The sequence below is a fragment of the Thermoanaerobacter kivui genome (assembly GCF_000763575.1).
Classification (GTDB): Bacteria; Bacillota; Thermoanaerobacteria; order Thermoanaerobacterales; family Thermoanaerobacteraceae; genus Thermoanaerobacter; species Thermoanaerobacter kivui.
Genome location: NZ_CP009170.1, coordinates 1,183,038 through 1,362,500 on the forward strand (window position 1 = coordinate 1,183,038; position 179,463 = coordinate 1,362,500).

At 34.1% G+C, this 179,463-nt stretch carries 193 protein-coding genes, 2 rRNA genes and 5 pseudogenes (2 of these 200 running past the window's edge); 51 read left to right on the forward strand and 149 right to left on the reverse strand.

The window, feature by feature from the left end:
• The 13 genes from spoIIAB to ytfJ form a co-directional block, all read left to right on the forward strand.
• Nucleotides 1–37 carry the 3' portion of an anti-sigma F factor gene (gene spoIIAB, locus TKV_RS05975; RefSeq protein ID WP_049685168.1) on the forward strand. Its footprint begins 395 nt before the window's first position, so 37 of the gene's 432 nt are visible here — the last part of the coding sequence; its start codon lies off the left edge, out of view; its stop codon occupies nt 35–37.
• Between the two features lie 9 nt (nt 38–46).
• A complete protein-coding gene (gene sigF, locus TKV_RS05980) occupies nt 47–787 on the forward strand; it encodes an RNA polymerase sporulation sigma factor SigF (RefSeq protein ID WP_049685169.1) in 741 nt (246 codons plus the stop codon).
• Nucleotides 788–848: 61 nt separating this feature from the next.
• Nucleotides 849–1,205, forward strand: coding sequence for a dodecin family protein (locus TKV_RS13155; protein ID WP_173402332.1), 357 nt, complete (start codon nt 849–851; stop codon nt 1,203–1,205).
• 43 nt (nt 1,206–1,248) lie between these two features.
• The gene (gene spoVAC / locus TKV_RS05990; RefSeq protein WP_049685170.1) at nt 1,249–1,695 is read left to right on the forward strand and encodes a stage V sporulation protein AC; all 447 of its coding nucleotides are present in this window, start codon (nt 1,249–1,251) and stop codon (nt 1,693–1,695) included.
• 15 nt (nt 1,696–1,710) lie between these two features.
• Nucleotides 1,711–2,724 (forward strand): stage V sporulation protein AD, encoded by a 1,014-nt coding sequence (gene spoVAD, locus TKV_RS05995; protein WP_049685171.1) that lies wholly within the window; start codon nt 1,711–1,713, stop codon nt 2,722–2,724.
• 10 nt (nt 2,725–2,734) lie between these two features.
• Nucleotides 2,735–3,091 carry a stage V sporulation protein AE gene (gene spoVAE / locus TKV_RS06000; RefSeq protein ID WP_049685172.1) on the forward strand — a complete coding sequence of 119 codons (357 nt, stop codon included), beginning with the start codon at nt 2,735–2,737 and terminating at the stop codon, nt 3,089–3,091.
• Nucleotides 3,092–3,162: 71 nt separating this feature from the next.
• Nucleotides 3,163–4,350: a CCA tRNA nucleotidyltransferase gene (locus tag TKV_RS06005; RefSeq protein WP_236617444.1), complete on the forward strand. Its 1,188-nt coding sequence runs from the start codon at nt 3,163–3,165 to the stop codon at nt 4,348–4,350.
• 44 nt (nt 4,351–4,394) lie between these two features.
• Nucleotides 4,395–4,952, forward strand: a complete 558-nt coding sequence (locus TKV_RS06010) for a site-2 protease family protein (protein ID WP_049686229.1) — start codon at nt 4,395–4,397, stop codon at nt 4,950–4,952.
• A 2-nt stretch (nt 4,953–4,954) separates the two neighbouring features.
• Complete coding sequence (locus tag TKV_RS06015) at nt 4,955–5,686, forward strand: segregation and condensation protein A (RefSeq protein ID WP_049685174.1); 732 nt, start codon at nt 4,955–4,957, stop codon at nt 5,684–5,686.
• A complete protein-coding gene (gene scpB / locus TKV_RS06020) occupies nt 5,676–6,182 on the forward strand; it encodes an SMC-Scp complex subunit ScpB (RefSeq protein WP_049685175.1) in 507 nt (168 codons plus the stop codon). Before TKV_RS06015 ends, scpB begins: the two co-directional genes overlap by 11 nt.
• 21 nt (nt 6,183–6,203) lie before the next feature.
• Nucleotides 6,204–7,079, forward strand: a complete 876-nt coding sequence (locus TKV_RS06025) for a DUF1002 domain-containing protein (protein ID WP_049685176.1) — start codon at nt 6,204–6,206, stop codon at nt 7,077–7,079.
• Between the two features lie 271 nt (nt 7,080–7,350).
• Nucleotides 7,351–7,959, forward strand: a complete 609-nt coding sequence (locus TKV_RS06030) for a DUF2953 domain-containing protein (RefSeq protein WP_049685177.1) — start codon at nt 7,351–7,353, stop codon at nt 7,957–7,959.
• Between the two features lie 6 nt (nt 7,960–7,965).
• Entirely contained in the window at nt 7,966–8,412 is a 447-nt protein-coding gene (ytfJ, locus tag TKV_RS06035; protein WP_049685178.1) for a GerW family sporulation protein, read from the forward strand.
• A 129-nt stretch (nt 8,413–8,541) separates the two neighbouring features.
• On the opposite strand, the gene TKV_RS06040 is transcribed toward ytfJ, so the two are convergent.
• Nucleotides 8,542–9,072 (reverse strand): transposase, encoded by a 531-nt coding sequence (locus TKV_RS06040; protein WP_322785818.1) that lies wholly within the window; start codon nt 9,070–9,072, stop codon nt 8,542–8,544.
• A gap of 96 nt (nt 9,073–9,168) precedes the next feature.
• Between TKV_RS06040 and TKV_RS06045 the strand changes: the two genes are divergently transcribed.
• The 9 genes from TKV_RS06045 to safA all read left to right on the forward strand — a co-directional run bounded on the left by TKV_RS06045 (nt 9,169) and on the right by safA (nt 17,478).
• Nucleotides 9,169–10,314: a D-alanyl-D-alanine carboxypeptidase family protein gene (locus TKV_RS06045; RefSeq protein WP_049685179.1), complete on the forward strand. Its 1,146-nt coding sequence runs from the start codon at nt 9,169–9,171 to the stop codon at nt 10,312–10,314.
• Nucleotides 10,315–10,393: 79 nt separating this feature from the next.
• The gene (locus TKV_RS06050) at nt 10,394–11,365 is read left to right on the forward strand and encodes a sulfide/dihydroorotate dehydrogenase-like FAD/NAD-binding protein (RefSeq protein WP_049685180.1); all 972 of its coding nucleotides are present in this window, start codon (nt 10,394–10,396) and stop codon (nt 11,363–11,365) included.
• Nucleotides 11,358–12,641 carry an FAD-dependent oxidoreductase gene (locus TKV_RS06055; protein WP_049685181.1) on the forward strand — a complete coding sequence of 428 codons (1,284 nt, stop codon included), beginning with the start codon at nt 11,358–11,360 and terminating at the stop codon, nt 12,639–12,641. The genes TKV_RS06050 and TKV_RS06055 overlap by 8 nt, the downstream gene beginning before the upstream one ends.
• A gap of 20 nt (nt 12,642–12,661) precedes the next feature.
• Nucleotides 12,662–13,372, forward strand: coding sequence for a pseudouridine synthase (locus TKV_RS06060; protein ID WP_049685182.1), 711 nt, complete (start codon nt 12,662–12,664; stop codon nt 13,370–13,372).
• Between the two features lie 107 nt (nt 13,373–13,479).
• Nucleotides 13,480–13,752 carry a GNAT family N-acetyltransferase gene (locus tag TKV_RS06065; RefSeq protein WP_236617446.1) on the forward strand — a complete coding sequence of 91 codons (273 nt, stop codon included), beginning with the start codon at nt 13,480–13,482 and terminating at the stop codon, nt 13,750–13,752.
• 53 nt (nt 13,753–13,805) lie between these two features.
• Nucleotides 13,806–14,639 (forward strand): polyamine aminopropyltransferase, encoded by an 834-nt coding sequence (gene speE, locus TKV_RS06070; protein ID WP_049685183.1) that lies wholly within the window; start codon nt 13,806–13,808, stop codon nt 14,637–14,639.
• A gap of 1 nt (nt 14,640) precedes the next feature.
• Nucleotides 14,641–15,507: an agmatinase gene (speB, locus tag TKV_RS06075; protein WP_049685184.1), complete on the forward strand. Its 867-nt coding sequence runs from the start codon at nt 14,641–14,643 to the stop codon at nt 15,505–15,507.
• A 79-nt stretch (nt 15,508–15,586) separates the two neighbouring features.
• The gene (locus TKV_RS06080; protein WP_049685185.1) at nt 15,587–16,984 is read left to right on the forward strand and encodes an oxaloacetate decarboxylase subunit alpha; all 1,398 of its coding nucleotides are present in this window, start codon (nt 15,587–15,589) and stop codon (nt 16,982–16,984) included.
• A 104-nt stretch (nt 16,985–17,088) separates the two neighbouring features.
• Complete coding sequence (safA, locus tag TKV_RS06085) at nt 17,089–17,478, forward strand: SafA/ExsA family spore coat assembly protein (protein ID WP_148307255.1); 390 nt, start codon at nt 17,089–17,091, stop codon at nt 17,476–17,478.
• A gap of 31 nt (nt 17,479–17,509) precedes the next feature.
• Here safA and TKV_RS06090 read toward each other — a convergent pair whose 3' ends face one another.
• Nucleotides 17,510–18,148 carry a hypothetical protein gene (locus TKV_RS06090; protein WP_049685186.1) on the reverse strand — a complete coding sequence of 213 codons (639 nt, stop codon included), beginning with the start codon at nt 18,146–18,148 and terminating at the stop codon, nt 17,510–17,512.
• 82 nt (nt 18,149–18,230) lie between these two features.
• Here TKV_RS06090 and surE point away from each other — a divergent pair, with 82 nt between their 5' ends.
• The 22 genes from surE (at nt 18,231) to TKV_RS06195 (ending at nt 38,419) form a co-directional block, all read left to right on the forward strand.
• Nucleotides 18,231–18,989 carry a 5'/3'-nucleotidase SurE gene (gene surE, locus TKV_RS06095; RefSeq protein ID WP_049685187.1) on the forward strand — a complete coding sequence of 253 codons (759 nt, stop codon included), beginning with the start codon at nt 18,231–18,233 and terminating at the stop codon, nt 18,987–18,989.
• 272 nt (nt 18,990–19,261) lie between these two features.
• The gene (locus tag TKV_RS14270; RefSeq protein ID WP_268870078.1) at nt 19,262–19,384 is read left to right on the forward strand and encodes a hypothetical protein; all 123 of its coding nucleotides are present in this window, start codon (nt 19,262–19,264) and stop codon (nt 19,382–19,384) included.
• Complete coding sequence (locus TKV_RS06100) at nt 19,368–20,231, forward strand: MurR/RpiR family transcriptional regulator (RefSeq protein WP_049685188.1); 864 nt, start codon at nt 19,368–19,370, stop codon at nt 20,229–20,231. Before TKV_RS14270 ends, TKV_RS06100 begins: the two co-directional genes overlap by 17 nt.
• Nucleotides 20,232–20,501: 270 nt before the next feature.
• Nucleotides 20,502–21,209 (forward strand): hypothetical protein, encoded by a 708-nt coding sequence (locus tag TKV_RS06105; RefSeq protein ID WP_049685189.1) that lies wholly within the window; start codon nt 20,502–20,504, stop codon nt 21,207–21,209.
• 19 nt (nt 21,210–21,228) lie between these two features.
• Nucleotides 21,229–21,849, forward strand: coding sequence for a histidine phosphatase family protein (locus tag TKV_RS06110; RefSeq protein WP_049685190.1), 621 nt, complete (start codon nt 21,229–21,231; stop codon nt 21,847–21,849).
• Between the two features lie 5 nt (nt 21,850–21,854).
• Nucleotides 21,855–23,075 (forward strand): BaiN/RdsA family NAD(P)/FAD-dependent oxidoreductase, encoded by a 1,221-nt coding sequence (locus TKV_RS06115; RefSeq protein ID WP_049685191.1) that lies wholly within the window; start codon nt 21,855–21,857, stop codon nt 23,073–23,075.
• 73 nt (nt 23,076–23,148) lie between these two features.
• On the forward strand, nt 23,149–23,610 hold the full coding sequence (locus TKV_RS06120) for a hypothetical protein (RefSeq protein ID WP_049685192.1): 462 nt from the start codon (nt 23,149–23,151) through the stop codon (nt 23,608–23,610).
• Nucleotides 23,611–23,735: 125 nt separating this feature from the next.
• Nucleotides 23,736–24,035 carry a chorismate mutase gene (gene aroH / locus TKV_RS06125; protein WP_236617462.1) on the forward strand — a complete coding sequence of 100 codons (300 nt, stop codon included), beginning with the start codon at nt 23,736–23,738 and terminating at the stop codon, nt 24,033–24,035.
• A gap of 10 nt (nt 24,036–24,045) precedes the next feature.
• Entirely contained in the window at nt 24,046–24,711 is a 666-nt protein-coding gene (gene cmk / locus TKV_RS06130; protein ID WP_049685194.1) for a (d)CMP kinase, read from the forward strand.
• 2 nt (nt 24,712–24,713) lie between these two features.
• Complete coding sequence (locus tag TKV_RS06135) at nt 24,714–25,292, forward strand: lysophospholipid acyltransferase family protein (protein WP_049685195.1); 579 nt, start codon at nt 24,714–24,716, stop codon at nt 25,290–25,292.
• Between the two features lie 10 nt (nt 25,293–25,302).
• Nucleotides 25,303–26,169, forward strand: coding sequence for a 4-hydroxy-3-methylbut-2-enyl diphosphate reductase (locus tag TKV_RS06140; RefSeq protein WP_049685196.1), 867 nt, complete (start codon nt 25,303–25,305; stop codon nt 26,167–26,169).
• Nucleotides 26,162–27,259, forward strand: coding sequence for a 30S ribosomal protein S1 (locus TKV_RS06145; protein ID WP_049685197.1), 1,098 nt, complete (start codon nt 26,162–26,164; stop codon nt 27,257–27,259). Before TKV_RS06140 ends, TKV_RS06145 begins: the two co-directional genes overlap by 8 nt.
• A 100-nt stretch (nt 27,260–27,359) precedes the next feature.
• Complete coding sequence (gene speD / locus TKV_RS06150) at nt 27,360–27,734, forward strand: adenosylmethionine decarboxylase (RefSeq protein ID WP_049685198.1); 375 nt, start codon at nt 27,360–27,362, stop codon at nt 27,732–27,734.
• Nucleotides 27,735–27,872: 138 nt separating this feature from the next.
• A complete protein-coding gene (locus tag TKV_RS06155) occupies nt 27,873–28,682 on the forward strand; it encodes a CheR family methyltransferase (RefSeq protein WP_049685199.1) in 810 nt (269 codons plus the stop codon).
• 30 nt (nt 28,683–28,712) lie between these two features.
• Nucleotides 28,713–30,128: a tRNA (N6-isopentenyl adenosine(37)-C2)-methylthiotransferase MiaB gene (gene miaB / locus TKV_RS06160; protein ID WP_049685200.1), complete on the forward strand. Its 1,416-nt coding sequence runs from the start codon at nt 28,713–28,715 to the stop codon at nt 30,126–30,128.
• Between the two features lie 62 nt (nt 30,129–30,190).
• On the forward strand, nt 30,191–32,794 hold the full coding sequence (mutS, locus tag TKV_RS06165) for a DNA mismatch repair protein MutS (RefSeq protein WP_049686232.1): 2,604 nt from the start codon (nt 30,191–30,193) through the stop codon (nt 32,792–32,794).
• Nucleotides 32,791–34,611, forward strand: a complete 1,821-nt coding sequence (gene mutL / locus TKV_RS06170; protein WP_049685201.1) for a DNA mismatch repair endonuclease MutL — start codon at nt 32,791–32,793, stop codon at nt 34,609–34,611. The genes mutS and mutL overlap by 4 nt, the downstream gene beginning before the upstream one ends.
• Before the next feature lie 18 nt (nt 34,612–34,629).
• The gene (miaA, locus tag TKV_RS06175; RefSeq protein WP_049685202.1) at nt 34,630–35,577 is read left to right on the forward strand and encodes a tRNA (adenosine(37)-N6)-dimethylallyltransferase MiaA; all 948 of its coding nucleotides are present in this window, start codon (nt 34,630–34,632) and stop codon (nt 35,575–35,577) included.
• A 42-nt stretch (nt 35,578–35,619) separates the two neighbouring features.
• Nucleotides 35,620–35,880 (forward strand): RNA chaperone Hfq, encoded by a 261-nt coding sequence (hfq, locus tag TKV_RS06180; protein ID WP_049685203.1) that lies wholly within the window; start codon nt 35,620–35,622, stop codon nt 35,878–35,880.
• 68 nt (nt 35,881–35,948) lie between these two features.
• The gene (gene proC, locus TKV_RS06185; RefSeq protein WP_049686233.1) at nt 35,949–36,743 is read left to right on the forward strand and encodes a pyrroline-5-carboxylate reductase; all 795 of its coding nucleotides are present in this window, start codon (nt 35,949–35,951) and stop codon (nt 36,741–36,743) included.
• Nucleotides 36,744–36,745: 2 nt separating this feature from the next.
• Entirely contained in the window at nt 36,746–37,204 is a 459-nt protein-coding gene (rnhA, locus tag TKV_RS06190; RefSeq protein ID WP_049685204.1) for a ribonuclease HI, read from the forward strand.
• 213 nt (nt 37,205–37,417) lie between these two features.
• Entirely contained in the window at nt 37,418–38,419 is a 1,002-nt protein-coding gene (locus TKV_RS06195; RefSeq protein WP_049685205.1) for a tyrosine recombinase XerC, read from the forward strand.
• Nucleotides 38,420–38,437: 18 nt separating this feature from the next.
• Here TKV_RS06195 and TKV_RS06200 read toward each other — a convergent pair whose 3' ends face one another.
• The 38 genes and pseudogenes from TKV_RS06200 to TKV_RS12400 all read right to left on the reverse strand — a co-directional run.
• On the reverse strand, nt 38,438–39,727 hold the full coding sequence (locus tag TKV_RS06200; protein WP_049685206.1) for a methionine gamma-lyase family protein: 1,290 nt from the start codon (nt 39,725–39,727) through the stop codon (nt 38,438–38,440).
• Between the two features lie 4 nt (nt 39,728–39,731).
• Nucleotides 39,732–40,628: a stage V sporulation protein K gene (spoVK, locus tag TKV_RS06205; protein ID WP_049685207.1), complete on the reverse strand. Its 897-nt coding sequence runs from the start codon at nt 40,626–40,628 to the stop codon at nt 39,732–39,734.
• A 67-nt stretch (nt 40,629–40,695) separates the two neighbouring features.
• Nucleotides 40,696–42,120, reverse strand: coding sequence for an adenylosuccinate lyase (purB, locus tag TKV_RS06210; protein WP_049685208.1), 1,425 nt, complete (start codon nt 42,118–42,120; stop codon nt 40,696–40,698).
• A gap of 13 nt (nt 42,121–42,133) precedes the next feature.
• Nucleotides 42,134–43,321: a pyridoxal phosphate-dependent aminotransferase gene (locus TKV_RS06215; protein ID WP_049685209.1), complete on the reverse strand. Its 1,188-nt coding sequence runs from the start codon at nt 43,319–43,321 to the stop codon at nt 42,134–42,136.
• A 56-nt stretch (nt 43,322–43,377) separates the two neighbouring features.
• Nucleotides 43,378–44,211 carry a PHP domain-containing protein gene (locus TKV_RS06220; protein ID WP_049685210.1) on the reverse strand — a complete coding sequence of 278 codons (834 nt, stop codon included), beginning with the start codon at nt 44,209–44,211 and terminating at the stop codon, nt 43,378–43,380.
• A 68-nt stretch (nt 44,212–44,279) separates the two neighbouring features.
• Entirely contained in the window at nt 44,280–44,540 is a 261-nt protein-coding gene (locus tag TKV_RS06225; protein ID WP_049685211.1) for a stage V sporulation protein S, read from the reverse strand.
• Nucleotides 44,541–44,611: 71 nt separating this feature from the next.
• Nucleotides 44,612–45,391 (reverse strand): TIGR00282 family metallophosphoesterase, encoded by a 780-nt coding sequence (locus tag TKV_RS06230; protein WP_049685212.1) that lies wholly within the window; start codon nt 45,389–45,391, stop codon nt 44,612–44,614.
• A gap of 146 nt (nt 45,392–45,537) precedes the next feature.
• On the reverse strand, nt 45,538–46,974 hold the full coding sequence (locus tag TKV_RS06235) for an IS200/IS605 family accessory protein TnpB-related protein (protein ID WP_049685213.1): 1,437 nt from the start codon (nt 46,972–46,974) through the stop codon (nt 45,538–45,540).
• On the reverse strand, nt 46,955–47,548 hold the full coding sequence (locus tag TKV_RS06240) for an IS607 family transposase (protein ID WP_049685214.1): 594 nt from the start codon (nt 47,546–47,548) through the stop codon (nt 46,955–46,957). Before TKV_RS06240 ends, TKV_RS06235 begins: the two co-directional genes overlap by 20 nt.
• 187 nt (nt 47,549–47,735) lie before the next feature.
• Entirely contained in the window at nt 47,736–49,262 is a 1,527-nt protein-coding gene (gene rny, locus TKV_RS06245; protein WP_049685215.1) for a ribonuclease Y, read from the reverse strand.
• A 79-nt stretch (nt 49,263–49,341) separates the two neighbouring features.
• On the reverse strand, nt 49,342–49,944 hold the full coding sequence (locus TKV_RS06250) for a regulatory protein RecX (protein WP_049685216.1): 603 nt from the start codon (nt 49,942–49,944) through the stop codon (nt 49,342–49,344).
• 48 nt (nt 49,945–49,992) lie between these two features.
• Nucleotides 49,993–51,018, reverse strand: coding sequence for a recombinase RecA (recA, locus tag TKV_RS06255; RefSeq protein ID WP_049685217.1), 1,026 nt, complete (start codon nt 51,016–51,018; stop codon nt 49,993–49,995).
• A gap of 71 nt (nt 51,019–51,089) precedes the next feature.
• Nucleotides 51,090–52,331, reverse strand: a complete 1,242-nt coding sequence (locus TKV_RS06260; protein ID WP_049685218.1) for a competence/damage-inducible protein A — start codon at nt 52,329–52,331, stop codon at nt 51,090–51,092.
• 16 nt (nt 52,332–52,347) lie between these two features.
• On the reverse strand, nt 52,348–52,884 hold the full coding sequence (gene pgsA, locus TKV_RS06265; RefSeq protein WP_049685219.1) for a CDP-diacylglycerol--glycerol-3-phosphate 3-phosphatidyltransferase: 537 nt from the start codon (nt 52,882–52,884) through the stop codon (nt 52,348–52,350).
• Nucleotides 52,884–54,194, reverse strand: coding sequence for a 30S ribosomal protein S12 methylthiotransferase RimO (gene rimO, locus TKV_RS06270; protein WP_049685220.1), 1,311 nt, complete (start codon nt 54,192–54,194; stop codon nt 52,884–52,886). The genes pgsA and rimO overlap by 1 nt, the downstream gene beginning before the upstream one ends.
• A 25-nt stretch (nt 54,195–54,219) precedes the next feature.
• Nucleotides 54,220–56,352, reverse strand: coding sequence for an FtsK/SpoIIIE family DNA translocase (locus TKV_RS06275; protein ID WP_049685221.1), 2,133 nt, complete (start codon nt 56,350–56,352; stop codon nt 54,220–54,222).
• A 107-nt stretch (nt 56,353–56,459) separates the two neighbouring features.
• Nucleotides 56,460–56,669 carry a YlzJ-like family protein gene (locus TKV_RS06280; protein ID WP_049685222.1) on the reverse strand — a complete coding sequence of 70 codons (210 nt, stop codon included), beginning with the start codon at nt 56,667–56,669 and terminating at the stop codon, nt 56,460–56,462.
• Nucleotides 56,669–57,373 (reverse strand): ClpP family protease, encoded by a 705-nt coding sequence (locus TKV_RS06285; RefSeq protein ID WP_049685223.1) that lies wholly within the window; start codon nt 57,371–57,373, stop codon nt 56,669–56,671. The genes TKV_RS06280 and TKV_RS06285 overlap by 1 nt, the downstream gene beginning before the upstream one ends.
• 57 nt (nt 57,374–57,430) lie before the next feature.
• Complete coding sequence (gene dapG, locus TKV_RS06290; protein WP_049685224.1) at nt 57,431–58,639, reverse strand: aspartate kinase; 1,209 nt, start codon at nt 58,637–58,639, stop codon at nt 57,431–57,433.
• Between the two features lie 80 nt (nt 58,640–58,719).
• Nucleotides 58,720–58,971 (reverse strand): YlmC/YmxH family sporulation protein, encoded by a 252-nt coding sequence (locus TKV_RS06295; RefSeq protein WP_049685225.1) that lies wholly within the window; start codon nt 58,969–58,971, stop codon nt 58,720–58,722.
• A 13-nt stretch (nt 58,972–58,984) separates the two neighbouring features.
• Nucleotides 58,985–59,431 carry a dUTP diphosphatase gene (gene dut, locus TKV_RS06300; protein WP_049685226.1) on the reverse strand — a complete coding sequence of 149 codons (447 nt, stop codon included), beginning with the start codon at nt 59,429–59,431 and terminating at the stop codon, nt 58,985–58,987.
• Nucleotides 59,415–60,671, reverse strand: coding sequence for a M16 family metallopeptidase (locus TKV_RS06305; RefSeq protein ID WP_049685227.1), 1,257 nt, complete (start codon nt 60,669–60,671; stop codon nt 59,415–59,417). The genes dut and TKV_RS06305 overlap by 17 nt, the downstream gene beginning before the upstream one ends.
• Nucleotides 60,672–60,711: 40 nt before the next feature.
• Entirely contained in the window at nt 60,712–61,428 is a 717-nt protein-coding gene (locus TKV_RS06310) for a polysaccharide deacetylase family protein (protein ID WP_049686234.1), read from the reverse strand.
• 103 nt (nt 61,429–61,531) lie between these two features.
• Nucleotides 61,532–63,634 (reverse strand): polyribonucleotide nucleotidyltransferase, encoded by a 2,103-nt coding sequence (locus TKV_RS06315; RefSeq protein WP_049685228.1) that lies wholly within the window; start codon nt 63,632–63,634, stop codon nt 61,532–61,534.
• Nucleotides 63,635–63,687: 53 nt separating this feature from the next.
• The gene (rpsO, locus tag TKV_RS06320; protein ID WP_049685229.1) at nt 63,688–63,954 is read right to left on the reverse strand and encodes a 30S ribosomal protein S15; all 267 of its coding nucleotides are present in this window, start codon (nt 63,952–63,954) and stop codon (nt 63,688–63,690) included.
• Nucleotides 63,955–64,041: 87 nt separating this feature from the next.
• Nucleotides 64,042–64,992, reverse strand: a complete 951-nt coding sequence (locus TKV_RS06325; protein ID WP_049685230.1) for a bifunctional riboflavin kinase/FAD synthetase — start codon at nt 64,990–64,992, stop codon at nt 64,042–64,044.
• Between the two features lie 3 nt (nt 64,993–64,995).
• A complete protein-coding gene (gene truB, locus TKV_RS06330; protein WP_049685231.1) occupies nt 64,996–65,859 on the reverse strand; it encodes a tRNA pseudouridine(55) synthase TruB in 864 nt (287 codons plus the stop codon).
• Nucleotides 65,860–65,862: 3 nt separating this feature from the next.
• Nucleotides 65,863–66,816, reverse strand: coding sequence for a DHH family phosphoesterase (locus TKV_RS06335; RefSeq protein WP_049685232.1), 954 nt, complete (start codon nt 66,814–66,816; stop codon nt 65,863–65,865).
• Entirely contained in the window at nt 66,813–67,172 is a 360-nt protein-coding gene (rbfA, locus tag TKV_RS06340) for a 30S ribosome-binding factor RbfA (RefSeq protein ID WP_049685233.1), read from the reverse strand. The genes TKV_RS06335 and rbfA overlap by 4 nt, the downstream gene beginning before the upstream one ends.
• Nucleotides 67,173–67,185: 13 nt before the next feature.
• Nucleotides 67,186–69,285, reverse strand: coding sequence for a translation initiation factor IF-2 (gene infB / locus TKV_RS06345; RefSeq protein WP_049685234.1), 2,100 nt, complete (start codon nt 69,283–69,285; stop codon nt 67,186–67,188).
• On the reverse strand, nt 69,272–69,595 hold the full coding sequence (locus TKV_RS06350; RefSeq protein WP_049685235.1) for a L7Ae/L30e/S12e/Gadd45 family ribosomal protein: 324 nt from the start codon (nt 69,593–69,595) through the stop codon (nt 69,272–69,274). Before TKV_RS06350 ends, infB begins: the two co-directional genes overlap by 14 nt.
• Nucleotides 69,585–69,857: an RNase P modulator RnpM gene (gene rnpM / locus TKV_RS06355; RefSeq protein ID WP_049685236.1), complete on the reverse strand. Its 273-nt coding sequence runs from the start codon at nt 69,855–69,857 to the stop codon at nt 69,585–69,587. Before rnpM ends, TKV_RS06350 begins: the two co-directional genes overlap by 11 nt.
• 13 nt (nt 69,858–69,870) lie before the next feature.
• The gene (nusA, locus tag TKV_RS06360) at nt 69,871–70,911 is read right to left on the reverse strand and encodes a transcription termination factor NusA (protein WP_049685237.1); all 1,041 of its coding nucleotides are present in this window, start codon (nt 70,909–70,911) and stop codon (nt 69,871–69,873) included.
• 21 nt (nt 70,912–70,932) lie between these two features.
• Nucleotides 70,933–71,388, reverse strand: a complete 456-nt coding sequence (rimP, locus tag TKV_RS06365) for a ribosome maturation factor RimP (RefSeq protein WP_049685238.1) — start codon at nt 71,386–71,388, stop codon at nt 70,933–70,935.
• A gap of 127 nt (nt 71,389–71,515) precedes the next feature.
• Complete coding sequence (locus TKV_RS06370) at nt 71,516–75,721, reverse strand: PolC-type DNA polymerase III (RefSeq protein ID WP_049685239.1); 4,206 nt, start codon at nt 75,719–75,721, stop codon at nt 71,516–71,518.
• Nucleotides 75,722–75,734: 13 nt separating this feature from the next.
• The gene (locus tag TKV_RS06375) at nt 75,735–76,355 is read right to left on the reverse strand and encodes a glycosyltransferase family 2 protein (protein WP_049685240.1); all 621 of its coding nucleotides are present in this window, start codon (nt 76,353–76,355) and stop codon (nt 75,735–75,737) included.
• The gene (gene ispG, locus TKV_RS06380; RefSeq protein WP_049685241.1) at nt 76,355–77,416 is read right to left on the reverse strand and encodes a flavodoxin-dependent (E)-4-hydroxy-3-methylbut-2-enyl-diphosphate synthase; all 1,062 of its coding nucleotides are present in this window, start codon (nt 77,414–77,416) and stop codon (nt 76,355–76,357) included. Before ispG ends, TKV_RS06375 begins: the two co-directional genes overlap by 1 nt.
• A 12-nt stretch (nt 77,417–77,428) precedes the next feature.
• Nucleotides 77,429–78,107: pseudogene (locus TKV_RS12400) on the reverse strand (site-2 protease family protein); the annotation flags it as partial.
• Nucleotides 78,108–78,582: 475 nt separating this feature from the next.
• On the opposite strand from TKV_RS12400, the pseudogene TKV_RS06390 reads away from it, so the two are divergent.
• Nucleotides 78,583–79,855, forward strand: a pseudogene (locus TKV_RS06390) (transposase).
• A gap of 1,009 nt (nt 79,856–80,864) precedes the next feature.
• On the opposite strand, the gene rseP reads toward TKV_RS06390, so the two are convergent.
• The 46 genes and pseudogenes from rseP to dprA form a co-directional block, all read right to left on the reverse strand.
• Entirely contained in the window at nt 80,865–81,863 is a 999-nt protein-coding gene (gene rseP, locus TKV_RS06400) for an RIP metalloprotease RseP (protein WP_049685243.1), read from the reverse strand.
• A gap of 6 nt (nt 81,864–81,869) precedes the next feature.
• On the reverse strand, nt 81,870–83,018 hold the full coding sequence (locus tag TKV_RS06405) for a 1-deoxy-D-xylulose-5-phosphate reductoisomerase (protein ID WP_049685244.1): 1,149 nt from the start codon (nt 83,016–83,018) through the stop codon (nt 81,870–81,872).
• A gap of 19 nt (nt 83,019–83,037) precedes the next feature.
• Nucleotides 83,038–83,817, reverse strand: coding sequence for a phosphatidate cytidylyltransferase (locus TKV_RS06410; protein ID WP_049685245.1), 780 nt, complete (start codon nt 83,815–83,817; stop codon nt 83,038–83,040).
• A 15-nt stretch (nt 83,818–83,832) separates the two neighbouring features.
• Nucleotides 83,833–84,582 carry an isoprenyl transferase gene (locus tag TKV_RS06415; protein WP_049685246.1) on the reverse strand — a complete coding sequence of 250 codons (750 nt, stop codon included), beginning with the start codon at nt 84,580–84,582 and terminating at the stop codon, nt 83,833–83,835.
• Between the two features lie 49 nt (nt 84,583–84,631).
• Nucleotides 84,632–84,814, reverse strand: coding sequence for a hypothetical protein (locus TKV_RS06420; RefSeq protein ID WP_084574205.1), 183 nt, complete (start codon nt 84,812–84,814; stop codon nt 84,632–84,634).
• Nucleotides 84,811–85,365 carry a ribosome recycling factor gene (frr, locus tag TKV_RS06425; protein ID WP_049685247.1) on the reverse strand — a complete coding sequence of 185 codons (555 nt, stop codon included), beginning with the start codon at nt 85,363–85,365 and terminating at the stop codon, nt 84,811–84,813. Before frr ends, TKV_RS06420 begins: the two co-directional genes overlap by 4 nt.
• Nucleotide 85,366: 1 nt before the next feature.
• The gene (pyrH, locus tag TKV_RS06430) at nt 85,367–86,077 is read right to left on the reverse strand and encodes a UMP kinase (protein ID WP_049685248.1); all 711 of its coding nucleotides are present in this window, start codon (nt 86,075–86,077) and stop codon (nt 85,367–85,369) included.
• Between the two features lie 119 nt (nt 86,078–86,196).
• Nucleotides 86,197–86,811 carry a translation elongation factor Ts gene (tsf, locus tag TKV_RS06435; protein WP_049685249.1) on the reverse strand — a complete coding sequence of 205 codons (615 nt, stop codon included), beginning with the start codon at nt 86,809–86,811 and terminating at the stop codon, nt 86,197–86,199.
• Nucleotides 86,812–86,891: 80 nt separating this feature from the next.
• Nucleotides 86,892–87,599 carry a 30S ribosomal protein S2 gene (gene rpsB, locus TKV_RS06440; RefSeq protein WP_049686236.1) on the reverse strand — a complete coding sequence of 236 codons (708 nt, stop codon included), beginning with the start codon at nt 87,597–87,599 and terminating at the stop codon, nt 86,892–86,894.
• 143 nt (nt 87,600–87,742) lie between these two features.
• On the reverse strand, nt 87,743–88,015 hold the full coding sequence (locus tag TKV_RS06445; RefSeq protein ID WP_236617201.1) for a hypothetical protein: 273 nt from the start codon (nt 88,013–88,015) through the stop codon (nt 87,743–87,745).
• A 24-nt stretch (nt 88,016–88,039) separates the two neighbouring features.
• A complete protein-coding gene (locus TKV_RS06450) occupies nt 88,040–89,404 on the reverse strand; it encodes a DUF342 domain-containing protein (RefSeq protein ID WP_049685251.1) in 1,365 nt (454 codons plus the stop codon).
• Between the two features lie 14 nt (nt 89,405–89,418).
• Nucleotides 89,419–90,159, reverse strand: coding sequence for a FliA/WhiG family RNA polymerase sigma factor (locus tag TKV_RS06455; RefSeq protein ID WP_049685252.1), 741 nt, complete (start codon nt 90,157–90,159; stop codon nt 89,419–89,421).
• Between the two features lie 18 nt (nt 90,160–90,177).
• Complete coding sequence (locus TKV_RS06460; protein ID WP_049685253.1) at nt 90,178–90,666, reverse strand: chemotaxis protein CheD; 489 nt, start codon at nt 90,664–90,666, stop codon at nt 90,178–90,180.
• Nucleotides 90,656–91,273, reverse strand: a complete 618-nt coding sequence (locus tag TKV_RS06465; protein ID WP_049686237.1) for a chemotaxis protein CheC — start codon at nt 91,271–91,273, stop codon at nt 90,656–90,658. The genes TKV_RS06460 and TKV_RS06465 overlap by 11 nt, the downstream gene beginning before the upstream one ends.
• Before the next feature lie 5 nt (nt 91,274–91,278).
• A complete protein-coding gene (locus tag TKV_RS06470; protein WP_049685254.1) occupies nt 91,279–91,704 on the reverse strand; it encodes a chemotaxis protein CheW in 426 nt (141 codons plus the stop codon).
• Nucleotides 91,705–91,719: 15 nt separating this feature from the next.
• Nucleotides 91,720–93,693 (reverse strand): chemotaxis protein CheA, encoded by a 1,974-nt coding sequence (locus TKV_RS06475; protein ID WP_049685255.1) that lies wholly within the window; start codon nt 93,691–93,693, stop codon nt 91,720–91,722.
• Nucleotides 93,683–94,264 (reverse strand): chemotaxis protein CheB, encoded by a 582-nt coding sequence (locus TKV_RS06480; RefSeq protein ID WP_049685256.1) that lies wholly within the window; start codon nt 94,262–94,264, stop codon nt 93,683–93,685. The genes TKV_RS06475 and TKV_RS06480 overlap by 11 nt, the downstream gene beginning before the upstream one ends.
• A 3-nt stretch (nt 94,265–94,267) precedes the next feature.
• Nucleotides 94,268–94,897, reverse strand: a complete 630-nt coding sequence (locus TKV_RS06485; RefSeq protein WP_049685257.1) for a flagellar brake protein — start codon at nt 94,895–94,897, stop codon at nt 94,268–94,270.
• Nucleotides 94,894–95,748: a MinD/ParA family ATP-binding protein gene (locus TKV_RS06490; protein ID WP_049685258.1), complete on the reverse strand. Its 855-nt coding sequence runs from the start codon at nt 95,746–95,748 to the stop codon at nt 94,894–94,896. The genes TKV_RS06485 and TKV_RS06490 overlap by 4 nt, the downstream gene beginning before the upstream one ends.
• Nucleotides 95,749–95,750: 2 nt before the next feature.
• Nucleotides 95,751–96,776 carry a flagellar biosynthesis protein FlhF gene (locus TKV_RS06495; RefSeq protein ID WP_049685259.1) on the reverse strand — a complete coding sequence of 342 codons (1,026 nt, stop codon included), beginning with the start codon at nt 96,774–96,776 and terminating at the stop codon, nt 95,751–95,753.
• Nucleotides 96,766–98,787, reverse strand: coding sequence for a flagellar biosynthesis protein FlhA (flhA, locus tag TKV_RS06500; protein ID WP_003869156.1), 2,022 nt, complete (start codon nt 98,785–98,787; stop codon nt 96,766–96,768). The genes TKV_RS06495 and flhA overlap by 11 nt, the downstream gene beginning before the upstream one ends.
• Nucleotides 98,788–98,797: 10 nt before the next feature.
• Nucleotides 98,798–99,889: a flagellar biosynthesis protein FlhB gene (gene flhB, locus TKV_RS06505; RefSeq protein WP_049685260.1), complete on the reverse strand. Its 1,092-nt coding sequence runs from the start codon at nt 99,887–99,889 to the stop codon at nt 98,798–98,800.
• Nucleotides 99,886–100,668, reverse strand: a complete 783-nt coding sequence (gene fliR, locus TKV_RS06510; RefSeq protein WP_004396190.1) for a flagellar biosynthetic protein FliR — start codon at nt 100,666–100,668, stop codon at nt 99,886–99,888. The genes flhB and fliR overlap by 4 nt, the downstream gene beginning before the upstream one ends.
• Nucleotides 100,669–100,674: 6 nt before the next feature.
• On the reverse strand, nt 100,675–100,944 hold the full coding sequence (gene fliQ / locus TKV_RS06515; RefSeq protein WP_003869159.1) for a flagellar biosynthesis protein FliQ: 270 nt from the start codon (nt 100,942–100,944) through the stop codon (nt 100,675–100,677).
• A 13-nt stretch (nt 100,945–100,957) separates the two neighbouring features.
• Nucleotides 100,958–101,119 (reverse strand): annotated as a pseudogene (locus TKV_RS13195) (flagellar type III secretion system pore protein FliP); the annotation flags it as partial.
• Nucleotides 101,119–101,886 (reverse strand): annotated as a pseudogene (gene fliM / locus TKV_RS06520) (flagellar motor switch protein FliM); the annotation flags it as partial. The pseudogenes TKV_RS13195 and fliM, both read right to left, overlap by 1 nt.
• Nucleotides 101,887–101,901: 15 nt before the next feature.
• The gene (locus tag TKV_RS06525) at nt 101,902–102,309 is read right to left on the reverse strand and encodes a flagellar basal body-associated FliL family protein (RefSeq protein ID WP_003869164.1); all 408 of its coding nucleotides are present in this window, start codon (nt 102,307–102,309) and stop codon (nt 101,902–101,904) included.
• The gene (locus tag TKV_RS06530) at nt 102,306–102,503 is read right to left on the reverse strand and encodes a flagellar FlbD family protein (protein ID WP_003869165.1); all 198 of its coding nucleotides are present in this window, start codon (nt 102,501–102,503) and stop codon (nt 102,306–102,308) included. The genes TKV_RS06525 and TKV_RS06530 overlap by 4 nt, the downstream gene beginning before the upstream one ends.
• Before the next feature lie 48 nt (nt 102,504–102,551).
• Nucleotides 102,552–103,805, reverse strand: coding sequence for a flagellar basal-body rod protein FlgF (gene flgF / locus TKV_RS06535; protein ID WP_003869166.1), 1,254 nt, complete (start codon nt 103,803–103,805; stop codon nt 102,552–102,554).
• Nucleotides 103,806–103,884: 79 nt separating this feature from the next.
• On the reverse strand, nt 103,885–104,253 hold the full coding sequence (locus TKV_RS06540; protein ID WP_049685261.1) for a TIGR02530 family flagellar biosynthesis protein: 369 nt from the start codon (nt 104,251–104,253) through the stop codon (nt 103,885–103,887).
• A gap of 9 nt (nt 104,254–104,262) precedes the next feature.
• On the reverse strand, nt 104,263–104,655 hold the full coding sequence (locus TKV_RS06545) for a flagellar hook capping FlgD N-terminal domain-containing protein (RefSeq protein WP_049685262.1): 393 nt from the start codon (nt 104,653–104,655) through the stop codon (nt 104,263–104,265).
• Nucleotides 104,656–104,670: 15 nt separating this feature from the next.
• Nucleotides 104,671–106,053 carry a flagellar hook-length control protein FliK gene (locus tag TKV_RS06550; protein WP_049685263.1) on the reverse strand — a complete coding sequence of 461 codons (1,383 nt, stop codon included), beginning with the start codon at nt 106,051–106,053 and terminating at the stop codon, nt 104,671–104,673.
• A 16-nt stretch (nt 106,054–106,069) separates the two neighbouring features.
• The gene (locus TKV_RS06555) at nt 106,070–106,648 is read right to left on the reverse strand and encodes a MotE family protein (protein WP_049685264.1); all 579 of its coding nucleotides are present in this window, start codon (nt 106,646–106,648) and stop codon (nt 106,070–106,072) included.
• A 10-nt stretch (nt 106,649–106,658) separates the two neighbouring features.
• A complete protein-coding gene (gene fliJ, locus TKV_RS06560) occupies nt 106,659–107,102 on the reverse strand; it encodes a flagellar export protein FliJ (RefSeq protein ID WP_049685265.1) in 444 nt (147 codons plus the stop codon).
• 5 nt (nt 107,103–107,107) lie between these two features.
• Nucleotides 107,108–108,421, reverse strand: a complete 1,314-nt coding sequence (gene fliI / locus TKV_RS06565; RefSeq protein WP_049685266.1) for a flagellar protein export ATPase FliI — start codon at nt 108,419–108,421, stop codon at nt 107,108–107,110.
• Entirely contained in the window at nt 108,414–109,181 is a 768-nt protein-coding gene (locus TKV_RS06570) for a FliH/SctL family protein (RefSeq protein WP_173402349.1), read from the reverse strand. The genes fliI and TKV_RS06570 overlap by 8 nt, the downstream gene beginning before the upstream one ends.
• On the reverse strand, nt 109,174–110,181 hold the full coding sequence (fliG, locus tag TKV_RS06575; RefSeq protein WP_049685268.1) for a flagellar motor switch protein FliG: 1,008 nt from the start codon (nt 110,179–110,181) through the stop codon (nt 109,174–109,176). The genes TKV_RS06570 and fliG overlap by 8 nt, the downstream gene beginning before the upstream one ends.
• Nucleotides 110,182–110,192: 11 nt before the next feature.
• Entirely contained in the window at nt 110,193–111,704 is a 1,512-nt protein-coding gene (fliF, locus tag TKV_RS06580) for a flagellar basal-body MS-ring/collar protein FliF (protein ID WP_049685269.1), read from the reverse strand.
• 27 nt (nt 111,705–111,731) lie between these two features.
• Nucleotides 111,732–112,028, reverse strand: coding sequence for a flagellar hook-basal body complex protein FliE (gene fliE, locus TKV_RS06585; RefSeq protein WP_003866700.1), 297 nt, complete (start codon nt 112,026–112,028; stop codon nt 111,732–111,734).
• Between the two features lie 6 nt (nt 112,029–112,034).
• On the reverse strand, nt 112,035–112,478 hold the full coding sequence (gene flgC / locus TKV_RS06590) for a flagellar basal body rod protein FlgC (protein ID WP_003866699.1): 444 nt from the start codon (nt 112,476–112,478) through the stop codon (nt 112,035–112,037).
• A gap of 6 nt (nt 112,479–112,484) precedes the next feature.
• Nucleotides 112,485–112,892, reverse strand: a complete 408-nt coding sequence (gene flgB, locus TKV_RS06595; RefSeq protein WP_003866698.1) for a flagellar basal body rod protein FlgB — start codon at nt 112,890–112,892, stop codon at nt 112,485–112,487.
• 295 nt (nt 112,893–113,187) lie between these two features.
• The gene (gene codY / locus TKV_RS06600; RefSeq protein ID WP_003869175.1) at nt 113,188–113,940 is read right to left on the reverse strand and encodes a GTP-sensing pleiotropic transcriptional regulator CodY; all 753 of its coding nucleotides are present in this window, start codon (nt 113,938–113,940) and stop codon (nt 113,188–113,190) included.
• A 34-nt stretch (nt 113,941–113,974) separates the two neighbouring features.
• Entirely contained in the window at nt 113,975–115,354 is a 1,380-nt protein-coding gene (gene hslU / locus TKV_RS06605) for an ATP-dependent protease ATPase subunit HslU (RefSeq protein WP_049685270.1), read from the reverse strand.
• 12 nt (nt 115,355–115,366) lie between these two features.
• Nucleotides 115,367–115,897, reverse strand: a complete 531-nt coding sequence (gene hslV / locus TKV_RS06610) for an ATP-dependent protease subunit HslV (RefSeq protein ID WP_049685271.1) — start codon at nt 115,895–115,897, stop codon at nt 115,367–115,369.
• A 79-nt stretch (nt 115,898–115,976) separates the two neighbouring features.
• Nucleotides 115,977–118,058 carry a type I DNA topoisomerase gene (gene topA / locus TKV_RS06615; protein WP_049685272.1) on the reverse strand — a complete coding sequence of 694 codons (2,082 nt, stop codon included), beginning with the start codon at nt 118,056–118,058 and terminating at the stop codon, nt 115,977–115,979.
• 50 nt (nt 118,059–118,108) lie between these two features.
• Entirely contained in the window at nt 118,109–119,197 is a 1,089-nt protein-coding gene (dprA, locus tag TKV_RS06620; RefSeq protein ID WP_049685273.1) for a DNA-processing protein DprA, read from the reverse strand.
• Between the two features lie 91 nt (nt 119,198–119,288).
• Between dprA and TKV_RS06625 the strand changes: the two genes are divergently transcribed.
• Both TKV_RS06625 and TKV_RS06630 read left to right on the forward strand, forming a co-directional pair.
• The gene (locus TKV_RS06625) at nt 119,289–120,017 is read left to right on the forward strand and encodes a ribonuclease HII (RefSeq protein WP_049685274.1); all 729 of its coding nucleotides are present in this window, start codon (nt 119,289–119,291) and stop codon (nt 120,015–120,017) included.
• A 6-nt stretch (nt 120,018–120,023) separates the two neighbouring features.
• Nucleotides 120,024–120,395 carry a YraN family protein gene (locus TKV_RS06630; RefSeq protein WP_049685275.1) on the forward strand — a complete coding sequence of 124 codons (372 nt, stop codon included), beginning with the start codon at nt 120,024–120,026 and terminating at the stop codon, nt 120,393–120,395.
• Here the strand turns inward: TKV_RS06630 and trpS are convergent.
• The 29 genes from trpS to pta form a co-directional block, all read right to left on the reverse strand.
• A complete protein-coding gene (gene trpS, locus TKV_RS06635; RefSeq protein WP_049685276.1) occupies nt 120,387–121,367 on the reverse strand; it encodes a tryptophan--tRNA ligase in 981 nt (326 codons plus the stop codon). The genes TKV_RS06630 and trpS overlap by 9 nt on opposite strands.
• A gap of 87 nt (nt 121,368–121,454) precedes the next feature.
• The gene (locus TKV_RS06640) at nt 121,455–122,321 is read right to left on the reverse strand and encodes a YitT family protein (protein ID WP_049685277.1); all 867 of its coding nucleotides are present in this window, start codon (nt 122,319–122,321) and stop codon (nt 121,455–121,457) included.
• Between the two features lie 128 nt (nt 122,322–122,449).
• Nucleotides 122,450–123,985 carry a YifB family Mg chelatase-like AAA ATPase gene (locus TKV_RS06645; protein ID WP_049685278.1) on the reverse strand — a complete coding sequence of 512 codons (1,536 nt, stop codon included), beginning with the start codon at nt 123,983–123,985 and terminating at the stop codon, nt 122,450–122,452.
• Between the two features lie 12 nt (nt 123,986–123,997).
• Nucleotides 123,998–124,831 carry a ribosome biogenesis GTPase YlqF gene (gene ylqF / locus TKV_RS06650; protein ID WP_049685279.1) on the reverse strand — a complete coding sequence of 278 codons (834 nt, stop codon included), beginning with the start codon at nt 124,829–124,831 and terminating at the stop codon, nt 123,998–124,000.
• Between the two features lie 44 nt (nt 124,832–124,875).
• Complete coding sequence (rplS, locus tag TKV_RS06655) at nt 124,876–125,220, reverse strand: 50S ribosomal protein L19 (RefSeq protein ID WP_049685280.1); 345 nt, start codon at nt 125,218–125,220, stop codon at nt 124,876–124,878.
• A gap of 21 nt (nt 125,221–125,241) precedes the next feature.
• Nucleotides 125,242–125,967 (reverse strand): tRNA (guanosine(37)-N1)-methyltransferase TrmD, encoded by a 726-nt coding sequence (trmD, locus tag TKV_RS06660; RefSeq protein ID WP_049685281.1) that lies wholly within the window; start codon nt 125,965–125,967, stop codon nt 125,242–125,244.
• Nucleotides 125,967–126,470, reverse strand: a complete 504-nt coding sequence (gene rimM / locus TKV_RS06665; RefSeq protein ID WP_049685282.1) for a ribosome maturation factor RimM — start codon at nt 126,468–126,470, stop codon at nt 125,967–125,969. Before rimM ends, trmD begins: the two co-directional genes overlap by 1 nt.
• A gap of 8 nt (nt 126,471–126,478) precedes the next feature.
• Nucleotides 126,479–126,706 (reverse strand): KH domain-containing protein, encoded by a 228-nt coding sequence (locus TKV_RS06670; RefSeq protein ID WP_049685283.1) that lies wholly within the window; start codon nt 126,704–126,706, stop codon nt 126,479–126,481.
• Nucleotides 126,707–126,731: 25 nt separating this feature from the next.
• Nucleotides 126,732–126,992: a 30S ribosomal protein S16 gene (gene rpsP, locus TKV_RS06675; RefSeq protein WP_049685284.1), complete on the reverse strand. Its 261-nt coding sequence runs from the start codon at nt 126,990–126,992 to the stop codon at nt 126,732–126,734.
• Nucleotides 126,993–127,022: 30 nt separating this feature from the next.
• Nucleotides 127,023–128,363 carry a signal recognition particle protein gene (gene ffh / locus TKV_RS06680; RefSeq protein ID WP_049685285.1) on the reverse strand — a complete coding sequence of 447 codons (1,341 nt, stop codon included), beginning with the start codon at nt 128,361–128,363 and terminating at the stop codon, nt 127,023–127,025.
• 12 nt (nt 128,364–128,375) lie between these two features.
• Complete coding sequence (locus TKV_RS06685; protein ID WP_049685286.1) at nt 128,376–128,729, reverse strand: putative DNA-binding protein; 354 nt, start codon at nt 128,727–128,729, stop codon at nt 128,376–128,378.
• A gap of 96 nt (nt 128,730–128,825) precedes the next feature.
• Nucleotides 128,826–129,782, reverse strand: a complete 957-nt coding sequence (gene ftsY / locus TKV_RS06690) for a signal recognition particle-docking protein FtsY (RefSeq protein WP_049685287.1) — start codon at nt 129,780–129,782, stop codon at nt 128,826–128,828.
• Nucleotides 129,775–133,365 (reverse strand): chromosome segregation protein SMC, encoded by a 3,591-nt coding sequence (smc, locus tag TKV_RS06695; RefSeq protein WP_049685288.1) that lies wholly within the window; start codon nt 133,363–133,365, stop codon nt 129,775–129,777. Before smc ends, ftsY begins: the two co-directional genes overlap by 8 nt.
• A gap of 42 nt (nt 133,366–133,407) precedes the next feature.
• Nucleotides 133,408–133,641: a hypothetical protein gene (locus TKV_RS06700; protein WP_049685289.1), complete on the reverse strand. Its 234-nt coding sequence runs from the start codon at nt 133,639–133,641 to the stop codon at nt 133,408–133,410.
• A gap of 114 nt (nt 133,642–133,755) precedes the next feature.
• Nucleotides 133,756–134,016, reverse strand: coding sequence for a stage V sporulation protein S (locus TKV_RS06705; RefSeq protein ID WP_003869192.1), 261 nt, complete (start codon nt 134,014–134,016; stop codon nt 133,756–133,758).
• A gap of 106 nt (nt 134,017–134,122) precedes the next feature.
• Entirely contained in the window at nt 134,123–135,184 is a 1,062-nt protein-coding gene (locus TKV_RS06710; protein WP_049685290.1) for an elongator complex protein 3, read from the reverse strand.
• Nucleotides 135,181–135,921 (reverse strand): ribonuclease III, encoded by a 741-nt coding sequence (gene rnc / locus TKV_RS06715; RefSeq protein WP_049685291.1) that lies wholly within the window; start codon nt 135,919–135,921, stop codon nt 135,181–135,183. The genes TKV_RS06710 and rnc overlap by 4 nt, the downstream gene beginning before the upstream one ends.
• A complete protein-coding gene (gene fabF, locus TKV_RS06720; RefSeq protein WP_049685292.1) occupies nt 135,893–137,122 on the reverse strand; it encodes a beta-ketoacyl-ACP synthase II in 1,230 nt (409 codons plus the stop codon). Before fabF ends, rnc begins: the two co-directional genes overlap by 29 nt.
• Before the next feature lie 64 nt (nt 137,123–137,186).
• Entirely contained in the window at nt 137,187–137,414 is a 228-nt protein-coding gene (acpP, locus tag TKV_RS06725) for an acyl carrier protein (protein ID WP_012995329.1), read from the reverse strand.
• Nucleotides 137,415–137,454: 40 nt separating this feature from the next.
• Nucleotides 137,455–138,198, reverse strand: a complete 744-nt coding sequence (gene fabG / locus TKV_RS06730; protein ID WP_049685293.1) for a 3-oxoacyl-[acyl-carrier-protein] reductase — start codon at nt 138,196–138,198, stop codon at nt 137,455–137,457.
• A 2-nt stretch (nt 138,199–138,200) separates the two neighbouring features.
• Complete coding sequence (gene fabD / locus TKV_RS06735; RefSeq protein ID WP_049685294.1) at nt 138,201–139,130, reverse strand: ACP S-malonyltransferase; 930 nt, start codon at nt 139,128–139,130, stop codon at nt 138,201–138,203.
• Nucleotides 139,131–139,134: 4 nt separating this feature from the next.
• Nucleotides 139,135–140,076: an enoyl-[acyl-carrier-protein] reductase FabK gene (gene fabK / locus TKV_RS06740; protein WP_049686239.1), complete on the reverse strand. Its 942-nt coding sequence runs from the start codon at nt 140,074–140,076 to the stop codon at nt 139,135–139,137.
• A gap of 11 nt (nt 140,077–140,087) precedes the next feature.
• On the reverse strand, nt 140,088–141,083 hold the full coding sequence (locus tag TKV_RS06745; protein WP_049685295.1) for a beta-ketoacyl-ACP synthase III: 996 nt from the start codon (nt 141,081–141,083) through the stop codon (nt 140,088–140,090).
• Complete coding sequence (gene plsX / locus TKV_RS06750; RefSeq protein WP_049685296.1) at nt 141,076–142,074, reverse strand: phosphate acyltransferase PlsX; 999 nt, start codon at nt 142,072–142,074, stop codon at nt 141,076–141,078. Before plsX ends, TKV_RS06745 begins: the two co-directional genes overlap by 8 nt.
• Nucleotides 142,058–142,660 carry a transcription factor FapR gene (gene fapR / locus TKV_RS06755; RefSeq protein ID WP_049685297.1) on the reverse strand — a complete coding sequence of 201 codons (603 nt, stop codon included), beginning with the start codon at nt 142,658–142,660 and terminating at the stop codon, nt 142,058–142,060. Before fapR ends, plsX begins: the two co-directional genes overlap by 17 nt.
• A 109-nt stretch (nt 142,661–142,769) precedes the next feature.
• On the reverse strand, nt 142,770–142,949 hold the full coding sequence (gene rpmF, locus TKV_RS06760; RefSeq protein ID WP_049685298.1) for a 50S ribosomal protein L32: 180 nt from the start codon (nt 142,947–142,949) through the stop codon (nt 142,770–142,772).
• A gap of 17 nt (nt 142,950–142,966) precedes the next feature.
• A complete protein-coding gene (locus TKV_RS06765) occupies nt 142,967–143,452 on the reverse strand; it encodes a YceD family protein (RefSeq protein ID WP_049685299.1) in 486 nt (161 codons plus the stop codon).
• A gap of 71 nt (nt 143,453–143,523) precedes the next feature.
• Complete coding sequence (locus TKV_RS06770) at nt 143,524–144,732, reverse strand: acetate kinase (RefSeq protein ID WP_049685300.1); 1,209 nt, start codon at nt 144,730–144,732, stop codon at nt 143,524–143,526.
• A gap of 22 nt (nt 144,733–144,754) precedes the next feature.
• Nucleotides 144,755–145,744 carry a phosphate acetyltransferase gene (pta, locus tag TKV_RS06775; RefSeq protein ID WP_049685301.1) on the reverse strand — a complete coding sequence of 330 codons (990 nt, stop codon included), beginning with the start codon at nt 145,742–145,744 and terminating at the stop codon, nt 144,755–144,757.
• 128 nt (nt 145,745–145,872) lie between these two features.
• On the opposite strand from pta, the gene TKV_RS06780 reads away from it, so the two are divergent.
• Both TKV_RS06780 and ylbJ read left to right on the forward strand, forming a co-directional pair.
• Nucleotides 145,873–147,075 carry a nucleotidyltransferase gene (locus TKV_RS06780; protein ID WP_049685302.1) on the forward strand — a complete coding sequence of 401 codons (1,203 nt, stop codon included), beginning with the start codon at nt 145,873–145,875 and terminating at the stop codon, nt 147,073–147,075.
• Between the two features lie 71 nt (nt 147,076–147,146).
• The gene (gene ylbJ, locus TKV_RS06785; RefSeq protein WP_049685303.1) at nt 147,147–148,328 is read left to right on the forward strand and encodes a sporulation integral membrane protein YlbJ; all 1,182 of its coding nucleotides are present in this window, start codon (nt 147,147–147,149) and stop codon (nt 148,326–148,328) included.
• Here ylbJ and TKV_RS06790 read toward each other — a convergent pair whose 3' ends face one another.
• From TKV_RS06790 to TKV_RS06830, 9 genes are all read right to left on the reverse strand, one after another.
• Nucleotides 148,329–148,793, reverse strand: a complete 465-nt coding sequence (locus tag TKV_RS06790; protein WP_049685304.1) for an ATPase — start codon at nt 148,791–148,793, stop codon at nt 148,329–148,331.
• A gap of 21 nt (nt 148,794–148,814) precedes the next feature.
• The gene (gene coaD, locus TKV_RS06795) at nt 148,815–149,294 is read right to left on the reverse strand and encodes a pantetheine-phosphate adenylyltransferase (RefSeq protein ID WP_049685305.1); all 480 of its coding nucleotides are present in this window, start codon (nt 149,292–149,294) and stop codon (nt 148,815–148,817) included.
• A complete protein-coding gene (gene rsmD, locus TKV_RS06800; RefSeq protein ID WP_049685306.1) occupies nt 149,291–149,845 on the reverse strand; it encodes a 16S rRNA (guanine(966)-N(2))-methyltransferase RsmD in 555 nt (184 codons plus the stop codon). Before rsmD ends, coaD begins: the two co-directional genes overlap by 4 nt.
• A gap of 222 nt (nt 149,846–150,067) precedes the next feature.
• Nucleotides 150,068–150,295: an alpha/beta-type small acid-soluble spore protein gene (locus tag TKV_RS06805; protein WP_049685307.1), complete on the reverse strand. Its 228-nt coding sequence runs from the start codon at nt 150,293–150,295 to the stop codon at nt 150,068–150,070.
• A gap of 142 nt (nt 150,296–150,437) precedes the next feature.
• Nucleotides 150,438–150,665 carry an alpha/beta-type small acid-soluble spore protein gene (locus TKV_RS06810; RefSeq protein WP_049685308.1) on the reverse strand — a complete coding sequence of 76 codons (228 nt, stop codon included), beginning with the start codon at nt 150,663–150,665 and terminating at the stop codon, nt 150,438–150,440.
• Nucleotides 150,666–150,780: 115 nt separating this feature from the next.
• The gene (locus tag TKV_RS06815) at nt 150,781–151,623 is read right to left on the reverse strand and encodes a DegV family protein (protein ID WP_049685309.1); all 843 of its coding nucleotides are present in this window, start codon (nt 151,621–151,623) and stop codon (nt 150,781–150,783) included.
• A 17-nt stretch (nt 151,624–151,640) separates the two neighbouring features.
• The gene (gene recG / locus TKV_RS06820; protein WP_049685310.1) at nt 151,641–153,689 is read right to left on the reverse strand and encodes an ATP-dependent DNA helicase RecG; all 2,049 of its coding nucleotides are present in this window, start codon (nt 153,687–153,689) and stop codon (nt 151,641–151,643) included.
• 12 nt (nt 153,690–153,701) lie between these two features.
• Entirely contained in the window at nt 153,702–155,282 is a 1,581-nt protein-coding gene (locus TKV_RS06825; protein ID WP_049685311.1) for a DAK2 domain-containing protein, read from the reverse strand.
• Nucleotides 155,283–155,292: 10 nt separating this feature from the next.
• Nucleotides 155,293–155,643, reverse strand: coding sequence for an Asp23/Gls24 family envelope stress response protein (locus tag TKV_RS06830; RefSeq protein ID WP_049685312.1), 351 nt, complete (start codon nt 155,641–155,643; stop codon nt 155,293–155,295).
• Between the two features lie 193 nt (nt 155,644–155,836).
• Here TKV_RS06830 and rpmB point away from each other — a divergent pair, with 193 nt between their 5' ends.
• On the forward strand, nt 155,837–156,025 hold the full coding sequence (rpmB, locus tag TKV_RS06835) for a 50S ribosomal protein L28 (RefSeq protein ID WP_049685313.1): 189 nt from the start codon (nt 155,837–155,839) through the stop codon (nt 156,023–156,025).
• Between the two features lie 36 nt (nt 156,026–156,061).
• Here the strand turns inward: rpmB and TKV_RS06840 are convergent, their stop codons facing one another.
• The 21 genes and pseudogenes from TKV_RS06840 to TKV_RS06940 form a co-directional block, all read right to left on the reverse strand.
• Complete coding sequence (locus TKV_RS06840; RefSeq protein WP_049685314.1) at nt 156,062–156,247, reverse strand: hypothetical protein; 186 nt, start codon at nt 156,245–156,247, stop codon at nt 156,062–156,064.
• Between the two features lie 63 nt (nt 156,248–156,310).
• Nucleotides 156,311–156,946, reverse strand: a complete 636-nt coding sequence (locus TKV_RS06845; RefSeq protein ID WP_049685315.1) for a thiamine diphosphokinase — start codon at nt 156,944–156,946, stop codon at nt 156,311–156,313.
• The gene (rpe, locus tag TKV_RS06850) at nt 156,943–157,593 is read right to left on the reverse strand and encodes a ribulose-phosphate 3-epimerase (protein ID WP_049685316.1); all 651 of its coding nucleotides are present in this window, start codon (nt 157,591–157,593) and stop codon (nt 156,943–156,945) included. Before rpe ends, TKV_RS06845 begins: the two co-directional genes overlap by 4 nt.
• A 3-nt stretch (nt 157,594–157,596) precedes the next feature.
• Nucleotides 157,597–158,478 carry a ribosome small subunit-dependent GTPase A gene (gene rsgA, locus TKV_RS06855; protein ID WP_049685317.1) on the reverse strand — a complete coding sequence of 294 codons (882 nt, stop codon included), beginning with the start codon at nt 158,476–158,478 and terminating at the stop codon, nt 157,597–157,599.
• Nucleotides 158,479–160,359 (reverse strand): Stk1 family PASTA domain-containing Ser/Thr kinase, encoded by a 1,881-nt coding sequence (gene pknB / locus TKV_RS06860; protein WP_049685318.1) that lies wholly within the window; start codon nt 160,357–160,359, stop codon nt 158,479–158,481.
• Nucleotides 160,356–161,099, reverse strand: coding sequence for a Stp1/IreP family PP2C-type Ser/Thr phosphatase (locus TKV_RS06865; RefSeq protein WP_049686240.1), 744 nt, complete (start codon nt 161,097–161,099; stop codon nt 160,356–160,358). Before TKV_RS06865 ends, pknB begins: the two co-directional genes overlap by 4 nt.
• 7 nt (nt 161,100–161,106) lie before the next feature.
• Nucleotides 161,107–162,135 carry a 23S rRNA (adenine(2503)-C(2))-methyltransferase RlmN gene (rlmN, locus tag TKV_RS06870; RefSeq protein WP_049685319.1) on the reverse strand — a complete coding sequence of 343 codons (1,029 nt, stop codon included), beginning with the start codon at nt 162,133–162,135 and terminating at the stop codon, nt 161,107–161,109.
• Between the two features lie 15 nt (nt 162,136–162,150).
• Nucleotides 162,151–163,485: a 16S rRNA (cytosine(967)-C(5))-methyltransferase RsmB gene (gene rsmB, locus TKV_RS06875; protein ID WP_049685320.1), complete on the reverse strand. Its 1,335-nt coding sequence runs from the start codon at nt 163,483–163,485 to the stop codon at nt 162,151–162,153.
• 50 nt (nt 163,486–163,535) lie between these two features.
• A complete protein-coding gene (locus TKV_RS06880) occupies nt 163,536–164,219 on the reverse strand; it encodes a zinc metallopeptidase (protein ID WP_049685321.1) in 684 nt (227 codons plus the stop codon).
• Between the two features lie 5 nt (nt 164,220–164,224).
• The gene (locus tag TKV_RS06885) at nt 164,225–164,977 is read right to left on the reverse strand and encodes a DUF116 domain-containing protein (RefSeq protein ID WP_049685322.1); all 753 of its coding nucleotides are present in this window, start codon (nt 164,975–164,977) and stop codon (nt 164,225–164,227) included.
• Nucleotides 164,978–164,991: 14 nt separating this feature from the next.
• Nucleotides 164,992–165,921 (reverse strand): methionyl-tRNA formyltransferase, encoded by a 930-nt coding sequence (fmt, locus tag TKV_RS06890; protein ID WP_049685323.1) that lies wholly within the window; start codon nt 165,919–165,921, stop codon nt 164,992–164,994.
• A gap of 3 nt (nt 165,922–165,924) precedes the next feature.
• Nucleotides 165,925–166,404: a peptide deformylase gene (gene def / locus TKV_RS06895; RefSeq protein WP_049685324.1), complete on the reverse strand. Its 480-nt coding sequence runs from the start codon at nt 166,402–166,404 to the stop codon at nt 165,925–165,927.
• 19 nt (nt 166,405–166,423) lie between these two features.
• Nucleotides 166,424–168,622, reverse strand: a complete 2,199-nt coding sequence (priA, locus tag TKV_RS06900; RefSeq protein WP_049685325.1) for a primosomal protein N' — start codon at nt 168,620–168,622, stop codon at nt 166,424–166,426.
• A 55-nt stretch (nt 168,623–168,677) separates the two neighbouring features.
• Nucleotides 168,678–169,877, reverse strand: coding sequence for a bifunctional phosphopantothenoylcysteine decarboxylase/phosphopantothenate--cysteine ligase CoaBC (gene coaBC, locus TKV_RS06905; protein ID WP_049685326.1), 1,200 nt, complete (start codon nt 169,875–169,877; stop codon nt 168,678–168,680).
• Nucleotides 169,878–169,888: 11 nt separating this feature from the next.
• Nucleotides 169,889–170,101, reverse strand: a pseudogene (gene rpoZ / locus TKV_RS06910) (DNA-directed RNA polymerase subunit omega).
• Nucleotides 170,098–170,718: a guanylate kinase gene (gmk, locus tag TKV_RS06915; RefSeq protein ID WP_049685327.1), complete on the reverse strand. Its 621-nt coding sequence runs from the start codon at nt 170,716–170,718 to the stop codon at nt 170,098–170,100. Before gmk ends, rpoZ begins: the two are co-directional and overlap by 4 nt.
• 9 nt (nt 170,719–170,727) lie before the next feature.
• Nucleotides 170,728–171,018, reverse strand: coding sequence for an extracellular matrix/biofilm regulator RemA (gene remA / locus TKV_RS06920; RefSeq protein WP_049685328.1), 291 nt, complete (start codon nt 171,016–171,018; stop codon nt 170,728–170,730).
• Between the two features lie 12 nt (nt 171,019–171,030).
• Nucleotides 171,031–171,903 carry a YicC/YloC family endoribonuclease gene (locus TKV_RS06925; protein ID WP_049685329.1) on the reverse strand — a complete coding sequence of 291 codons (873 nt, stop codon included), beginning with the start codon at nt 171,901–171,903 and terminating at the stop codon, nt 171,031–171,033.
• Nucleotides 171,904–171,948: 45 nt separating this feature from the next.
• A complete protein-coding gene (dapF, locus tag TKV_RS06930) occupies nt 171,949–172,773 on the reverse strand; it encodes a diaminopimelate epimerase (protein WP_049685330.1) in 825 nt (274 codons plus the stop codon).
• Between the two features lie 91 nt (nt 172,774–172,864).
• Nucleotides 172,865–173,995: an MFS transporter gene (locus TKV_RS06935; RefSeq protein WP_049685331.1), complete on the reverse strand. Its 1,131-nt coding sequence runs from the start codon at nt 173,993–173,995 to the stop codon at nt 172,865–172,867.
• Between the two features lie 15 nt (nt 173,996–174,010).
• Entirely contained in the window at nt 174,011–174,538 is a 528-nt protein-coding gene (locus TKV_RS06940) for a Chromate resistance protein ChrB (protein ID WP_049685332.1), read from the reverse strand.
• A 198-nt stretch (nt 174,539–174,736) separates the two neighbouring features.
• Here TKV_RS06940 and TKV_RS06945 point away from each other — a divergent pair, with 198 nt between their 5' ends.
• Nucleotides 174,737–176,449 carry an Rqc2 family fibronectin-binding protein gene (locus TKV_RS06945; protein ID WP_049685333.1) on the forward strand — a complete coding sequence of 571 codons (1,713 nt, stop codon included), beginning with the start codon at nt 174,737–174,739 and terminating at the stop codon, nt 176,447–176,449.
• 24 nt (nt 176,450–176,473) lie between these two features.
• Here TKV_RS06945 and thpR read toward each other — a convergent pair whose 3' ends face one another.
• The 4 genes from thpR to TKV_RS06965 all read right to left on the reverse strand — a co-directional run.
• A complete protein-coding gene (gene thpR, locus TKV_RS06950) occupies nt 176,474–177,022 on the reverse strand; it encodes an RNA 2',3'-cyclic phosphodiesterase (protein WP_049685334.1) in 549 nt (182 codons plus the stop codon).
• Between the two features lie 15 nt (nt 177,023–177,037).
• Nucleotides 177,038–177,607 carry a GNAT family N-acetyltransferase gene (locus TKV_RS06955; protein WP_049685335.1) on the reverse strand — a complete coding sequence of 190 codons (570 nt, stop codon included), beginning with the start codon at nt 177,605–177,607 and terminating at the stop codon, nt 177,038–177,040.
• 109 nt (nt 177,608–177,716) lie between these two features.
• Nucleotides 177,717–177,868 (reverse strand): 5S ribosomal RNA (gene rrf / locus TKV_RS06960).
• Nucleotides 177,869–177,898: 30 nt separating this feature from the next.
• Nucleotides 177,899–179,463: ribosomal RNA gene (locus tag TKV_RS06965) — 23S ribosomal RNA — on the reverse strand (it continues 1,449 nt past the right edge of the window).

Consider the following 179,463-nt stretch of genomic DNA (forward strand, 5'->3'; position numbering starts at 1 on the left):
TGTAAGGATGACTAAATACATTCGTCCTAACAAATGAGGTGACCCTATGAAGGAGAGTAGTTTTGAAAAAACCGATGAGAACTTGGAATTGATACGATTAGCACAAAAAAATGATAAACAAAGTCTGGAAAAATTGATAACAGAAAATAGCGGACTTATTTGGAGCATAGTTAAGAAATTTTCCAATAGAGGTTACGAAATGGAGGATTTGTATCAAATAGGCTGCGTAGGCTTTGTTAAGGCAGTTCAAAAATTTGATGAGTCATATAATGTGAAATTGTCTACTTATGCAGTTCCCATAATAATGGGAGAAATTAAAAGGTTTTTAAGAGATGACGGCTTAATAAAAGTTAGCAGGTCTTTGAAAGAACTTTCCTCAAAAGCTTTTTATGTTAAAGAAGTTTTAAGCAATGAACTCAACAGAGAGCCTTCTATTAATGAAATAGCCGAGAGGTTAAACGTAACACCTGAAGAAATAGCAATGGCGTTTGAATCAGCTGCTACAACGGAGTCTTTATACGATAATGCGACTCATGATGAAGATGACAGACTTCTTATTGAAATGGTAAGTGAAGAAGAAAAAGACTTTGACATAGATGATAAACTAGCCTTACAAATGGTAATAAGTAAATTAAAGCCAAGAGAAAAACAGATAATATTTTTACGCTATTTTAAAGATATGACTCAGATGGAAGTGGCAAATATTTTAGGGATTTCTCAAGTGCAAGTGTCGCGAATTGAAAAAAAAGTTTTACAAAAATTAAGAAACGAATTGGAAGAAGTGTAGTATTATTACATAAATACTACACTTTTTTTGAATTAAAATTAGTCATTTTCACATAATATTAATGGTTGGTGAAATGAAAATGAAAAAAATATTGTTTGTAATTACGGCAGTGATTTTAATTTTTGCTTTAAGTTATTTTTATATGCACAAAACCAACAAAAAAGTACCTGAAAGTGCTGATTTGGTATATAAGGGAGGAGGAAAGGGTATGGCGGTTGTAAAAATTTTAAATGTTGTTGGAGATTCAACAATCAGTTGGGATGATGCTATACACAAAGCTGTAGAAGAAGCAGCAAAATCTATCGACAATATTTCTGGAATTGAAGTCGTAAATCAAACAGCAAATGTAAAAAACGGTAAAATAGTAGAGTATAAAGCTAATTTGCAAATTGCTTACAGGGTAGATAAGGAAATATAGAGCACCACTTATGGTGCTCTTGTCGTAAAAAAGGGTGAATTTTATGGAAAAAGATGTAAAAAAACAACAAGAATATAAAAATATCGCTCAAAAATATGAGCCCAAACCCACTTTATTAAAAAATGTCATAATGGCTTTTGTAGTGGGAGGATTGATTTGCGACATAGGACAGTTTTTTTTAAATTTTTACCTTTCAAAAGGTTATTCTCTTCAAGATGCCAATACTCTCGTATCAATTACAATGGTGTTTATAGGAGCATTTTTAACAGGAATTGGAGTGTATGACGACATAGGAAAATTTGCAGGAGCAGGTTCTATAGTACCTATAACAGGATTTGCGAATTCTATTGTGTCCCCTGCAATGGAATTTAAAAAAGAAGGTTTTGTCTTTGGTGCGGCTGCAAAAATGTTTAACATTGCGGGTCCTGTTATTGTATACGGTGTGAGTACATCAATAATTGTAGGGTTAATATACTACTTTTTGAAATAAAAGGGGAAGGATAGGATGGCTGAGAAAAAGCTTGGTTCACAGACAGTCAAATTTAAAAACCCTCCTTCTATAATATCAGGAGGAACAATAGTAGGTCCAAAAGAGGGTGAAGGTCCTTTAAGAGATTATTTTGACATGATTTTAGTGGATGATACTTATGGGGAAAAAAGTTGGGAAAAAGCTGAATCAAAAATGTTTCAAGATGCTGTAAATTTAGCTTTAAAAAAGGCTAATTTAAAAATTTCTGAGATTGATTATCTTTTAGGGGGAGATTTATTAAATCAAATCATAAGTGCAAGTTTTGCTGCCAGACAACTAAACGTACCCCATTTTGGATTATATGGAGCTTGCTCTACTATGATAGAGGGATTGAGCTTAGGTGCAATGCTTATCGATGGCGGTTATGCTGATTACGTAATTGCAGCGACTTCCAGTCATTTTTCCACTGCAGAGAGGCAATATCGGTATCCATTAGAGCAAGGGATTCAAAGGCCTTTTACATCTCAATGGACAGTGACTGGAGCAGGTGCTACAATTCTTGCTTCTACAGGGAATGGTCCTTACATCACTCATGCGACAACAGGAAAAGTTGTAGACTTGGGTATGAAGGATGCGAATAATATGGGTGCTGCAATGGCACCGGCAGCTGCAGATACTATCATCACTCATTTTAAAGACACAGGCTTTACTATAGATGATTATGACATTATAGTGACAGGAGACATGGCAAGAGTAGGAGGAAGTATACTTTTGGAGCTATTGTATAAAGAAGGCTATGATATAGAAAAAAAATATAAAGACTGTGGAATTGAAATTTATGACGAATCTCAAGACGTTCACTCAGGGGGAAGCGGAGCAGGATGCTCTGCCGTAGTTTTAAACGGATGGCTGTTATCTCAAATACGAAATGGAGTATATAAAAGGGTGTTATTTATGGCGACAGGTGCTCTTTTATCTCCTACCAGTAGTCAACAAGGAGAATCTATACCTGGAATTGCCCATGCTATTACAATATCAAGAACAATATGAGGAGGATTTTATGGATTACTTGAAAGCTTTTTTAGTAGGTGGATTAATTTGTGCTATTGCACAAATTTTAATTGATAAAACCAAATTAACTCCTGCGCGAATATTAGTAACATATGTAACATTAGGTGCTATATTAGGAGGACTTGGAGTATACAAAAAATTGATAGACATAGGTGGGGCAGGAGCCACAATACCACTTTTGGGATTTGGGAATTCTCTTTCCCAAGGAGTGATAAAAGCTGTCGAAAAAGATGGATTGATTGGGGTATTTACAGGTGGATTGACTGCGACTGCGGGTGGAATTTCTGCGGCAATATTTTTTGGATACCTTTTTTCTTTAATTTTTAATCCTAAGACGAAGAAATAAGTATAGGTTAATTTTAACTTATACTTATTTCTTTGTTTAATCCTGTGGTATAATATAAAAAGTAAACAATATTGGATAAGGGTGATTCTTTGTACATTGAGATTGATGGCAAAGATTTTGTAGAGCTTTTGAGAAAGATTTCTTTAGAGTTCAAAATTAAATCATACATCGTAGGTGGTTTTATAAGAGATTATTTGCTGGGAGTAAAAAATTTTGATATTGATGTGGTAGTGGAAGGAGACGGAGTAGAATTTGCTAATCTTTTGTCAAGATATCTAGAAGGTGATATTGTAATTCACGAGGCATTTAGAACGGTAACTTTAACGTATAAAAATATTTCTATCGATGTCATATCTGCTCGAAAAGAGTATTACGATTACCCTGCGGTTTTGCCAAGAATTGAATTTTCAAACATATATGATGATTTGGCAAGAAGAGATTTTACTATAAACACTTTGGCTTACGATGTGGTTGAAAATAAATTTATCGATTATTTTAATGGTATACAAGACTTAAAAACAGGGGTAATTAGGATACTTCACAGCAAAAGCTTTATTGATGACCCTACAAGAATATTTAGAGCCATAAGGTATTCTGTGAGGTATTCTTTTGCGATTGAAAGTGAAACAGAAAGGTTGCTAAAAGAATCAATAGATAAAATTAGACTTCTCACTCCAGACAGAATAAGAAATGAACTTTTTTTGATTTTAAAAGAAGATAAAGCAAAAGAAATGATAGAAAAGGTTATTTATTATGGCATTGATAAAATTGTTTTTGGGGATGTCAGCATTAACACAAAAAATCTTGATTATTTTGAAAACAGTGATATAGACATTGTTTTATACAGGTTTTTGATATTGTTTTACTTAATAAAAGAAAAAGACTTGATAAAAATCAAAGAGAGTTTGAATATAAGTAGTTTATATTTAAAATCCTTAGAAGATTTGATTTTTTTGTGTAAACAACTAAAATGTAAAGACAAAAATGTGCGAAAGATTAGGTTGACTTTGCAAACTACAAAAAAAGAAGTCATAAAAGCTATTAGCACAATGGAAAATGGGGAAGCACAGCGAATAGTCAATACAAAATTGTACATAACAGGAGAAGATATTAAAAATTTAGGTTTAAAACCCAGTCCTTTATATGGTGAATTGATGGATAAATTATTTGAGGCAAAAATGAAGGGACTTCTCAATAACAAAGAAGAGGAGATTGAATTTGCAAAAAAATTGATAGAACAACTAAAGAAAGGAGAATAAATTTGATAGACTTTTTGTATAGAATACCTGCACTTCTTATTGCAATGAGTTTTCATGAATTTAGCCATGGGTATGTGGCTGACAAGTTAGGTGACCCTACTCCAAGGCAAAGTGGTAGGCTTACATTAAATCCGTTGGCTCATATTGACCCCATAGGACTTTTGATGCTTTGGATTTTGAAATTTGGGTGGGCAAAGCCAGTGCCTATAAATCCCATGTATTTTAGAGATACCAAAAAGGGCGTATTATTGGTGTCTTTAGCAGGACCTCTTTCCAATGTTTTGTTGGCAATTATTTCGCGAATATTAATGGTTTGGTTTAAAGACGTGGCAGTAGTGTATCCAATTTTGTATTTGTTGTACATATACAATTTAATTTTTGCTGTTTTTAATATAATACCTGTGCCTCCGCTGGATGGCTCGAAGGTATTGTGGAGTTTACTTCCGCCAAGGCAGGCTTATATGATTTCTCAATATGAAATATATGGACAGGTTATTTTGCTCCTTCTTGTTTTCACTGGGGTTATTGGACAAATTATAGGGCCTCTTATGAATGCTTTGGACTCTTTTATAACTCTTATTTTAAAACCTTTTGGGGTGTGAAGATGTACAACGTAAAATTAGAAGTGTTTGAAGGACCTTTTGATTTGCTTTTTCACCTTATAGAAAAAAATGAAATTGATTTGATGGATATCCCTATTTCAGTTATTTTAGAACAATATATGGAATATATTAAAACTTTGCAGGAAATGGATTTAAATGTGGCATCAGAATTTATTGTAATGGCAGCTACTTTATTAGAAATTAAATCTAAAATGTTACTTCCCAAACAGCAGTTTAAGGGACAACAATTGGAAATGGAAGAAGTAGACCCAAGAGAAGAATTGGTGACTAAATTGATTGAGTACAAGAAATACAAAATTATTGCCCAGACTTTTAAAGAAATGTACAAAATTGGTTCTCGTTTTTTTAGAGAAGAGCCTGAAGTAAAATATATAGATAAAAAAATTGCTTTAAACTACTCTAGCGAGGATATATATAAAGCGTATCTTAAAGTTATTTCAAAAAATAACGCCAGAGAAGATGAAATAGAAATAAAAAAAGATGAATATACTGTAGAGAATAAGATTAAAGAGTTATTAGTGAAATTAGTAAAAAAGCCTTTCCTTTGGTTTAGTGAACTTATTAAGAAAAGTCGAGCAAAAGGAGAAATTATTGTTTCTTTTATCGCTGTTTTAGAGTTAGTGAGATTAAATAAAATTGTAGCAGAACAAAAGACTACTTATGGGGATATACTTATTAAATCCTTTAGGAGAGGAGAAAAAAATGAGCAATGAGGGAAAAATAGAAGCTATATTGTTCGCAGCAGGGGGACCAGTAAAATTAAAAACCTTATCCGACGTAGTAGGACTTCCTCAAGAGGAAATAGTAGATGTTGTAAACAAATTAAAAGAATATTACGACCGGGAAAATCGCGGTTTAGATATTATATTTTTTGAAGATAAAGTTCAAATGTGTACAAATGATAATTATGGAGAAATAGTTAGACAAGCTTTGGGATTAGAAATAAAACAAGGACTTTCTCAAGCAGCATTAGAGGTTTTGGCTATAATAGCTTATAATCAACCTATTACAAGGGCAGAAATTGAAAGAATAAGGGGTGTAAAAAGCGATAAAGCTATAAATACTTTGCTGGAGTATAATTTGATCAAAGAAAGTGGAAGGGCTTTATCTCCTGGTAGGCCAATACTGTATACTACTACAGAAGATTTTTTAAAGTATTTTGGAATTAAATCTTTAAAAGAGTTACCGCAAATTGAAATCACACCTTAAAAAAGGAGGAGGTTTTAATGTATGAAAAGAAGCATAGTGTCTTTACTTTTAATTTTAATAGGGCTTGCTTTTACATTTCTTTCAACCACTTTTGCCTTTGCAAATGAAAAAGAGATAGTAAGTTTAGGTGCGGACCTTACTCCTAAACAACAGGAAGAAATGATGGAATATTTTGGAGTCAATCCAAACACGACTAAAATTATAAAGGTTACAAATGAGGAAGAAAGAAAATATTTAAAGGGATTGGTACCTGATAAACAGATAGGTAGCCGAGCCATTTCTTCAGTGTATGTAAAACTTCTCCCACAGGGAGAAGGAATTATGGTTGATACTCACAACATAACCTGGGTCTCTAAAGAGATGTATGCCAATGCAATGGTGACAGCAGGCATTAAAGATGCAAAGGTGGTAGTAGCTGCTCCCTTTGATGTATCAGGCACGGCAGCTCTTACAGGGATAATGAAGGCATTTGAAGAAGCAACAGGGGAAAAATTAAGTGACGAGGCAAAAAAGACAGCCAATGAAGAATTGGTTATAACAAGTACTTTAGGGGAAAAGATAGGAAAAGATAAAGCAGCTGAACTTATTCAAAAGGTTAAAGAAGAAGTAATTGCAAAAAAACTTACAGATGAAAATGAAATTGCAAATGTTATAAGGGATATTGCTAAACAGCTTAACATTAAACTAACTGATGAACAGATATCTCAGATTGTACAACTTATGAAAAAGATAAATCAACTCAATCTAAATGTTGAAATAATAAAAAAGCAATTAGAGAAAATAGGGGTAGATGTTGATAAAATAAAGAAGACGGTAGAAGAGAATAAAGGTATATTAAAAGCAATTTTAGACGCTATAAAAAGCTTTTTCGATTGGTTGGCATCCCTTTTTAAATAAAATGAAATGTTAAAAAAGCAGGTGCTCTTTTATAAAGAGTTAACCTGCTATATTATTATAAGTACAATTTTACATAGAAGTTTTCTACAATTGTACTTGCTATTTTTTTAAAAAAAAGTTATCATATATCAAGATACTATATTTCCTTTATATGGATAAAAATACAATATAGGCAGTTTTTAATAACTATTAATTTTTTTACTAAAACTATAATAAAGACCTAAATCTTGCTTAGAAAAGGCTTATAAACAGCGTGATATGAGGTGAAATGATGAAATATTTGTCTGTTGTTTTTATAATCCTTATTTTTTTGATTTTACTGTATTTTTTGCCTCTTCAAATTAAAATAAAAGCGAATAAAGAGGGGAAAAATATTTCCCTGGAAATAGCAACTAATATATTTTTTGTAAATTTTTTGACCTTTAAATTACAGAAAGAGCCCGAAAAAGAGGAATTGTATTTTAAAGTTTTAGGTGTCAAGATACTTAAAAGTGCAGGAGCAAAAAAATTAGAGAGAACTAAAAAAGAGGGAAAATTTTCAGCTTTAGATATAGGATATAAAGATTTTTTTAAAATTATAGAACTTTTAAAAGGTATACTAAAAAATACTGTTGTTTATAAATTTTATTTAAATGTAAAAATAGGTTTAGAAGATGCAGCTTGGACTGCTATATTGAGCGGTTCTTTATGGGGCGTAATATATACAGCTCTTATGCCGATATATAATAACGCAACCTTTACTACTGCACCAGAGGTTTATATCACGCCTTGCTATGGTCAAAATAAGTTAGAGGGAAATTTAATTTGCATATTTAAAATAACCTGTGGTAATATTATTATTAATGGAATAAAGTTTTTGGGTAGTTTAAAGGGGAGGTGAAAATAAATGAGTGACCACCCAATCGATGCATTGATGAAAACAACCATGGAAAGCTTAAAAGATATGATAGATGTCAATACAATAGTTGGAGATGCTGTTGAAGCTCCTGATGGAACTATAATAATACCGATTTCCAGAGTGACTTTTGGTTTTGCCGCTGGCGGAGGAGAAATTAGCCCTCCTAAAAATGACAAAAAAGGTGCAGAACAAGATTCTTCTCAAAAAATGCCCTTCGCAGGAGGAAGTGGGGCGGGAGTTTCAGTTCAACCAGTAGCTTTTATGGTGGTAGGACAAGGACAGATTAGACTGCTTCCTGTGACTCAGAGTGCGATGTTAGAGAGAATAATTGACTTGACACCTAAGCTTATAGAAGAAATACAAAATTTATTCACTAAAAACAAGCCTTCTAAAAAAACTCAAAATTTGATAGTCAATGATAATGCTGATATTTAAAAGTGGGGAATCCCACTTTTTTGCATATAGAAGGAGGCATAGTGTGAAAGTAAAATAGTTAAATTTGGGCATGACAAAAAGGGCACCAAATGAAGCTGCCCAAAGCCAAATAATGGTAACATATAATGTTTAAGTAATTTTTGGAGGGATAATAGTACAACCTTCTTTTTCTAAAAGTTTAATAGCTTTCTTAATATATTGTTGCCTATGCTTTTGATAAAGTTTTTCTGGCATATTAGTGTAATCGGAGTCAGAAGGATTAAAAGGTTCCCTTTTCAAAAGCATATGATAGAGACAAGTGAGGATCATACGAGCAATAGCAACAATTGCACGTTTATGACCGCGGCGCTTTTTAATACGTTCATATTTAATCCTAAAATAAGGATTCTTTTTATCCCTAATTGCTGCATTGGCACACTGTATTAAGAGAGGTTTTAAGTAAACACCTGCTCTTGAGACATGGACAGATTTTTTCTTACCTGCACTTTCGTTGTTTTGAGGAGTAAGACCAGCCCAAGAGCAAAGGTGCTTGTCAGATTTAAAAACTGTCATATCCGTGCCGATTTCAGCGATGATTTTTTGTGAACATCTATGCCGCAGCAGATAGGGTGAACAATTTTTAACATAAATAACCCTCCTCCTCCGTGCTTTGTAGTATATCTATATATTTTAAAAGAAATTATATCAAAAATATCGCTCAATAGCACACTTTCATTACAATTTGTGCTTGAGCAAAGCGAAAGGATGTGGGTTAAAATGAAGAAATTTGTTTTTGTGTTTTTTGTTTTGTTGTTTTTTATGTCCTCTGTTAAAGTATATGCTGACAGTGATTATCCCTCTGTGGCGGCTAAAGCTGCAATTGTGATGGACCAGCAAACTGGAAGGGTGCTTTACCAAAAGAATCATCATCAAAAGTTGCCAATGGCAAGTACTACTAAAATTATGACATTATTAGTAGCATTGGAAAAGGGAAATTTAAGTGACATCGTTACTGTCAGTAAAAGAGCAGCCAGCATTGGAGGTTCTTCTATTTGGCTATCACCAGGAGAAAAAATCGATATGGAGAATTTGCTTTATGGGCTTATGTTGAACTCTGGAAATGACGCAGCTACAGCGATTGCTGAACACATAGGAGGAAGTGTAGAAAATTTTGTTGATATGATGAATGAAAAAGCGAAAGAAATAGGAGCTTTTAACACTCATTTTGTAACTCCTTCCGGTTTAGATATAGGGATTGATGACCATTACACTACTGCTTACGACTTAGCTTTGATAACTAGATATGCTTTTAGGTATCCTAAATTTGAAGAGATAGTATCAACAAAAGAGAAAACAATCCCGTGGGAAGGTCGTGAGTGGGATAGATATTTAAGAAACAAAAACAAGCTTTTGTGGATATACCAAGGAGCTGATGGAGTAAAAACGGGTTTTACTAATAAAGCGGGAAGATGTCTTGTATCTTCTGCTACAAGAGAGGGAAGAAGATTTATTGCTGTTGTTTTAAACAGCCCTCCTATGTGGGAGGATTCTATGAAAATATTAGACTACGCTTTTTTAAAATATAAGCCTTATAAAGTTTTAGAAAAAGACAAAATTATAAAAAATTTAAAAGTGGAAAATGGCAAAAAAACTTTAACTCCCATTGGGTGTGCTGCTGATTGCATTATTCCTGTTTCAGAAGAGGAAAAAGAAAAAGTACAAATGGAAATTTACCTTCCTGACAGTCTCAAAGCACCAGTCGAAAAAGGTGAAAAAGTGGGGTATGCAACAATCAAAATAGGTGAAGAAAAAATTTGTGATGTTGATTGTGTGGCTTTGCAAAAAGTAGAAAAAGAAGACTTCAACTATAATTTCCAAAAGATAATAAAAAGTTGGCTAAGGCTATTACGAAAACCCTCTTGAGCTTGGCTCAGGAGGGTTTTTGTAATAGTTTTTGATGCTGGCGAATATGTTATTAGTGTAAAATCGGAGGTGATATAAGTTGGCAAATAGATTAGAATGCATTGATGCAGCCACAGATTATTGCCCTTGCTATTTGGCAGAATTAAATGAATGCATCGTGTGTTCTCAACTTCAGGGCAAAAATTTTTGTGATTGCAATTGGAGAGGTGTGTGTATTTATCAGGAATTTGTGTGGGCAGGATACAAAGCCAAAGCTACGCGTAGTACAATATTTTCAAAAGTGTTAAAAAAAGAAAAAATTAACAAAGAAGTTATTATTTTAACTTTAAAAGTTCCTAACAAAATGGCCCGTGAACTAAACGAACCCGGTTCTTTTGTTTTTTTGAGGGGAATTTCCAGTCCATCTTTTTTTGACACTCCAATGTCTGTGATGTTTGCAGATGAAATGGAGGGAATTATTAAAATAGCAATACAAGTTAATGGACCCAAAACAAAATTAATTCAGCAATCGCAAGGAGAGGAAGAAGTATATCTTAGAGGTCCCTATTGGAATGGTCTTTTAGGTCATAGGTACATAAAAGGAACTCATAATTCGAAAGCTTTAGTTGTTTTAAGAGGTATTGCACAAGCACCTGGGGTAATAGTAATTTCAAAGCTAATAAACAATAAAAATAATGTAATTGCAATTATAGATAAAGGTAAAGTTGGCGTAAATTTTATAGGAGATTATATAAAAGATTTTGACATAACAACAGTTGATACAGACCTTTTGAGTGAAGAAGGCCAAAGAATTTTAAAAGAGTTAATCAAAGATAAAGGAATAACACTTGTATACAGCGGTGGTTCAGATGAACAGCACGTAAATATTTTAAATTACTTGGAGTTATACAACAAAGAAGCTTATTTAGCTGTTTCGAATAATAACACCATATGTTGCGGAGAGGGGATTTGTGGAAGTTGTGAAGTGCAAATTGGGGACCAAAAGGTCCGAATGTGTAAAGTTCAAGTGGATATTAGAAAAGCATTAGAAAGGAAGATGTTAAATGGTTAAAGTTGTTGTAATAGGCGGAGGCTGGGCTGGTTGTGCAGCTGCTTTAACAGCAAGAAAAGCAGGAGCAGAAGTGGTGATTCTTGAAAAAACTGATATGCTTTTAGGATGTGGACTTGTAGGAGGAATAATGAGAAATAACGGAAGATATACTGCGGCAGAAGAACTTATATATTTAGGTGGCAATGAGCTTATAGAAATAACAGACAAAGCAGCAAGACATGTAAATATAAATTTTCCTGGCCATGCCCATGCAAATCTTTATGATGTAACAATGGTAGAACCAATGGTGAGAGAAATGCTACTTAAAAAAGGAGTAACAATAAAATTGATGGCAAGAGCAACAGATGTCGTAATGAAAAACAGCAAAAGAATAAAAGGAATTGTTTTAGCAGACGATACCGTTGAGTATGGTGATGTTTTTATTGAGGCAACGGGTTCTACAGGTCCAATGGGGAACTGCTTAAGATATGGAAATGGCTGCTCTATGTGCATACTTAGGTGCCCCTCCTTTGGTCCAAGAATCAGTATAAGTTATAGAGCGGGAGTAGAAGACTTGTTGGGTATGAGGGCTGATGAGGTGTATGGTGCTTTCAGTGGTTCTTGTAAACTCAATAAAGATTCCCTGAGCGAAGAAATAAGAGAAAAATTAAATAAAGAAGGTGTAGTAGTGCTACCTGTCCCTAAAGAAGATATCAACATGGAGAAGTTGAATTTAAAAGTGTGTCAGCAATACGCATTGCCAGAGTACGCAGAAAATGTTATACTATTGGATACTGGACACGCAAAACTCATGACTCCTTTTTATCCTCTGGAAAAATTGAGAAAGATTCCAGGTTTAGAAAGAGCGAGATATGAAGATCCTTATTCTGGTGGCAAAGCTAATTCTGTGAGATATTTGTCAATGGCTCCACGAGATAATGCCATGAAAGTAATAGGCTTGGACAATTTGCTGTGTGCTGGTGAAAAATCCGGGTTGTTCACTGGTCACACTGAAGCAATGGTGACGGGATGTCTTGCAGGGCACAACAGTGTAAGATTAGCACTTGGTATGCCTCTTTTAGAATTGCCGAGGAATTTAGCATCAGGTGATTTGATAGCTTATGCTAATGAAAGCATAAAGACAAAAGAAGGTCTAAAAAAGAGATATACTTTTGCAGGAGCGGAGTATTTTGAAAGAATGAAGCAATTAGGTCTTTACACTACTGATACCAATTTGATAAAAGAAAGAGTTATGAGGAATAATTTATTAAAAATATACGATGAAAAACTGGTATAATAATTGATGGGTGAACACAAATGGAAAGATTGCAAAAATACTTGGCAGAGTGTGGAATAGCTTCTAGAAGAAAATGTGAAGAATATATTTTACAAGGAAGAGTAAAAGTAAATGGAAAAGTGATTAAAGAGCTTGGCACAAAAATTAATCCTGATGTTGACATAATTGAATTTGATGATAAAATTGTAAAAAGGGAAAGGGAAAAGATTTATATAATGCTGAACAAGCCAACAGGATATATTACTTCAGTAAAAGACCAATTTGGAAGACCAACAGTGTTAGATTTGGTTAAAGTAAAAGAGCGTATATATCCTGTTGGCCGCTTGGATTATGATACATCAGGACTTCTTTTGCTTACAAACGACGGAGAAATAGCTAATATTTTAATGCATCCAAGGCATCAGATTGACAAAACCTATATAGCTAAAATTAAAGGAGTGCCTACAGAAGAAGAATTAAATAAATTTAGAAATGGAATTTTTATAAATGGCTATATGACTTCCAAAGCGGAGATAAAAATTTTAGATGTAAAAAATGGTACAAGCCTAGTAGAAATAAAAATCCATGAAGGGAAAAATAGACAAGTGAGAAAAATGTGTGAAGCTATTGGACATCCTGTTATTTCATTAAAAAGAATTAAAATAGGTGAATTATCTTTGAAAGGACTAAAAACTGGAGAATGGAGATATTTAACTGAAAAAGAAATAGAATATCTAAAAAGCTTGAAGTGAGATATGTTTTCAATAAAATTTACGAAAAAAGAAGATTTTGAATTGATTAAAAAATAGCAATTGACTGCAATATCGTAACACCTTTAAATTATTTGGAAGAAATTTTTATGATTGCGAGGGAAGACAAACCCTTTGGTTTTATTTCTATGAAAGTGGAAAATAATAATGCTATTATAACTAATTTAGCAATTTTGCCACAGTATCAAAATAAAGGTTTTGAAAATTTAATGGTGAGAGTAATGCTTAATCACGCCATTGACATGGGGTTAGAAAATGCTTACGTTAATTTGCCTTTTTACAAAGATTTTTTTTATGAATTGGGTTTTAGAGAAAAAGGCGATTTTCTGGCAGTTAAATTAAAAGAATTTTTTAGGGAGTAAAAATTATTTTTTTAATAAAATAAAATCATTAAAAACTTTGGAGGTGTTTTACTGTGGAATTGTGGTTTACAGAACATCAAGATGAAAATTTGAGGTTTTCTTTTAAAGTAAAAGAGACGTTGGTGGTAGAGAAAACTCCATATCAACATTTAGCAATACTTGATACATATCAGTTAGGAAGAGTATTAACTTTAGATGGAATTGTTCAAACAACAGAAAAAGACGAATTTGTATACCATGAGATGATAGTCCATGTACCGCTTTTTACCCATAAAAATCCTAAAAGCGTATTGATTGTCGGTGGTGGCGATGGTGGTTCAGTGAAAGAAGTGTTAAAACATCCTTCTGTTGAAAGAGTAGTGTTAGCAGAAATTGATGAAGCAGTAGTGAGAAATTCACAAAAATATCTCCCTACTATAAGCTATGGTTTGCAGGATAAAAGAGTAGAAATAATGATTGGAGATGGAATAAAATACGTAAATGAACACAAAAATGAGTTTGATGTGGTAATAGTAGATTCTACAGATCCAATAGGACCTGCAGTAGGATTGTTTACTTTTGATTTTTATAAATCAGTTTATGAATGCTTGAAAGATGATGGGATTATTGTTGCACAGACAGAATCGCCATTTATTTATGGAAAATTGATAAACAAGCTAAGCAAAATGTTTAAAGAAATATATCCAATAACAAAAGCTTATATATGCACTATACCCACTTATCCGGGAAGTTTGTGGACATTTACAATGGGATCTAAAAAGTATGACCCTGAAGAGGTGGATATAAACTCTATTCCGAGAATAGATACAAAGTATTACACGCCTGAAATTCACAAAGCAGCTTTTGTGTTGCCTAAGTTTGTGAAGGATATTTTTGATGAGGTGTAACATGATACAAGAGGATGTTTTTGTTAACACCGGTAAATTCCTTGGCGCGATTGAAAATTATGAAAAGTCAGATGTAGTTATAGTAGGACTGCCTATGGATTATACAGTAAGTTTTAAGACAGGAAGCCGATTTGGACCTTCTGCTATAAGACAAGCTTCATACGGCTTAGAGGATTACAGTGTGTATCTGGATAGAAGTTTGCAAAATAGAAATTATTGTGACTTAGGGGATGTAGTGTTTCCATACGGAAATGTTGAAAAAAGTTTAGATGTGATTGGTAAAGTAGTTAAAAATATTTTGCAAGACGACAAAAAGGGATTGTTTTTAGGAGGAGAGCATTTAGTAACATATGCGATTATAAAAGAGTATTTCAAAAAATACGGAAATGACCTAATAATCCTCCATTTTGATGCTCATGCTGATTTGCGAGAGGAGTTTTTTGGAGAGGTTTATTCCCATGCGACAGTTATGAGAAAAGTTTGGGACTTTTTCAAGGACAAAAATCTATATCACTTTGGTATAAGGTCAGGTGTAAAAGAAGAGTTTGACTTTGCAAAAGACCATACTCATATGTTTTTGTACAAAGTAGTTGAACCTTTAAAAAACACAGTGAGTGAAATAAAAGACCGCCCTATTTATATTACATGGGATATAGACGTTGTAGACCCTGCTTTTGCTCCTGGTACGGGGACGCCAGAACCAGGAGGCATAACTTCAAAAGAAGCGTTAGAAGCAATACATCTATTGAAAGATTTAAACGTAGTGGGGATGGATTTAGTAGAAGTATCTCCCTCCCACGATTTAGCAGGAATAACGACTTTTTTGGCTGCTAAGCTTATCAGAGAATCCCTCCTTTCGTTTTTCTAAAACTTTTGAGCCATTTTGGCTCTTTTTTATTTTTTTTAGCAGCTAAAAATAGTATAATATATTATGAGGAGGTATTAATATGAACAGTAAAGTTAAAATTACGGAAACTGTATTAAGAGATGCGCACCAATCCCTTTTAGCGACAAGAATGTCAACAGAAGAAATGCTTCCTATTGCGGATAAATTAGATAAAGTAGGATATCATTCCATAGAGGCATGGGGAGGAGCTACTTTTGACGCTTGCATGAGATTTCTCAATGAAGATCCATGGGAGAGGTTGAGAAGGTTAAAGAGCAAAATAAAAAATACGCCATTGCAGATGCTTTTAAGAGGACAAAATTTGTTGGGGTATAAGCATTATCCAGATGATATAGTGACAAAATTCATCGAGAAGTCTATTGAAAATGGCATAGACATAATAAGAATTTTTGATGCATTAAATGATGTACGAAATCTTGAAGTTGCTATTAAAGCTACAAAAAAGGCGGGAGCCCATGCTCAAGGTACACTGGTTTATACTATAAGCCCTGTTCACAACATTGACCATTACCTTAAAGTAGCAAAAGAGCTTGTACAATTAGGTGTTGATTCAATATGCATAAAAGACATGTCTGGAATCCTAACTCCTTATACCGCTTATGAATTAGTGAAAAGCCTTAAAGAAACAGTAAATGTTCCTATACAGTTGCACAGTCATTATACCAGTGGTATGGCAGCTATGACCTATTTAAAGGCAATAGAAGCTGGGGCGGATATAATAGATACTGCTATATCTCCTTTAGCATTGGGGACTTCTCAGCCTGCAACAGAGACTATGGTAGCTGTATTAAAAGGTACTCAATATGATACAGGATTGGATATGGAACTATTATCTGAAATTGCCGAGCATTTCAAAGAAGTAAAACAAAGTCACAGCAAAGATTCTGATCTGTCTATGGTTACGGGAGTAGATACAGACGTACTAATTTACCAAGTTCCAGGTGGAATGTTGTCAAATTTGATTTTACAATTGAAACAACAAAATGCGTTGCATAAATATGAAGAAGTATTAAAAGAAATTCCCAGAGTGAGGGAAGATTTAGGCTATCCACCTCTTGTTACTCCTATGAGTCAGATGGTGGGAACACAGGCGGCTTTAAATGTAATAACTGGCGAAAGATATAAAATGGTTCCAAAAGAAGTCAAAGACTATGTAAAGGGGTTGTATGGAAGGCCACCTGCCCCTATTTCTGAAGAAATAAAAAAGAAAATAATAGGAAATGAAGAAGTGATAGATGTTCGGCCAGCTGACCTTTTGAAGCCGCAATTTGAAGCGATTAAAGAAGAAATAAAAGAATACTACGAACAAGAAGAGGATGTTTTATCTTATGCCCTATTCCCTCAGGTAGCAAAAAAATTTTTTGAATACAGACGAGCTCAAAAATACAAAATAGATGCGACTCTTGTCAACATGGAATATATGACATATCCGGTTTAACAGGGAAGTTACTCCCTGTTTTTTTTATTGCTTAAATTCCTTCACTGTAACATAATTTTTTATCCTTCATAACATGTATTAGGAAGTAGAAAGGAGGAAATAGGATGGCTTTTGATATGCCTTATTACCATCATTATCCTTACCATCATCACCCGGCTTACTGTAAAACAATTTACACAGTAAAACCGGGAGATACAATGTGGTCAATAGCTAATATGTTTGGAATAAGCCTTGACTGTTTGATAAGAGCAAACCCGCAGATACCAGATCCAAACTTAATATATCCAGGACAGCAAATATGCATACCATTTTATTGCCCACCGCCAAAACCTGAAACTTGCAGAACAATTTACACAGTAAAACCGGGAGATACAATGTGGTCAATAGCTAACATGTTTGGAATAAGCCTTGACTGCTTAATAAAAGCAAATCCGCAAATACTTGATCCAAATTTGATATATCCAGGACAACAGATATGTATACCTTCTGCATAGGGTTTAGTTGTTAGGGTACCTATAAGGTGCCCTAACAACTAACATGTAGATAAATAGTGTTAGGATAATTGCTTATGTACTTTATAACTTTTACTGGGCCCGGTTGAATATTTTTGCCACATTTCAAACAAGTATAATTTTTTGATTCTTTTAAGTAGGAATAACTCACTTCTATGTTTAAATGTCCGTATTTTTTCCAACTATCCCAACCAGTTTTACACAATTTAGATCTATTTTCATAATCTGCGTATACCCATCTCAATAATCGGTGAAAATGAAAAGGATATTTTGTATATCTTAAAAATTTTTCTGGCAACCCTAAGGAAAGTGCATAATCTTCAAAAGACCTTTCTATGACATCTTGAAGAGGATTTAGTATTTGTGTACTTTCCCAATTATGCCCTTCTTTTTCTAACCATTTTCTCAAGTTATCAAACATATAACCTCTACAAACCAGTATTTTTTCTTCTTTATCTGTTCTAAGCTTTTTTAAGAGAGTCTTTGCTATTTCACAAGCTTTTACTAAATATAGTTTCTTTTTGAAATTTTCTTCGCTATAATATTCTATGGGAATTATATCACAGAGAAATTCACCAGTTTCTACTCTCATAGCTCCAATACAAGTTCCGCCTACCAAACTTCCACTTCCTGCGTCATCTATTTGTATCACTGTATCACTCCTTGCCTATATATAAATTTTATAATAAAATCAAAGTAATTATACACAAACTTTACATAAGAGGAGGTAAAAAATGAAAATACTTCTTACTAATGACGATGGAGTTCACGCATTAGGAATTTTAAAATTGGCGGACTATCTTAAAAACAAATACCATGTCATTGTTGTAGCTCCGGAAAGAGAAAGAAGTGCTGTAAGTCATGCGATTACTCTTCACAAACCTTTAAGGCTTAAGAAAGTAAAAGAGGAAAATAACTTAAAAATATATGCTGTCAACGGTACCCCTTCTGACTGCGTCAAATTGGGAATTGAAGTAGTGCTGGGACAAAAACCTGACCTTGTGATTTCAGGAATAAATGAAGGTTTAAACCTTGGTACAGACATATTATATTCCGGTACAGTATCAGCTGCTATAGAAGCTGCTATTTACGGTATTCCAGCTATTGCAGTATCTCTGTCTGAAAAAGCAGAAGTAGAAGATAAACGCATTTATAAATTTTTGGAAAATTTAATAACAAAAGTCTTACAAAAGGGTATTCCTGCAAACACATTATTAAATGTAAATATACCAGATTTAAAGGAAAACATAAAAGGAGTAAAATCTACAATATTAGGAAAAAGAACTTACATTGAAACTTTTCAAAAAAATTTTGATCCAAGAGGAAAAGAGTATTATTGGATGGCAGGAAAGATTTCAGAGGCGGAAAACGACGAACGAACAGATATAGTCTCTGTCAAAAATGGTTATATCTCTATTACTCCTATACATTTTGATTTGACCAGCTACGACATGATAGATGACATAAATTCTTGGAATTTAAAAATAGAGTGAATATCAATTTAATTTTATATGATGCAAGAATTGTATCAAAAATGTTCGTGACATTTATAATTCATTTTATGGAGGATTTTTTATTTTTGTATAGAATATACATATTATAGAGAAAAATTTGATGAAGGTAATAGATTGGTAAAAAATAAAGAACTGATAATAATTAAAGAATGGTGTAAAAACTGCACAAAACATAGTAGGGAAAGCTTTTGTCGCAAATATAGTGTCTTTAGGTGTGATAGCTGAGTTGACCAAATGTCACAAAAGAATCATTGGAAAAAGCTATTTTAAATAGAGTGCCCCCAGGGACAGAAGAGATGAACAAAAGAGCTTTGTTAGAAGGATATAATCTTGTGAAAATGAGGGGTGTAATAAAATATGAGCAAAACGGATGATTTAATAAAAAGAATACAGGATAATTATGCAAAGTTAAGCAAAAGTCAAAAGATAATAGCAGAATACATTATAAACCACTACGATAAAGCTGCTTTTATGACGGCAGCAAAACTTGGTGCTAACATTAATATAAGCGAATCAACAGTTGTGAGATTTGCGAACACTTTAGGATATAATGGATATCCAGAACTTCAAAGTGCCCTGCAAGAGCTTATAAAAAATAAACTTACCACTGTTCAAAGGCTGGAAATGACAGAAGAAACAGATGAAATTGCGATATTGAACAATGTTTTAAAATCTGATATAGAAAACATAAAAGAAACTCTCACTGAAATAAACAAAGAAACTTTTAAAAAGGTAGTATCTGACATTTTTGAAGCAAAAAAGATTTATATAATAGGTTCAAGAAGTTCTATAGCTATTGCTGAATACTTGGGATTTTATTTAAACTTGATTCTTGAAAATGTATCAGTCGTAAAACCAGGTATATCAGACGTGTTTGAACAAATACTGCGGGTTTGTGAAAAAGATTTAGTAATTGGAATTGGTTTTCCACGTTATTCAAAGAGGACTTTGGAAGTTTTAAAATATGCAAAATCTCAAAACGCAAAAATTGTCACAATAACGGACAGCCTTATTTCCCCATTGACTTCCGTTGCTGATGAAATATTGATTGCTAAGAGTAACATGGCTTCTTTTGTAGATTCACTAGTAGCACCTCTTAGCCTTGTTAATGCCCTTATTGTAGCTGTAGGGTTGAAGGAAAAAGATAAAATAGCAGAAACATTTGAAAAGCTAGAGAGCATTTGGGATGAATACGGCGTGTATTTATCAAAATTATCTTAAAAAATGTTATTTTTTTTGAAGAATTATCAAAAAATTTGTAGAAGTATATATGAAGAGGTCATCGATTGATGGATCAATAAAAGTGGTGTTCAAAGGATACCAGGCTCAACACAACGATGCTATATATAGGACCTACAAAATGTACAGCCCTGCTGTCATTACTGGAAAGCCTCTGATATACGGTATTTATAAAGGGCTTCATTGAAGACCTTTTTTATGTGGTAAAATATATAAAAAGTTTTTAAGAAAAGCGAGGATGGGGTGTCCTGTATGATGCGCAGTCTGTTGACTGTGGATTGGGATTATTTCATACCCTCCAAAAGAGAATGGATGGCTTCTTACGCTGAAAACGAAAAAAACATGACACAGCTCTGGTATAAAAGGTATATAAAAAGCGCTTTGGTAAGAGAAAATTTAGAAGAAACAATAAAAGTAGGGCCAATAGCGAAGGATTTTTGGAACAAAGTAAAAAAGCACTTCACATTTGCAAAAAACGTCAAAATATTTGTATCTGAGTCTCATAAGGTTGGATATTATCTTGCAAAAAATTTTAACTGTGTTGAAGTATATTCTTTTGACGCCCACGCTGACTTGGGATATGGAGGTTTTTCTTCTTTGGATTTTGAACTTAACTGTGCCAATTGGCTTGGCAAACTTTTAAGAGAAGACATAATAAAGAAAGCTAATATAATCTACAGTCCATATACTTTTGAAAAACCTTCGGATTTTGAATACATTAACAAGGCGTATTGGGTAAGTTACTACACAAGCATTGAAAGTTTACCTCAAGATATTTTTATAGAAGTCATTCACATCTGCAGGTCAGGCATATGGACACCACCTTGGCTTGATGGCAAGTTTGAAAAATTTGTGATAGAATTAGGACTACCTTTCCGCAAGGTTGGCATAAAGGAAAGAGAATGGAATATTTCAAAACTTTCTTATTCGGACCAAATTTTTTACCTCAATTTTGCATAAAAGTTTAAGGAGGAATTATATGACAACACGCCTTTATATAGCGCGACACGGACAATCGGAGTGGAACCTAGAAAATAAAATTCAGGGAATACAAGATACAAATTTAACAGAAACAGGTATAAGACAGGCGCAATTGTTAGCCAAACGGTTAAAGAGTGAAAAAATAGATTGTATATATTCCAGTGATTTGAAAAGAGCGCATGAAACGGCGCAAATAATTGCACAAGAGTTTGGACTTGAAGTTAAGAAAATTCCTGAGCTTAGAGAGATGTCTTTTGGCGTCTGGGAAGGACTCACTGCTGAAGAAATAAATAAATTGTATAAAGAAATATATCAGTTGTGGCGTATAAATCCAGATAAAGCCGTTATAGAAAAAGCAGAAACTTTAAAAGAAGTTCAAAAAAGAATTTTAATAGAAACTTACAACATAATTGAAGAAAACCGCGGGAAAAATATTTTGATAGTTTCCCATGGCACTTCGATAAAAGCATTAATTTTAGGTATTTTAGGTATAGATTTGAGTTTTTATCCTAAAATAAGACTTGACAACACTTCTCTTAACATAATAGACATTAAAGAGGACGGAAAAGCCGTTTTGGTATTACTAAACGATACTTGTCATTTAAGGAGCGATGTATAGACAAAATGAAAAAAGTATTTGTAATAGGCGGCGGAGCAGCTGGAATGATGGCAGCATTATCTGCGGCAATGAAGGGGAAAGATGTAAGCATATTTGAAAGAAATAATATTTTAGGTAAGAAATTATTGGTTACAGGTAATGGAAGGTGCAACATAACCAACTTTGCTGATAAAGAAGAATTTTTTGAGAATGTTCCAGGTAATAGTAAGTTTTTGTACAGTGCTTTTAGCAAATTCTCCAACAAGGATTTAATAGAATTTTTAAATGCTTACGGTCTTAAAACAAAAGTAGAAATGGGGTTGAGGGTTTTCCCTGTATCTGACAAATCCGTCGAAGTGAGAGATTTTTTTGTTAATATGCTTAATAAATATCATGTGAAAATTAATTATAACTCCAGAGTAAGTGATATAAAAGTGGAAAATGGGTGTGTAAAAGGGATAGTTGTAAATGAGAAATTTCTTAGTTGTGATAGGGTGATATTAGCCACAGGAGGTCTGTCCTATCCTACTACAGGATGTACAGGAGACGGGTATGAAATTGCAAGAAAGTTGGGCCATACCATTATCGAGCCTTTTCCTTCTTTAGTGCCAATGGTAACTGAGGAGGATGTAAAAGAACTTATGGGACTTACTTTAAAAAATGTCAAAGTGGCTGCTTATGCTGGTCAAAAACTTATAAAAGAAGAGTTTGGAGAGATGCTCTTTACTCATTTTGGATTATCAGGACCAGTGATATTGACTTTAAGCAGGTTCATCCATGATTATTTAAATAGAGATGATTTGATGATTAGAATAGATTTGAAACCAGCTTTGAGTTTAGAAAAATTAGAAGAGAGATTATTGAGAGATTTTAACAAAAATCTCAATAAAAACTTAAAAAACGCTTTAGAAGTCCTGTTGCCTCACTCTTTAATCCCTTGTATTATAACTAGATCTAACATAAGTCCTGACAAAAAAGTGAGAGATGTCACTAAAAAAGAGAGAAAAGAACTATTATACAATCTAAAAAACCTCACTTTTAAAATAAAAAAGCTAAGGCCTATAAGGGAAGCTATAGTAACAGCAGGGGGTATAAGTACAAAAGAAATAAACCCCTCTACTATGGAATCAAAAATAGTCAAAGGACTATTCTTTGCAGGAGAAATTATAGATGTTGATGGTTTGACAGGAGGTTTTAATCTTCAGATTGCTTTTTCTACAGGATATGTAGCTGGAATAAATGCATAAATAAAAAAATGCGGGAAACCGCATTTTTTTATTTATTTTGCATAATATATAATACAAGAAAAGGAGGATAAATATGGGAAGAAGAGCAAAAAGAAAAAAATATCGCTACATTTACAGTGAGACTATACTGGTGGTCTTGATAATGTTAGGGCTTTTAAGCATTGCCATAACGCAACTTTTGATGACAAATGATGATATAAGAGTTTTTTTAAATTCTACGGAAAGATTAGAAGGTATCAATCTGAACTCCAATCTTTCAAAAGAAGGCAGTATCACAATAGAAGTTATAGAAAAAGATAAAGCTTTGAATTCTTTTGTGTTGTTGGATGGTGAACCTGTGACAAATTTTCCTACAAAGTCTGTTAATGTCATTGTAAAGCCAAATCAAATCCTTGAAATAGATGGTACTCAAGAAGACCAACCCTTGCATTTTAAAATTGTAAATACCAGTGACAATGTGATAGAGCCACAAAATACAGCCGTCGTGAAAGTCGATAGAAATATCCAGAAGATATGCATGGTAAAGCTAAAGTAAAATAAAATATTGTTATATGTCTTATTATGCTATATAATATTTAACAAAGGACAAACAAAAAGAGAGGAGAATGCCATATTAAAACCATAAGAGGAGCAATTACTACTAAAAATACGAGGGAAGATATTTTAACTGACACTACCATCCTCATCAAAGAAATTATTGAAGTTAACAAACTTAAAGAAAGGGACATAATCTCTATTTTTTTTAGTGCTACTAAAGATTTAGACGCAGCGTATCCTGCTGAAGCAGTGAGAAATATGGGAATTACTTCTGTTCCTATGATGTGTTTCCAAGAGATGGACGTAAAAGGAAGTCTTTCTCACTGCATAAGGGTAATGCTCCTTATAAACTGCGATGAGGAAAAAGAAATAAAGCATGTTTACTTAAAAGATACCAAAAAATTAAGACCGGATTTAGTTTGAGGTGAGAGATTTGACGATAAAAATTGCAATAGACGGACCTGCAGGAGCTGGTAAAAGTACAGTCGCCAAAAAATTAGCCAATCTTTTAAATTTCACTTATATTGACACAGGAGCTATGTATAGAGCCATTACTTATAAAGTTATAAAAGAAGGAATTGACTTAAAAGAGGAAGACAAAATAGCTGAAATTGCGAAAAATTCTAGTATAACTTTGGAAGGAGAAAAAATCTTTTTGGATGGGAAAGACGTTTCCTATGAAATAAGAAGGCCTGAAGTTTCTGAAAAAGTTTCTTATGTCTCTAAAATAAAAAAAGTAAGGGAAATTCTAGTAGAAAAACAAAGAGCTATTGCTGAAGGTAAAAATGTAGTTATGGACGGAAGAGACATAGCTACTGTTGTGTTGCCAGATGCCCAATTTAAATTTTTTTTGACAGCCTCTTTAGCAGAGAGAGCCAAAAGGCGATATAATGAACTTAAATCTAAAAATTTACAAATTGACTATCTTAAGGTACTGGAAGACATAAAAAACCGCGATAAAATGGACTCTCAACGAAAAGAATCACCTCTTAAACACACTGATGAATCTATAGTTATTGACACTACCTATCTTTCAGAACAACAAGTTTTAGATAAACTTTACAATATCGTAAAGGAAGGATTAAAAGGGGATATTTGACTATGTTTTACTATATTGCCAAGTACATAGTGCGCTTCATTATAAAAATAATTTTTAGAATAGAAGTCAAAGGACTTGAAAATATACCTAAAAAAGGTCCAGTAATCATATGTCCAAACCACATAAGTCTGCTGGACCCACCTGTTATAGGAGCGCTGTTGAATAGACGAATATATTTTATGGCTAAAGAAGAGCTTTTTAGAAACCCTTTTTTAAAGCTTCTTTTAGGTAAAGGTTTAGGGGCTTTCCCTGTAAAAAGAGGTACAGCGGATTTATCAGCTATTAAAACTGCCTTAAATTATTTAAAGAAAGGCCAAGCTGTTGGAATTTTTCCTGAAGGGACAAGGAGCAAAACGGGGAAGCTTCAAAAAGCTGAATCAGGAGTTTCTCTTTTGGCAGTAAAAGGACATGCTGTAGTTGTCCCTGTTGGGATAAAAGGGAAATATCGTCTTTTTTCTAAAATAACTATAAGCATTGGAAAGCCTATAAGCTTTGAAAAATACGCTGGTTCAAAACTTTCTTCACAAGAACTTTCTTTGATTGGGGAAGAAATAATGAAAGAAATTGCCAAGTTACTGTAGGAGGTCAAAAATGAAAATATTGATTGCTGAGTATGCAGGGTTTTGCTTTGGGGTAAAAAGAGCCATTGAAACTGCATACCAAGAAATTGAAAAAAATAAAAAAGGTAAAATTTATACTTTAGGAGAAATCATACACAATCCTCTGGTAATAGATGACTTATTTAAAAAAGGTGTTAAAGTCATTGAAGAAAAGGATTTAGAAAAACTATCAAAGGGAGATAAACTAATAATCCGCACTCATGGAGTTTCAAAGAAGTTATACGATTTCTTAACTGAGAGAGAAGTAGAAATTATAGATGTGACATGTCCTTTTGTAAAAAAAGTTCAAAATATAGTGTACGAGTATTATAACAAAGGATATTCTATTATAATAGTAGGCGACAAAAATCATCCAGAAGTGATAGGTGTAAATGGATGGTGTGATAATACGGCTTATGTGTTAAATTCAATTGAAGAGGCGAAAAAAATGCCTCAACTAAAAAAAGCTTGTGCTGTCGCACAGACCACTCTTATTGAAAAACACTGGGAAAAAATTTTAGAAGTTATTAACACAAAAGTTGAAGACCTTATTTTTTTTAATACCATTTGTGATGCTACTCAAAAAAGGCAAAGTGCAGCAGAAGAATTGGCTAAAAAAGTGGAAGTAATGTTGGTAATTGGGGGAAAACACAGTTCAAATACCCAAAAGCTTAAAAAAATCTGTGAAAGAAATTGTAAAAATACTTTTCACATAGAGGCCCCAAAGGAATTGACTTTGGATATGATAAAAGAGCATGAAATTATCGGTGTTACAGCAGGGGCTTCCACACCGGATTATGTCATAGAAGATGTTCTAAAAAGAATTAAAATTTTAAAAGGGGAAGATAAAAATGAGTGATTTTTTAGAAGATTATAGTTTTAAAATTGTGCGAACTGGCGACATTGTAAAAGGAAAAGTCATAAGAGTTTCTGATGAGGGAGTTATCGCAAACATCGGTTACAAATCTGACGCATTTGTTCCTAAAAATGAACTGTCATTGAATCCTAATTTTGATGTTAAAAAAGTCTTTAATATTGACGACGAGTTAGATTTGTATATAATAAATGTGGAAAATGAAGAAGGAAATGTGTTGGCTTCTAAAGTCATGGCAGATCAACAGCTTAGTAAAGAAAAACTTCAAAAAGCCTATGAAAATAGCGATATTTTAGAAGGGGAAGTTATTGAAGTAGTAAAAGGCGGTGTTATTGCTTATATATTAGGAGTAAAAGTTTTTATTCCAGCTTCTCAACTGGAACTACATTATGTCGATAATTTAGATGAATATTTAGGTAAAACTGTGCGCATTAAAATAATTGAATACATTCCAAATAAAAAGATAATAGCTTCTCAAAAAGAAGTGCTAAAATCAGAAAAAGAGGAAGCCAAAAAGCGCTTACTGTCTACTTTGAAAGAAGGAGATATTGTAGAAGGTGTAGTAAAAAATGTTGTAAATTACGGTACTTTTGTTGATATCGGCGGTTTTGAAGGACTTATCCCTTTAAGAGAAATGGCATGGGGAAAAATTAAAGACCCGAATGAAATATTAAAAGTTGGCGATAAAGTTTCAACTTATGTGCTGGGTGTGGATGAAAAAAATGAAAAAGTCACTTTAAGCCTTAGAAAAGTAATGCCTGACCCCTGGGAGGAAGTAGAACAAAAATACAATGTGGGAGATGTTTTAAAAGGCACGATAACTAACATTACACACTTTGGAGTATTTGTTCAAATAGAGCCAGGAGTAGAAGGATTAGTTCATAAGAACAATTTAGAAAATAGTATCAAAAAGTATGCAATAAATGATATTATGAATGTAGAGATACTGTCTATAAATCCTAAGGAAAAGAAAATAAGTTTTAGGGAAGTGCCTCTAGAAGAAGAAGATATTCCAGAAATTGAGCATCAAGAGCTTACTATAAGACTGGGAGAAATAATCAATAAAAATATTTAAATCTGTCATGTAAAAAACCTTGACAAAAGAAAAAAATCTGATAAAATTTAAATCATTGAATGTATACAATTATTTTTAGTAAAGGAGGCAGGATACCAGAATGAATGCTTTGGGTCGCCATATTTTGGCAGAAATTTATGGGTGCGATAGCGACATACTAGACAACTTGGAATTAATTGAAGACATAATGGTACAATCTGCAATAGTTACAGGTGCAGAAATACGAGAAGTTGCTTTCCATAAATTTAGCCCCCAGGGCGTAAGCGGAGTAGTAGTCATATCAGAATCGCATATAACAATCCATACCTGGCCTGAATTAGGCTATGCCGCGGTTGATGTATTCACTTGTGGAGATAATGTTAATCCGTGGGATGCCTGCAATTATATAGCTAAAATGTTGAAAGCAAAGAACATGACAGCTACAGAAGTTAAACGAGGAGTATTTGAAAAACCTGTTAAGGTGGTAAACTTCTAATATTTTAAAGATTACAATGAATAATTACCATAGATAAAGGCGAAAATATCATATGAACCTCACATATATAAAACCCCTTGACTCATCTTTGTGGCTTTTAAAAGCCACTTTTTTCTATAATTAGAGGTGAACATATTTATGGTAGGTTATGAGGACTTTGTAAGAAAAATACATAAATTAACTGGAATAGATTTGTCACTGTACAAAGAGAAACAGATGAAGAGAAGATTGGAATCTTTGATATCCAGCTATAAATTTAAATCTTACGATGAGTACTTTAACGAACTGTCTGTTAATAAAACATTATATGAAGAATTTTTAAATTATATAACGATAAATGTTACAGAATTTTTTAGAAATTCTTCTCAGTGGGAGATTTTAGAAAAGGAAATATTGCCTAACATTATAAAAAAGGGATTTAGAGTTTGGAGTGCTGCTTGTTCCACTGGAGAAGAGCCTTATTCTGTTGCAATGCTTTTAACAAAATTTATCGATCTAAAAGATGTGACTATCATTGCCACTGATATAGATAAAAGGGTATTAGAAAAAGCAAAAAAAGGAGCATATACCATAGAAAGTGTTAAAAAGGTTCCGGAAGAGTATTTTAAAAAGTTTTTTAGAAAATTCGATGATAAAAACTATCAAATAAGTGAAGAAATTAGAAATAGTGTGCGCTTTGAAAGACATGATTTATTAAACGATGAATATCCACAAAATATAGATTTATTAATTTGCAGAAATGTGTTAATATATTTTAATGATACTGCTAAAGATAAAATATACAAAAAATTTTATGATTCTTTAACCGATAATGGCATATTTTTTGTGGGAAGTACAGAGCAGATAATACTGCCTTATCGATACAATTTTGAACCTGTAAAGACGTTTTTTTATAGAAAAATTGTAAAACAAAATAGTCCTTCTGATAAAAAATCTGATAAAAAATAAGTTACAGATTTAAGCGAAGAGGTGTAAAATATGCCTAATAGCATTTTGGTAACAGAGAATGAATTAAAAAAACAAGAGAAAATAATGAAAGAGATTGCTGAGCTAAACAAGAATAAAAATCTCTTTTATCATATTGAGACTTATGGTTGTCAGATGAATGTGCACGATTCCGAAAAACTCGCAGGCATGTTAGAAAAAATGGGGTATAAGTACACTGAAAACATTGAAGAAGCAGATGTTTTACTTTTCAATACTTGTGCTGTGAGAGAACATGCAGAAATAAGAGTAATGGGAAGGGTGTCCCAATTAAAAGAATTAAAAACTAAAAATCCAAACTTAATAATAGGTCTATCTGGATGTATGATGCAGCAAAAAACCATGGTAGAAGCAATAAGAGAAAAATATCCTTTTGTAGATATTATTTTTGGGACTCATAATATTTATAAATTTCCACAGCTTTTATGGGAAGCTATAAATTCTCAAACTACAATTGTGGATATTTTGGAGGATACTAAAAACGTCATTGAGAATCTGCCAATAAAAAGAGATAATAATTTAAAAGCTTGGGTCAATATCATTTACGGATGCAACAATTTTTGCACGTACTGTATAGTTCCTTACACCAGAGGTAGAGAAAAAAGTAGAAAACCTCAAGATATAATAGATGAGGTAAAAGAATTAGCGCAAAAAGGCTATAAAGAGATAACTCTATTAGGACAGAATGTAAATTCTTATGGCAATGACCTGGATGAAGATATAACTTTTGCAAAGTTGCTTTATAAACTCAATGATATTGAAGGAATAGAAAGAATAAGGTTTATGACATCACACCCTAAAGACATTTCAGATGAGCTAATATATGCCATGAGAGACTTAGATAAAGTTTGTGAGCATTTGCACCTCCCTGTTCAATCAGGAAGCAATAAAATTTTACAGAGAATGAACAGAAAGTACACAAGAGAACATTACTTAGAAATCATTGATAAAGCAAGAGCAAATATTCCTGATATTGCTATTACAACAGATATAATCGTAGGATTTCCTGGAGAAACAGAGGAAGATTTTAATGAAACATTAGATTTGGCTGAAAAAGTGAGATTTGATGCAGCATACACTTTCATCTACTCTAAAAGGGTGGGGACTATCGCAGCAAACATGCCAGACCAAGTAGATGAAAAAATAAAGCATGAGAGATTAGAAAAGCTTATAGAATTACAAAACAAAATAAGCATAGAAAAAAGTGCAAAACTAAAAGGCAAAACTGTAGAAGTATTGGTGGAAAGTATAAGTAAGCGAGACAAAAATAAATTGACCTCCAGAACTCGCACCAACAAAGTAGTCCATTTTGTAGGGGATGAAGACCTGATTGGGAAGCTGGCAAATGTGAAAATTACAGACACAAAAGCTTGGACGATGCAAGGAGAATTAGTAGAAGTCATAAGGTAAAGTGCGCCTATATAGGCGCTAATTTTTATGATATAATAAAAGGAGTCGGAGGTGCAAAGAATATGGCTCTTACTCCAATGATGGAACAATACCTTAAGATAAAAGAAAATTACAAAGATGCAATATTGTTTTTCCGATTGGGAGATTTTTATGAGATGTTTTATGAAGATGCAGAGATTGCCGCTAAAGAGCTTGAAATCGCTTTAACAGGGAAAGACTGCGGTTTAGAGGAAAGAGCTCCAATGGCCGGTGTTCCTTACCACGCAGCGGACTTTTACATAGATAAATTAATAAAAAAGGGATATAAAGTTGCAATTTGCGAACAATTAGAAGACCCAGCCAAAGCAAAAGGGTTGGTAAAAAGAGATGTAGTGAGAATATATACACCGGGAACGATAATAAACCCTGAATCAATGGATGAAAAGAGCAACAATTACCTTATTTCTGTTTTTAAAGAAAAGGATAATTACGGAATTTGCGCTGTAGATGTGACAACAGGGGATTTGTACGCGACAGAGATTAAAAATTGCAAAGAACCTAAAAGGATATACGATGAAATAATGAAATATGCTCCTTCAGAAATAATTGCAAATGAAGAATTTTTTAAAAGCAACAAGTACATAAAAGTTTTTAAAAACAATAACTGTGCTGTCAATAGGTATGAAAAGCAGCTTAAAGATGAAGAAAAAATTGAATTGATAGAATTTCAATTTGACAAAAAATCTGAAGAATTAGGCGTAAAAGACAAACCCTATGTCATTAATTCTTTAGCGAGTCTTTTTTGTTATTTGCAAGACCTTCAAAAGACTGCGTTAAAGCACATAAACAGACTTTTGCTGTATGAAGACAACTCTTATATGGCGATAGACAGCAATTCAATAAGAAATTTGGAAATAGTTGAATCCAATCGAAATAAGTCTAAAAAAGGATCTTTATTAGGAGTTTTAGACAAAACTGTAACTCCTATGGGGGGTAGACTTTTAAGAAAATGGTTGGAAGAACCGCTTCTCAACAAAGACCAGATTGATGCAAGGTTGGATGCAGTAGAGGAGCTTTTTAAGGATTATAAAAGTCGCAAAGAATTAAAGCAGGTTTTAAATAAAATTTACGATTTAGAGAGATTAGCCAGCAAGATTGTATATCAAAGCATTAATCCAAAAGATTTTATCTCTATAAAGCTATCTCTTGAAAACTTGCCACATATGAAAGAGATATTAAAGAGATTTAATTCTAAGCTTTTGAGAAAGATACATGAGAAATTTGATGTGCTGGCGGATATATATGATTTGATAGACAAATCAATAAAGGATGACCCTTCTACCCAATTAAAAGAGGGAAATATCATAAAAGACGGTTATAATGAAACGGTAGATAAATTGAGAAAAGCTTCAATAGAGGGAAAAAATTGGATTGCAAATCTTGAAGCTGAAGAAAGAGAAAAGACGGGAATAAAAAACTTAAGAATTGGATACAATAAAGTCTTTGGTTATTATATTGAAGTGACAAAGTCTAATATACCACAAGTCCCTGATAGATACATGAGAAAACAGACTTTAGCAAACGCAGAAAGGTATGTGACGCCTGAACTTAAAGAAATAGAGGAAAACATTTTAGGTGCGGAGGAAAAACTCATTGAACTGGAAAATCAGCTTTTTAACGAAATAAGAGAAAAGGTGGAGTTACAAATTATAAGAATACAGAATACTGCCAAATATATCGCTATGATAGATGTTTTGGTTTCATTTGCTGAAGTTGCAGAGACAAATAGATATGTAAAACCGATGGTAGATTACGATGATAGAATAGTCATAAAAGAAGGAAGACATCCTGTAATAGAGACTATCTCTGAAGAATCTTTTGTAGCAAATGACATCGACATAGGGCCTGACAATCCTATCATGATAATAACAGGTCCTAATATGGCAGGTAAGTCCACTTATATGAGACAAATTGCCTTGATTGTGTTGATGGCACAGGTAGGTTCATTTGTCCCTGCTTCTTATGCAAAAATCGGAATTGTGGACAAAATTTTTACAAGGGTAGGGGCTTCTGACGATTTATTTGCAGGTCAAAGCACTTTTATGGTAGAAATGTCAGAAGTGGCGAATATTTTAAAATCTGCCACCAGCAAAAGCTTGATAATATTAGACGAAGTAGGAAGAGGCACGAGCACTTACGACGGCATGAGCATAGCCCATGCGGTGATTGAATACATTCATGAAAATATTAAAGCAAAAACTCTATTTGCTACTCATTATCATGAGCTAACCAAACTTGAAAATAAAATGAAAGGCGTTAAAAACTACAATGTTTCTGTGGAAGAAAGAGAAGATGACATAATATTTTTACGGAAAATAGTACCTGGCGGTGCCGACAAAAGCTATGGAATACAAGTTTCAAAGTTGGCAGGTTTGCCCTATAGTGTTGTGGAAAGAGCGAAAGAAATATTAAATAGCTTAGAGAATGACAAACTTAGTAAAAATGAGTTCGAAAAAGCTGCCCACGAGCTTGCTTTTACACAGATAGATATATTTTCAACTGCCAAGGACGCTTTAATCGAAAGCATAGCGAATTGTGATGTAGATAACATGACTCCACTTAAGGCTTTAAATTATTTGTACGAATTAAAAGAAAAGGCAATGTCCTTGAGGAGTGGAGCATTATGAATAAAATAGTTCTTTTGGATGAAAAGACGATAAACAAGATATCAGCAGGAGAAGTCGTAGAAAGACCTGCTTCTATAGTGAAAGAGTTAATCGAAAATTCTATTGATGCAGGGAGCAAAAATATCACAGTAGAGATCTTAGAAGGTGGTATATCATTTATTAAAGTATCAGACGATGGCTGTGGAATGAACGAAATAGATGCTATCTTAGCCTTTGAGAGACATGCTACAAGCAAAATAAAATCTGATAATGACCTTTACAACATAGGGACATTGGGTTTCAGAGGAGAAGCTTTGGCTAGCATTGCTGCAGTATCTCATGTGGTCATGCAAACAAAAGAAGAAGATGCTTTGTTTGGTACTAAGGTACTCGTAGAAGGTGGCAAAGTCATAGAAAAGAGTACTTGTGGCTGTGCAAAAGGCTGCAGTATTGAGGTAAGAGATGTTTTTTTTAATACGCCTGCGCGGAGAAAGTTTCTAAAGCGGCCTTCAACAGAAGCCATGTATATAACAGATGTAGTGACTAAACTGTGCCTTTCTCACCCTGAAGTGTCCTTTAAATATGTGAAGGATAGGAAAGTGCAGTTTATAACCTCTGGCAGTGGAAAAGTTGAAGATGTGATTTTGAGGTTATTTGGAAATGAGGTTTATTCTTCTCTTATGTCTGCTTCTTTTGAAAGTGAATATTTGAAATTGAAGATTTATGCAGGTAAAAATTCTTTGACGCGATCCAACAGAAATATGCAATTTTTCTATGTAAACGGACGGTATGTAAAAAATAAAACCCTCTCCGCTGCAGTAGAAGAGGCTTTTAAAACTTATATACCAGTAAATCGATATCCTGTAGTTTTTTTGTATATGACAATAGATCCAAGGCAAATTGATGTAAACATACACCCTTCAAAATTAGAGATAAAATTTTCAGATGAAAGAGATGTCTTTGAAGCAGTTTATAAAACGATAAAAACTAGCCTTCACAACTATAACTTAATACCAAAGGTTAAAATTGAAGAAAAGAAAAGTCCCTTTAAAATGGATACTCCGACTGTTTCAGTTGAACAGACAAGACTTATTTTAACTTCATCAGAAAAAGATGATAAAAAAGAGTTTGTTACTAGGGCTAAAGAAGATATTTTTTTAAAAGACAATATATCCTTTGAAGAAAACACAGCAGATCATTTAAATGTCTATGAAAAGTACGAAGAAGAGAAAAGGACAGTAGAGGAAAATAACATTGTTAAAAAAATAAGCGATATAAGAATAGTGGGGACGTTGTTTTCAACGTATATAATTGTCGAAAAAGAAGATGTATTTTACATTATTGACCAACACGCAGCTCACGAAAGGATTTTGTATGAAAAATTTACTTCCCAATATGAAAAAGTACAAACGAGACAAGTTACTTTTCCTATTGTAGTGGAATTACAGCCAGGGGATTTAGAAATTGTCAATCAAGAAAAAGACCTTTTAAATAAATTGGGATATGTTTTTGAGGAATTTGGAAGCAACTCCATATTACTAAGAGAAGTGCCTGTAATTTTGGGACAACCAGAAGCTAAGCAGCTATTTGTAGACATAGTGGAAAAACTTAAAGACAAAGAACTTACTAATAAAATATCTTTAAAAGAAGAGAATATTATAATGATGGCTTGCAAAGCTGCAGTGAAAGCTATGGATAAATTATCTGAGAAAGAAATCTATAAATTATTTGAAGACCTAAAAATCACAGAAAACCCCTATACTTGTCCTCATGGAAGGCCTGTTATAATTTCTATCACTAAAACCCAATTAGAAAAAATGTTTAAAAGAATTATATAAGTTATAAAGGGTGATTAAATGGCAATTCAAATTGTACTCATTATAGGTCCTACTGCTTCAGGCAAATCGAAATTGGCAGTGGATGTGGCAAAAGAATTTAACGGAGAAATTGTTTCTGCCGATTCCATGCAAATTTATAAGTATATGGATGTGGGTACAGCTAAAATCACAAAAGAAGAAATGCAAGGGATTCCTCATTACTTAATCGACGTAGTAGACCCTGACCAAGAATTCAGTGTCGCGGAATACGAAAAAAGAGCTAAAGAAGCTATAAAAGATATTCATAAAAGAGGTAAGCTTCCTATAATTGTTGGCGGGACGGGGCTTTACATAAATTCAATAGTGTATATCATGAATTTTTCTGATTTTGAGGGAAGCAAAGAATTTAGAGAGAGAATGAAGGAATTAGCAGACATTCACGGTAGCAAATATCTCTACGACAGATTAAAAATTATAGACCCGGATGCAGCAAAAAAAATACATCCCAACGATGTAAGAAGAATTATAAGAGCTTTAGAAGTTTATGAATTCACAGGAAAACCCATTTCCCACTATCAAAAAATGAGTGGAATGCGTTTAAATCCGGAATATCAACCTATAATGATAGGCCTTAATTTTAGAAATAGACAAATCTTATACGACAGAATCAATAAAAGAGTAGATGAAATGATAAAAAATAATTTGATTAAAGAAGTGGTAAACTTACTAAAAATAGGGTATAATAAAGACAGTACTGCAATGCAGGCTTTAGGATATAAAGAAATTGTCGAATATTTAAATGGAGGAATTTCTTTAGAGGAAGCTGTTGAAAAAATTAAAAAAGGGACAAGGAGGTATGCTAAAAGACAGATTACGTGGTTTAAAAGCTATGACTTTATTAAATGGTTTTTTGTGGATGACTACAACAATTACGAAGAATTTAAAAAAAATATTATTGAATACTTAGCAGGAAAATTAAATTTTTGATAGAATATAACTAATGATACATCTTAAAGAAGGGGGATAACGATGGCAAGTTCAAAAGCAGCTATTAATTTACAGGATATCTTTTTAAATCAAGTGAGAAAAGAGCATGTAGGAGTCACAGTTTACTTAATTAACGGATTTCAATTAAAGGGGTTGGTTAAAGGGTTTGATAATTTTACGGTAGTGTTAGAATCAGAGAACAAGCAGCAACTCCTAATTTACAAGCATGCAATATCGACAATTACACCTCAAAAGCCTGTAATCTTCTCTGCTTCTGATAAAGATGAAAAGAGAGAAGAGTGAAAAATAAAAAAACAGTATTAGGATTAACTAATACTGTTTTTTCAAATAAAAAAGAGGAGAGATTCATGATGAAAATTGGCTTTATAGGCGTCGGCAATATGGGCCTTGCTCTTATTAAAGGCATATTAAAGTCAGATTTTATAGACGCTAAGGATTTAATTCTTTATGATCCGGTGAAAGAAAAAACAGCGGGATTAGAAAAAGAATTTGGTGTTATTGTTGCAAAAGACAATATTGACCTAACTGAAAAGTCAGATATTATCATTTTAGCAGTAAAACCCAATATTTACGATGCTGTATTAGAAGAAATAAAAGTAAAAGTAACTGATAAAAAAATAATAATTACTATAGCTCCAGGTATAACTATAAGTCATGTCAAAGATATTTTAAAAGCAGGAAAAATTGTCAGAACAATACCTAATACTCCTGCTTTAATAGGCGAAGGCATTACAGCCATAAGCTATTCACCAGAAATACAACAAGAGGATAAAAAAATCGTGGAAGATATTTTTAAAACTTGTGGCGAAATTGTAGAAGTAGAAGAGAAATTAATTGACGTAGCAATGGCTGTCTCTAGCTGTAGTCCAGCATTTGTGTACATGTTTATTGAAGCATTAGCAGATGGTGGTGTACTATTGGGATTACCAAGAGATGTTGCGTATAAATTAGCCTCAAAGGCTGTAGCTGGTGCAGGTAACATGGTATTAAAAACAGGTTTTCATCCTGGCCAATTAAAAGACATGGTAACATCTCCAGGTGGTACAACTATTGAAGGTTTAAGGATTTTGGAAAAAAATGCAATGAGAAGTGCAGTGATTGAAGCAGCTTCAGCCGCATATCAAAAAACAAAAGGATTGAAGTAAAGATGGAAAATAATAACGATGTTGTAGAAATATACACAGATGGAGCTTGTAGTGGTAATCCTGGTCCAGGTGGCTGGGCAGCAGTTTTACTGTACAAAAGAACAAAAAAAGAAATATCAGGATTTGAAGAAAACACTACAAATAATAAAATGGAATTAAAAGCAGCTCTTGAGGCTTTAAAAGCTCTTAAAAGGCCTTGTAAGGTCAATTTATACAGTGACAGCAGTTATTTGATAAACGCTTTTAATCAAGGTTGGATTGAAAAATGGCAAAAGAACAATTGGCTAAAATCAGATAAAACTCCCGTAGAAAATCAAGACTTATGGAAAGAGCTGTTGGAGGTTTTAAAAAAGCATCAAGTCAATTGGATTAAAGTAAAAGGACATGCAGACAATGAATACAACAATTTATGTGACAAACTTGCAACTGACGAGATAAAAAAGAATACTAAAAAATCATAAGGATCTTTTTAAAGCCGCAGTTTAAGCTCAAGGAGTTCATTAAATCCAGAATTCCTTGAGCTTTTGATAATTCTGATGTTAGCTTTAAATGGCTTAAATTATAAGAAACAGCTTGATTTAAGCTTAATATCTGTGTTATTATATAAATAAGTAATTATACGAAATAACTATTTCGTATAATTAGAGTTATATAATTTAGAAAGGAGTTTTTATATGTCAAATCAAAATGTTGACAATAGCTCTATTAAATACCCACCCCTACTTGAAGAGTTTTTGAATTACTTCTCTACTGTAAAAGCCCGGTCTTATAATACGATAAAGGCTTATAGTTACGATTTGGTTTTGTTTTTACGCTTTTTAAAACAAAGGCGTGGAAAAGTTGACCCTAATGTTGAATTTGATGAAATAGACATTTCTGATGTTGATGTAGACTTAATAGAATCCGTCGATTTAAATGACTTATACGCCTACCTTAATTTCGTCACTCATGAGAGGTCAAATACTCCCCCTGCTCGTGCTCGAAAAGTAGCAAGTTTAAGGTCTTTTTATAACTACCTTTATAAAAAGGCTAAAGTAATAAATAAAAACCCTACACAAGAGTTAGAAGCTCCAAAGTTATCTGTAAGACAACCTATTTATCTCACCCTTGAGGAAAGCAAAAAACTTTTAAACTCTATAGATGGACCTTTTAAAGAAAGAGATTATGCCATTATAACCTTGTTTTTAAATTGTGGCCTCAGAGTTTCCGAATTGGTAAATATAAATATAGACGACATAAAAGATGACAAACTTACTGTCATAGGAAAAGGAAACAAGCAGCGAATAGTTTATTTAAACGATGCTTGTATTGACGCTATAAATACTTATTTGAAAGTAAGGCCTAAAGAAGGGGTCAAAGATAAAAAGGCTCTATTTTTAAGCAAAAGGCTTAAACGCATAAGTGTAAAAACTGTCCAGTACACTGTAAAAAAACATTTAAAAAAAGCTAATTTAGAAGGGAAAAAATATTCCGCCCATAAATTGCGCCATACAGCCGCGACTTTGATGTACAGATATGGTAATGTAGATATAAGGACTTTACAAAAGCTCCTGGGGCATTCTAACGTGTCTACCACCCAAATTTACACCCATGTTGATGATTCGCAATTAAAAGAAGCAGTAAATAAAAATCCTCTTTCTCAAAAAAACAAAGACAATGAGGAAAATAAAAGATGAAATAAAAGAAACTATCTTTTATTTCATCTTTATAAAACCTTTTTCATAGAGGTTATTTAAAGCGACAGCTATTGCGAGTTTTACCTGAGGATAAGTAAGACCTCCTTGAACATAAGCGATATAAGGCTCTCTTATAGGAGCATCTGCACTTAATTCTATTGACGAACCTTGAATAAATCCTCCTGCTGCCATTATCACTTTGTCTTGGTATCCTGGCATGTCCCAGGGCTCAGGAATTACATGAGAATCCACAGGAGAGCCCATTTGTATTCCTTGAATAAAGGTGATCAATTCTTGTGGGTTTTTAAACTTTACTGCCTGTACTATATCTGTTCTTTCTTCGTCGTATGTTGGAGTAACTTCATAACCTAACTCTGCCATCACTTTAGACAATAAAACAGCTCCTTTTAGTGCTTGTCCTACTACTTGCGGTGCGAAAAACAGCCCCTGCAAAATTAGTCTGTTTAAGCCTAAAGAAGGCCCTACTTCTTTCCCTATGCCAGGGGCATATAATCTGTAAGAAGCATTTTCCACTAATTCTTTTTTCCCTACTACGTAGCCTCCTGTAGGTGCTATTCCCCCACCTATGTTTTTAATGAGAGAACCTGCAACAATGTCAGCTCCTGCTTCTATCGGCTCTTTTGTTTCTGTGAACTCTCCATAGCAATTATCTACAAATACTATTACATCTTCTTTAACACTTTTAATTTCGCGAATGGTTTTTTTTATATCTTCTATTTTTAAGGATTTTCTGTAGTCATAGCCTTTAGAACGCTGTATCAACACCATTTTAGTTTTTTGAGATACTGCCTTTTTTACATTTTCTATGTCAATTTCTCCATCATTAATGAGGGGGACTTCTTCGTATATAACGCCATAGTCTTTTAGACTCCCCCTCCCCTTCCCTTTTATGCCTATTATCTCTTCTAAAGTATCATAAGGTCTACCACAAGCCGATATTAGCTCTTCATTTGGCTTTAAATTTGAGAATAGGCATAATGATATTGCATGAGTTCCAGAAACGATTTGAGGCCTTACTAAGGCGTCCTCTGCGCCAAAAATACCGGCATATATCTTTTCAATTGTTTCTCTTCCTATATCTCCATACCCATAGCCTGTTGTGCCGTTAAAATGAATGTCACTCAGTTTATTTTTTTGAAAATGGTATAAAACTTTATACTGGTTGTATTCAACAATTTTATCTATTTTTTTAAAAACTTCAAGACACTTATTTTCTGCCTTTTCTAATAAATCAATTATATTTCCGTGAATTTTGAAATTGTCTTGTAAAAATTTTTTTGCCTCCATATTTTCAGTCCTCTCTAATATCTATACTGTCTATTGTGATCAAGTCTTCTTTGGTTATGTTAGCTTTATTCAAAACCCTTACTGCATGCTTTCTTATAGCTCTTTCTATAATATTTCTTACAAGCCTTGCATTACCCATTTCTCTTGAATTGTCATCGTAAATTAAAAACTTCATCAGCTTCTTTTTTGCACTTTCTGTAAGTTTATACTGTCTGCTTTTGACCATTACCTCAGCAATTTGTAGAAGTTCGTCCACAGTATAGTCTGGAAAATCTATTTGTATAGGAAATCTTGAGTGAAGTCCTGGATTTGTGCTCAAAAAATACTCCATTTCGTGTTTATAACCTGCCAATATTAGAATAAATTTATTTCTGTTATCCTCCATTTCTTTGACAAGAGTATCGATGGCTTCTTTTCCAAAATCTTTTTCACCACCTCTTGCCAAAGAATATGCCTCATCTACAAATAGGATGCCTCCTAATGCTTTTTTGACATTTTCGCGAACTCTATGGGCAGTATGTCCTATATATTCTCCTACTAAATCTGCTCTTTCAACTTCTACAACATGGCCTTTTTCTAATACCCCTATGCTTTTTAAAAGTTTTCCAAGGATTCTTGCTACGGTTGTCTTTCCAGTACCTGGATTTCCCTTAAATATCATATGTAACACAATAGGATCTGTTGACAAGCCTTCTTTTTTGCGCCTTATTTGAAGTTGTGAAAGAGCGTAAAGTTCACGGATAATCTCTTTAACTTTGTTAAGTCCAATTAAAGAGTTTAGTTCTTTTAAAGCTTCTTCTTGCAGTGCTTTGTTATCAATTTGCTGAAAGTTTTCTACTGCTTTATCTTCTGATTTTTTTTCTAATCTGTATCCATCAAAAAATACAGGCCATATCCCCATACAACCACATCCCAATACTATTTTTGTTTTTATTTTATGATATTGGGATGTAAAAAGTGAATAAAATTTACACTTCTACTTTTGCTTCTATCCCCTCATCTTTAAAATCTGACAAAATGGGGTTTACAACCTCTTTAACAAATTCTTCTGTTTGGCTTATAGCTCTTCCAGTGAATTTTACAGGGTCAACTAGTTTTTTAATCTCCTCTTCTGAAAGCTTAAACCTTTCGTCATTTTGTATATAATATAGCAGTTTATTTTCTTCTCCATTTTTAACTTCTTCTGCTGCCCTTAGAGAGTACACTCTTATGGCTTCATGTAACTCTTGTCTGTCTCCACCTTTAAGTACAGCTTCCATTAAAATCTTTTCTGTAGCCATAAAAGGCAATTCCTTCATCACATTTTTTTCAATCACTTTTTTATTTACTTTTAAACCAGACGCAATGTTTATATAGAGATTTAATATAGCGTCTGTCGCAAGAAACATTTCAGGAATTACAATTCGCCTGTTGGCAGAATCGTCCAATGTCCTTTCAAACCATTGAGCAGAAGAAGTAATCGCAGAATTGAGCAATGTCACAATAACATATCTGCTTAGAGCTGCCATTCTTTCACTTCTCATGGGATTTCTTTTATAGGCCATAGCAGAAGACCCTATTTGTTTTTCCTCAAAAGGCTCTTCAATTTCTCTTAAATGTTGCAACAATCTTATGTCATTGCTGAACTTGTGAGCACTTTGGGCAATACCGCTTAACACAGACAAAAGCATGAAGTCGTATTTTCTTGTATAAGTTTGCCCAGTGACATCAAATGACTTTTTATATCCCATCTTTTCTACTACTAATCTGTCCAATTCCTTAACTTTTTCTTCATCTCCATTAAAGAGCTCCATAAAACTCGCTTGCGTGCCAGTGGTACCTTTTACTCCCCTTAAAGTTATGTTTTCGGTTCTGTATCTTAAATCTTTCAAATCGAGAATTAAATCCTGTATCCAAAGGCAAGCTCTTTTTCCCACTGTGGTAAGTTGAGCCGGTTGAAAGTGGGTATAACCTAAAGTAGGTAAATCTTTATATTTTAAGGCGAAGTCAGATAGAACTTTTATTACCTTAAGAAGCTTCTTTTCAATTAATTTAAAGGCTTTATCCATCAAAATAATGTCAGTATTGTCATCTACAAAAGCGGAAGTAGCTCCTAAATGAATTATAGGCTTTGCTTTTGGGCACAAAAGTCCGTAGGCATGTATGTGAGCCATTACATCATGTCTAAACTCTTTTTCAAACTTTTCTGCGTCTTCATAATTTATGTTGTCTATGTTATCTTCCATTTCTTTGATCTGTTCATCTGTAATATTAACGCCTAATTCTTTTTGGCTTTTTGCCAAAGCTACCCATAACTTTCTCCAGGTTTTAAATTTTTCATCATCAGAAAATATTTGAGCCATTTCTTTACTAGCATATCTTGTTATTAATGGATTTTGATAAGTATCTCGCATATTTACCTCCTGCTTATATGTTATTTAAAAATTCTTCAATTCTGCTTAAACCTTTTTCAATGTTTTCAATTGAAGTAGCATAAGAAATTCTGATGTAATTATCCATTCCAAAAGGCAAAGCTGGAACAACAGCGACATTTGCACCTTCAATCAAAGCATTTGCAAAATCTATAGAACCTCTGATAACTTTTCCGTTTATCTCTTTTCCGATGTATTCATCTATATTCACCATTACATAAAAAGCTCCTTTAGGCTTATTTGATTTCAAGCCTTTTATTTTGTTAATCCTTTCAACCATGTAAATTCTTCTTTTATTAAATTCTTCCGCCATCTTTTTAATAATAGTCTCGTCTCCTGATAAAGCAGCTACACTAGCATATTGAGCAATTGAATTAGGGTTTGAAGTGGTATGGCTCTGGATATTTGACATAACTTTTGCGATTTCGCGGGAAGAAGCTGTATATCCGATTCTCCAACCAGTCATAGCATAGGCTTTAGACATGCCATTTACTACAATAGTCAGTTCTTTAATTTTTTCATTTAGAGAAGCAATGCTGACATGACTTCCTTCATAGATTAATTTTTCGTATATTTCATCTGAAATCACAAAAATATTTGCTTCTACGATGACTTTTGCAATCTCCTCTAATTCTTCCTTAGTGTAAACAGAACCTGTAGGATTATTTGGACTGTTTAAGATCAAAGCTTTTGTTTTTTTGGTAATTGAATTTTTTAATTCCTTCCCTGTAATCTTAAAGTCATTTTCTTCTTTGGTTTTTATAAAAACAGGTTTACCGTTTGCCAGCCTTACCATTTCCGGGTAACTTAGCCAGTAAGGTACAGGTATGATTACTTCGTCTTCAGGATTTAGGATGGCACAGAGAGCATTGTAAATAGAATGTTTTGCACCGTTTGATACGACGATCTGTTCTGGTTCATATGAAAGCCTATTATCTCTCAAAAGTTTGGCGCATATTGCTTTTTTTAACTCAATTATACCAGAGGAAGGAGTATATTTTGTATAACCTTTTTTTATAGCATCAATTGCAGCATCTTTTATGTAATCCGGAGTGTCAAAATCAGGTTCCCCAACACCAAAGTCTACTACATCGATTCCTTGAGATTTTAATTGTTTTGCTTTTGCAGTTATTTCTAATGTCATAGAAGAAGTTATTTGCAGAGCATTTTGAGATAAATCCACTTTTTACACCTCCATAAAGGCTCGTTAGATATATCACAATTACTATTTTAGCTTAATTATTTTGATATTTCTACATTTTTTGCTTTACTTTTTAAAATTTCAACATACTCACACTCAAGTTTGATGGTACCCAAAAGGTCTCTGCCATCAACTTCTATGCCGTGAAAGTCCGTACCTCCAGTTATAATAAGATTATATTCCTTAGCTTTTTTCAAATATTTTTCTACATCATGACTGGTGTGCTTAGAATGATAAACTTCTATACCAACCAATCCGTTGTTTACCAGCTCTTTAATAATGGCGTCTTCCTGCAGTAAACCAGGGTGGGCTAGGACGGGAACTGCGCCATTTTCTAAAATATATTCGATTGCTTTAAAAGGAGTTATTCTATACCTTTCAACATAAGCGGGAGCTCCAACTCCTATGTATTTGTCAAAAGCTTCTTTAACACTTTCTACATAATTTTTTTTGATCATAGCTCTTGCTATATGAGGTCTTCCTATAAACTTTTCACTTGTAAACTCTAACACATCTTCTTTTGTAATTTTAATTCCTAATTCGTTTAGTTTTTTTATAATTGCCATAGCTCTGTCGTTTCTCAATTTCTTCATTTCATCCAACTTTTCTGTGAATTTTTGGTCCCTGTAGTTTATAAAGTATCCTAAAATATGCACCTCTTGCTCTTTATAATAACAATTAAATTCAATACCAGGGATAACCTCAATCTGATATTTGAAAGAAGCCTCTATAGCCTCTTCAAGTCCCTCTACTGTATCGTGGTCTGTCAATGAAATACAGCTGAGGCCATGTTCTTTTGCTAAGCGAACTACTACAGAAGGTGAATTTGTCCCGTCAGAAGCTTTTGAATGCATATGTAAATCTGCAAACATTGCAACCAACCTTTCTTTAATTTTATTTTGTCAACACAATAAAATAACCTGCAAATGCAGGTTATTTTTTATCTCGGTTCTACGATTAATTTTATAGCAGTTCTTTCTTCGCCATCTATTTCAATGTCCGTAAAAGCGGGGATGCATATTAAATCAATTCCACTAGGAGCCACAAATCCTCTTGCAATTGCAACAGCTTTTACAGCTTGATTTATAGCACCTGCACCTATAGCTTGTACTTCTGCACCTCCACGTTCCCTCAATACCCCTGCCAGCGCACCTGCTACAGAATTTGGATTAGACTTTGCTGAAACTTTTAACACTTCCATTGTTTTTCCCCCTTAAAAACAAATGTTCTTTTCTCTGTTAATATTCTACATTTGTTTTAAAAATCCTTCTTTTATGCATAATTTTTATTAATGCGCTTTATGCTATTGCATTTTCCTGTGGCTTCATCAACAGAAATTACAATGGCGTTTATTTGGGTGGAGCCTTTTGCCACTTCAAACCGTACAGGTATAGAAGATATAAATTTTTTAATAATTAATTCTTTGTCAATTCCCAATATAGATTCACTGGGTCCAGTCATTCCCACATCCGTAATATAAGCTGTCCCTTGAGGAAGAATTTTTTCGTCTGCTGTTTGCACATGAGTGTGAGTTCCATATACACAGCTTACTTTTCCATCCAAAAAATATCCCATTGCTATCTTTTCAGAAGTGGCTTCTGCATGAAAATCCACTAATATTGTGTTTGTTTCTTTTTTTAATTTTTCTATTTCTTCCAAAGCTACGAAAAAAGGATTTCTGTTACAAGGCATAAAAGTAGTACCTTGTAAATTTATAATGCCTATTTTAGCATTTCTAAAAGTAAGTACTACAGAGCCTCTGCCAGGAGTACCTTCTAAATAATTGGCAGGCCTTACTATTCTAACTTCTTCATCGATGAATTTCAGTATTTCTTTTTGGTCCCACACGTGATTTCCCATCGTTAAAGCTAAAATTCCCATTTCAAAAAGCTCATCAGCAACTTTGCGAGTAATGCCATTCCCCCCTGCAGCATTTTCTCCATTAGCAATGACTGCATCAACACTGTACTCCGAAATCAATTCATTTAAGTGCTCTTTTAATACATTTCTTCCTGGTCTTCCTACAATATCTCCAATTATAAGTATATTCATCCTTAACCTGGTTACCCAAACTGTGCAAAACTGTGCAGTTTGGGCAGCTAGGGTATTTGTAGTCCGCCCTTCAGACTTTCCCAGCCCCAGCAGGCGGTTTTTGGGAAAGCCATAGCCCCTGCCCCAAGAAGCAGGAACTCACGCCCTTACGGGTCTCCCCACTTGCCCTGAATTAATAATCCTTTCAGGGCAGAGAAGTCTCTTGGCACCTTCTCAGGGGAGAGTGGCGTTACCACCGCTACCTTGAGAACTCGCCAGAAATCATGGGCACTAAAACTTGTTCCATCCAGAGGTTTTAGTACCCTTCCTGGCTCACTCTCAAGGCTTTGTAAAATTTCTATTGCTTTATTTATCTCTTTTAAGTGTTTTTTCTTCAACTGCTTGTTCCTGACTGTTTTCTTTACATGCTCTTTTAATTCTTCTAATTCATCTATAGTTAGTGCGTTAAGAAACTTTATATAATTGTCTGGTATCTTTTCTTCTCTGCCTAATCCTCTTCTTGCTATTACATAAGCTGCTGCTATGTCTTTTGTTATCATATACTGCGGCGCATATTTTAACATGCCTATTATTGAGGTGTAAGAAGGATTGACTTCTATTACTTCTATTCCTTCCTTTTTTGCTAAAATTTTTATCTTTTTTAAAAGGGATTTGTAGCTAAAGTTATGTCTTATTCTCCTTGACTTTTTGCCTGAAAAGTCTCCTTTTTCTCCTTTGTTTTTTATGTCTAATTTTTCAATTACTATTGCTTTTCTTTTTTCTTTTGCTATCTTTACTATCTCATGAGCATACTGCCATCTGAAATACTCTCTTTTATCTGAATTGCCGCTTGCAAGTTCCGGCATCGGTATACTGCCATAGCTTATTAGATTTCCTTTTTCATCTACCTCTGCCCATGATATGTTGTCCGGATATGCGTTCACATCTATTCCTATGATTCCTTTTTCTTTTGTTATTTTTATTTCTGGATATTGTTCTTCAATAGCAAAATAGGCGCATATGCTGCCATTTTTGAGTTTTAGTTCTACAGAGTATGGTATGTTTGATTGGGCAATTTCCTGCAGGAGTTCTTTTCTTTTTTTATTCTTTTTGTAGCCTGCTTCTATTTTGGCGTATACATATTTTCTTTCCCCTACATTTATCCTTAAGAAAGTGCCGTTTTTTCTTACTTCTATTCTTGTGTTGAGATTTCCTTTTTTGCTTTTATCCCCTCTTGAATAGAGATTTCCTTTTCTTTTCTCCTGCCACCTAATTTTTAATTTTTTATATGCTTTACCATTTAAATGATGTTTTTGAAGTTTTCTAAACAGTTTTTTCCCGCCAAAAATGACTTTTCTTGGACTTTTACCTAGTTCTTTCGCAGATTCCAGTGTACTCCTTGCTTTCATTATTGCATCATCTACATACCTTGAGTTTAAGTCAAATATTCCCTGAAGGTCTCTTTTTAATGTTTTTCTATCATAACCTTCTAGAAGCCTTTTGTATGCGTATCTTACGCAGGATGACCATCTTCTCATTAAGTCTAATACTATTTGTTTGTCTTGTTGATTTGGAAAAATGAGTTTAGCCTGTATCACTATCATGTTTTTTGCCACCTCTTTGTCCGTAAATTCTTGCTGCGAAAGATGTTACTATTGCTATTAAGTCCTCTGCTAGTTCTTTATTTGTATCTTCTTTATTCTCTTCTCCATTTAAAACTATAAGTTCTACCCCAAAACTTTCCATGAAAAATTTGAGATATTCAAAGCCAAATCTCGCTAGTCTATCAGGATATTCTATTACAACTTTTTCAACCTCTCCTCTTTTTATCTTGTTCAAAAGCTTTAATAAGCCTCTTCTATTTTCATTTACCCCACTTGCTATCTCATGTATGACTTCATACTGCCATCCTTTGGAATTAGCGTATTCTTCAAGCCTTCTAATTTGATTCTTAAGATATTCTTCTTGTTTCTTTGTGGACACTCTTGCATACAAAACTACTTTAGGTTTTGGTTTTTCTTCAACCATGCCCAGCAGCTTCTCTATATCTTCTTTTTTATACCTTCTGATGCCTTTTGGAGTTCTCACAGGTGTTATTAATCCTTCCTTTTCCCAGTTTATAAGTGTTCTTCGACTAATTGAGTACATTTCCTTTACTTTTTGCATGCTTAGTAACATTTGTTATCACCCAATTAAAATTATACCACTTTGCATGACTATCTTCAACTGTTACCTACCTTCAAAATTAATTTTTACAAATTTATTATTGCACAAAGTCACTAAATAAAACAATAGGTTTTGAAAATTTATTCTTAATAAAACTTTTTAAAGCGTGCACAAAGCACGCTTTTTTTCAAAACCTTATTTATTTAGCATAATCAATCGCTATTGTCTCTCTTATTACAATTACTTTTATTTGACCTGGATATTCAACTTCTTCTTCAATCTTTTTACTTATGTTTCGAGCCAAAATCACAATATCTTCATCACTAATCATTTCAGGTTTTACCATAATCCTGATTTCACGTCCTGCCTGTATAGCATAGGATTTTTCTACACCTTCAAAAGAATTTGCAATTTCCTCTAATTTGTTCAACCTTTTGATATAAGCTTCTAAAGCTTCCCTTCTCGCACCTGGTCGCGCAGCCGAAATTGCATCAGCTGCTTGAACCAAAACTGCTTCTACAGTTTGAGGCTCAACATCGTTATGATGAGCCATTATAGCGTGAATGACAGCATCAGACTCGTGATACTTTTTTGCCAGTTCTGCACCTATCATGACATGTGGTCCTTCTATTTCGTGGTCCACAGCTTTACCAATATCATGTAAGAGCCCTGCTCTTTTTGCAATTGCCGCATCAGCACGTAATTCATAAGCCATAAGTCCTGCTAAGTGGGCAACTTCAATAGAATGTTTTAACACGTTTTGACCGTAACTGGTTCTAAATTTAAGCCTTCCAAGCAATTTGATTAGTTCGGGATGTAAACCGTGAACTCCTACTTCAAAAGCAGCTTCCTCTCCCGCTTTGCTTATCATATTGTCTACTTCTTTTTTAGCTTTTTCCACCATTTCTTCTATTCTGGCGGGATGTATTCTCCCGTCTTCAATCAATTTTTCCAATGCAATTCGCGCTATTTCCCTGCGTATTGGGTCAAAGCCAGAAATAACAACAGCTTCAGGAGTATCATCTATAATAAGGTCAATTCCTGTCAATGTCTCTAATGTTCTTATATTTCTACCTTCCCTTCCGATTATTCGACCTTTCATTTCATCATTGGGAAGGGTAACAACAGAGACAGTTGTTTCTGCAGCGTGGTCTGCTGCGCATCTTTGAATAGCGCTGCTTATTATCTCTCTTGCTTTTATCTCTGCTTCTTCTCTTGCCTTATTTTCTATCTCTTTAATCATTATTGCCATTTCATGTTTTATGTCTTTTTGTACGTCTTCTAACAAAATGGCTTTTGCTTCCTCACGGCTTAAACCCGAAATTCTCTCTAATTCTTCTATTTCTTTTTGATGAAGCACTGAAATTTGTTCTTCTAACTGTTGAATTTCTTTCTGTTTTTGTTCTAAAAAACTTTCTTTTTGCTCTAAAGTTTCAGCTCTTCTGTCAAGAGTTTCTTCTTTTTGAATAAGCCTTCTTTCTAACCTCTGCAGCTCGCCTCTGCGGTCTCTTATTTCCTTTTCAAGGTCGGAGCGCATTTTATGAATTTCTTCTTTTGCCTCTAATAACAGCTCTCTTTTTTTATTTTCACCATCTCGTTTTGCAGTTTCCAAGATGGTTCGCGCTAAGTCTTCGGCACTTTTTATTTTGGACTCAGCAATGGTCTTTCTTGCAAAATAGCCAATTAAAAGACCGACTACTGTTGTAATAAGTGCTGTGATTATCAATCCAACATAGCTAATATTCTTACACCTCCTTAGTTGATATTCATATTTTATTTTAGACCCTTTTCAAAATTATGTCAAGTTATAAATCCTCTTTCCTAAAGGCACTGTTGATGCTTTCTATTTGAAATCCATTTCTGTAAAGATAACTTTTGAACTTTCTGATATCATCTCCTGGCTTTAATTTTTTTTGAGCTATCTTTTTTATCACTTCTATTTCTATTTCATCTGTATAAATATTATTTAAATTTTGCTGTATTAATTCCTTGTACACTCCTCTTTTTAAAAGTTCATTAAAAATTCTCAATTTGCTGTAATGTTGATTCATTTTTTGTTCAATAAATAGTTTGGTATACATTTCATCATTGAGATAGTTGTATTCCTTGAGTTTTTCAATCACTTTTTCTATTATTGCATCAGGAAATTGTTTTAGTTTTAATTTTTGAAGTAGTTCATGTTCTGTCAACATTCTTCGTGACAATAATTTAAATGCATATTCTTTAGCCTGTTTTTCAGCAAAATAGTTTACATAATAATTATACTGTTTACTATCTATTTCCATGCCTTCCTCAATACCTAAATGGTTTAAATCCTGCAAAGTACAGCTAAAAGCGTATTTCCCATCTATATAAATATTGTATTTATTAAGATTTTTCTTTTGCTTTTCTATCAATGTTATAACCATATGCTTTTCTTCTCCTTCTCTTTAACAAAATAAACCCCACAAAAGGGGTCATTCGATGTCGCTATCACCGGAAGATTTTATCTTATTGTAAGCAAGATTGAAATTTTCTCTGATTTTTCTTTCAATCTCATCGGCAATTTCTTTGTTTTCTTTTAAAAATTGCTTAGCATTTTCTCTCCCTTGGCCTAATCTTATATCTCCATAAGAATACCAAGCTCCACTTTTTTCTATGATATCTATGCTTGTTCCTATATCTAGAAGACTTCCCTCTCTCGAAATTCCTTCACCGTACATTATATCAAATTCCGCTTGTTTAAAAGGAGGGGCGACTTTGTTTTTTACCACTCTTACCCGTGTCCTATTACCGACTATTTCATTTCCTTGTTTTATTGCATCTACTTTTCTCACGTCTAACCTGATTGTGGCATAAAATTTCAATGCTCTTCCACCTGGAGTTGTCTCAGGATTTCCAAACATAACTCCAACCTTTTCTCTAAGCTGATTTATAAAAACGACTATAGTCTTCGATTTGCTTGTAACCCCTGATAATTTTCTCAATGCTTGAGACATTAACCTGGCTTGTAATCCCACATGGCTATCACCCATGTCACCATCAATTTCTGCTTTAGGTACCAAAGCGGCGACTGAGTCTATGACTATGATGTCAACAGCACCACTCCTTACAAGAGCTTCCGCAATTTCCAATGCCTGTTCTCCTGTATCAGGCTGAGCTACCAATAATTCATCTACATTTACCCCAAGATTTTTTGCATATACAGGGTCAAGGGCATGTTCTGCATCTATAAAAGCTCCTGTTCCTCCCATTTTTTGAGCTTCTGCTATCATATGTAAAGCTAAAGTAGTCTTTCCTGAGGATTCCGGTCCAAAAATTTCTATTATCCTGCCTCTTGGTATACCGCCGACGCCTAATGCAATATCTAACTCAAGTGAACCACTGGGTATTACTTCTACATTTAACTTTGCAGCATCTCCCAATCGCATTATTGAACCTTTGCCAAACTGCCTCTCTATTTGACTTAAAGCTATTTCTAATGCCTTTTGCTTTTCAATCATCCATTATTTACCTCCTAAAACCTCTGAAGGTTTGTTAATTTGTTAAATTAATTATATATTAACCGATAGAACTAGTCAATTTTTATTCCTAATAAGTATTTTCTTACAATATCTAAAGCGTGCAATACTGTTCGCGCTCTTATTCGACTTCTATTTCCCCTTAGCATAAATTTTTTTACATACACATCTTTGTTAGTGGCAAAACCAACATACACTAAGCCTACAGGTTTTTCGGGGGTACCGCCAGTAGGTCCCGCAATTCCTGTAGTAGATATGCCAAAATCTGAATGTGCAATTTTTCTTACATTCTGTGCCATTTCTTTTGCGGTCTCTAAACTCACCGCTCCATAATTTTCAAGGGTTGATTTTTTTACTCCTAATATGCTTTCTTTTGCTTCATTGCTATAGGATACTACACCTAATTTAAATACTTTTGAAGCGCCAGGCACGTCTGTAATTTTACCGGATAGTTGTCCACCTGTACAAGATTCAGCAGTTGCTAGAGTTAGGTTATTTTTTTGAAGTAATTTCACCACCACATCTTCCATATTTTCCTTATCAACAGCGTATATATATTCTCCAAGAATGCCTCGCATTTTTGATTCCATATCTTCTATCATCTTTAAGGTTTCATCCTCATTATGACCTTTTGCAGTGATTCTCAAAGTCACATAGCCATCTCCTAGAAGAGGAGCAACAGTTGGATTGGAATTAAAAAGCAGAGGTTTTACTAATTCTTCTACTTTTGATTCTCCCAAGCCAAATATTTTAAGAACTCTAGACTTTATGATTTCACTGGTTTTGCTTTTTAAGTAAGGATAAACTGCTTCTTCAAACATTGGGATAAGTTCAGAAGGAGGTCCAGGCAAAATAACTATAATCTTATTATCTTTTTCTATAATACATCCAGGAGCTGTTCCATTTTTGTTTGGCAAAATATTTGCTCCTTCAGGAAAAAGCGCTTGTTTATAATTATTTGGGGTGGGCTTTTGACCCAATCTTTCAAAGAATTTTTCTATCCAGTCTTTCGCTTCTTTGTTTTCAATGAGAGGAAGCCTCAAAAAAGAAGCCACTGTTTCTTTGGTGATATCATCTGCAGTAGGGCCTAATCCTCCTGTTGTTATGATAAGGTCAGACCGCTTAAAAGCAATATTTAAACACTCTTTTAATCTTCCTTCGTTATCTCCAACATTTGTGTGAAAATAAATATCTATTCCCAAAAGTGCAAGCTTTTCAGATAAATACTTAGCATTAGTATTGACAATTTGACCCAATAAAAGTTCAGTTCCGACTGAAATGATTTCTCCTTTCAATTAAAACACCTCTATTTCAATTTACAAATAGATCTTTAGATTTTACAAGATAATCTACACCTGAGTATATTGTTAAAATTAAAGCGATATAGACCATAATAGTGGCAAAAGGGAAATTTATAAGACTAAAAGGATAGTTATTAAGCATTAAAGTGATGACTGCTATCATTTGAAAAGTAGTTTTATATTTTCCGTAATTACTGGCAGCAATGACAACTCCTTTGTCAGCTGCAACTGTCCGTATGCCTGTTATTAAAAATTCCCTTGCTAATATAACTACTACAATCCAACTTTGAATGCGTCCCATTTGAACAAGTGCTACTAAAGCAGATGAAACCATTATTTTATCTACCAAAGGGTCCATGAACTTACCAAAATTAGTTATTTGGTTAAATCTTCGAGCTATATATCCGTCAATTTTGTCAGTCAGTGCAGCAAAAGCAAACACAGTGGCTGCTACAACGTCCTTATAAGGTAAATTGGTAAACATAAAAAACATAAATATAGGTATTAAAAAAAGCCTTAGCATTGTAATTTTGTTTGCTAAATTCATCAACATTCCCCCACCAAATCGTACTCATAAGCATCTGTTACCGTGACTGTAACAAAGTGGCCTGGCATAAGCTTTTTGTCACTTTTTACATAGACGTTTCCGTCAATTTCAGGGGCATCCATATAACTTCTGCCATAATATATTCCGTCTTCATATCCTTCAATTAACACTTCTAATTGAGTTCCAATTTTTGAAAGATTATTTTGGTAAGAAATGTCCTTTTGTATTTCCATGATTTCTTGTTGTCTTTTAATTTTAACACTTTTTTTAATTTGGGGTTTCATGTTATAAGATTTAGTCCCTTCTTCTCTGGAATAAATGAACACACCTACCCTTTCAAACTTTTTATCTTTTATAAACTGTTTTAAGTCTTCAAATTCTTCTTCTGTTTCTCCTGGAAAACCTACTATAAAAGTTGTGCGTATGACCATGCCTGGAATACTGCGAAGTTTATTTATAACCTCCTCTATTTTTTGTCTATTGGTATTTCTGTTCATTCTTTTAAGCACGTCATTATGAGAGTGCTGCAGTGGAATATCTATATATTTTACAACTTTTTCGTTTGCCCTCATTTCTTCTACAAGTTCATCTGTCACACTATCGGGATACGCATAAAGTAGTCTTATCCACTTTAAACCTTCAATTTGTGAAAGCTCTCTTAGAAGCTGTGGAAGCATAAATTGTTTATAAATATCTATACCGTACTTTGTGGTGTCTTGAGCAATCAATATAAGTTCTTTTACTCCTATTTTTGCAAGGTCTTGCGCTTCTTCTATTATATCTTCCATTTTACGGCTTTTATACCGCCCTCTGAGTTTTGGTATTATGCAAAAAGAACAGGAATTACTACAACCCTCCGCAATTTTTAAATAAGCATAATAATGGGGGGTACTCAACACTCGCTTTATACCTTCATCCTTTAACAAATTTGCATGGCCATACTCTAAAACAATTTTCCCTTTTTCTACCTCTTCGATTACTTCCGCAATTTTAGTAAAATCTCCTGTCCCTATGACAGCATCTAATTCTGGCAATTCTTTTAACAGTTCCTTGTTGTATCTTTCTGATAGACATCCAGTAGCTATGAGATATTTTAACCTGCGATTTTTCAATTTTCCCATTTCAATTATATACTGTATTGATTCTCTTTTTGCTTCCTCTATAAAACCGCAGGTGTTTATAATGAGTATATCGGCTTTGCTTTCTTCACTTACAATGTTATAGCCTTTCTCCTTTAAAATCCCTATCATTTTTTCAGAATCAACAGTGTTTTTTGGACAGCCAAGAGAAATTATTCCTACATTTTTCATTTCAGTTCCCCTTCTACGTCAAGATTTAATTTTCCAGCAGTTTTTTTATTTCTTCTTTAGATAAAAGAATTTGCCGAGGTTTAGAACCATCATAACCACTTATGATTCCCTTTTGTTCTAATTGGTCTATGATACGGGCAGCTCTTGCATAACCGATTCTCAGCCTTCTTTGCAACATGGAAATAGAAGCCTGTCCTGTTTCTAAAATTACAGAAATAGCATCTTGTAAGAGTTCATCCTCTTGTTGTTCATAGGATTTAGTATCGTTTTTTGATTCAATCTCTATTCTTTCGTACTGTGGCTGGGAATGAGTCTTTAAAAAGTTGACAACAGCTTCTACTTCTTCTTCCGATATAAAAGCCCCTTGAACTCTTATTGGTTTTGATTCTCCAATAGGATTAAAAAGCATATCCCCTTTCCCTAAAAGTTTTTCTGCTCCTGCCATGTCGAGAATAGTTCGAGAATCAATTTGAGAAGATACCGCAAAAGAAATTCTGGAAGGTATATTTGCCTTAATAACCCCTGTAATTACATCAACAGAAGGCCTTTGTGTAGCAATTACAAGATGGATACCGGCTGCTCTTGCCATTTGTGCTAGTCTAAATATATACTCTTCTACCTCTGCTGGTGATACCATCATTAGGTCAGAAAGCTCATCTATTATAATTACTATTTTATATAAGCTGTTTTCCTTGTATTTTTCGTTAAAACTGTCTATGTCTCTTACCCCATGTTCTGCAAACAAAGTATATCTTTTAGTCATTTCTTGAACAGCCCAATTTAAAACTCCAGCAGCTTTTTTTGGATCTGTAACAACAGGGGTGAGAAGGTGAGGAATTCCATTGTAAATATTTAATTCAACAACCTTAGGGTCAATCAATATCATCTTTACTCCTTGAGGTGAAGCTTTGTATAAAAGGCTTACTATAAGGGAATTAATGCAAACACTTTTACCTGAGCCCGTCGCACCAGCTATAAGCAAGTGAGGCATTTTAGCTAAATCTGCTATAACTATATTACCTGCAATGTCTTTTCCTAAAGCAATCGCTAAATTGGATTTAAAGTTTCTAAACTTTTTGCTATCTATCACTTCCCTAAGATAAACAGGAGAAATCTTTTCATTTGGTACTTCTATACCTACAGCTGACTTTCCAGGAATAGGAGCTTCTATTCTTACAGAAGGAGCTGCAAGGCTTAAAGCGATGTCGTCAGTGAGACTCACAATTCTGCTAACTTTGACTCCTGCACTTGGTTGTAATTCGAAGCGAGTAATAGCAGGTCCTTTTGTGACCTGAATGACTTTTGCATCTACTCCAAAATTTTGAAGAGTCTCTTCTATTTTTCTGACTTTTTCCATTAAAAGTTCGTTTTTTATTTTAGGTGGTGGTATAGCTTCTCTTAAAAGAGTTATAGGAGGACGCATGTATTCGCTTTTTAATTCCTCTTCATCTTTTATACTTTTTTCATAGACTTTTCTCTCTTCATCCACATGCTCTATTATGTCATTTTTTTTATTTTCAACCAAGTCTTCTTCTGGAATTCTTTCCTCCTCCAATTCAGGAGAAAGTTCTTCTTTTTTTATAGCTAACATTTCATTATCTGTCTCTTTTCTTTTCTTTAACTTTGTGGTTTTGTTTTTTACGTTATTATATATTATCTTAGTGAGGGTAACAAAAGACACATCAGTAATAAGCACTATGAAAATAATGAGAGAAGATATTATTAATATATAACTTCCTGTAATTCCTAAAAATTTCATTAAAAAATATACAAAAAATGCTGCAACTGCTCCACCACCCATATTATTTATGCCACTTTTATAAGCCTCTAAAAGGTATTCCTTTAGTCCTTTTTCAAAAGCAAAATAGTATAGGTGGTCTAAACTGATAAGTGCCAAAAAAAGCCCGAATAGTGCTATCCCTTTATGTAATTTTATAAAATTTTGATTTTTAAAAAGGAACATCAAGGCAAATACAAAAATAAGAGCAGATATCACATAAGAACCTATGCCAAAAAAACCTTTTAAAAATATAGCTATGCTTTTTCCAAATGCACCTGTGGTATCAGTGTACAAACTGAGCAAAGAAATAAGAGTAAAAGCTAAAAATATAATTCCAATGACCTCGTTTTTAAGAGACTTTTGTTTTTTATCAATCATAATACCACCTGTTTTTTATTTCTCTATAAAAATTTTAGTATTAACCAAGCAAAATATCAATAAAAAATAGATGTGTCCAAACACATCTATTATAACACAAAGTTAGCTTAATGTATATTTATTATACTTCCGGGACCATATCGTTTGTCAAGATAATCAAAAGGATTTGTAGAATACAACCTTTGGACCATAAAACTGCCATTTGGCAATCTTTCTACTAATAAGTGTTTGTTGTCCATCTTTAATTCTATATACTCACTTTTTATATCCTCTCGATGCCCAAAAATTAGTTCATAGGGAATTATGGTGTACAGCATCATTTCTCCCCTTCCCTTTCTTTAATCATGGTATGTAGCCTTTTTAATGCCTCTTTAATACCTCCTATTTCGTCTATCAACCCATAATCCACTGCTTCTTTACCCACTAAAATAGTTCCTATGTCATTGGCCAATTCTCCGGTTTTAAGCATCAACTTCATAAAAACTTCTCTTTTTACTTTTGAATTTCTCACTATGAATTCTACTATTCTGTCTTGCATTTTATTAAAATAATCAAAAGTCTGAGGGACTCCAACTACTAGCCCTGTCATTCTTATAGGGTGAATCGTCATTGTAGCACTGGGGACTATATAAGAATAATTTGCAGAGACTGCCAAAGGCACTCCAATACTGTGGCCTCCTCCTAATACTATTGATACTGTCGGTTTAGAAAGGCTTGCTATCATTTCAGAGATAGCTAGTCCCGCTTCTACATCTCCTCCTACAGTGTTAAGCAAAATCAGTACTCCTTTTATGTTAGGATTTTCCTCTATAGCCACTAACTGAGGTATTATGTGCTCATACTTCGTAGTCTTGTTCTGCGGCGGCAATATCATGTGTCCCTCAATTTGCCCTATTATGGTAAGACAGTGAATATCACTTTCAAAATTTGGAATATTTGTTTGTCCAAAATTTTTTAAGTTATCTTGTACTGGAGGAATAGCCTGAGGCTGCCCTGTTTCTTCGTTTTTTAAAAAATCCATGTCAATCACACTCCCACAATATAGTATAAAAAAAAAAGCGCATAATATGCGCCTCGCCTATTCTATCTCTTCTAATTTAAATTCATCGTGAAGTACTCTTACAGCTTCTTCTGCTTTATCTTGACTTACAAGACAAGATATAGTGTTGTGGGAGTCAGCAGTTTGGTAAATTTCGATATTGTGCTTAGATAATACTTTTATTATTCTTGCCATGACACCAGGAACGCCTCTTATTCTGTTTCCTATGATAGACACTTTAGAGCAATTCGTCCTACAAGAATATTTTATATTGTTTTCCTCAAATATTCTCTTTAATTTGTCAAAATCAGCAGCCGAAATTGTAAATACTTGTTTTTCAGGGAAAATATTAATGAGGTCTATGCTTATTTTGTGGTCAGCGATCTTTTCAAAAATACCTTCTGTATTCTCGCCGTTTTCTATTGAAATTTGGACTCTGTTGTCCATATTGGCAATTCCAGTTACCAATTTGTCAATATCGTATATATTATCATAGGCTTCGTTGTATTGAGTAATGATAGTACCCGGACTGTCTGACAGAGTGTTTTTTATGACAAGAGGTATATTACCTCTCATAGCTATTTCAACTGCCCGAGGATGTACAACTTTTGCACCTTGTTCCGCAAATTGAAAAACTTCGTTATAGCTTATTTTCTTTAAGATGTGTGCTTTAGAGACAATACGGGGGTCTGCTGTCATTATCCCGTCTACATCTGTGTATATTTCTACCGCAGAAGCTTTCAAAGCTTCCCCTAAGAGGGCAGCTGTTGTATCGCTTCCACCCCTGCCTAAAGTAGTCACGTCTCCTTCTCTTGTCATCCCTTGGAAACCAGCAACTATTGGAATGATTCCTTCAGATAAGCTTTCTAAAAGCCTTGTTGGTTCTACTTTTATGATTTCTGCATTGCCAAAATTATCATCAGTTATAATTCCTGCTTGTCCTCCTGTAAATACTTTTGCTTTATATCCTTTGCTGGACAAAGTAGCTGCAAAAATTACACTGGAGATGATTTCTCCACAGGTCATCAATAAGTCCAATTCCCTTTTGGACATATCTTCATTTATGGACTTAGCCATATTTATTAAGGTATCTGTAGCGTATGGGTCTCCATTTCGTCCCATAGCAGAAACTACAACTACCACACTAAATCCATTTTCTACTGCTTTAATTACCTTTGATACAGCCATCTCTCTTCTTTCAGGTGTTGATACAGAAGTTCCTCCGAATTTTTGAACTAATATATTCACATTCTCATCCTTTCATATTAAAGATGATATTATATTCTCTAATATTATACTTCATTAAAGCGATAAAGAGAAGTGTATTTTTAATAAAAACGCCTTTTACCATCCTCAAACTCTACAATAAGCATATCATCTCCAATTTTTCTAATAGAATCCCAACTTATTTCAAAATAACCAGACCTACCTCTAAATAATCCCCTTGATTCGTACACGATTATAGAAAGAATTTTTCCTGTTTCTTCGTCTATCACCAAATCCGAATCCTCTACCAATCCCCATCTTCTGCCATCTGTTAGATTTACAATCTCTTTGTTGCCAAATTCACTTAACCTCATTAAAAATTCCCCCTCATATTCCGGTATGGCCAAATCCTCCAACATCCCTTTCAGTTTCAGAGAGATTATCGACTTCTACGATTTTAGGCCTTGTTATTTGATTTATCACCATCTGGGCTACTCTTTGTCCTCTTTTTATTATAAATTCTTCTTTTCCCAAATTGATCATAATAAGTTTTATTTCACCTCTATAATCAGAATCAATAGTACCTGGGGTATTTAAAAGAGTTATACCATAGTTTAATGCCAAACCGCTTCTTGGCCTTATTTGGGCTTCATAATTTTTTGGCAGTTCAATTTTTATACCAGTCGGTATTAGCTTTATATCTCCAGGTTTTAATACAACATCTTCCTTAACATTTGCATATAAATCCATGCCTGCTGCTCCCTCACTCATATACTGCGGAAGAGGTAAATCCTTTGCATCTTCAGTTCTTTTTATTTTAAGTACCTCTGACATTTTCCAACCACCCTTTATCTTTTTTGTTTAGTCTTCCTACTACGGCAATACTCATTTCAGTAGGATTTATAATTTCTTTAGCTAATTCATTTATCTCTTCATAAGTCAGTCTATCTATAGTCTCTAAAATTTCTTCTACAGAGTATACTCTATTAAATAAAAGCACAGACTTACCCATGGAACTCATTCGACTGCTTATGCTATCTAAATCCATTAAAATATTAATCCTTAATTGTTCTCTAAATTTGTCAATTTCTGTTTTTGTAAATCCATTTGCATTTATGTCATTTATCTCTTCTAAAATTAGGTCATACACTTTTCTGAGATTGTTAGGGGTCATACTTGAAAAAATAGAAAAAACGCCTGCATGGACGTAAGTAGAAGGGTAAGAATAGATAGAATAAACCAGTCCTTTATCTTCTCTTATTTTTTGGAAAAGTCTTGAACTCATTCCTCCCCCAAAAGCATTGTTTATTATTGCTAAAGCATATACTTTTTTAAAGTCATACGTTATGCTGGGTAATCCTATACATAAATTCACCTGTTCAAAATCTTTTTCGTATAAAGCTACATCTTTATGCCATGTAGGAGAAATTAATTGGGAAGTATTTGTACCATTCTTTATTTTTGACAAATGCTTCTGAAGTATTTCAAAAATATCCTCATTAAAATTGCCTGCTATAGTAATGACTATATTTTCTTTGTTATAGTGTTTTACATAATAATCCATAATGCCTTTTTTATTTAACCTTTTGACAGAAGAAAAAGTACCTAAAACCGGTAAAGCCAAAGAATTTCCCTTCCATATTGTCTTAGCCAAAAGGTTATATGCTATGTCTTCTGGAGAATCCAGTTCTGTCAGTATTTCTTCGAAAACTACTCTTTTTTCTTTTGCTATATCTTCCTCTTTAAAAGCGGGATTAAAAACCATGTCAAACAGTATATCAATAGCTTTCTCTACATGAGTATTTAATACTTTTATATAAAAACAGGTACTTTCTTTTTCTGTAAATCCGTTTAGCTGACCTCCTATGCTGTCTGTTTCTTCTGCAATCTGCTTTGCACTCCTTAAATTTGACCCCTTAAAAACCATGTGTTCTATAAAATGAGATATGCCGTTAATATTTTTACTTTCGTACATAGAGCCAGCTTTTATCCACGTACCTATATAGACAGAGTGTACATGAGGAGTTTTATATGCTACAACATTAACACCTTCAATGGTCTTTTGTATGTACATTTTATCCTCCTTTGCAAACTAATTATTATTATAACACAAGTTAGCCGTTGTCTACAATTACTTCTGATACTTTGGTTATTTTATACCCCTTTTCTTTTAACTGTTTTATTATCTCTGGTAATGCTTCTACAGTATTTTTAGTAGGATGCATCAAAACAATAGCATCATTGTGATGTTTGCTCATAACCCTATGTACAATTGTCTCCGGGCTGGGATTGTTCCAATCTATAGTATCTAAACTCCATAAAATAACTTTATAGCCTTGCTGCTCTGCTACTTTCACTACTTCCTCATTAAAATCGCCATAAGGAGGGGCAAAAAGAGTAGGTTTAGTGCCAGTAATTTTTTCTAATAACTCTCCACACTTCCTTATGTCCTCTTCGTACTGTTGCCTGCTAAGACTAGTATATTTGACATGGGTATATCCATGGCTTCCTACTTCATGGCCTTTTTGAAAAATTTCTTTGATTACATCTGGATTTTTTTCAGCCCATTTTCCTTCAAAAAAAAATGTAATGTTAATGTCGTTGTCTTTAAAAATCTCTAACATTTTGGGTATGTATTCGTCTCCCCATGCTACATTGCAAGCAAAAGCAATCTTTTTTTCGTTTGTATTTCCCTTGTAGATAGGTTCATTTACATTGAAAGTAGAAACAGAACTAGTAATTATGTAAGCTAAAAATATAATTGCTAATATGGCTATAATTAGAGCAATCAAAAAAGACTTTTTTGGATATTTTATATAATATATTTTCATTATAACACCACCCGTTGATATTCTCACTTTAATTTTATTCAACCACGAAGCGAATATATTACTAAAAAATAAAAAACATAAACCGTGCAGTCGGTTTATGCCTTTATTTCTTTTTATCATCCTCTTCATCGGGCAGTGCATCTTTCCTTGAAAGGGTTATTCTTCCTTGTTTATCTATATCTGTAACTTTTACTAGTATATCATCGCCAACTTTTACTACATCTTCTACTCTTTGTACACGTTTTTTAGAAAGTTTGGAAATGTGTACAAGTCCTTCTTTACCTGGAGCAATCTCCACAAATGCCCCAAAAGAAGTTATCCTTAACACTTTGCCTAAATATATTCCTCCTACTTCTATATCCCTTGTTATAGCTTCAATCATTTGTTTTGCCCTTTCACCAGACTTTAAATCTGATGCAGTTATAAAAAGTCTTCCGTCTTCTTCGATATCGATTTTTACTCCTGTTTCTGCAATAATTTTACTTATAGTTTTGCCACCAGGACCGATGATTTCTCTGATTTTTTCAGGGTCAACAAGCATTCTTATTACTCGTGGAGCATAGATTGACAGCTCTTTTCTGGGTTCTTTTATGACTTCCAGCATTTTGTTGAGTATATAAAGTCTCCCTTTTCTTGCTTTTTCTAAAGCCATCTTTAAAATTTCTTTGTCGATCCCAGGTATCTTTATGTCCATTTGTATCGCTGTGATTCCTTTTTCTGTACCAGCCACTTTAAAATCCATGTCTCCAAGAAAATCTTCTATCCCCTGTATATCTGTAAGAACAGATACCACATCTCCTTCTTTGATAAGTCCCATTGCTACTCCTGCTACTGGTGCTTTTATGGGAACTCCTGCATCCATCAAAGCCAAGGTACTTCCACACACACTGGCTTGAGAAGTAGAACCGTTAGAACTTAAAACTTCCGACACCAACCTTATGGTGTAAGGAAACTCGTCCTCAGAAGGAATCATGGGTTCCAATGCTCTTTCAGCTAAAGCACCATGACCAATTTCTCTTCTACCTGGACCTCTTAAAGGCCTTACTTCTCCTACGCTGTAAGGCGGGAAATTGTAATGGTGCATATACCTTTTAGATTCTTCGTCTCCTAAACCATCGAGAATTTGAATATCCCCCAATGCTCCCAACGTAGCAACTGTAAGCACTTGAGTTTGTCCTCTTGTAAAAATTGCAGAACCATGGGTTCTTGGCAGTACCCCTACTTCGCACCATATTGGTCGGATGTCATCAAGTCCTCTTCCGTCTACCCTTATTTTTTCTTCTGTTATCATCTTTCTCATTTGTTCTTTTGTTATGTTATAAAGTATTTCATCGATATCAGCTAGATTATCAGGATATTCGTCTTTGAAGTGCTCTAATACTTCTTGCTCTACCTTGTCGATATTGTCGTTTCTCTCTTTCTTTTCCTCTGTCCTCAAAGCGTTGTATATTTTCTCTGTTGCAAAAGCGCGAACTTTTTCCTCTAGCTCTTTGTCTATTTCATGTAAAATTACTTCACTCTTAGGAACACCTACTTCTTGGACGATTCCTTCGATAAATTCTACAATTTGTTTTATATATTCATGAGCATACATTATAGCATCCAACATAGTTTCTTCTGGAACTTCTTTTGCGCCTGCTTCTACCATTACAATAGCATCTTTTGTACCTGAAACTACTAAATGCATTAAGCTCTTTTCTCTCTGCTGCTGATTTGGATTTATTATAAATTCCCCGTCAACTAAGCCTACAGCTACCGCACCAGTGGGACCATTAAATGGTATGTCTGAAATTGAAAGAGCAACTGAAGAACCAATCATTGCTACAATTTCTGGCTGTACATCTGGGTCTACTGACAAAACTGTAGCTATTATCTGTACATCGTTTCTGTAGCCATCAGGAAACAAAGGTCTTATAGGCCTGTCAATAAGTCGCGCCGAAAGTATCGCTTTTTCACTAGGTTTTCCTTCTCTTTTTATAAAGCCTCCAGGAATTTTTCCAACGGAATACAGCCTTTCTTCGTATTCAACAGTCAGAGGGAAAAAGTCAATTCCTTCACGTGGCTCTTTGGAAGCGCATGCAGTAACCAAAACAACAGTATCGCCATATTTTACCCACACAGCACCATTAGCCTGTTGCGCTACTCTTCCCGTCTGTACTACTAATTTTCTTCCGGCTAATTCCATTTCAAAAGTTCGTTCTTCCATATTATCCTCCCTTCGTAAAATTTTTTATAGAAAATAGAGCGAGGTATCTCGCTCTATTTTCTCAGATCCAATTTTTTAATAATGGCACGATACCTCTCCATATCTGTTTTCATTAAATAGTTTAACAATGCCCTTCTTTGACCTACCATCTTAAGAAGACCTCTTCTTGAGTGATTGTCCTTTTTGTGAACTTGTAAATGGGCATTTAAGTTGTTAATTCTCTCCGTCAAAAGGGCAATCTGTACTTCTGGAGAACCCGTGTCGGTATCGTGAAGCTTAAACTTGTTGATTATTTCTGCCTTTTTTTCTTTGTCTAGCATAAATTTCACCTCCACATTTTAGGATACGCCTTACGCTTAGATACCGCCGGAGATACGAATATCAAAGCATAAGGTAAATTTGCTATTTTATTTTATCATATAAAGTTTCTCTTGTAAAATATTTTTAAATTTTTTAGCGTAGTTAATATCTTTAAAAACTTGTTTTTTCAGGTCTCCAATGCTGTCAAATTTTATTTCATCGCGAATTCTTTTTACAAACTCTACTTCTATGTGTTTGCCGTATAAATTCTCATTGCAATCCAAAAGATATGATTCAATAGAAACGTCTTTTCCTTCAAAAGTTGGTTTAAAGCCGATGTTCGTTACTCCTAAATACAATTTATCCATTACTTTGACCCGAGTGACATAAACACCTGTCTTAGGAAGGACTATGTTATCTTTAATTTGTAAATTGGCAGTAGGAAAGCCTAATTTTCTACCTACTTCTCTTCCGTGTACTACTTCACCTTCTAAGGAGAAAAAACGTCCTAAAAATTTATTAGCTCTTTCAATTTCTCCTGACTTTATTAATTGCCTTATATAACTGCTGCTCACAACTACCCCTTCTAATGTAACAGGTGGTACCACATGTACTTCAAAATAATAAACTTTTGAATATTTTTGCAAACTTTCCATATTTCCCAAGGCTTTATAACCAAATCTGTAATTATATCCCACTACAATTATTTTAGCCTTTAATTTCTCTACTAAAACTTTTTTTACAAATTCTTCAGGAGTCAACTGTGAAAACTCCCTGCTAAAGTTAAAAAATATTCCATAGTCAAGGCTAAATTGCTTTAAAACTTCCAATTTCTTTTGCTGACTCATTATGAGTTCAGGTTTTTGATTTGGAGACAATATTTCCAACGTGTGCTGTTTAAAAGTAAAAACAGCACTTTTTAAATTATGACTTTGTGAAAGGGAAATCGCCCTTTTTATTAACTCTTGGTGTCCCAAGTGAATGCCATCAAAATTTCCCAATGCTATTCCTTTATAATCGTCGAATTGTAATATATTAGTTTCATCAATGACTTGCAATCACTATTTCCCCCTCAATAGTATCCTTTTGGGGCGAATTTTGTCTTGATGTAACACCCCTATGCCAATAAATTTACCATTATTATCATACAACTTAAAGGGCGATGTTTCAATACCATAGCTGTTTTTGATAAATTGTCCTTTGAGGATTCTATCAGAATCTAAAGCAGTTAATTTTGCAGAAGGCATGTCAAGAAAGATATCTACTGGTTGTATTTTTGCTTTACCTTCCTTGACCTCTTCAATGGTATAGGACTCCTCTATCCTAAAAGGTCCTACTTGCGTCCTTATGAGCATAGACATATAACCTGGCATATTTAGTTCTTCACATATATCTCTTACCAATGACCTTACGTAAGTTCCTTTGGAACACTCTACATCTATTAAAAGTTGGTATGGAGGTTTGTACTCTATCAATTCTATATTGTAAATTGTAACTTCTATAGGAGGAATATCAATTGTCTTTCCTTCCCTTGCGTATTCGTATAATTTTTTTCCTTTGATTTTTTTTGCAGAGTACATTGGAGGAACTTGTTTTATATTTCCTTTAAACTTATTTAACACTTGGAATAGCTCTTCATCCTTTATAAGCACTACCGGTCCGCTATCAATAATTTTTCCGCTTTTGTCTAAAGTGTCTGTAGAAAAACCAAAGGTTATTTCAAATCTATACCTCTTTTTTTGTTCCATTAGATATGATGTAAATTTAGTGGCGTAACCAATGCATATAGGTAAAACTCCTGCTGCATCCGGGTCTAATGTACCCGTATGGCCAACTTTTTTAATTTTGAAAGTTTTTCTTATAAAGTCTACGACATTGTGAGAAGTCATGCCAGGAGGTTTTAAAACGTTTAGTATGCCCTCCACTTTTTATCCCTCAAACTCTTTAAATATTGCTTGTAAAATTTTTTCTTTTGCTTCATCAATATTTCCTTTAATGCTACAACCAGAAGCTCTTATATGGCCTCCTCCACCAAAAATGTTTGCAATTTTATTTACATCAACCTTTTCCTTGGAACGCAAACTTATTTTTACTTCGTCTTCTTTTTCTATCAAAAGTACTGCTACTTCTACTCCTTCAACATTTCTGCCGTAATTAATGATATTTTCAATTTGAGTCAAATCTGTGTTGGTTTCTTCAAAATCTCGCTTTAAGATTTCCATATAGGCAATTTTCCCTTCACCATACAGAGTGAGACTGTCTAATGCTCTACCTAAAAGTTTTGCTTTGTTAAATTTAATGCTGTTGAATACTTTGTCTCCAACTTCTTTAAATTTGGCGCCATTATTTATCAAATCTCCTGCTATCTGGTGAGTTATAGAAGTTGTAGACTCATACATAAACCCACCTGTATCTGTCAAAATTGCTGTATAGAAACTGGTAGATATTTCCTCGTCAAAATCTACTCCCAAAAGTTTTACTATTTGATAAGCTATTTCCGCAGTTGCAGCTGCATTAGTATCCACATAGTTCATCTTTGCGTATAGAGTGTTTGAAATGTGATGGTCTATGTTGATAGTTGCAGCCTTCGACTTTAACAGCTCTTTTGCTCTACCCAATCTCTCTTCATCAGCACAATCAAAAATCAAAACCACATCCGCCTCTTTGAAAAAAGGTTTAGATATTTTATCAATATTGGGAACAAAACTGTACATATCTGGGATTTCATCATCTACAAAAGCATCTACTTCTTTTCCCATCTTTTTAAAAACTTTATACATTCCCGTGACAGTTCCCAAAGCATCTCCGTCAGGAGCAATGTGTGTTGTTAAGATTATTTTCTGCGCTTCTTTTATGTGATTTATTGCGTCTATTAAAATCAATTATCATCACCCTCTTGCTTTTTTAATTCCTTTAAAATTTCAGAAATGTGAGCTCCATATTCTATAGAAGGATCTAATTCAAAGATGATTTCTGGAGTATATCTCATTTTTATTCTTCTGCCAATTTCATGCCTTATATAACCAGCTGCGCTTTTTAAACCCTCAAAAGTTTCTTTTTTGTCTTCTTCACTGCCAAATATGCTCACATATACTTTTGCATATCTTAAATCCTTTGTGACTTCTATGTCAGTAATGCTGACCATAGCCTTAATTCTGGGGTCTTTTATTTCCTCTAAAATCATTTTGCTTATTTCTCTTTTCATCTCTTCTGAAAGTCTGCCACTTCTGTACTGCATTATAATCATCCTTTCAACGAGGAATTTCTTCCATTTGATATGCTTCTATTATATCCCCCTCTTTGATGTCATTAAATTTATCAATGCCAATACCACACTCAAAACCCTGCTGGACTTCTCTTACGTCATCTTTAAACCTCTTTAAAGAAGCAATTTTACCTTCATATACTACTATTCCATCTCTTATTACTCTTATATCAGCATTTCTCAAAATTTTTCCACTTACGACGTAACAACCGGCAACATTTCCTACACCAGGTACTCTAAACACAGCTCTTACTTCTGCTCTTCCTAACTCCACTTCCTTATACTTAGGCTCTAATAAACCTTTTATAGCGGCTTTTATGTCTTCAATAGCGTCATATATAATTCTGTATAGTCTAACATCAACATTTTCTTTTTCGGCTAAACTTTTTGCATTAGTTTCTGGCCTTACATTGAATCCTATTATAATAGCATTTGAAGCAGATGCCAACATAACGTCTGTTTCAGTGATAGCTCCTACTGCGCCGTGTATGACTTTTATTCTTACTTCTTCATTGCTGAGCTCTTCTACTGATTTTTTGAGAGCTTCTACCGATCCTTGTACATCTGCTTTTATAATGATATTTAATTCTTTTACATTTCCTTCTTTTATTTGATTAAATAACTCTTCAAGAGAAATCTTTTGCTTGCGTTTGAGTTCCATTTCTTTTTGAAGTTCTTTGCGCTTCTCTGCCAATATTCTCGCTTTTTTATCGTCCTCTAATACTATAAACTTGTCTCCTGCCTCTGGAACCTCAGAAAAACCTAAAACTTCTACTGGCATAGAGAGTCCTGCTTTTTTAATCCTTTTGCCTTTATCGTCAAACATAGCTCTCACTTTTCCGTAAACAGTACCAGCTAAAATTACATCTCCAACCTGCAAGGTTCCGCTTTGGACAATTACGGTTGCAACAGGACCTTTTCCTTTTTCTAATTTTGCTTCTATTATGGTACCTCTTGCAGGTTTATTAGGATTAGCTTTTAAATCTTCCATTTCTGCTACCAACAAAATCATTTCTAAGAGATTATCTATACCTATGTTCTTTTTAGCGGATACATTTACACATATAGTATTTCCGCCCCATTCTTCTGGCACAAGCCCTAATTCACTTAGTTCTGTCTTTACTTTGTCTGGATTTGCAGTAGGCAAATCTATTTTATTTATGGCTACAATAATAGGAACATTAGCAGCTTTTACATGGTTTATCGCTTCAACCGTTTGGGGCATCACGCCATCATCAGCTGCTACCACCAATACTACTATATCAGTTATGCTGGCACCTCTTGCCCTCATAGCTGTAAAAGCCTCATGTCCAGGAGTATCTAAGAAAACTATTTTTTTGTCGTTTATTTCAACTACTGAAGCGCCAATATGCTGAGTGATTCCACCAGTTTCTTTCATGGTTACATTAGTTTTTCTGATAGCATCTAATAGAGAAGTTTTACCGTGGTCTACGTGTCCCATTACTGTAACAATTGGAGGCCGTGGTTGCAAATCTCTTTCATCGTCTGGCGTATCCTCAAGCAATAACTCGAATTCGTCTTTTACTTCTTCTTTATCTACTAAAAATCCGTATTCTTCCGCAATTTTTGCCGCATTTTCAAAATCTATTTGCTGGTTTACTGTGACCATTATGCCTTTTGCTATTAATTTTTTTATTATTTCCGTAGGATTGATTTTCATTTTTTCTGACAATTCTTTGACAGTCAAAAATTCTGGAATGGTTATTATTTTTATCTCGTCTTCTTTTTTCTCTTCTTCAATATTTTTAGCAAAAGCTTTTTTGTTGTTCTTTTTATTTTTTTTGCCGCCTTTTTTGCCACTCTTTTTATAAGTTCTTTCTTCTTCTAAATCTTCCATATCATCAATAAAAGTGTTCTCAACTTCTTCTTTAGTTTCCTCTGTTTCTTTAGGCTTGTCGGTCAATATATCTAATATTAATTCTACATCTTCATCTTCTAAAGTACTCATGTGGTTTTTTACCTTGATGTCTAAGTCGTTTAATTTAGATATAAGGTCTTTACTGGATAAATTTAATTCTTTTGCCAGCTCATACACTCTCATTTTAGACATATTATTCACCTCCATAATTTTCTTCCTTTGCCGCATCTAATAATACTTTAGCTAGTCCCTCATCTGTTATACCAATTACTCCAACTTGCTCTCTGCCTATAGCTCTTGCCAATAACTCTTTTGTAGAATGGACAATATAAGGAATATTTCTAAACTCACACATTCTTGAAAATTTTTTATAGGTGTTTTTTGAAACATCCCTTGCTAAAATTACTAAAAAAACCTTCTTTAATTTGAGATATTTATCTACACTATAGGTTCCAGAAACCAGTTTACCCGCTTTTTTAGAGATCCCAAGTATGGAATGAAACCTGTCATTCTTCATCTTGGACCTCCCTCTTTAATTGCTGGTAAATTTCTTCTGAGATAGGTATTTCCAACGCTTTTTCTATTCTTTTAAGCTTCACAGCCTTTTCAAAACAGTCTACGTTTCTACAAATATAACATCCTCTCCCCGCCACTTTACCCGTTAAATCTACCTGTACACCCGAATCTTTTGCCCTTCTTACAATTCGTATTAACTCTTTTTTAGGTTTCATTTGCTGGCAACCCAAACACATCCTCATGGGGACCTTTTTTGTCTTCATCATTTCACCTCACTTAGCTTTTTACCATGGACTCGCTTTTTATATCTATTTTCCACCCCGTAAGTTTTGCCGCCAATCTAGCATTTTGTCCTTCTTTTCCAATTGCCAAGGATAATTGATAATCAGGAACAATAACCTGTGCAACTTTTTCCTTTTCATCTAAAATCTCAATGCTTAAAGCCTTTGCTGGACTTAATGCATTCATTATAAATTCTTGAGGCTTTGAACTCCATTTCACTATGTCTATTTTTTCACCTTTTAATTCATTGACAACAGCTTGTACTCTACTGCCTTTATACCCAACACAGGCTCCAACTGGATCTACATTTTCGTCTCTGCTAAAAACAGCCATCTTCGTCCTTGACCCTGCTTCTCTCGCAATACTTCGGATTTCAACTATTCCCTGCTGAATTTCAGGGACTTCTAATTCAAATAACCTCTTCACAAGTCCTGGATGAGACCGTGAAATTAAAATTTGGGGTCCTTTGGTAGTCTTTTTTACTTCAACGATGTACACTTTAATTCTATCGCCAGGAGTAAAAGTCTCTCCTGGAATTTGTTCAGTAGGCCCTAATACTGCTTCTATTCTTCCTAAATTGACCAATACAGTTTTTTTATCAACCCTTGTCACTATTCCCGTTACAACTTCTGTCTCTTTGCTTAAAAATTCCTCATAAATTACGTTTCGTTCAGCTTCTCTAATCCTTTGGATTACAACTTGCTTGGCATTTTGGGCTGCAATTCTGCCAAAAGTCTTAGGAGTTACTTCTATATCGACTATATCTCCCACTTGATATTTTTTGTTTATTTTTCTTGCATCTTCCAAACTAATTTCTAATAAATCGTTATACACATTTTCCACCACAGTTTTTTGTGCATAAACTTTTACATCGCCTGTTTCTCTATCCATCACAACTTTAACATTTTGAGAAGAACCATAATTTTTTTTATACGCTGAAACCAAAGCAGCTTCTATTGCTTCAAACATGATATCTTTTGATATTCCTTTTTCCTCACAAATAGAATTTAAAGCTTCGATGAATTCTGCGTTCATACTATTGCTCCCTCCTTAATTTTAAAACTTTATGACTGGTTTAACAAGACTTACATTTTTCATGTCGAATTCTTTTCTTGCGCCGTTGTACAAAATGCAGACTTTATCTCCAGTAAACTCTAAAAGTTCCCCTTCAAATTTTTTCTTTTTATCAACAGGAGCGTACAAAGATACCTCTACTTCTGCGCCAATGTGCTTTTCAAAGTCTCGAGGTGTTTTAAGAGGCCTGTCAATGCCAGGGGAAGACACTTCTAAAATGTAACTGTGTTCTATTGGGTCAACCTCATCAAGTCTATCACTTAGATATTCACTTACCAATTGACAATCATCTAATGTTATACCACCCTCTTTATCTATATAAACCCGTAAATACCAGTGACTGCCTTCTTTTTTGTATTCCACATCTACCAATTCAAAATTGTTTTTTTCTAAGATGGGCATAACTAAATCCCTTGTAAGTTGTTCAATTTTAGACATACACTTTTCCTCCTATATTTAATTTTTCAAATTTATATATAAACTAAAGAGTGGGAATACCCACTCTTTGAGTAAAGCATTATATTGACATAATAATTATAGCATACACCTTTTACCAATGCAACATTTAAAACAAACTTAATTGATTAGATTCTGGCAAATCGGTTAAACAGCCATACTGTTTTAATATTTCTATAACTGTTTTACTGACCTTTGTTCTGTTTCTAAAATCTTCAACAGATAGAAATTTGCCATTTTCTCTTTCTTGTGCAATTGCTTTGGCTGCTTGTATTCCTACTCCCTCTAAAGAATTAAGAGGTGGTAGCAATCCTTCTTCAGTAATCAAAAATTTGACTGCATCAGATTTATATAAGTCTACATTTATAAACTTAAATCCTCTTAGGTACATCTCTAAAGCTACTTCTAATACTGTTAAAAGGCTTTTTTCTTTAGGACTAGCATTATTTCCTTTCGCTTCTATCTCTTTTATAGCATTTTTTATGCTGTCTTTCCCTTTTAATACAATATCCAAATTAAAGTCATCTGCTCTAACGGTAAAGTAAGTAGCATAAAAGGCTTCTGGATAATGAACTTTAAAATAAGCAATTCGAAATGCCATTATTACGTATGCCACAGCATGGGCCTTAGGAAACATATATTTTATTTTTTGGCAAGACTCAATAAACCAATTTGGAACACCGTGTTTTCTCATTTCTTCTATTTCTTCTTGTGTTACACCTTTGCCTTTCCTCACATTTTCCATTATTTTGAAAGACAATTTTTTGTCCATACCTTTGCTTATCAAATAAAGCATTATGTCATCTCTTGTAGATATTACTTCTTTTAATGTAGCTATTCCTTCTCTTATTATATCCTGAGCATTGTTAAGCCATACATCAGTGCCGTGAGAAAGTCCACTTATGCGTACTAGTTCTGCAAAAGTAGTAGGACAAGTGTCAATAAGCATTTGTCTTACAAACTTTGTACCAAACTCAGGTAATCCTAAAGTACCCACAGGAGTATTTAGCTCTTCAGGGTCTATTCCCAATGCTTCTACACTGGTAAATAAACTCATAGTTTTTTTATCATCTAAAGGAATTTCTCTTGCATTAATGCCGGTTAAATCCTCCAGCATTCTTATAACTGTAGGGTCATCATGCCCTAAAATATCCAGTTTTAAAAGCCTTCCGCTTATTGAATGGTAGTCAAAATGAGTTGTTATAACATCGGTGTCTTCTGCATCTGCAGGATGCTGTATAGGAGTAAAATCGTAAATGCTTTTATCTTTAGGGACAACCATAATTCCACCTGGATGTTGTCCTGTAGTTCTTTTCACTCCTGTACAGCCCATTGTCAACCTTTTAATTTCAGATTTATGAACTACCAAATTACGCTCTTCAAAATATTTTTTGACGTAACCAAACGCGGTTTTGTCTGCAAGAGTTCCAATAGTACCTGCTCTGAAAACATGCCCTTTACCAAAAAGTTCTTCCGTGTATTTGTGAGCGACGGGCTGATATTCTCCTGAGAAATTAAGGTCTATGTCTGGTTCTTTGTCTCCTTCAAACCCTAAAAACACCTCAAAAGGTATGTCAAAACCGTCTTTTTTCATTAACGTTCCACAAGAAGGGCAAACTTTGTCGGGCATGTCTACTCCGCAACCATAGCTGCCATCAGTTATAAATTCAGAGTGTTTGCAATTAGGACAAACATAATGGGGTGGAAGTGGATTAACCTCTGTTATTCCACTCATAGTAGCAACTAAAGAAGAACCTACAGAACCTCTTGACCCCACTAAGTAACCATCTTTTAACGACTTAGAAACTAATTTTTGCGCTATTATATACATTACCGCATAACCGTTGTTGATTATAGAATTCAACTCTCTATCAAGGCGACTTTGAACTATTTCAGGTAGAGGGTTACCATATATCTCATGAGCTTTCGTGAGTGTAAGCCTTCTTAATTCTTCCTCTGCCCCCTCAATAACAGGCGGAAAAGTACCATCTGGAATGGGTTTAACCTCTTCAATTGAATCCGCAATTTTATTTGGATTATCAATTACAATTTCTTTTGCTACTTCTTCTCCCAAGTATTCAAATTCTTTTAACATCTCATCAGTAGTCTTAAAATACAGAGGCGGTTGCCTATCTGCATCTTTATATCCTTTACCTACCATTAAAATCTTTCGGTATATATCATCCCATGGGTCTAAAAAGTGTACGTCTCCAGTTGCCACTACAAGTTTGTTGTATTTTTTCCCTAATTGATAAATCTTTTTGTTTATTTCCTTTAAATCTTCTATACTTTTGACTTCACCTTTTTCAATCAAAAATTCATTATTGCCAATTGGCTGTACTTCTAAATAATCGTAAAATGCTATGATACTTTCTAATTTGTTTTCTTCTAAGTTAGAAACAATCGCTCTAAAAACTTCTCCTTGTTCGCAAGCAGAACCTATTATAAGCCCTTCTCTCATGCTGATGAGCAAACTTTTAGGGATTCGAGGTGTTCTATGAAAGTATTCCAAATTAGATTTAGATATTATTTCGTATAAATTTCTCAGTCCTCTTTGGTCTTTAACTAGTACAGTGACATGATAAACAGGAAGTTTTTTTATGTCTACTTGGCTTTCTTTCAAAACTGTGTTTATTTCACTTACTTTTTTTATGTTTAATTCTTTCAATTTATCAAGAGATTTTATAAATATCTCTGCTGTAGCCATTGCGTCATCTACAGCTCTGTGGTGATGTTCTAATTTTACTTGAAGATGTTCCGCTACTGTGTCTAACTTATAATTTTTTAATTCTTTAAAAAGGTGTCTACTCAATTCCAAAGTGTCTAACACAGCATTTTTAATGTTCAAATTCAATCTTTTAGCTTTAGACTTTATAAAAGATACGTCAAAATTTGCATTGTGAGCTACCAAAACGCTGTTTGATGCAAATTCTAAAAACTTTGGCAGAACTTTTTCTATGGTAGGAGCATCTTTCACCATCGATTCGTTGATTCCTGTAAGCTTTGTTATAAAAGAAGAAATGGGTACACGCGGATTTACAAATGTCTCAAAGGTGTCTACTATTTTTCCTCCTTTTATTTTTACTGCCCCAATTTCTATTATTTCATCATTTATATTTGAAAGGCCAGTAGTTTCTATATCAAAGACAGTAAATTCATCCTCTAAAGTTAAATCTGTTTCACCTGTTACAATTGGTATACCATCATCTACTAAGTATCCTTCTACCCCGTATATAACTTTTACGCCGTACTTTTGAGACGCTTCCATGGCTTCAGGGAATGCCTGAACAACAGCATGGTCTGTTACGGCAATAGCCTTGTGCCCCCACTCTGCTGCTCTTTTAACCAAATCAGTTATGGAAGCTACAGCGTCCATACTGCTCATTTGAGTGTGAAGGTGCAATTCTACCCTCTTTTCTTTGCTTAAATCTTCTCTAACTCTTGGTGCAACCAATTGCAAATCTTTTAAGTTGATTATCAAGTCCCCTTCATATTTATCGTATATCACTGTTCCTCTCACTTTTACAAAAGCGTCAATATCAATAACTTCTTTTAAAGAAGAGTATTTGTCTTCTGTCAAAAAAGCCTTCACAGCTATAGAAGAAGTGTAATCAGTAATATCAAAGGTCATCAAAATCTTGGACTTCAATTCTTTGAAATCGACAGAAAATATTTTACCCTCAATTACAACCTCTTCGCTTTCTGCAGAAATATCTTTTATAGGTATTGCTGCTTCTTTTATTTCTTTTCCCACCAGCACTTTCAAATCTTTTTGCTTTTCTATCTTGTCAGTAATTTCTTTGCTATTTCTAGTAACTTCCTCTATAATTTTTGTATCTTCTTCTATTATTTTTCCCAAGGTATTCTCAAACTCTTCATTTAAAACCACATCTATATCAACTGAAAAATCATATTCTTCTTTTAAAAGCTCTTTAATGGCAAAGGCTATTTTATTAGCTTTGATAAATTCATATACAACTTCATTAGGAGCTTCCAGAACTAATCTGTTTTCTCTAAGATTTATGTTGCAGGTCTTTAAAAAACTAAGAGCAGAAGTAAAATTTTCACTTACGCGAATAACTATAGATTCAAAATTGTCTATAACATCTTGTAAGTTATTCAAAGTTTTAGGTTTTTCTATTACTATATCGATGTCTTTAACTAAAGGAAGTTTTGTTAAAATAAAGCTTTTAAGCTTTTGCATTTCTGCAGTTTTTTTGTTATCACCTATAACATTAAGTATCAATTTTCTCTCTTTTTTTATCAATTTAACTCTCTTGATGTGAAATTCATTTTGCAAAAAAGACGGAATCATCAAATCCCTCTTTCTATACCCACATTTTTATAATATCAAAATACATTCTAAGGCGCGCATAAAATCCTCTAAAAAATCCTAATTTTTCCTCTTTCATTACGTGAGTCATATTTTCTAAAGGCACATTCACAATCCGCAGATTGTTTTTTATTGCGTGCCTATTCAAAGCAATTTCTACGCCAAATCTGCTCATTTCCATCTCCTGTATGTTTTCTAGGAATTTTCTTTTTATCGCTCTTTGACCTGATAAAAAAGGAGCAACTTTTTGTGCAAAATCTGTAAATTTTCTTCCTCCAGCAAAAATTCCGATTGTCATATCTGCTTCATCTTTTAAAACAGGATTTACAAGACTTAAAAAGTGCTTTTCTGTAAGTCCAATTAAATCCGCATCTAACATTACGATAATATCGCCTTTTGAGTTTTCTATTCCTGCTTTTAAAGCCTTGCCTTTCCCTGAATTTTCTTCTAAATCAAACACCTTTACATTATATTTAAGAGCTTGTTCTTTTGTATCATCAGTAGAGCCGTCATTGACTACTATGATTTCATCAATAATATCTATCTTTTCTAACACAGATAAAACCCTGCCTATGTTTTTGCCTTCATTAAAAGCAGGTACTATGACAGAAATCATTAAAAATCCTCCTTAACTAACCTCTCAATTTCCTTCATCAACTCATCTACAAGGTCTTTTTCTTTTACCTTTTTATACACTTTGCCTTTTTTAAAAATCAACCCTTCTCCATCTCCACCTGCTATACCGATATCCGCTTCTTTTGCTTCACCCGGTCCATTTACTGCACATCCCATAACAGCAACCTTTAAGGGCTTTTTAATATGCATCGTCCTTTTTTCTACTTCTTCTGCTAACTTTATCAAGTCAATTTTTGTTCTGCCGCAGGTAGGGCAAGAAATAATTTCTACTCCTTCTTTTAGAAGGCCTAAAGAACGTAAAATCTGTTTTCCTACTCTTATCTCATGGACTGGGTCACCTGTTAGAGAAACTCGTATTGTGTCTCCTATTCCTAAATAAAGTAATGTTCCTATTCCTATAGCAGATTTTATAGTACCAGCTTCAATAGTCCCCGCCTCCGTTATACCTACGTGCAATGGATAATTTACTTTTGAAGAAGCAAGTTTATAAGCTTCTATAGTAAGTGGTACATTTGGAGTTTTCAACGAAATAACTATATCATAAAAGCCTAACTTTTCTAAAATTAAAACATTTTTTAAAGCGCTTTCCACAACTGCTTCGGCAGTTACTCCCTTGTATTTGTTTAATATTTCTTTTTTCAACGATCCAGAATTTACCCCTATTCTAATAGGAATGCCTCTTTCCTTTGCCATTTCTACCACTTTTTTGATATTTTCTTCTTTTCCTATGTTTCCGGGATTAATTCTTATTTTGTCCGCTCCATTTTCAATTGATTTTATTGCGAGGCGATAGTCAAAATGAATATCTGCTACCAAAGGAATATTTATATTTTTCTTTATTTCTTTTATTGCTTCAGCCGCTTTCATATCTGGAACAGCAACTCTTATAATATCACAGCCTTCAGCTTCTAGTCTTTTTATCTGCTCAATTGTTTTTTCAATATCGTGGGTATCCGTGTTAGTCATAGACTGAACCAAAATTGGATTATTTCCTCCAATTTTTTTATTGCCTATTTTGACCTCACAAGTAATTTTTCTCATTTTTATCACCTTTTAAAAAATACGTAAAATATCCCTATAGGTTGCAAAAATCAACAAAGCAATCAACAATAAAAAACCTAAATAATGAATATAGCCTTCTTTTTCAGGTGGCAAGGGTTTACCTCTTACTGCTTCTGCTAACACAAACAGAATCCTTCCACCGTCTAAAGCCGGTAGGGGCAATAGATTAAAAAGGCCTAAATTTACACTTATTATACCAACTGCCTGTACAATGCCAACTGGACCCATAATATCATTTGCAGAAACTTTACCTGTAATCAAATAACAAGTGATAATATTATCATTTTTGAGAAATATAAGGTCTGATAAATGGAAATTTTAAAAGCGAAGTAACATAATCTTTAATATTCTGGTACTATCCCTATCATTTTATTCGAGGTTTTATTATCAAAAATAGCCTTTATTTCTTTTGTTAAAATAATATCATCTCTTTCTATTTTTAAACTGATAACTCTATTATTTAAATTTATAATTTTTTCTAATTCATTCCATTAATTTATTTTGGTATTATTAACCATAATAATTTTATCAGCAGATAAAATTCTCGCTTTTGTGCTGGATATCCGTTTATTACAGATTTTACTTGAGGTATTTGACCACCAATATTGTAAAACGCTATAAAAAGCAGAAAAAAAGCTAAAATTACATTCATAACGGGACCGACTGCAAAAAACCATTGTTCTTTGCAATATTTTTATTTTACACTAAACAAACATTAAATAGTTCTTTTAATGATTGTATAAAGGTCTATGACAGATTGAATATTGTTTTCACTAGTGAAACTTTTTAATTGTTCTTTTAGCAATAGTAACATTTTTTAAAACCTCCTTCTTGGTTTAGGTTATAATCCAATTTTTCACCAAGAAGGAGGTTTTAAACAGTCTATACATTTTTTTACAGTATCTTTATGCCACATCATAAGGTGGTAAAGGCAATGGTGTAGTTATGTAATTAGTCAATGCTTTTAAAAACCAAATCAATTGCATTTTTATCCATCCCCCTTTTCTTAAAATTATTTAGGTCTTTGCAGAATCCCAAAATCCTTATGGAGTAAGGGATTCTGCTGTATATTTTCAAAGGAATTACCCCGCTTTCGTCGAATTTATATAAAAGACCAAATCACGAAAAGAAAGGGAGGAACTCCTATCAAAACCAAAGCTAAACAACTTTCTCTCTCCGATATTTACGTTGATGTTCAATCCTTCTTTGAAGAAGATAAAACCAATTTGTTTATCCAAAAAATTCTCTCTATCCCTACTGTTCAACTCCTTGTCATTAAGAGAGCTTTGTGGCTTTAAAAGAGTTCCTCATCCTTCTCAATTCTCTAGATTTAAATCCATTTTCCTCAAAGATTTGGAGAATTTCTTCAATAATCTTGTTAATTTAACTGAATCTATTTGTCAGGCTATTAATCCTTCACTTTCTAATATCCTCATCGCTGATACTATTGGTTTTGAACCTTATGTCAGAGAAAATAATCCTAAGTTCTTTGATTCCCTTTATAGAAATATTAAAAAGTTCTCTAAATCTAATCCTGATTTTGATGCTCACTCTTATGCTTGTTCTAAAATGCCTAAGTTCGCTCACTCTAATCCTGATGCCAAATTCTCTTATATTAATGGCCATTATTGTTACTCTATCAAAGCTACCATCCTCACTAATGGCTTAGGCATTATTCAGCATATTAGTTTCTATGACGATGATTCTTTAGATGTTAATACTGCTAAATCTGCTGCCGAGTCTAAAGATTTATATGATTCTAAAACTTTAATCCCTTCTCTTAAGGAATTCTTTAATTTACATCCTATTTTCTCTTATAGATACTTCTTAGGTGACGCCGGGTTTGATTCTTTTGATAATTATAAATACTTGTTCTCAAAGCTTGGCATAATACCTATTATCCCTATTAACCCTCGAAATTCTAAAAACTTACTTCAACCTACTTTTAACTCTGATGGTATCCCTACCTGCCCCCGTGACCCTTCTCTTAAAATGTCCTATGATGGCATCGTTCGGGAAAAAGGTAGAACTACCAGAATTAAATGGCTTTGCCCTATGTCCAAAAAAGTTAGACTAAACGGTAAAACTACTTATATCCTTCAATGTGATAACCCCTGTACCTCTTCTAAATGCGGCAGAATATTCTATACTACCCTTAATATTGATTTTAGAAAAAATACTGTTGTCCCTCGTAACTCTAAAAAGTGGTCCAAACTTTATGAAAAACGCCCTATTATTGAAAAATCTATTTCTCTTTTAAAAAGTTCTATCGCTGTTGATAGCTTTAAACTCATAAATACTAGGTCTATCAAAGCTGATGTTTTTCTTGGGGCTATCACTCAACATATTGGTTTAATTATTACTGCAAAGCTTGGTACTTTTGAACATCCTTTATCTTTAAAAAAACTTTTGGCTTGATGACTTGTTCTTATGGTTTGATTCGTTTGTCACCTTCTTACATTAAAAAGGTGTGTTAAGTTTTGTCTTTTGGGGATTTGTATCTTTCTTCCATTTCTCTTTTTTTACTTTGAGTCTTAAATTAACATGTAATTTTCCTCTTTTACCCCTAATAATGTAACTTTTTTACTTTGATATTTACTTCATTTTGCAATCACCTAGTAAAATTTTTTGTTCTTTTATTCTCATGTCTGCTCCCAAACTCTATAGTATAGCAAAATAGTTTAAGAAATTTCATTTATATTTTACCATATATTTATAACTTGTCAATATCTTCTTGGCAAAATGATAGTGTTCATTTACTGTATAAAAATAAATTGTATTTGTCAAGTGAAAAGTACTTCAAATTTCAAATGAATTTACCTTCACTTATGATATAAAAACCATGCAATATTTTAACTCTTTATCTATTCCTCCATTTGGAGGGTTATTTTATTTTAAAAATTGTTCACTCTATCTGCTGTTGTATAGACGTTCGCAAAAAGTTTGTGGTAGCTGCTATTCCTATTACTGATTCTAATAATGTTACTACTTATGTTAAACGGCGCTTTTCTACCTTTAACTCTGACCTTATAAACTAAAAGATTGGCTTCTTAGTTACAATTGTTTTGAAGTTTGCATGGAGTCTACAGGTAAGTATTGGCTCTACATTTTTAATGTTCCTGAAAAATTCTGTCATGTTATTATTGCTAACCCTAAGTATCTCGATGCTATTAAAGGCCAAAAAGATGATACGGATACTCCCTGGATTGCCGATTCGTTCAAATTCGGATTCGGAACTGTTCCTTCTGTGATGTTAGTATATTAAAAAAGCAATTAAGTTTTTGGAAAAAGAAGGCTGTACTATTATCATTCCGGCAACAATATAATAGCTCTCATTATTCCATCACTTACTACTGGCAGCCTCTTATAGGATGCTCTTATTGGTGTGCATAAATTCCAAAATTTTACTTTTATACTACCACCTTATTTAAAACATACGTAAAACATCTCGGTAAGTAACAAAAAGTATTAATGCAATTAGAATCATAAAACCAATATAGTGTATATAACCTTCTTTTTCGGGGGTAACTGGTTCACCTCTTACAGCTTCTATTAAAACAAAAAGTATCCTCCCGCCATCAAGAGCAGGAAATGGTAAAAGATTAAAAAGCCCCAAGTATGCACTTATAAAAGCAGAAAAAGTCATTAAATTTAATAAACCTGTTTTTGCTACAGTACCAATTGTATATACAATACCAACAGGTCCCATTATATCATTCGCAGATACTTTGCCACCTATAAGCATACCAAGTGTTATCACAATCATTTTTAAAAAATATACAGTTTTATCTATCGCATTTGTAAAAGCCCAAGGCAGTGACCTCTTATACTCTGGTATAATTCCTATCATGTTTTTAGAGGATTGTTTATCAAAAACAGGTTTTATATCTTTTGTTATAATATTTGAATCTCTTTCAATAGTTATTTGTATTTCTTTATCTTTTGTAGAACTTATGGCTTTTTCTAACTCCTCCCATGTATTTATCTTTGTATTATTTACCATTACAATTTTGTCCCCCGGCAAAATTCCTGCTTTTTCAGCGGGATAGCCTTCCATTACGGATTTTATTTGGGGAATAGGCCTACCTATGCTAAAAAATACAATAAAAAGCAATAAAAAAGCTAATAGTATATTCATTAAAGGACCTGCAGCAAAGACAGCTAACCTTACAGGCCAAGGCTTATTTACTATAGCCAGCGGGTCATTAGATTTTTCATCTTCACCTTCTAAAGCAACATAACCACCGAATAGCAATGCTCTAAAAGAATACTCTGTTTCTCCGTATTTCTTTTTAAAAAGTCGTGGACCAAAGCCAATAGAAAATTCATTTACTCTAGCTCCAGAAAGTTTTGCAACGATAAAATGTCCAAATTCGTGAAACATTACTAAAACGCTTAAAACAATTATACTTATCAGTATTGTCAAAATGTATCACCTCATATATTTTTTTGCTATTTTTTCCTTAACCTCTTTATCCACATTTATTATATCATCTAAAGTTGGATTTTGTATATTATTATGTTCTTTCATGCTCTCCTCTATGATTTCAGCTATTTGTAAAAATTCTATTTTTTTATTTAAAAACAGTGACACAGCTATTTCATCAGCCGCATTTAATACGGTAGTCATAGTTCCGCCAATTTTTAAAGCCTCATATGCTAACGACAAACATCTAAAAGTTTCTAAATCGGGTTTTTCAAAAGTTAGCTGAGTCGTAATAGAAAAATCCAAAAAATTTATTCCATTTATGTAATTGCGAGTAGGATAATTTAATGCATACTGAATAGGTATCCTCATATCGGCAGTAGCCAATTGTGCAATTACACTACCATCTATATATTCTACCATTGAGTGAATTATACTCTGGGGATGCACAATCACATCAATTTTATCTTCAGAAATGTCAAAGAGCCATTTTGCTTCTATTACTTCAAACCCTTTATTCATCAAAGTTGCAGAATCAACAGTGATTTTTTTCCCCATTTTCCAATTAGGATGCCTTAATGTTTGCTCGACCGTCACTTTTTTTAAATCCTCGTATTTCATTCCTCTAAAGGGTCCGCCAGAAGCAGTCAAAATCAAGCGAGATATTTCTTTTTTATCATTTCCTCTTAAACACTGTAGTATTGCTGAATGTTCACTGTCAACAGGTAAAAAATTTATTTTCTTTTTTTTGGCCAAATCCATTACAATTTTCCCAGCTGTTACTAATACTTCTTTATTAGCCAGTGCTATGTCTTTTCCTCTTTCAATAGCCTTTACAGTAGGTAAAAGCCCTGCAATCCCTTCTACTGCAACTACTACTAAATCAGCTTCATACTCTACTATATTTTGAAGTCCTTTTTGTCCTGTCAAAATTTCAATATTTTTATTTATCTTTGCTTTTAGTTTATAGGCTTTATTCTCATCTTTTACTGCAACAACTTCAGGATTAAATTCTTCAATCTGTTGGGCCAATAGGTCTACATTGTTATAAGCAGTGAGACCAACTACTTTGAAATTATCTCTGAAATTTTTTATCACATCTAAAGTTTGCGTTCCTATAGAACCGGTTGCCCCTAAAATTATTACTCTTTTCATCAGTTGCATCCTTTCTCACTCAGATTATATATTGAAAAAAGAAATATATAAAAGGAGAAACAAATAAAATGCTGTCAAATCTGTCTAAAATTCCACCATGGCCGGGAATTATTTTTCCAAAGTCTTTAATGTAACAATTTCGTTTTATAGCTGAAGCAACTAAATCCCCAATTTGTGCAACTAAACTTCCTAATAAGCCTATCACTACACCAAGGTACAAGCTGACATTTGATTGTGGGAAAAGCAATGCAAAGATTACGCAGCCTACAATTGAACCTATAATACCTCCAATTGCCCCTTCTACTGTCTTTTTAGGACTTATTGAAGGAATAAGCTTATGATTGCCAAAAAACCTACCAGTAAAATACGCAAAAGTATCTGTCATCCAAGACACGATAAATATAAACCATACTATGTACATTCCATTTGGTATTTCCCTAATTTTTTCTATGTACAAAAAAAACACGGGAATATATATAATACCCATCAAAGTTAAAGCATAATCCTTAATCGTGTATTTTCTATTAGTAAGCAACAATAAAAGCAATATCATGCTAATTATGACTAATATATCAAAATTCCACAGTTTGTTTTCCAAAAAATATATAACCAATACTGATAAATATCCAAAAATTTTAACAGGTCGTATACCAATTTGTTTAGTAGCATTGTAAAACTCATTAAGTCCTATAATACTTAAAATTATCAAAGCTGCTGTTAAAAAAGCTCCCCCTTTTATTAAGACAAAAAACAAAATCGGCAAACCAACTATAGCACTTATAACCCTTATTTTTAGCATATTTATCTCTCCCTTTTATATTCCCCCAAACCTTCTCTTTCGAGTCTGATAGTATAATATTGCTTCTATCAGGTGTTTTTTATTAAAATCTGGCCATAAAACATCTGTAAACCACAACTCAGAATATGCCGACTGCCATAACAGGAAATTGCTCAACCTTTTTTCACCACTGGTTCTTATTATCAAATCAGGGTCTGGCTGATTTTGAGTATAAAGATTTTCACTTACAATTTGTTCTGTAATAGCATCAATTGACAGTTCTTTGTTTACAACCTTATGACAAATTTTTTTTACTGCTTTTACTATTTCGTCCCTTCCTCCATAGTTTAATGCTATATTTAATACAAGTCCATCATTTTCCTTTGTTATATTTTGAGCACGATCTATTTCAACTTTACATTTTTTAGGTAAAAATGAAATATCACCTATAAAATTAATTTTCACATTGTTTTTGTTAAGCTCATTTACTTCTTTCGACAAATACTCTACCAGTAAATCCATTAAAAAATTTACTTCTTCCAGTGGTCTTTTCCAGTTTTCTGTAGAAAATGCGTATAAAGTTAGATATTTTATCCCTAATTCGCTACAGGCTTTTACAATTTCTCTTACTGTCTTGACACCAGCCTTATGGCCGTAAATCCTCATCATACCTCTTTTTTGTGCCCATCTGCCATTTCCGTCCATAATAATTCCTATGTGGACAGGTAATCGACTTTTATCGATTTTAGATGTTAAATCTTTAATTTTTCGCAAAAAAAACGCCATTAGCTTTCCTCCTCATTTTATAAGGGCAACACCCCCTCTTAAGAGGGGGTTAAAATCTCGCAACAGTAATTTTGAAAACGTCTTTCGTTTCAATAATCCTTATGACTTTTAAACGATAGCCCTTGTACTCAAAAATAGGTTTGGTCACAAAAACGTCAAACTTTGCATTTTTGGGTAATTTTTCAATAACTTCTTGCAAATCCATACCTATAAATCTATTAAGGTCAATCAAACTTCCATAATCTCCTTTTCTTTTATTTCCACTAATTTGTCTATTTCTTTAATATATTTATCTGTCAATTTTTGTATTGCCTCTTCTCTCTTTTTCCTTTCATCTTCTGAAATTTCACCATTCTTCTCCATTTTCTTTACTGAGTCATTGGCATCCCTTCGTATTTGCCTTACTGCAACTTTAGCTTCTTCTGCCTTTTTATGGACTAATTTAACTAATTCTTTTCTTCTTTCCTCTGTCAGCTCAGGAAAAACTAATCTTAAAACTTTCCCATCCGAAACAGGATTGATTCCCAAATCAGATTTTTGTATAGCTTTTTCAATATCGCTTATTTTTGAAGTATCCCACGGCTGTACTATTAAAACTCTCGGTTCTGGAGACGTAATAGTAGCTAATCTGTTAAGAGGAGTTGGGGTGCCGTAGTAGTCTACGGTGATTCGGTCTAACAATGCAGGATTTGCTCTCCCCGCTCTTATAGCTGACAATTCGCTTTTTAAGACACTGAGAGATTTTTGCATTTTCTCTTCACTTACTTTTAGATAATCACTCATATTAAACCTCCTTTACTATTGTGCCAATATTTTTTCCAGTTACCACATTTTTTATGTTGCCATAAGTAGTAAGGTCAAAAACGATTATTGGTATCTTATTGTCCATGCACAAGGAAGTAGCTGTAGAATCCATAACTCCTAAACCTTTGTTTAAAACATCTAAATATGACAATTCTTTAAATTTTACAGCATCTGCGTATTTATTAGGGTCTTTGTCATAAACACCATCTACTTTTTTAGCTAACAATATCACTTCTGCATCTATTTCTGCTGCTCTTAACGAAGCAGCAGTATCAGTTGAAAAGAAGGGGTTTCCTGTTCCTGCAGCAAAAATTACAACTCGCCCTTTTTCTAAATGTCTTATAGCTCTTCTGCGTATATAAGGCTCCGCTATTGCTCTCATTTCAATAGCAGTTTGAACTCTTGTTTCAACTCCTCTTTGCTCCAATGCATCCTGTAAAGCAAGGGCATTTATCACTGTGGCTAGCATTCCCATGTGATCTGCAGTAGTTCTGTCCATCCCAATTCCTTCTCTGCCACGCCATATATTTCCTCCGCCAACTACAAGACCAATTTGAACCCCCATTTCTTTTACTTCTTTTATTTCATCTGCTATTAAATTGACTGTATCGAAATCAATTCCATAACTCTTTTTACCTGCTAAAGCTTCACCTGAGATTTTCAGAACTATGCGTTTATACACAACAGACACATTAACACCCCATTCTTATTAGTTCTATATAAAATTTGAAAATCCTTCTTGCTTTTTTAAAATTTATTTATAAAAATGGGACACAACCGTGTCCCTATTTGGTTGCCTATTTAATTTTATTACTCATTAGAAGAAGTTTCAATACCTTCTCCTCTTTCAAATCTAACAAATCTTCTTATAACAATATTTTCGCCTAATTTTGCTATTTTCTCATTTAACAAATCTTTAACTGTCTTTTCAGGGTCTCTAATGTATGCTTGCTCTAAAAGACAATTTTCCTTATAAAATTTTTCTATACGCCCTTCTACTATTTTGTCTACCACATTTTGAGGTTTGCCTTCATTTAAGGCTTGAGCTTTTAAAATCTCTTTCTCTTTTTCAATTACAGCCGCTGGCACATCCTCTCTGGAAATATAGCGAGGATTTGCAGCTGCTATTTGCATACATATTTCCTTGACAAAGGTTTTGAATTCTTCAGTATTTGCTACAAAATCTGTTTCACAGTTTACTTCCACCAAAACGCCTATTCTTCCACCACTGTGTATGTAGGCATCAACCAACCCTTCATTAGCAACTCTACCAGCTTTTTTAGCTGCGGCAGCTAAACCTTTTTCTCTCAAAATATCTATAGCCTTTTCCATATCTCCGTTGGCTTCCATTAAAGCCTTTTTGCAATCCATCATTCCAGCACCAGTGCGTTCTCTCAATTCTTTCACAGCTTGTGCAGAGATCATCAAAAAAATACCTCCTTATTTAATATACAATTAGTGGTAAGGACTGTAGCTAATTTTTTCCTTACCACTAATAAAGTTTTTTATTCTTCTGCAGCAACAAATTGTTCTCCTTGATTGCCTTCTATTACGGCATCAGCGATTTTAGAAGCAATCAACTTAACAGCCCTTATAGCATCGTCATTTCCCGGAATAGGATAATCAATAAGCTCAGGATCGCAATTAGTATCTACAATAGCTACAATCGGTATATCAAGGCTTCGTGCTTCTGAAACAGCTATAGCTTCTTTCTTGGGGTCAACTACAAAGAGAGCAGAAGGCAATGATTCCATATTTTCTATGCCGCCCAAGAATTTTTGCAGCCTTTCTTTTTCTTTTTTAAGCTTTATGACTTCCTTTTTAGGAAGAACTTCAAAAGTTCCATCCTCTTCCATCTTTTTGAGTTCTTTTAATCTTGCAATTCTTCCCCTAATTGTCTTAAAGTTCGTTAACATTCCGCCCAACCATCTTTGATTGACATAAAACATTCCACATCTTTCAGCTTCTTCTTTGATTGAATCTTGAGCTTGCTTTTTTGTACCAACAAAAAGAATGGTCCCACCTTCCATGGCAAGCTTCTTAACAAAATCATACGCTTCTTCCAACTTTTGGACAGTTTGCTGCAAATCAATAATATAGATTCCATTTCTTTCGGTAAAAATGTAAGGAGCCATTTTTGGGTTCCATCTTCTTGTTTGGTGGCCAAAATGCACACCTGCTTCTAACAATTGTTTCATTGATATTACTGACATTCTTACACCTCCTATGGTTATTCCTCCGCCTAAATCCTCTTGCAAAAAGACCCTCTAGGGCACCCCTTTTGCAATCATTAGGCGTGTGTGATTGACTGACATTGAATACTATATTATATATTTTGTCAAATGTCAATATATTATCACACTTTTATATCGATATGACCGATATTTTTTTGGTTCTTTTTATTTTTTTCTTTTTCCTTTTTACCTTTTTCTCCCGATCTCTGTTGGTCTTTTATAACAGCTTTTTCTGCTTTTTCTAGTTCATTTGTCTTTGTTTTTTTAACCTCAGTTTCTTTGTGGTAGGATACTGCCATTTGTTGCGTATAAACATTAGCCCGTTGCACATCAATTTGCTTTAAATTTCCTACTTCCACAATACGTGGGAGAATAGATTTTAAATCAATTGGCATATTTGACGACATAAAATCATCCCCTTAGGTAAGAGGCAAGAATTTAATATCCGCCCCATCTCTGACGAACATGGCATATTTGATGGGTTCTTTTATCTTTAAAACAGCATCGTTAATAACTAATTTGGTGCCGGGAAAAACAGTATCAAAAACCTTTATAATTCCATGGCTTGAATTCTTTATCTCGTTATTTAAAAGGCTCAACTCTTCTGTTAATTGATGGTTTATGGAAACTAAATCTTTTAAGGAAGCTTTTGCTTTTTGATAAATTTCTGCTTTGTCTGGAGGTAATTGCTCAAACTTTTCTAAGTATCTTACAATTTTTTTTATTTTGTCGATAGCTTCATTATTTTGTTCTATTTTTAAAGTTAATTCAGCTATTTTCATTCTTGTTTGAGGTAAAATACCTACCTGCAATTCAGTATATGTACCCATCTTTGAACCTATATTTGCAGCTGATATTTCTTTTGCTGCTATCACTTTACTGCCAATAATTTGGCTTTTAAAACCCAAAAGCTTAACACTTCCACAGGCTTTTACATTGCTATAAATTATCGCTTCACTGTAGACGTCACCTTCTGATTCTACACTGCAATTTTGCAAATATTTTGCCGTAACATCCCTGCCTGATACAATTTTTGCCTTTCCATTTCCTTGGACACCTTTATGAATTATGATATTTCCATTTGCTATTATTATAGCTGCTTCTACAACTCCAAAAATTTCGATATTGCCTTCACTTTCAACTGTAAACCCCGATTTAACGTTTCCAGTAATTTTTACACTAGCTACCGTGTTTATATTCCCTACAGAAGTGTCTACCTCTTTCACTTCTAAAAGAGTGTGTACTTCTATTTTATTATTTAAGTAGACAATATGGCCATCTGTAGCAGCTATGAGCTTGTCTCCATCGATAAAAGTGTTCTTTCCAACAGGAAGTCTTACATCTTTTCCTCTTATCGGTTCTATTTTTTGCCCCAACACATTAATTCCTGGTTGTCCTTCTGTAGGATTTATTTTCCTTGCTATTATTTGACCTTTTTTAATGTTTTTGAATAAATCGAGGTTTTTATAATCCACACTGCCGTCCTCTAAAACTTTAGGAGCAGCAGTTGTCTGGATGTCTACCTCAAAAATTATTTTCCCATTTTCACCGTTAACAGGCTTTTTGCCTTGTGCTATTAGCAATCCCTTTACATTTTGCGGATTTTGGCAAATATGTTCTATTACATCTTGTTTTATACCATAAATTACATTGTGCTTTGTTATTTCTGTCATCACACTATCTTTACTGATTATTACACCATTGGGGTCTTCTATTAAACTTAGGTAGGCTTCCTGTTTGTCCTTTGATATGTCAACAACTATTTTGTATCTTTTTTCTTCCATTTTAAAGCCCCCGTTTAAAAATACTCACCTAACATCTCCCTTATCCTTCTTATAGCTTTAGTATGTATTTGGGATATTCTCGACTCTGTTAAATTCAAGATTTTGCCTATGTCTTTATAATTTAAGTCCTCGTAGTAGTATAACGTTATAACTAACCTTTCCTTTTCAGGCAAACTCTCTATCGCATGAGCTAATTTCCTTTTTAGTTCTTCATACAAAAGTTCCTCTTCAGGGTTTTTAAAGTCAACGTCAGAAATAGCATGGACTTTAAGATTGTTTTCAATAGCTTCCTCCAAAGAATTAATACTAGATACATTTATATAATTTAGCGTCCTTAAAACGTCTGTCTCATCCAATCCGCAAGCCTTTGTTATTTCTTCTACTGTCGGTTCTCTGTTGTATTTTTGCTGTAATGTTTCTACCGTTTCTTCTATTTTTTTGTATTTCTTTTTGAGACTTCGTGGCATCCAATCTTTTTTTCTTAAATAATCTATTATTTCACCTCTTATCCTCAAGGTTGCATAAGTTTCAAATTTAACGCCTTTAGAAGGTTGATATTTTTCAATAGCATCAATAAGGCCAATAACCCCTTGACTTATCAAATCTTCATATTCTGACTGCGCAGCATCAGAAACAATCAATTTTTTAACAATATGTTTGACAAGGGGCATGTATTTAACTATGATTTCATTTCTTAGAGATGGGTCTTTCTTTGAATTGTAAGCTTTCCATACATCCTCCTCCACCAATGACATATCAAATTCCCCCAATTTTTAAATGTATTTGCTTCCATACCCTATAGTCTTAACCAAAAGTCTTCCGTCTTCAGAGTAAAACTCGATGGTTCTCCCATAATTTCCACCTATATCTTCAGCAATTATGGGTATTCCTAACTTGTTCAACACTTCTTTTGTGGCAATAGCATTTCTCTCGCCGATGTTCATAATATCTGAATTTATCTTAGAAGAAAACATTTGAGCTCCGCCTGCAATTTTGCTCACTAATCTCTTAGGATTCGCTCCTATTTTAACCATTTCTTCTATGAGAATTTGAATTCCTGTATCAGCAAATTTTAATTTATTAGAATTATCTGATATTTTATTGCTATAAGGCAACATAATATGTACCAACCCTGCTATTTTAGTTAAAGGGTCGTAAAGTACAATACCTACACAAGAGCCAAGTCCTATTGTTGTAAGAATCCCCGGGCTTTGTGTGACTTTTGCATCTGCCATTCCAACCCTATAAATCTTATTTTCCATCCACTTCAACTCCAAGTGTTTTTAGTATTAAATCAAAAGAATTTATATCTGGTATTAAAAAGAAATCTCCTTTTATAAGTTTTTCTCCCTCTACAAATTGGGTTTCTATGAACAAAATTTTATCGGAAATTTCTCCGTATTTAATAGCTGGAACGCTTAAAATCGCTCCTGCCATATCTATACTTATTGCAGGAGGTGATATTTTCATATTCAGTGAAGTTAGTGTAGACAATGACGACACATAACTTCCTGCCATGATATTTCCGATTTCTTCCAAAGCCGACCTTTCTAATTCGCTGAATTCTCCCTTCACTTCTAAACCCATTAAATTCCAGATAAGAGAAGATGCGCTGTTTAAGTCAAGAGCAAATAGAATATTTCCTTTAACATCCCCTTCTAAATCAAAATATATACCTACAATAATGGTATCAGGAGAACCAAATATGTCTGAAACCTCTTTGAAGTCTAAAATTTTTACACTAGGCACATGCATGTCCACTTTTTTCCCTATCATTTTAGCAAGGGCAGTTATTGCGTTTCCAGCTCCAATATTTCCTAACTCCTTTAGTACGTCCAAGTACATTTCATTCAATTTGTTAATTTCCACAATCCTCACATCCTGACATCCAATAATTTCTTTAAATCTAAAATCAGAAGCACTTTATCTTTTATTTTACCTACTTTACTTACGTATTTAGAAAAATCATCAGACGCGTCACTAAAAGTCAGTTTATCTATATTTTCTTCGGGAATATCGACTACTTCGTTAGCGTTGTCTACAATCACCCCTACCAACATATCATATGCCTTTAAAACTACAATTCTAGTGTCTTCATCGTATTCTTTTTCTTCTAAACCCAGCTTTTTTCTCAGAGAAATGATGGGTATTATTTCTCCTCTTAAATTTATTACACCTTTTACATGACTTTCTGTCTGTGGAACCCTCGTTATAGGCATCATCTTTTCAATTGTTTGGACTTTTTCTATGTCCAAAGCATATTCTTCATCCTGTATTCTTGCAATAACGTATAAACTCAATTTTCTCCCTCCCCGCTAAAATAAGTTGTTTGCATCTATAATTAATGCCACTTGTCCATCCCCTAAAATTGTAGCTCCAGCGATAACTTTGACGTTGGAGAGATATTTCCCCAGTGGTTTTATAACTATTTCTTGCTGTCCTATTAACTCATCAACAGTACAACAAGCTAAATTTTCACCCTTTTTGATTATTACACAGACGAGATTTCCGACATTAGATAATTTTTTAGTCTCCAATACTTCATTTAGCCTTATTATTGGTATAACCCTTCCTCTAAAAAGTACAACTTCTCTTCCTTGTACGTTATGGATTTCTTCTTCTTTTTTGTGAACTATTTCTGAAATAGAATTCAAAGGTATAGCAAATTTCTCATCACCTATTTTTACCAATAGCGCTTGGATAATTGCTAGCGTAAGAGGAAGTTTAATTACAAATTTCGTTCCCTTGTCCACTTCTGTTAATACTTCAATTGAACCGTTCAAAGATTCTATTTTGTTTTTTACTACATCAAGACCGACACCTCGTCCTGAAATATCAGTTATTTTGTCAGCAGTGCTAAAACCTGGCTTAAAAAGTAAATCCAACGCCTTTTCTTTAGAAAGGTCATTTACCTGTTCAGAGGTAAAAAGTCCCTTCTCTACAGCCTTCGCTTTTACCTTTTCTATGTCAATGCCTCTTCCATCATCACTGACTTCTATTATGACATTATTGCCTTCATGATAGGCTTTTAAGTTAATCGTTCCTTGTTGTGGTTTTCCTTTTTTTAGTCTCTCCTCTGGCATTTCAATGCCATGGTCAATGGAATTTCTTATTATGTGAACTAAAGGGTCTCCGATTTCATCAATTACAGTCCTGTCAACTTCTGTATCTTGACCATACATGTTAAGCACAATCTTTTTGCCTAACTCGTGGGACAAGTCTCTTACCATTCGCGGAAATCTGTTGAACACTCTTTCCATTGGTACCATTCTAACCTTCATTACAGCATCGTGTAAATTAGTGGTGATTCTTTCAAGATATTCAATTGTACTTACAGTCTCTGAATTTCTGTTGTGAGCTTCCAAACCTTCTAAACGAGTTTTAATGATGATAAGCTCACTGACAAGATTCATCAAATTGTCAAGTCTATCTATATCCACTCTGACACTTTTGGAAGTCTTATTATTTTGAGATTTTTTTAAAGCATCAAAACTCTGAGATTGAGAAGAAGAAACTTCTTTTATAAATTTTTCTTCCTCTTTGCTTAAGTCCACATTTATAGCTTCTACGTCTATTCGACTCACTTCTGCAATAGATAAAAGCCTTTTTTCAATGTTTCCTTTATCTTCTTTTGTAATTAGATGCACAGTAAACCTGTCGTCAAATTTTTCATCTTCAATGTCCTCTACAGAAGGAGAGGAATTTATTATGTCTCCAATTTCATCAAGGCTGTTAAATATGATAAAAGCTCGGGCAGATTTCATCACACAGCCTTTATCAATGTACACAGTTATCTTATAAGCCTTGTAATTGTCTTTCATTGCTTCTTTTATTATGTCTTGCTCGTAAACATTCAAAGGTATATTGTCAACTACCTCTTCTTTTGTTGCTGCAACTTCTTCTAAAGACGCATCCGAATTTATCCCAGACAATATAAACATAAGCTCGTCAATAGGTACGTCGTCTTCTCCTTTTTGAGATATTGAATCCAACATTTCACTTAAAGTATCAATACATCTGAAAAGGACATCCATAATAGTATGAGAAATCTGAAGTTTTCCATTTTTTACGTCTTGTAATATATCTTCCATCTTGTGTGTTAATTTGTTCATATTTTCAAAGCCCATAGTAGCAGCCATGCCCTTTAAAGTATGAGCAGACCTAAAAATTTCATCGATTATTTGCTTATTTGAAGGGTCGTTTTCTAAAAGCAGCAAGTTACTATTTAAATTTTCGATATGTTCTTGAGACTCTTCAATAAATATATCTATGTATTGATTATTTTCCATGTAATTCCCTCACCTTCTCAATTATTTCTGCCGGAATTTTATCAAGTGGAAGAACTTTGTCCACAAGTCCTGTTTTTATTGCATTGTACGGCATGCCTTTAGCTAAAGAAGTATCGATATCTTGAGATATTATAAAGCTTCCCTTTTCTTTTAAATACTTTAATCCTTTAGAACCATCACTTCCCATGCCTGTTAGAATAACTGCTATTACACAGGCATTTACTTTAGAAGCGCTTATAAAAGTCGCATCAATAGAAGGTCGATAAACAGATTCAAACTCATCAGAAAGCTTGATTTTTAGGTTTTTGTCTTCTTCTATTAACAGATTTTTATCACCAGGTGCTATGTAAACAACGTTTTTTGATATTACCTCTCCATCCACTGCCTCTTTTATTTTAAGTTTACAGCTTTGATTTAATCTTTCTGCCATCATCTTTGTGAATCTTTCAGGCATATGTTGGACAATAATTACTGCCGCAGAGAGGTCTTCAGGCAAATTTTTTAGTATGTATTGAAGTGCCTTTGGCCCCCCAGTCGAAGACCCAATTATCACAAGACATTTATCTTTCATAAATCATTCAATCCCTTTTAATCTACTTTTTCTTTGCTCTTCAAAGATATAGCTTATAATCTTTTCTCTCATTTTTTCATCAATATCTATATAACACAAACCTATTTCGTACCCCTTTTCCAATAATTCTTCGAATCTGACTACTTTGCCGCTGACAGATATCTCTTTGTTCAAAGTAAAATTGCAGTTTATTACAGTACCTATCTCTAATTTCTTATCAACTTTACATCTCAAACCTCCACCGCTTATATCTTGAATAATTCCTTTATAAACTTTTCCTTCTTCATCATCCTTAATAGTATACGTAAAAGGTATTATTTTTTCTAACCTAAAATACTGCCTCCGCTGCAATCTTTCCACACTGCTTATGGGCATTATTTCCAGAAGAGGAAGCTTTCCTGAAAATCTATTTAAAACTTTGGCGTAAAAGGTAAATAACCCTTGCTTAGTAAAGTAAATTACTTGTATAATTGACCCTACTCTCACAGGAACCAGGTGTCCGCTGTATATCGGTGTATCTATCAAAATGCTTCCATCTTTTGAAATATCTTGCACCTGAGAAGAATACATGGTTTGGCTATTACCAATCCCCAACCGCAGTTTTTGCCCAGGCTGCAAATTCAAATGTGTCATCTAAATCCTCCTCTATTAAACAGTTTAGAAAAGATCCCAAATAATCCCCCGTTCTCCATTGGAGGAGGCTGGTCTGCTATTTTTGCTGCAATAGTCAATATCTTTTTAGAAGTTTTGCTGTTGCCATACTTAAGAAGGATAGGGTTTTGCTCAATTATGCACTCCATCATTTTGTCATCATATTCTAAATATCCTAAGTCGTTTAAGTTGACCCCCAAATAATTCTTGACCACCGCTTCAAATCTATTGTAAATTTCTCTATATTCCTCAAAGTTTTTAACTTTATTTATTAACACGTTAATTTTTTTGTCATTGTCTTTAAGAGAATATTTTATGAGAGTATATGCATCCATTATAGAGGTAGGTTCAGGTGTAACTATCACCAAAACTTCATCAGCTGCCTTCAAAAAATTGTTAACTATGTTGTTAAGGCCAGCACCAGTATCTATAATAATAAAATCGGAATAATAATCTAAAATTTTAATGTTGTTTAAAAAGAGGCTTAAATCCACCCCTTCATTTATGAGGTTAAAATCTCCACCAGAAGATATATACTTTATACCCAAAGGGCCTTCACTTATCACTTCTGTTATCATTTTGTTGTTGTACAAAACATCCAATAAAGTGTATTTAGAAGTAACTCCAAGTTCAATCTCCACATTTGAAAAACCTAAATCTGCATCAATAATTGTCACGTTATACCCTAATTTTTTAAGTCCCAAAGAAAGATTTACTGAAATGCAAGTTTTGCCAATCCCACCTTTTCCCCCTGTAATAGTGAGGACCCTACTTTTTTTCAATTTTTTCTTCTGGGAAATCAACCTTCTTAAACTTTCAGCCTGATCCATCATAACTAATTCCCCTTTGCTATGCTTGTCACAATAGGTTCGCTTTCTGCTAAAAATATATCATCAGGTACTATTTGCCCGTTTGTAAAATAGGAAATTGGTCGTTCTGAGTAATAAATGGCATTTAAAATAGAACTGTAATTGTCTGTCTCGTCTAATTTTGTAAAAATCAGTTTGTAATCTCCTGCAAATTCATATCTTTGGATTATTTCTTTTAAGTCATCAGACTTTGTGGTGGCACTCAAACACAAATAAGTTTCATCACAGTTGGCATACTTTATAAAAGTCTTTAATTCATTTATTCGCTTTTCATCTTTATGACTTCTGCCTGCTGTGTCAATCAACACCACATCGTACTTTTCAAACTCCGGCTGAAGTTTATGAAGTTCAAAAATATTATTTACTACTTTTACTGGCACTCCTAAAATTTCCCCATAAGTTTTCAGCTGGTCTACCGCCGCTATTCTGAAAATGTCTGCTGTAACGAGCATTATATTTTTACCTTCATTCAATATCAAATTAGAAGCAATTTTTGCAATTGTAGTAGTTTTCCCCACTCCAGTAGGTCCAATGAACAAAATTTTTTTGCTTTTTTCAGTATTCAATTTTTGAGGAGGTCCCATAAAAGCCTCTATTCGTTCTTTTAAAATTTTTATTCCTTTATTATCAAGTTCATTAATTCCCTCTCCTAACAAGTGTGATACTTCCCTTTCTATCCCATAATCCATTAATCTAGAAACTAAAGTTTTTTCCTTAGTTTCTGTAACCGCTTCATTTTTATTGACTGCTATAGTTTTTATCAAATTTTTAAGTTCATTTATATCATTTTTTGTAATACTTTCTTTAGGTATTACCGGTGGGTAATCTTCTACCGCTGCTACTACTTCCACTTTACTCTTCTTAAAAAGTCCTATAATCCCTCTTTCTTTAATTTTGTTTTGATGAAGTATTACAGCGTTACTTCCCATTTCCGCTTTTATCATTCTTAAAGCTTCTTGATAATCGTTAGCAATATATTTTTTAACTTTCATTTAACCTCACCGTCCCCACCGATGTAACTTCAATATTTGGTAAAAGTTCATTATATGACAAAACAGCAATATCGGGAGAAATTTGTTCTACTAACTTTCTGAGATAAAATCGAGTTACAGGCGCTGTCAGAATTACAGGTTGCCCACCCTTTAAAGTTACCTTTTTTACTAATTCATGGATACTCTTTAAAATTCTTTGGGCCGAAGAAGGCTCCAATGCTAAATAAGAACCATGTTCTGTCTGAGTTATACTAGAGGATATTAACTGTTCAACACTCGGATCTAACGTTATAACTTCAATTTTACCACCTGCAGCATATTTATTGGAAATAGTACGAGCTAAAGCCTGTCTTACATACTCTGTTAAAACATCTGTATCTCGTATAATAGGGGCATAATCAGCTAAAGTCTCTAAAATGGTGACTAAATCTCTAATAGATAGCCCCTCTCTTAAAAGGTTAGAAAGCACTTTTTCTATTTCACCTATTGTTAAAAGCTTAGGAACTAATTCTTCTATTAAGGCAGGATTTGTAGTTTTTACATTGTCAATTAAACTCTGCACTTCTTGCCTTCCTAAAAGTTCATGGGCATGCTGTCTTATAATATGAGTAAGGTGAGTAGCAATGACAGAAGGAACATCTACTACGGTATATCCTCTTGCCTCAACCTTTGACCTTTCGTTTTCATCTACCCAAATTGCAGGCAATCCAAAAGCTGGTTCTCTTTCTCGAATTCCAGAAATATCTTCATCTATTTCTCCGGCAGTCATAGCCATATACCTATCAACGTATACCTTGCCTCTGGCAATTTCATTTCCTCTAATCTTTATGACGTATTCATTTGGTTTTAATTGAATATTATCTCTTAAACGAATCATTGGGACCACAATACCCAAATCAAGAGCAATTTGTCTTCTTATCATGACAATTCTATCTAACAATTCTCCACTTGCAAGAGGAATCAATTCATAACCAAATTCCAGTTCAATAGGGTCAACTTGCAATAATTCATATACTTTCTTAGGATCTCTTATATTCTCTAACTCTTTTATGTTTTCTTCTTGTTCTTCTTCTTTTACTGTTACTTTTTGAGTCCCTGCAAATCCAAGATATGCAAACAATGAACCCATTAAGATAAGTGGGAGTTTAGGTAAAAGAGGTACTAATACCAATGCGAAGAGCAACCCAGCTGCTATTTTCAGAATTCGAGGCTGATTGAAAAGCTGCTTTATTACATCCCCTCCTAAATTTGATTCAGAAGCTGAACGAGTGACAATCATTCCAGTAGCAGTTGATATTAAAAGTGCTGGTATTTGATTTACCAAACCCTCGCCTACTGTTAAAACAGTATAAGTATTTAAAGCCCTATTTATATCCATCCCCTTCATTACCATTCCAATAATGAGACCTGCAACAATATTTATAATTATAACAATTATAGAAACAATTGCATCTCCTTTGACAAATTTACTAGCACCATCCATTGCCCCATAAAATTTTGCCTCTTGCTGTATTTCTTTTCTCCTCTCACGAGCTTCTTTTTCTGTTATAAGACCTGCGTTTAAATCAGCATCTATTGCCATTTGCTTTCCCGGCATTGCATCCAAAGTAAATCTTGCTGACACTTCAGATACTCTCTCTGCTCCTCTGGTTATGACGATAAATTGTACAATTGCAATTATCAAGAAAATAATAAATCCGACAACTGGATTTCCACCTATTACAAAACTTCCAAAGGCCTGTATTACGCCACCTGCATAGGCATTGCTTAAAATAAGTCTCGTACTCGAAATGTTAAGAGCCAGTCTCAGAAGAGTAGTTATTAATAATATAGAAGGAAATATAGAAAAATCTAAAGCATCTTTTACATACATAGTAGTTAAAAGTATTATTATAGACAAAGTTATGTTAAATATTAATAAAAAGTCCATGATAACAGGTGGTACAGGAATTATTATGAGCAAGACTATTCCTACTACAAAAAGAACCACAGTAAACTCAGAGGCTTTCAAATTATCCCTCCTATTCTCCCTTTAAGCTGTAGACATAAGCCAAAACTTCAGCTACAGCTTGATAAAGCTCTGGTGGAATCATATCTCCTATTTCAGTAGACCTATACAGCGCTTGAGCCAATGGCTTATTCTCTACTATAGGGATATTTAACTTCTTAGCTTCTTCTTTTATTCTGAGGGCGATCATATCCTGTCCTTTAGCTATCACTACAGGTGCATCATTGACATTGCTGTCATACATAAGAGCAACAGCAAGATGAGTTGGGTTTGTTATTACGACATCCGCTTTTTTTAAGTCTTGCATCATTCTTCTCATAGAAACTTGTCTCTGTTTTCTTCTTATCTCTGCCTTTATCTGCGGGTTTCCTTCTGTCTCTTTAAACTCTTCCTTTATATCCTCTTTACTCATTTTAAGGCTTGTTTCATACTCTTTCCACTGGAAGAAATAATCTAACGCCCCAAGAACAATAAGTACAATTCCTATTCTAATAGTAATTCCTAAAAGTATATTTAAAGCGTATTTTAATATGTCATGAACTGACATATCAAGAAGCATTGGTATACCTTTATATTGAGAAGCTAAAAAAGAGTACATTATATAGAAAAGAACTACCACTTTAGCAATAGATTTAGCTAATTCTACCAATGCTCTTTTTGAAAAAATTCTCTTGAAGCCCTCCACAGGGTTTAATCTTTCCAATTTAAAGGCAAGGGGCTCAGTTGTAAATACAAAGCCTACTTGGAGATAAGTTGATGCAAGAGAAACAACAAAAATCAATAAAATTATAGGCATAATTATTGATATTGCTTGTTGCAAGACGTATGTAAACAGATTTCGTATACCTACTACATTAAAAACATCGTCATTAGCTCCAGAATAGGTATAAATCAAATACTTTGTTAAAACCATCATTTTTCCTAAAAAAGGTATTGCAAGTATATTTACTGCCAAAAAACCTGCTACAATTACTAAAGCAGAAGTTATTTCTCTGCTTTGGAAGACTTGTCCTTTTTTTCTTGCGTCTTGTCGCCTTTTAGGGGTAGCTGGTTCAGTTTTTTCTTCAGCAAACAATTGTAAATTTATTTTACTCAAAACTATCACCTTGTCATAAATTTCATCAATCTAAAAATATCAGCATTCATTCCGTTAAACATAAAATCTATAATTGTCAGGTACATCGGCAACATAATAAGCAAAGTAAAGATTCCAACAAAAATCTTCGCTGGCATTCCTATCATAAAGACGTTAAGCTGAGGTATAGTACGGGAGATTATTCCCAGAGTTAAATCTGTCAAAAGAGTTGTTAAAATTATAGGAGCACTTATTCTAAAACCTAATATAAACATATCAGAGACCATTTTTGTTAAGACCTGAGACATACCAGGTAAATCAAAAGCAACTTTCCCAATAGGAATTATATCAACGCTTTTAGCCAACATTGTAAATAAGGTATAATGGCCATTCATAAGCATGAAGATAAGGATTGTCAAAATATATATGAAATTTCCCATTAAAGGAACTTGGGTTTCACTATGAATGTCTAAAATGTTTACTAGTCCAAAACCCAACTGATAATCAATTAGCTGACCGGCTAAATGTATAGCACTGAAGGATATCATAGATGCCAGCCCTATCACGAGTCCAACAATGAACTCAGATATGACAACAATAAAGTAATCTAAAACATTATTTATTTGCAAATCCACTGGTCCCATGGTATCAAAAACAATTACTGCAGCAAAAAAACCTAAACCTATTTTAAAAGTAGTAGGAACATTTTTTGTACCAAAAAAAGGTGTAAGTATAAAAATGCCAAGCATTCTGACGAAAAGTAATATAAAAACTTGAACATTTTGAAGTAAATACTGAATTATATCCATTTTACATCACTTTATAAAATTATTAATATTTAAAAACAACCTTTGAGTGTAGTTGACCAAAGTAGTAAGCATCCATGGCCCAAATAGAATTAGACTTATAAGTATAGCGACAATTTTAGGAACAAAAGATAAAGTTTGTTCCTGAATTTGTGTAGTAGCTTGAAAAATGCTAATTAAAAGTCCTACCCCTAATGCTACTGCTAATAAAGGAGTAGCAACTGTTAAGGCAATAGTTAAAGCTTCTCTTCCTATATCTATAACCATTCCCGTATTCAACTTGTTTCATCTCCTATCTAAAACCTAAAATCAAAGATTTTACAACCAGGTTCCATCCATCCACCAAAATAAAAAGTAATACTTTAAAAGGAAGAGATATCAAAACAGGTGGCAACATAAACATACCCATTGACATTAAAACACTGGCGACTACTATATCAATTATCAAAAAGGGCTTATTTTACTCTTTATAAGTTCCGGATTTACCTTATCTTCTTTTTTCATGCTAGAAAACCAAAATTTCGTCGTTAATTTGGGTACAATAGGTTCTAATGTCAAATGAGGCATACAAAAATTCATTATTCCTTCTGTTTCATTGATTTTTATAGATAAAGTACACAAAGCTACAGTCTCATTAGGAGATATTATTTGAGCAAACTGCGAATTAGTTTCCACTCTTATTAAAGAGGGATTAATATCTAATATATTACTCCACGGTTCCTTGAAAAGTGGAAGTATTTGTTTTACAATTTTAGTCAAAAGGCTAATCTCGATCTCAGTGTAATCCCTATCCAAAAGCTCGCCTTTTCCCATTCCTCCCAAAATTCTATCAAGTATTGCATAAGTAGTATTATTATTAAATTCCAAGAGAAAAGGGCCTTCTAAAGGAGCTGCATCAATAATAGCAATGAAAACTGGATTGTTTAAAGAATTACTAAACTCATAATAAGTCAGCTGGTCAACAGAGACCACTGTAACATTTACTATTGTTCTCAAATATCCTGACAAAAAGGAAGTTAGAGACCTTGACAAATTTTCAAAAATCATTTGAAGAGTTCGCAGTTGTTCTTTTGAAAATTTATTAGGCCTTCTAAAATCATAATTTCTTATCTTTTTACTTTTAGTTTCTTCTGCTTTTTCAATTTCTTGGACATCTAACTCACCTGAACTAAAAGCTTTTAATAGTTCATCTATCTCGCTCTGCGATAATATTTCAGCCAAAAGCCCCCCTCCTCCCTATTGAACAATAAATTCATCAAAATATACATTTACAATTTTTCCTTCACCTATTATTTTATTTATCTCATTTTTTATATCGTTTTTTAACTTCTCCTGTCCTTCAGGCCCTTCCACGTCTTGTTCTGTTTTTCCTCTTAAAATTTGGATTATCAAATCTCTAATCTGGGGATTCCTCTCTTCTAAGGTTTTTAAAATATTTTTATCTGCAACTTGCAACTCTATTGTTGCCTTGACAAATTTTCCGTCTCCCTTTAAATTAGTTATAAATTCTCCGCCAGGAGAGTAATTATAATAGGTGATTTCTTTAGGTTTGTTAGTAAATGCAAAATTATTAAAATATACGAAAGCAATACCAAACGATAAAACTGCCGCAACTACTGCTATAAGAATCGTCTTTGTATTCATTCTAACACCTCTTTAGTGAAAATTTTTTGCTTATATTCTATGACTCTTTGTATAATTTCCTCTGGCGTTTCTTTTACAACTATTTTTTTACCAGTGGTAAGGCTTATGACCGTATCTGGTGTTCTCTCTATGAATTCAATTAACTCAGCGTTGACAATGAATTCTTCATTATTAAGACGGGTAACATAAATCATAATTTTCCTCCATTACATCTGCTGGGCACAAAGCCCAGCAGACTATAATTATCTCTTCATATTAACAAGATCTTGCAATATTTCATCAGAGACAGTTATAACTTTCGCATTAGCTTGAAAACCTCTTTGAGTTACAATCATATCTGCAAATTCATTAGACAAATCTACATTAGACATCTCTAAGGTTCCAGGATTTATAGAGCCCCTTGTACCTGTACCAGCTGCTCCTATCATTGGTTCTCCTGAGTTTACTGTATTAATAAACATGGTATTTCCTATCTTCTCTAATCCCATGGGGTTTTGAAAATCTGCAATAGCAATTTGCCCAATTATCTGTCGGCGACCATTGGAATATATACCTGATACAACTCCATATTTGTCTATGTTAATGCTCTCCAAAGAACCCGCTTCATTTCCATTTTTACTAAGTTCCCTCAAATCGGTCTCACTTGAGAACATAGTAAGTTTTGAAAGGTCAAGTGAAACAGGACCAATAGTTGCGTTTGTCATATTACTATCCATATTAAAAGTCAGGGTACCAGTTGCAATTCTATTTCCACTTTGATCTGGCGCAATTTTCCCCTCAGAATCAAAAGTAAGAGTACCTGTACCATCGATAGATGAAATTGCTGGATCAGAAGAGGATACTTTCCAATCCCATGAATTTGCCCCTTTTCTAGTAAAAGTGATAGTTGCTACATGACTTCCTCCTTGAGAATCATATACAACGATATTATAGCTTATATCTGCATCTATTGCTGTTGAAGCATTTAGATTTCCTCCTATTTCTAATTGTGTAGTCGCTACCGGGTCTATGCTTGACCAATTTTTAAGGCTTATTGGCACTAAATTTCCTGTATCAGTGTTTACTGTTTTCCCATCTGTTGACATCCAACCCAAAACTTTATATCCATCAGGTGTCACTAAATCTCCATTAGAGTCAAAGCTAAAGTTTCCTGCCCTTGTGTACAAATTTGCTCCTCCATTGGAGACAATGAAAAATCCATTTCCATCAATTGAAAGGTCTGTAGGATTATCTGTTCTTTGAGCACCGCCTCTTGTAAACAACGTGTCAATTGAAGCTATAGCTACTCCCAGACCAATCTGTTGAGGATTAGTTCCACCGCCATTTCCTTGAGGCGCAGAAGCCCCTTTTATCGTCTGACTAAATATTTCTTTAAAAGTCATTCTGCTGGCTTTATATCCAACAGTGTTGACATTTGCTATGTTATTTCCTATTACATCCATCCTTGCTTGATGAGCTTTCAATCCTGAAACCGCAGAATACATTGACCTTAACATATTTTCTCCTCCTTTTATTTTCGGTGCTGCTCGCTTTATCAGTCAGTCAAAAGCGATAAGCCCCCTGTTAAGGTCCGGCTTAGATTATCACAGCACCGTCTATATTTGTAAAAACACTGTTTTTCAACATTTCCCCATCCATCGCCGTTATGACGGTTTTAGTTTTTAAATTAACCACAAAAGCCTTATTATTCATTACAATTAATGAATCTTTTATTCCCTTTTCACAAGCTTTATTCACTGCTTCTAATAGTTTTTGATATTCACTTTGAGTAATTTTGACGTTTCTCATTTCCATCCTCATGAGAGAATGTTTGGAAAATTTTATTTCGTCAATTTTTTCATTTAAAACCTCTTTAAAAGCCGTAGAGGTCCCATTGTTACTCGCTATCCTCTGAGCTAAATAATTAACATTTAGATTTTGAGGGATTTTCACTATCTCAGACATTTTATCACCTCATTCTGAAACAGCTGTAACAGCATCCAACGGTACATCCACATTACCAACTTCTAAGAAATATTCGCCGTTTTGCTTATATATAGCATCTACTTTCCCCATTACAGTGCGAATATTCCCATTTTCATTGATATTAGCGCTGATGTTTTTTCCTATTAAACTTATAGCTCTTACCGCATTAAAACTGCTGTTCATATTTTGCATTTGTTCTAACGTTGAAAATTGAGCCAGCTGTGCAATAAACTCTTTGTCATCCATTGGGCTTAAAGGGTCCTGATTTTTTAACTGTGTAACCAAAAGTTTCAAAAAATCCTCTTTACCTAATTGGTCCTTTGAAGTAATTTCACTGTTATTGTAGACATTTAAAAAATTATAGTTGGTATTTATGTTCACAAAATTCCCTCCTTTCTACGCCCTCACATCTATATGGTCTTGTGAGAGATTGTAAATTAGTTGTAAAGCTTCTGTCTCTTCTACTTCCGCCAAATCATAGTGTAAATAACTAGCATATCCCCTGTGCAAATTCTGTTCTCGTGAGTTGTCGTTGTAACTTTGCTGTCCATTGTATTGAGAAGTAAACTGCATGTTTTTATCCACTGTCACATTAAAACTGTCTATTTTAATTCCCTTTAAATCTAATTGAGTATTTAAAATTCCTATATTAGATTCAATTTGATGCTTCAATTTCTCGCTATCAGTTATTATAGTAGCGATGATATTTCCATCTACAGATTTAAGATTTATCTGGAGTTTTCCTAAAAATTCTGGTTTTAATTGTATGCTTATAGTAGAAGATATATCGTTTTTTGAAAAATTTATGCTCTTTATTATTTGGTCAAAAATTTGTGATTCTGGAGCCTCTTTTAATTTCGAACTTTGATGGTTAATCAGTTGGTTTTCAAAAGTCTTCGCATCATTTTTCAAAAACGCAAAATCATTTTGTTGTAATTGCTGATCTTCTACAAAATTTTTTTCATTTTTAATTGTCAAAATCTTGCTATTTGAGTCAGGTTGTGAATCTTTTGCTTTTGGTATGCTCCCTTTGATATTTTCCTCAGAGATACGCTTATTGTCTATCAAAGATAAATTTTCATTTTTTGCAGTTAATGGAGCTAAATTATCTGTCGCATCTTTTTTAATGGCCTGTTGTGAAAATACAATTGAGTCTGTTTTCTGAGTGTTCATGTTTTTTATATCTACATTTTTATCGCTATACACCTTTAAAACTTCTTTAAAGTTGCTACTTTTAATTGTTGTAGCTATTGCATCTGGTTGTAACTTAACACCAAATTTTTCTTCTAACAACTGGCTTATTTTTTTCGATAGTTTGTCAACATCCAAAACCCCATTATTTAAAAAATCTTGTATCAATTTTTGTAATTCTTTTTGCATTTCCACATAAAAATTTTGTTCTTCAATTAACTGCTTGCCATCATCACTTTGAATTGCCACGTTTAACGCACTTATTAACTGCTGCAACGCATTGAAAACGTCTGCTAACGATAAATCATCTGTTTGGAATGATTTTAAATTTTTTTCTTCCTTCAGTGATTGTGTTGTTTGTAAAAGATTTTTTAAATCAACATTGCTATCAGATGCCACTTTTTCCGTTAAACTTTCGTTATTTTCATTAATTGCTATCTGTTGATGTAACATTTCTGAAAATTTATTTGCCTTATTATCTTTTGAGGAAGGGAATTTTTTGTAATCTACAACTGGTTTGGTTTTATCAGCCCTTGGCTGCTGTATCTTAAATGGTAATAAATCAGTATCCGGCACCACTCCTATCACTCTTTTCACCTCCTTTCTAAGGAATCATAGTAGCATTTTTCAATAAAATATTTGTTATTTTTGCTGCCTTTTCAGCTTTTAGTGATTCTAATATTTTTGAAGCGCTATCTTTGTTCATGTAACTCAATATCTTTATTACATCCTCGTCTGACATGTTATTGAGTATTTGCGCTGCATTTTGCGGATCCATGTTTTGATAATAACTAGCTATGTCTTTCAAGTTAGTTTGCCTATTTTGCGATTGTTGCTTAAGTATACTATTTTCATTTTGCATTTTGTCAAGTTCTGCCTTTAAAGCGTTAATTTGGTCCTCTTTTTCTTTCAATTTGGCTTCATAGTTTGCAATTTGTTCTTCTTTCAATTTCAGTTCATTGGTAAGTTTGGCTATCTCTGCATCTTTATCTTGTACAGGTTTTGAAGATATCAATCCCTTTAAAATTGGAATTTTAGCTAATTGATTTGTTATGTACGTTTGACTTCCTCCTACATTAAAATACACTATTGCTGCTGCACCACTTATAATCAATAGTAATACTATCAAAATTATTAAAATTTTTTTTGACCGTTTTTTCACTTGTGTATCTTGATTTTGCATATATATCCTCCTAATATGATTTAGCAACTCTAAAACTTACTTGCTCGTCTATAAATTTGTTCTGCTCTAAATTTAATAAATACTGATATTCCGAATATTGTTTCTCTTTCAGGTTTTCCAAAGCCTTTTTTTCTTTTGAAATTTTTAAAAGATTTTCTCTCATAATGCCAGCATCTTTCTCTAATTTTTTGATTAAATTCTTTTTGTCCTCAATCATTTGTTGTATTTTTTTAACATAAGCATCATATTCCGCTATTTTAATGGCTGTGGTTCCCTCATTGATCTCTTTGTTGTTTTTTTCTAAAATTTCATTTAGGTGATTAATAAGATTATTTAATTTCTCTTTTTGAAGATGTATATCTGCCATAATTTTGGATAATTTTTCTCTTTCTATTTTTTCTGATTGTTCCTTCAAATTCAATATTGGTTGCAAATTAAACTCAAATTTTTTCATATTCCTCACCTGTTAATTGCATTGTATAAAAGCTGTTTGGTAGTCTCAAAATCGTAAGACTCGTTTATCTTTTGCTTTAAAAACTCGTTCATCTTGTCATTTAGCTCAATGGCTTCGTCAATTTTAGCATTGCTGCCAAAATTATACGCCCCAATGTTTATTAAATCTTCCGCTTCGGTGTAAGTCGCCAAAATATCTTTAAATCTGGCTATAAGCTCTTTATGCTCTTCTGTTATAATGTCATTTATAACCCTGCTTACACTTGCCAGCACGTCAATAGCAGGATAGTGATTTTTGTTGGCAAGCTTTCGAGACAAAACTATATGTCCGTCAAGTATACCTCTTACAGCATCAGCAATTGGTTCATTTAAGTCGTCTCCATCTACCAATACTGTATAAAGGGCTGTAATAGAACCTTTTTTAGAACATCCAGAACGTTCCAAAAGCTTTGGTAAAACTGAAAAGACGGAAGGTGTATAACCTCTTGAAACAGGAGCCTCTCCTATAGAAAGCCCCACCTCTCGTTGAGCCATAGCAAAACGAGTGACTGAATCCATCATTAAAAGCACATCTAAGCCTTGGTCACGGAAATATTCAGCAATTGCAGTAGCTGTCATGGCACCTTTTACTCTTATGAGAGCTGGTGTATCAGAAGTAGCTACCACCACCACCGATTTCTTTAATCCCTCTTCTCCTAAGTCTTTTTCTAAAAACTCGTTGACTTCTCTACCTCTTTCGCCAATAAGAGCGATTACATTTAAATCAGCTTTTGCATTCCTCGCCATCATGCCTAACAACGTACTTTTTCCCACACCACTTCCAGCAAAAATGCCTATTCTCTGTCCCTTGCCACAAGTAAGCAGTCCATCAATTGCTTTTATGCCAAGAGGCATGACTTCTCTTATTCTTTTTCTCTCTAAAGGGTCAGGAGGTACATTGTTTATAGTAATAGATTTTTCGTATTTTAAAGGACCTTTGCCATCTATAGGATTACCTAGCCCGTCAAGTACTCTTCCTAACAAGTCTTTCCCTACATTGACTTTAAGAGTCTCCCCTGTTGCAATAACTCTGCTCCCTGCTCCTATTCCTTCCATGTTGCCAAGAGGCATGAGATACACTTTTTCTTCTTTAAAACCTACAACTTCTGCTAAAACCGTAGTCCCATTTATAGTTTTGATTTGGCATATCTCCCCTATATTGGAGAGAGGACCTACACTTTCAATCGTGAGTCCTATCACCTGCGACACTTTGCCGTAGTATTGAATTAACCTTTTCCCTTCAAGGGCTTTCTTATACTTTTCCAAAATTGCATTACTCATTTAATACACCCGCAAACAAATTTTTTAAAGCCTGCAGTTGAGTATAAATTCCTGAACTTATGACGCCGGAATTTGTCTCAATTATGCAATCACCCTTTTTCATAGATAAGTCCTTTAAGATATTGACATCATCTAAAAATTCTACATCTTTGAGAATTTTATCTTTGTTTTTAATGCAATGTTCATAATCGCTTTCACTGACTCTGACTGTAATCTTGTCAAAAGCGTTATAATTTTCCATTCCTTTTTTAATGAGGTTTAATATTATATCTTTGTCTTCTTCTAAATACTTTCCTATTATCTTTTCTACTGTCTGCAAAACCACATTTACCATATCATTTTCTGCCTCTTTATATAGCCTTTGCTTCTCTTTAATGATTTCTTCTTTTATGGCCTTTGCTTCTTCTATTATAGCCTTTGCCTCTTCTTCTCCTTTTTTAAACCCTTCCTGATAACCGAGAGAGTATCCCTCTTGATAGCCTTTATTTTTGTACTCTTCTTCTATTTTTTTTGCCTGCTCTTTAAGGTTACCTAAAATTTTTTCCACGTCTTCCCTTGTTTTTTGCAAAATTTCTTGTTGTACATGTCTTGCCCTTTCTACTATTTGCCTCGCTAACTCTAAACCCTTTTCCTTTACCTCTTCCGAATTGTCCTGCAACAAAATAGTCTTTTCCGAGTTTCTATTCTCTTTGTCATCCACAATCTTAAGCAACACAGGAGAGGAAAAGTTTATATCCTTTTGTTTATAGACCCTATACAATAATCTCATCCCCTCCTCCTCTTGATATGACAATTTCTCCGGCATCTTCCAGTTTTCTTATTATATTGACAATCTTCTGTTGCGCTTCTTCTACGTCTTTTAACCTTACAGGACCCATGTACTGTATATCTTCCCGTATCATATCAGCAAGTCTCTTTGACATATTACTGTAAATGACTTTTTGTACCTCTTCGCTGGAACCTTTAAGAGCAAGGGCAATATCGTGATTGTCCACTTCTCTCAATACTCTCTGTATAGACCTTGAATCCAGTGTGACAATGTCTTCGAAGACGAACATCCTTCTCTTTATCTCTTCTACCAACTCAATGTTTATAGTCTCAAGAGTATCCAAAATGTTTTTCTCTGTACTTCTGTCAACAGAATTTAGTATATCTACAATCGTTTGTATTCCACCTGAAGAAGTGTAATCTTGTGTAACCAATGAGGATAGCTTCCTCTCCAATATCCTTTCTACTTCCTTTACAATTTCAGGGGAGGTACTTTCCATTGTAGCTATTCTCATAGCCACTTCAGCTTGTAAATTTTCAGGCAGTGAGGACAAAATTGCACCAGCCTGCTGTGGCTTCAAATAGGATAAAATCATCGCAATAGTCTGGGGATGTTCGTTTTGTATAAAATTCAAAACTTGAGAAGGATCCGCTCTTCTTATAAAATCAAATGGTCTTACTTTCAAAGTAGAAGTCAATTTATTTATGACTTCAAAAGCTTCTTGAGCTCCCAAAGCTTTTTCCAAAACCTCTTTTGCATATTCAATTCCGCCTTCAATTATGTACTCTTGAGCAATACACATGTTGTAAAACTCGTCCAAGACTTTTTGCTTCTCTTCAGGAGTAACATTTCGTATGCTAGCTATTTCAAGAGTTAATTGTTCAATTTCCTCTTGTCTTAAGTGCTTATATATCTGTGCAGAAATATCAGGACCTAAAGCGATCATCAACATGGCACTTTTTTGTTTACCCGTCAATGCACCTCTTGCCATAATAACACCACCTATTCTTCATTAAGCCATGTCCTTATTAGCTGGACGACAATCTCTGGTTTCTCCTTCACAAGTTTTTCTATCTGCTTTTTCTTTTCATCTTTATCAGATAAATCTATCTCCTCAATAGGCTCTGTTGTAGCCAAAATTTCCTGTTCAGCAGTAGCCAAAAGAGTTTCTTTTTTCTTTCTTATCATCATAAATAGTGAAAGTGCGCCTCCTAACACCAAAGCCGCCAATAAAGCCCATACATATACTGGCGCTCCTTTTGGAGCTTTTGTCTGTTGCTGCATCGCTTTTAACAAGTCTTGATTAAATTGCATTCCTTGAACAGATACTTTTACAAGAGAATCTCCGCCTGCAGCTTTTGTAACAAGGTCAGCAATTTGCTGTTTCATAGAATTATTAAGATTTTGGTTTACAACAACTGCAACAGAAATACTTTCAATTTTCCCTTGAGCTTGAACAAGACTTGTCTTAATTTGATTTATTTCATAGTTTATAGTGGTCTCTGTTTTATTATAATCAGAAGTATTATTGCTAGTTGTTGAAGTTACAGGAGGATTATTTGACGCAGTACCTGGTGAGCTTCCACCTTGTGTACCTGTAGCTTTTTCTTTAAGCTCTTGTATACTCCTTACAATTCCTTTATTGTCATTCCCTTGAACAGGCAAATACTCTATAGTATCCTGCGTCTTTTTATCAAAATTTAAAGTAACATTTGCTCTTACAACTACATTACCTGGTCCAAACACTTGTTCTAACAATGTTTGAAGGCTGTTTTGTAAGTCTTCTTGAACTTTTTTTTGAAGAGCAAATTGAGTATTAGCATTTTCAGCAGTAGTATCACTTTCTGCAGTTAGAATTTTACCATTATTATCAATTACAGTAACATTTTCAGGTTTTAAACCTTCTACGCTCTTAGATACAAAATCTATGATTCCCTTGACTTGCGAAGAGGATAAAGTCACACCTGGCTTTAAAGTTAGCATCACAGCCGCTGTAGCTTGATTAGTAGTATTTGAAAGTACAAAGGCATTTTGATCAGGTACTACGATATTGACAATAGCATCTTGCACTCCATCTATAGTTTTTAGAGAATTTTGTATTTCATTTTGTAGAAAATACAAATACTTTTGTCTTCTTTCTTGGTCTGTTGTAGCAAGGGAGTTATTCATAGCGTCTTGAAAGCTAAATCCCCCTTGTGGGATTCCTTCTGTCGCAAGTTTCATCCTCACCTCATCTTTGTATTGTGCGGGAACTAAAATTGTCGTCCCATCGTTCGATATTTTATATGGAATCTTGAATTCGGTTTTTAATTTTTCAACTACCGCTCCTGCATCTTTTATACTTAGATCTGAATATAAAACTACATAATTAGGCCTATTAACTATGTAAACTAATAAAGAAATGCCTATAAAAAGTAAAATAGCAATAATTCCTAACTGTATCTTTTGTTTCTTATCAAACTTATTCCAAAAGTTTGTCAGTTGTTCTCTAAAATTGGCAATGAAGTCTGGCATTAATTCACCTCATTTCAATTAAAGACATTACAATGGCATTCTCATTATTTCCTGATAGGCCTCCAGCACTTTATTTTTTATTTGAATTGTAAGCTGCAGTGCAATGTCAGCCTTCGCAGCATCTATCATCACTTGATTTATATCGTCAATTTCACCAGTTACAAGTTTTTGGTCATTTTTCATTGCCGTTAACTGTAAATCATTTACCTTGTTAAAGGCTTCTTTTAAAAAGTCGCTAAAAGTATCTATTTTACTGCCATTCTGTGTTGCTTCTAAAGTGCTATCCAAAGTTACTGGATTAACCGGTGTTATTTGATTAACCATTTATGTCTACCCCCTACCGATTTCTAAAGACTTTTGAAACATAGCTTTTGAAGCATTAAAGGCTGTTACATTGGCTTCATAAGCACGAGTAGCAGAAATCATATCTACCATTTCAGAAACAATGTTTACATTTGGGTACTCTACATATCCATTTTGGTCAGCATCAGGATGTCCAGGGTCATAAACTTCTCTAAGAGGAGTTTGGTCATCCTCAGCTATTTGTACAACTTCTACTCCTTTGCCACTGTATTTACCTTTAACTTTATCTAGAATGCTTTCGAAACTGTCAGGTTGTATTTCTTTTAAAACCACTAATTTTCTCCTATAAGGCCCTCCTTGAACTGTTCTTGTAGTATTTACATTAGCTATATTTTGGGCAATTATGTCCATTCTAAGTCTTTCCGCCGTCAAACCCGAAGCACTTATATCCATAGAACTAAATAAGTTCATTGTAAATTACCTCCCATCTTTTACAGCAGTCATGATAGAGTTAAGCTCTCCACTTACCCTTTGCACAAGGGCATAGTAATACAACTGATTCTTAGCTAAATTTGCCATTTCGGCATCTATGTCTACATTATTTCCATCTAACCTCATGGAAGTGTCATTTACTTGAATAATTTCCGGTTGTATGGAATCAATAGCAGGTGGGCCAATAGGAATGTGCTTAGGGTTTGTAACATAACCTCTTAACTTTGTACCATTTATAGCATCTTTTAAAATATCCTCAAATTTGACTTCAGACCTTTTGAAATTAGGAGTATCCACATTAGCGATGTTATTGGCAATCACATTGTTTCTTACAGTGGCTGCGTACAATCCCTTTTGTAATAAATCTATATTTTCAATTCCTAAATCCAGCATTTTCTCGCCTCCTCTTATTCGACCACACTATACTTAATTCGACAAAAAAATCAAAAATCCTGCTAAAATAAACCATAAAATAAATATTTAACTTTGTTTCAACAATGCCTTTTTTGTAAAATAATATCAATTTTTATCGAATAATATTATATCATGCCGTAATAGTTTACACCATAAGAAAAAAGTCCTATTTTTATAGGACTCTTTTACATAAAATTAAGTCTCCTGCTTTCATGCTAAAGTACAACCCCATGCATAAAAGCGGAGACTTATATTTTTCAATAAGGGTTTAAATTTATCTTTTCATTTTCTCTAACTCTTCTAATAATTTATCATTTAGTACCCTTATATGGGTACCTTTCATTCCTAAAGACCTTGACTCAATTATGCCAGCACTTTCAAACTTTCTAAGGGCATTTACAATTACAGACCTTGTAATACCTACTTTATCTGCTATTTTACTTGCAACTAATAATCCTTCTTTTCCATTTAGCTCTTCAAAAATATTTTTTATAGCTTCTAATTCGGAGTAAGAAAGTGTTCCTAGTGCCATTTGAACAACTGCTCTTTTTCTCGCTTCATCCTCTATTTCTTCATTTTTTGACCTTAAAATTTCAAGGCCAACTACTGTAGCACCGTATTCTGCTAATATCAAGTCATCGTCAGTAAATTCTTTTACCCCTCTTGATAAGGCTAAAGTTCCTAACCTGTCTCCACCGCCATTGACAGGTACTATAGTCAAAATTAAATCTGATAAAACTTTATCCTCTTTAAAAAGATTACCTTTATCATTAGCCAGCGTCTCCGTCACTCGCAAAAGTTTGTCATTATATTCTTCAGGTATTATTTTACTTTGAGCAAAAATGTCATTTCCATAATCTTTTAATATACTATAACCCAATACTTTACCCTTTCTACTCAAAATATATACGTTGGCCTCAATGACATCTTTTAAAATATTGGCCATTTCATTAAAATCAACTGGTTGAATTCCTGTTTTTTGCAAAATTCGATTTACTTTTCTAGTTTTTTCTAATAGTGTGCTCATATTTCTAATCCTCCTATGTTTTTATTTTTTATTATCATAAAATGTATTTACTAACTTCGTATTTATTTAGACTATCTTTTAATTGCTCTTTTACATACTCTTCAGTTATCACTATTTGCTGCCCTCCCAATTCTGGCGCATTAAAAGATAATTCTTCAAACAACTTCTCCATGACAGTGTGCAATCTTCTTGCGCCAATGTCCTCCGATTGTTGATTTATAAGATATGCTACTTCTGCAATAGCCTCAATTGCTTCATCAGTGTATTTAACTTCTATTCCTTCTGTTCTTAAAAGCTCTTGATATTGCTTGGTAAGAGCGTTTTTAGGCTCTTTTAATATTCTTACAAAATCTTCTTTTGTAAGGGGTTTTAAATTCACTCTTACAGGAAATCTTCCCTGTAGTTCAGGTATTAAGTCTGAGACTTTTGACACATTGAAGGCTCCTGCTGCAATGAACAAAATATGGTCTGTTTTAACAGGTCCGTATTTTGTCATTACAGTACATCCTTCAATTATTGGAAGAATATCTCTTTGAACACCCTCTCTTGAAACATCAGGGCCAGCGGTATAACCACTACCAGCAATTTTGTCTATTTCATCTATGAAGATTATCCCGTCGTTTTCAGCCCTTCTAATCGCTTCTTCTACTACTTCATCCATATCAATTAGATTTTGCGCTTCTTCTGACTCTAAAATTCTCTTAGCTTCATAAACTGGTACTTTTTTAATCTTTTTTCTTTTGGGTAAAATGTCAGAAAAGATATCTTGCAAATTTATGTTCATTTCCTCCGACCCCAAATTGGTATACATCTCCAACATGGGAGTAGAAGAATCTGTGACCTCTATTTCCACGATGTAATTGTCAAGTTCCCCGCTTCTCAATTTATGTCTTATTTCTTCCCTTTTGTATTTCAGGTTTTCTTCTTCTACTTCCTCTCCTTTATCGGAGGAAGGATAATTAAAAAGCATCTCAAAAGGATTTTTGACTTGTTTTTTCTTTTTGCCAATTATATAATCAATCAATCTATCCTCAGCTAATTTTTTAGCTTTTTCTGTCACAGTTTTTAATTTTTCTTCTTTTACCATTCTTACAGCGGCTTCTACAAGGTCTCTCACCATCGAATCGACGTCTCTTCCTACATATCCTACTTCTGTGAATTTAGTAGCCTCTACTTTCACAAAAGGAGCCTCAACTAACTTTGCAATTCTTCGGGCTATTTCTGTTTTTCCTACACCAGTCGGGCCTACCATAATTATGTTTTTGGGAGTGACTTCTTCTCTGAAGTCTTCAGGCAAAAGATTGCGTCTGTATCTATTTCTCAGCGCTACTGCCACTGATTTTTTAGCTTCCTTTTGTCCTACAATATACTTATCTAATTCCTCTACAATCTCCTTGGGAGTATAATTCTTCACTTAAAGCACCCCCTATAAAGTCTCAACTGTTATGTTGTTATTAGTGTAAACACAAATCTTTGAAGCTATCTCTAAAGCTTTTTTTGCTATATTTTCTGTATCTAAATCAGTGTTGTAGCGCAAAGCCAAAGCCGCTGCCATGGCGTAATTTCCCCCAGACCCTATTCCAATCACATCATCATCTGGTTCAATGACTTCCCCAGTGCCTGAAATGAGCAAAGTAGAAGTCTTATCTACCGCAATTAAAAGAGCCTCCAACTTTCTTAAAATCTTGTCTTTTCTCCATTCTTGTGCCAACTCTACTGCAGCCCTTTTTAAATTCCCTCCATATTGTTCCAGTTTTTCTTCAAATTTTTGAGAAAGCGTTAAGGCATCTGCCACAGAACCTGCAAATCCTACTATTACTTCCCCATTGTACAACCTTCGAATTTTCTTTGCCCCATGCTTTAAAATAGTATTTTCTCCGAATGTAATTTGGCCATCGCCAGCCACTGAAACTCGATCGCCTTTTCTAACAGCAATTATGGTAGTACCCTTAAACATTTTTACACCCCTTTAGATAGTTTAATATTAACACATTTTTCACAATGGTTCAAGAATTAATTCAAAATTTTTTTTAAATTCATTTAACTTCTTTTTCGTAGTCGCATTGAGGATTAGAGCATTTTAAAATTGTATTATTCTTTGTGTTTTTTTCTACTAATAAACTTCCACATATGGGACATTTTTCTTCCACTGGCTTATCCCACAGGATAAAATCACATTCAGGAGCATTTTCACATCCATAATAAGTTCTTCCTTTTTTACTCTTTTTCATAACAATTTCTCCGCCACATTTAGGGCATTTTACCCCCACCTTTTCGTACAGCGGTTTTGTATTTTTGCATTCGGGGAAACCGGGACAAGCTAAAAACTTTCCGAATTTGCCCTTTTTTATTACCATATTTCTTCCACAAAATTCACATTCAATATCTGTTACTTCAACTTCTTCTTTTATATCTATTTCTTCCATTTGCTCTTCTGCAATTTTCAAAGTCTTATAAAAATCCTTGTAAAATTCTTGTACCACTTCATACCATTTAGCCTGACCCTCTTCTATTTTATCTAACTGTTCTTCCATTTCAGCTGTAAATTTCACGTCAACAATTTTTGAAAAATATTCCTTTAATACATCAGTGACTATGAAGCCCAATTCTGTTGGTTTTAAAGTCTTTTTGTCTTTTACCACATATCCTCTTTCTAACAAAGTAGAGATAGTAGGAGCATAAGTGCTGGGACGACCTATTCCTTTTTCCTCCAATTCTTTAATCAAAGAAGCTTCTGTATATCGAGGCGGAGGCTGGGTAAAATGTTGCATTGGCTTTAATTCCTCTAAAAACAATTTGGTCCCTTCTTGAAGTACAGGTACAGTTTTTTCTTCCTCTTCTTGCATATCTGTTCCTTCTACATACACTGTCATAAAACCTAAAAATTTAATGCTAGACCCTGAGGCTTTAAAAACATATCCATTATTTACTATGTCCATAGAAACAGTATCGTAAATTGCAGGTGCCATTTGACTTGCTATGAATCTACTCCAAACTAATTTGTACAATTTATATTGGTCTGGCGTTAAGGAATCCTTTATACTCTCGGGATCCCTGTAAATAGAAGTAGGTCTTATAGCTTCATGAGCATCCTGAACATTGGCCTTTTTAGAAGCATAATTTGCTCCCGGATTGGCATACTCTTTTCCAAACTTTTCAACTATATATTTATATACCTCTGCCTTAGCCTCATTTGCCACCCTTGTAGAATCTGTCCTTATATAAGTAATAAGACCTACACTGCCTTCTCCTTTGATTTCTACCCCCTCATATAATTGTTGTGCAATTAACATAGTTTTTTTTGCAGTAAATCCCAATTTTCTCGAAGCTTCTTGTTGTAAAGTACTAGTGATAAAAGGTGGAGAAGGATTCCTCTTTTTGACACCTGTTTTTACTTTATCTATAATGTATTCTTCAGACAATGCTGCTAATATTTTGTCTACATCTTCTTTTGTCTTTAACTCAACTTTATCCTTTTTAGTACCGTAGAATTTTGCCTCAAACTTGCCAGAGTTTTTCTCATCAGAGAGAATCACGGTAATACTCCAATATTCTTCTGGCACAAAGGCTTCTATTTCTCTTTCTCTGTCGCAGATAAGCCTAGCTGCTACTGATTGAACTCTGCCTGCACTTAATCCCCTCTTTATTTTTTTCCAAAGAAGGGGACTTATTTTATATCCTACTAATCTATCAAGAATTCTCCTGGCTTGTTGCGCATCTACCAAATTTAAATCTATAGAGCGAGGGCTTTTAAGAGCAGTTTGCACTGCATTTTTTGTGATCTCGTGAAATTCTATGCGACAAGGCTCCTCAATATTCAAATTTAACAATTGGGCAATATGCCAGGAAATTGCTTCTCCTTCTCTGTCAGGGTCAGTGGCCAAAAAAATTTTATCTGCATCCTTTGCTTCTTTTTTTAAATTCTCTATAATAGCCCCTTTTCCCCGAATAGTTATGTACCTAGGAGCAAAATTGTTTTCAATATCGATACCTAATTGACTTTTAGGCAAATCCCTAACATGACCCATGGAGGCTTCCACTTTAAAATTTTTCCCCAAAAATTTTGATATAGTTTTCGCTTTAGATGGGGACTCAACAATAACCAGTGATTTTGCCATTTTGACACCTCCAAAACAATTTATAATTATATCAAAGTTTTTGACAATTATCAAAATATTTTTTTCTCATATTTATTCCCAGGTAATTTCTCTATTATACCTTTTAGCATCAGAGAAGATAAAATGACATTTGCTTTTGCCGCTTTTAATCCAAAATAGCTTATCACCTCTTCAATGTCTCTCGGGGCTTCACAGATAAATTCATATACCTTTTTTTCCTCATCTGACAGAGAAGCTAAAGTATTTTGTGTGATTTTTTCCTGTACATCACCTCTAAAATTAAACTCCTCTAAAATGTCATTTACATCATTAACAAGTTTTGCTCCTTGTTTTATAAGTTCGTTGGTGCCTTTACTGTAGGCACTGGTGGCATTACCAGGTACAGCAAAAACTTCTCTTCCTTGCTCCAAAGCAAATTTCGCTGTCAAAAGAGAACCACTTTTTACTCCTGCCTCTACCACCACTACCCCAAGAGATAAACCACTTATTATTCTGTTGCGTGAAGGAAAATTTTGGGGAAGTGGTGGAAAATCCAAAGGAAATTCTGAGACTAATAAGCCGTTTTCAATAATTTGCTCCATCAATTTTTTGTTTTCTTTTGGGTAGACCACATTAATACCGCTTCCTAAAACAGCGATAGTTTTGCCCTTTGCCTTTAATGCTCCTATATGAGAGAAACTATCAATCCCTCTTGCCATCCCACTTACAACTATTATCCCTCTTTCTGCTAATTCATAAGCTAACTTTTGAGCCATTTGCTTTCCATAAAAAGTAGCATTCCTCGACCCCACCATTGCTATACACAAACTGTCTTTTAAACTTATATTCCCCTTTGTATACAAAACTGGAGGCGGGTCGTAAATATTTTTCAATTCTTCAGGATATTCTTCCTCTTCTAATGTATAAACCTTTATTCTTAATTTTTGCAACCTTTCTATGTACTCAAAAGGGTTTTGTTTTTTCGCTTCTATTATATTCTCAGTCAGCTTCTTGCTTCGAACTGCTTTTAAAATATCGATTTCTTTGGCATTGTACACTTCTTCTGCACTTCCAAAAAACTCAATTAACTTCGTAAAATTCTTATATCCTACTCCTTTGATGCTGCTTAACCATATTTTAAAAACTTTATTCCTTTCCATATATGACTTCCCCTTTAATATCGTTTTCCTTAATTATCTTTATTATAATATATGAAGTGTGATAAAATAAAGAAAAAAGAAAGGTGATAAAATGTCAAATTTCTACAATATACACAAATTAAAAGAGTACATATACCAAAATGGCCCAACTAGCTTACAATCCCTTAAACTAAATGAAGCAGCCCAGAGATGGCTGCAAAAAGAAATGGAGAGAATTAAAAATTTAACATACTTTGAAAATCAGCTACATAATTTAAATTTTAAATTTATCGGAGGAGTAGACGAAGCGGGAAGAGGACCTTTGGTAGGACCAGTAGTCGCTGCCTGTGTTATTCTTCCAAAAGAAGTATTTATTCCTGACATAAATGATTCAAAAAAACTGTCAGAAGAAAAAAGAGAATTGCTGGCAGAGGTTATTAAGAAAAATGCCCTTTCTTACGGGATTGGAATTGTAGAATGTGACGAAATCGATAGAATAAACATATTAAACGCCACTTACAAAGCAATGCAAATAGCCGTCTCAAAAATTTTGCAAAAAATCGATTATCTCTTAGTGGATGCAGTGACAATACCTCAAATTGAAATAAATCAAAAAGCGATAGTAAAAGGAGATTCAAAAAGCATTTCAATAGCTGCCGCTTCCATATTGGCAAAAGTAGAAAGGGACAAAATTATGAAAGAGTATCACAAAATATATCCTCAATATAACTTTCAAAAGAACAAAGGTTATGGCACAAAAGAACACATAGAGGCCATTAAAAAATACGGACCTTGCCCTATTCACAGAAAAACTTTTATTGAAAAAATCTTGAAGGGATGAAAACTATTGAACAAAAAAATAATAGGCAGCTTAGGTGAAAAGATAGCTGCCCAATATCTTACAAAATCGGGATATAAAATATTGGAGAAAAACTTCAAATGCAAAATAGGCGAAATAGATATAATCGCCTTATATAAAAATCAATTGGTTTTTGTAGAAGTAAAAACGAGGACTTCCACTTCTTTTGGTGTTGCGAGTGAAGCCGTAAATTTTTATAAGCAGCAAAAAATAGTAAAAGTTGCTCAGCTTTACATAGCTTCAACAGATAAATTTAAAAACTTACAGCCTCGTTTTGATGTGATTGAAATTTACTTAAACCCTAATACACTAAACTTCGAAAAGATAAATCACATTCCTAATGCTTTTTTACTATCTTAATATTAATCCCATTTTTTCTTTTACTTCTTTTAAAGTATTTTCAGCAACAGCCTCTGCTTTTTGAGCTCCCTCTTTTAAAACACTCAAAACGTAATCTCTGCTAAGCTCTTTGTAGTTTTGCTGTATGACTGCTAACTTTTCAATGATGACATCTGCTAATTCTTTCTTTAGAGTGCCGTATCCTTGTCCTTTAAACTTATTTTCCACTTCTTCCACATTCATTTCAGTAAACAAGCTGTAAAGAGTCAAAAGATTGCTGACTCCCGGCTTTTTGTCCCAATCAAGCCTTATTTCACTTTCTGAATCTGTTACAGCTTTCATTATTTTCTTTCTAATAAGAGAAGGGTCATCTAAAAGATTGATTCTATTATAAGGGTCTTCATCGCTTTTGCTCATCTTCTTAGTAGGGTCAGTAAGACTCATTATTCTCGCACCAAATTTTAAAATCATAGGCTCAGGAACTACAAAAGTTTCACCAAATCTGTTGTTAAAACGCTGTGCAATGTTTCTTGTCAGTTCTAAGTGCTGCTTTTGGTCTTCTCCTACAGGAACATAATGGGTATTGTATAAAAGTATATCTGCTGCCATCAAGTCCGGATATGTAAAAAGTCCAACTGAAACAGATTCCTTTCCTTTGCTTTTTTCCTTAAATTGTGTCATCCTGCTCAATTCACCAAAATAGGTTATACATTGTAGCAACCATGCCAATTCTGCATGGGCAGGAACGTGAGACTGAACAAAAATAGTAACCTTTTTAGGATCTAAACCTATTGCAAGGTAAAGTGCTGCCAATTCAATAGTTTTTTCCTTTAAAACTTTAGGGTCTTGAGGAACTGTTAGAGCGTGCAAATCAACGACGCAAAAAAAGCATTCATGGTCGTCCTGTAATTTGACAAACTGTCTCATAGCTCCAAGATAATTGCCTATATGAATATCTCCTGTCGGCTGAACTCCAGAAAAAACTCTTTTCAATATATCAACTCCTTTTCGTCTTCTTTAAGTATTTCAGTCAGTTTAAGAAAAATTATAAAAGAAAATCTTAAAATTTTCAATAGAAGACTAAAATAGCTCTCTTCTAAAGCCTTTTCCTTGTACTTCAGCTACATCTAATATGGAGATAAAAGCATTTTCATCTATTTGCTGCACAATGAGTTTAAGCTGTGGTAATTGCGTGAGGGATACTATACAATATAGTACTCTTTTCTCTTCTTTTGTATACGCTCCTTCACCATGAAGGAAAGTTACTCCCCTTTTCAAAGTTGTCATAATTTCTTTGCTTACTTCTTCTTCTTTGTTAGTCACTATGAGTATCATCTTTTGTCTGTTAAAACCTTTAATAGTTTTGTCTACCACATACGAAGTAATATACATGGAAACGAGAGTATACAACGCACTAGTTAAACCAAAAAATATGGTACCTATACCTACAATGAAAAAATTGACCACAAAGGAAATACGCCCTATCTCAAAGTTGTCATATTTCTTTTTTACAATGACAGAAATTATATCTAACCCTCCTGTAGAACCATGATTGCTAAAAACTATACCCATTCCCGCACCATTTAATATACCTCCATATATAGACAAAAGCAAAGGATCATTTATATACAAAATATTCTTTATAGAATAAGTAAGCACTAAAAAAAATGACAAAAAAACTGTACCTATTATAGTAAAAATAGTAAATCTCAAATTTACCTTCTTATAGCTTAATATCAAAAGAGGGATGTTTAACAAAAATATAGTGTATCCCGCAGGAAACTTAGTGAGATATTGAACTATAAGAGCTATGCCAGATACTCCTCCGCTCAAAAGTTTTGCAGGAACAATAAACATGTTTATTCCAATAGCAGATATCAATGTACCTAAAATTATAAAAAAAATATTTTTTGCACTCTGTTTATTTAAATACGCTTCTATTTCCAATAGATTACACCTCCTTTTTTATTATCTCACCAAGATTTTACGTTTTTATAAGTCACAAAATGTTAGTTTGTTGACAGACTTTTTCGTGGCTTAAAGTCTTGATTTACCATTGAGCTCGTGATAAAAAATTATTTATACCAGTATCTGCTATCAACGAGCCTGTATTGAAATGCCTCTGCCACATGTTCAAAACCTATATTTTCTGCTCCCTCTAAGTCAGCAATTGTTCTCGCTATTTTTAAAATTTTATTATACCCTCTTGCGCTCAAATAAAATTTTTCAAAAGCTTCATTTAAAAATTTTTTAGTATCACTGTCCAACTTACAATACTTCTTTATCATATTGCCTTTTAATTGGGAATTAAAATATATCCCCCTACCTTTATACCTATTAAGCTGTATTTCCCTCGCTCTACTTACCCTTTTCCGTATCTCTTTAGAACTTTCTGTAAAAGTTTCTTCATCAAAATATTTATCTTTTTTCAAAGGTTTTACTTCCACATGCAAATCAATTCTATCTAAAAGAGGTCCTGAAATCTTATTTTGATACCTCCTAATTTCGTTTATACTACATCGACACTCTTGTGTCTCATCACCATAATAGCCACAAGGACAAGGATTCATCGCCAAAATTAGAATGAACTTACTCGGATAAGTAAAGGTCCCGTTAACTCGCGTTATTGTTACAAATTCATCTTCTAAAGGCTGTCTTAAAACTTCTATAGCATCCTTTTTAAATTCTGGTATTTCATCTAAAAACAGTACACCATAATGTGCAAGAGAAACTTCCCCCGGTTTAGGGTATTTCCCTCCACCTACTAAAGAAACCGTCGAAATAGTATGATGAGGAGCCCTAAAAGGACGAGTTGTAATGAGAGGAGTGCCTTTAGGCAACAAACCTGCTATGCTGTATATCTTTGTAACCTCTAATGCTTCTTCAAAGCTCATCTGTGGGAGTATCGTAGGAAATCGCCGTGCCAACATAGTCTTCCCCGAACCAGGAGGACCTATCATAAGCACGTTATGGCCTCCCGCAGCAGCAATTTCAAGAACTCGCTTTGCATTTTCCTGCCCTTTAACTTCAGCAAAATCCACTTCATATTCTACATTATTAAAAAAACTCTGTATATCTACTGTAAAAGGTTCAATAATTCTCTCCCCATTTAAAAAATCTACTACCTCTTTTAAATTTTTTGCAGCATACACTTTTATTCCATCAACTACAGCAGCCTCGTATGCGTTTTCAAAAGGTACCACAATAGAAGATATGCCTCTTTGCTTAGCACCAATCGTCATGGGTAAAATCCCATTTATAGGTCGTATAGTCCCATCTAATGAAAGTTCTCCCACAAACGCTATGTTTTCAATATTTTCATTTTTTATTTGCCCGATACATACCAATATCCCTACTGCCAAAGGCAAATCAAAAGCTGTGCCTTCCTTTTTGGTATTAGCAGGCGCCAGATTTACAGTGATCTTTTTAAGTGGAAACTCGTAACCGCTGTTTTTAATTGCAGACCTTACTCTATCTCTTGCTTCTTTGACCTCTGTATCTCCTAACCCCACTATATCAAAAGAAGGAAGGCCGTTAGACATATCGATTTCAACATCAACTATGTAAGCTTCTATCCCTAAAATAGCCATACTTTTAGTTTTAGAAAGCATAAAACTCCCCCCTTAAGGCCTTTCTAAAGATATCCTCCCAAGCTTACCACTGCGAAACTCTTCTATCAAAATTTGAGAAGCTTTTAGAGTATCCACTTCTCCTCCTGAAATGAGGCAACTTCTTTTCCTTCCTATTTCTTTTAGAATTTCAAAATTATCTTCTATTATTTTATCAATTTTGTATCGAGACATCAAATAATTGGCGTAATATTTTTTCAAAATTTCTATCAACTGTATAGCTAATTCTTCTATGTCTAAAATTTCATCCTTAATTGCCCCTGTCAAAGCTAACATTACTCCTACCTTTTCGTCATCAAATTTAGGCCACAGTATCCCAGGGGTATCTAAAAGGTCAAAATTTGGCGTTTTTATCCAGTGTAAAGCTCTCGTCACTCCAGGTTTATCTCCTGTTTTTGCTCTTTTACTTCCAATTAATTTATTAATAAGGGTGGATTTACCTACGTTAGGCACTCCAACAATCATAACTCTCAACCTAGGCATCATGCCTTTTTGCTGTTTTTTATCTAATATCTCTTTGCACACCTGTTTAGTTGTGTCCATTATTTCCTTAATTCCCATACCTGTGATTGAATTGATTTTTACTGCAGCTATTCCCTTTTGTTTGAAATATTGTATCCATAAACTAGTTACCTCATCATCAGCCAAGTCAGCTTTATTTAAAAGTATCAACCTTTTTTTATTTTTTGCTATATCGTCAATATCTGGGTTTCTGCTGCTTACAGGTATTCTAGCGTCCACCACCTCATATAGCACATCTACCAACTTGAGATTAGAAATTATCTCTTTTTTAGATTTTGCCATATGTCCAGGATACCACTGTATCATACCATTTCCTCCACATACTTAAAAAAGGGGTTTTAACCCCTTTTTTACATTAATTCTTTTATTTTGCTTGCAGCTTTTCCAACTCTGCGTCTCAAATAATACAGTTTTGCTCTTCTGACTTTACCTTTTCTTATAACTTCTATTTTTTCAATTCTTGGAGAATGAAGGGGAAAAGTTCTTTCAACTCCTACTCCGTAAGACACACGCCTTACAGTAAAAGTTTCTCTAAGCCCTGACCCACTTTTTTTAATCACTATTCCTTCAAAGGGCTGAATTCTTTCCCTATCGCCTTCAATAACTTTATAATGTACTCTTATAGTATCACCCACATTAAATGGGGTAAGGTCTGTCCTTAATTGTTGGCTTTCTACTGCTTTTATTAGGTCCATTGTCTTCCCTCCTTCCAACCTTTAAATGTCAAAGCCTTTTTCTCTTAAAAATTTTTTATCTTCTTCAGTTAAAACAGCCTTTTTAAGCAAATCAGGCCGCTTTAGGAGTGTTATTTCTAAAGATTTTTGTCGTCTCCATTTGGCTATTTCTGCGTGATTGCCACTTAACAAAACATCAGGTACTTTCATCCCTCTGAAAACTTCTGGTCTTGTATACTGAGGATACTCTAACAAACCTTCAAAAAAAGAATCTTCACGATAACTTTGAGGGTCAGAAAGAACACCATCTATAAGCCTTGACACTGCGTCGATGATAGCCATTGCAGCTATCTCGCCGCCTGTCAATATAAAATCCCCTAAAGAGATTTCTTCATCAATAATTGAATAGACGCGCTCGTCTATACCTTCATAATGGCCACACAAAAGGACTATTCTATCTAATTTAGACATTTTAACCGCCATTTCCTGATTAAAAATTTTCCCTTTGGGTCCCAGGTAATAAACTGGTATGTCCCCTTGCTTTTTTACAAATTCAATTGCATCAAAAATAGGCTGGGGCATCATAACCATCCCTGGGCCACCCCCATAAGGATAATCATCCACTCTTTTGTGTTTGTCTTTAGAGAAATCTCTTATATTTATAAGATTAACTTTTATTTTTCCTTTTTCAATTGCTCTTTTTAGTATACTGGTAGATAAAACGCTGTAGAACATCTCAGGAAATAGGGTTAAAACGTCAAAGACCATTACAGTCCCTCCAAAAGGTGGACCACCATCACCTTATTTTCTACATCGACTTTTTTGACTACATCTTTTATCGCAGGGATGAGTATTTCATTTTTTTCATCTTTTATTACATAAACATCATTCGCTCCTGTTTGGAATACCTCCACCAACTTGCCCAAGTATTCATCTTCTTCAGTATATACTCTCATCCCTATTAAATCCTTAATGAAATACTCATCTTCTTCCAATTTTAAAGCATTTTGAGCATCAACTTTCAAAAATGCCCCTTTAAGTCTTTCTGCATCATTTCTTGTATCAATTCCCTTTAGTTTTACGCAAACTCCTTTAGAAGTAATTTTTACATATTCTATATAGTATTTATTCATTTTTTGTTGGTCGTCAAAAATCCATACATATTCAAGGTCATAAAATCTTTCAGGTTCATTGGTAAGGGGATATACTTTTACTTCTCCCTTAATTCCATGGGCAGAAGTAATTTTTCCTACATTATAATAATCAGCCATACCACCACCTAAATTATTTCCACAATCACATGTTTCTTTTCCTTTAAAGCAGCGGCTTTCACTAATGTCCGTATAGCTTGTGCAATCCTTCCCTGCTTTCCAATGACTTTGCCCATATCTTCGGGAGCAACTTTAAGTTCTATGATGACAGATTGGCGTCCTTCTATTTCATTAACTTCTACAGCATCAGGATTATCCACTAATGCCTTTGCTATTGTTTTAACGAGTTCTCCCACATTTTACACCTCCTCAAAAAGAGGATTAATTAACGTCATGATTACCAATTATTCCCTCTTTTTTGAACAGTGACCTTACAGTATCTGAAGGTTGGGCACCTACACTTAGCCACTTTTTAGCTTTTTCTGGGTCTATTTTTATCTCTGCAGGTTGCGCTACTGGATTATAATATCCAATTTCATCAATGAACCTTCCATCTCTTGGAGACCTGGAATCAGCTACTACTATCCTGTAAAAAGGTTTTTTCTTAGCGCCAAACCTTTTTAACCTTATTCTTACTGCCACTTTCTCACCTCCTTCAAAAGTTGCCCACCATCATCTAAAGAAAGGTAATTTCAGTTTTCCTTTCTTTATGTCTTTATCAAAGTCAGCAAACTTCTTCATCATCTTTTTTGTTTCTTCAAACTGCTTTAAAAGGCTATTAACCTGCTGTATGGTGGTACCGCTGCCTTTTGCAATTCTCTTTTTTCTGCTACCATTTATAATTGAAGGATTTTGCCTTTCTTCCTTTGTCATGGATTGTATAATGGCTTCAACTCTTTTTAAGTCTTTTTCTGAAATATCAATACCCTTAAGCATGTTTTTACTCATTCCAGGAATCATGCCTAGAAGTTGGTCAAGTGGTCCCATATTTTTAAGGCTTTGTAGCTGTTCTAAAAAATCATCTAAGGTAAATTGCTTTGTCAAAAGTTTTTGTCCCATCTCTAATGCCTTTTTCTCATCAATTGCTGCTTGCGCCTTTTCAATTAAAGTCAGCACATCCCCCATTCCCAAAATACGGGAAGCCATTCTATCAGGATAAAAAGGTTCAATATCAGATAACTTTTCTCCTGTACCTATATATTTTATGGGCTTTTGAGTGACGGCTTTAATAGAAAGAGCCGCACCGCCTCTTGTATCCCCATCTAATTTAGTCAATATAACTCCTGTTATATCTAACCTCTCATTGAAGGAAGAAGCAACATTTACTGCGTCTTGCCCTGTCATAGCATCGACAACCAACAAAATCTCATCTGGATTGACAACTTTTTTGATATTTATGAGTTCTTCCATCAGTTCATCATCTATGTGAAGTCTACCTGCAGTATCTATTATAACCACATCCATATTGTGAGATTTTGCGTAGTCTATCGACGCCTTAGCAATATCAACGGGATTGGTCTTATCTCCCATTGTAAAAACTGGCACATTCACATTAGAACCTACTACTTGAAGCTGTTTTATAGCAGCCGGTCTTATGACATCGCATGCCACCAGCATAGGATTTTTACCTTGTTTTTTAAGCAAATTTGCCAACTTACCGCAGGCTGTCGTCTTGCCAGAACCTTGCAATCCTACCATCATTATTACTGCAGGAATTTTGTTTCCTAAATTTAACCAACTTTGGGTAGACCCCATAAGAGATGTTAATTCCTCATTGACTATTTTTATGACTTGCTGAGCAGGAGTCAAACTTTCCATTACCTCTTGACCTAACGCCTTTTCGGTCACTGCATTTATAAAATCTTTTACCACTTTGAAATTGACATCAGCTTCTAAAAGGGCTACTTTGACTTCCCTCATTGCATCTTTTATGTCTTTTTCTGAAAGCTTGCCTTTTCCTCTTAACTTTTTAAAAACTTCTTGCAGTTTGCCAGATAGGCTTTCAAAAGCCATTAAATTTACCTCCTATGGATTTAGCTCTTCTAATTTTTGAGCTATCTCCTCTACAATTTTTACGACTTCCGGATTTGCCTCTTGTGCTTTTATTCTGTCAATAAGTTTTTTAATTTCTTGTAACTTATTCATTATCTCTTGGTGTCTTTTTACCAGCCCTAATTTTTCTTCAAAAAATTTCAATGAACTTTCTGCTCTTTTTAAAGTGTCATAAACACCTTGACGTGAAATGTTTAAAAGCTCAGAAATTTCACCAAGAGAATAGTCATTCAAATAGTACATTTCAAAAATTTCCTTTTGCTTGTCAGTCAATAAAGCACCGTAAAAATCATATAAAAGATTCATAAATAAAAAATCATCATCCACAAAAACCCCACCCGTTAAGGTCCTAACCTTTACATTAAGATTTTATATGAAGGCCTTTATTTTGTCAAGCTGTTTTTAAGGTTTTTACAGTTCAATTCATTCAAAAATAGCAGAAACAAAGGATTTTGCATCAAAAACTTGTAAATCTTCTATTTCTTCTCCTATTCCTATGTATCTTATAGGTATACCTAACTCAGCTTTAATAGCGACGATAATTCCCCCTTTTGCTGTCCCATCAAGTTTTGTAAGTACAATGCCAGTGATATTGGATACTTCTTTAAAGATTTTAGCCTGCTGAATAGCATTTTGTCCTGTTGTGGCATCTAAAACCAAAAGAGTTTCTACTTTTGCTTCTGGATACTCCCTGTCTATAACTTTTCGAATTTTCCTCAATTCCTCCATCAAATTCTTTTTATTATGAAGTCTTCCTGCTGTATCACAAATAAGAACATCTATTCCTCTTGCTTTTGCTGCTTGAATACCATCAAAAATGACAGAAGCCGGATCAGATCCTTCTTGGTGCTTAATTATTGGACAATTGACTCTTTCAGCCCATATTTCCAATTGGTCTATAGCAGCAGCTCTAAATGTATCTCCTGCTACCAACATCACTTTTTTACCTTCTTTTTTATATAAATTTGCAAGTTTACCGATTGTAGTAGTTTTACCTACGCCATTTACCCCTACCACCAATATCACCATAGGAGAAGTTAGCGCAAAAGGCTCCACATCCTTTTGTAAAATTTCATATACTTCTTCTGCCAAAAGCTCTTTTAGCATAGAAGCATCAGAAACTTTTCTCTCTTTAACTTTTTGTCTTATTCCTTCTATAATAGCCGAAGTAGTATTCACCCCTACATCTGCCAAAATCAGTATTTCTTCTAATTCTTCCAACAACTCTTCATTAATTTTTCTTCCAAATCCGACAATATTATCTATTTTAGAAGTCAGATTATCTCGTGTCTTTAAAAGACCTTGTTTTATTTTTTGAAATAGTCCCTTTTTGCTTTCTTCTCCGTTGGAATCATGATGTTTATTGAAAAAATTAAGCATGATGTACCAAACCTCCTGTGGTGCTGTCTTTATTTAATTTTAGAGAAAGCAATTTAGATACTCCTTTTTCCTGCATTGTCACACCATATATCGCATCAGCGATCATCATTGTCCCTTTTCTATGAGTTACAACTATAAACTGTGTATCCTTCGATAATTCCTTTAAAAATTGTGCAAACCTTTCTACATTTGTATCATCCAAAGCTGCATCTATTTCATCCAATATGCAAAAAGGAGTAGGCCTTATAAGTATCATAGCAAATAAAAGCGAAATTGCAACTAACGCCTTTTCACCACCTGAAAGGAGGGAAAGATTTTGTAGTTTTTTGCCAGGTGGTTGCGCTTTAATTTCAATTCCTGTTTCCAACAGATTGTTTTCATCTGTAAGTATCAGTTCCGCATGTCCTCCACCAAAAAGCCTTTTAAAAGTCTCTTTAAATTGAAGCTGTATAAGTTCAAAACCATCTTTAAATTTAGTTTTTATAATTTTGTTAGTCTCTTCAATGACAGAAATCAAAGTTTCTCTTGCTTTTATAATGTCTTCCATCTGACTTTTTAAAAAGTCATACCTCTCTTTTACCTCTTTATATTCCTCAATAGCTTCCACATTCACATTTCCTAAATCCTTTATCGCTTTTGACAAATAATTTGCCCTTTCCTTTAAATAAGAAATTTCTTTGTACTCTGCTTCCTGTAAAGCTTTTTCCAAAGTTAACTCATATTCTTCCCACAACCTAGTTTTGATGTTGTCAATCTCAATTTGATATTTTTGCATGTTTATTTCAATATTGTGAGTCATCTCTTTAATGTCAGAATATTCCTGTTGTAATATCAAAAACTTTTCCTTGTATACTTCTAATTCCTTGTTGTTCCCAGACAACTCTTCTTCCAACTGTGATATCTCCGTTTGTATTTTTTCAATTTCTTTTTGCAATTCTTCTATTTGAATTTCAAATTTCTCCTCATCTGATAACAAAGTCTTTTTTAAAGCTTCTATGTCATTAATATTTTTCTCTTTGTCTTCAATATTACTTTTTTCTCTGCCTAATTCTTGCTGCTTTTCTTTTAAATTATGGACCTCGTTCTGAAGTTTTTGTTCAGTTCTGGCAATTTCAATTTTTAAAGTGGTAATTTCTTTTTCTAAAGCTTGAAGAATTTCTACATTTTCATTATTTGTCTCCTTAAAACCCTCAATTAAAGCATTGATCTCCTCTTTTCTATTCTCTAAACTCGTCAATTCCTTAAGATATTTGCTAATTTCTTCTTGATAATTATAAATATTTTCTTTTATTTGTTTAATTTCAATATTATAACTTTCAACTTGACTTAACAAGTTTTCTATCTCCCGCTTCAAAGACCACTCTCTTTGCTTTTCTTGGTTTATTTTATAATTTATATCAGATATTTCCTGTTCTATAACACGAATTTGGCCTTCAATAAAAGTCTTATCTTTTGCTATTTTTTCAATAGCCTCTGTCAATTCTTTAATGCCTTGTTCTAATGTAACAATTTCCCTTTTTAAATTATTTATTTCCTCTTTTCTTCTAAAAATACTTTGGACCTTCGGCTTCAAACTTCCACCAGTTATTGCTCCTCCAGGATTTATGACTTCTCCCTCTAAAGTGACAATTTTATAAGATTGATTATATTTTTTAGACAAATTTATCGCATTTTCAATAGTATCTACTACAATAACTCTACCTAACAAAAATTTAAAAATATCATCTAAACTACTGTCATATTTAATAACGTCACAGGCAACCCCTATTACTCCTTTTTCATTTAAAATCTTTGATTCCTCTTTGGAAAGTTTTTTGCCCTGTACCAAATCAAGAGGCAAAAAAGTCGCTCTTCCTAAATTCTTTTGCTTTAATACCTCTATTAGCTTACCCACTTGATTAGAATACCTTATGACAATATTTTGAACGCTGAAGCCTAAAGCTACTTCAATCGCAGTGCTGTAAATACTTTCTACTTCTAAAAGCTCTCCTACCACTCCTATTATATTTTCTTTAAAATCATTATTAAACTCTGATAATTTTAACAAATTTTTTACAGCAGCACTGTACCCTTCATAATTTTTATCCATCTCTTCTAAAAGAGAAAGTTGAGACTTTTTACGATTGTATTCTTCTTTCCACGCTTTTAAGATATTTTCAAAGGAAACTAATGTATTACTAACTTCATGTAATTTCTCTTTTTTAACTGTAACTTCCTTCGATTTATCATTAAGTAGATTAGACAAAAAGTTCAAATCGCTTTCAACCTTTGATTTTTCTTCTTCTAGTTTTTTTATTTGTTCTTTAGCATTCCTGATGTGCATTTTAATATTTTCTTCTCTGTTTAACACGTCTTCTTTCAAGGAATTGTACAGAGACAGCTTCCCTTTCACATCAGCTATGCTATTGAGCACATCGACTATTTCTTCTTTTGACCTTTCTACTTCCTCAAAACGATCTTTTTGTTCTTTTTGCAAATTGGAATACTTTTCCTCTAACTCTTTTAATTTCTTATTAAGAACATTTTTGGTTGAATATAACAGTGACACATTTGTCTCTATTTTTTTAAGTTCTTGTACCAAAAAATCAGCTTTCTTTTTCGCTTTCTCTAATTCCTCTTTGTGAAGTTGTGAAGTTTCACTTAAATTTTTAAGCTTTTCTTTTGTCAGTTCCCTTTTTCCGTTTATCGTTTCTAAATCTTTTAACTTATTAAAGTACTGTTCTTTTTTGTCATCTATTTGTCGTTGAAAAAAAATTATTTCTTTTTCTTTATTGGTTAAGTCCTCTTGTCCCTGATTTATTTGCGCTTTTTTGTCATCTAATTGAGCTTTTAAATCCTCATATTTTTCACTAAAAATTTCATATTCTTTCATTAAATTTTTTATCAGTTGAACGTATAAACTTATATCGACTTTTCTTTTCTCTTTGCTAAGCCTTAAAAATTCTTCTGCTTTACGTTTTTGAGCCTCTAAAGGAATTAACTGTTTTTCAAGTTCAACAATAATATCATTTAAGCGCACTAAATTATCATTTGCTACAGCTAACTTTTTTTCAGCCTCTTCTTTTTTGTACTTGAATTTAGATATACCTACTGCTTCTTCAAAAATTTGTCTTCTATCTTCAGGTTTTGCAGAAAGTATTTCTTCAATCTTACCTTGTCCTATTATAGAATAACCCTCTTTTCCTACCCCTGTATCCAAAAAAAGCTCGTATATATCCTTCAGGCGACAAGGTGTTTTATTTATAAAAAATTCGCTTTCTCCTGATCGAAAAATTTTCCTAGCAACAACAACTTCTGTATAATCAAAAGGAAGATAAGAATCGCTGTTGTCAAGAGTCAAATTTATCTCGCAAAAGCCTAAAGGTTTTCTTTTTTCACTGCCGGCAAAAATTACATCTTCTAATTTTGATCCTCTTAAACTTTTGATGCTTTGCTCTCCTAATACCAAACGAACGGCATCGGAAATATTGCTTTTTCCACTGCCATTAGGCCCTACAATTGCAGTTACACCTTTTTCAAAATTAAGAGTGACTTTATCTGCAAAAGATTTAAATCCTTGAATTTCAAGTTTTTTGAGGTACATATAACCACTCCTTATGCACCATCCATTTTACCATAACTGCGTTCAAATTTCATCTTTATTTTTCCTTATCTCTTCTACGATTTTTAATATTTCCTCCTTATAGGCTTGTGGTGCCGCTATATATCCCCAACCCTTTACCATTTGAAATAAACCATCATAAGCAGTGTCATGATATGTTATTATCACATGGGGTATATCTTTCTCTTTCAAAATCCCGTCTATCAATTTCGCTTCTACTTCATTTTCCAGTACTAAAATTTTAACAAATCCCTCCATAAAATCACCTCTTATTTAAGTTCGAATTTTACAAGTAAAATGTTTAAAAATAAAAAATACATACCACATGTCTATATTTCTAAAAAATAAAACCTGCTAAAAAGCAGGTTTAGATTACCTTGGTTCTACTATAAATTTTATAGCTGTTCTCATTTCGCCGTCTATTTCAATTTCTGAAAAGGCAGGAATAGCAATCAAGTCTATTCCATTTGGTGCGACAAATCCCCTCGCTATTGCTATAGCTTTTACTGCTTGATTTACTGCACCTGCCCCAACCGCTTGAATTTCTGCTGATGATTTTTCTCTTAAGACGGCTGCTAATGCACCTGCTACAGACTTAGGTTTAGATTTAGCTGACACCTTTAGAACTTCCACTGTCAAATAACCTCCTTCATATATTATTGTGAAAATGAATACATTTGATATATATTTATATATTCGATAAAAAACTAATATTTCCTTCTTTTTTATGAAATTTTTTTTAAAAATTATTCTTTACGTAGTCATTTATACAAATCCGCATAATTTTTCTGTAATAACAAAGAACTATCATGTCATAAGGTATTTTCTGTGACATTTTAAATTTTGCATTTACATTATATTTATTTTCTAAAATCTGTTTGTTGTGCTTTTTTTGTCCTATAACTGTTGAGATGCGTTTTTCATTGGAAATAATAGACACATCAGTATTTCGTATATTTTTCTCTTCAAAAATTTTCATCAATACATCTAAAATAACACGTGATTCCACTAATTGACCCATTGCAGGATGAAAAGGTCCTGCTACCACATCACCATTATAACTGATATTTTCCGTTGGTTGAAGTCCTATTCTTATAACTTCAACATCATTTTTAAGAAAGATTATATACAATCTTTTAGAAATTTCAACAGTTTCCTCTAAATTTAAAGGCTTATATCGGCCATCTTTATACATCTTTTCAAGGTAAGTTCCTTTGATCACCAAAGTAGGATAAATTCGCACGAAATCAGGCTTCAATTGAACAATTTTTTGGGCAGTATTTAAAGATTTATCTAAGTCATCCCCTGGTAAGCTTATCATAATTTGCAAACCTAACTTAAAATCGTACTGCCGTATAAGTTTTACGGCATTTATAACGTCAAGACTTGAATGACCTCTTCGACTTTTTAGTAACACCTCATCATCCATTGATTGTACCCCAAGTTCAATTATTGAAGCATTATATCTCTTTAAGTTCTCTAAGATTTCAGGGTTTATATAATCGGGACGTGTGGACAAACGAATGGCATCTATTTGTCCTTTATCCAAGTACTCTTTTGCAATACCTAAATACATACTTTGTTTTTCAATTGGAATACCAGTAAAACTTCCGCCAAAAAACGATACTTCTACTCTTGCATCCTTTGGTATAGTCTTTAAATGGCTTTCTATAGTATGTCGCACGTATTTTTCAGTTATTTCTTCCTCATGTCCCGTTATAGCGTTTTGATTACAAAATACACATTTAAAAGGACATCCTAAATGTGGTATAAAAATTGGTATTATATACATGCCTTTCATTTTATTATCCCCAGTTTATTTAATGCTTCCATCGCAGCAGCCTGTTCTGCTTCTTTTTTGCTCTTTCCATAACCTTCCCCTAACACCACATCTCCAATTCTCACCTGCATCACAAAAGTCTTGTTGTGGTCTGGACCTACCTCTTTCACAAGCTCATAAGTAATTTTTCCTATTCCCATACTTTGTACCACTTCTTGAAGTTTTGTCTTGTAGTCGCGATAAATCAATCCTTTTAACACTTCTTCTATTATATCCTTAAACAAGTCCAAAATTATTTTTCTTACGGTATCAAGTCCAGCATCAAGATATATAGCAGCCAGTAATGCCTCCATAGCATCGGCAAGGATGGAGTCTCTCTCCCTTCCTCCCGTAAGCTCTTCTCCCTTTCCAACCCGCAAAAATGTCCCCAATCCTATCTCTCTTGCACACCTTGCAAGAGAAGGTTCACAAACTATCTCTGCTCTGTATTTAGAAAGAGAACCCTCTTCCAAATCTTTTCTTTTTTTATACAGATACTCACTTATGACAAGGCTCAAGACGGCATCACCTAAAAATTCCAGCCTTTCATTGCTTATTTTGTTGTTTTTGCCTTCATTTGCCCACGAACTATGGGTCAAAGCTTCTTTTATCAGATTTTTATCTTTAAATGTATAATTTATCCTTTCCTCTAATTCGTTAAAACTTTCCCTTCTCACTTCTATACCTCTTTTAAAATTTTTTAAAAAGTAATGTTCCATTGTGGCCACCAAAACCAAAGGAATTAGAAATAGCATAATTCACATTGTATTCTATAGCTTTGTTAGGTACATAGTTTAAATCGCATTCTGGGTCAGGGGTTTCGTAATTGATTGTAGGAGGAATAATTCCATTTTTTATAGTCAAAACAGTGGCAACAGCCTCTATTGCACCTGCTGCTCCCAGCAAGTGACCTGTCATAGATTTTATCGAACTTATACACAACTTATACGCATGGTCTTTGAAAACAGTTTTTATAGCCATTGTTTCGTATTTGTCGTTGTATTCTGTAGACGTTCCATGAGCATTGATGTAGTCTATCATTTCAAAGTTGACATTTCCATCTTTTAAAGCCGCCTCCATTGCTCTTGCAGCTCCTTCACCTTCTGGAGCTGGAGCAGTTATGTGATAAGCATCGTCTGTCGCTCCATAACCTATTATTTCTGCGTAAATTTTAGCACCTCTTTTTTGTGCATGGTCTAATGACTCTAAAATTAAGCTTGCAGACCCTTCTCCCATTACAAAACCGTCTCTTCCCAGATCAAAAGGTCTTGAAGCTTTTTGTGGGTCTTCATTTGTAGACATGGCTTTCATAGCACAAAATCCTGCAAAAGACATTGGAGTTATAGCTGCTTCAGTGCCTCCTGTAAGTATGACGTCCGCATCACCTCTCTGTATGGCTTTAAAAGCCTCTCCTATGGCATTGGTGCTTGAAGCACAAGCATTTACTATGGTCTCATTTATTCCTTTAAGTCCAAAACTTATCGCAATTTGACCTGCTGCCATATTTGCTATCATCATTGGAATAAAAAAGGGGCTTACTCTTCCAGGTCCTTTTTCATACATCACTTTCATCTGATTTTCAAAAGTCTCAATACCACCAATACCTGTGCCGTAAATAACTCCAAACCTATTTAAATCGCTTCGCGAAAGGTCAATCTGCGAGTCCTCCAAAGCCAATTTCGCACTTGCTACAGCAAATTGAATAAATCTATCCATTCTTTTGGCTTCTTTTTTATCAATGTATAGCGTTGGGTCAAAGTCTTTTACTTCAGCCGCGACTTTGGTAGGAAACTCTGAAACATCAAACTTTCTAACTACATCTATTCCTGACTTTCCATTTATTAAAGAACTCCAAAATTCTTCAATAGTATTGCCTAAAGGAGAAATAACTCCTACTCCAGTTATAACTACTCTGTTCATAAATTAAACCTCCAAATACTGTGAAATTAAATATTGCATAAAGTCCCGCAGAGCGGGACCTAAATTATTCAAGATTGCTTAAATATTCTACTACATCACCAACTGTTTTGATTTTTTCAGCATCCTCATCTGGAATTTCAATATCAAACTCTTCTTCAAGAGCCATTATAAGCTCTACTATGTCCAATGAATCTGCCCCTAAATCATCTATAAAAGATGATTCCATTGTTATCTCGTCTGGATCGATACCAAGTTGTTCAGCTATTATATCCCTTACCTTTTCAAAAATCATATTGTTTCACCTCCTCTCAGAGATATACATTATGATAATATTACATAACCATTCCTCCGTCAACATTTATTACTTGCCCAGTAATGTAATCTGAGGCGTCGCTAGCCAAAAAAGCCACTAATTCGGCAACATCTTCTGGTTTTCCAGCTCTTTTTAACGGAATGCTCTTTAGCATATTCTCTTTTATTTCCTCTTTTAGTACATTTGTCATATCTGTCTCTATAAAACCTGGTGCTACAGCATTTACTGTTATTCCGCGACTGGCAAGTTCTTTTGCCGCAGATTTTGTAAGCCCAATAACTCCTGCCTTTGAAGCAGCATAATTAGCTTGCCCTGCATTTCCTATCATTCCTACAACTGATGTAATATTTATTATTTTACCTTTTCTCTTTTTTATCATATACTTTGAGGCAAATTTTATTACATTAAAAGTACCTTTTAAGTTTACGTCTATTACTTCATCCCAATCACTTTCACTCATTTTCAAAATCAAATTGTCTTTTGTTATGCCCGCATTATTTACAACAACATCTATATTTCCAAATTTTTTAACAATCTCATCGATAGCCTTTTCCACATCTTCATATTGTGAAACATCGCATTTTACAGCCATAGCATCTACTCCATACTTTTTCACTTCATTGACAACCTCTTCAGCACTTTTTTCGCTCTTTGAATAATTGACGACAATATTAAATCCGTCCTTAGCTAAGCGAAGTGCAATGGCACGGCCAATTCCTCGAGACGCGCCAGTAATAAAAGCAGTTTTTCTTTCAGAATTCATCATTATACCCCCAACGCTGATAGAGTCTTTAGAAGCGACTCCTCATTTTCAAAATTATAAGCTGCTTTACTTTTATCTATCTTTTTAACAAAACCTGTAAGGGTTTTGCCCGGACCTATCTCAATAAAAGTATCTACTCCCTCTTCAATCATTTTTTTGACAGACTGTTCCCACAAAACAGGATGGCTTACCTGTTTTACAAGTAAATCTTTTACTTCTTCTTTTTTGGCGTAATCTGCTGTGACATTTGATATTACAGTAATTTTCAAATCTTTAATTTCAACTTTTTCTAAATCTTTTTGTAATAACTCCCCGGCTTTTTTTAGCATGCTGCAATGAAAAGGAGCGCTTACTGCTAAGACCACAGCCCTTTTTGCCCCTCTTTCTTTTGCCAATTCAACGGCTCTTTCTACAGCCTTTACTTCACCAGATATAACTAACTGTCCAGGACAATTGTAATTAGCAGGTTCTACTATTCCCACCTCTGATGCAACGCGACAAATCTCTTCTACAACTTCATTTTCTAAGCCAAGTATAGCTGCCATCGTCCCTACTCCTTGAGGAACGACTTCTTGCATGTATTTCCCCCTATTTTTAACTAAACGCACTGCATCTTCAAAATCCAGTGCTTCTGACAGCACTAATGAAGCGTACTCTCCTAAGCTTAAACCACCAGTCACATCCGCTTTTATTCCTCTATTTTGCAAAACTTTAGTCAAGGCTACACAGACTGTCAAAATAGCAGGTTGTGTGTTTTCTGTTTTCATAAGTTCTTCTTCAGGACCTTCAAAACAAAGTTTAGATATACTAAACCCCAATGCCTTGTCAGCTTTTTCAAAAATCTCTCTGGCTTCTTCATATTTTTCGTATATGTCTTTTCCCATCCCTGCATATTGGGCACCTTGCCCTGGATAAATAAATGCAATTTTCATCCTTTCACCTCATTTTATACAAATTGTCAATAACCTCACTGGCTTGTTTCATTATGTCCTCTATTATTTCCTTGACAGGTTTAATGTCATTTATGAATCCAGCAATTTGTCCTGCCATGACAGACCCGTATTCCACATCGCCGTCTACAACAGCAGCTCTTAATTTCCCTTCACCCAATTTTTCCAATTCCTCTTTAGAAGCTCCTCTTTGCTCTAATTTTTCAAACTCTCTTGTCAGTTTGTTTTTTAAAGACCTGACAGGATGGCCAGTACTTCTCCCTGTTACTACTGCATCCCTGTCTTTTGCTTTTAAAATATACTCTTTATACCTGGGATGTGCTGTACATTCTGTGGAACACACAAAACGCGTCCCCATCTGAACACCTGAAGCGCCTAAGCAAAAAGCAGCAGCAAAACCTCTACCGTCAGCAATTCCTCCCGCCGCAATGACAGGAATCTTAACAGCATCCACCACCTGAGGAACTAACGCAAATGTCGTCAATTCCCCAATATGTCCTCCTGATTCTGTTCCTTCAGCAATAACAGCATCCACTCCAATATCCTCCATCCTTTTAGCCAAAGCCACTGAAGGAACCACAGGAATGACTTTTATGTTCCGTTCTTTGAGCCTTTGTATGTACTTGCCAGGATTTCCTGCTCCAGTAGTTATTACTTCTACTCTTTCTTCCAATATTACTTCCATAACTTCATCCACAAAAGGAGATAGAAGCATCACATTGACGCCAAAAGGCTTATCTGTCAATTCCCTCGCTTTACGTATTTGTTCCCTCACAAAACTGGCTGGTGCATTTCCTGCACCTATAATACCTAATCCTCCAGCATTTGAAACGGCTGCCGCAAGTTCTGCTGTTGCAACCCAAGCCATTCCACCTTGAAATATTGGATATTTTATGTTTAACATTTCTACTATTTTCGTTTTAAACATATTTTCACTCCTTACTTGCTCCATCTTATAACACTTGAACCCCATGTTAAACCTGCTCCAAAAGCAACTGTGAGTATAATATCACCTTTTTTAATTAGACCTTTTCTATAAGCCTCGTCTAAAGCTATTGCAACAGAAGCAGCAGAAGTATTGCCATATTTGTCAAGATTTATATATACTTTATCATTAGTAAGTTTTAGCCTTTTTCTTGCAGCTTCAATTATGCGCGTATTTGCTTGATGTGGTATGAGCATATCAATATCTTCAGGTTTTAATCCGCATCTATTCAATGCTTCAATTGTCGCGCTGTCCATCACTTTTACCGCAAATTTAAAAACTTCTTGCCCTTCCATAAAAATAGTGTGCAAATTATTTTTCACTGTTTCTTCACTGGCAGGCATCCTTGAACCTCCTGCTGGCATGTATAGGTATTTGCCACCAGTTCCGTCAGCTCCCAAATAAGAACTTAATATTCCATATCCACTTTCTACTCTTCCTACAACAGCTGCGCCTGCCCCATCTCCAAAGAGCACACAGGTGTTCCTGTCTTTCCAATTAGTAATTTTAGATAAAGTTTCTGCTCCAATAACCAAAATTTTACTATACATGCCGGTTTCAATGAACTGTTGAGCTATAGCAAGCCCATATATAAAACCGGAACATCCCACAGAGATATCTAAAGTAGCTGCATTAACCGCTCCCAAATTTGCTTGCACTATGCAGGCAGTAGAAGGAAAATTCATATCTGGCGTAACAGTAGCAACTATAATCATATCAATTTGTAAAGCATCGACATTGGCATCTTGAAAAGCTTTTTTCGCAGCTTCAGTCGCCAAATCGGAAGTGGCTTGAGAAGAATCCGCAATGCGCCTTTCTTTAATTCCTGTTCTGGTGGTAATCCATTCATCAGAAGTGTCCACCATTTTTTCTAAATCAAAATTGGTAAGAATTTTATCCGGAACGAAACTACCTGTCCCTAAAATTCCTGCTGCAATTTTTTTACACACTTAGCTCATCTCCCATTGACTCAATTTCTTCTTTTATGTGATTTAAAACATCATTGTCCACAAAAGTTTTTGCCTGCTTTATCGCATTAAAAATAGCTTTTGCTTTTGAATTGCCATGGGCTTTTATGACTGGCTTTTTAATTCCTAAAAGAGGTGCACCGCCATATTCGGTATAATCCATTTTTTTTGTAATTCTCTTTAATCCACCCATCACCAACAAAGCGCCTAATTTTGTAAAAATGTTTCTTTTAAACTCTTCTTTTAAAAGATGTGCGATTACAGAAGCAATTCCCTCCATAGATTTTAGTATAGCATTTCCTACAAAACCGTCACAAACTACTACTTCACATACTCCATAAGGAATGTCTCTTCCTTCAACATTTCCAATAAAATTCAGCTTTGTCTTTTTAAGCCCTTCAAAAGCCCTTTTAATTACATCATTTCCTTTTCCTTCTTCTGTACCTATATTAAAAAGTCCTACTCTTGGCCTTTCTATCCCAAACATTTTCTGCGCGTAAACATGCCCCATAACTGCAAACTGCATGAGATTGTAAGCATCGCAATTTGTATTTGACCCAGCATCTAAAAGCACCACAGCCCCTTCTCGAGTAGGGAGTATAGGAGCTAATGCAGGTCTGTCAATCCCTTTGAGACGCCCTAATATCAAAAGAGAACCTGCCATTAGTGCACCAGTGTTTCCCGCGGATAAAAAAGCATCGACTTTGTCATTTTTTAGTAATTCTAATCCTACCACCATAGAAGAATCTTTCTTTTTTCTTATAGCGTTAACAGGTGATTCGTTGTTTGTAATTACTTCTGTAGTATAAACAAGTCTTAGTCTTTCATTTTTTCCTTGAAGCTTTTCTAAAGCTTCTTTATTCCCTATAAGTACAATTTCTACGTCATCAAAATGATGTAATGCTTCTAAGCTGCCCTTGATTATTTCCTCTGGAGCATGGTCGCCGCCCATAGCATCAATTGCCAACTTCAATAGTGTCACTCCTTTTTTTTAGAAAATCTTCATCGATGGATACTAAGATGAATTTGCCCCGGAAAACTTCTCTGTCTTTTACTTTTATCTTGACCCATACAAAATATTTGTTTCCCCTTTGCCTTATGACTTCTGCTTTAGCTACAAGCCTGTCTCCTACTTTGACAGGAAACTTATACTTTATGTTGGCTACGCCAATCAGGGCAGCAGAAGCATCAATAACTGACATAGCTAAAGACTCTGCCTGGGAATAAATATATTGCCCTTTTACAATTTTAGTCTTTACAAAAACCATGTCCTCTGTTGGTTCAAAAATTGATATTCCCCTTTTTCCTAATTCAAGGTCTATCAACTCTCCCACAACTTCAGTGTCCGTAATCGTCCTCACTTTTTGATAATTTTTTTCTGCAACACTTTTTATACGTTCTCTAACTTCCGGAATGCCAAGCTCCATTCTGTCCAATCTTATAGTTTGGACACTGACACCAAACATTTCTGCCAATTCATCATCTGTATAAAAGGGGTTTTCATTTATTTTTTCTTTTAAAACTTTTTGCCTTTCTGCTTTATTCATTCGTACAGCCATATTACCAGCTCCAGATATTAGTTGTTTTTATGACCTACCCTAAATTATAAATTATTTTTTTTGCAAAATCAACTAAAAAAGTAGTAATAGGAGGGATCCTATTACTACTTTATTCTTCCACTTTTATTACTTCTCTGTCTTTATAATATCCGCAGTTGGGACACACCCTATGGGGAAGTTTAGGTTCATGGCATTTAGGGCACAATACATAAGCTGGTGGCACTAATTTATGACTGTTTCTCCTTGTATCTCTTCTTGCTTTGGATGTCCTTCTCTTTGGAACAGGCATTTTAACACCTCCTACATCTATTGCAATAATTTAGTTAGCACTTCTAACCGCGGATCTATTTCGCTGCGCTTACAATTGCAACTTCCATGATTTAAATTTGTACCGCAAATAGGGCACAAACCTTTGCAGTCCTCACTGCATAAAAATTTCATCGGCAATGACAAGATTAGAAAATGCACTACAAAAGTTGTCAAATCAAAATTTTCGTAAAAACTGTCGTCGATTTTCTCGTCTATAGCCTCCTCCACGTATTCTCTCAATTTAAGGTTTAAGTCGTAGATAAACTCTTCCAAGCATCTGTCGCAAATTGCCTTTATACTGCCCACAATGTCTAACTCTGCAAAAAGTCCTTCTTTTCGAGCAGTGATGGTGCCATTAACATGGAGAGGGGTCACAACTTTGTACTCATTGCCTTTAAACTCAATGCTTTCTACATCTTCCACATAATCTACACTTATGCTGCGCCCAAGCTGTCCTTTGATTTTTGACAAATCGATTTTCATTATTCTTCACACACCTTAAAATAATTGCCATCACCTATTATACTAACCCCGCTAATAATTGTCAAGGCAATCTACTTTTTTAACCCCTTTACTATTTTTTCAGTATCTTTTGCTATCATATATTCCTCATTCGTCGGTATCACCATAACTTTGACTTTTGAATCTTCTGTGGAAATAATTTCTTCTTTGCCTCTCACCTTATTTTTCTCTTTATCAAGATTAAAGCCCAAATATTCTAAACCATCCAAAATAAATTCCCTCATCTCAGAACTATTTTCTCCAACTCCTGCAGTAAATACAATGACATCAACACCACCCATCGCAGCTACATAAGAACCTATCGTCTTTTTAGCTATGTAAGCAAAAACTTTTAAAGCCAGCATTGCCCTTTTATTGCCTTGTTCAAAAGCAGCCGCCTGTATATCTCTAAAGTCATTACTTATCCCTGAAATGCCGTATACTCCTGATTTTTTATTTAATATATTTATAACCTCTTCTGCGGTTATCTTTTCTTTTTCCATTAAGAAAGTTATAATCGAAGGATCAATATTTCCTGACCTTGTACCCATAGCCAGTCCTTCTAAAGGAGTAAACCCCATACTCGTGTCTATGGATTTACCTTCTTTTACTGCAGTAATGCTAGATCCATTTCCCAAATGACAAGTGATGATTTTTAAACTTTCAATAGGCTTATTTAATATTTCAGCAGCTCTCAAAGACACATATTTATGAGAAGTGCCGTGAAATCCATATCTCCTTATTCTGTACTTCTCATAATATTCATAAGGAATTGGGTAAATATAAGCATAGTCTGGCATTGTCTGATGAAAAGCTGTATCAAAAACAGCCACCATTGGCACATTAGGCATAATCTGCTGGCAAGCTTTAATTCCTTCAATATTGGCGGGATTGTGTAAAGGAGCAAGGTCAATACACTCTTCCAGTTTTTTTATGACATCTTCATCAATCAATACCGAATCGGTAAAACACTCTCCACCGTGTACCACTCTGTGACCTACCGCATTTATTTCACTCATATCCTTTAGTACCCCTATTTCCTTATCAACAAGAGCTTCCAACACAATCTGTATAGCCTCTTTGTGGTTTTTCATACCCTTTTGTATTTTTACTTTTTCTTTACCATTGACTTGATGAGTTAAAAGAGAATCGTTTATTCCTATTCTCTCAGCTAACCCTTTAGCTAATACTTTTCCATCTTCCATATCCAATAATTGATATTTTAATGACGAACTTCCACAGTTCATAATTAAAATTTTCATGACTTTTGCCTCCCTCTCTTTTTTACCCTTGAGCTTGTACACAAGTTATTGCAATAACATTAACAATATCTTCCACACTACATCCTCTTGACAAATCATTTATCGGTTTAGCAAGACCTTGAGAAATCGGACCTATAGCATTTGCCTTAGCAAGCCGTTGCACTAATTTATAACCGATGTTTCCTGCTTGCAAATCTGGGAAAATAAGCACATTAGCCTTTCCTGCTACAGGACTTCCCGGAGCTTTTAACTCCCCAACTTCCTTCACTATTGCCGCATCCAATTGTAGCTCACCATCAATTAGCAAATCAGGTGCCAATTCCTTTGCAATTTTAGTCGCATTCTTCACCTTATCTACTAATTCATGGTTTGCACTTCCTTTAGTAGAAAAAGACAGCATAGCAATCTTAGGCTCAATGCCTGCAAGAACTTTTGCAGTATGGGCAGAGGCAATAGCGATTGCTGCAAGTTCTTCTTCCGTCGGATTAGGATTTATAGCACAGTCTGCAAATATAAATACTCCGTCACTTCCATAATTACAATCGGGTACTTCCATTATAAAAGCGCTTGATACAACTTTAACATTTGGAGCTGTTTTTACGATTTGAAACGCAGGCCTGAATACGTCTGCCGTAGCGTGAATCGCTCCAGACACCATTCCGTCCACATCACCCAATTTGACCATCATACAGCCATAATACATTGGGTCTTTCATAGCTTCTAAAGCTTGTTCCTGAGTTACTCCCTTGTTCTTTCGCAAATTATAATATTCCTCTGCATACTTTTCTAAGAGTTGTGACTTTTTAGGGTCTATAATTTCAGCCTTTGAAATATCAAGCCCTTGAGCTTTTTCCCTTATTTCATCCACATCTCCCAATAAAACTAGATCTGCTATCCCTTCTTTTATTACCCTTTCAGCAGCTTTTAATGTCCTCGGTTCACTCCCTTCTGGCAATACAATCCTTTTTTTAGTACTTTTTGCTTTTTGAATAATACTTTCCATTACAGACATTTTACTATCTCCTTTCTACCTAAATATTTACCAAATATATTGTATACACAGTTCCTATTTTACATTTTATCATATTTTATATAAAATAGTAAGTACATCTTAAAAATTTTTTGAAAGGGTAATGGAAGATGAAAATCTTAGGTGTCATTGTAGAGTACAATCCTTTACATAACGGCCATCTTTACCATTTACAAGCTTCAAAAAGTTTAAGCAACTGTGACTATACTGTTGCAGTGATGAGTGGAAATTTTGTGCAAAGAGGAGAACCTGCGATAGTGGACAAATGGAAAAGAACTCTGATGGCTCTAAAAGCTGGTATAGACTTAGTAATTGAACTGCCCGTTGTTTATGCTACTTCTACGGCAGAAAATTTTGCGTATGGTGCTGTCAAACTTTTAGACTCTTTAAACGTAATAGATTACTTGTGTTTTGGCAGTGAACGAGGTAATATAGAAGAATTATTAGAAATTGTACAAATACTGGTAGAAGAACCTCCCCCATACAAACAAGCTTTAAAAGAATATTTAAAAAATGGTATAACTTTTGCAAAAGCTCGTGAATTAGCATTAAAAAAAGTTATAAATAATGAAATAGAGAAAATTTTGCAAACTTCCAACAACATCTTAGCGATAGAATATCTTAAATCTTTAAAAAAATTGAAAAGCCCTATTAAGCCTCTTACAATTAAAAGAAAAGGACCTTTATACACCTCCTTAGAACTCAAAGGAGAATTTGCCAGTGCTTCTTCAATAAGAAAACACATTTTTGATAGAGGTTTAAAAGATGTCGAAAATTATATTCCAAATTTCACTAAAGAAATCTTAAAAGAGTCTTTTTTAAAAGGCGAAGGGCCCGTATCTTTTGAAGAATTTTCTAAAATCCTCATATACAAATTGAGAAGCAAAGCTCCTCTTGAGGATATATTTGACGTATCTGAAGGTTTAGAAAACAAAATTTACAAAGCTTCTCAGTTGACAAATCGCATTGATGAACTGATAAAATTAATCAAATCAAAAAGGTATACAGAGAGCAGAATAAGACATATTTTAACCCACCTTTTGCTTAATATTGACAAAAAAATCTTTGAAGAATTTGACGGGCCTAACTACATACGAATATTAGGATTCAATAAAAAGGGAATAGAAATACTAAAAGAGATTAAGAAAAAATCACAATTACCCATAATTACAAAAATCTCTCATTACAAAAGAAAATTAAATAACGTTAAAATGTTTGAAAAAGACTTGTTTGCTACTGATGTTTACACCTTAGCTTACAAAAATTCCTCTATAACCGGCTTGGACTTTAAGCATCCCATAATAAAAATTTAACCCACCAATCATTTTTAGCCTTTTTTCTAAATAAACATAATAGTGAAACCAAAACAAGGTGGGGATAAGTTTTGAGAAACACTCTTTTAAATATTTTTATCGCTCTTTTAATTTTAATGGTTCTCTCTTTGATAATATTCCCTAAAAATGCTTTAGAAGCCGCCAAAGGCGGAATAAACCTTTGGCTTTTTACTATTACCCCTTCCTTGCTTCCCTTTTTTATCGGTTCAGAACTTTTTTTACAGTTAGGTGTTGTTCACTTTTTGGGTACTTTTTTAGAGCCTATTATGCGGCCTTTATTTAAAGTGCCTGGCAGTGGTTCTTTTGCAATGGCGATAGGATATACATCAGGATATCCCGTAGGTGCTCAAATAATTTCCAGACTATGGGAAGAAAAATTGTGCACTACCGAAGAAGCAGAGAGGCTTATGTCCTTTTGCAACAATTCAGGCCCTTTATTTATGTTAGGAGCTGTAGCCATTGGAATGTTTAATAGCCCAAAAATCGGGTATGTAATTATGGCATCCAATTATTTAGCAGCTATAACAACAGGATTGCTTTTTCATTTTTACAAGAAGAATAGCTATACAAACTCTCCTCCTTCAAAAAACCTTATAAAATCTGCCTTTGACAAAATGTATCACACAAGAGCACAAAACAAAAAAAGCTTTAGCGCAATTTTGTCAGATGCTGTATCTAAATCCATGAACACAATCATAATGATTGGAGGATATATAGTATTTTTTTCAGTAATAATTGAATTTTTAAAATTATATAAAATATTAGATTTGCTGAGTTATTTTATATCTCCGCTATTTTCTTTAATAGGCTTTGACAAAAATGTTATACCTTCTTTTTTAAGCGGTTTATTAGAAATTACCGTCGGTTCAAATTTAATAAGCCAATCTCCAGCTCCAATAGAACAAAAAGTAATATTGGTAAGTGCTATAATAGCTTGGGGAGGAGTTTCAATACACGGTCAAGTACTAAGTGTAATAGCAAAAACCAAAATAAAATATTTCCCCTATTTAATCGCAAAAACACTTCAATTTTTTCTCGCAGCAGCATATTCTTATGTGATATTGTCTTTTGTTAAAATACAAGAGGAAAACATTAGCATAAATGTTTTTAACCAATTCAGCTACAAAAACGCATGGAATCTATTTCAAAATTCCTCTCTAATTTTTACAATAACCACCATAATATTTATATTCTTTGCTATAGCAGCAAGATTACATCAACACCAAACATAATCACTTTGTTCCTCGCAATTCCTCTCTGTTTTTCTTAATTGTCTCTAATATATTAGTTATCTCTGCTTCGATTTTAGCAAGTAACTCGTCAGCGTATTCCCTACTTCCCAGCCTTATTTCTTTTGCATTTGCCTGAGCTGCAGAAATAATTTCTGCAGCCGTTTTTTCTGCTCTTTTCACTATTTCACTTTCATTTACCATTTCATTAATCTTTTGTTCAGCATCTTTTATTATTGTTTCTGCATCTTGTTGGGCATCAAGAAGAATTCTCTGCCTTTCTTGCTTTATCCATTCAGCTCTTTTAAATTCATCCGGCAATTTTATTCGAATTTGCTTTATCAAATCCAGTATTTCTTCTTTACTTACAATAGCCTTATTAGAAAGCGGAATTGTAGAACTTCTTTCGATTATGTCTTCAAGTTCATCCAAAAGGTTAAAGACCTCAAGATCTCCAATATTGGACAAAAATAAAACCCCCTTTAAACGTTACTCTTTAAATTTTTCTATTAGCTTTTGAGCAACTAAATCCGGCACAAATTCAGAAAGACATCCACCAAACTGCGCAATTTCCTTCACCACGCTGGAGCTTAAATAACCATATTTTGCATTTGTCATTAAAAAAATTGTTTCAACAGAAGGATTTAACTTTTTATTAATCAGAGCCATTTGAAATTCATATTCAAAATCAGAAACCATTCTTAAGCCTTTTATTATAGCATTAGCATTCACTTTTTTTGCATAATCAACTAATAATCCATCAAAATAATCTACTTGTACATTTGGAATATCTTGTGTCACAGCCTTTAGAAGCTCTACTCTTTCCTCTATTGAAAATAAAGGTTTTTTAGCCGGATTTAAAAGTACAGCAACAATCAATTTATCAAACAAAAGCGCACTTCTTTTTATAATATCGATGTGACCGTATGTAACCGGATCAAAACTTCCTGGATAAATCGCCGTCTTCATAATTCCTCCTTATAAAACGAAAGTATTGTCTTCCCGTATTTTTTCTCCCTTGCCTTAATTAAACTCCCATATTTCTCTTTAAGTTCATCGTTTTTATGATGCTCTGCTATGACTATACCACCTTCTTTTAAAATTTTACATGAACTAATTTTTATGAGAGTTTTTTCTGCAAGGTTTTGATAATAAGGGGGGTCTAAAAATATTATATCAAACTTTGTATTATTTTTGTCTAACATTTCAATAGCTTCTAATGCATCTTTATGAAAAAGTTTTGAAACTCCCAGTAAATTCAAAATACTTAAGTTGTCTTTTATACATCTAACACTTTTAACACTTTTGTCGACAAAGTAACAAAATTGAGCACCTCTGCTTAAAGCCTCTATCCCAATGTTTCCTGTACCAGCAAACAAATCTAAAAATACACTATCACTAATCTTAGTTCCCAAAATATTAAATAGAGATTCTTTTACTCTGTCAGAAGTAGGCCTTATGTCATCTCCCTTTATCGATTTTACTTTTCTGCCTTTTAGCTCACCAGCAATCACCCTCAAGATAATACCCCCCACTTTCAAAATTATTTTAACATATTTTTTAAAATATCACAAAAGAATGTATAAATTTTTTGAACGTGGTAAATAATATTTATGGGAACAAAAATTTCCCCAAAATTCTTCCTTCAATTTCTCCTCTCCCAATCCAGGTAGGCGACTACCTGGATTAAAAATTTTTAAAAGGGCAACCGTCAAGATTGCCCTTTTTATATATTTCTAAATTTATTTCCAAGTGCCTTTGCTCGCCATCTGACTTTCTGCCATTTGTATCATCTTTCTAACCATGTGGCCACCTACAGCACCGCAATCACGGGATGTAAGTGTTCCCCAATAACCATCAGCTGGAGGAGTTATTCCTAATTCATTTGCTATTTCGTATTTCCATTGGCTCATAACTTGCTTGGCTTCCTTCACAACAAGAGGATTTCTTGTTTCTGAACCTACAGCCATTTTAATCACCTCCTAAAACTTATTCCATTATTAATTTATCCACCTATAGTCGTTATATACATGTAAACAATTGCTATATATGCTTGTTTTAATAAAAAAGGATATCCACAAGGGATATCCTTTTTTATATATTCATATATATTTATTTCCAAGTGCCTTTGCTCGCCATCTGACTTTCTGCCATTTGTATCATCTTTCTAACCATGTGGCCACCTACAGCACCGCAATCACGGGATGTAAGTGTTCCCCAATAACCATCAGCTGGAGGAGTTATTCCTAATTCTCTTGCTATTTCATATTTCCATTGGCTCATAACTTGCTTGGCTTCCTTCACAACAAGAGGATTTCTTGTTTCTGAACCTGCAGCCATTTTAATCACCTCCATTTGTTTTTGTATTATTAATTTAACCAAAATGCTGTTTTATAAACTATAAATTTGTTCTCAAAAATGTATAAAGGTGATTAAAATGGCAAATAATAAAAAATTATTTTTCTTCAAAAAACACTCCCACTGCCGCTGGTCCTGCGTGAGTACCTATTCCACAACTGGCTCTTGACCTTATAAAATTAGTTATTCCCAGTTCATTTCGCAAAGCTATTTCTATTTCATTTAAAAATTCCTGTTGATCTGTGTGAATCAATCCCACTTCTCTTTCTTTAAAATCCACACCTGTATTTTTCATATAATCAATTATCCAGCGTATCACCTTTTTCTGTCCACGCACTTTATCTACTATTTTTAACTCGCCATCTTCATTCATCAAAATAGGCTTTATACTTAAAATATTGCCTAAAAACGCTTGCGTTTTGGGTAAACGTCCTCCTCTATACAAATAATCTAAAGAATCAAACGCCATGATATATCTGATTTTTGGAATCAAATCATAAATTTTTTGAACAATCTCTTCCTTGCTAAAACCTGCAACAGCCATTTTTGCCGCTTGAAGAACAAGGAAACCATTTCCCAACGAATAGTGCCTCGAATCAATAACTTCAACCCTTTTTGCATCCACCATATCTTTTGCAATGACAGCAGATTGATAAGTCCCACTCAATTTTGAAGATAGTATTATCGCAATTATGTAATCATAACTTTTGAGTAAATCATTAAAAACATCTATAAACTCTACTGGAGAAACTTGTGAAGTTGTAGGCAATTTTCCTTCCTTTAGAAGTTTATAAAATACTTCTTTTGTCAAATCAACACCGTCTTTATACGCTACACCTTCTATGTTAATAGTTAAAGGCACCACAAATATTCCATAAGTTTTTATCAAATCCTCCGGAATATCCGATAAACTGTCAGTTACAATTGCTATCTTTTCCATACTACTATTCTCCTTCTTTAATTTAATATTATACCGCTTAATTTTTGATAGAATTGGTTAATTAAAACATTTTTAAGTTTTGAATAACCTTCTAATTTAGGGTCTTTTGCCAAAAGTTCTTCTACGTCTTTTTGTACTTCCTTCAAAATTTCTATGTCTTCAAAAAGATTCGCAATTTTAAATTCCGGAAGGCCATGCTGTCTAAGGCCCAAAATTTCTCCTGGACCTCTTATTTCCAAGTCTTTTTCTGCGATTTTGAATCCGTCTGAAGTTTCTGCCATCACTCTAAGTCGTTTTTTTGCAACATCTGAGTTAGAATACGCAATCAAAATACAGTAAGACTGAAATTCTGACCTTCCTACTCTTCCTCTAAGTTGATGAAGTTGAGCAAGTCCAAATCTTTCTGCATTTTCTACAATCATTACCGTAGCATTAGGAACATTTACTCCCACCTCTATTACTGTTGTAGAAACTAAAATGTCTATTTTACCGTTTACAAAGTCCTCCATTACCTTTTCTTTGTCTGAATCTGGCATTTTGCCATGTAAAAGTCCCACTTTAGCATTTTTAAAAGCTTCTTTATAAATCTCTTCATATACTATTTCGGCAGACATTGCATTTACTTTATCTGATTCCTCAATGAGAGGACACACAACGTAGACCTGTCTTCCCTTTTTGACCTCCTTCATCGCAAAAGCGTAAGCTTTTTTTCTCATTGAGGAAGGGATTACATAGGTTTTGACTTTTTTTCTCCCAGGTGGTAATTGGTCAATTATGGATATATCAAGGTCTCCGTAAAGAATGAGAGCTAGCGTTCTCGGTATAGGTGTTGCTGTCATCACTAAGACATCGGGATTCTCCCCTTTTTGCATTAAAAGCGCCCTTTGCCTCACACCGAATCTGTGCTGCTCATCCGTTATGCAAAGCCCTAATTTGTGAAAAACCACAGTATCTTCTATAAGAGCATGAGTACCTACTACAATATCATAATCTCCATTTTTGATTTTTTCTAATGCCTCTTTTTTCTTAGACGGAGAAAACCCCCCAGATAAAAAACCAATCTTTATATCACTGCCTTTAAAAATCTCCTTTAAAGTTTGATAATGCTGTTTTGCAAGTATTTCTGTAGGAGCCATCATAGCTACCTGATAGCCATTTTTAACAGCAATATACATGCTGCAAGCCGCCACAACAGTTTTCCCTGAACCCACATCTCCTTGAACTAATCTGTTCATCACCTTATGGGATGCCATATCAGAAATTATTTCCTTTAAAACTTTCACTTGAGCTACCGTCAGCTTAAAAGGTAAAGCCTCCAAAAAAGGCTTTAAGTCTACTTTCTCAAATTTTATGCCATTTTTAAAGTTTTTAATGGATTTTTTAATCAAAAATAAAGTCAATTGAAGTAAAAATAATTCTTGATATTTGAGCCTGTACTTTGCCTTTTGGAGATGCAATTGGCTTTCAGGAAAATTTATATTTATTATTGCCTCTTTTATATCCATTAACCCTTTTTCTTTTAAATAATTCTCTTCAAAAAACTCCTCAATCTCTCCTATATAGTCTTTAAGGGCATTAAACATTATCTTCCTTATGGTATTTTGACTCAGCCCTTCTGTAAGGCCATAAATAGGCACAATCCTTCCTGTATTTAATTTAACATCATCACTTTTTTCAATTGCAGGATTTTCTATCATTAGTTGCCCATATTTAAACTGTAACTTGCCACTTATTATATATTCCTCTCCAATCTTAAAATTATTTTTTATATACGGCTGGTTGTACCACACAAGTTCCACCGCACCGGTACCATCTTTCACAGGGATTTTCGTTATGACAAGTCTTGAAGTTTTTATTTCCCTTGCAGAACCAGCAATATAAGCTCTAAAAGTCTGTTTTTCTCCTACTTTTAAATCTTCAATTTTCAAAATCTCACTTCTGTTTTCATAATCTTTAGGAAAGTAAAATAATAAGTCCTCAACCGTATTTATTCCCAGTTTTTTCAAAAGCCTCGCCCTCTTCGGTCCCACCCCTTTGACATATTGCACATCAATATTTAGAGGCATGTTCACTCACCTTTATTCTATTGATATCACGTAATAGTAAAGAGGTTGTCCTCCAAAGTAAACTTCTACATCTGCATCTATAGAAAGGGAATTTTTTAATTCCTCTGCTTTTTGCTGTGAAACTTGTTCACCGTAATATATGGTCACTAATGAAGAATCATTATCAAGCGCTTTAGAGATTAGTTCCTTCGCCACTTGATTACAATCGCTTCCTACTGCCATAAGCTCTTCATTTATAAAACCTAATATGTCACCTTTTTTTATTTCAAAACCGTTTATTTGCGTATCCCTTATCGAATAAGTCACTTCAATCGTCTTTACACTATTCAGCACTTCCTTTATTTTTGTTATATTTTCTTCCAAGCTTTTCTGTGAATCAATATTTATTATGGCAGAAATAGCCTCATTAAAATTGTTGGTAGGAATTATTTCCACTCTTTTATCTGTCAAAGCCTTCGCCTGTTCACACGACATTATTATATTTTTATTATTTGGGAAAACCAGTATATTTTCCGCATTTATTTTTCTAATACCTTCTAAAATATCGCTGGTACTGGGATTCATCGTTTGTCCACCGTTTATAATAACATCACAACCTAAATCTGAAAAAAGTTTTTTAACTCCCTCTCCATTAGCAACAACCAATATGCCGTATTTTTTAGTTGGCTCATTTTCGTGTGATATCAAACTTTCATGCTGTATTTTCATATTGTCAATTTTCACTTTGACAAGCTCTCCTATTTTAAGTCCTTCCTCCAACACAAGCCCAGGTTTATTTGTATGGACATGGATTTTTAAGATATCTTCATCAGAGACTACTACTAAACTATCTCCATATTTAGAAAATCTCTCTTTTAAAATAGGTTCGGCAAAAATCTTTTTGGCTTTAATCAACAATTCAGTACAATACAAAAATCTCAAGTCTTCAAGAAGTCGCTGCTTAGTTTCTATTCCTTCAAAAGATTCCACTATTTCAATTTTATTTCCTTTAAGACCTTCTAACATTCCCTTTAAAATATAAACAAAACCCATGCCTCCTGAGTCAACAACTCCGGCTTCTTTCAAAACAGGCAAAAGGTTAGGAGTATTCTCCAAAGATTTTTCTGCGGCTTTTATAATTTTTTCTAAAAATTCTTCAAAGCTTTCTACCTGTTTACATATTTTCACCGCTTCTTCAGCACTTTCCCGGCAGACTGTAAGAATAGTACCTTCAACAGGCTTCATAACAGCTTTATATGCAGTATCAGCGCCTATTTTAAGCCCTTCAGCAAAATCGCAAGGAGTTATTTTTTTTACATTTTTAAGGTATCTTGAAAAACCTCTAAAAATTTGAGATAAAATAACTCCGGAATTTCCTTTTGCACCCATCAATGTGCCCTTTGAAAGGCCATCTAACACTTCTTTAATTGTGTCAGCAGACTTTTCTATTTCCTTAGCGGCGTATTGCAAAGTATATGCCATGTTAGAACCTGTATCTCCATCTGGCACAGGGAAGACATTTAGTTTGTCAACATCTCCTTTGTTGTTTAAAAGATAATAGGAACTTGTTATTATCATATTTTTTAACGTTTTTCCATCTATGTACCTCAACATGGTTTCCTCCTCAATGATCAACTTTGATTCCTTGAACATTTACCACTACATTTTTTATATTTATTCCTGTAAATTTTTCTACAGCGTATTTTACCTTTTCAATGACATTCATAGAAACAGTCCTTATATTCACTCCGTATTCCACAACTATATATACTTCCAGTGTCAAACCCTCTTCAGATGAAGAAACTTTGATGCCTTTCCCAGAATTTTCTGTTTTAAATATCTCTATTAATCCATTTGCGCCTTTTCTCCCCAACCCCACGACACCATAACATTCTGAAACTGCTTTACTAGCTATTGCTGCAATTGCATCATTTGATATATTTATATTTCCGTGCCTGTTTTTTATTTCTACCATACTCATACCCCTCCAATCTTAATTTATATTTTACCCTAACATCGATATGACATCAACTCGCCTTTTAATTGTAAAGGTATTTACATTTACAAAAGTTGATGATAAAATAAATATCGTTGTGTTAAAATTCTTATGTTGTACAAAAAGCTGTTTTTGTGATAAAATATTGATGTCTTGAAAAGGAGGTGCAAACATGCGTAAGTGCGATATTTGTGGAAAAGGACCTTTGGCAGGATATCAATACAGCCACTCCCATAGAAAATCCATAAGAAAATGGCAGCCTAACATAAAAAAAGTAAGAGCAATAGTAGACGGCACTCCCGTTAGACTTAACGTATGTACCAAATGCTTAAAGGCGGGGAAAGTGCAAAGAGCATTATAAAGAAAGACGTGCATATTTTGCACGCTTTTTTATTTGTTACCTAAAATGCATATTTACATAATAGCCCAACATTACAAGCCCCACCCCCAAAATCAGCATCCACAGCCATGTAGGAATGTACATCACAAATATTATTATGCCTAAAGCAATGAGTATATAACCTAAAGAGTGATTTAGCTGTCTATTTAGTTTTTTTATTTTGTAAAAAAACTTATCCCACATAAAAATACCCCTTCCCTACTATTCCAGTTATTACATACTATTCATTGGAAGGGGTATTTGAAACTATTCTCTAGGCTTTATAACTAATAAAAGGCCTGCTTCTATATCTATATAAGCTTTATCCTCTGTAAAAACATTGCTTATACCATAAGGCATCTCTAAATCCATGCCTTCTCCCGAAAGCCCATAAAACAACCCTTTTGTGTATATTCCCTTTACTTCGCGAGAATAAGGTAGCAAAGACAGCAACTCCCCTTTCTTTCCCTCAATTTCAATGTGCTTGTTTGTCAAATAAATATCATTCTTTTCATTTACAATCTTTCCTTTGATGTTGCGGTTTAATAAATAAAGCAAAAGAGAAAGATTGGCATAAGAATGGTCAAACCTTTCGCCAATTACACCAATGAAAGTAATCTCTTTGGCTCCTAATTCAACTGCTTTTAACATGGCTAATTGAGTATCTGTCTCATCTTTCATAGAAGGATATTTTTGTATTTTTACCCCCTCTTTTTCGTAAAAGTCTAATACTTTTTTTTCAATTGAATCCAAATCTCCTATTATAATAGCAGGCTTTAATCCCATATTATAGGCATGGTTTGCTCCGCCATCAGCACATATAATGATATCATAATCTCTTACAAAGGCCTTATAAAACTCATAATTTTTAATTTCCCCATTCGAAATAATTAAAACTTTCATTTTCTAACTGCCTCTTTAAATCTCTCTATAGTCTCCATCGGATTTTGTGACTCAAAAATCGCAGAACCAGCTACTATAATGTCAGCGCCTGCCTTTACTAACTCCGCTACATTAGATAAATTAATACCCCCGTCTACTTCAATTTCAAATTTTAATCCCAAATTTTCTCTCAACAAGCGTAAATCCTCAATTTTTTTAAACATAGTATCTATAAACTTTTGTCCTCCAAAACCTGGATTTACTGTCATTATCAAAACCATATCTACGTCTTGCAAAACATACTTTATAGTCTCAAGGGGAGTAGCAGGATTTAGAGAAACACCAGCCTTTATTCCGTACCCCTTTATTTTTTGTATTGTCCTGTGAAGGTGAAGACAAGCTTCTTGATGGACCGTTATATTATCTGCACCAGAATTTGCAAAATCTTCTATGTACAAATCAGGGTTTTCAATCATCAAATGCACATCAAAAGGAAGAGATGAAAATTTCCTTAAAGATTTTACAACAACTGGCCCTATGGTTATATTTGGAACAAAATGTCCATCCATTACGTCAATATGTAAAAGGTCAGCACCTTTTTCTACTTTTTTTATGTCTTCTAATAAATTTGCAAAATTAGCTGATAATATTGAAGGAGCTATTTTCAATTTTTAATACCTCCTCTTTTCCTTTTCTCTCAGTTCTTTTAAAATAGCAAGATAACTTATGTACCGATTTTTATCTATAACTTTATCCTCAACCGCCTTTATAATACTACATCCCGGTTCATTTACATGGAGACAGGATGAAAATTTGCACTCTCTTTGAAGGTCTAAAAATTCCTTAAAATAATATTTTAATTCTTCTTTTTCAATGTCAAGTGTCAAAGCGGTAAATCCAGGGGTATCCAATACAAAACCTCCAAAATCAAGGGAAATAAGTTCAACACTTCTGGTAGTATGCCTACCTCTTAAAAGCTTTTCACTCAGCTCACCAGTTTTCAATGTAATGTTTGATTGAATAGAATTAATTATAGAAGACTTGCCAACACCAGAAGGACCCGCCAAAAAAGAAGTTTTATCTTTTAGATAAGACTTTAACTCTTCAATGCCTACTTTTGTAACAGCTGATGTAGCAACTGCTTTATAACCTATTCTGCGATATAAATCCACCAATTTTAAATATTCATCAGATTCTCCTAAATCAATTTTATTAATGCAAATGATAGGTTTAATATTGTTACTTTCAGACAGCACAATCATTTTATCCAACAAGGTACGGTTAAGTTCAGGTTTAGTTATGGCAAAAACTATTATCGCCTGGTCTACATTGGCAACAGGTGGCCTTATTAATTGATTTTTGCGGGGGGCAATATTTAAAATATACCCTTCTTTATCGCTTACCATTTGAATTTCTACAACATCTCCAACTAAAGGAGTTATGTTGTCCTTTCTAAATTTGCCTCGAGCACGACATTCTACAATGCCGTGCTCGGTTTTTACATAATAAAAACCGCCTATCCCTTGTACAATCCTTCCTTCCATCTTCTTCAATTAGAATTTCGCCTCCACAACTCTGTATAGCTGACCATCTATATCTACTTCAATTATAGCAGTACCCTTATGAGCCGTTACAGGTACTGTAATAGGACTATCTTGATAGGTGTGTTCCTTAGAATATTCCAAATTCTTTTGTCCTTTTTGTATCACATATACATCCACTTTCATAGTACCTGGTTTATTTGGCAATTCAATAATAACATTTTTCGTCTGCTGTTGTAAAGACTCTTGGGACATCCTGCTTACAATTAAATCTATAGCACTTCCTTTTTGAACTTCAGTATTTCCCGGAACACTCTGCTCTAACACAGTATTGTCAGGCACATCAGTCGTATCTTTATAAATAACCCTTCCTAATTTTAACCCAGCATTTTCCAAGACAGCTTTAGCCTCATCCAAACTCATGTTTACCACATTTGGAACGACAGCAGGTTGCATTCCTTTGCTTACGTATAAATCTATAACAGTATTGTACTCTACTTGCACCCCTTGTCGCGGATTTTGGTCAAAAACGTACCCTTTGGGGAATTTATCATTGTACTGTTCTATAATATTTGCTTTAAGCCCCATATTTTCAAGCTCTGTCTTGGCTTCCAGGTAATGTTTATTTATGACATTTGGGACAACCAAAACTTGCCTACCTTTGCTGATTACCACATAAACTGTACTTCCCGCCTTTACCATACTTCCCTGAGAAGGGTTTTGCGAAAGGACAGTGTTTTCGGGTTTATCACTGTACTTCTCATCACTTATTTCAATTTTTAAATTGTGCTCTGACAAAATTTTGCTCGCCTGATTTAAAGACATCCCCACAACATTTGGAACTACTACGTCACTTACCCTGAAAACATTATTGAGCACATACACTGTTCCATAAGACAAAGACGCCAATAACAAAATCACCAACAATGCAATAGCCACTCTCTTTAAAATTTTCTTTTTCCTTGCTTCTTTTTCTTTTTTCTGGGATATCCTGTTCAATTGCTCTATGTCTTTAGAAGGAATTACACGAGTTTTTGTAATTTCTTCCTCTTTTTTAAAATTAAGTTCAGCAGGATTTTTCAAAAAAGTCTCTAAATCTTTTAAAAAATCTCCAGCAGTCTGGTACCTCAAATTTACATCTTTTGCAGTTGCCTTTAAAACTATTTGGTCTAACTCCTTAGGAACTTTGTCATTTAATTTTGAAGGAGGAATAATATTTTCCTGAATGTGTTTTAAAGCGACAGAAATAGGGCTATCTCCTTCAAAAGGAACTTTTCCGGTCAACATTTCATACAGCACAATCCCTAAAGAATAAATATCTGTCCTCTCATCTACAATACCGCCTCTCGCTTGTTCTGGAGAAAAATAATAGGCAGTTCCTACTACATCGCCAGTGTAAGTTATCGTAGAGCCATTTGCCGCTCTCGCAATTCCAAAATCAGTAACTTTGACAACATCATCCTCAGTCACAAGGATATTTTGAGGCTTTATATCCCTATGGATGATGTGATTTCTATGGGCATGGTCTAATGCCTTGCAAACCTGTTTTGCTATCTCTATCGAACGGTATACATCCAAAGGTCCGCCATTTTCACTAATAAGCTTTTTTAAAGTGCGACCTTTTACGTATTCCATCACAATATAATAAATGTCTCCCTCTTGTCCCACATCGTATATACTGACTATATTGGGATGGGAAAGGCTCGCTGCCGCTTGAGATTCTCTTCTGAATTTTTTCACAAAGTCCTCATCCGCAGCAAATTCAGGCCTTAAAATCTTTATAGCTACTATTCTGTTAAGAAGGTGACACTTGGCTTTATAAACTTTAGCCATTCCGCCTTCGCCTATTTTTCCCAATATCTCATATCTATTCCCAAGCATTCGCCCTATCATGATGTCACCTCCTTAACAGCTACCACAGTTATATTGTCATATCCTCCGTTTATCTTCGCAAGATTTACCAAATTTATACATGAAATATTGATATCTTCATTCCTAGTAAATTCGTTTAAAATTTCCTCGTCGGTTACCATGTTAGTAAGACCGTCTGTGCATAAGAGCAAGATATCCTGTGGCTTAACATTATCATGGAATATATCTACCTCTATTTTCTCTTCTACTCCCAATGCCCTTGTAATTATGTTTTTTTGTGGATGAACACGCGCTTCTTCATGGGTTATTTTTCCCATTTTTACAAGCTCTTCTACAAAAGAATGGTCTTCTGTAATTTGTTTTATGGTATTATTTCTTATGAGATAAGCTCTGCTATCTCCAATATGGCCTATGAAGAAATAGTCTCCCTCAATAAGCAAAAGAGTGAGGGTGGTTCCCATACCCATTAATTCGCATTCTGAACAAGACTGCGCAAAAACGACGCTATTAGCATATTTCATAGATTTTTCTATGAAATTTTCTACAGAAGCAATATTTTTATTAGTTAAATAAAAATAATTTTTCTTAAAATAATCCACTACAGCTTCAATGGCAGACTTGCTGGCAACTTCTCCACTATTGTGTCCTCCCATGCCGTCTGCCACAATAAATAAATTTAACCTCTGGTCATCGGAAATATAATAATAGTCTTCATTTTTCTCTCTTATGTTTCCAATGTCAGTTAGGGCAGCTACAATCATAAACACCCTACCTTTCCTTTAAATACTTTCTCCTAAGCTGTCCACAGGCAGCCTCTATATCGCTTCCCAATTCTCTTCTCACTGTGCAAGATATCCCTGCATCCTCAATAATTCTTTTAAACATCATTACATTTTCATTTTTCGCTTTTTTAAAACCAATCTCTTTTACATAATTAATAGGTATCAAATTAACATGGCATAGCATTCCTTTTATTAAGTCCACTAATTGGTATGCATGTTCTTTTTTGTCATTTATCCCCTCAATCAAAGAATATTCAAATGTTATTCTTCTTCGAGTCTTTTCTACATAATACTTACAAGCCTTCATCAATTCTGACAACGGATAAGCTTTGTTTATAGGCATTAACTGGTTTCTTAACTCGTCATTTGGCGCGTGCAAAGAGATAGACAGATTGACTTGAAGTTTTTCATCAGCAAATTGATAAATTTTAGGTGCTATTCCACAGGTAGATATAGTTATGTGCCTACTTCCTATACCCAAGCCATGAGGATTATTAACTATTTTGATAAATTTCATCACTTCCTCGTAATTGTCAAAAGGTTCGCCACTTCCCATAAGAACAATATTAGAAATCTTCCCATAATCACTGTTAATAGCCATTACTTGGTCTACCATTTCTGACGCTTTTAAATCTCTCAATTTCCCCCCAATAGCAGAAGCACAAAAACTACACCTCATGTTACAGCCTACTTGCGTAGAAACACAAGCAGTATTTCCAAACCTGTATTTTATAGCAACTCCTTCAATTATGTTGTTATCCTCTAGTAAAAATAGATATTTTACAGTGTCGTCTATTTCAGAAACCCTTCTCGCTTCAATTTTTAGCTGCGAAATATATGCAATTTCCTTCAATTTTGCTCGCAACTGTTTAGATATATCTGTCATCTCATCAAAATCGGTTATTCCTTTGTTGTACATCCATTTGTAAATTTGTTTAGCGCGATATTTGTTCTCTCCCATATTTACAAAAAACTCTTCCATTTCTTCTAAAGTCATGTCCTTTAAATTGTACAACTTTTATTACCTCCGCTATTTTATTCTCTTCAATTTGCATATAAAAAAGCCGTCAATTCCGTGTTCTAAAGGAGTTGTCTGTATATATCCATAGGATAAAGTATCGCTTTTTAAACTTTTTGGAACTTCATTGGTTATATCCACAAACTCAAAGTTAGGGTTATTTTTGATAAACCTATTTATCACATTTTGATTTTCTTCTTTGCCTATTGTACAAGTGCTGTAGACAAGGTAACCGCCTTTTTTAACGTACTGAGAACTGGATTGTAATATTTTATACTGGATTTCATTTAAATTTTCAATATCCTTTTTTGTGTAATCTTTTAGTTTTATATCCGGTTTCTTTCTTATTATCCCAATACCAGTACAGGGAACATCAGCCAAAACTTTATCAGCTTTCTCCAAATATTTTTCATTGACATATGTCGCATCAAAAACCTCAGTTTTTACATTAGTTATTCCTAACCTCTCGCAATTTTCCTTAATAAGCTCTAACCGGTGAGGATGTATGTCAAAGGCTATTATTTCACCTTTATTTTCTATCAACTGCCCTATGTGAGTAGTTTTTCCACCAGGTGCAGCGCAAACATCCAAGACAAATTCTCCTTCTTCAGGACGCAAAACTTTAGAAACTAACATAGAAGCTTCATCTTGGACGTAAATATATCCCTCTTTATATAATTCGTGATTCTCCACATCTTTTATGTCCACATACAATGCTTCGTCAATATAAAGTCCACTTTTATATGAAATGCCCTTGGAATCTAATATGTCTTTAAACTTGTCAACACTTACCTTCAAAGTATTGACTCTATAGCAAACTTCTGACTTTTCATTTAAAGACTTTAATAGACCTTCTGTTATTTCTCCATCATAATTGTTAAGTAGCCTTTCCACAATCCAATTAGGATATGAATAAGTAACCTTTAAATACTTTTTTAAATTTTTACTTTTATCAGGAAAAACTATCTCTCCTTTTTTTCTCTCATAATTTCTCAAAACAGCATTTACAAAATTTGCTCTATTAGCCCCCAACACTTTTTTTACAATAGAGACACTTTCATTTATAGCGGCATAAGAAGGTACTTTGTCCATATACATGAGCTGGTATAAGCCCATTTCAAGAAGAGTCATTGTCTTTATATCTGGAGACTTTTTTATAAAAAAAGAGAGTATAAAATCCAACGTGTATTTTCTCTCAATAGTGCCAAAAACCAGCTCTTTAATGAAGCTTTTATCCATTTCTTTTAAGTCTTGTCCTTTTAAACGTGCGTTAAGTGAAATATTAACATAGGCATGTTTTTCAAAAACATCATGGAGTATGTTGTAGGCTATTTCTCTCGCTTTCATTTAACACCTCATAAATAAAAATTTTATCAAAAGTGAAGGATTTTACTCCTTCACTCTCTGTTGTTTCTTATAATCAGCAATCTTATAAGCTGCATAATGGAAACTAATGCTGCAGCCACATAAGTCAAAGCAGCAGCTCTTAAAACTTTTGTCGCAGGTTCAATATCATCTCTCGTAAAAAGGACATTTGACTGAAGCAAGGCTATAGCTCTGTTGCTGGCATCAAATTCCACAGGCAAAGTAATTATTTGAAAAAGCACAGCTGCACTGAAAAGAATTATCCCTATGTTTATCAAGTGCAAACCGGGAGCACCCATGAAAAATCCTAATATCACTAAAGGCCATGCCAAATTTGCCCCTAAATTCGCCACAGGAACGAGGCTATTTCTCAGTGTTAATGGCACATATCCTCTTGCATGCTGTATAGCATGACCAGCTTCATGGGCAGCTACTCCTATTGCAGCTATAGATTCACTCCCATAAACAGATTCAGAAAGTCTTAAAACTTTTGCTCTTGGATCATAATGGTCAGTCAAATCGCCCGGTATCCTTTCAATTCTAACATCATAAAGCCCCATACTATCCAATATCTTTCTCGCTACTTCCTCTGCTGTATATCCATATCTATTTCTGACGCGAGCATATTTGCTAAAAGTGATCTGCACCTGCGCTTGTGCATACATAGCAAATATTAAAGCAGGTATTAAAAGTATTATTGTAGTATCCCAAAACATAGTATTCACCCTCCATTTAACAATTTTTTTATAGTCTCTTCAATTTTTGAGACATCTACCCGAGTGTTAAAACAGGGCCCATTAGGTCTCTCATTAATTATACCATAAACAGGAATTTTCTTCACCTCCTGCATGCCACTTGTCAAATCTCTTTCACACGCGATTGCTATTATCACTTTGGGCTTTATATCTTTGATAACTTTTCTCGCAAGAGTTCCTCCTGTCGCAACCGCCACATTTACTCCATATTTTTCTTTAAAATTTACCAAATCATTGATTTGACATTTTCCACACCTTTTGCAGTTGTCAATATTGTAAGTCACTTTAAATTTACAGCCACTGTACTGTATGCAATGAGGAGCTAATATTAATACATCTTGTGGGTTGTATTTTTTTATACTTTTATTGAACAAAAAATTTTTTATTTCGATATAAGACTGCTCAACTCTTTCAATTTTTAAATTAAAAATCCTCGCTATAAGTATTACTACTGGGTAGAAAATATCCAAAAGATTAGCAATCAAAGAATTCAAAAATTTGCTCGGTTTATTGCTAAACACAATATAAATAGTGGCACCAACAGCAATAACAATTAAAGCCATCAAAAAAAGTGCGCCAAAGACCAAAACCAAAAGTAAATATCTATAAAACTCTACTCTACCTTTTCCAATAATGTAAGCAAGACTTAACGCTATTACTCCTAAAACTGAAAATACTCCTATCATTATCCCCAAAAAAATCCTTTTCTTTCCCTTCAAAACTAATTCTCCTTTTATTTAAAAATTGTCCCCTCAGGTATATTGTGACCTATTAAATATTCCCTAATACCCATCCGCTTAGAACCTTGTTGCTGGATTTCTGCTATTTTTAAAGCATCTCTGCCACATTTTACAATCAATTCTTCCTTTGATTTTAAAACTGTTCCACTTTGTTCTTTTCCATCATAGGCAACTATTTGTACTTTCCAAATTTTTAACATTGTGTCCCCATAAAAAGTGTAACAGCCTGGCCAAGGCTTCATTCCTCTTATAAAATTTTGTATTTCTTCCGCACTTTTGTTCCAATCTATGTGCCCCATTTTTTTGTCCAACATTGGAGCATATGAAGCTTGGCTTTCATCCTGCTTGACAGGAATTAAAGTACCTTCTTTTAATCTCCTTAAAGTTTCAATCAACACTTCTGCTCCCAATAAAGATAATTTATCGTGAAGTGTCTCTGCATCATCTTCTTCCAGTATAGGGATTGATTTTTTAAGTAGTATATCCCCTGTATCCAATCCCTTATCCATAAGCATTGTTGTAATTCCTGTTTCTTTTTCTCCATTAATTATTGCCCAATTAATAGGGGCAGCACCTCTATATTTAGGCAAAAGTGAAGCGTGAACATTTATACAACCGTATTTTGGAAGTTTTAAAATCTCTTCTGGCAATATTTTGCCATACGCTACTACAACTATCACATCAGGAGATATTTCTTTTAATCTATTTATGAAATCTTGATTATTTTTAATTTTTTCAGGCTGTAAAATCTCTACACCCTCTTTTAGTGCAACCTCTTTAACCGGGGAAAAACCAAGCTTCATTCCTCTTCCTTTTTGCTTATCAGGCTGGGTAACCACAGCTTCAACGTCGTATCCTTCTTCAAAAAGCTTTTGCAAAGAGGGGACGGCAAATTCAGGCGTTCCCATAAATACAATCTTCAATAATCATACCTCCTTGAGTTGTTCTTTCTCTTGGTCTTCCAAAAATCTTATAGCTTTATCTACAAAGAGAATGCCGTTTAAATGGTCTATTTCATGACACACAGCTCTTGCAAACAAGTCTTCTCCTTCTATTTCTTTTTCAACACCATTTCTGTCGAGGTATTTTACTTTTACTTTTTTAGGCCTTTTCACCTCTCCAACCACACCTGGCACACTTAAACACCCTTCAGGCCCTACTTGTTCACCTTCTTCATAGACTATTTCAGGATTTATAAGCTCTAAAAGTCCTTCTCCTACATCTATTACTACTAATCTTCTCAAAATACCCACCTGATTTGCCGCCAATCCCACACCGTCGTTAAGGTACATAGTTTGAGCCATATCATCTAGTATAGTTAAGACATGAGAATTTATCTCAGTAACAGGTTTTGCCTTTTTTCTTAAGACTTCGTCGCCAATTTTTCTAATACCTCTTATTGCCAAAATAAATACCTCCTTAAGTTTACATAATATTCAAAGGGTCAATATCTACAGAAATCCTTATATTTTTGGGATATTTCATAGTTTGCACTTTTTCGGCTATATCCACTAAAACATTTCTGTCTTCACTTTTTAAAATGACTTGCCATCTGTACCTGTTATTTATCTTTCTAATAGGAGCTGGAGCAGGTCCTAATATTTTATTATAACTCTTATTTTGAAGTTTGTTAACAATCTTTTGACACATCAAATAGACATTTGCCGCTATATTTTTGACTTCTTCTTCCTCTTCTCCTGATATCACTATATTCATTAAATGAGAAAAAGGAGGATATCTAAAAATCTCTCTATATTTTATTTCCTCATTGTAGAATCTCACATAATTTTGATATTTTGATGCAATTATGCTGTAATGGTCCTCTTCATAGGTCTGTATGACAACTCTCCCTGGCTTTTCACCTCTTCCTGCCCTTCCTGCCACTTGGGTGAGCAGCTGAAAAGTCCTTTCACTGGACCTAAAATCAGGGAGGTTTAAAGTTATGTCAGCAAGGATTACTCCCACCAAAGTCACATTTGGTATATCAAACCCTTTTGATATCATCTGTGTCCCGATTAAAATATCTGCCTTACCGCTTCTAAAGTCATAAAAGATTTTTTCATGAGACCCTTTTTTCTTAGTAGTGTCTACATCCATCCTTAACACTCTCGCCTTAGGAAAAAATTTTTTTATATCATTTTCTACCCTCTCAGTACCTATTCCCAAATATCTAATCCTTTTACTTCCACATTTAGGACAGGTATCTCTCATGGCTTCCTGATAACCACAATAATGGCATACCAATCTTTTATCTTCAAAATGATAAGTCAATGAAATGTCACAATTAGGGCATTTAGGAACATATCCGCAATCTCTACAGGAAACAAAAGAAGAATATCCTCTTCTGTTTAAAAAAAGGATGGTCTGTTCTTTCTTTTGGAGGTTTTCTTTTATGTAAGAAAACAGTTTTCTGCTAAATATAGAAGTATTGCCTCGTGCCAATTCGTCACTCATATTTACGACTTCTATATGGGGCATAGAAACATTGATCCTTTTTGTAAGCCTGAGTAACTTATATTCCCCTTTAGTTGCTTTATAATAGGTTTCTAAAGAAGGTGTCGCACTCGCCATTACTAATACTGCATTTTCCAATTCACATCGTTTTTCTGCCACTTCTTTTGCATTGTACTTAGGACGCATGTCTGACTGTTTATACGTAGTTTCATGTTCCTCATCAATTATAATTAGACCGAGATTTTTAAAAGGAGCAAAGACAGCATTTCTTACTCCTACTACTACATCGACTACTCCATTTTTCACTTTTCTCCACTCATCAAACCTTTCTCCGGGTGAAAGACCGCTGTGGATTACAGCAACCTTATTTCCAAAACGGCTCACAAACCTCTCAATAGTCTGAGGTGTCAAAGAAATCTCTGGCACCAAAACTATTGCACTTTTTCCTGACTTTATACATTCATCTATTAACTGAAGATAGACTTCTGTTTTGCCACTTCCCGTTACACCAAACAGCAGATATTTTTCAAAAACATCCTTCTCCATAGATTTTTTAACTTCTGTCACTGCTTTTTCCTGCTCTTCTTTCAACACAAGGGGCTGAGACCTCTCTATATCTTTGACACTATATCTGTGTATTTCTTCTTCATATACTTTTATATACCCTTTCTTTTGTAAGCTTTTTATAATTGCATAATCTATATTTAAAATCTTGACAAGCTCAGAAAGCCTTATAGGACTCCTTTTTTGCAGGTAATGTAGTACTTCATACTGCTTCGGCGCCCTTTTACAAAGTTCATCCGGAATCTCGGAAATATTTATTCTAACGATTTTTACTTTTTTCTCACCCCGTTTTATACCTACAGGCATTATTGTCTGCAATGCCTCAGAAAAGTAGCATTTATAGTAATCTTTCATCCATTTAGCAAGTTCAATCATTTTTTCATCAAATACACTATAATTATCCAAAATTTTATGTATATCCTTTATTTTGTCAACGGGATAAGAAGTTTGCTCTGTAATGCTTATAACGTACCCTTCGATAAATCTATTTTTAAAAGGGACAGATACCCTCATTCCAACTTCCAATTTCATTCCTTCTGGAATCTTATAAGTATAAACTCTGTCGGTATTGGAAGATTTAATATCTACAATAACCTCCGCAAACATGGCGACCTCCGTTTAAAAACAAATTATTTAAACAAAATAAAAAAGCCGGGAGGGCTTAAAACAATTTTGCTATTTCATCTAATATCACATGAGCAGCTTGTGATTTTGACATCAAAGGATATTCTTTGATATTTTGATTTTTGTCTATGATTTTTATTATATTTGTATCTACTCCAAAACCTGCACCTTCTTGTGACACATCGTTTGCAACTATTAGATCCATATTTTTTTCTTTCAATTTTTTTGTTGCATATTCTATTAAATTCGTAGTTTCAGCCGCAAAACCCACCGATATTCTATTTTGTTTTCTCTTTCCTACTTCATACATTATATCCGGGTTTTTAACAAGCTGTATTGTCAACTCCTGATCGTCTTTTTTAATTTTTTCCTTTTGTATTTCTTTTGGCCTATAGTCAGAAACAGCCGCTGACCCTATGACAATATCTACCTCTTCAAGGTGCATCATCACAGCATTATACATCTCCATTGCCATCTCTACTGGTATAAAGGTTACATTCTTAGGAGCTTCTATATAAGTAGGACCTGACACTAAAATCACTTCTGCGCCTCTCTCAACTAATGCTTTTGCAATCTCATAACCCATTTTACCTGAAGAATGATTGGTAAGGTATCTCACAGGGTCAAGGGGTTCCCGTGTCGGTCCTGCTGTAACCAAAACCTTTTTCCCTTCAAAATCTCTTTTTATATCTTTATATAATAATTCCAAAATAGCTTTTTCAATGTCTTCAACATCAGCCAATTTCCCAAAGCCATAAGTTCCGCACGCAAGACGCCCTGATGCCGGCTCCACAAAGAAAAATCCATATTCTTTTAGAGTCTTAATATTCTTTTGAGTCATTGGGTTTGTATACATGTTAGTATTCATAGCCGGTGCAATTAATACAGGACTTTTTGTAGCAAGGATAGTCGTGGTAAGCATGTCATCTGCAATTCCATGGGCAATCTTAGCAATAATATTAGCGGTAGCAGGGACAATAGCAAGCACATCAGCCTTTTCCGCCAAAGAAATATGTTCAATCTCCCAATATTTGCGATCAGCAAACATGTCAATGACAACTTTATTGTGGCTTAAAGCCTCAAAAGTAAGAGGATTTACAAAATTTGTAGCAGCTTTTGTCATTATCACATCTACGCTTATGTCTTTTTTCACAAGACGAGATACAAGGTCAGCAGCTTTATAAGCTGCTATACCGCCAGCAACTCCAAGCAGTACGTTTTTTTTATTTTTACTCATCACAACACCCTCTATTTAATCCCGTATTTTTGTGTCCTTTCATAAGTAATAAGACCTCTATTTGCTTCCTCTGTAGCAATAGTGACTGGTTTATCCGAATCTATGTCTACTAATTTTTCGTCTCCTGCTATAATCTGTCACGCTCTTTTAGCTACAAGTGAACACAAAGTATATTTGCTGTCCACTTTTTTCATCAAATCTACAATAGAAGGATACAAAATCATAAAAGTCCCTCCTTAATCTCCAAGTACAAATCTCTATTTCTATCAACTCTGCATTTCTCTGCAATAATTATAGCCTTAATCTTTTCTACTGCTTCTTCCACACTATCGTTTATCACCACATAATTGTACTTTGAAACAAAATTCAACTCTTCATAAGCGCTTTTAAACCTTTTTATTATTTCTTCTTCGGTCTCCGTGCCTCTTTTTTTAATCCTATTTTTTAATTCTTCCATTGAAGGAGGCAATATGAAAATAAACACTCCTTCTGGAAACTTCTCTTTTATTTTTAAAGCTCCTTGAATGTCTATTTCTAACACCACATCGTTTCCTTCTTCTAAATTTTTTAAAACAAACTCCTTAGGAGTACCATAATAATGGTCGTAAACTTTGGCCCATTCTAAAAAAGAATCACTTTCAATCATTTTAAGGAAATCATCTTCTGATTTAAAAAAATAATTTTTCCCTTCTACTTCACCTACTCTCGGCTGACGAGTTGTAGCAGATATACTCAATTTTAAGTTTTTTTCTTTTTCCATTAAGGCTTTACATATAGTACCTTTTCCTGCCCCCGAAGGTCCTGAAAGAACAATAAGCAATCCCTTCTTTTTCGACAACAGAAATTCCCCCTACTCTTCCTCTTCTTGCTCGTCTTCATCCAAAGTGTCAAGTATTTCTTTGTTGGAATTAAGACGATTAGCAACAGTTTCAGGCTGTACAGCAGAAAGTATTATATGATCGCTGTCAGTTATTATAACAGCTCGTGTCCTCCTGCCATATGTAGCATCAATAAGCATTCCCCTGTTTTTTGCTTCTTGAATTATTCTTTTTATTGGTGCAGATTCTGGGCTAACTATTGCCACCAACCTATTTGCAGAAATAATATTGCCAAAACCTATATTTATCAATTTAATAGACATAATTTTTCCTCCCTACTCAATATTTTGAATCTGTTCTCTAATTTTTTCAATCTCATTTTTTAAATCAATGACATTCTTGGAAATCCTATAGTCTAAAGACTTAGAACCTATAGTATTGGCTTCACGATTCATCTCCTGAACTATAAAATCCAATTTTTTGCCCACAGAACCTTCTTCATCTAATGAGTCTTTAAATTGACTAATATGGCTTTTAAGCCTCGTTATCTCCTCAGCGATACAAGACCTATCAGTAATAATGGCGATTTCCATAGCAATTCTATTTGGATCCGCATCTACACCTAACTCTTTTATGCGCTGCTCTAATTTTTTTCGATAATCTTCTACCATAACAGCACTTAAAACTTCTATATCTTTAACTATCCTTTCAATCTTCTCCAATCTATGCAATACATCATTGTATAATTTTATACCTTCTCTGCTCCTCATGTCAATTAGGTTATTAATTGCTTCTTCTAATGGCAGTTTCAATAATTCCCAAATTTCTTCTAAATCTAAATTGCTGCTTTTTATTTTTACAACTTCTGGCAGATACACTAAATCACTTACTTTTATAAATCCTTCTAATTCAAATTTAGACTTTACATCAGTAAAAACTCTAAGATATTCTGACAAAAGACTCTCGTCAATTTCTATAACATTAATGCTTCTTTCATACACTTCAAAGCCAATATTTAATTCTATTCTCCCTCTCACAATCTGCTTTGAAACAAATTCTCTTACTTTTTCTTCAAGCCCACTTAAAAGCTTATTCATCCTGCAATTTATGTCTAAAAATCTGTGGTTTAAAGACTTAATCTCCACAGTTATGTAATAGCCTTTCTCTTTAATCTCACCTCTCCCATAACCTGTCATGCTTTTTATCATCATATCACCTTTTTCTTATTATAGTCAAATTCTTTTGTTATTAAACTACAGATATATCTCTCCAGTAAATACTTCTTCAACACCACCTGACAAATAAATACTATTATCTTCCAACCACTCTACCAAAAGCTGTCCTGCTTTGAAATGGACGTTGACATTTCTTTCTGTCTTTCCTGAAATCGCTGATGCTATCGCAGAAGCACAGGCACCACTTCCACAGGCAAGAGTAAGCCCCACACCTCTTTCCCAAGTCCTTACAGAAATATTTTCTTTATCTTCTACTTTTACAAAATCAACATTTGTACCTTGAGGGAAAAGGAAAGATTTTTCAATTTTAGGACCTAATTCTTTAATCATATTTTCATCTAAGGATTCTACAAAAACAATAGTATGAGGCACTCCTACCCTTAGAGAAGTTAATTTATAAGCTTTCCCATCTATTTTTACTGGCTCATTTATAAATTTTTGCTTGTCACTTTTTACAGGTATTTTATTAGCCACAAAAATAGGACTACCCATGTAAACTTTTACACTTTCTACTTTCCCATTTTCTACAAAAACTTCTGGCATAATCACTCCCGCTAAGGTTTCCACTGCCATTTTCTCTTTTTTTACTATCCCTCTTTCATAAACATATTTTGCAAAACATCTAGAACCATTACCGCACATTTCTGCTTCGCTACCATCTGCATTAAAAATCCTCATCCTAATATCCGCAATTCCTGAAGGCTCAACGACTAAAAGACCATCCGCACCTATACCAAAATGCCTATCACAAAGTTTAATAGCTAATTCACTATAATCTACATTTTCTAGAGCCTCAATTACTATAAAGTCATTTCCCAATCCATGCATTTTAGTAAATTTCACCTATATCACTCCATTTTCTAATCTTCAAGGATATTATAACACAAAAAAGGCTAATTTGGTTAGATATTTTAAGAAAATGTGAGGAAAACAATCATAAAACGATCATAAGGCCAATAGCAGCCAAAACTCCCATAATTCCGCCAAAATAAAAAGGTGCAGTTGCTCCCAATGTATCCCAAAGTATTCCCGCTATAAAAGAAGCCGGTAAAAGGCCAATGCCTGTAAAAGTAGCATGAAGCCCTATAACTGTACCTTTTAAATGAGGTGGAGAAATTTCCGCTACTAAAGCTTTTTCAACACCCTCAGTCAAAGCGATGTACAAACCATAAACAGAAAATAATATCCACATAGCACTTTTAAAGCCAAAAACAGCAAATCCTAAATACACTATTCCATAAAAGAAATAACCCATAATGAGAAGCTTTTTTCTCCCTATCTTATCAGATAATCTTCCCATTGGATATGAAAATATCATGTAAACAATATTATACACCAAGTACAAAAGTATAACATCCGAATCACTAAAGCCCACACTTTTTGCTCTCAAAAGTAAAAACTGATTAGAAGAATTACCTAAGGCAAAAATTAAAATAACTATTAAAAACATTTGAAGACGTCTATCAAGACTTTTCCAAGAAAATGAAAGTTTTTTTGAAAGTTCATGTTTTACTGTGCTTTCCTTAGCAAAAAACAGCACAATAACTCCTAAAAAAGCTGGTATTAGAGAATACATAAAAACTGCTTTATAATCTCCTTTATAAGAAGTCAAAAAATAATACGCTAAAGCAATTCCAATCGTTGCGCCTAAAGTATCCAATGCTCTATGAAGTCCATATGCTCTCCCAATGTTTTCTTTATCTACAGCTTCAGCAATCAAAGCATCTCTTGGAGCTGTTCGTATTCCTTTTCCAAACCTGTCAGCAGTTCTACCCCAAAAAACCCATCCCCATGAAGTAGCAAAATACAAAAACATTTTTCCTATAGTAGAAAAAGAATATCCAGCTATAGCTAAAGGTTTTCTTTTACCTACTTTATCAGATATGTACCCTGAAAAAACCTTAAGTATACTAGCTAGACTTTCTGCAAACCCTTCAATAATCCCTACTATTGCCGGGCTTGCCCCAAGTCGAGAAGTGAGAAAAAGTGGAATCAAAGGATATACCATTTCAGTAGATATATCTGTAAGAAGACTTGTCAACCCCAAAATAATTACATTTAACAATTAAAATGCCTCCCTTCACTCTTTATTATTTTCATAAACCAATGAAGTAAAATATTCAAAGTCTCGACTGGCTTTTTCTAATAATTCCTTAACCTCTTTTTTCATTTCACACTCAAACACATCTCTTTGGGCTACTTTTTCAAACCACTTATATAACTTATTCAACTCATCTTCATTTTCCTCTAATTCTGCAAAAGTAAAATTTTTTCTTGCTATCTCTTTTTCAATCTCTTTAAAAAACTCTTCACATTGTTCCTTTATTTCACTATATTCTTCCCTCCTTTGATGATTAAATTGTTCTATCACATCCTTCTCTATTTCTTCATCAAGAGCCACTACTTCAAAGGCTTTAAAATCTCCTCCAAAACCTTTAATTTCATCCTTTAACTTTTCTATTTCTTTTACAAGCCTTTCCATGTAAGGCACAATACATACAGACTGTTGTAAATACAAAGCGCCAATTTTTTTTATTCTTCTCCATATAGTAACCCTAGCTGTTGACGAATCACTTGGGACCTTATACACAAAAAGTAACCACTTCAACTTTCCACCTCCTCTATCTTTCTTTCTATTGCTTTTCAATTTTCTACTTATGGCAATTAAACTTTAATTCCTATTTTTACATCTTATCTTATTGTAACAAATGTTACAACTAAAATCAACACAATCAATTTTTCACTATTAAACCCTTCGATTTCATGGTATACTTTTTATATACAATAAAATCTGGAGGTTATAACTATGGCTTTGGACGGCATAACTTTACATGCAATAACAAAAGAATTAAAAAAAGAAATTATTGGTGGAAGAATTGATAAAATATATCAACCTGATAAAGAAGAATTAATCTTTATAATACGAAATAAAGGTAAAAACTATAAACTGCTATTGTCTGCTAATGCAAATTATCCAAGAATATATCTTACAGAAGAAAATAAAGAAAATCCTGCTGAGCCTCCAATGTTTTGCATGCTTTTGAGAAAATTTCTTCAAAGCGGCAGGATAATAGATATAAAACAAGTAGAATTTGACAGAATAGTAAAAATCGATATAGAAACAAAAGATGAATTAGAAAATCAAACAATTAAAACTCTAATTATTGAAATAATGGGAAGACACAGCAATATCATATTAATTGACAAAGCTACTCAAACGATAATAGATAGCATAAAAAGAGTATATTCTGATATGAGTAAAGTAAGAGAAGTACTACCTGGAAGGCAATATGTCTGCCCACCACTGCAAGAAAAGTTAAATATAAATAATCTCTTTTTAGCCTCTTTCAAGGAAGTACTTAACAACTACAAATCAAAAAAAATTGAAAAAGCCTTAATAGATATTCTACAAGGATTTAGCCCCACTTTAGCAAGAGAAGTTGCTTTTAGATGTAATGTATCTGACAGATTTGTAGAATCAATAGAAGATGAGCAAATTGAAAATCTATATCAAAACATAAAAAAAATATATGAAGATGTTTTAAGCTTAAATTTAAAACCTTGCATTGCTTTTCAGGAAAATGAAGTAATTGACTTTTCTTGTATTGATTTATCTCAATATATTACAAAAACTTTTTTCCCTACAGTGAACCAAGCTGCTTGTAAATTTTTCAGTGAAAAAGCAAATATAGTAAATTTGCAAGCAAGGTCCTCGGATTTAAGAAAAATCATCAACAACAATTTAGAAAAACTTTATAACAAATTAGATAAACTTCAACAAGAATTAAACGAAGCAAAAAATGCTGACACTTTTAGACTTTACGGCGAACTTATAACAGCAAATATGCACCTTCTAAAAAAAGGAATGGAAAGCTTCAAAACCATGAACTATTACACTGGCGAAGAAATTGAAATACCCATTGACAAAAAATATTCCCCTTCAGAAAATGCCCAAAGATACTTTAAAAAATACAGCAAGTTAAAAAATGCCAATAAAATAATAGAAAAACAAATATCAGATACTCTTGAGGAAATAACTTATTTAGAAGGTCAACTAGTGAACTTGGAAAATTGTACATTACCATCAGAAATAGAGGAAATAAAAAATGAACTGTCTGAACAAGGGTATATACATAAGCAGCAAAAGAAAAAAATATCACAGCAAACTCTTTCTCAACCATTGCATGTAGTATCTTCAGACGGTTTCGACATATATATAGGGAAAAACAACACTCAAAACGATTATCTAACGTTAAAATTCGCAAATCCTAACGATATATGGCTTCACACAAAAGACATACCAGGGTCCCACGTCATAATAAAGACAAATAACAAATCTGTGCCTGAAACAACTCTTATTGAAGCTGCAAAATTAGCCGCCAAATATAGCAAAGCGAAAAATTCTTCAAATGTACCTGTTGATTATACCTTAAAAAAATACGTAAAAAAACCTTCTGGCTCAAAACCAGGTTTTGTAATATATACAAGCCAAAAGACCCTTTATGTAAATCCAGAGTAAGATGCTTTTTAGGCATCTTACTTCTTATTTTAAAGGCACACTAAATATAGGAATATATTTTCTTCTATTTTCTTGTATAACACTCTCATACAAAAAAATTGTATCTACTAAAATAGCCTCTTTCTCTTGTTTTTCAAAAAGATTATTTACTTCTTCTATGTCAATGCTTAAACGTATGTCTCTGGCAATAGTAATGTGGGAAGTAAATTTTCTTTCATCTTTTGCAAATCCTATTTTATATAATTCATTATCTATCTTGTAATGCAATTTATTTAAAAATTCATTTTCTTCTGTTCCTACCCATAGAACTCTCATCTCCTTATCGCCTCTAAAAAAACCCACTTCTGAAAGTCGTATGTAAAAAGGACTGATGCCTTTTACTGCAACTTTTACCGTCTCTTCTATTTTAGAGATGTCCTCTAATTCTATTTCCCCTAAGAATTTTAATGTGATATGGAAATTATCTTTATAAGTCCATCTCCCCTTTACAGTATAGTTTTTTAATGTTTCCTGAAATCTCACTATCTGCTCTATAGCTTTTTCGCCTATATCAATTCCAATAAAAGCTCTCACAGTTATCCTCCTTGTTCACTTGTTATTGTTATTATCTCCCTGGTAATAATTCTTTCTATTAATAAACTCCTCTTTTAAAATTCCCATTACATATTCATTTATGTACTTACCATGCTTATATGTTACCTCTCTCAATAACCCTTCTTTTTTAAAACCACATTTTTCATAACTCTTTATTGCCCTTTCATTAAAATCATAGACCCTTAACTCTACTCGATGTAAATTTAATTCATTAAAAATAAAATCCAGTAGTAAATTTAAAGCTTCCGTCCCATAGCCTTTATTTCTGTGTTTTTCCTCTCCAATCATTATCGCAATCTCACAGTTTCTATTTTTCCAGTCCACATTATTATACGAAACATTTCCTATATATTCACCTGTGCTCCTAAGTATTATAGCGAATTCTCCATTTTCTTTTGGATCTTTTTTTGTTTTCCACCTTTCTGCAACAGTTTCTACTGTAACAGGATATGGTATACCCGGCATCGTTAAATTTCTACTATCATCACTATTCCGAAACTCTACAAATTTTTCAAAATATTTGCTCTCAAATGGAACAAGTTCAATTCTATTACTTTTTAACATGACCAAAGCCCTCCAAAGAAATTTTTAATTTATTATAGCATAAAAAAACAGAAAAGAGATAGTCCATTTTAAAAACAGACTACCTCTTTTTAAATAATGTATAAAATTTTACCGGCAGCGACCTACTCTCCCGCGAAAGCAGTACCATCGGCGCTGGAGGGCTTAACTAGCACCCCAGTCGGTCTTGCGACCGTCTGGGGGCCCCTTGTGGACCGTGTTCGGAATGGGAACGGGTGTTTCCCCTCCGCTATCGCCACCGGAAATCTAGACCCTCAAAACTGCACAAAGCCAAAGGTCAAGTCCTCGACTGATTAGTACCGGTCAGCTAAGAGTGTTTCCACTCTTACACCCCCGGCCTATCTACCTCGTGGTCTTCGAGGTGTCTTACCCCTTACGGGTGGGAAACCTTATCTTGAGGCGGGCTTCACGCTTAGATGCTTTCAGCGTTTATCCCCTCCGAACTTGGCTACCCAGCTGTGCACCTGGCGGTGCAACTGGTACACCATCGGTTCGTCCACCCCGGTCCTCTCGTACTAGGGGCAGTGCCTCTCAAGTTTCCTTCGCCCGCGACGGATAGGGACCGAACTGTCTCACGACGTTCTGAACCCAGCTCGCGTACCGCTTTAATGGGCGAACAGCCCAACCCTTGGGACCTACTTCAGCCCCAGGATGCGATGAGCCGACATCGAGGTGCCAAACCTCCCCGTCGATGTGGACTCTTGGGGGAGATCAGCCTGTTATCCCCGGGGTAGCTTTTATCCGTTGAGCGACGGCGTTCCCACTCACTGCCGCCGGATCACTAAGCCCGACTTTCGTCCCTGCTCGAGATGTCTCTCTCGCAGTCAGGCTACCTTCTGCCTTTGCACTCTCTCGCGCGATTCCCGTCCGCGCTGAGGTAACCTTTGGGCGCCTCCGTTACTCTTTAGGAGGCGACCGCCCCAGTCAAACTGCCCACCTGCCAGTGTCCCTACACCGGTTTACGGTGCTAGGTTAGAATTTCGGTAATCTCAGGGTGGTATCCCAACGCCGACTCCAGTGATGCTGGCGCACCACCTTCCCTGTCTCCCACCTATCCTGTACAGAAATTACCAAAATCCAGTGGCAAGCTGCAGTAAAGCTCCACGGGGTCTTTCTGTCCAATCGCGGGTAACTCGCATCTTCACGAGTACTACAATTTCACCGGGCCCCTCATCAAGACAGCGCCCAAGTCGTTACGCCTTTCGTGCGGGTCGGAACTTACCCGACAAGGAATTTCGCTACCTTAGGACCGTTATAGTTACGGCCGCCGTTCACTGGGGCTTCGGTTCAGTGCTTTCACACTTCCCCTTAACCTTCCAGCACCGGGCAGGCGTCAGCTCCTATACTTCGTCTTTCGACTTAGCAGAAACCTGTGTTTTTGGTAAACAGTCGCTTGGGCCTCTTCTCTGCGGCCTTTCGGCACTCCTTCTCCCGAAGTTACGGAGTCTTTTTGCCGAGTTCCTTAATGAGGGTTCTCCCGCTCGTCTGTGGATTCTCTCCTCGCCTACCTGTGTCGGTTTGCAGTACGGGCACCTCAGACCTCGATAGCGGCTTTTCTTGGCAGCTGCTTCGGTGGCTTCGCTTATCAAGCTCCCCTTCTCAGACCCCTGCCAGTACGCGGATTTGCCTACGTACCCTTCGGTGTCTGATTGGACGTGCTCTACCAACCGCACGCTCCACCTATCTCGCTGCGTCCCCGCTTCTCTTAACGGCCCTCGGTGGTACCGGATTCTCTACCGGTTCCCCATCGCCTACGCTTTAAGCCTCGGCTTAGGCCCCGACTTACCCTGGGCGGATTACCCTTCCCCAGGAAACCTTAGGCTTCCGACGGTAAGGTT

What these genes read in the sequence shown, in the direction of transcription:
- TKV_RS06880 (WP_049685321.1), bottom strand. Translation starts at nt 164,219, where the DNA reads ATGTTTTGGGATACTACAATAATACTTTTAATACCTGCTTTAATATTT.
- TKV_RS06925 (WP_049685329.1), bottom strand. Translation starts at nt 171,903, where the DNA reads ATGATAAAAAGCATGACAGGTTATGGGAGAGGTGAGATTAAAGAGAAA.
- rpmB (WP_049685313.1), top strand. Translation starts at nt 155,837, where the DNA reads ATGCGTAAGTGCGATATTTGTGGAAAAGGACCTTTGGCAGGATATCAA.
- fabD (WP_049685294.1), bottom strand. Translation starts at nt 139,130, where the DNA reads ATGAAAATTGCATTTATTTATCCAGGGCAAGGTGCCCAATATGCAGGG.
- TKV_RS06350 (WP_049685235.1), bottom strand. Translation starts at nt 69,595, where the DNA reads ATGAAGAATGACAGGTTTCATTCCATACTTGGGATCTCTAAAAAAGCG.
- TKV_RS06015 (WP_049685174.1), top strand. Translation starts at nt 4,955, where the DNA reads ATGTACAACGTAAAATTAGAAGTGTTTGAAGGACCTTTTGATTTGCTT.
- purB (WP_049685208.1), bottom strand. Translation starts at nt 42,120, where the DNA reads ATGCGAGATACTTATCAAAATCCATTAATAACAAGATATGCTAGTAAA.
- trmD (WP_049685281.1), bottom strand. Translation starts at nt 125,967, where the DNA reads ATGGTCTTTGACGTTTTAACCCTATTTCCTGAGATGTTCTACAGCGTT.
- TKV_RS06100 (WP_049685188.1), top strand. Translation starts at nt 19,368, where the DNA reads ATGAGCAAAACGGATGATTTAATAAAAAGAATACAGGATAATTATGCA.
- fapR (WP_049685297.1), bottom strand. Translation starts at nt 142,660, where the DNA reads ATGGCTGTACGAATGAATAAAGCAGAAAGGCAAAAAGTTTTAAAAGAA.
- rbfA (WP_049685233.1), bottom strand. Translation starts at nt 67,172, where the DNA reads ATGCAGTACAGAAGTGGCAGACTTTCAGAAGAGATGAAAAGAGAAATA.
- flgB (WP_003866698.1), bottom strand. Translation starts at nt 112,892, where the DNA reads ATGCTGGATTTAGGAATTGAAAATATAGATTTATTACAAAAGGGATTG.
- TKV_RS06240 (WP_049685214.1), bottom strand. Translation starts at nt 47,548, where the DNA reads ATGTTACTAAGCATGCAAAAAGTAAAGGAAATGTACTCAATTAGTCGA.
- dut (WP_049685226.1), bottom strand. Translation starts at nt 59,431, where the DNA reads ATGTCAGAGGTACTTAAAATAAAAAGAACTGAAGATGCAAAGGATTTA.
- rsmB (WP_049685320.1), bottom strand. Translation starts at nt 163,485, where the DNA reads ATGAAAGCGAGAGAAATAGCCTACAACATACTCCATGATGTTTTTGAA.
- TKV_RS06865 (WP_049686240.1), bottom strand. Translation starts at nt 161,099, where the DNA reads ATGATTGTAGCTGCCCTAACTGACATTGGAAACATAAGAGAGAAAAAT.
- TKV_RS06540 (WP_049685261.1), bottom strand. Translation starts at nt 104,253, where the DNA reads ATGTCTGAGATAGTGAAAATCCCTCAAAATCTAAATGTTAATTATTTA.
- surE (WP_049685187.1), top strand. Translation starts at nt 18,231, where the DNA reads ATGAAAATACTTCTTACTAATGACGATGGAGTTCACGCATTAGGAATT.
- acpP (WP_012995329.1), bottom strand. Translation starts at nt 137,414, where the DNA reads ATGATTTTTGAAAAGGTAAGGGATATAATAGCTGAACAACTTGGTATC.
- TKV_RS06065 (WP_236617446.1), top strand. Translation starts at nt 13,480, where the DNA reads ATGATTGCGAGGGAAGACAAACCCTTTGGTTTTATTTCTATGAAAGTG.
- rpsB (WP_049686236.1), bottom strand. Translation starts at nt 87,599, where the DNA reads ATGTCAGTAATATCAATGAAACAATTGTTAGAAGCAGGTGTGCATTTT.
- TKV_RS06765 (WP_049685299.1), bottom strand. Translation starts at nt 143,452, where the DNA reads ATGAAAATCGATTTGTCAAAAATCAAAGGACAGCTTGGGCGCAGCATA.
- TKV_RS06275 (WP_049685221.1), bottom strand. Translation starts at nt 56,352, where the DNA reads ATGATTGATAAAAAACAAAAGTCTCTTAAAAACGAGGTCATTGGAATT.
- scpB (WP_049685175.1), top strand. Translation starts at nt 5,676, where the DNA reads ATGAGCAATGAGGGAAAAATAGAAGCTATATTGTTCGCAGCAGGGGGA.
- spoVAD (WP_049685171.1), top strand. Translation starts at nt 1,711, where the DNA reads ATGGCTGAGAAAAAGCTTGGTTCACAGACAGTCAAATTTAAAAACCCT.
- flgF (WP_003869166.1), bottom strand. Translation starts at nt 103,805, where the DNA reads ATGTTAAGGTCAATGTATTCTGCGGTTTCAGGATTGAAAGCTCATCAA.
- coaD (WP_049685305.1), bottom strand. Translation starts at nt 149,294, where the DNA reads ATGAAGACGGCGATTTATCCAGGAAGTTTTGATCCGGTTACATACGGT.
- fliI (WP_049685266.1), bottom strand. Translation starts at nt 108,421, where the DNA reads ATGAGTAATGCAATTTTGGAAAAGTATAAGAAAGCCCTTGAAGGGAAA.
- TKV_RS06030 (WP_049685177.1), top strand. Translation starts at nt 7,351, where the DNA reads ATGAAATATTTGTCTGTTGTTTTTATAATCCTTATTTTTTTGATTTTA.
- fabK (WP_049686239.1), bottom strand. Translation starts at nt 140,076, where the DNA reads ATGTTTAAAACGAAAATAGTAGAAATGTTAAACATAAAATATCCAATA.
- TKV_RS06315 (WP_049685228.1), bottom strand. Translation starts at nt 63,634, where the DNA reads ATGGAAGAACGAACTTTTGAAATGGAATTAGCCGGAAGAAAATTAGTA.
- spoVK (WP_049685207.1), bottom strand. Translation starts at nt 40,628, where the DNA reads ATGGGGATATGGCCTGTATTTTTTGATGGATACAGATTAGAAAAAAAA.
- pgsA (WP_049685219.1), bottom strand. Translation starts at nt 52,884, where the DNA reads ATGAATTTAGCAAACAAAATTACAATGCTAAGGCTTTTTTTAATACCT.
- miaA (WP_049685202.1), top strand. Translation starts at nt 34,630, where the DNA reads ATGGCAATTCAAATTGTACTCATTATAGGTCCTACTGCTTCAGGCAAA.
- rpmF (WP_049685298.1), bottom strand. Translation starts at nt 142,949, where the DNA reads ATGCCTGTTCCAAAGAGAAGGACATCCAAAGCAAGAAGAGATACAAGG.
- spoVAE (WP_049685172.1), top strand. Translation starts at nt 2,735, where the DNA reads ATGGATTACTTGAAAGCTTTTTTAGTAGGTGGATTAATTTGTGCTATT.
- TKV_RS06830 (WP_049685312.1), bottom strand. Translation starts at nt 155,643, where the DNA reads ATGGTAGAAATAAAAAACAGGCACGGAAATATAAATATATCAAATGAT.
- fliG (WP_049685268.1), bottom strand. Translation starts at nt 110,181, where the DNA reads ATGGCAAGAGGTGCATTGACGGGTAAACAAAAAAGTGCCATGTTGATG.
- TKV_RS06200 (WP_049685206.1), bottom strand. Translation starts at nt 39,727, where the DNA reads ATGGAGGCAAAAAAATTTTTACAAGACAATTTCAAAATTCACGGAAAT.
- TKV_RS06145 (WP_049685197.1), top strand. Translation starts at nt 26,162, where the DNA reads ATGAGTGATTTTTTAGAAGATTATAGTTTTAAAATTGTGCGAACTGGC.
- fliF (WP_049685269.1), bottom strand. Translation starts at nt 111,704, where the DNA reads ATGCCAGACTTCATTGCCAATTTTAGAGAACAACTGACAAACTTTTGG.
- TKV_RS13155 (WP_173402332.1), top strand. Translation starts at nt 849, where the DNA reads ATGGTTGGTGAAATGAAAATGAAAAAAATATTGTTTGTAATTACGGCA.
- fabF (WP_049685292.1), bottom strand. Translation starts at nt 137,122, where the DNA reads ATGAACAGAGTAGTTATAACTGGAGTAGGAGTTATTTCTCCTTTAGGC.
- TKV_RS06815 (WP_049685309.1), bottom strand. Translation starts at nt 151,623, where the DNA reads ATGGAAAAGATAGCAATTGTAACTGACAGTTTATCGGATATTCCGGAG.
- TKV_RS06805 (WP_049685307.1), bottom strand. Translation starts at nt 150,295, where the DNA reads ATGGCTGTAGGTTCAGAAACAAGAAATCCTCTTGTTGTGAAGGAAGCC.
- dprA (WP_049685273.1), bottom strand. Translation starts at nt 119,197, where the DNA reads ATGGAAAGGAATAAAGTTTTTAAAATATGGTTAAGCAGCATCAAAGGA.
- flgC (WP_003866699.1), bottom strand. Translation starts at nt 112,478, where the DNA reads ATGAACTTATTTAGTTCTATGGATATAAGTGCTTCGGGTTTGACGGCG.
- TKV_RS06220 (WP_049685210.1), bottom strand. Translation starts at nt 44,211, where the DNA reads ATGTTTGCAGATTTACATATGCATTCAAAAGCTTCTGACGGGACAAAT.
- rimO (WP_049685220.1), bottom strand. Translation starts at nt 54,194, where the DNA reads ATGAAAAATGTAGGAATAATTTCTCTTGGCTGTCCAAAAAACACTGTT.
- mutL (WP_049685201.1), top strand. Translation starts at nt 32,791, where the DNA reads ATGAATAAAATAGTTCTTTTGGATGAAAAGACGATAAACAAGATATCA.
- ffh (WP_049685285.1), bottom strand. Translation starts at nt 128,363, where the DNA reads ATGGCTTTTGAAAGCCTATCTGGCAAACTGCAAGAAGTTTTTAAAAAG.
- nusA (WP_049685237.1), bottom strand. Translation starts at nt 70,911, where the DNA reads ATGAACGCAGAATTCATCGAAGCTTTAAATTCTATTTGTGAGGAAAAA.
- ispG (WP_049685241.1), bottom strand. Translation starts at nt 77,416, where the DNA reads ATGAGAAAAATTACTTGTGAGGTCAAAATAGGCAATAAAAAAATTGGA.
- recG (WP_049685310.1), bottom strand. Translation starts at nt 153,689, where the DNA reads ATGCCTCTAAATATTGATGTGCAATATGTCAAAGGGGTGGGACCGAAG.
- remA (WP_049685328.1), bottom strand. Translation starts at nt 171,018, where the DNA reads ATGTCTATTAAATTGATAAATATAGGTTTTGGCAATATTATTTCTGCA.
- spoVAC (WP_049685170.1), top strand. Translation starts at nt 1,249, where the DNA reads ATGGAAAAAGATGTAAAAAAACAACAAGAATATAAAAATATCGCTCAA.
- ytfJ (WP_049685178.1), top strand. Translation starts at nt 7,966, where the DNA reads ATGAGTGACCACCCAATCGATGCATTGATGAAAACAACCATGGAAAGC.
- TKV_RS06645 (WP_049685278.1), bottom strand. Translation starts at nt 123,985, where the DNA reads ATGCTTTCTAAAACTAAAAGTATGGCTATTTTAGGGATAGAAGCTTAC.
- TKV_RS06155 (WP_049685199.1), top strand. Translation starts at nt 27,873, where the DNA reads ATGGTAGGTTATGAGGACTTTGTAAGAAAAATACATAAATTAACTGGA.
- mutS (WP_049686232.1), top strand. Translation starts at nt 30,191, where the DNA reads ATGGCTCTTACTCCAATGATGGAACAATACCTTAAGATAAAAGAAAAT.
- TKV_RS06780 (WP_049685302.1), top strand. Translation starts at nt 145,873, where the DNA reads ATGAAAATCTTAGGTGTCATTGTAGAGTACAATCCTTTACATAACGGC.
- TKV_RS06490 (WP_049685258.1), bottom strand. Translation starts at nt 95,748, where the DNA reads ATGATGGATCAGGCTGAAAGTTTAAGAAGGTTGATTTCCCAGAAGAAA.
- TKV_RS06460 (WP_049685253.1), bottom strand. Translation starts at nt 90,666, where the DNA reads ATGGAAAATAAGATTTATAGGGTTGGAATGGCAGATGCAAAAGTCACA.
- TKV_RS06295 (WP_049685225.1), bottom strand. Translation starts at nt 58,971, where the DNA reads ATGAGGTTAAGTGAATTTGGCAACAAAGAGATTGTAAATCTAACAGAT.
- TKV_RS06495 (WP_049685259.1), bottom strand. Translation starts at nt 96,776, where the DNA reads ATGAAAGTTAAAAAATATATTGCTAACGATTATCAAGAAGCTTTAAGA.
- TKV_RS06625 (WP_049685274.1), top strand. Translation starts at nt 119,289, where the DNA reads ATGTCAAATTTCTACAATATACACAAATTAAAAGAGTACATATACCAA.
- codY (WP_003869175.1), bottom strand. Translation starts at nt 113,940, where the DNA reads ATGAGCACACTATTAGAAAAAACTAGAAAAGTAAATCGAATTTTGCAA.
- speB (WP_049685184.1), top strand. Translation starts at nt 14,641, where the DNA reads ATGATACAAGAGGATGTTTTTGTTAACACCGGTAAATTCCTTGGCGCG.
- proC (WP_049686233.1), top strand. Translation starts at nt 35,949, where the DNA reads ATGAAAATTGGCTTTATAGGCGTCGGCAATATGGGCCTTGCTCTTATT.
- TKV_RS06025 (WP_049685176.1), top strand. Translation starts at nt 6,204, where the DNA reads ATGAAAAGAAGCATAGTGTCTTTACTTTTAATTTTAATAGGGCTTGCT.
- rpsO (WP_049685229.1), bottom strand. Translation starts at nt 63,954, where the DNA reads ATGCTAGACAAAGAAAAAAAGGCAGAAATAATCAACAAGTTTAAGCTT.
- pknB (WP_049685318.1), bottom strand. Translation starts at nt 160,359, where the DNA reads ATGATAGGGCGAATGCTTGGGAATAGATATGAGATATTGGGAAAAATA.
- TKV_RS06230 (WP_049685212.1), bottom strand. Translation starts at nt 45,391, where the DNA reads ATGAATATACTTATAATTGGAGATATTGTAGGAAGACCAGGAAGAAAT.
- frr (WP_049685247.1), bottom strand. Translation starts at nt 85,365, where the DNA reads ATGAGTGATTATCTAAAAGTAAGTGAAGAGAAAATGCAAAAATCTCTC.
- hfq (WP_049685203.1), top strand. Translation starts at nt 35,620, where the DNA reads ATGGCAAGTTCAAAAGCAGCTATTAATTTACAGGATATCTTTTTAAAT.
- rnc (WP_049685291.1), bottom strand. Translation starts at nt 135,921, where the DNA reads ATGGAACATTACTTTTTAAAAAATTTTAAAAGAGGTATAGAAGTGAGA.
- TKV_RS06480 (WP_049685256.1), bottom strand. Translation starts at nt 94,264, where the DNA reads ATGAAAGATAAATGTCTTGTGATAATTGGGTCTTCGACTGGGGGGCCA.
- TKV_RS06375 (WP_049685240.1), bottom strand. Translation starts at nt 76,355, where the DNA reads ATGATTTCTGTCATAGTACCTGCTTTTAATGAAGGCAAAAACATAGGC.
- TKV_RS06115 (WP_049685191.1), top strand. Translation starts at nt 21,855, where the DNA reads ATGAAAAAAGTATTTGTAATAGGCGGCGGAGCAGCTGGAATGATGGCA.
- fabG (WP_049685293.1), bottom strand. Translation starts at nt 138,198, where the DNA reads ATGAATTCTGAAAGAAAAACTGCTTTTATTACTGGCGCGTCTCGAGGA.
- pta (WP_049685301.1), bottom strand. Translation starts at nt 145,744, where the DNA reads ATGTCTGTAATGGAAAGTATTATTCAAAAAGCAAAAAGTACTAAAAAA.
- miaB (WP_049685200.1), top strand. Translation starts at nt 28,713, where the DNA reads ATGCCTAATAGCATTTTGGTAACAGAGAATGAATTAAAAAAACAAGAG.
- fliE (WP_003866700.1), bottom strand. Translation starts at nt 112,028, where the DNA reads ATGGTTAATCAAATAACACCGGTTAATCCAGTAACTTTGGATAGCACT.
- TKV_RS06530 (WP_003869165.1), bottom strand. Translation starts at nt 102,503, where the DNA reads ATGATTTATGTTACCCGTCTTAATAATGAAGAATTCATTGTCAACGCT.
- TKV_RS06045 (WP_049685179.1), top strand. Translation starts at nt 9,169, where the DNA reads ATGAAGAAATTTGTTTTTGTGTTTTTTGTTTTGTTGTTTTTTATGTCC.
- TKV_RS06195 (WP_049685205.1), top strand. Translation starts at nt 37,418, where the DNA reads ATGTCAAATCAAAATGTTGACAATAGCTCTATTAAATACCCACCCCTA.
- topA (WP_049685272.1), bottom strand. Translation starts at nt 118,058, where the DNA reads ATGGCAAAATCACTGGTTATTGTTGAGTCCCCATCTAAAGCGAAAACT.
- infB (WP_049685234.1), bottom strand. Translation starts at nt 69,285, where the DNA reads ATGGAGGTGAATAATATGTCTAAAATGAGAGTGTATGAGCTGGCAAAA.
- TKV_RS06405 (WP_049685244.1), bottom strand. Translation starts at nt 83,018, where the DNA reads ATGAAAAGAGTAATAATTTTAGGGGCAACCGGTTCTATAGGAACGCAA.
- TKV_RS06235 (WP_049685213.1), bottom strand. Translation starts at nt 46,974, where the DNA reads ATGATAGTGATACAGGCTAAACTCATTTTTCCAAATCAACAAGACAAA.
- rimP (WP_049685238.1), bottom strand. Translation starts at nt 71,388, where the DNA reads ATGTCTAAAATTGAACAACTTACAAGGGATTTAGTTATGCCCATCTTA.
- TKV_RS06055 (WP_049685181.1), top strand. Translation starts at nt 11,358, where the DNA reads ATGGTTAAAGTTGTTGTAATAGGCGGAGGCTGGGCTGGTTGTGCAGCT.
- recA (WP_049685217.1), bottom strand. Translation starts at nt 51,018, where the DNA reads ATGATTGAAAAGCAAAAGGCATTAGAAATAGCTTTAAGTCAAATAGAG.
- TKV_RS06140 (WP_049685196.1), top strand. Translation starts at nt 25,303, where the DNA reads ATGAAAATATTGATTGCTGAGTATGCAGGGTTTTGCTTTGGGGTAAAA.
- fliJ (WP_049685265.1), bottom strand. Translation starts at nt 107,102, where the DNA reads ATGAAAAAATTTGAGTTTAATTTGCAACCAATATTGAATTTGAAGGAA.
- TKV_RS06105 (WP_049685189.1), top strand. Translation starts at nt 20,502, where the DNA reads ATGATGCGCAGTCTGTTGACTGTGGATTGGGATTATTTCATACCCTCC.
- TKV_RS06110 (WP_049685190.1), top strand. Translation starts at nt 21,229, where the DNA reads ATGACAACACGCCTTTATATAGCGCGACACGGACAATCGGAGTGGAAC.
- TKV_RS06825 (WP_049685311.1), bottom strand. Translation starts at nt 155,282, where the DNA reads ATGTTGAGGTACATAGATGGAAAAACGTTAAAAAATATGATAATAACA.
- rplS (WP_049685280.1), bottom strand. Translation starts at nt 125,220, where the DNA reads ATGGACCTAATAAAAGCAGTAGAAAGCCAACAATTAAGGACAGACCTT.
- TKV_RS06845 (WP_049685315.1), bottom strand. Translation starts at nt 156,946, where the DNA reads ATGAAAGTTTTAATTATTTCGAATGGGGAAATTAAAAATTATGAGTTT.
- TKV_RS06710 (WP_049685290.1), bottom strand. Translation starts at nt 135,184, where the DNA reads ATGAAAGGCATGTATATAATACCAATTTTTATACCACATTTAGGATGT.
- TKV_RS06700 (WP_049685289.1), bottom strand. Translation starts at nt 133,641, where the DNA reads ATGGAGGGATTTGTTAAAATTTTAGTACTGGAAAATGAAGTAGAAGCG.
- TKV_RS06840 (WP_049685314.1), bottom strand. Translation starts at nt 156,247, where the DNA reads ATGTGGGATAAGTTTTTTTACAAAATAAAAAAACTAAATAGACAGCTA.
- TKV_RS06415 (WP_049685246.1), bottom strand. Translation starts at nt 84,582, where the DNA reads ATGGCGTTTTTTTTGCGAAAAATTAAAGATTTAACATCTAAAATCGAT.
- sigF (WP_049685169.1), top strand. Translation starts at nt 47, where the DNA reads ATGAAGGAGAGTAGTTTTGAAAAAACCGATGAGAACTTGGAATTGATA.
- smc (WP_049685288.1), bottom strand. Translation starts at nt 133,365, where the DNA reads ATGTACCTCAAAAAACTTGAAATTCAAGGATTTAAATCTTTTGCAGAT.
- TKV_RS06450 (WP_049685251.1), bottom strand. Translation starts at nt 89,404, where the DNA reads ATGGAAGAAAAAAGATACAAAATAGTTGTTGACATATCAAAGGACAAA.
- TKV_RS06475 (WP_049685255.1), bottom strand. Translation starts at nt 93,693, where the DNA reads ATGGAAAATAATCAATACATAGATATATTTATTGAAGAGTCTCAAGAA.
- TKV_RS06445 (WP_236617201.1), bottom strand. Translation starts at nt 88,015, where the DNA reads ATGCCAATTGATTTAAAATCTATTCTCCCACGTATTGTGGAAGTAGGA.
- TKV_RS06555 (WP_049685264.1), bottom strand. Translation starts at nt 106,648, where the DNA reads ATGCAAAATCAAGATACACAAGTGAAAAAACGGTCAAAAAAAATTTTA.
- TKV_RS06135 (WP_049685195.1), top strand. Translation starts at nt 24,714, where the DNA reads ATGTTTTACTATATTGCCAAGTACATAGTGCGCTTCATTATAAAAATA.
- TKV_RS06225 (WP_049685211.1), bottom strand. Translation starts at nt 44,540, where the DNA reads ATGGAAGTGTTAAAAGTTTCAGCAAAGTCTAATCCAAATTCTGTAGCA.
- tsf (WP_049685249.1), bottom strand. Translation starts at nt 86,811, where the DNA reads ATGATCTCTGCACAAGCTGTGAAAGAATTGAGAGAACGCACTGGTGCT.
- priA (WP_049685325.1), bottom strand. Translation starts at nt 168,622, where the DNA reads ATGTTTGCGGAGGTTATTGTAGATATTAAATCTTCCAATACCGACAGA.
- ftsY (WP_049685287.1), bottom strand. Translation starts at nt 129,782, where the DNA reads ATGCTTAATTTTTTCAATAAACATCATGATTCCAACGGAGAAGAAAGC.
- TKV_RS06310 (WP_049686234.1), bottom strand. Translation starts at nt 61,428, where the DNA reads ATGAAAATATATTATATAAAATATCCAAAAAAGTCTTTTTTGATTGCT.
- hslV (WP_049685271.1), bottom strand. Translation starts at nt 115,897, where the DNA reads ATGTTTAAGGGTACTACCATAATTGCTGTTAGAAAAGGCGATCGAGTT.
- TKV_RS06120 (WP_049685192.1), top strand. Translation starts at nt 23,149, where the DNA reads ATGGGAAGAAGAGCAAAAAGAAAAAAATATCGCTACATTTACAGTGAG.
- TKV_RS06485 (WP_049685257.1), bottom strand. Translation starts at nt 94,897, where the DNA reads ATGACACATTTGAATTTGCAGCCTGGGCAAAAACTGCGGTTGGGGATT.
- TKV_RS06955 (WP_049685335.1), bottom strand. Translation starts at nt 177,607, where the DNA reads ATGTTAAAAAGTAATAGAATTGAACTTGTTCCATTTGAGAGCAAATAT.
- TKV_RS06525 (WP_003869164.1), bottom strand. Translation starts at nt 102,309, where the DNA reads ATGAATACAAAGACGATTCTTATAGCAGTAGTTGCGGCAGTTTTATCG.
- fliR (WP_004396190.1), bottom strand. Translation starts at nt 100,668, where the DNA reads ATGGATATAATTCAGTATTTACTTCAAAATGTTCAAGTTTTTATATTA.
- TKV_RS06250 (WP_049685216.1), bottom strand. Translation starts at nt 49,944, where the DNA reads ATGGTTATAACATTGATAGAAAAGCAAAAGAAAAATCTTAATAAATAC.
- TKV_RS06370 (WP_049685239.1), bottom strand. Translation starts at nt 75,721, where the DNA reads ATGATTCCGTCTTTTTTGCAAAATGAATTTCACATCAAGAGAGTTAAA.
- TKV_RS06285 (WP_049685223.1), bottom strand. Translation starts at nt 57,373, where the DNA reads ATGGATTTTTTAAAAAACGAAGAAACAGGGCAGCCTCAGGCTATTCCT.
- rnpM (WP_049685236.1), bottom strand. Translation starts at nt 69,857, where the DNA reads ATGAAGACAAAAAAGGTCCCCATGAGGATGTGTTTGGGTTGCCAGCAA.
- ylqF (WP_049685279.1), bottom strand. Translation starts at nt 124,831, where the DNA reads ATGATACAGTGGTATCCTGGACATATGGCAAAATCTAAAAAAGAGATA.
- TKV_RS06410 (WP_049685245.1), bottom strand. Translation starts at nt 83,817, where the DNA reads ATGCTAAAAATAAGGGTTATAAGTGCTATAGTTGGTTTGCCGATTTTG.
- TKV_RS06060 (WP_049685182.1), top strand. Translation starts at nt 12,662, where the DNA reads ATGGAAAGATTGCAAAAATACTTGGCAGAGTGTGGAATAGCTTCTAGA.
- TKV_RS06305 (WP_049685227.1), bottom strand. Translation starts at nt 60,671, where the DNA reads ATGTACATACAAAAGACCATTGAAGGTGTTAATGTTGTAGCATATAAA.
- TKV_RS06010 (WP_049686229.1), top strand. Translation starts at nt 4,395, where the DNA reads ATGAGTTTTCATGAATTTAGCCATGGGTATGTGGCTGACAAGTTAGGT.
- coaBC (WP_049685326.1), bottom strand. Translation starts at nt 169,877, where the DNA reads ATGAGTAAAAATAAAAAAAACGTACTGCTTGGAGTTGCTGGCGGTATA.
- TKV_RS06080 (WP_049685185.1), top strand. Translation starts at nt 15,587, where the DNA reads ATGAACAGTAAAGTTAAAATTACGGAAACTGTATTAAGAGATGCGCAC.
- speD (WP_049685198.1), top strand. Translation starts at nt 27,360, where the DNA reads ATGAATGCTTTGGGTCGCCATATTTTGGCAGAAATTTATGGGTGCGAT.
- rnhA (WP_049685204.1), top strand. Translation starts at nt 36,746, where the DNA reads ATGGAAAATAATAACGATGTTGTAGAAATATACACAGATGGAGCTTGT.
- TKV_RS06945 (WP_049685333.1), top strand. Translation starts at nt 174,737, where the DNA reads ATGGCTTTGGACGGCATAACTTTACATGCAATAACAAAAGAATTAAAA.
- TKV_RS06280 (WP_049685222.1), bottom strand. Translation starts at nt 56,669, where the DNA reads ATGCTGTACACCATAATTCCCTATGAACTAATTTTTGGGCATCGAGAG.
- TKV_RS06810 (WP_049685308.1), bottom strand. Translation starts at nt 150,665, where the DNA reads ATGGCTGCAGGTTCAGAAACAAGAAATCCTCTTGTTGTGAAGGAAGCC.
- TKV_RS06770 (WP_049685300.1), bottom strand. Translation starts at nt 144,732, where the DNA reads ATGAAAATTTTAATTATGAACTGTGGAAGTTCGTCATTAAAATATCAA.
- TKV_RS06455 (WP_049685252.1), bottom strand. Translation starts at nt 90,159, where the DNA reads ATGTCATTGGTGGAGGAGGATGTATGGAAAGCTTACAATTCAAAGAAA.
- rimM (WP_049685282.1), bottom strand. Translation starts at nt 126,470, where the DNA reads ATGGCTGATTATTATAATGTAGGAAAAATTACTTCTGCCCATGGAATT.
- safA (WP_148307255.1), top strand. Translation starts at nt 17,089, where the DNA reads ATGGCTTTTGATATGCCTTATTACCATCATTATCCTTACCATCATCAC.